Raw genomic sequence first — 212,777 nt, 5'->3', positions numbered from 1 at the left:
TGGAATCGTGTTCTTGCCGGAACGTATTGATTACATTAGAGATTACCATCCACTATTTTTGTTTTCAGGCCTGCCTCGTGAATAACCCGGGGTTAGGCCTCTTCAAAACAGAGTTGCGTATTATTTTCGCGCGTTAGACGGTTGGGTGATTGAACCGGCGGCGCTATACTGCGGGAATGATCAAACAAAACTCCGATATTTATAGCGTTTACAGCGCTGACCCTGCCCGTTCGCGGCGTATTTCGCCTGCGATGTGTCACTATTTTTTAATAACGCCATCAAGGATGTTGACTGTATGAAGCACTGGTCGTTAAGTGATGATCCGCACGCCAGCCGCGAAGCGCACAAATACGATAACCCCGCGCCAAGCCGGGAATATTTATTAGAAGCGTTGGAAACGTATGGTAGGCCGATTACCCATGAGGATATGAGCCGAATACTGGGGCTTGAAGATGAAGACCTCCAGGAAGCGGTGCGCCGCCGTCTCGCGGCCATGGAACGCGATGGCCAGGTGCTGCGCGACCGACGTGGCGCCTATGCCCTGATTGATAAGCTGGATTTGATCAAGGGTAAAGTATTAGGCCACCGCGATGGTTTTGGCTTTTTACTGCGCGAAGATGGCAAAAAGCCTGATCTCGTTTTGCCCCCCAGGCAGATGCGGCGCGTGTTTCACGGCGATTATGTGCTTGTGCGCATTAGCGGACGTGACCGCCGTGGTCGTGATGAGGCCACGATTGCAGAAGTGCTGGCACGCAACACGCAAACCATGGTGGGGGTCTACCGCAGCAATACGCCTGAATTTGGCATCTTGATTCCGGAAAATCCACGTATCACCCAAGAGGTGATCATCCCGCACAGTGCTTGCGGTGGGGCAAAAGACGGCCAAGTGATTTCCGCTAATATTACCCAGCAGCCGGAGACACGCGTTCAGCCGGTTGGTGAGGTAGTGGAGGTGCTGGGTGAGCGCATGGATCCCGGTATGGAAATCGATATTGCGATCCGCAGCTATGACATTCCTGCGGAATTTCCGCCGGAAGTGCTGGATCAAATCGCCACGATCTCCGCAGAAGTCGAAGAGGATGACAAACAAAACCGCGTTGATCTCCGAGATGTCCCGCTTGTTACCATCGACGACGAGTCAGCCAAAGACTTTGACGATGCCGTCTGCGCGTGGAAAACCAAGTCAGGCAGTTGGAAGTTACTGGTCGCGATTGCTGATGTCTCCCATTACGTGCGCCCCGGCGCCCCGTTAGATGATGAGGGACGCACCCGCGGTAACTCGGTTTACTTCCCCGGCCAAGTGGTTCCCATGTTGCCGGAGCTTCTTTCTAATGGCCTCTGTTCGCTGAATCCGCAAGTGGATCGGTTGGTAATGGTCTGCGAGATGAATATCTCCAAGACTGGGGCTATCAGTCGTTACCGTTTCTATGAAGCGGTCATGAACTCTCACGCGCGCCTGACGTACAACAAAGTCGCGGCGATGCTCGATCAAGAGAGTGAAGAAGGTGAAGCGTTGCGCGAGGAGCACAAAAACCTCGTGACGCCACTTAAAAGTCTTCACGAGCTGTATCATCTGCTACGTAAGGCGCGGGAAGAGCGCGGCGCGATCGATTTTGATACCACCGAGACGGCCATCATCTTTAACGATGAGCGCAAAATCGAAAAAATCGTGCCGCGTACCCGTAACGATGCGCATAAAATGATCGAAGAGTGCATGCTTGCGGCTAACGTGGCGACGGCGCGCTTTTTGGACAAGCACGATCTTCCGGCGCTGTACCGTATCCACGAAAAACCCACGCCCGAACGGTTGGATAAATTGCGCTTGTTCTTAAACGAGCTGGGGTTAACGCTGCCGGGGGGAGACGACCCTACCCCACAGGACTTCCAAACGCTGCGTGAAACGATCGTCGACCGTCCCGACGCTGATATCATTCAAACGGTGATGTTGCGCACGATGAATCAAGCGGTTTATTCGCCGCAAAACGAAGGCCATTTTGGGTTGGCGTATCAGGCCTATGCGCACTTTACCTCACCGATTCGCCGCTACCCTGATTTGCTCGTTCACCGTGCGATTCGTTCGGTACTGCGGGGGCCAAGGCAAACCAATACGGTCTTGCGTGTCGACGGTGCGCCGGTAGAACCGCCGAGCAAGTGGTGCCCGTACACCTTTGAGCAAATGGTTGAGCTGGGTGAGCATTGCTCGATGACCGAGCGCCGCGCCGATGATGCGACTCGCGACGTCGAAAGTTGGCTGAAATGTGAGTTCATGTCCGACAAGCTCGGCGAAACCTTCGAAGGAACGGTGGCATCTGTCACGCAGTTTGGTCTCTTTGTGCGTCTTGATGAGTTCTATGTCGAAGGATTGGTGCACGTTACCTCCTTGCCGTCTGATTACTACCATTACGAGGCAGAAAAGCACCGCCTCAAAGGCGAGCGTAGCGGGACTACGTATCGCTTAGGCGACGGAGTCACGGTGCAGGTGGCGCGGGTTGATATGGATGATCGCAAGATTGACTTCAGTCTTGCCGATGAGAAGCCGCGCCCACGTCGACAGCCGCGTAAACAGCGCAATGAGCAACCGGCTAAGCGTAGTGATAATGATGGTCAGCGCCGTGGTCGCCGCGGGCCGCGCAAGTCGTAACCCTGTGGTGGGGTGTTTTGCTACGACTATTTTCTGCGGCTAACAGCAAGAAAGATTGGCAACGTAAAAGGATTGAGAGTGAAATCAGCGTCATCAGGTCGTGGGCCGCGCCCGCCCGAAGGGCTGGACCATGTGTTTGGGGTTCATGCACTGGAAAGTCTGCTGGAGCGCGGTGAGTCGCCTAAGGTGCTGTGGGTGCAGCAAGGGGCGAGCAAGCGGCTTCATGCGATCATTTCGCAGGTGAAGTCGGCCGGTGTAAGTGTGAAAGAGCACCCGCGAGAGGCGCTAGATCAGCTAACCCAAGGGGCTGCGCATCAAGGGGTGGTGGCTTTTTGCCCGCCTTTGGTGCCAGAGGGTGAGGAGTCCTTGCTGCTTAAATTGCGCGCGTGGCAACCGGCAGCGGCGCCCCTATTTCTTGTGCTCGATGGCGTGACCGATGTGCACAATTTTGGCGCCTGTTTGCGCAGTGCCGATGCGGCTGGCGCTCACGGGGTGATTGTGGCCAAAGATAAAGCCGCTCCGCTTAACGCCACGGTGCGCAAAGTGGCGTGTGGCGCCGCGGAAACGGTGCCAGTTTATCAAGTGACCAATCTAGCGCGTACGCTAGGCAAGCTCAAAGATGCCGGTGTATGGATTACCGGTGCCGCCGGTGAGGCCAATGCCAGCGTGTATGAGATGGATTTTACCGGCCCCGTTGCGTTGGTCATGGGGGCTGAAGGTAAAGGAATGCGTCGCCTAACCCGCGAAGCGTGTGACCACTTAGCCAAACTCCCGATGGCGGGCCAGGTCTCAAGCCTCAACGTATCCGTTGCCACCGGCATTTGTTTGTTTGAAGCGGTGCGCCAACGCCAGCTTGCAAGTCAGTCAATGTCCCACTAGAATGCATGCGCCTGTTTACCTTGTAAGCAGGCATTTGATATCTACTGGTTTTACCAGATGGTTTTACCAGATCTGCTTGATGCCTTGGCACTGCCGAATAGCACGGCGGTGCTGAATGCATTTCAGTTAACTCCTTGCTTCCTTGTGCACGTGTTGCCAACGGCATACGTCTCAGTGAAGCTGCCAAACCGCAAGGAGATTCCATGCGTCATTACGAAATCGTGTTTATGGTCCACCCGGATCAAAGCGAACAAGTGCCGGCAATGGTCGAGCGCTATACAAGCATCGTGACCGAAAACGGTGGTACGGTGCATCGCTTAGAAGATTGGGGACGCCGTCATATGGCTTACCCGATCAACAAGATCCATAAAGCCCACTACGTGTTGATGAACGTTGAGTGCGCCAACGAAACGCTCGAAGAAATCGAGAACATCTTCCGCTTCAACGACGCTATCATCCGCAGCCTGGTTGTTCGCTGCAAAGAAGCCATCACCGAAGCATCACCGATGATGAAGCCGGCTGAAGAAAAGCGTCCGCGTCGCGAAGAAAAGCCGAGCGCTGAAACCGCTTAATTCACCCTCATTGCACGTATAAGGAGCTCATCCATGGCACGTTTTTTCCGTCGCCGTAAGTTTTGCCGCTTCACCGCTGAAGGCGTCAAGCAGATCGATTACAAAGATCTCGATACGCTGAAGGCTTACATCACCGAAACTGGCAAGATTGTTCCGAGCCGTATCACCGGTACCAAAGCACGTTACCAGCGCCAGCTAGCCGGCGCCGTTAAGCGCGCCCGTTACCTAGCACTGCTGCCCTATACCGATAGCCACCAGTAAGCCGTTAACGTGATGCTGGCACTTGCCCGATGGCTGATGCAAGCGACGCCTTACGCCGTAGGCGGCGCGGCACTTGCGTCATTAATCCCCTGGCTTTTTTGGCTAGGGGCGGCGATAGCTGGGCTTGTCACACTTCGTAAAGGGTTTGCCCCTGCGTTACCCGTGATTATTGCCGCTGCACTCCCCGCTGGATGGTGGTGGATGCAAGGCGATGTAATACCACTGGCCAGTGTGCTGCTGGTGACCTTGATGGCGGTTGTCCTGCGTGAGCGCATGCGCTGGAGTGAAGCGCTGATACTTGGCGCTCTCGCCGCTTCTGTGATGGTACAGCTGGGTATTTTTACCCCGCCAGGAAGTACTGAGGCAATGCTCACGCAGCTGCGCGAGAGCTCGCAAGAGGTCGAGAGCGTGCTGAGTGAGCTGGCCCAACAAGGCTTTGACACGCAAACATTAGCTGAGCTAGTGGTTGGCGGCGTCACAGGGTTAGTGGTTTTGATCGCCGCGATTGTTTGCTTAGTGTTAGCACGCAGTTGGCAAGCCGGGCTCTACAACCCTGGGGGCTTTCGCGAAGAGTTTCACGCCTTACGCTTAGCACCAAAAGAGCTTGCTGTTCTTGTGGTGGTGGGCGTTGTGAGTATGCTCTTTGAGTTGCCAGCGTTTTCGATGCTTATCTGGGTGCCGTTGCTGATCGCGGGTATCGCGTTGGTGCATGGTGTTATTGGATTAAAGGGGATGAACGGGTTGTGGTTGGTGGCATTCTACCTATTGCTGATCACCACGTGGCCCACGATTCTCATTGTGCTGCTGTTAGGGTTAATTGATACATTCGCGAACGTTCGCGCACGCCTTGCCCGCAGCAACAATTGATAAGAGGTTTACGAGATGGAAGTCATTCTGCTCGATAAAATTGGTAAGCTAGGTAGCCTGGGTGACAAAGTCACCGTTAAGCCGGGTTACGGTCGTAACTACTTAGTGCCTTACGGTTTAGCCGTTCCGGCCACTAAAGAAAACATTGCTGCTTTTGATGCCCAGCGTGCTGAGCTTGAAGCCCAAGCCGCAGAACGTAAAGCGGAAGCTGAAGCGCGCGCTGAGCAGCTCAACGACATCGAATTGTCGTTGGTGTCTAAAGCGGGTGATGAAGGCAAACTGTTTGGCTCAATCGGTCCGCGTGATTTGGCAGATGCGATTTCTTCTGCTGGTATCGAAGTGGCGAAGAGCGAAGTACGCATGCCGGAAGGCCCGATTCGCCAAACTGGCGAATATGACATCGCTCTCCACTTGCACGCTGAAGTGGATGCCGCTGTTCGCGTGGTAGTTGTTGCCGAGTAATTTCGTGCGCCAATGCTAACGCCACAAAGGGCGCGGGGATTCCCGCGCCCTTTGTTGTTTATATCGACAAAATTTCTGTTTTTCTTTCCCCGTAAAGCTCGCTCTTATCATTCGTTCTTAACAATCGACCTGCCTGGTGAGCGATAGCAAAAGCAGGGGGCTCGCGTTAGGGTATTCTCTGTTTGACGATGGCGATTGAGCGAAGGAGACCGTGATGCCAGACGCCGCTGATCAAGAAACGGCAGCGCTGAAACTGCCTCCGCACTCCCTAGAGGCAGAGCAGTCAGTATTAGGCGGGCTAATGCTCGACAACCAGGCCTGGGATAATATTTCGGACCGTTTGGTCGCCGACGACTTTTATCGTTACGAACACCGTTTGGTGTTCAACGTGATGAATCATTTAGCCGAAGCGGGGCAGCCGCTTGACGTGGTGACGTTGTCAGAGGCGCTTGAGGGTCGTGATCAGCTTGACACCGTAGGTGGCTTAGCCTTCCTGGCGGAGCTTGCACGCAACACGCCTTCGGCCAGCAATATCCGCGCTTATGCTGATATCGTTCGCGAGCGAGCGACACTGCGTAAGCTGATTCGTGCGGCGAATCAAATTGCAGAAGGGGCCTTCGCACCGCAAGGGCGCCCAGCGGATGAGCTTCTGAACGAAGCAGAAAGCTTGGTCTTCCAAATCGCCGAAGAACGGCCGAAAACCGGCGGCCCGATTGGTATGAGCGATCTTTTGACCAAAGCCGTCGATCGCATCGATGAGCTTTTCAATCTCAAAGGCGAGATGACCGGCCTCTCTTCTGGATTTCGCGATCTCGATGAGATGACCTCAGGGTTGCAGCCCTCTGACATGGTGATCATTGCCGGAAGGCCCTCGATGGGCAAGTGTTTAATGAGTGGGTCGCGGTTGGTAGACCCTAACACTGGCGCTCTGGTCACTATTGATGAACTAGTGGCTCGTCAACAAGCCCCTCTTTTGACGTTAACCGATGATCTTAAGCTGAAGCAATCACATGCATCGGCGTTTGTTGATGATGGTGAAAAGCCCGTTTTTCGTGTTCGCACCGCGACAGGAAGAGAGGTTGCGACAACATTAACGCACCCGTTTTTAACCGGAGATGGCTGGCAGCCACTGCAAAAGATAGCGGTTGGCGAGCGGATCGCGGTGCCCCGTGAAATACCAGTGTTTGGTCGTGACGTAATGCCCGATCACCAAGTAAAAACCTTGGCCTTCATGTTGACCGATGGCGGCACAACACAAACCTGCCCCTTGTTCACCAACAATAGTTCGGAATTACGGGCTGATTTCACAGAGGCGGTGAGTCACTTTCCGGGTATAACGTGCCGTTTAGTTGAACGTGACGAACAAAATGCTGAGCGAACGCCTACTTTGCGGGTGAGCCGGGATGCAGCACGCTTACAGCCATTGCGAGCGCAGTTTTCACAAAAGTTGCGTGAGAAGCTTCAAGCGAAGAATATGACTGGTGAGGCGCTTGCCTCGTTGCTTAACGTGAGCAGAGCGGCGGTGAGTGCCTGGTGCAATGGAAAGTCTGTTCCCGTTCAGGCAACGTTTATGCCGCTTTGTGAGGCGTTGGACATGCCTTTAACGATCGACTACTCGGCGTCTGACTATAGCGCTTTGGCAAAAAACGCCCCAAACCCCGTGAGGCACTTTCTTGAAGCGCACGGTGTGTGGGCAAAAAAAGCGCTGCACAAGCGGGTGCCAGACTGCGTATTTCGCTTACCGAAACAGCCATTAGCACTATTTCTAAACCGTCTTTTCGCCTGTGATGGCAGTGCCTTTGTCCAGGCAAATGGCCAAGGCCGTATTAGCTATGCGTCATCAAGCCGCGAACTGATCCGCGATGTTCAGCATTTGCTACTGCGCTTTGGTATTTTGAGCAAAATTCGTGAGAAGCAGAATCTCTATGCCAATCTGAGCCAATCGCCTTGGGAGCTTGAAATACTCGACCAGGCAAGCCAAAAACGTTTCATTCGCGACGTTGGTATCTTTAGCAAAGAGCGGGCAATAGAAACGCTTAGCGCCTGTATTGACACTAAGCGCACACATAGCAATCGCGATAGTTTGCCTAAATCGGTCAATCGCTATGTACTCGCTAAAAAAGGGGGGCGTTCATGGCGCGACCTGTTCGTGCAATCGGGTAAAACTTTACCGGTTGGTTATAATCCTCATTTATCAGGCAGCAGTGAGCGTTGCCTATCGCGCTACCGAGCAGCCGAGTTTGCCCACCTTTTAGATGCCGATGTTTACCTCGAAAATTTAGCCTCATCCGATATTTATTGGGATGAAATTGTCGCCATCGAAGCGCTGGGCACGCGGCAGGTCTACGACTTAACGGTGGATGATACGCATAACTTCGTTGCGGAAGATATTTGTGTCCATAACACCACATTCGCTATGAATATGGTCGAGCATGCGGTGATTTCCAGCGATAAGCCGGTCATGGTGTTTTCCATGGAGATGCCAGCGGAGTCCTTGATGTTGAGGATGCTCTCCTCGCTTGGGCGAATCGATCAAACGCGTGTGCGTACCGGTCAGCTTGAAGACGAGGATTGGCCGCGCCTAACTTCCGCGGTGAACTTGCTCAAGGATAAGCAGCTTTTCATCGATGATACGGCGGCACTTTCGCCTAACGAGATGCGCGCGCGGATTCGTCGGGTGGTACGCGAGCACGGCAATATGGCCTTGATCATGATTGACTACCTTCAGCTCATGCAGATCCCTGGCTTCTCGGAAAACCGTACCGGTGAAATTTCCGAAATATCACGCTCGCTCAAAGGGTTAGCCAAAGAGTTTAATTGCCCAGTGGTCGCGCTTTCGCAGCTGAACCGCTCGCTTGAACAGCGTCCTAACAAGCGCCCGGTGATGTCGGATTTACGCGAGTGCGTCACAGGCGATACGCGGGTTATGTTAGCCGATGGGCAAAGAGTGCCCATTGAGGAGTTGGTAGGTAAAACACCGGAGGTTTTATCTGTTAATGAGCACGGAAGTATCCAGCCAGCTAATAGTGATTTAGTTTGGCCTGTCGGGAAAAAGCCGATTTTTGAAGTCAAGTTGGCGAGTGGTCGACAGATACGTTGTACCGCTGAGCACCGTTTAAGGGGCTTGTTTGAGTGGAAGCATACTCACGAACTTAAGGTAGGTGATCGTCTCGCTGTTGCAAGAAAGGTGAGTGAGCCTACTTCCCCCGCCGTTTGGGAAGAGAGTGCCATTATATTACTGGCACATTTGCTCGGTGATGGCAGCTACATTAAGCACCAACCTCTGCGCTATACGACGGCATGTGAAGCCAATAGTCGAGCCGTTACTGATGCAGCTCAAGCATTTGGCTCAACGGTAACGCGACATGCAGGGCGTGGCAATTGGCATCAATTGGTTATTGCCGGTAACGGAAACCGTTGGCATCCAGCTGGGGTTGGCAAGTGGTTAAAAGATCTGGCGATATTTGGGCAGCGTTCTGCCGAAAAGCATATCCCTAATGAAGTTTTTCAGCTGTCTAACGATCAGCTTGCTCTATTTTTGAGACACATTTGGGCGACTGACGGAAGCATAACGCAAGATAAAAACAACCGTGTCCGTATCTATTTTTCCACGGTCAGCCGCAAGTTGATTGATGACATTGCAGCACTTTTACTGAGGTTCGGTATCGTCGGGCGTATCCGGCATGTGGTCTCGGGTAATGGGGAGGGTTGGTTTACCATCGATGTGTCAGGTGGAGAACAGCAGCAACGCTACATGTCGTTTATAGGCGCATTTGGGCATCAAGTAGCCATTGTGGAACAGCTTTTGAAAGGAGAACTGAAGAGCAATACGAATTTGGATACGCTGCCGCAAGAAGTCTTCAGTTATGTGAAAAATGAGATGCAAGCTCAAGGTATTAGCCAGCGCAAAATGGCTTCTTTACGAGGAACAGCTTACGGCGGTACAGCGCACTTTAAGTTTTCCCCTTCGCGAGAAACGCTCGAAAGTTATGCCGATATTCTGCAAGATGCCACGCTAAAACAGGTAGCCAGTAGTGATCTTTTTTGGGACCGAGTAGTGGATATTCATGCCAGTGGGGAGGAAGAGGTCTTTGATCTCACTGTGCCCGGTAACGCTTGTTGGTTAGCCGATGGCATTGTGAGTCATAACTCAGGCGCGATTGAGCAGGATGCGGACGTGATTGCTTTTGTGTATCGCGATGAGGTGTATAACCCGGATAACCCGGATAACCAAGGATTGGCGGAGTTGATTATCGGTAAACAACGTAACGGGCCGATTGGAACGGTTCACATGGCGTTTATCGGTAAATATACGCGTTTTGAGGATTTGGCGCCGGATAGCTATGGTGAAGCATTTGGCGACTAACTTGAGCCGTGGCGACGAGCCCGTATAATGCGCAGCCTTTTACACGTATTTTTGTATTTCATCATACGATAGGGGATTAGCGATGGCAGGTGGTTTTAAGCGCGGTAATCGGCAGCGCGTACCCAAGCTTCAAGGGCGAGGCGAGCTTCAGGCGCTGGAGAGAGAAGGGCCATTTAAAGAATGGCTGGGGATGCCGGACCTCTACCGCTACTATCTTACGGTCGATGGTGAGAAATACAGCTATCAAACTGAAGACCCGGAGGTGCCGGTTTCTATCGGTGATAAAGTGGTATTTCGCTATAAAGAAACCAAAGCCGGGAATTGGATTGATCGCAATTCGCTAGGTAAAGCCATCGACCCTTCCGAGTACCAATAGTGAAAGGCCGTGATGTTACATGGACGGATGCTTTTTCCCCGGGTATGAATGAACCGGGTATGAATAAATAAGCGAGGAACTCTCCTGTATTGCGACCGTCATATGGCTGACATATAAACGCCATTGGAATGTCATTGGGTGGCGTCATGCTAATCTTTATACGTGAAGTCATTCACCGACACACCCAACGACACGACGTAAATAAAAATAAGGTTACTAACAGGAGGGAACCATGGAGCTTAAAGCACTTAAGGCCTTTGTGGAAAAACACGATAATTTTGAAATTCGTGTCATTACGCACGCCGGTAGTCGTTTTTATCAAGCCGAGCTAGAAGATGTGGAAGGCGAACGCCATATGCTAACCCAGAAGGGTAAGCCGATGCTTTTTCGTTCGCTTGATGATGTTTACAATGAACTCAAACGGGTCGGTATTCATCGTGCGTATTTGGTACAGCATGTGCCCCACGACGAGGTGATCGGCCGCGATGCTCACTACAGCGAGCCGTTGACGTCACGCATGCCACTGGTTTTTTAAGCGTCTATCTTTTTAAGCGCCTATCATGCTCGCGATTGGCGCTTTTCCCACCATTGCCCCAGCTTTACCCGTCGGCGAGCAAAAAAACGGTAGCCAGCATCCATCACGGTATTAACAACGGGCAAGCAAGAAATCCACACCAGCCGCCGGTAGCCCAGTACCGCATAGAGGGCCCGGCTGGCATCCATCCCGATGTACCATCTTCCTTGGTTATCTAGCACGTGCAGTTTGCCCATCATGGCATCAAAGTGGGTGTCGTAATCGTCTGCACAAAAGTGCTCATCTTGAATATCCACGAGATTAACGCGTTCGCGGTGACGATGCTTGCTGAGCCAATTGACCTCAACGCGGCAGAAAGGGCAGTGACCGTCATGAAACAGCGTCACCGGAGCTTTGGCATCTAGCGTGCGAAAACGGGTCATTATGTTGCCTCTGGGTTTCGTTGGGTTTTATGGCGGCGTTGAGGGGCATGTCCGGGAGAATAATAGCCATCAGTGTGGATGGCATCGCCGTAGCCAGGTGCGGTGTCGAGTTGGTCGAGAAACGCTTCGGCTTGCTGGCGCATGGCGTCACGTTTTTCCGTTTTCATTTTGGCGAGCGAGCCGTAAATCAGCTTCATGCGCGGATTTTGGCTAAGCGTGCTATCATGCGTTTCGAGAAAGTGCCAGTACAAGCTGTTTAACGGGCAAGCCTTGGCCCCAGTGACTTGCTTTGGCGAGTAGCGACAGTGCTGGCAGTGATCTGACATCTTGTCGATATATTTACCCGACGCGCAGTAAGGCTTAGAGCCCATGAGGCCACCGTCAGCGTGCAAGACCATGCCGAGCGTATTGGGCAGCTCTACCCACTCGCAGGCGTCGGCGTAAACGGCGAGATACCAATCGCACAGGGCTTCTGGCTTTACACCGCACAGCAGTGCGAAGTTACCGGTTACCATTAAGCGCTGAATATGGTGGGCGTAGCTATTGTCGATTGTCATCTCAATTGCGCGCTGTAAACAGCGCATATCGGTGTTGCCATCCCAGTAAAAAGCCGGCAAGTCGCGGGTAAACCCCAACCGGTTTTCGCGTTTATAATCCGGCATTTGCGTCCAGTACAAACCGCGCACGTATTCTCGCCAGCCGAGAATCTGACGAATAAACCCTTCCACCGCGTTAATCGGTGCCGACCCTGTGGCATAGCAAGTTGCAGCGGCTTCGCACACTTCGCGCGGTGAAAGTAGGCCAATGTTCATCGCGACCGCTAAACGCGAGTGAAATAAAAATGGTTCGGTATCGCTGATGGCATCCTGATAGCGGCCAAAATCAGGCAGGCAGTGATCCAGGAAATGGCGCAGCTCTACCAGCGCCTGGTGCCGAGTGACTGGCCAGTTAAACGTCTCCAGCGTGCCCATATGGTGGTCAAAGTGTTGTTGTGCCACGGTGAGCGCTTCACGGGTTAACGCGTCCTGTGGGTGTTGCGGTGGGTGCGGTGCCTCAAATGTCTTAGGCAATGGCTCGCGGTTATCGTGATCAAAGTTCCACTGTCCGCCAGCGGGTTTGCCATTTTCCATCAAAAGTCCGCTGCGTTTACGTTGCTCCCGATAAAAATACTCAAGCCGCAGTTGCTTGCGCCCTTCGGCCCACTGGGCAAACTCCTCAGGCGTGGTGAAAAACCGGTCGTCTTCCCATAGTTGCCAAGGGACAGGGGCATTTTGGCGCTTTTGCATGGCTTGCCAAAGCCGCCATTCACCGGGTCTAACCGCTTGAATATGATCGCAGTCGTAAGCACTGGCTAACCGTTCGGTTTCAGTAATGATGTCGTGCGTGTTATCGGCATCGCCCAACGCGCTATAGTGAACGGTGAAGCCCTTTTCGCGCAGCGTTTGGGCAAAATGTCGCATTGCCGCCAAAAAAACACCGATTTTTTGAATATGGTGAGGAACGTAGTGTGCTTCTCGTGCCACTTCGCACAGGGCAACGACGGCGTTTTCTGGGGCTTCACGTAGCGTTGGCAGTGAAAGCGTCAGCTGGTCACCCAACACGATAATAAGCGGCCTGGACATAAGTTTGCCTATAGTTATACAAATTGTGCTGATAGTATAACTACATGCTGCTTATTTGCGAAAAATGTTAAAGTGAATTTACATATTATGTGTTTGCCCACATGGCGCGTTTGCGAGAGGAGATTTGCATGACCACAGATGTTGCGATGGATCAGCCGGGAGAAGGCCGCCTAGCCCACGCCCCAAGTGACCACCCCCCTATTCCGCGAGCAAAAGTGGGGGTTGTGCTGGCGAACCTTGGAACACCGGATAATACCGACTACTGGTCAATGCGCCGCTATCTCAATGAGTTTCTTTCTGACAAACGTGTTGTTGATTATGCCAATTGGAAGTGGCAACCACTTTTGCAGTTAATTATTTTGACCAAGCGCCCGTTTTCTTCCGGCCAGGCCTATAAAAGCATTTGGAACACAGAAAAAGACGAAAGCCCGTTGTTGACCATTACCCGCGCGCAGACGGAAAAAATGACCGAACGCCTCAAAGCGCTTTACGGGGATGATGTCGAAGTTGATTTTTGTATGCGCTATGGCAACCCCTCGACAGAAAGTGTGCTGACGCGCATGAAAGAGAAGGGCTGCGAGCGTATTGTCTTTTTCCCTCTCTATCCGCAATACGGCTCGCCCACCACCGCCACGGCCAACGATCAGGCTTTTCGCACGCTGATGAAAATGAAGTGGCAACCTTATATTCGTACGGTGCCGGCTTATTATGAGCACCCTGCGTATACCCAGGCGCTGGCGAATTCGGTGCAGGAAGCGTACGACAGTCTAGAGGGACGGCCGAGTAAACTCGTGGCCAGTTACCATGGTGTGCCGGAGCGCTATTTGCTCGAAGGCGACCCTTACCACTGCCAGTGCCAAAAAACGACGCGTTTGTTACGTGAAAAACTCGGGTTTAGTAAAGAAGAGGTTGATACCGCGTTTCAATCACAGTTCGGACCCGAGAAATGGGTGGGGCCGCAAACAGTGAATCACGTTGCGGAGCTTGCTAAACAAGGCCATAAGCATATTGCGGTAATGTCGCCGGCGTTCTCTTCGGATTGTGTGGAAACCTTGGAAGAGATTCAGGAAGAAATTCATGACAGCTTTATGGAAGCCGGTGGGGAAACGTTTACCTACATTCCCTGCTTAAATGATCGTGATGATCATATAGACGCGTTGCTTCAGGTGGTGAATAACGAACTAAGTGGATGGCTGCCTCGGTCTTGAGGCGTTAGCCCTAGATCGTCATGTTAAGCGGCCGCTTTAGCGGCCGCGACTTTTTAGCAGTTGGCGTTTTCGTGACTTTACACCGCTCGGTCGTTTAGGACGTCCAGGTCGAGCGACGCGGTTCTGGCCTACGTCCTCATCCAGCAGTTCAGGCAGGGAGCCACGCGTGCTGGTGATAAAACGCAGATGCATATGCAATCCCGTCTTGGCCAACATATGCCCTGTTACTGGGGCGGTAATAAAAAGAAAAAGGGTGATAAGCAGTTCCTGCATATGAGGTTCGCGTTGATATAGCGTGAAGTACACCATCGAAGCAATTAATACGCACCCGATCCCCAAAGTTGTCCCTTTTGTGGGACCGTGAAGACGCATGAAGAAATCTTCGAATTGCAGCATCCCCAGCGAGCCGGTAAAAGCGAAGAGACCGCCTAGAACAAGTAACAACGATACGAGGGCTTCAGCAATAAACGGCAGACTCATGGCGCTCTCCTTATTCGATGATATCGCCGCGTAATAAATAGCGGCAGATGGCCATGGTGCTGATAAAGCCCAGCATGGCAATGAGAATAGCGGCTTCAAAGTAAGTCTTTGTATTGAGCCAAAGCCCGACAATGACAATCAAGGCAATCGCGTTGACGTACATTGTGTCAAGCGCCAGCAAGCGATCAGGAATGTCGGGTCCCTTCGCTAGACGGTAGACGTTTATCGCCATGGCGAGAACAATAAGCGTAAGGCTAATCCAAAGGGCGATGATCAGCATTCGAAAATCTCCTTTATGGGCCGCTCGTAACGTTCGTAGATATCTCGAATCAATGCTTGTTCGTCGCTCATGTCGAGTGCATGAATCAACAGCGATGATTTATCCAGGCTAATGTTGGTAGAGACAGTGCCGGGTGTCATGGTGATCGTATTGGCTAGCAGCGTGATCGCCAGGCGGTCTTGAACGTGTAATGGATACTCGATAAACCCTGGGTGCGGTGCGCGCTTTGGGCTCCAGATCAATAAGCTCACTTGTATATTCGCGACGACGATGTCGCCTAGTACTCGCAGCACAAAAAAGGCTAACTTGATGGGATGCTTAATGCGTGGAAGTGGCAGCCAAAAGCGTCGTGTAATCAGAGGAATGCCCAAGGCCAGTATGAGACCAAGCAAAATTTGTCCAAATGACAGACTGCTGACCATTAACAGCCAGGTGATGAGCAAAATCAGCGACAGTGCCGGCGCAGGTAAGTAACGTTCTATTTTCATCGTTTATCCCCTGTCACTGAGGCTGCCGTGTGTGCGAGTGCAGGTTGTTTCGCTGTTGCTATATCAGAACTAACGGCTTTCGAGTAGTTCGTAAGAGAAGACGTATCTATTAGTGGTGCTTTTGTTCGAGTTGCTTCTGTTCGAGATGTTTTTGCTAGAGGCTCTTTAGCTAGAGGCACTAAGGGAGGGAGCAGCGTTTCTGTAAATTGCTGTGGATTAAATAGCTGCTCGGCTGTCGCGTCGGTGTAATGGCTGACCGGGCTGGCAAGCAAAACCAGTAATGGTGCGCTAACCAACAGCCAAGTAGCCCCCGAGAGTTGCCGTCTGTTGGCGACTGGCCCGCTAGGCTCGCCTTTATAGCTTGCCCAAAAAAGGACGGAACCCGCTCGTGACAGCGCCACTAAGGCTGCGAGGCCGGCTAATAGCAGCAGTGGCCAAAGCATTAAGCGCTGGGTCTCATCAGCCGCTTGCATGAGCAGTAGCTTGCCAAGCGCACCGGCAAGCGGTGGAATGCCGGCGACGGCGACGGCGGCGATCATAAACATACCACCAAGCAACGTGGGCTGGCGCAGTTTGCGGGCCCGAACTAGGCGTGTGCCGGCTTTCCCGCGCTGCATGCCAACAAGCTCTGCCAAAAGAAATAGCGCGCCGGCAATCAAGGTGGTGTGAACGAGGTAGAAAATGAGGGCGCTGACGCTGGCAACGTGGCCCATACCGCTGGCACTCATGAGCGTGCCCACCGAGACCAGCACCAAATAGGCCACCAGTGTTCGCATATCGCGCGCGGCAAGTACGCCGATGCCGCCAAAAAGAATCGTGGCAAGACCGCCCCACCAAAGCCAAGCTTCGATAAAGACAAGCGCGGGGCTCTCGGCAAAAACCAATGTATTGACCCGCAAAATAGCGTAGAGGCCAACTTTGGTCATAATGGCGAATAGCGCCGCCACGGGGGCGGGTGCTGAGGCGTACGTCGATGGGAGCCAGAAGTAGAGGGGTAAAATCGCCGCTTTGAGACTGAAAACGACAATCAACAGCAGGGCGCCGGCACTTGCCAAGGCGCTTTTATCAGCGCTAAGCATGGCGATGCGTCGCCCCATGTCCGCCATGTTAAGCGTGCCGGTAGCGCCGTACAGCACGCCAAGAGCCACCAAAAACAGCGCCGAGCCAACCAGATTTAGCACCACGTAGTGTAGGCCAGCGCCAATGCGTGCTTTGCCACCGCCGTGCATCAATAACGCGTAGGAGGCGAGTAGCAATATTTCAAAAAAGACGAATAAATTGAACATATCGCCGGTGAGAAAGGCGCCGTTGAGCCCCATTAATTGAAGCTGGAAGATAGCGTGAAAGTTACTGCCTCGGGTATCGTCACCAGCGCTGGCAAAGAGCACGCAGCCAAACGCCAGTACGGCCGTTAGCGCCACCATCAAAGCGGATAAACGGTCGAGCACAAGCACGATGCCGTAAGGCGCTTGCCAGTTGCCTAGTGCGTAAGCGCTAATGTCACCGCTACCAGCACGATAAAGCAGTAGGGCGCCGAGAATAACGAGTGCACCTGTCGCGGCAATGCTTGCCAGCCGCTGAAATGAGGTAGACGTTTGCCCAGAGAGTAACAGCGCAAGCGCTGTCAGCATGGGGAGAAGAATGGGCAAAATAAGAAGATGTTGGCTCATTTACTTTGCTCTCCTTCATCGCCCTGTTTGCCATCGACATGATCGTTACCTAATTCGGCGCGTGCCCGAATGGCAAGGATCACGATAAAGGCGGTCATGGCAAACCCGATGACAATAGCAGTGAGCACCAGTGCCTGAGGCAGCGGGTCTGCTGGTGCTTCTGAGGCGCCAATGACGGCTGCCGCATTAGTATGCAGCCCTCCCATTGAGAACAAAAATAAGTTAACGGCATACGAGAGCAGCGTCAGGCCGACAATAACGGGAAACGTACGCCCACGTAACAGCAGATAAATACCGCTGGCACTGAGTACGCCAGTGACCAATGAGAAAAGGAGTTCCATTACTTCTTCCCCTCTGCAGGTGCGTTCTGCTGAGATGCTTTGAGCGTTGGACGATGGATTGTCGTGATGCTGCCTAGATTGACCAGAATCATTAATGTGGCACCCACAACGGCCAGGTAAACGCCGATATCGAATAAAAGCGCAGTCGCAAGCTCTGTCTTCCCTATCAGTGGGATATCAAAATAGCCGAAGGAAGACGTCAGGAAGGGGTAGCCGAATACCCAGCTACCAAGGCCTGTGGTGACCGCAATAAGAAGTCCTATTACCGCGACAACAGGATAGGAAATGGGCAGTCGATTGCTTGTCCACTCATAGCCGCGAGCCATGTATTGCAAGAGGAGCGCAACCGCGGTGATTAGCCCGGCGATAAAGCCACCGCCAGGTTCATTATGACCACGCAAGAAAATGTAAACGGAGACAAGGAGTGCCAGCGGTAGAATAAGCTGCGCGACGACTTCCAGAATCAGTGGATAGCGATGGCGCGACCAGCGAATCCCTTCAAGGTTGCCAGAGGGTTTAAATAACCGTAGGCGGTTAAGTAATTTGTAGGTGCCAAGCCCAGCAAGTGTCAGAACGGTGATTTCGCCAAGGGTGTCAAAACCGCGGAAATCCACCAGAATCACGTTAACCACGTTAGTGCCGCCGCCGCCAGGCACGCTTTGCTCCAAGAAGAAGTTCGCAATGCTCAGTGTCTCGCGCGTTAATACGGCGTAGTTAAGTGCCGCAATAATCAATCCAAAGGCCGTAGCCAAGATAATATCGCGCATGAGGCGTCGAGGTGATACCCAGCGGGGCGGACGCTGTGGCAAGAAAAATAGCGCCAGTATCAACAAAATCATTGAAGCGACCTCAACCGAAAGTTGGGTGAAGGCCAAGTCAGGTGCTGAAAAGCGAACAAAAGTCAGTGATACCATCAGCCCAACAACAGATAACATCAAAAGTGATACCAGCCGCCAGCGATGCGCTAATGCACTGCTTACCGCGCCAAAAATCATCACGATAGCACCTAAGATGGCCAAACCATCTACCGGCTGAAGGCCAGCGTCACCGGTGAGCAGTCCCAGTCGGCTTAACCCTAATGCCGTCATGCCAATGGCGCTGAGTAGAAGCAAGGCTTGATAGCGTTGTAGTGAACCGTTTTCCAGGCGTAACGTTACCCACAGAGCTGCTTTCACAATACGAATGGTAGCGCGCTCGAAAATCATCGTGGCATCTTTTGGGGTAAGTAATGAGGCGACAGCGCTCAAACGAGAGTGACGCCACAGCAGCAAAACGCCCAAGCCAATTGCGATTAAGCTCATCATCAGTGGGAGGTTGAGACCGTGCCACAGTGCAAAATGAAAGACGGGGGTGTGAAGTCCTTGTACCGCGAGGCTTGCACTGTTGATAAGAGGGGCGGCGAGCGTCATCGGGAATAACCCTACCAATAAACACAGCACGGCAAGGCCCATGCCAGGTAAGTACATGCCTTTAGGCGGGTCGTGAGCCTGGATACTGGTTTCTTCTTCATTTTCGCCTGTTGCACTTTCTTTTAGTGCATTGTCTTTTGGTGAGCGGGGGGCGAAGAAAACCCCGTAGATCAAGCGTAGCGAATAGGCGACAGAAAGAGAGGCGCCTATAAGCACCAGTAGGGGAATTACTACACTAAGGCCGCCGAAAAGTTGGGTTGTTACCGCTTCCGTTAGCAGCATTTCCTTGGAGAGAAAACCGTTGAAAGGGGGGATGCCGGCCATCGCAGCCCCTGCAAGAAGCGTTAGCGTGCCGGTAAGCGGCATCAAGGTCCATAACCCACCCAGGCGGCGAATGTCGCGGGTACCCGTCTCGTGATCAATAACCCCCGCACTCATGAACAGTGCGGCTTTAAAGAGCGCGTGGTTAAGAATATGAAAAAGGGCAGCCACGATAGCCAGTGGAGAGCCCAAGCCAAGCAAGAGTACGACTAAGCCTAGGTGGCTAACGGTCGAAAATGCCAAAATCCCTTTTAAGTCGCGCTGTAAAAGGGCAAACCAAGCACCGTAGACAAGCGTGGCCAGGCCTACCATCGTTAGGCTTATTGCCCACAGCGAAGTATCGCCAAGTGCTGGGTGTAAGCGTGCGAGCAAAAAGATACCGGCCTTCACCATGGTGGATGAATGCAGATACGCTGATACAGGCGTTGGCGCCGCCATTGCGTGGGGTAGCCAGAAATGAAATGGAAACTGGGCAGATTTGGTAAAAGCCCCGAGCAGTACCAGGGTGACGATCAATGGATAGTATGATGAGCCGCGTAGTTGGTCACCAGCAGCTAGCACGTCTTGCATGGCAAAACTGCCCACGATGTTGCCAATTAGCAAAATCCCCGCGAGTAATGCCAGACCTCCTGCACTGGTGACAGTGAGTGCCATGCGTGCGCCACGTCGCGCGTCACTGCGGTGGCTCCAGAAGCCGATCAAAAGAAAAGATAATAAGCTGGTCAGTTCCCAAAAAAGCCATAGCAACAAGAGGTTGTCTGCCATGACAATACCGATCATGGCGGTCATGAACAGCAACATAAAAGAAAAGAAACGGCTATCTTTCTCTTGCGGTGAGAGGTAATACCCCGCATAAAAAAGTATTAAACAGCCGATACCTAGAATTAACAACGCAAAGAGTAGCGTCAGTCCATCGAGCCTAAAGGCAAGGTCCAGGCCGAGTTGTGGCAACCAACCAACCTGCATGCTGATGACATCACCGCTAAACAAGGCGGAGGTGTGGGTTAAGACAATCAGCAGCGCGAGAAGGGGAAGCGCCATCGTGGCGAGGGTACTTCGTCTGCGGCCTAGCGTCTCAGTAAGCACAGGCACTAAAGTGCCCGCCAGGGTAAGTAGCGGTATCCATAGCAGAGACATTGCCAGCGTTCCACACTTTGGGGGTGGCAACCACCGTCGGCGTCAAGCGATCCGGACGTGTAGCCGCCACGCAAGGGCCAAAAAGACTTGTGAGTAATAGCGGCAAAGCAGCGTTGGGTACGCCTCTGGTAAGCTAAGGCCGGCTGTTGTAATTTTTGTGGATAAGGGCGAGTTGACACAGCCTTGCCAGCTATTCTTAAGCGATCTTATGCTACCTGTGTAATAGTTGGATAGGCGACTTATGCCTAACAAATACACGTTTTTGCATGCCATTTTTCAGCTCACTTATTGATGACGTCGGGTAGGCTCAGGAGACTTTGCTAAATGCAATTTGCCGTATTGTTTGGGTTTGTGTTGGCAGCGTCATCACCGCTGCTTAACCGCAGGTTTGCGGATCGCACCAGTTTAGTGTTGGCGCTTTTTCCAGCGCTTTTGGCGATCTGGTTGCTGTCGCACGCCCCCGCCGTGATCTCCGAGGGCGCTTTGTTGCTGGAATGGTCATGGGTGCCGTCGTTAGGTATCAGCTTAACGTTTATGCTCGACGGACTATCGCTGCTGTTTGGGCTGTTGATCTCCATTATTGGGGCTTGCGTGCTGGTTTACGCAGGAGAGTACTTGAAAGGCCACCCGGACTTAGCGCGTTTTCACCTCGCGTTAATGGCTTTCATGGCGTCGATGTTGGGGCTGGTGTTAGCCGATGGGCTGTTGACGCTTTTTGTTTTCTGGGAGTTGACCAGTATCACCTCCTACCTGCTGATCGGGTTTAATCACAGCGATATCGAGGCACGTAAGTCGGCGCGTCAAGGCCTTTTTGTCACGGTCGGGGGTGGGCTTGCACTGATGGCTGGGCTTGTGATGCTCGGTGTTGCCAGTGGTAGCTGGTCGTTGTACGAGATCCGCTCGCTGGAAGTGGATCTCCGCGAGCATGCACTGTATACGCCGATGTTGATTTGCCTGTTACTGGGTGCCTTTACTAAATCTGCGCAATTTCCGTTTCATTTCTGGTTGCCTAACGCAATGGCCGCGCCATCGCCTGTATCAGCGTATCTGCACTCGGCGACCATGGTGAAAGCCGGTATTTATTTGCTCGCGCGTTTGCAGTCAGAGCTTGGTGGTACGGAGCTATGGGTTAGTGTGTTGTCGGTCGTCGGGGCGCTCACCATGTTTACCGGTGCTTTCATGGCGATTCAGTATACCAATATCAAGAAGCTGCTGGCGTACTCCACCATCATGGCACTCGGTACGTTGACGATGCTATTAGGTATCGGCACGGAAGGCGCCATGATCGCTTTTGTTGCCTTTTTGCTCGCGCACTCGTTGTACAAAGGTGCCCTGTTTATGGTGGCGGGAATTCTCGATCACGAGACCGGCACCAAAGACGTGACCGCGATGGGCGGTTTGCGTCCCTTGATGCCCATCACGGCAGGGGTCGCTCTGCTTGCCGCTTTGTCTTTGGCTGGTGTGCCGCCGCTACTGGGGTTTATTGGCAAAGAGTTGATGTTTGAATCCGTGCTAGAGGCGAGCCGCTTTGGTTGGTTACTGATTTTGCTGGCGTTTGTCTCGGCATTTTTGACGATTGCGGTCGCGGCCGTCGTTGCATTGCGTCCGTTTTATGGCAAGCGCCACCAAACACCGCGTGTGCCTCATGAGGCGCCTCTGGGCATGCTGATAGGGCCAGGGCTTCTTGCCGGGCTTTCGCTAATAGTTGGCGTGATGCCCTCGCTTGTGACGGGGCTAGTCACCGCCACGGTGTCAGCGGTCGCGGGTGAGTCCGTCAATGCCTATTTATCCCTTTGGCACGGCGTGAATATACCGCTTGTGATGTCAGTGATTAGCTTGGGCTTGGGTTACTGGCTATTTAAACGCTGGGATCGGGTGCGTGCTAAGTTGCTCTTGATGGCGCCAATCACGCGTCACGGGCCGGAAGCAGGGTATGAAGCCATTATGAACGGTATTGTTGTCATCTCGGAGTGGCAGACACGCTTGCTACAAAATGGCTATATGCGCAACTACATCATGGTGATGTTGTTGACACTGATCTTGCTTATTGGGAATTCCATTTTAGTGCGTCACTCGCCGATTATCGCCTTCGATCTCGATGTGCGTTTCCATGAACTTGTCGTCGTGGGCACGATGGCGATGGGGGCACTATTTGCCACAATTTCACGTTCGCGGCTTGGCGCTGTGGTATCGGTTGGCATCATGGGGTTCTCCATTGCCCTCATTTTTATTCTGTTCAGCGCGCCCGATTTGGGAATCACACAGCTACTGGTTGAAACCCTAACCGTCATTTTGCTGGTGCTGGTGCTGTTCCGCTTGCCGCGTTTTTCTAATCTTTCCTCAAGTCTTGAGCGTATCCGTGATGGCATCGTGGCGGCAGTCATGGGGATTCTGGTATGTCTGCTGATCCTTACAGCGTCAAGTATTAATCAATTCGCCCCGGTATCAGGCTACATGGTGGAAAACAGCATCCCGCTGGCTCACGGACGCAATATCGTCAATGTCATCCTGGTGGACTACCGCGCGTTGGATACGTTGGGTGAAATGTTTGTGTTGGCGTTGGCTGCCATCGGCGTGATCGCCATGCTCAAGTTAAGGCATACAAACGAAAGCGAAACCAAGTCACAAGAAACACCCAAGGCGGCGACCAAGGAGCCTAACGATGGTTAAGTCAGGCACGATTATTCTCAATACGGCGGCACGCTTTTTGATGCCGCTGCAGTTGCTTTTCTCGGTGTTTTTGCTTTTGCGCGGGCATGACGAGCCAGGCGGTGGCTTTATCGCGGGTTTGGTAGCGGCTGGGGCATTCACGCTGTATCTCTTTGCTTTTGGTGTCAGTGCCACCAAAGAGGTACTGCGGATGGTAGATCCGCGCGATTTGATCGGTATTGGGCTGCTGTTGGGTATGCTCTCCGTGGTACCTGCTTGGTTTAATGGCGAGCCATTTTTGACAGCTCAGTGGTGGACGATCCCGGTCATCAACTACAAAGCTTCAACCGTGCTGATTTTTGATATCGGGGTGTATCTTTCGGTGCTCGGCGCCGTTACCGGCATGGTCATGACGCTGATGGAGGTGGATAAAGATGAGCCATAATCGCAAGCACAAGCTGAAAGGGGGTGCTGCATGGAGCCTGTAATGGCGGTTGTGATCGGCCTTTTATACGCCGCAGCGATTTTCATGATGTTAAGACGCTCAATAGTCAAACTGGTGATTGGTTTGATGCTGCTTTCAAACGCTGCCAACTTGTTGATTTTTACTACCGCCGGCATGACGCGTGGTGCGCCCCCCTTGATTCCAGAAGGGATGCTGGCACCTGCAGGGGAGGTGGCCGACCCGCTACCGCAGGCAGTGGTGTTAACCGCTATTGTGATTGCGTTTGGTGTGCTGGCGTTTGCCGTCGTACTGATTCGGCGTGCCTATGAAATCGTCAAGGCCGATGATTTGGATAAGATGAAGGATACTGATACGTGAGGCCAGAAGTCGCTCTTCCCGTCTTACTGCCCCTATTCTCCGGGGCGCTTTCGCTACTGTTCTGGCGTTCTCGGCCGATGCAGCGTTTCATCGCCGTTGCCGGCAATATCGCACTCTTGGTCGTGAGTTTGTGGCTTTTTATCGCCACTTTGAACGAAGGCTACTTGACCATCGAGATGGGCAGTTGGCCCCCGCCGTTTGGTATTGTGCTGGTGGCCGATCTTCTCAGTGCCGTGATGGTGTTGATGACCGGTATTGTGGGATTGGTCATGGGCGTGTATTCACTTGCCACGACAGGGCGTGGCCATGAGAAGTTTGGTTACTATCCGCTTATGCACCTGGTGTTGGCAGGTGTGGCTGGAGCCTTTCTCACTGGCGATATCTTTAATCTCTACGTGTGGTTTGAGGTCATGCTGGTGGCGTCATTTGCGCTTTTGATTTTGGGTGGCGAGCGTGCGCAAATGGAGGGTGCCATCAAATACGTCACCTTGAATTTGCTGGCATCGGTCATCTTTCTCACCGCCATCGGCCTGACCTACGGCATGGTGGGCACGCTCAACATGGCTGACATTGCGCTGCGCTTAAACGAAGCTGATCACCAAGGAATGGTGGAAGTGCTAGCCGTCATGTTCATGGTCGCCTTCGGCATTAAAGCGGCTGCGTTCCCGCTGTTTTTCTGGCTGCCAGCGTCGTATCACACACCGCCGGTGGCGGTCTCGGCCCTGTTTGCCGCGCTCTTGACCAAGGTTGGTGTGTACTCGATTTTTCGCACTTTCACGCTGATCTTTGATCAATCGATGGGCTATTTGCAGGACATCATGTTGTGGGGCGCTGCCTTCACTATGGTGACCGGCGTATTGGGGGCAGCTGCACAGTATGAATTCCGTCGGATTTTGTCGTTTCATATTGTCAGCCAGATTGGCTATATGATCCTAGGTCTGGCGATTTACACACCGCTGGCGATTGCCGGTGGAGTGTTCGCGATCATGCACAACATCGTGGTAAAGACCAACCTATTCCTGGTCAGCGGTATTACCTATCGCTTACAAGGTACTTATCAGCTTAAGAAAATGGGGGGTCTATATAAAGAACGTCCATGGCTTGCCATCGCTTTTTTCCTTTCGGCGTTTTCACTGGCAGGTATTCCGCCACTGTCAGGCTTTTTTGCCAAGTTCGTGATTGTGCGTGCCGGTATAGAAGCAGAAGCGTATGTGGTGACCGGTATTGCGTTGGCCGTAGGGCTTATGACGCTATACTCAATGGTCAAGATATGGAACGAGGTGTTTTGGAAAACGTTGCCAGAAGAGAATCTGGTGCCGCAAACACAAACCTCCCAAGGTGATGATGGCCGCTTGGTTAAACCCAGCCTTTGGCTGATGTACCTACCGGTGATCGTGCTGGCATTGGCGACGCTGCTAATTGGCATATTTGCGGAACCGATCATGCAGGTGATGAATGCTATCGGCGATCAGTTGTTGACGCCGCAAGGTTATATCGAGGCTGTTCTAGGAAAGGCCGCCAGTGCGGAAAGTGCCTTGATTGATGCGGTGAATGCCGAGGAGATAACGCCATGACCGGTGCTATTTGGAACCTATTGCTCGGGCTTGCGTGGGTGGTTCTCAGTGGTAACTTCACCGGGCTTAACCTGTTTGTTGGGTTGGTGTTTGGTTACGTGACACTGATACTGATAGAGCCGCAGCTAAAGGCCTTGAAAGGGTATCCGGCGCGCATCCCACGCATTATCCGCTTTATTGGCTTTTTTCTTAAGGAGCTTGTGCAGGCCAATTTGCGCGTGGGGTTCGATATTGTGACACCACCTTGGCACATGCAGCCGGGCGTTATTGCCTTACCGCTTGAAGCGCGTACGGAAATGGAAATTACGATGGTCGCCAACTTAATTTCACTGACCCCCGGTACATTAAGCCTGGATGTTTCCGACGACCGCAAGGTGCTCTACATTCACGCTATGTTTTTGGATGATGAAGAAGAGTTGCGGCGTAACCTAAAAGAGATGGAGCACCGAGCCTTGGAGCTTTTTCGCTAATGGATACGGTTATTTTGATAAGCCAAGTGATCATGAGCTTGGCACTGATACTTTCCTTTGTGCGCGTTGTGCGTGGGCCGAGTCTGCCTGATCGCGTGGTGGCACTGGAGCTTTTTTCGACCACGGTAGTTGGGCTAGTGGGGGTTTATGCTATTAAAACAAATGTTCCCATCTTTCTTGATGCGGCGATTGTGATCGCGCTGATGGGGTTTTTAGCCGCTATTGGCTTTGCGCGTTTTCTGGAGCGGGGTGGGCCCCGAGATGATTGATTTCCTTAAGGGGGCATTGGTGATCGCGGGGGCACTCTTTATGTTGTTGGCATCTTTGGGGTTGTTGCGCCTGCCAGATTTGTTGACGCGTATGCATGCTACCACCAAGGCGGCTACGCTTGGGGTGATTCTCATCATGCTGGCAGCAGCAATGCATTTTGCCGAACCTAGCATCATCGCACGTGCCTTTGCCATCATTGTGTTCATCTTGATGACCGCGCCGGTGGCAGCCCATGTGATTGGCCGCGCGGGCTATTTTGTCGGTTCAAAACTTTGGAGCGGTACGGTAAAAGATGAACTACGGCCCAACTATGACCCGCTTACGCATGAGTTGAAAAGTGGTATGGAAACGCAGGAAAATGCCAAACGCCAACCGCGTGAGACAGATCCTGATTGATAACCTGACCCCACTATCAAGCTTCAAGAAACGGGATGCGATCTGCATCCCGTTTCTTGTTTTAGTGTTTCGTCATGTTGTGTTTAAGTCGTCGCTTTCTCGATGGCCTGCTCTAGTGCGTCGACGCTGCGCTGAGTATGGTGCAGCTTATCAAGGCCGAAAAGCCCAACGCGGAAGGTGTGAAAATTATCGCCTTCGTCACACATCAGTGGCACGCCACCGGCCACTTGAACACCTGCTTGGGCGAGCTTGCCTACTAGTGCGTTATCGTCTGTATAGCAAACCACTACGCCGGGCGCTTGAAAGCCCTCAGCTGCCACGCTGACAAAACCATGGCGTTGGAGCATGGAACGCACCCTCTGGCCAATCGCTTTCTGCTCCTCTTTCACCTTGGCAAAGCCATAGTCGCGGGTTTCTTCCATGATGTCGCGAAGACGACGTAGTCCATCCGTGGGCATGGTGGCGTGGTAGGCGTGCCCGCCATTTTCGTAGGCCTGCATAATGCTGTGCCACTTACCTAAGTCGCAGGCGAAGCTATTACTTTGTGTGGTTTTTAGGCGCTCTGTGGCGCGCTCAGAGAGCATCACCATGGCGCAGCAGGGCGAGCCGCTCCAACCTTTTTGCGGCGCGCTCACGACCACATCGATATCCAACTCCTGCATATCCACCCACAAGGTACCGGCTGCGATGGCGTCCAGAACAAAAAGGCCACCTACGTCACGGGTGGCTTGAGCCACGGTACGAATATAGTCATCCGGTAACAACATGCCCGCAGAGGTTTCCACCTGTGGTGCGAACACGACGGCGGGTTTCTCAGCGCGAATGCGCTTGACCACCTCTTCAGCGGGTACCGGTTCAAAAGGGGATTGTGGGTTTTCCGCGTCAAGGCGACGAGCTTTTAATACTGTATGTTGCTCGGTTAGCTGGCCCATCTCGATGATTTGCGTCCAGCGATAGCTAAACCAACCGTTGCGGATCACCAGCGTTTTTTGCTCGACAGCAAATTGGCGCGCGACGGCTTCCATCCCAAAGGTACCGCTACCGGGCACAATCACCGCCGCGTGAGCGTTATACACCTCTTTCAGTGTCGCGGAGATATCTCGCATCACGCCTTGAAACTGCTGTGACATATGATTGAGCGAGCGGTCAGTATAAACAACGGAATATTCGAGTAAGCCGTCGGGATCGACGTTGGGTAGCAGGCCAGCCATGGCGTTCTCCTAATGGGTTGTTAAGCACGCTAAAAACGTGCTTTTATCATAAACAAAAAAACATGGTGTAAGAATACGAGTAGTAGAGCGCCAAGGCTAAAGCTAAAGCAGGAGAAATAGCTATCTGTGACGTGCTGGAAGGATGACGCCCCGAATCAACGCACAGAATGATTCGGGGTTGTATTTTTGGGAAGACAGTTTAGTGCGTGAGCATTTTGTATAATTCGTCTTTTAGCGCGAGACGCTCCTTCTTTTTCTCTTCAATCGTAGGATCAGAGACAGGTAAGTCTTCCTTTTCGAGACGTTCGATGTCCGTAGTGACCGTGTCGTAGCGTTCAAATTGTTTACGGAAATGCGCATCCTGAGTTTTCAATACATGTATCTGTTCTTTTAACTCGGGAAATTCGTGGGCTAGATCGTGGTGTTCGATATCCATGTTCATGCTCCTAATGTTGAGTTGGGTTTTTCTTGGATCACCGTAAATGATGAACCTGGTTGTTGAAGTAGGACAAAAGTAATAATGGGGGCATTAATCGTTAAAACAATCCATGTGTTATATGAATAATGAGAACCTAATAAGCCATCTTTGATCAGCGAAAGCGTACCGGCCGGGCAGACGCTATGCAATGTAATCTAGCGGCTTTTTACACTTAGCGCGGAGGGAAATTCTCAGGCCCAAAAGCATCGGGAAGCAGGGTGTCGATGGTGTAGGTTTTAAGCACTTTTCCCTGAGGGGAAAGCACGAAGATGCGCGTATTAAGGGTGGCAAATTCACGAATCCGCTGGCGGCAGTCGCCACACGGTGTGCATAAATGCTCGTTCGGCCCCATGACGTAGACGTTAGATAACTTACGTTGCCCAGCGGTCACCATGGCGGCAATGGCAGAAGCTTCCGCGCAGAGCCCTTTGTAGTGGGCCGCCTCTACGTTGCAGCCGGCAAACTGCTGGCCGTCAGTGCTCTCCATCACCGCTGCGACCGGGTGGTGGGAGTAGGGCGCATAGGCGTTGTGACGCGTGCGAATGAGTACCTGCACAACGGGCTCTGGTGCTTGGTTCATACGTTTCCTGTGACCGTCAAGCGCTGGCGGCATCGTCGCGCAAGACGGTATCCAGCGCGATGGTCACCATGTCGTTGAAGGTAGTTTGGCGATCATGGCTGGAGAGCGAATCGCCTTTCAGAATATGGTCGGAGACCGTGCAGATGGTGAGTGCCCGGGCGCCAAATTCCGCCGCCACCCCGTAAAGCCCTGCTGCCTCCATTTCCACCCCCACAATCCCGTAGCGTTTTAGCAGATCGGCCATCTCGGTTTGCGGGTTATAGAACAGGTCCGCCGAGAAAATATTGCCGACTTTTACCGGCACGTTTTGCGCATTGGCAGCGGCGACCGCGTGCTGGGTTAGATCGAAGTCGGCAATCGCGGCAAAGTCGTGGTCGTTAAAACGCATGCGGTTCACTTTGGAATCGGTGCAGGCGCCCATGCCAATGATCACGTCGCGCACGTTGACGTCATCGCGTACCGCCCCGCAGGAACCCACGCGAATGATCGATTTCACGCCGTAATCGGTAATGAGCTCTTTGGCATAAATAGAGACCGAAGGGATGCCCATGCCGTGGCCCATCACTGATATCTCACGGCCTTGATAGGTGCCGGTGTAGCCGGACATGCTGCGCACATCGTTTACTTGGCGCACGTTATCCAAGTAGGTCTCGGCGATGTACTGGGCGCGCAGTGGGTCACCGGGCATCAGTACGGTATCGGCGAAATCACCTCGGGCGGCGTTAATATGCGGCGTTGCCATTACAGTCCTCCTATGCGGCATTATCGTTTATACACGCGACTCACGCGGTGGATTAGGCGTCGCCTCGAAAGGTATCTTGCAGCAGTGTCTCGGCGGTAGCGGCCGCTTCACCTAGGGTGACGGCGGCACGCAGTTGGCCTGTGGCTTGCGCGGCGGCATCTTCGCTGCAGGCGTGAACAACGGCCAATGGGCGTTGATTGTCGACCCGCTCGCCCACTTCGGCAATCTCGCTAAACCCCACGCGGTGATCAATGCGAGCGTCGTTACGCAGGCGGCCACCGCCCAGCTCCACCACGCTCATGCCCACGGCACGGTTATCAATGCGCTGTATAATACCGCTTTGTTCGGGGTAAATCGCTTGAATCACCGGTGCGGTGGCTAAGTAGCTGTCTGAATGCTCCATAAAGTCGGCAGGGCCACCAAGCTCGCGCACCATGCGAGCGAACGCTTCGGCGGCGGCGCCGGACGTGAGCGTTTTTTCCAGCTTGGTCAGCGCTTCTTCACGGTTGGCAACAAGCTTGCCTGCCATCAGCATCTCAACGGCTAGCTCTCGGGTGATCTGCATCACGCGGCTATGGGGCCTTTCGCCGCGCAAAAGGGCCAGCGTCTCGTTGATCTCCACTGCGTTGCCCGCACAAGGGGCGAGCGGTTGGCTCATATCGGTGAGTAGCGCCGTGGTCGGCGTACCGGCCTGGGTCGCCACAGTGGCAATGCTCTTGGCAAGCTCGCGGGACTTTTCTGGCGTGGGCATAAAGGCGCCGCTACCGACTTTAACGTCCATCACCAGCGCGTCCAGCCCCGAGGCCAGTTTTTTGCCCAGAATTGAGGCAGTGATCAGCGGGATGGACTCTACCGTGGCGGTGACATCGCGCACGCCGTAAAGGCGCTTATCCGCCGGCGCCAAGTTGCCGGTTTGGCCGATAATCGCCACGCCAGTGGTTTTCACCACCTCGCCAAAGCGCGCCGGCGTCGGGTAGGGGTTGTAACCGGGAATCGACTCAAGCTTATCCAGCGTGCCGCCAGTATGGCCGAGGCCACGGCCTGAGATCATCGGCACGAACGCACCGCAGGCCGCGACCCACGGCCCCAGCACTAGTGAAACCAGATCGCCCACGCCCCCGGTGGAGTGCTTATCGATGATTGGGCCTGGCAGGTTCAATGCGTCCCACTGCATCACCTGGCCAGAATCCCGCGTGGCGGTGGTGAGTGCGACGATTTCTTCGTGGTTCATGCCGTTTAAAAACACCGCCATGCTGAACGCGCCAATTTGCGCGTCGCTGATGCGGTCGTCGGCAATGCCTTGGACAAACGCTTGGATCTCGCGCGCCGGTAGTGACACACCGTCGCGCTTAAGGCGGATCAGCTCTTGGGGCAGAAGTGTCGCTGTCATGCGTCGTCTACGGGGCGGTTGAGGCGTTAGCGCTTAATGTCGCCAATATATCCGTTAACAGGGCTGAGGCGCCAAAACGAAAGTGCTTAGGCGTTACCCATTGAGCCCCCATGATGTCGCTGGCAAGCGCAAGGTAGGCAGCGGCCTCTTCAACCGTTTTGATTCCGCCGGCGGCTTTAAAGCCAACGTCTTTCCCGCTTTCTTTGATTGTCTTAAGGATAATCTCAGCGGCTTCAAGCGTCGCGTTGACCTCGACCTTGCCCGTGGAAGTCTTGATGAAGTCAGCGCCGCCTTCAATGGCAATTTCGCTGGCGCGCTTGATCAAGGCTGGCTCTTTGAGTTCGCCGGACTCGATGATGATCTTAAGTAGCGCCTGACCACCGCACGCCGCATGGCACATTTCCACGAGCTCAAGGCCCGTTTCTTCGTCGCCCGCCATAAGCGTGCGGTAGGGAAACACGACATCGACTTCATCGGCCCCTGAGGCAACGGCTTCGCGGGTGGCGCGGGCGGCGGCCATGATGTCATCGCCGCCGTCGGGGAAGTTGGTGACGCTGGCGATTTTGACCTCACCGCTAAGTTTATGGGCGGTCAAGGCGCGGCGTGCCGTGACGATAAACTGTGGGTAGACACACACCGCCGCCGGATGGCCCAAGGGCGTCTTTACCTGCTGGCACAGCGACTCAATGGTGGCGTCGGTATCGTCAGCGTTAAGGCTGGTTAACTCCGTCAGCAAAAGCGCCTGGCGCGCGGCTTGGGTGAGGTTAATCGAAGCAGTCATGGGCATCCCTTGGGGTTAAAAAGGCAATATGGAATCGCGAAGTGGCATTGTAATGAGTGTACTAAGCACGTGGCAAAAACGCTTAACCGCTTTGCTGCGCCGACTGAATCGCGGTGAGCGCGATGGTATAAACGATGTCATCCACCAGTGCGCCACGGGACAAGTCGTTCACCGGCTTGTTCAAGCCTTGCAGCATGGGGCCGACGCTAACCACTCGTGCGCTACGCTGCACCGCTTTGTAGGTGGTGTTGCCGGTGTTGAGGTCGGGGAATACAAACACCGTGGCGCGACCTGCCACCGGCGAATCCGGGGCTTTTTGTTTGCCCACGCTTTCATTGGCGGCGGCGTCATATTGCAGCGGGCCGTCAATGGCCAGATGTGGCGCGCGCTCTTTGGCGATGCGAGTGGCTTCGCGCACTTTCTCGACATCTGCCCCGCTGCCGGAATCGCCGGTGGAGTAGCTGATCATCGCCACCCGCGGCTCAATGCCAAACGCTTCGGCTGAGTGCGCGCTTTGCAACGCGATTTCGGCCAGTGTCTCCGCGTCCGGGTCGGGGTTGACCGCACAGTCGCCGTAAACCACAACTTGTTCGGGCAACAGCATGAAAAAGATCGACGACACCTGGTTGTATTCGGGCGCGGTCTTGATCAGCTGAAACGCCGGGCGCACGGTATTGGCGGTAGTGTGAACGGCGCCGGATACCAGGCCATCTACCTCGCCAAGTTGTAGCATCATGGTTCCTAGCACCACATTGTCGTGTAGCTGAGCATCGGCGGTAATGTCGTTGAGCTTACCACGGCGCAGCGACACCATTGGTTCGATGTATTGAGCGCGGGAGCTTTCCGGGTCGATGATGCTGAGCTCATCCGGCAGCGTGAAGCCACGATGCCGTGCGACGTTTTCGATTTCTTCCCGATTCCCTAACAGCACGCAGTTCGCAATGCCACGACGCTGGCAGATAATCGCTGCCTCGATGGTGCGCGGCTCGTTGCCTTCCGGCAGCACAATGCGTTTGTTCGCCTGCTGCGCGAGTTTGACCAACTGATGGCGAAATGCAGAGGGTGACAGTCGCTTGGTGAAGCCGCGATCAAGGTGGTCTTTAAGGCTATCTTTTAGCCAGTCTAAATCGATATGGGCGGCGACAAATTGGGCCACACGCTCGGCGCGCTCAAAATCATCGACGGGGATTTCCGCGCTGATTCGGCTGAGGTTGGTGGCCGTGGTCAAGCTATTGGTGTCGACGGAAAGCACCGGTAAACCCGTGCGCAGAGCCGGGCGGCACATTTCAATCATATCGTCATTAGGGGTAAAACCATTGGATAGCAGTACACCGGCTAAGCGTGTGCCGTTCATGGTAGCGAGTGCCGCGGCCAGCACGACGTCATCACGGTCGCCGGACGTCACAACGAGGCTTCCTGGGGTGAAGATATGCAGTGCATTGGCCGCGCTGCGGGCGCATAGGCTGGTGTTAAGCACGCGACGCTGAGTCGCTTCACCCTCGTTGAGTAGCGTTGCGTCTAAAGCGCGGGCTACATCTAACGTACGCGGCGCGCTTAGCGCTTTGCTGTAGGGCACCACCCCGATCAAATGGAAATGCTCGGTGGCAAGCGCTGGCGAGTGGCGACGCAGCTCCGTGAGAACGGGTTCTTCAAGCTGCGGCTTAATCGCGCCTGGAGTGGCCGTCAGATCATCTAAGTGGCCATCATCTTGTGCGTAGGGCAGGTTGCGCATGCGCATGAGAATGCAACCCAAGGTACGCGACGAACTAATACCGCCAAAGCTTCGAGCGTGCATATCCAGCTCTTCTGCGAGCTGCTGCGGTGCTTCGAGATCGCCGGTCCCCACCAAGATAATACGCGCATTAAGGGCGTGAGCCAGTTGGGTGTTGGTTTGGGTGGCGTAGGTGGTGTGCGTGGTTGGCACGACGCCTTCCACCACGACCAAATCGAGCGCGGTGTTATCACGCTTGGCCTGCTGGGTGACTTGATCGTAGAGCTCGATGACGCTTTCCATCAAATCATCGGTTTGGTCATCGCGCAGCAAGCGCTCTAAGCGGGCTTGGGATATTGGCGAGGGCGGACGCTGGTGCAGCGTGCGTGAAACCAGCGCGGTCGAGCGGTCAAGTCCTGGGCCGTTGAGCTCATCTTGCATAAACGGCTTTAAAAATCCCGCCTTTAAGCCGATGGTGTCGAGCGCTTGAATTAGCCCTAGACAGGCGGAGGTTAAGCCTGCCCCTTCGCTAGTAGGGACCAACAGAATCGTTTGGGGCTCACTGTGCGTATTCATGCATGGCACTCTCAGTATAAAGTTCGACCTTAGATTAACATGCTGCAGCGCAGAACAGCAGGGTCCGCCCGATGTCGTTTGCGCACCTGAATGGTGCAAAATAATAGGAATGGCGCTCGCTTTACGCGCATCCGTGATAATACGTCGCTTGCCCGTGTGACCTTGCGCTTATCTCACCGTTGACATCGTGGTGGTTGGCACGAACTATGCAGTCTCGAGCTATACAGTTATGGACTATGCAATCTCGAACTTTTCGATCTCGATCTTTGTAATAAAAGATAAAAGCAATGAGATACCTAACCTCTGCTCAGGTGCTGCCATGCCTTCTTTGACCACGCCCGATACAACCACCAATGCGGCGTCTGATGCTATCTCCATGCCGCGCCTTTTGTTTACCGATTTGGACGGTTCGCTTCTGGATCATCACAGTTACGATTGGTCGCCGGCCGTTCCCTGGCTCTCACGGCTCAAAGAGCATGGCGTGTCGGTGATTCCTGTAACGAGTAAAACCCGTAGTGAAATTTTACCGTTGCGCCAAGCATTGGGTTGCGAGAATACGCCTTTTGTCGCCGAAAACGGTGCGATTGTCGGGTTGCCCGCTGATTGGTGCCATGCGCGCCTGGATCGTCACATAGGCCGCGATGGGCTGGTGATCCAGACCCTTGGAGTCGATATCGGCTTTATTCGTCAGCGGTTAAACGTCTGGCGCGCGCGCCTTGAAGAGACGCCTGGCATGGCATTTACCACCATAAGTGAAATGACCTTGGATTCGCTGTGCGATTTCACCGGACTCCCTGACCCTGAAGCACGGCTAGCGCGGCTGCGTGAAGGGAGTGAACCGCTGATTTGGGAAGGCGATGAAAACGGCCTAGATGCATTGCGACAAGGGCTTGCCGGCGATGGCTTGCAGCTGGTCCGGGGCGGGCGTTTTTGGCACGCGACGGGGCACTCACACAAGGGCAGTGCGGTGAATTGGCTGATCGAGCGCTTCCAGGCCCTTAAAGGTATTAAACCGCAAACGCTGGCGCTCGGAGATGGCCCGAACGATACCGCCATGCTGGAAGCGGTGGATCAGGCGGTGGTCATTCGTGGCTTTCACGGGTTTGAGGTGGCGCCTCAGCAAACGGCGCTTTACCGCACTGACGCCACCGGGCCAACCGGGTGGGCAGAGGGGGTCGATCACTGGTGGGGACGAGACCTTTGCCCGGTAACATCCGCGACGTTGGATACACCTGGTAGGGAAGAGGTGACACGATGAGCGATTTCCATCAAAACGGGATTATCACCGATTTTCATAACCTCACCCGACGCCCGGTAGAAGCGCTGGAAGAAGCGTTAGTGGAGTTTAGCCAGCGACGCCCCATGAGCCTGATTTTGCCTTCGCTCTACTCAGAGCTGGAAGGGCCGGCGCTTGCCCACATCGTGAATGAAATTGCCCAGGTGCCTTATCTTTCCGAGGTGGTGATTGGGCTGGATCGTGCCGACCGTGAGCAGTTTTTGCACGCACGGGATTTTTTCTCGCGCCTGCCGCAGCGCCACCGAATTTTATGGAACGACGGCCCCCGCCTGCGCGCCCTGGACGATGAACTGGAAGCCCAAGGGCTCTCGCCGCGTGAGCCGGGAAAAGGGCGTAACGTCTGGTTTTGCGCCGGTTTTGTCCAGGCGTCAGGCCGTGGCGAGGTAGTGGGGCTGCACGACTGCGATATTCTCACTTACGACCGCGGCTTGCTGGCGCGGCTATTTTACCCGGTGGCGCATCCGTACTTTAACTACGAGTTCTGCAAGGGTTATTACCCGCGCATTGCCGAGGGCAAGCTCAACGGTCGCGTCTCCCGGCTAATGGTGACGCCGCTTTTGCGCGCGTTGAAAAAGATTTACGGCCCGCTGCCGTATCTTGAATACCTGGATAGCTTCCGCTATGCGCTCTCGGGCGAGTTCTCGATGCGCGCCGAGGTGCTTGACGGCATCCGTATTCCCGCCGATTGGGGGCTGGAAATCGGCGTGCTCTCGGAGGTGCATCGCAATTACTCGACCAAGCGGCTGTGCCAGGTGGATCTCGCCGACGCTTATGATCACAAGCATCAGCCGGTATCGGAAGAAGACGCCACCGCCGGGCTTAATCGTATGAGCTTGGATATTGCCAAGGCGCTCTACCGTAAACTGGCGACTCAGGGCGTGACGTTCAGCGCGGAGGGGTTTCGCACCCTAAAAGCCACCTACTATCGGCTGGCGCTGGACCTGATCGAAGCCTACGACCACGATGCGGTCATGAACGGGTTAAGCCTGGACCGCCACAACGAGGAGCGCGCCGTGGAGCTATTCGCTGCTAATTTGCTGGAGGCGGGCAGCGCTTTTCTCGATAACCCCGGCGAGCGGCCGTTTATCCCCAGCTGGAACCGCGTGCGGGCGGCCATTCCCGACCTGCCCCAGCGCATGCACGCCGCGGTGGAAGCGGATAACCAAGGTGATGTTTAAGCACGGCATCGCTTAAAGCAGGGCGTGTACCCGTTCGCCCTGAGCCTGTCGACAGGCTCCCTTCGACAGGCTCAGGGTGAGCGGTGAGGTATTAACTGCCAACCAGCCACAATACGGCGTAGGGCGGCAGTTCCGCCTGAGGCGTCCACTGGGTCTCGCTGACGATATCCCGCCAGTGACTATCATCTAGTTCAACGGCGAGAGGGGTTAGCGGCTGCGGCGCGTCGGCGACGTTGTGGATCGCCAATAGGCGGCGTCCGTCACGCAGCGGGCCGCGCTCAAAGGCCAAAAGCTCGGACGGTGTTGTTAGCACGCGCTGTGAAGCGTCGGGGTGAAAGCACGGCTCCTGTCGGCGAACGTCCAGCAACGTTTTAAGCGCAAAAAAGACGTCGTGGGTGGTAGTGCTGGCGGTTTCTAACAAGCGCTCAAGCTCGTCGCGTTGCCAGCGGCGGCGGTTGATGGAACGCAGCCGTCCACTGCGCTCCACGCCTTCTAAATCGTTCAACGTGCCGGTCAAGGTATGCACGTAGACAGCGGGAATGCCTTGTAGGCCCAACATCAACTGTTGGCCGCAGAGAAAGCGCGGTACCTGCCAGTGATCGACACCGCGGCGCGTGCCTTTCATGGCGTCAAACCAGGTAATGTTGATTTCATACGGCGAGTCGCTGCCATCCGGTTGGCGCCGCATGCTCACAAAGCCGCCAAAACGGTGCATCAGCTCGGTCAATGCCTCTACCTCGTGTTTCGCCAGCCAGCCTTCCAAAGGTCGCACGCCAATGCCGTCGTGGCTGGCGGTAAAGTTGAGAAAGCAACATCCCGGTGAAAGCTCGGGCAAGCTTGTCAGCCAAGCGGCCAGAGTCCCCGCCTCCCCGCTGGTCAGCGTATGCAGCAGAAGCGGCGGCAGCGGAAATTGATACACCATGTGAGCTTTGTCGGCGCCAAAGTAGCTGATATTTTCTTCATGCGGCACGTTGGTTTCGGTGAGCAGTAGCGTCCCAGGGGCAATGTGGTCTACCACCGCGCGCAAAAGGCGGACGATTTCGTGGGTTTCCGGCAGGTGGATGCTGGACGTGCCGGCTTTTTTCCACAAATAAGCAATCGCATCAAGGCGAATCACCCGGGCGCCTTGCTGCAAATAAAAAAGCAGGATGCCGATAAATTCCAGCAGCACATCGGGGTTGGCAAAATTGAGATCGATCTGGTCTTCGGAAAATGTCGCCCATAAATAGCGCGTACCGCGTCGCGTTGATACCGGCACCAATAGCGGTGAGCTGCGTGGGCGAACCACGGCAGACAGATCGGTTTCTGGGTCCATTTCGATAAAGTAATCGCGCCCCGGCTGGCTGTCGGAAAGATAATCCACAAACCAAAGCGACTCGCGCGATACATGGTTAAGCACAAGATCGACCGCTAAATCGCCATATTCACAAAACGCGCGTACCTCTGGCCAGTCGCCTAGCGCCGGATCCACCTCGCGGTAGTGAATCACTGAAAAGCCGTCATCGCTGCTCCAAGGAAAAAACGGCAATAGGTGCACGCCGCTGAAGGTCCCCGTTAAATGCGTGGTCAGAAAATCCGCGAGCACGCTCAGCGGCGGGATATCGCCGTCAACAAGACTGTTGCCGTAGGTGATCAGCCATTGGTCGCGTTCGCTCCAAAGCGGTATGTCGGGGGGATTTTGCAGCGGCGCGTGAGGTAAAGTTTGGTGGGAGAGACGTGTTAATAGGCGGCGCATGACTTCATCGGCGCGCTCACCGTAGAGATAGTGTAAGTGCCGATGCGCGCGGTCTTGGAAGGCGTCAGCGTCAAGCGCGGTGGTGGTGGACGGGGTAAAAAACAGTGGCTGCGGCATGAAGGCTCCGGTAACACGTAGCTGTTCAGTCTAAACGCGGTGTCGACGATAGAGCCACCACACGTCCACCGCGAAAGAGTAAACCAGCATGATAAGTGCGCTGAGCGCGAGCAGTGCGGACACGCCGCTTGGGGTAAGCGGGGTTAGCGCCAGCAATAAGGCAGCTACCTGCCAGACACATACCGTTTTGCGTCGCCAGCTGGGAAAAAGCGGCGCTTTTAGCCACGGATAAATGCCGCTGGTCAGCACAAAACCGTAGCGCATCGCGCCTATTAGCACTACCCATGGCCCGAGCTTGGCGGTTGTGATCAACGCCAGGCAAAGGAGCAAAATCAGCAAGGCATCCAGCTCCATATCAAAGCGCGCGCCGAAGTCGGATTCGCAGTGGGCTTTACGCGCAACAAAGCCATCGACACCATCCAGCAGCAGGGCAGCGGCGGCAATGCCTAACCACTGCCATTGGCCAACGGTTGAGGCGTTGGCAATCAGCCCACCGGCGATAAGCGCTACTAGCGCACTGCGCACCAGCGTAACGCGGTTGGCCCACCCTAAAGCGCCATGCGGCCAGAAGCGCACGATAAGCGCCCCAATCAAGCAATAGACCAGAAGCGCCACGGCCCATTCGCCAGAACCTTGCATAAGGCGGGGAAACCCATGGCCTATCGCCACCAGGGCAAGGCCGACAAGCACTATTTCCACCGCCGTATAGAGGCGCTTGGAAAACACTAAAGTGGATATAGCCTGGCGAGACAAGAACATGGCGTCGCTTCCGAAGGGCAATAAAAATTAAACCGTTGCAAAAATTCTTTCATGTACCATTCTTGTAGAAGAAGGTGGCGTTGTCGAGTAAAGTCACTTACGTTGAAACTATTCCTAAACACGTTGATGAAAGGATGATGCATGGCAAATCAATATGCCACGGCTTTCTGGGTAAGTGCTCCCGGCAAAGGAGAGTTGCGCCAAACGCCACTGCAGTTGTCGGACATCGAAGCCCCGGTGGAAGTGAAAGCGCACTACAGTGGGATTAGCCGTGGGACCGAATCGTTAGTGTTTAATGGCTGCGTCCCTGCCTCAGAGCATGCGCGAATGCGCGCCCCTTTTCAGGAGGGCGACTTCCCCGCGCCGGTTAAGTATGGCTACAGCAGCGTTGGTGAGGTGGTTGCTGGCCCTGCAGCGCTGAAGGGGAAAAAGGTGTTTTGCCTTCACCCGCACCAGGATCGTTACGTCGTTCCCGCCAGTGCCGTTCATGAGTTACCCACTAATATTCCACTCGAACGCGCTGTGCTCACGGCCAATATGGAAACGGCATTGAACGGCATATGGGATGCAAAGCCTCTCCCTGGTGAGCGCATCAGTGTTATTGGGGCCGGGGTGGTGGGAGCGCTGATGGCGTATCTTTGCCAGCGCGTCATCGGTACCGATGTGCAATTGGTGGATATCGATCCTAAGCGTCAGACTCTTGCTGAAGCGCTTGATATACCGTTTGCATTGCCTGGGGACGCCCACCCCGATCAAGACCTTGTCATTCATGCCAGCGGTCAAAGCGAGGGATTGAATACGGCGCTTTCCCTTGCCGGCGTGGAAGGGCGCATTATTGAAATTAGCTGGTATGGCGAAGGCAACGTTCCGGTGTCGCTCGGTGGGGCATTTCATTCGCAGCGGCTTACCCTACGTGCCAGCCAAGTCGGCCGCTTGCCAACTGACCAGCAGCCGCGTTGGGATTTTGAGCGACGTCTCATGTTAGCGCTGCGCTTGCTCAGTGACCCTGCTCTGGATGCGTTGATCAGTGGTGAGTCTGATTTCGCTGATTTGCCCCACGTGGCCGCCGATATTTTTGCCTCGGGCAGCGGCGTGCTCTGCCACCGGATACGGTATTAACGAAAATACGTGATTGAGAAACACGTAACTGATTCAAAAAAGGAGCTTTTATGTACCGTCTTTGCGTTCGTGATCATTTAATGATCGCCCACAGCTTTACCGGTGAGGTGTTTGGCCCTGCGCAGCAAATGCACGGCGCAACGTACGTGGTGGACGTTGCCTTCCAGCGTTCAGCGCTGGATAGCGATGGGTTGGTGATCGATATTGGCCTGGCGAGTGAGTCCCTCAAAGCGATGTTGGCTGACTACAACTACCGCAACCTAGACGAAGTCGAGTCGCTTAAAGGGCACAACACCACGACCGAGTTCATGGCTAAAGTGATTTTTGACCGTATTGCGGCGGCAATCCAGCAAGGCGAGTTAGGCGAAACGGCAAAAGGGATTGAGCGAGTGGAAGTCAAACTCCACGAGTCACACATCGCCTGGGCAAGCTTTGAGGGCGCGCTGTGAGCGAGCGCTTGACCTTGGTTGTCGCGGGCGATCCAGCTCAGCGCACCGGAGGGTATCACTACGATGCCCATATTGTTTATGAATTGCGTGAAGCCGGTTGGCAAGTTGACGTTGTCGGGCTTGAGGGGCGATTTCCTGACGCGGATAGCATCGCGGAAAACGCCCTAGGAGCCGCTTTGGCCGCACTACCTGATGGCCGCCAGGTGATTATCGATGGCCTCGCGATGGGCGCGCTGCCCGAGGTGATAGTTCGCCATCACGCGCGGATTAATATCACCGCGCTGGTGCATCACCCGCTAGGCGATGAACAGGGGTTAACGCAGGCCCAACAAGCGCAACTGCACCAACGCGAGATGGCCGCGCTGGCGACGGTGGCGCGCATTATTGTGACTAGCCACTTTACGCGGCGCCGCCTGAAGACACTGGCTGCCGAGGTGGGTGTTAGGCTGGCCCCCATCAATGTCGTGGAACCCGGCGTGACGCCTGCGCCGTTAAGCGAGCCCTCCGTTAATGGACCCTTGAATCTACTTTGTGTTGCGACCGTCACACCACGTAAGGGCCAGGATATCTTGACCAGCGCCCTCGGGCCGTTGTCGCACCTTGATTGGCAATGCGACTGCTACGGCAGTAACGAGCGTAACCCTGAGTTTGCCAAGCACGTGGCGACGCTAATCGATGAGCATGAGCTTAATGACTCGCTACGCTTGCACGGCGAATGCGATAGTGCCGAGCTTGAGGCCGCTTACCAGCGAGCCGACGTCCTGGTGCTCCCTTCCTGGTACGAAGGCTACGGTATGGTGGTGACAGAAGCGCTGGCGCGTGGCGTACCGGTCATCACGACAACAGGCGGCGCGCTAAATGACACCTTGCCCGATGCGGCCGGGCTGAAAGTGCCTCCTGGGGATAGCGACGCGTTAACCGCTGCACTGACGCGATTTCTCACCGAACCTTTGCTGCGCGAGCGCCTACGCCGCGGGGCTAGGCAGGCCCGCGAGAAGTTAAATGATTGGCAAACGGCGGGTGAGCAGTTTGCCCGAATGTTGCAACCTTCGCCGCCGGGCAGCCATTTCGCCGCCGATTGGCTCGCGCTGCGTGAGCCAGTGGACGCCAACGCTCGCAGCCAGCATTTAGTCGATGTGGCGGCTACGTGGTTAATGACAGATCGGCCGCCGGCACGCAAGAAGCCGCTTGAAATAGTGGATCTTGGCTGCGGTCGGGGCAGTAACGTGTGTTTTCTCGCCCCGCTCTGGCACGGTTCGCAGCGTTGGCAGCTAATCGACCATGATCCGGCGCTCTTGCAACAGGCACGCAAGCGTTGCGATGTGTTATGCGACGGCGACATTCAGCCGATCACGGTGCAAACGTTGATGTGTTCGCTGATTGAGCTTCCTTCACGCTGGCCAGCGCAGGCGGATGTAATCAGTGCCTCGGCGCTTTTGGATCTCGTCTCTGCCGAATGGCTTGACGTTTTGGTAGCGCGCTGCGCTGAGCATCGTCAGGCGCTTTTTATCGCGTTAAGCGTGACCGGCGAATGGCATTTGAGCGATCGTCACGGCAAGGCGTTGGCAGATGCCGACGACAAGTATATCGAAACGCTTTTCAATGCCCATCAGCAGCGCGATAAAGGCTTCGGGGCGGCACTCGGCGGCCGGGCGCATGGTGAGCTGGTCAAACGCCTTAACACCGCTGGCTTTTATGTGGAAGAGGCCGCCTCGCCCTGGCGGCTAAACGCGGGCCAAGCCGAACACATCGCACTGCTTCACCCGCTATTCGACGGCTGGGCGCAGGCAGCGCTTGAACAAGCCCCCGAGGCCGAAGTGCGGATTGACGCTTGGCGTGCCCAGCGTTTGGCGCAGGTGGACGCTGGCGAACTCGGTGCGTTTGTTGATCATCGGGATTTGTGGGCGAGGCCTGCACATGGCTAAGCACACAGCCGTGAAGCGGCTAGCGATCAGCGCCGGCGTTTTGTTGGCCGTGGCGCTTTTGCTCGACCCGCGCGCGATTATTCGGGAGGTGCAGACGTTTTCGCTGCCCTGGCTTTTACTGGGGTTGGCGATTAGCGTCTTGCAGGTGCTCTTGTGCGCGTGGCGCTGGCGCTTAACGGCGGGGTTAGTCGGTGTGCCACTGCGCTACCGTTACGCGGTGGCGGAGTATTACTTGTCACTTTTTATCAATCAGGTGTTACCCGGCGGTGTGCTAGGGGATGCCGGGCGCGCGCTACGTCACGCGCAGCAGACCTCAAAACGGGGCAGCGCCTGGCGGGCGGTGATTATCGAGCGTGCCTCGGGGCAGCTGGCCGTGGGGTTATTAACCGTGCTGGCGCTGATCAGTTCGCCCTTATGGCATACGGCGTTGGGCAAAAGTGGCTATCTCTGGCTGGCGGTAGGCGCAGTGAGCGTTGTGCTTTGTGTTGGCTTAATCGCGACGGTTATGCCGGAGCGGGTGCACCTGCCGGGTTGGGTGAGCGCTTTGTGGGCGGATATTCACCGTGGGCTCTGGCATGGCGGGGTATGGGCTTGGCAGTTGGCGTCGTCGTTGCTGATTGTTTTCAGCTACGCTTTAGTCATGCTGTGTGCAGCGCGGGCGATCGGGGTGGATTTACCGGCCGGTGTGCTGTTGGCATTGGCGCCGCCGCTTTTGCTCTCCATGCTGATTCCGCTTTCCGTGGCGGGCTGGGGACTTCGCGAAGGTACCGCCGCCAGCGTTTGGGCTTGGGTGGGGTTAGCGCCCAGCCAAGGCGTGGCGGTGTCGCTGGCGTACGGGGTGATCGTGCTGGTGGCGACATTGCCCGGGTTTTGGGTCGCGCTTTCGCGCCGCCGCCGTGCTACGCCTGCCGGTTCAGGCGGTGTCGGTTCCCCGCAGGCAGAGGTCAAACAAGGTGTCATCGCCACAGGCAAAACGCCGCGCACGCGGGCGCAGGGCCGTTGCGAGGGTATCGATTGGCGTCATGGTAAGGCCAGGGCGACCCGAACCAATCAGCAGCGGCGCGACGAGCAGGTGCAATCGCTCAACGACGCCGGCTTCGATGAATTGCGAGACGGTTACCCCGCCGCCTTCGACCAATATGCGCGCGTAACCCAGCGCTTTCAGGTGCGCGATGACTGCCGCAGGCGAAAACTGCCCGTTAGCCGTCAGTGGCAACGATTGCCGTCTAACGTGCGGGGCTGGGGCGGGCAGCGAGATCTCAGGCCCAACCAGGTGCAAGGTGAGGGTCGCGTCGTCTTGAAAAAGTGTCAGAGCCGGCGGCACGCGCCCACGGGGGTCGAGCACCACCCGCACAGGGTTCGCGCCACTGACGTGGCGCACGGTGAGCTGCGGGTTATCGGCGCTGGCCGTGCCCGCCCCGATAATTACCGCATCGCAGAGGGCCCGCAAACGGTGCAGGTGCACCAGGCTCTCATGGCCGTTGATGTAGTGGGAGTGACCGCTTTCGGTGGCGATGCGCCCGTCAAGGCTCTGCCCCAGCTGAGCGATCACCCATGCTTTACGCGAGATCAGCGGGGTCAAACAGTCCAGCAGGTCGGTGGCGTCGGGCGTCGCGTTATTGTCGGGCATGGTGTTGATGTCGGAAATGGTGTTATCAGACATGGCGCCTCCGTGCGGTGCAAGAGGAATTCATCATGCGCGGGTGTCAGCGGCCGTGCAAGTACACGGTTATTGTCAATCACCCACGCATCATCCGCTTCGCGGATAGAAGCGGGGCTTGGGTGAGGTAATCTAAGCCCTGGTTGACTAGGTCGAGTGCGCCTTTGGGCGTACTACGTTAATGGGGTCACGACACCTTGGAATGTTTCGCTAGTCCCTCGCTCTGTCGCCATGCGGTAAACAGCGCTGATGGGTAGGCGCCGTCCTCATGGCATGACAAGCCCCCTTAACATGGCCGAAGCGAACCTTACCTCTGTTTAACACAGAGCGTTCTTACCACTATCAGAGGTTGTGCTATGAAGGTCTATGTTCAAAATCAGCAGGGGGCGTGGTTGATGCCGACACACTCCGCCAAGGCACGCTGGTTGTTGCGAACCGGTAAAGCCAAGGTGGTGCAGCGCACTCCGTTTGCGATTCAGTTGACCTATGCCGCCACCGATCATACGCAACCAGTGGTTGTCGGGATTGATGATGGGGGCGTCACCGCAGGGATTGCAGCAGTAGCAAACGACATGGCGCTGTATCAAGAGGAAGTGCATCTGCGCACTGACATTAAAACCAAGATGGATACCCGCCGTGCGTACTGGCGTGGGCGGAGGTTTCGCAAGACACGCTACCGCGAGGCGCGGTTTGATAATCGCCGTGCGTCACGCAGGACGGGGCGCATCCCGCCCTCTATCCGATCAAAGAAAGAGGCCATCTGGCGTGCCGTGAAGACGATTCCGCTGCCAGCGCCGACCCTGATCCGTCTGGAAGATGCCTACTTCGATATTCAGGCCATCGAAAATCCCAATATCACGGGGGCAGAGTATCAGCAAGGCGCTTTGTTATACGCGAAGAACGTTAAGTCTGCGTGCAAAACCCGTGACCAACACCGCTGCCGCGTCTGCAAAAGCGAGGAACGATTGCAAGTCCATCACCTGACACCACGCTCGCAGGGCGGTAGCGACAAGCTGAGCAACCTGATGACGCTGTGCAAGGATTGTCACGAGGCGCACCACAAAGTGGGGCTGAAACTGCCCAAGCAGAAAAACGCCTCGTACCGTTCAGCAGCGCATGTGCAACAGGGTAAATACTATCTACGCGAGCGATTGGAAGCCCTTGCCCCAGTACAGACCACGTTCGGCTACCTCACGGCGCACTACCGCAAGCAGCATGGTATCGACAAAACGCACACCAATGATGCCGTGGTGATTGCACAAACCAGCGTCATGCCCACGGGCAGCTTCATCAAGACGATCTGCCTGGGCGGTCGCAAGCGTTCGCTGCATGAAGCCAAACCGCGTAAAGGGCGTAAAGAGCCTAACCGTGAGCAGAAACGCAACGGCAAGAACGTCGTCAGTCTCAAAGGCTTCAAACGGCTGGATACGGTGATCTATCAAGGCCAAATCGGATATATCAGCGGCTTTAACGGCACCACGATGGCGTTTGTACGTGGCGCTGATGGCGGCTATATCGCCACGCAGGGCAAATCCTACAAGCAAGTGCCATTGTCACAGGTACAACACCGGCACCATAACCAGACGCGTGTAGGGTTCTTGGTTACGGAGCCTGCGAATACACCGCCGCCTTCCTCCCTCGCATCACTGGCTTGCGCCAGTTGAGGCGGGGAATCCGGCTGCCCTTTTGTTGAATACAAGCGAGCTTGAATAAAAAGCGAGGAAGCTTCTATGTACCACGTTGAACGCGCTATTTTCGATATTCGCCGTGGGCTGCCGGTGGTGATTCATACCGGGTCACGACCGCTTCTGGTGCAAGCCTTGGAGGGAAGCGACTCGGTAGCAGCGCTTGCTAGGCTTTCAGGCTCGCGCCCGGCACTGGTGTTAACGCGTCATCGCTTAGCCGCGATGGGGCACTCGATCAGCGCCGAAGCGGCAAGGTTGCCGTTGGCCACTGAAATGAGCACGGCAACCCTGCACGCGCTAGCGGTGGCAAAACCGCACGAGGAAAAACAGCGCTTAAGCGGGCTCTCACCGGCGGGGCCGGGCGAGCGCAGCGCTCTGGCATTGTTGCGCCGTGCGCTGTTACTGCCGGCGGCTTTGTGTGCCGAAGTGGCTGAGGCGCAGCAAGCCGCTATCGAGGCTAAGATTTCACAGGGTGAGCTTTTACGTTTGGACGCCGGTGACGCCTTGAAGGCCCTTCACGGGGCGCCGGGGATGCTCAAGCGCGTTAGCGAAGCGGATATTCCACTAGAGAATGCGCATGGGTCGCGGTTTGTGCTGTTCCGTGAGCCTGATGGCCTGCGCGAGCACGTGGCGGTGGTGATTGGGGCAGTGGAAAACGCCGAGGTGCCGGTGCCGATTCGCCTGCATTCCGCCTGCTTGACCGGGGATCTGTTTGGTAGTCTACGTTGCGACTGCGGTGATCAACTGCGTAACGCCGTGGCGGAAATTAGCGCCATGGGCGGCGGTGTGCTGCTCTATTTGGCACAAGAGGGCCGCGGTATTGGGCTTGCGAACAAGCTTCGAGCCTATGCGCTGCAGGACGGTGGGCTGGATACCGTCGATGCCGATCAGGTGCTTGGGTTTGGCGACGATGAGCGTCGTTACGGCGTTGCGGTGGATATGCTCAATGCGCTGGGGATTACCCAGGTGCAGCTTTTGACCAATAACCCGCTGAAAATGGCCGCGCTGCGTGATGGCGGCATTGATGTCGTTTCAAGGCAGGCGCTTTACGGTAGCGTGACCGACCATAACCAGCGTTACCTTACCGCCAAGGCGAATCGCTCGGGTCACTACCTTCATGATGCTCTGCGCGACGTGCTAAATGATACCCAGCCCAATGGCTAGACCGCGTTTTTACTGGGCTAATGGCGGTAGTCGCGCGGTTTCTTCCACCACTTGGGCGAGCAGTTGTCCGTAGTGATGCACCAAGCGCTCACCTAACATTGCGGTGGCTTGGGAGGCATTACCGGCAATGCCCTCGGGCGACAAATCTTCCGCCAGCCAGGCAAACGGCGCCACTCCTTCAGGACCCACCAGCGTATTCGGGTCTGGCGCTGGTGTTAGGGTATTTGTTGCACGCTGCATGTTGACCCTCTCTGGCGCCAAGTAAAGCATTATGGCGGTTTCCAGCGCGCCGCCGTGCAACCCACGGCGCAGCTCATCAGCATCAAGTGCGGCGTCCAAAGGCGGTAAGCGGGTATACGTGGCTTTGACCACGCGCATGCCATGGCGGCGGCGCAGCGTTAGCGCAGCGAGATCCATCACCGCTTTGTTGCCGCCGTGGCTATTGATTAGCACCAACCGCTTGATACCCGCTCTGGCGAGACTGTCGCCGTAGGCTTCAAGGGTTTCGATGGCAAGCCGAGCGGGCAAGCTCAAGGTGCCAGGGAAACTGGCGTGCTCGTCGCTGGCGCCAAGCGTCATGGGGGGCAGGCACAGCACTGTTATGTCATCAGATAGCGCCTCACGCATGGCTTGCTGTAGGCCGATACCGATGGTGGTATCCGTATTTAACGGAAGGTGCGCGCCGTGCTGCTCGGTAGCGCCAAGCACCAGCACCGCCACCGGGTCGCGCTTGGCCATGGCGTTAAGTTCAGGGGCAGTTAAATGGTGCCAGTCAAAGTGCATACAAAGCCTTAAACGATCAGAAAGAGGAACTTAGCAAGGGGTGGTCGGTACGGCAGGCGTAAATGTCGCCAGAGGCTAGCCCCTCTGCGCCCGCTGTAAGCCACGCGTGTACTTCCGCCTCACTTTTCCAACCTGACCAGCGAAAGTGGCGCTGCTCGCCGACAACGATATTGTAACGGTAGTCGCCCAGGGTGCTTAAGCGCTCAACACAGGCGTGACTGACCTCCAACGCGCCGCTAACAAATTCAACGGATAGGGCGGCGACCGGTAGGCTAAGCCCCGCCAGCACATCGGCTTCAAACCCTTCGACGTCGATTTTGATAAACGCAGGCTCGCCATACTGAGCAATCAGCGCATCAAGCGTTGTGACATCCACGCGCTCTCGCTCACCCCAGCTAAGGTGAGCAAACCCCGCGTTATGGCGACCAATCTGCTCGCGCCACTGATCCGCTAGTGTGGAAACGGTTAAGTTGGCCGGGTTGATGGCAAGTTCAGCGTGGCCGGGAGTTTTTCCCGCCGCCAAAGGGAGCAGCGTGACGCCGTCACCGATCATGCGGCGGCACCAGCGCGCCAGCAGTGGATGTGGCTCTAACGCCACCACGTGGGCACCAAGGGCATGAAAGGCTGCGCTGCGGTCGCCCAAATGAGCCCCAATATCAAAGGCCAGCGCGCCGGGTGATAAAAACGGCTGATACAATTTTTTAAGCCCACGCTGACGGCCGGGGCGCCAGTAGATCAGAAGCGAGCGCGCAATCCCCAAAGTGCTTAACCAACGTGCTTTGAGGGCGGCGTGTTTTGCACAGTGGCGCATCAATAAGGGTCCTTAAGCGCGGTGGTCGGTAAGCGACGAGTCGCCGGCGTAAAGCAGGAAAATGACTGTATGGGCATATCGCCGGGCTGTTCCGGTGGCGGCAGCAGGGGGGCGTAAGTCGGCGGTTGTGGGCGGGCACGTGCGCCTTCCACATGCCGCGTGTAAGCGCTTAGCACCGGTTCCTTGTGTTGATAAGGGGTGTCGAGTAGCTGTTGACGAGCAAGCCAATTGCCAAGGGAAATGCTACTGGTTATTTTGACCAACAGCATCGAGGTCACAAGGCCGAGCCAAGCGGGCGCCAGCCAGCCAAGTGCGGCGGGCGAAAGCCACCCTAAGGCGAGCATCCACACGCCTCCGGCAACGGTGGTACTACGGGTATGTTGCCAAGCTTCTGGCCATGAAAGCGAGCGTTCACTTCTTGGTTGGGTATGCCATTGGATGGCGCGGCCGCGCAAAATGGCAAGGATAAACAGGCTATGCCACGCCATCATCAAGGGGGCGAGCAGCGCAGCAAACGCTATTTCCAGAAGTGTGCTCGCCGTTAACCGCAAACGCCCCCCAAAGGCCTTGGGTGTTTGACAAAAGGCCAGGGCTAGCCCCATGAGCTTGGGCGCAATTAGCAGTAGAAGGGTGGTGCCCAGCAGCCCCCATGAAAGCGGTGTAGCGTGAAGCGTTGGCGTGTCGGTTAAGGTCGTATACCCGATTAATACGCTGGTACAAAAGAGTAACGCCAGCCACACCGGCGAGGAAAGATACGCAAAGGCACCGAAAAAGAAGTGCCAGCGACTCAACGAATGAAGCCCGGCGCCGGTTAACAGCCGCAAGTGCTGCAGGTTGCCCTGTAGCCAGCGCCGGTCGCGCTTGGCGAAATCGAGCAAATTACTGGGCATGGCTTCAAAGCTTTGCGCCTTGCTTAAGGGTAGCGCCGTATCCAGCAGCACCTTCCAGCCTTGGCGGCGCAGCAACGCGGCTTCGACAAAGTCGTGGCTCAATAACTCACCACCCAGCGGTGGCTTTCCCGGCAGCGTGGGTAGGCCGCTGCTCGTCATGAAGGCGCGAGTGCGTACGATGGCGTTGTGGCCCCAGTAGTTGGCCGTGTCGCCCTGCCAAAAGCTCTGCCCGGCGGCGAGCATCGGGCTGTAAAGCGCGGCGGCAAATTGCACTAAACGCCCGAACAGGGTGACTTGCCCCACGGGTATCGGCACGCTCTGAATAAGCCCGACGTCAGGTTGCTGCTGCATTTTCCGGACTAAGTGTAAAAGCGTGGCGCCGCCCATGATGCTGTCGGCGTCGAGCACAATAAAAAAATCGTAGCGACGCCCCCAGCGACGGCAGAAATCAGCGATATTACCCGCCTTGCGACCGTGATTATTCGCCCGGCGGCGGTAGTGAAGGCGTAGCTGCCCTTTCAAGCGATGCTGAAGGGCAGCCACGTGCGCGGCTTCGCTTTCGGCGGCATCCGGGTCTTGTGTGTCGCTTAACACAAAAACCTCAAAGTGCGCGTTGATGAACGAAGCGGTATGGCCTGGCTGCGCTAGGAGCGAGCGGCAGCTGGCTTCTAGCCCCGCGAAGGTGGCCTCGGGAGGCTCCTGGAAAATCGGCATGATTAACGCTGTGCGGCTGGTGTCGCGTAACGTCACCGGTTCCGGTGCGGGGTTTCTGGCGAGTGTTAGCGGGTCTCGTTGCATAAGGCATAGCAAAAAACCGCACAGCGCACTCCAGAAGGCGAGCGCTACCCAGGTGAACGTCAGGGCGAAAAGAATGAGCAATATGACTTGCAAGCCCCAAGGCAGTTCGTGTGTGACGCGCAGCATGGTGGTACATCCTGCAACGCTGGTGGCTAGCACCAATGTAAAAAGCCCCCAGCGGCGTAGGCGCAACCACGGTATTAAGCGGGAAGCTGGAGTGTTAGGCATCCTCGTCCCCATGCTCGACAAGCGGGTCAATCACGTAGCTCCACGTTTCACTAATGACGTTACCTCGCAGGGTGAGCGCTAGGCGAACATCGACAGGTATGGCGCTAGGTTGAACGCGAAAGGTGGCGCGCCAGGTTTTATCGGGCAAGGCGTTAATCTGTGCCAGTGTCACGGGACCTTCTTGAGTGTCCTGAGTGTTTTGAGTGTCAGAACTAAAGGTTTCAAAAGCCAAAGTGTCAGGGTTTAGGGTTTCAAGTCGCAGCTTGACAGGCTGGTCGACGGTTAGCCGCGCCAACTCGCCACCGGCAAAATCGACCACCCACTGGCGTTGACCAGCACTTTGTGAGTTAGCCTCGCCGGGTACCGCGGCGCTGCCTTGACGGGTGCGAATGACCTGGGCAAGCAAAGGGGCGGTGGGTGCTTGGTGGCGTGTTTGCGTTTGGTAGCGAAGATGGCGCGTTTCGCCCGCTCGCAGTGGTGTCTCACTGACCCAATACGCCACGATGTTGTCGTGGGTTTCATCCGGGGTAGGGAGTTCAACCAGCTCCACATGGCCAGCCCCCCAATTATCACGCGGTGTGACCCAGTGGCTAGGGCGGCGGTGGTACTGCGCTTCGGCGTCTAGGTAGTGGTCAAACGCTTGCTCGCGCTGCATCAGCCCAAACCCTCGTGGGTTGGTGTCTAAAAACGCCGATACTCGGACCCGGCGAGGGTTATTTAGTGGCCGCCAGATCCATTCACCTCGGCCGGTTTCCAGCAACAGCCCGTCGGAGTCGTGCACGCGGGGTCTCACATCGTCCGGGCGATTGCGGCTAATATCGCCGTAGGCAAACATGCTGGTGAGCGGGGCGATGCCGAGTTTTGTGACGTCCTCGCGTGCGTAAAGCATGGCGTCTACGTCAATCTGAGTTTGGTGCCCTGGTTCGAGGCGAAAGTGGTAAGCGCCACTGAGCGATGGGCCATCTAACAGCGCCATTATATGGACAGCGGTGTCGTCGGCCTCCGGGGTGAATAACCAGAATTCGCGGAAGCTCGGGAACTCTTCATCGCCCGCTAAGGCAGTGTCGATGGCTAACCCGCGGGTGGAAAGGCCGTACACCTGATCGCGCCCTATCAGGCGGAAATAGCTCGCACCCAGAAACACCGCGAATTCATCTTGATAGTCTGACGTGTTGAGCGGGTAATGAAGGCGAAAGCCTGCGTGCCCGGCGCCTTGTAAATCGGATGTGCTCAGTTCTGCCGCGTTGCCCTCATAGATAAAATCGTCAGGATCAAAGGCAAGCAAGGTGGCGTCTTTATCTTCCACGAGATTCAGCGCGACAGGATGAGGGAACAGATAGCCACTATGAAATAGCTGTATAGAGAAGAGACTGTCGTCGCGCCAATAGGCACGCTCTGGGTCAAAACGAATCTGTCGGTAGGTATCGTAGTCAAGTGATTGTGACGCCTGGGGAAGCGCACGGCTTGGTGGGGAATAGGGGGCGTCAGCCAGCGATTGGGCACGTTGACGAATTGTCTCTTGCCATTCGCTGAGTGCGGAATCGCTAGGCTCGGCCATCGCGGCGGTGCTGAATATCAACCATCCTAACGTCAGTAAGCGTTTCAACACGTCGCGCTCCTTGAGGTGAATAAAGCAGTGAACCAAACAGTAAATTAAACAATACTTGTACGCATATTTATTACAGTACACGATAAGCGTGTTTTCCAGGGTCCTTTTTAGCAGCCAATAGGAACTTTTTTATGTTCGCTTGCGTTTGCCCAACGTTAGTCACAATGACGGTAAAAACGCCATGCTGCGACTTCTCATAACCGCGGCGACGCTTAATGCGTTGCTAGTGGCGCCGCTTTGGTGGCGGTTTAACGACATCGGCGCGCGGCTGATTGCTTGGGAAGCGTGGCTTGTCGTACCGCTTTTGCTGTTGTTGCCAAAAGGCATTTGGCGTCGCGGGCTTGTTGGCCTTTGGCTCTTGTGGTTGTTGCTGGTCAGCGTGGCTAACATTGGCGATGGGGCGACCTACGAGGCTTTTGGTCGATCATTCAACCTCTATCTTGATCTGCCACTGCTGCGCTCGGTATTTCATTTGCTTGAAGGTAATGTAGGCCAACTGGCTGCGTTCAGCCTCATGGGTGTGGCGATGGCGCTGCTTGTCGGGGTGTTTGTGGTGGCTGGGTGGCTGCTTCTGCCGTCGCAACCTTATTCGCTGCGGGAGCCCCAAGGCAAGGTGGCGTTGGGGATCGCGGCGCTAAGTGCTTTGCTCATCACGTTAGAGCTCAACGGGCAGCGTCTTGTGCCGTTTGCCCGGGTGCCGATGATCAACACCACGATGTTTCAGTGGGAACAGGTGACGCAGACTCACGCCGCTCGTCAGGAGTTCGCCCAGACGCTGACGCAGTCGCCGCTGCCGGTTAAGCCGCTCCCAGGCTTGGCGGGGCGCGATGTGCTGCTCACCTTTGTTGAATCTTACGGCGTGGCAGCCATCGAGAACCCGCGCTACCGCGATGTGCTGCGCCCTACATTGACCGAAATGCAGACGCGGCTTGAAGCGCGGGGCATCCATGTGGTGTCGGGGCTTCTGGAGGCGCCCATCCAGGGCGGGCAGTCGTGGCTTGCTCATGCCACGGCGCTTAGCGGGCGGAAAGTGGAAAATCAGATGTGGTATCGCCTGCTGCTAGAGAGCAGCCACGGCACCCTGGTGGATGACTTCAACGCCACCGGGCATCGCACGTTGAGCGTGATGCCCGCGATCACCCGGGCCTGGCCGGAGGGGCAAGCCTATGGCTTTGATGAGATCTACGCGGCGGATGATCTTCCCTACGCTGGGCCGCCTTTGCACTGGGTGACGATGCCGGATCAGTATACGCTTGACTATACCGCGCGCCATTTGCTGCAAGAGAGCCCGCTATTTGCGCAGATCGCGTTAATTTCAAGCCACGCCCCCTGGACGCCGATTCTGCCAGTACTCGATGACTGGTCGCTGATTGGCGATGGCGCTATCTTTGCCCCTTGGGAAAACGCGGGCGACCCACCCGATGTACTATGGCAAGACTTGGAACGCATCCGCGACCACTACGCCTGGTCGGTCGACTACGCGGTCAAGCTGGCCGGGCGCTTTGCCGAACGCGTGGCCGATGAGCAAACGCTGCTGATCATTTTGGGCGACCATCAGGCCGCGCCCTTGATCACGGGTGAAAACGCCAGCAAAGCCGTACCGGTACATGTCATTAGCGCTGATTCTGCGCTGCTGGCACCCTTCATTGCCCGCGGGTTCGAGCCCGGCATGCAGCCGCCCTCGGCGGATTTAGTAAAAAACATTGCTGGCATGAACCAACTTCGCCGTTGGCTACACGCCGATTTCGCTGCCCATACGCAAGAGAGTTCACCATGATTCAGCCCGTCATTCTAAGCGGGGGTAGCGGTACTACCACAACCAACTGCCAGGGCGGGCAGGCGGTTCCCCTCTGCGCAGGGCAAGCCAGCCGGTGACGCAGCGCACGCCTAGCCAAACCGCCAGCAACAGCCCGAATAGTGTGCCCGCCACCGTCAGCACGCTCAAGGTGAACACCAGGCAGAAGTAAAGTAGTCCGATCCAAAAGGTGCGAATCAAATAGCGGTAGTGCTGTTGCAACCAGGGCGCGGCATCTTTGCGGTACACATAGGCAAATACAACGCCGATGAGGGTGGTTAAGTTAGCCGTGATCAGCCCGGCTAGATACAACGCATAGAGAACCTGCGGCATGCGGGTTTCATTTCGCGTTACATCGCTGTCAGGCATATCGGTATTGGACATAGTGAACTCTCAGGTGAGGCGTAAGAGGGGAAACGCGTCTTAGAACCGCCTTAATAGAGGCGAAAATCGCGATAATTGGATAGCTTCTGCTGCTCTTCTACCACCTTACGGTAGCGTTTGTACTCCCATTGATACTGTGCTGGGGCAAGGGTGATGGCCGCTTCCACACAGGCGTTAACGCCGGTGGCCGAGGTGGCATCGTCGTCACTGTAAACGCGCGCATCGGCATCGAGAAAGTGAATCTCAAAGCCTTGGCCCGGTACGCGCTTAGCGACGCCTGTGACCACTCGTGCTTGGGTGCGGGCGACCAGTTTGGGCAGCAGGGTGCCAGTATAAGCATCGCGGTGGAAAAACGGCGCAAACACGCCGCTGCCCCAGTTCGGCTCTTGATCGGGCAAAATCCCGATGGCTTCTGTGCGTTTGAGCGCTTTTAACAGTGCCGCCACGCCGCGGGAGTTGGTGGGCACTAACGTCGCGCCCATACGTTCTCGGCCCTGGCGAATCACGGGGTCAAGGGCGGCAATTTTGGGCGGTTCGTACATCGCCGTGAACGGGAAATGGCTTGATAGCCAGAAGTTGAGCACTTCCCAGTTGCCGAAATGGGGCGCAAGTACAATCACGCCACGGCCTTCGGCGCGCGCACCGTCGAGCTTGTCGCGACCATGCACGGCAAGAATGCTAGCCTCGACGCGCTCGGGCGGTGCCATCCAGGCGTGGCCCAGCTCTAGCATGGTAGCGCTGGAATGGCGCAGGCTCTCACGGGCGAGTTGTTGGCGCTCACACTCGCTGAGTGCCGGATAAACGGTGTTGAGGTTGATCTCTGTCACCGAGCGCTCGCGTTGGCTAAAACGGTGTACCAGTGGCCCCAACCGACTCGCTAGCCGCCAAAGCCTTGTGAGTGGCCAGCGGGATAGCCGCTGCCAAAGCCAGGCGATCGCGCCAGCGCGAGAAAATAACGAAGGGACGCTTTGGGGAGTGTCGCGAGGTGAAGCCATAGGTCAGAGCAGCCAGGTATCCACATTGCTCGGTGCGCGCTTTTCCTGCAGCCCCTTAAAGCCTTTAACGCAGCGAACAATCAGCCACACCGCTAGCGCTAATAGCAGCGGAAAGCCAATCAGTACAAAGGTGAGCAGTGAAAAGAGTGTGGCGTAGAGAAGGCCAATCCAGAATGTGCGGATCTGGTAGCGAAAGTGCTCGTCCAACCAATGAGGACCCTTACCGCGGTAAACGTAGGCGATGACCACGCCAATTAGCGACGTAAAACCCACCACAAAGCTGGCGAGATAAAGTGCATACACCACCATGGCCATGGTGGTGTCCGGCCCTTTGTCCGATTCACGGATGATGTCACCCTCAGGGGGCGTTGTATTCTCTTCACCTTCGCGCATAGGGTGTCATCTCTCGTCATGTTCTGATCAATAAGTCGTAAAGCGCTATGGTAACGCGCCGTGTGTTACTTAGCATTAGAACAGCGTGACATTAGCGCGTCGGTCGGGAAACTTCTAAAAGATTGCCATCTGGGTCGCGTAGGTAAATCGACTCAATGGGGCCATTGGCCCCTTGGCGGTTGACCGGGCCAAGCTCAATATCGATGCCGAGCGCATCAAGGTGCTGCTTGAATTCAGATAGCGGCAGTTGGCAGCGCAGGCATAAATCTAAGCTGCCTGGGGTTGGCGTGGCGGAAACAGGGGCTATGTCGGTATCAGTTTGGTGGAGCCGCAGGGCGGTATCACCGAGCATCAAGTCGACCCGCTGGGCGTCGCGGTAGCGCACATCAAGCCCTAACACGCGCGAATAAAAGTCCACCGCGCGCGCCATATCAGTCACAGTAACGACAAGATGGTCCAGACCTGAGAGCATGCCACAATCCTTAACGTGTGAAATTTATCAAGAGAATACGATGATGTGGCGCTGTCCGCTATGCCATGACCCAAGAAGCGAGCTTTACCACCGCGATCAGCGCCGTGAGTATCATCAGTGTGCCACGTGCGCGCTGGTTTTTGTGCCCACACCATGGCATTTATCCGCCGCCGAGGAGAAAGCGGAATACGATCGCCACGAAAACTTTCCTTATGATGCGGGTTATCGTCGCTTTCTGAGTCGCTTGTTCACCCCGCTCAATGAAAAGCTGGCGCCCGGTGCTGAAGGGTTAGATTTTGGCTCAGGTCCTGGGCCTACGCTTTCCGTGATGTTCGAAGAGGCGGGCTATCCAATGGCGATTTATGATCTTTTCTATGCGCCAGAGGCGTCGGTGCTAGAAAAGACCTATGATTTTATTACCGCCACTGAGGTGGTGGAGCATTTATCCGCCCCCGGAGAGGTATTGGCTCAACTGGTTTCCTGTCTGCGCCCGGGCGGCTACTTAGGGCTTATGACCAAACGAGTGAAAGACCGCGCGGCCTTTGCTTGTTGGCACTATATTCAAGACCCGACCCACATCGCGTTTTTCAGTCAGTCGACGTTTTGCTGGTGGGCGCGAAAGCACGGAGTTTCGGTAGAATTTCCAAGCGCTGACACGGTGATCATGCAAAAGCGTTGACTTTCTTACGGTGGTGGTAATAATTGCGCGCCGCTTTAATTCGAAAGCGCTTATCCACATGTCGATAAGAGGTCGCGATGTCTCGCCAAATGCTCGCTATAGCGCTGGCGCCCCTGCTGGGGCTCTTCATTCTCGGGATTGGTAATGGCTTTCTGTCCACGCTAATTACCGTGCGCTTAGATTCGGCGGGGGAGTCGGCGACGATGATCGGTATCGTTTCGTCGGCGTATTTTGTTGGCCTGGCGCTTGGGGCGATGTTCAACGACCGTCTGCTGCTGCGCATTGGCCATATTCGCGCCTACGGAAGTTTTGCTTCCTTGGTAGCCGTGACCGTGCTGATGCAAGGCCTTGTCAATGATCCTTGGGCCTGGTTTGCGCTGCGTTTGATTGGTGGTTGGGCAACGGTTGGTGTGTATCTCGTTATCGAAAGCTGGCTTTTGACCTCGGGCGAGCCTAAATCGCGCGGCCGTCTTCTCGCGCTGTATATGATCTCGCTTTACGCCGCCGGCGTGCTGGGCCAGCTTTTACTTGGGGTGGTCAATGACATGGGGGAGACAGCGCCCTTTATCGTGATTGGCATGCTGGCATCACTGTCGGTGTTGCCCATGGCAATGATTCCGCGCGTCTCACCGTTGGTCGAGCATGCCGAACCGCTACCGCCGCATCGCTTGATTATGTTGACGCCTACCGGCGTGGTGGGGAGTCTGGGCTCTGGCATGGTAGTGGCCGCCGCGTACAGTTTACTGCCGCTTTATCTACAGCGCATTGGCATGAGCGTAGCGCAAGTAGGGCAGATGATGGCCGTGGTAATTCTCGGCGCCATGTTGTTGCAGTATCCGATTGGGCGCTGGTCAGACCGCCATGACCGTCAGGTGGTGCTGATCGCTATCAGCGCGTTTTGTGTGCTGATTTCCGCGGCTATGCTGTGGTTGCCGCTTTCCATGGGCCTTTTGGCTGCCTTACTGTTTTTGCTCGGCGGCGGGGTGTTTGCCCTCTACCCGGTGGCGGTGAGCCACGCCGCTGACCGTGCTCCTTCTGGGGCGTTGGTGCGTATGAGCCAGGGGCTTCTGCTCATTAATGCCATTGGCTCGACGATCAGCCCCTTGGTGATTTCACCGGTAATGACCGCGGCCGGAAATGACGGGCTTTTCTGGGCATTCGGTGGTTTGAGTCTCCTCTTTGTTATGTTCTTCGCTTGGCGCCGTAGTGTGCGCCCGGCACCGGTGCCAGTGGCGCCTTTTACCGCGACAACGCCGATGTCGGCGGCCGGGGCCGAGCTTGTGGTTACCGAGGCGCTGCTGCAAGGGGCGCTGGAGCATGAGTACTCAGAGGATCTTTCCGATGCCGTACTAAATGTGGCGGTGGCAGAGCCGATGGTTGGCCCACCGGCGGAAGATGAGAGCCGTGTGACCTATTACGACGATGACAATCATGTAAGCTCCACGCGTTAAAACATGCGCTAGTGAAGAAGTGCTTCGACTTTAGGTGAATGGTGTGTGGGGTATAGGGAAACTACTATCATGGGTAGATAATTCCCTAATTTCACAATGATTTCTATCGTCATTCTCTCAGTTGAGGCTTTGCATGAACTACTACGCCGCTCCCGTGCGTGATTTGCGCTTTGTATTAGAAGAACAGCTAGAACACCGTTCACTTAACCTTCCCGGCTATGAAGACGCTTCGCCTGATTTGATCGAAGCCGTGCTGGAAGAAGCGGCCAAACTGGCCAACGATGTTTGGGCACCGCTGAATGAGGTGGGTGACAAACAGGGCACAACGCGCAACAGTGACGGCAGCATTACCACCGCGACTGGTTTTGCCGAGGCGTACCAAGCCTATGCCGAGGGCGGCTGGAATGGCATCGGTGTTTCCGAGGCACTTGGCGGACAAAATCTGCCGGAAGTGGTGGCAAGCTCGGTACAAGAAATGCTTCACGGGGCCAACATGGCGCTGGGGCTCTGCCCGATGTTGACCGCCGGTGCCATCGAGGCGCTGGCTCACCACGGCAACGAAGCACAAAAAAACCTCTATTTGCCCAAGCTGGTCGAAGGCACTTGGACAGGCACCATGAACCTCACTGAATCTCAGGCGGGTTCGGATTTGTCTAAAGTGCGCACCAAGGCGATCCCCGAAGGCGATCATTACCGTATTAGTGGCCAGAAGATTTATATCACCTGGGGCGAGCACGATGCCGCTGAAAATATTGTTCATTTGGTCTTGGCTCGCAAACCCGATGCGCCGGAAGGTAATCGTGGTATCTCGCTGTTTTTAGTACCTAAATTTTTGGTCAACGACGATGGCTCTTTGGCTGAGCGTAACGATGTCACGTGCGCTTCCATTGAGCACAAGCTTGGCATCCACGGCTCTCCTACTTGTACGCTGAGTTTCGGCGAGAAAGAGGGCGCGATTGGTTATCTCGTCGGCGAAGAGGGACGCGGGCTCAACCACATGTTCACCATGATGAACGAGGCTCGTCATAAAGTCGGTGTTCAGGGCATCGGCGTCGCCGAGCGCGCTTGTCAGCATGCCTTCGCCTATGCATTAGATCGCACCCAGGGCCGTAGCCCGCGCTCAGGGAAAGCCGATTGCACGATTAGCGACCACTTAGATGTGCGTCGGATGCTGCTTTCCATGCGTGCGCGTACCGACTCGCTGCGCGCATTAGCGCTAACGTGCGCGGCCGAGATGGATACTGCCCGCCACGGCGAATCAGACGAGGTGCGCGGTCAGGCACAGGCGCGCGTCGATCTGTTGATTCCTGTTATCAAAAGCTTCTCCACCGATCAGGCGGTGGAAGTTGCCTCAATTGGCATTCAGGTCCACGGGGGGATGGGATACGTGGAAGAGACCGGCGCCGCGCAGTTATTGCGTGATGCCCGAATCGCCCCGATCTACGAAGGCACCAATGGCATTCAAGCGCTGGACCTTGCCGGTCGCAAATTACAACGCGATGGTGGCGACGCCATGAACGCGCTTATCAACGACGTGAATGCCACCGCTGATAAGCTTAAAGCGCATCCGCGATTTGCCGGCCTTGGCGAGGCGCTTGCCGCAGGCAGCGACGACCTGCGCGCCGCGATGGCCGTGGTGCTGGGGCAAGGGCAAGAGATCGGCCCAGATGCCGTTCAAGCTTATGCCACGCCGTTTTTGAACCTTACTGGGCACGTGCTTTGTGCTTGGCAAATGGGCGAAGCCGCGTTAAAAGCGCAGGCGGCCATCGACAACGGCGCGAATGATCCGTTTTATACCCAAAAGCTTGTTAGCGCCGATTACGTTCTCAAACAGTGGTTGCCCGTCGGTCGTGCCCAGCGCGCTGTGATTGATGCCGGTATGCAGTGCCTAAGCGATTTTACCGTTGGCGCGTAACACGGTTCGACTTCCGGATACGGTTCACTGAAAATGACAAATGAGGCCATGATGACGTCCATCTTCGAACAGGATCTGCCCAAAACGCAGGCCAATCACGTACCGCTGTCACCGCTGACGTTTATCGAGCGCTCAGCATCGGTCTACCCAGACTACCCAGCGGTTATCCACGGCAGTACGCGCCGCACTTGGTCGGAAACTTGGGCACGCTGTCGGCAGCTTGCCTCAGCACTGCAAAAGCGGGGTCTCAACTCGGGAGATACCGTTGCGGCGATGCTGCCGAACGTGCCGGCAATGTTTGAAGCGCACTTTGGTGTGCCGCTGTCGGGCTGTGTGCTAAACACTCTGAACATTCGCCTTGATGCCGATGCCATCAGCTACATGTTGGAGCACGGTGAAGCCAAAGCCGTGCTGGTCGATCCGGAATTTGCCGATGTTATTCAGGAAGCGGTCGCCAAACTGAACACCAAGCCGCTGCTGATTGATGTCGCCGACGTGGAATTTGTCGGCGAGACCCAAGGGATTGGTGACGTGGAATACGAGGCGTTGCTTGCCGAAGGCGACGCGGACTTTCCCTACCAGCTGCCGACGGATGAATGGCAGGCAATCTCGCTCAACTACACCTCAGGGACGACTGGTAAGCCCAAGGGCGTGGTCTATCATCACCGTGGTGCTTACTTGAATGCGGTGAGTAATATTCTTGAGTGGGCAATGCCTCACCACCCGGTCTACCTGTGGACGCTGCCGATGTTCCACTGTAACGGTTGGTGTTTTCCGTGGACCATTGCCGCCAACGCGGGGGTAAGCGTTTGTCTGCGCAAGGTCGACCCCAAGAAAATAATGCAGCTGATTGCCGACGAGGCGGTCACGCACTTTAGCGGCGCGCCGATTATCCTCAATGGCTTGGTGAACCTGCCTGACGAAGATAAGCGCGACTTCGATCACGTGGTGAAAGTGACCACTGCCGGTGCCGCGCCACCTGCGTCGGTGATTTCCGGGGTAGAAAAGCTCGGCATCGAAGTGACCCATGTTTACGGTCTGACCGAAGTGTATGGTCCAGTGACCGTTTGCGCTTGGCACGACGCGTGGAACGAGTTGCCGCTTGAAGAACGCGCCAAGTTAAAAGCCCGCCAGGGCGTTCGCTACCACATGCTTGAAGCGCTGTGCGTTGCCGACCCCAACACGTTAGAGCCAGTACCCAAAGACGGCGAAACCATCGGTGAAATCCTGATGCGTGGCAATAACGTGATGAAAGGGTATCTGAAAAACCCGACCGCAACTGAGCAGGCATTGGAGGGTGGCTGGTACCATACCGGCGATTTGGCGGTATGGCACAAAAATGGCTACATCGAAATCAAAGATCGCTCCAAAGACATCATTATTTCTGGCGGCGAAAATATTTCCACGATTGAGGTGGAAGATGCTATTTACTCGCACCCGTCCGTGGAAGAGGCAGCCGTGGTCGCTAAGCCCGATGAGAAATGGGGCGAAACGCCGTGTGCGTTCATCAAGCTGAAGGTGGGGTATGGTGAAGTGACCGCAGAGGACATCATTGCCCACTGTCGCGAGCACTTAGCCGGTTATAAAGTCCCCAAAACCATCGTGTTCAGCGAGTTGCCGAAAACGTCCACGGGTAAAATCCAAAAATTTGTGTTGCGTGAAGAAGCGCGCAACCAGTCATAGGGAGCAACAATGAGCGAAACTATTATTGGCGTTGTGGGCGCCGGCACCATGGGGCAGGGAATTGCCCAAATCGTGATCGCCAGTGGCTTTACCGCAAGGCTTTACGATGTCGCCGATGAGCAGCTTTCCCGCGCTCAAGGCAATATCGAGAAAGGCCTGAGCAAGCTTGTCGCCAAGGAGAAAATGAGTAAAGCGGATAAAAACGCCGCGCTTGAGCGCCTTAGCACTTCTACGGCCTTAGAGGCGTTAGCGGATTGCGCTATTATCCTGGAGGCGGCGCCGGAACAGCCAGCGCTCAAAGAGAAGCTGTTTCGTGATTTGAGCCATTTAAGCAGCGACGCGATTCTCGCTTCCAACACCTCATCACTTTCGCTCACGCGTCTAGCCGCCGTCTGCGAACGTCCTGAACGCGTGGTGGGGATGCACTTTTTCAACCCGGTGCCGGTGTTGAAGTTGGTTGAAGTCATTCGCGCCGAGCAGACCAGTGATGCCACCGTCGAGCGTATTGAGCAACTTGCCCGCGATTTGGGCAAAACCGCTGTTCCGGTGGGTGACTCCCCCGGGTTTGCGGTGAATCGCTTGCTGGTGCCGATGATTAACGAAGCGGCCTTCCTCGTACAGGAAGGGGCCGCCACGCCCGAGGCGGTGGACGAGGCGATGAAGCTTGGCGCCGCCCACCCCATGGGGCCGTTGGCGCTGGGCGATTTGATCGGTTTGGACGTGTGCCTTGCGATCATGGAAGTTCTGCAAGAAGGTTTTGGCGACCCAAAATATCGTCCTTGTCCGCTGCTCAAACGCATGGTTGACGCCGGTTATCTTGGTCGCAAGTCCGGTCGCGGCTTCCACGTTTATGACTAGCGTTCTTTGCCGTTAGAAAACGTCAGCGCTAAAGGCGCTCGACAAAAGAAGTGATTGCCACCCAACCAAGCGTTAGCTAGGGTTGGGCGGTGGTTTTAATAACGGTTTTTAACTAACGACTTTTAACAACAACAGCATGCTTTAGAACGCATGCTATAAAACAATAGGGAGCCCCCATGAGCGAAGCCGTGATTGAGAAAGTCGATAACGATGGCGTGGTGCGTCTAACGATCAACCGCCCTCAGGCGCTGAATGCACTTAACAGCCAAGTGCTGACCGCACTGGAGAAAGAACTGACCGAACTGGAAGCGCACCCAAACCTGCGTGCGGTGCTGATTACCGGGGCGGGCGAGAAATCTTTTGTCGCCGGCGCGGATATCACCGAAATGCGCGAAAAAACGCCTGAGGAGGCCCGTGCCTTCGCCGGACAAGCGCTGCGTACGATCAAACGTCTTGAAGCGTTACCCGTGCCGGTGGTCGCGCTGGTTAACGGGTTTTGTCTTGGCGGCGGCTGCGAATTGGCGTTGGCCTGCGACTGGGCCGTAGCCAGCGACAATGCCATCTTCGGCCAACCGGAAGTCCTTCTTGGCGTCATCCCTGGTTTTGGCGGCACCCAGCGTTTACCGCGCCGTGTGGGGCCAGCGATGGCGTTAGACCTTTGCGCCACAGGGCGTAAGATCGACGCTACTGAGGCGCTACGTATTGGCTTGGTTAACCGTGTTATGCCGCAGGCTGAGCTTGAAGCCTATGCCGATGAGTTGACTAAACAGCTAATGGGCAATGGTCCGCGCGCGGTGCGCGGCGCCAAGCAAGCGATTCACGACGGCATGGACCAAGACCTTGACAGCGCCTTGGCATTAGAGACGTCGCTGTTTGCGCTCTGTTTTGCCAGCGAAGAGCAAACCGAAGGCATGAGTGCTTTTGTAGAGAAGCGGAAGCCTAACTTCTAATCCATTATTTTATTTAAGTGTTACTTATTTAGGGGGTGGCGCTTGCGTCACCCCCGTTTTGTCCCCGGGTTAGCTACCACTGACATTTTTGTGTTGCCGAGATGCAATTCACCAGGGACGCTCTGCATCGAGTACACTGGCGCAAATTTTTGTTTGGAAATTTCGATGGCTCTTAGCGCAACGCCCTACAAAGTGGATATTAACCTGACCGATCTGGATCGCGGGGTGTACGAGACGCTGCGCTTTACCGTGGCGCGCCACCCATCAGAAACCGAAGAGCGCATGACCGCTCGGATGGTGGCCTATGTCTTGTGGTACAGCGATGCGATCAGCTTTGGTCGAGGCCTTTCCGATGTGGACGAGCCGGCCCTGTGGGAAAAAAGCCTGGATGGGCGCGTACTGCACTGGATTGAGGTCGGCCAGCCCGATGCCGAGCGCCTGACCTGGTGTTCGCGCCGCGCCGCGCACGTCTCGCTGCTTGCTTACGGGCGTCTGGACATCTGGGAGCACAAAGTGTTGCCAGCCGTTTCTAAGCTTAAGAACCTGAGCATCGTGGCGTTACCCCAGGAACCGCTGGCGGTAATCGCCACTGGCTTGCCTCGTGCCATTGATTGGGCGGTGATGATCAGTGAAGGCACGCTGTTTATTACCGATGAGCGCGGCCAGCATGAGTTGGCGCCGCGCTGGTTGGTCGGTGATCGCTGATAGTTGCGTCATCCGGGCTCGAGTGCCCGCTCCCGGCACGGGAACGGGTCGCTTTCCCGCTTAGTCACAGTTTGTCTTGCGTTTTGTACTCGAAGTCGCTGGCGTCGTGGCGTTCGTGCAGCTGTTCATCAGGCTCACCCCAGGTGCGGTTGACCATACGACCACGCTGAACGGCCGGGCGTGCATCAATCTCGTCAGACCAGCGCCGCACGTGGGTATAAGTGTGTGCTTCCAGGAATTCAGCCGCATCGTAAAGACGGTTTTTAACTAATGCGCCGTACCACGGATAAATCGCCATATCGGCAATGCTGTACTCATCGCCGGCCATAAAGCGGTTTTCCGCCAAGTGGCGGTTTAGTACGTCGAGTTGGCGTTTAACCTCCATGGTGAACCGGTCAATCGGGTATTGAAGTGGCTCTGGGGCGTAGGCGTAAAAGTGGCCGAAACCGCCACCCAGCAGCGGCGCGCTACCCATTTGCCAGAATAGCCAGGAAAGGCACTCGGTACGCTTTGCTGGGTCGTCGGGTAAAAAGGCACCAAACTTTTCGGCTAGATAAAGCAGAATGGCGCCGGATTCAAACACGCGCTGCGGCGGGTTCGTGCTGTTGTCGTGCAGGGCGGGGATTTTGGAGTTGGGATTCACCGCGACAAAGCCGCTACTGAACTGCTCGCCTTCGGTGATGCGAATCAGGTGGGCGTCGTACTCAGCGCCGCTTATGCCGCGTTCAAGCAACTCTTCCAGCATCACGGTCACTTTGACGCCGTTGGGAGTGGCTAGTGAGTAGAGCTGTAGCGGGTGTTTACCCTCGGGTAGCGCCTCATCGTAGGTTGGCCCGGCTTTGGGGCGGTTAATGTTGGCAAATTCGCCACCATTACCTGGTGCCCATTTCCATACACGGGGTGGCGTATAATGTTCTTGGTTCATATTCGTGCTCCTTTTGTATCAGTGCCCTTAGCCTAGCACGCCAACTCAGCGCGTCTAACCTTGCCGATGTTGGCAAACGTAGCGAGACAACGTGGCTTCTGCCACCATGGCGTTTTTGTTGTGTTTTTGCGCCGAGGAGCGGCCTTTTTATGCAGACGCTATGGACCCATATCAGCGAGCAGAGCGAGACAGTGACGACCAGCGCGTGGACGCTGCTGGTTTTAGGCGTTTTGCTGTCACTGAGTATTGTGGTAGATACCATCTCGCGTAGAACCGCGTTACCCAGAATTTCGCTGCTTGTCCTAGTTGGAGTCGGCTATGCGTTAATACAGCAAGGCCTATTGGGTCACGATGCTGAGCCATTAAACGGGCTACGCGAGCCGTTGATTAACCTCGCCCTGGTGATGGTAGCATTTCTGCTGGGGGGAGAGTTGACGTGGTCCCGACTTAAATCGACAGGACCTTTGATTATCGCGCTTTCTGTGGCGGTGGTAATTGGATCACTTGTTACGGTATTCGCGGGCTTGTGGCTATTGGGTTACTCCTTGGTCGTCGCGGTATCGTTAGCCGCTATCTCTGTGGCGACTGATCCCGCGGCGGTAAGCGAAGCGGTTGCCGAGAGTGATGAAAAGAGCGATTCAAAGAGCGATGCAAAGAGTGATGAAAAAAGCCTCGTTGCCCGAGTGATACTTGGGATCGTGGCAATTGATGATGCTTGGGGCATTATCGTATTCGGTCTATGCATGGCTCTGCTTAGCTGGATAGGCGCGACTAGCGGCGAGGCGTCTTTAGTGCATACGGTGTGGGAGCTAGGCGGCGCGGTACTTTTAGGGTTGGCACTTGGTTTTCCAGCGGCCTGGTTAACGGGCCAGCTCAAGCCTGGTCGCCCGACGCAGGCCGAAGCATTGGCGCTAATGCTTTTAATGGCGGGGTTTTCCAGTTATCTCAATGTCTCTGCGCTATTAACGGCGATGGTCGCCGGGTTCGTGATCGTCAATGTGTCTTCGCACCACACGCGCTCTTTTAACGAAATAGAGCAAATTGAGTGGCCGTTTTTGGTCTTTTTCTTTGTGTTAGCCGGCGCAAGTCTTAAGCTTGCGCACCTGAGTACGGCATTAGGGCTTGTGGGTGCTTATATTGTGCTGCGTAGTATCGGCCGTTATCTCGGTGGTTATTTGGGAGTGTTAGCGATGCGCCGACGCGAGCCGCGCTTGAAAACCAATATAGGTCTTGGATTACTGCCACAGGCAGGGGTCGCGATGGGGATGGCGCTGCTTGCCGCCGAGCGATTTCCTGAGCAAGGACAGCTGATCGTTGCGACGGTAGTGACGTCTACTATTATCTTTGAACTCTTTGGCCCGCTGCTGGTAAAGCGTGTCATCGCCAATCCAGGCAAAAGCGATGCGTATTGATCAGCTGTACTGTTATCCGGTGAAGTCGTTAAAAGGAATCGCATTAAACCAAGCGCCGGTTTTCACACATGGTTTGGCGTGGGATAGGCGCTGGATGTGGGTGGATCAGCACCAGCGTTTTGTGACCCAGCGCCAGCTACCGACTTTGGCAACCATCGACGTCGCACTGACCGATGAGGCCCTGGTACTTTCGCACCCTAACGTCGCGCCTTGCTATGTGCCATTAGCGTTGCCAACCGGCAATTTGCGCGTAGTTAAAGTATGGAATGATGACTGTAAGGCCCTTCCCGAGAGCGACGATGTGAGTCGTTGGCTGGTGGCGGCATTAGGTGAGGCAGCGGCAGGTCTTACCCTTATGCGCTTTGCTACTGAGTTTGCCCGTCCGGTTGAGGCGGGGGCTGCACACACCTACTTTGCCGATGGCTACCCGTTTTTAATCACTAACACGGCGTCATTGGAGGCGCTTAACGAAGCGTTGATCGCCAAAGGGTTAATGCCGGTTCCTATGAATCGCTTTCGTCCCAATATTGTTGTACGTCATACCGCAGCGTGGGAGGAAGACCGTTGGCAACGCATGATTGCCGATGAGGTAGAGTTCACGCTACGAAAGCCGTGCCAACGGTGCAAAATTACCACGATTGACCAACATACGGCGGCTATCGTGGAAACCGCACAGCCGCTGCAAACATTGCTTGAACTAAACACCCAGCCGCGCCTTAAAGGGGCGTACTTTGGCCAAAATGCCACGCTTAGCGCCGGTGAGGGAAAAACACTACGGGTCGGAGATGCGTTGCAAACGAATTTTACGACAACGTATCAAGATAGCGAATAACCAGGCTAAGCTTTTCACCTGACGAAAAGCCTTATGGGCTTGCCAGTCAAGCCGCGATAAAGGCCTAGTGCTTTTGCTTTACGAGCGTTGACGTCTACTACGCTTCGCTCTATGGTCTGGTACCAACGATCTGTTTCAGACGATTACATTTTTCAGGAGTTGCCGTGGATCTCGCCACACTGATAGGACTATTAGGGGCTGCCGTGCTGGTGGGCATGGCGGTAATTTTAGGGACATCCCCTGAAGTGTTTATGAATCCCACTGGGCTTTTGCTGGTGGTTGGCGGCAGCCTCTTCGTGGTCATGGCCAAATTCACGCTTACCCAATTTAAATTTGCGTTTAAGGCGGCCGCGCGCGCATTTAAATTTCAGCTCCCCAACACTCAAGAAAGCATTGATGAACTCGTTGAGCTTTCTAAACTCTCCCGTAAACAGGGCCTTTTGGTGCTGGAGGGGCAGGACGTCAACTCCCCTTTTCTCGCCAAAGGGTTGCAAATGTTGGCCGATGGTTTTACCGCGGAAATGATCCAAGAAATGATGGGCAAGGAGCGCCTTTTAACACTGGAGCGTAACGAAGCGGGGGGCCGTGTTTTCTCCGCGCTGGGTGAGGTCGCGCCTTCTATGGGGATGATCGGTACCCTAGTTGGCCTGGTGCAGATGCTCGCCAATATGGATGACCCTGCAATGATTGGCCCGGCAATGGCGGTTGCGCTTCTCACGACACTTTACGGTGCCATGATTGCTAATATGATTGCTAACCCTATTGCCGACAAACTCTGGCTGCGAATGAATCAAGAGGCCAAGATGCAGCAGCTGTGGATTGATGCACTGCTGGCAATTAAAGGGGATAAAAACCCTCGTGTACTGGAGCAAATGCTCACCATTTATCTGCCCCCTGAACGTCGTGTTCGCAGCGATGAGGAGAGCCCGCGTGACGTGCCGGGTGAGTCTACTTAAGCTATGAGTGACAAGAAGTCGAATGTTCCCCAGTGGATGGTCACCTACGCGGACTTGATGACACTTTTGCTGTGCTTCTTTGTCCTGCTGTTGTCGTTTGCTGAAGTGGATGCCGAGAAATTTCGTCGTATTGCCGGGGAGCTTTCCAAGGCGTTTGGGGTGCAGCGCGATATTGAAGCGATGCAAATCCCTAAGGGGACTAGCGCGGCCTTGGATCAGTTTTCTCCTGCCGTACCAGACCGCACGCTATTGGATCAAATTCGTCAGCAAACCATGGAAGAGCAGCCGCATTTGGAGTCCATGCGGCAGATACTGGAAGCGCAGCGCCGCCAGCAAACGCTGGAAGTGGCAGAAGAGATTCGCGCCTTGCTAGAAGAAACGGGCAATAGCGAGGTGACGAGCGTTGAAGTGGATGGCTTTCGGGTCATTATTCGTATCCAGGAGCGTGGCAGCTTTATGTCGGGCTCAGACAGCGTGACGTCTTCGTTTGCTGAGTTACTCGTGGATATGTCGGATATCTTTGCCGGTCTACCGGGCACCGTGGCGATTGAAGGGCATACCGATGACGTGCCGATTCGCACGGCGCGCTTTGATAGTAACTGGGATTTGTCCGCGATGCGGGCGGCGTCGGTCGCCAATATTTTGCTCCTTAACGATGAGCTTGCTGCTGAGCGTTTGGTGGTGCAAGGCTTTGCCGATACCGAACCGCGTGCCTCTAACGAGACGACGGAAGGGCGCGCGGAAAACCGTCGCGTTGAGATCAATATTGATTTGAGTGAGGCGACCGAAGAGCGGGGTGAGCGAGGAATTGATGAACTAACGGCTAATGAGCCCGATAATTCTTTACTTAATGTGGCGCCACCGGCAGACGGTAGTGAGATGTTTGATGATTTAATGGCACAAGACAGCAGCGATGAGCAGATTGAGGATGCCGTTCAAGACACCGTTGAGCGCCTCAATCCATTCTTCCCCTCACAATAGTGCTGTAAACCGTCGTTTTTAACCGTCTTATTTTTGCGCATTTGTCTTTTGCATCTGGAGTTTTCATGTCGTTAGCGTTAATGGCACCCGCGTTGAGATTGCGCTTTTCAGCAGCACGGTTGGTCCGTGCAGGGCTAATCTGTGCAGGAGTAATCTGTGCAGGGCTTTTCGCGACAGGGGTGCAGGGTAACGACAATAAGTGGCCCCAAGGTCACTACCCATTGCCCGAAAAAGGCAATATGGTTGGTGAGCGCTACACAATATCAGCCAAGCACGACGATACGTTGGTTGGTATCGCCCGTGAACATAACGTGGGTTACGAAGAAATTATTCGTGCCAACCCTGACGTGAGCATTTGGGTGCCCGGCGAAGGCACCGAGGTGGTGATTCCTCGACGCTATATTCTGCCAGACACTGAGCGCACCGGTATTGTGATTAATATCGCGGAGTTACGTCTTTACTATTACCCCGAGGTAGGTGAGGGTGAAACACCCCGAGTTGAGACGTACCCCATCGGCATTGGCCGCGATGGTTACAATACACCGCTCGGTGTTACCCAAACGACAATGCGGTTGGAAAATCCCGCTTGGTATCCGCCTGAATCCATGCGCGCAGAAGCCAAAGAGCGCGGCGATCCGCCGCCGGATGTTGTGCCACCGGGGCCGGAAAACCCGCTAGGTGAATACGCCATTTTGCTCGACATCCCAGGTTATTTGATTCACGGCACCAATGAACCCGACGGTATTGGCATGCGTGCAAGCCGGGGTTGTATTCGTATGTTCCCCGAAGATATTGAGTCAATCTTCAGCCGCATACCTGACGGCACGCAGGTTAACGTCATCGATGCGCCGATCAAGCTTGGTTGGGATGGGCAAAACATACCGCATTTGCAGGCTTTTAACTCGCTAAGTGAGCAACAGCACGGCATGCAAACACTGCTAGAGATGATGGCGGCGCTTAATCAGCAAGACGACGTAACGGTGTCGGTTGACTACCATGTCCTACGCTTAACGCTTGAACTCTCCGATGGCGAGATTGTACCGCTGACGTAACCTGGTGCAGGCAATTAGGTTACCGCCAGCCTATCAACGACCCCAAGTGCCACGGCATAGCGCACCAGCGCGGCGGCATTGGTGACACCAAGAATCTTCATTGCGCGCTGACGGTAGACTTCTACCGTTTTGCTGCTTAGCGTCATCTGGGTGGCAATTTCTCGGCTTGTCATCCCCTCGGCCACGTATTTGACGATGAGCTGCTCTTTGGGGCGTAGCACATTGAAGCGCTGGCGCAGCGTGGAGAGTGACTGTTCTTGATGGCGCTGCTGCTGAGCGAGACTGAGCGCTTGTTGCACGCTATCGATCAGCTGTTGGTGGTTAAAAGGCTTCTCAATAAAATCAAACGCCCCGTTTTTCAGCGCCGTGACCGCCATGGGCACATCGCCGTGGCCCGTCATCATAATTACCTGTGCCGTATTGCCTTGATCGGCGAGCTGCTGTTGAACTTGCAATCCACTGAGCCCAGGCATACGTACATCGAGCAACACCACCTGCCATGTGGTCGTCGCGGCTAAAAACGTCTCACCATTGGCAAAAATTTGCGCCTCTAAACCCACCGACGAAAGTAACCAAACCAGTGAGTCACGAAGCGCTTGGTCATCATCGACAATGGCGATTGTGGCGGTAGCGGTGGGGTTCAAAGCGTTCTCCCATGTAGTGTTGCCGGCGCTTTAAAGGAGGCGCTACGCAGTGTAGCGGTAAAGCGAGCGCCGTTAAAAAGGGGGCTTTTGCTCACGCTAAGCTGCCCACCCATTGCCTCCATTAACGAACGACTAATCGCAAGCCCCATGCCCAACCCTTCAGTACGGGTCGAATGGAAGGCCGTAAAGATATGGGTTTGCTGCGCCTCGGGAACGCCGGGTCCTTGGTCGTCAATATGCAGTGCGACTTGATTCCTTTCTCTTTCTTCTGCGCTCAGTTGCACAATGCTCGCATCGTGCTGATGACGGCTTGCTTCCAATGCATTCAACAACAGATTGACGATGACTTGCTCAAGCGCCACCGGATCGGCTTGCACCCGCACCGGCCTAGTCGGCAGTACTGGAATAAACTGCATTTGCGCTTGTTGGTACTGCCACTGACACAGTGACCACGCGGCCTCAAGCACGTCGCTCAGTTTTACCGGGCGACACTGGGTGCTGCCTTTGCGCACAAAAGTGCGAATATGCCGCAGGCGCTTTGCAAGTCTTTGAATCTGTAGGTCAATCTGTTTTATCGGATGCGCTAAGTGGTGTGCCGGCTGATCAGGCTTTGCACGCAATTGCAGCAGCGCGCCGCTGGCGTAGTTCGCCATGGCGCCGAGGGGCTGATTGAGTTCGTGAGCGATATTAGACGTTAACTCCCCCATTGTTGCCAAGCGATTCGCGTGAGCGATTTGTGCCTGATGTCGCCGAGCTTGCGCTTCGGCGGCTTTGCGCAAACGAATATCGTGATTAAGCAGTGACAAATGCCCCGCCTCGGCGCCGCGCCCGCGGTGTGCTTGCACCACGCTGAGTACGGGTAGAGGCTCCTTGCGGCCGTGCATTTCAAGCTCGCCGCTCCAGGAGCCATAGCGTGCCACCGCGGGCATTACCACCTTCTCCAATAGCTCCAGTGAGGCAGCGGTGTAAACATTCGCTAAAGGAGCGTGGGGGTTTTTCCTTGGCAGCGAAAACTGACGTCTGGCCGCTTCGTTGGCGCTAAAAATATGCTGGTCCGCCCCCACGAACAGGACGTAATCCGAGGTGGACTCGACCACTTGAGCCAGGCGCTCACGGTGGGCCTCGGCACGCACGCGTCGCCCTACGTCACGTGAGACGCACAAGATATCGATTAGCTCCCCGGTAGCGGGGTCACGCCGGGTGCGGCTGGTGGTTTCAAACCACACGTAACGGCCACTTTTGGCGCGAAAGCGATACGTCTGCTGATAAAAGCCGTTGTGGTAATACACCTGGGACGACTTGTTGAGCAAATCGCTTAAGTCTGCGGGGTGAAAGAGCTGATAAGCCGATACCCCAATTAGCTCGCTAGGCGCATAACCAAGCAGCTCGCGCGCAGCATTAGAGGCGTAAAGAAAAGTGCCATCGCGGGCGTGGCGTGAAATTAAGTCGGTCGTGCTCTCGGCGAGCCATTGATAGTGGCGCTTTTCGGCTTCAAGCGTCGTATTGCGTTCTTCTAGCGCGGCGACACGGGCCTGAAGGGCGTCGTAGGTATCATTCATATAGCTAGCGCGCGGGGTCGAGAATGCCGCCGAGCGACGCATTGCGGCGAAACCAGCCGGCGATGCTAGCACGTGCCACGCGGGTAGGGAGCACTTCGTGAGGAACGGTAGCGGAGAGAAAACAGGCAAACGTACCGGCTTCGGGGGTAACGCGAGAGACTTCCTGTGCTGGGTTTCCTGGGTGGTAAATCACCATCTCGCCGCCACCATCGGCTGGCCAGTCAGGCGTTAAGTAACCCACCGTTGACACCACACGGTTGGCACGTCCGCGAAAGCTGTCAACGTGGCGTTGGTAAAATGCCCCTGGCGGATAATGGGCAAAGTGAGCTTCATACTCAAACAGACCTAAAAATAGCGCCTGGTTCAGCGTTTGCTGGAGTTCCGCCATGCCCGCCAGGTATCGGCGTTGAGCGGCGCTTTCACGGTTGAGCCAACGAATGGCATCGCCGCGGACATCCTTGCGCAGGTGGTGCTCGCTGCCACGACCGATGCCCGCCTCGCTGAGACCGTTGTGGTCCGCCAGATGTGAAAGTTCGTGATGTAAGGTGTGGCACAGTTCGGCATCAATGACGTTTTGGCCTACGAACCAGCCCTGTTCGACCAGCGCGTCGGTAAGCGCATTAAGTGTCGCCGGGCTGAAAAGCGTCGGTGAAGTCAGTGTAGTCGGCGTCATGACGGGCGTTTTCTCTTAGCGGCAGCACGCCGTGTGGACGACGTACGTTCGGGATAGTGATGTAGGGCGCCAGGCGGTTTCTGATAGAGGTCAATCGGCATACCAAACCCTTCGGCAAGAAGCTCCACCAGCATCATGGCGGAAAGCCCCCAGATGACATAGCCATCGACGTGGTAACTCGGTACGTAGTAAGCCACGCCGTCGACGGTGATGACATCGGTATGGGTACGGCGGTCGTCCAAAAAGTGCGACAGCGGTACTTCGAAAATCGCATCTAATTCATTAGGATCGGCTTTCAGTGGCAGGTCAGGCGGAATCAGCCCGACCCACGGCGTCACGCGAATTCCGTGCAGTGAAATGACGTCCGACAAACGGCCGAGAGATTGCACCAAGGGAGGCGAGAGCGCAATCTCTTCTTGCGCCTCACGTAGCGCGGTGGCGTAAAGGTCAGTGTCTTCGGGTTCTCGCATACCGCCGGGAAACGCCACCTGACCACTATGTGTGCTCAAGTGACTGGCCCGGCGAGTAAACAGCAAAGTGGGCTCTTTGCGAGTGACAACTGGCAGCAGTACCGCCGCTTCCGGTAACGTTACGTGATTCAAGCGTTGGGGCGCATGGTGTTGCAGCCGTTCACGCAGTTTCTCTAACATGGGCGTTCCATTGGATTTCTTACTTTTTACTCAGCAGCGGGCGTTGGCGTCAAGCGTTGGCTTTCGTTGTGACCAACCGAGGGTGCGCGATGAACTTTTGCAGTGAGTGTGGTGAAAAAGTCCGTTTTGCCGTCCCGCAGGGGGACGATCGTCCGCGCTATCTCTGCGATGCTTGCGGCGTCGTGCACTACCAAAACCCCCGTATCGTGGCCGGCACGTTGCCGGTGAGTGGCAGCCAAGTGCTGCTCTGCCGACGGGCCATTGCACCACGTAAAGGCTATTGGACGTTGCCAGCAGGCTACATGGAAAACGCAGAAACCACCCAGCAAGCCGCTGCGCGTGAGACGCGGGAAGAAGCATGTGCCGAGGTGAGGTTGGCAAACCTTTATACGTTGATCGATTTGCCGCATATCAACCAAGTCTACATGATCTTCCGTGCGGACTTGGTGGGGGGCTTTGACGCCGGCCCCGAGAGCCAAGAGGTTGCGCTGTTCGAGGAGCATGAAATTCCCTGGGATGCGTTGGCGTTTCCGACGATCGAAGCGACGCTGCGTCACTTTTACGCTGATCGTCCCAGTGGGCAATTTCCGCTGCATTCAGGTACGGTCACCCCAGAAGATCGCGAGCGTTACTTTGGCAGTGCTTAGCGCGCATATTTGTTGATTAGAGATCCGCTAGCAGCCAAGCCTCATAGGCGGGCTCTTCGTAAGGGTGGGCCGCTTTCAATGCCGCGATAGCGGCGTGAATGAGCTCATCCTGACAGACTAGCTCCACTTTGAGCTCTTCGACGATTTCAAGCTCATCGACCTGGCCAATATGCGGGTTGGCCCCGGCCAGCGGACGAAATTGCCCGGTGCCTCGGGTTTGAAAGCAGCACGCTTCATAGTCGCCGATGCGCCCCGCGCCGGTGGTAAAGATGGCCTCTTTTACGCGCTCGGCGTCTTCGGTGGGAACAAAAAAAGCCAGTTTATACATGGGAGCCTCCTACGCTATGCCGACCTCTCCAACGTTACCCTCTAGGTTACAGGCCCTGCTGGAAGAAAAGAAGTTGATGCCGGTGGGGAATCTTCAGCCGCTAAGCGGTGGCGATATCGCTGCGGTCTACCAGCTCGAAACGCATCAGGGAACAGTAGTAGTCAAACACGACGATACCGCCAGTTTGCAGGGAGAGGCCGAGGGCCTGCGCGCGCTGAAAGCCGCGAATACGCCGCTGGTGATTCCCGACGTGCTCGGCCAGGAAGGTGAATGGCTGATAATGGAGGCGCTAAAAGCGCACGGGCGGGGCAATGCCGCCGCGCTAGGCGAAGGTCTGCGCGCACTGCACGCCAAGCACGGTGAGCAGCACGGCTGGCATTGGGATAACGCCTGCGGAAGTACGCCGCAACCTAACACCCCGTTAGCCGATGGGCGCGCGTTTCAGCGCGAGCGGCGTTTACTGCCGCTCAGCGCGGCGTGCTACGAGCGGGGCTTATTGGATCGAGCGCTGCGCACACGCATTGAGAATATCGCTGACACGCTTGAGACGTGGTTGCCGGATGCACCGCCGAGCCTCGTGCATGGCGACCTGTGGTCGGGTAACGTGCTGTACACCCCGGATGGCCCGGCCTTGATCGACCCGGCGGTTTACTATCATTTTCCCGAGGTGGATCTTGCCATGCTGACGCTTTTTGGCGCGCCGGGTGAGGCCTTTTTCGAAGCCTATTGGGACGCCAGTGCCCCGGCCGATTGGCCAAGGCGTGAGGCACTTTTCCAACTCTACCCGCTGCTGAATCATTTGCTGTTGTTTGGCACCGGCTACCGCGGGGCGGTCGAGCGTTGTGTGGCCAAACTTTCGGGTTAAATGCGCCGTTTCACTCGCTCAATCCACCGTTGCCACAAGCTGGGTGTTGCGCTGGGGGTGTGGCCCGCGCTGTGGCGTTCGAGAAAGTGGCGCAGCGGGGTTACCTGGCTTTCTACATTGAGCATCGGCGCATGACCGCAGCCAGGGGCTTCTAGTATTTTCATCTCAGGCTGGGTTTGGCGCATTTTTTCCATGCTTTCCGGTCGTAGAAGCGGGGAGTGCTCGCCGCGAATCAACATCATGGGGCAGCGAATTTGGACCCAATCCGCCCACATATCGCGGGGAGTATCGTGGATAAACTGCGCAGCGATGCGTGGGTCGTAATGAAACGACCAGGCGCCATCGGGCAGACGCCGCGCACTACTGACCGCCATCGCATCCCACTCGCTTTCATGCTGAATGCCAAAGCCTTGGTAGTTCGCCTTGAGCGCGTCTTTGAGCTCGTGAAAGGTACTAAAACGCTTAAAGATGCCGAAGTACGTGGCCATTTGAGTAAGCGCCTGGGGGTCAAGCTCCGGGCCGACATCGTTGAGCACGAGAGATTGCAGTCGCGGTGCCGCCTCGCTGTCTGCCGCCAGTAGCATGCCTAAAAGCCCGCCCATTGAGGTGCCGACCCAAGGCACGCTATCGAGCTGAAAGTGATCCAGCACGGCAAGTGCTACCTTCATATAGTGAGCGTATAGATACTCTTGGGCAGGGTAGAACGACCAGCTTGAGAGTCCGCGCCCTGGAATGTCGGGGGCTAGCACGCGCCACTTAGGGCCGAGTTGGCGGGCAAGTTGTTCAAAATCGCCGCCGTGTCGTGCTAAACCGTGCCAGGCAATGACCGTACGGGGCGCATTGGGGTGCCATACGCGTACGGCAATGTCTAACGAACCTACGGGGACGATGGTAATGGCATCCATAAAGGCGCTCCTGGCTCCTGGTTTAGCAGTGGCAATGCACTACGATGGATAGTATTGCATTGCAGCATAGCGTGGTTCAGCTTTGTGCGTTATGCGGCAAAAAGGACGTAAAACAAGAAAGCGAATACGGTAAATATGTGCAAAATTACCTTGAGTCCTGATAAGCGCTTATGAACATGCGACAATGTATGTATATTGTGCCTAATGACTGATCATAATGAGGATGATGACATGCTGCGACTTCCTTCTGCTCTCTTATTGACGCCCAACGGGGCTTGGGTGCGACGCGCACTTGTGCCAACGCTGATGGCCGCGACCTGGACAACTCCCGCATGGTCGGCGGATTTACTCACGATTGCTCAAGATGCCCTCAATAATAACGCAGCGCTTGCCTCGACGCGTTTGGAGACCCGGAGCACGGAATCGGCGCGCAATGCGGCAGAAGGCGGGCTATTGCCGCAAATTAATGCGACCGGCAGCGTTGCTCATAGCCGCACTTATGAAAGTCAAAGCAGTGATTTACGTGGTGCAAATCCCGCGATACCCACTGGCGGCGATGACAATATTAATAGCGTTAACTTATCGCTTGAAGCCACCCAGGCGCTGTTTGACGCTATCGCCAGACGCGACGTGGAGCGAACCGAGCGCCAGATCGATCAGCAGCTCTACCAGCTTGCTGCCACAGAACAGCAAGTACTCATTGATGTTGCTTCCGCGTATTTTGAAATTTTACGCGCCCACGAGTTACTTGAATCGCGCCGGGCGCAGGAGCGCGCCATTGGGCGTCAGCTTGAGCAAGCGCGCGAGCAGTTTGAAGTGGGGCTGATTGCGATTACCGAAGTGGAAGAAGCTAAAGCGGCGTTTGATCAGTCGCGCGCGACCCGTATTGCCGCAGAAAGCGACCTGCAAGTGCGCTTTGAAGCGTTGGAGCGTTTAACCGGCGAGCGTTACGCGAACATTGAGGCATTGGGTGAAGCGATGCCCGTTACACCGCCTACGAACAATCGCGATCATTGGGTCGCGCTAGCCGTTGAGAACAACCCTCTGGTGCTTGCAAGCCAAGCTGGCGTTGAGTTGCGGCGTAGCGGGTTAGCGCTGGCTGAGGCGCAACGCCTTCCTTCGGTCAATGCCTTTGCCAACTATAACTATGCTGATAATGATGCCGATGGTGTGTCGGGCTATAACTCGGATAGCCAGCTAGGCGTTCGCGTGAGCCTACCGCTTTATACCGGCGGCACCACCACCGCGACTATCCAGGAAAATACCTTCCTACTTGAATCTAGCCAGTACGACTTCGAAGATCAGCGCCGAGAAACCGTGCAGCAAGTGCGCTCACGCTATACCCAAGTCAGCAACAACGTGTCTACCGTTGAGGCCCGTCAGCAGGCGATTGTCTCCAATCAAAGTGCACTAGACGCCACTCGCGCAGGTTATGAAGTTGGCACGCGCAATATTGTTGATGTCTTGAATGCCGAACGAAACCTTTACAACGCGATTGCCGAACATGCCAGCGCGCGCTACGACTATGTGATTAACCTTCTCACCCTGCGACAACAAGCAGGTACGCTGGATGTTGCCGCGCTGGAAGAGGTTAATACATGGTTAGACGGTGATAGCGTTGAATTCACCCTGCCTGAAGAAGGCGACTCCTACGATGAGATGATAGATATCGGCGAGCCGCCTCAGCCTTTGCGCTGAAGCCTGTCGACGATCCGTTTTTTTCCTTTTGAAACTTGCATCACTTGATACGGAGTGACAGGGCCTGAACCATGCGCATTGCTTCCCGCTTTCTGATCGTTATCATTTTTCTTGTCGTCGTGCTTGGTGGCATCTTCGGCTACAAGTTCTACCAGTTTGGCCAAATGGAAGAGCAGATGTCCCAGGCTCAGCCGCCCACCCAGATTTCCGCAACCAAAGCCCAAACGGAAAGCTGGACGCCCGCTATCAAGGCTGTGGGCAGTATCGAGGCCGTGAATGGCATTGAGGTTGCCAACGAAGTGCCCGGCGTCATTGAGGAGGTCAATTTCGAGTCTGGAGACATCGTTGAACAGGGTCACGTACTCGTTCGTCTGGATTCGGAAATTGATGAAGCCGCCCTGCGCACTCGTCGGGCCGAAGCCCAGTTGGCGCAACAGGATTTTCAGCGGATAGCCAATCTGCTTGAGAAGCGTGCTGTGTCGCAGTCTCAGTACGACGAAGCCAAGGCCAATCTTGACGCAGCCAGAGCCCGGGTAAACGAAGCGGAGGCACAACTTAACAAGAAAATCATCCGTGCACCGTTCGACGGCACTCTGGGTATCCGCATGGTGGACCAGGGCGAATACGTTCCTACCGGCACACCCATTGTCGAAATCAACATGCTGGACCCGATTTACGCGGACTACACGCTGTCGGAACAGGATCTGCCCAAAGTAGCAACCGGCTACCCGGTGGTTGCCACGGTGGCGGCCGTTCCGGATGAGACTTTCGAGGGCAAGGTCAGTGCCATTAACACGTCAGTGAACCCCGAAACCCGTACCGTGCGTATTCGCGCTACCTTGGACAACTCAGAAAACCGCTTACGGCCTGGCATGTTTGCCACTATCCAGACCCGGCAACCGGAAGATAACGAAGTCGTCACGGTGCCGCGTACGGCCATTTCCTACAATACCTATGGTGACTTCGTGTTCGTGGTCGAAGAAAACGACGACGGCAACCTGACGGTAAGCCGCCGCACCGTCACTACCGGCGAAACCCGTGATACCCAAGCTGCGGTGCTCTCTGGTCTGAAGACAGGTGAGACAGTGGTTTCCAAGGGACTGCTGCGGCTGCGTGACGGCCAGAAGGTCGAGATCCAGAAGGACGAGCAACCGCAGGAGGCGTCTGAGTAATGCGATTCACCGACATATTTATCCGCCGGCCGGTTCTCGCAACGGTGGTCAGCCTGCTGATACTGCTGTTGGGTGCCCGGGCTGCCATGGAAATGGAAATCCGTCAGTACCCACAACTGGAAAGCACCACGGTTACTGTAACTACGGCTTACCCGGGTGCCAGCTCAGACCTTATCAAGGGCTTCATCACGACGCCTCTGCAACAGGCTATTGCCGAAGCCAGTGGGATCGATTACCTGACGTCAACCAGCTCCCAGGGTACTTCCACCATTCAGGCCAAAATGGAGCTGAACTACGACGCCAACGCGGCGCTCGCGGAAATTCAGGCCAAGGTTGCCAGTCAGCGTAACGTTCTGCCCGCTGAGGCTCAGGACCCGGTGATTACCTCCACTACCGGTGACTCCACGGCACTGATGTACATCGCCTTCTACAGTGAAGAACTGGCGGTGCCGCAGATCACCGATTATCTGACCCGGGTGGTGCAACCGAAACTCCAGGCGCTGCCCGGCGTCGGTAAGGCAGACCTTCTTGGCCGGAAGTTTGCCCTGCGTGTGTGGCTAAACCCGGAGCGGCTGGCAGCTGTGGACATGACGCCTCAGCAAGTGATCGCCAAACTTCGCGCTAACAACTACCAGGCGGCAGTGGGTAACACCAAAGGCACCTACACTGAAATCAGCATGACCAGCGACACCGACGTCGCCGATCCGGAGGAGTTTCGCAACCTCGTCGTAAAGCAGTATGAAGGCTCGCAGATTCGCTTGCAGGACATTGCACGCGTCGAACTGGGTTCCCAGTCCTACGACCAACTCGCCCTGTACAAAGGCCAGCCAGCCACCTACGTGGCCATCGAGCTGGCACCGGGCGCCAACCCGCTCACCGTCGCCGGTCTGGTGAAAGCGGAGCTTCCGGAAATCCGGAGCCAACTGCCGTCAGGCCTGGATGCACGCTTGGCTTACGACGCCTCTGACTTTATCGAAGACTCCATCAAGGAGGTCATCAAGACCCTGCTTGAAGCGCTGGTCATTGTACTGGTGGTGGTGTTCCTTTGCCTGGGCTCCTTGCGGGCCGCGATTGTCCCGTCGGTGGCCGTACCGCTGTCGCTGGTCGGTGGTGCTTTCATTATGCTGGTGTTCGGTTTTTCACTGAACCTGCTGACATTATTGTCCTTGGTGTTGGCCATCGGCCTAGTGGTGGATGACGCCATTATCGTGGTGGAGAACGTGCACCGGCACATAGAGCAGGGTGAATCCCGCTTTGAGGCCGCTATCAACGGCGCCCGGGAGATGGCGGTACCGATCATTGCGATGACCACGACGCTGGTGGCGGTATATGCGCCGATTGGCTTCATGGGCGGCCTGGTTGGCTCCTTGTTCACCGAATTTGCCTTCACCCTCGCGGGCGCGGTGGTGATCTCGGGCATTGTCGCCCTGACGCTGTCCCCCATGCTGTCCGGCATGGTACTCAAGCCGCATGGTAATCCGGGCCGGTTCGAGCAGTTGGTCGAGCGCACCTTCAATGGGCTGTCAGGGGCCTACAAGGCTGCGCTTACGTCGCTGATGAAGACCAAATCCGTGGTGGTGTTCTTTGCGGTGGTCGTCCTTGGGTCGATCTATTTCATGGTAACGATGAGCCAGAATGAGTTGGCTCCCACGGAAGACCAGGGCATTCTGTTCTATCAGGGGCTCGGGCCGCAAACGGCGACACTGGATTATCTTCAGGAGCATGGCGACGAAGTCCAGAATCGCTTAGCGACGGTTCCGGGTTACCAAGAAGACTTCATGATTATCGGCGTTACCAGTCCTAATGCCGTATTCGGCGGTTTTAAGATGGCTCCCTGGAGCGAGCGTGAGGTTTCCCAGTTCGAAGTCCAGCCCAAGCTGGACGCCGAGCTGAGTAAGGTCACCGGTCTGCAAACAGCCGTATTCCCGCGGCCGTCCCTGCCCGGCTCCGGCGGTGGTCTGCCGTTCCAGTTCGTGATCACAACGGGCAACAGCTACGAGCAGCTGAACCAAGTGGCTGATGAGTTGCTGGGCAAGGCCATGGGCAGTGGTAACTTCATGTTCCTGCAGAAATCCATCAACTTCGACCGGCCCGTCACCCGTATCAAGGTGGACCGGGATCGCGTGGCAGACCTCGGCCTGTCAATGCAGGATATTGGCCAAACCTTATCGAGCATGCTCGGTGGCGGTTACATCAACCGGTTCAATATGGAAGGTCGGTCCTATCAGGTTATTCCCCAGGTGGACCAGCAATTCCGTCTGGATGAACAGGAGTTGAACGACTATCAGATCCGCGCCGACAACGGTGAGCTGGTTCCGCTAGGCAGTGTGGTGAGCTTCACCCACGACGTCGAGCCTTCCAACCGCACTCAGTTCAACCAGCAGAATTCCCTTACAGTGCAGGGGGTTGTCAAGCCAGGCGTGGCAGCGGGTACCGCCATGGATTACATGGAACAAGCCGCGGCTGAGACCTTCCCACAGGGCTTCGGTTACGATTACACCGGCCAGAGCCGGCAGCTGGCGAGCCAGGGTAACGCCCTGGCAGTAACCTTCTTCCTGTCGCTGCTAGTCATCTATTTGGTACTGGCGGCGCAGTTTGAAAGCTGGCGTGATCCGTTCATCATCCTGATCTCAGTGCCCATGTCGGTGGCCGGTGCCATGGCGTTCATCGTGCTCGGTTTCGCCACCATGAATATTTACACCCAGGTGGGCCTGATTACGTTGATTGGCGTGGTCTCCAAGAACGGTATCTTGATTGTTGAGTTCGCCAACCAGTTGCAGAAAGAGCGAGGACTGAACAAGGTTGATGCCGTGATTGAAGCCTCCGCCATTCGGCTACGTCCGATCATCATGACCTCTGTGGCGCTGATCTTTGCCATGGTGCCGCTGCTGATTGCCGTTGGCCCGGGTGCAGAAAGCCGCTTTGCCATCGGTCTGACGATCAGTGCCGGGCTCGGTATTGGCACCTTGTTTACCATTTTCGTGTTGCCAGCGTTTTATATTCTGCTGGGGCGTGAACACCAAGCATCAAAGGAAGAGGGGTAGGGCCAAGCATTGGCGAAGGTAGTGATACGGCATGGCAGTAGCTTGTCCGGTATTAGGGAAAGTTCACTACCACAAAATCGCGGCCTCACTCAGCGGGTGGGGCTTGCATCAACGCTAACTGCGTTTTCACGAGACGGCTGCCTTCCTCGTAAATAGAAAAGCGTTCGTAATTGCGTAGCCAGTCGTGAAATAACCCCCCGAGCATCGACTGCAGTAGCTGTGCGGCGAGTTCCGCTGGAATGTCGTCGCGCAGGTGGCCAAGCCGCGCCGCGCAGTGAAAATAATCACGTAAGGCGCCGCAGGATTCTTCGGCCATTTCGTTTTGCATGGCGAGTGGGTCAATATCGCCAAAAACTTCGCAGTGATGAATCAAAATAGCATGCACGCGGCGATAACGAGGGCGCTCTAGGTGTTCAAAGCCACTGATACACGCCAGGCGAATGGCTTCCAGGGGTTTTTTGACCAGCTCAGGGTCGTCAAGCGCTTCGACCAAATCTTGAAAGGGTAAGCGTACGCGTTGGAGCATGGCGTGAAAAAGATCGGCCTTGTTTTTGAAATGCCAATAGACCGCTCCACGGGTCATGCCCGCGTGACGCGCGATTTGATCTAAAGACGTGCGTGCGACCCCGTGCTGAATAAACATCTCTTCAGCCGCATCAAGCAGCGCCTCGCGTGTAGCGGCCGCTTCTGCCTTAGTCTTTCTTACCATGAATCCCGCTGCCTCCGGATAAAACGCGCCTACATCTTAACCAACTCACCAGCGTTTTACATGCAAAAGCGTATGGATGCCTTGTTTCAGCAAAATACCACAGGAAAGTGAGGCCTATCGGCTGATTTTACTCGTCACTGGCGGCTCAAGGGCGTATAACGGCGATAAGAAAACAGTGTTTGATACCAGTTTTGACACTCGGTTTTGACATTCAGTTTTGATACTTAGTTTTAATACCCAGGCAGGTCTTCTCATGGCAAGAGCGCCATTTACATTAGCCGGGTGCGACGTTAAACCCGGACAACGGCAAGAAATTGATTTCCCGGTCGCTAAACTTTACACCCATACCCAGCTGCACATGCCGGTTGAAGTGGTGCATGGCCGTAAAGATGGGCCCGTGTTGCTTGTGTGCGGCGGCATTCATGGTGACGAAATTAATGGGGTCGAAATCGTACGCCGCCTGTTACGTTCAAAAGCGATCAACAGCATCCGCGGTACGCTCATCGCAGTGCCAGTGGTCAATGTGTTTGGCTTTTTGCAACAGACGCGTTATTTACCTGATCGGCGCGATTTAAACCGCTGCTTTCCCGGTAGTGAATCTGGCTCGCTGGGTGGGCGTATCGCGGCGCTATTGCGAGAAGAAATGGTGGACCGCGCCACGCATATTATTGATTTGCATACGGGCGCGATCCATCGCACGAACCTTCCGCAAATCCGCGCACAGTTAAGCCCTGGTAGTGAAACAGAGCAAATGGCCGATGCGTTTGGCGCGCCCGTTGTGCTTAATGCTGAGTTGCGTGAGGGAAGTTTGCGCCACTATGCCCAAAACCGTGGCATTCCCGTGCTGACGTATGAAGCCGGGGAGGCGCTGCGTTTTGATGAGTGGGCCATCGCCCCGGGTGTGCGTGGTGTGCTGCGCGTGATGCGACGCTTAGGCATGCTTTCAGGAGAGCAGCGTCGCCGTCGGCCCGCTCCGGCGGAGGTTGCCAATGGCTCAAGCTGGGCGCGGGCACCGATCGACGGCATTCTGCGCCCCAAGGTGCGTTTGGGCGCTCGGGTGGCAAAGGACGAACTTCTTGGCAAAGTCGCGGACCCTTTTGGCAACGATGAAGGCGAAGTGCGCGCCGTCGCAGACGGCATCGTGATTGGCATGAGTCGTTTGCCGCTGGCCAACGAAGGCGAAGCGCTTTTTCACATTGCGCGTTTTGATGCCATTGAAGAAGCGGAAACGGCCATCGAGTCGTTTCATTCCTCCTTAACGCCACCGCCGGACTCGCTCTACTAGTGTGCGTTGAGCCACAAGTTTGGGTTAGGCCGCTTGGGGCTCGCGCACCAGGCTCAGCGCGTCATCAAAAATACGCAAATCGGCACCTTCTTTATGGGCGTGCTCCGACAGGTGACGCCGGAAACGGCGGCCACCGGGGCAGCCTTGGAAAAGGCCTAATAAATGCCGCGTAATATGGTTAAGTTTGGCGCCTTCGTTAAGGCGCTGGGCGATATAAGGCCGAAACGCGATGGCGGCGGCCATGCGGCTTTGTGCAGGTCCTTGCGAACCATAAAGTCGCTCATCGACGTCAGCCAATAACCACGGATTTTGGTAAGCCTCGCGACCCACCATCACACTGTCAACGTGTTCAAGCTGCGCCTGGCATGCCTCAAGCGTTTTAATGCCGCCATTAATCCCGATGTGCAATTCGGGATGCTGCTGCTTCAAGCGATGCACCCGCGGGTAATTAAGCGGGGGCACATCGCGGTTTTCCTTGGGCGATAAGCCTTGCAGCCAGGCTTTACGCGCATGAACGGTAAAGGTCTGGCAGCCCGCATCCGCTACAATGTCAATAAAGCGTGCCAGGTCAGCATCTTCATCCTGATCATCCACACCGATACGGCATTTCACTGTGACGGGGATCGACACCGCTGCTTGCATTGCTTTCACTGCCGCCGCGACTTTTTCCGGGTAACCCATCAGGCAGGCGCCAATCATATTGTTCTGCACCCGGTCGCTCGGGCAGCCGACGTTCAGGTTGACCTCGTCATAGCCCCAGGCCTCGGCAATCGCCGCGCACTCGGCAAGCTCCCCAGCGTCACTGCCGCCAAGCTGCAAGGCAATCGGGTGTTCAACGTCGTCAAAGCCCAAAAAACGCGCACGCGGCGAACCGTGCAAGATCGCACCGGTGGTCACCATCTCGGTATAAAGCAGCGCTCGCTTGGTCAAGGTGCGCGCGAAAGCTCTGTACTCTCTTGTAGTTAGATCCATCATGGGTGCAACCGAAAACCGGCGTGCCGTGTCTGCTGGGTTAACGTTTGTCATATCCATCACTTGCATACTCGGTATGCGGTATAAAGACACGCCCTGACACAGATGTAAGTGGTACACCGTAGCGGACGCAGAAAAATCGGAGTGAATTGGTGTGCGATTGTACGCAAAAAAGGCCACCCAGCCCAGAGCCTAAAGCGCCACTCAGCGCGGGCGAGATCGCCTCTGTTGTTGTCGTTGAACTCTGAAGAGACTTTATCAGGCGAGGGAGTAAGTTGAATTAGGAATAATGGTGTTAAGCCTGGCTATGGGTTAGGCTTTTTTGTATGAGTGACACAAACGACAGCGGGATAGCGACCGGGCACTGTCGACCTCACCAACCGTGGCCCGCGCTAAGAAGGCGTGTTTTTGCTCCTGGTCAGCGGCTAACGAAAAATTAAAAGGGTGCAACACGTGGCGAACGACGCGCTGTTCATGATCAGCGAAAACAACCACTACCAGCCTGAGATGATCAAGCCGCAGGATATGCACGATGTGGAGGTTCTAGGGCGGTGTGAGATACGGATTGGGCGGGTGGTTTGAGGTGGCTATTGCATTGAAGGCCGCTTTGTTGTGGTAAATAACGTGAAAAGGGAACCAGGATGAAAGCTTTCAAAATCACCGCGATCGTGGCTTGCCTTACTGCTGTGGTTGCTGTTTCAGCGCACGCACAGTCGTTACCGCGTTTTGATGTGGAAGCTCACTGCGAAGACGTTGCCGAGTTTGGTGGCGGCAGTCACCAAGTTTACAACTCTTGCATCCAGATGGAGCAGAACAGCTATAACGCCATCCGCGACCAATGGCCGAGCGTATCTTCCCGCATTCGCAATCACTGCCAAGAAGTCGCTGAGTTTGGCGGTGGCAGTTATCAGATCCTGGAAACTTGCGTGCAGATGGAAGAAAGCGCAGCTGGCAATCGTGAGTCGTTCAGTTTCGATTAAGCGTAGGGATGATAATGAAAGTGAACTACTTAGGTCCTTTTTTACTGGCAGATAATCAAGCGCTGGCTGAGCTGTATGCCAAGCGCTCCCCACCTAGCTGCTTTCTGTTAGAGGTGAGCGAGGAAGCGTTGCCAGATGGTGAGGTGATTGAAGGGGATGTGCTGGTGGTGGATGAAGCACGCTCACCTGGCCATGATGATCGCGTGGTGGCGGAAGTCGAGGAAACGTACCAACTATTTCGTACCCACCGGATTGAAGAGCGATTGCGACTTTTGCCAGTTGGAGGTGGGCAGGGCCGCTTTATTGGCCCTGAGCAGTTCATAGGCGTGGTAGTTCAAAAAGTGCGGGTGGCGGCGTAACGACACAGGGATATAAGGTAGAATCGGCCGCGCCAAGGTGTGGCTAAATGAAACCACAGGGATGAAGGAAGTCTTATGAATGAGCCTACAAACGTCAAGATAGCATCACATGATGATGCTTATGAGCTGATAGAACAGGCTTTGAAGGGAGAGCTGGAAGATAAACTGCTGGATATTGATTTTGCCGGCGATTGGTCGACACTGAGAATTAAGGTTTCGGGTGAGCAGTACCATGCCAGCTTAAACGGTCGACTAGTTCGAACCCTGGGCGAACTGCAAACACAGCTTAACCGGCTCTACGCGCATGCGGCTTACGGCAAATCGGCCAAAGCGTTAAGTAATGATGAGCGCGAAGAGATTGAACTGGTTTTCCAGGTGTCGGAAGGTAGTACGGACATCTGGGCAGACCTTGGTAGCTGGGGAACCAGCATAGCTGATACGGCGATTGATAAAATGACAGGCACAGAGATTGTAATCGTTGTGCTAGGTATGGGCCTGATATGGGCGGGCTCAAAGGCTTTAAGTGAGCGCAACACACGTAAGGAAAAAGAAAGCGATAACGCCCATGAAGCGAGCCAACATGAAGCGTCTTTAGCCGCTGAAAATGAGCGCCATGAGCGCCTGATCGAGCAAATGGCGGCCCAAAATGAAACCATTCGCATGGCGCTGCATGAACGCTCGAAATTCGATCACAGCGTACTAAGGGCAACACCGACAGCCGATAGTGTTCAGATTAGCGGGCGTGAGTTTGATCGTACCGACATTGAGGATGCCAGCCGTAGCGAGCGTCAGACCACAGAGCTAACACGTCGCGACGGTTTTTATTACGTTCAGGGCATCGTCACCAAAGCCGATGGCTTTAATGTTTCTCTTGTGGATAACGAAGATGCGGCACTGCGTGCCGAGCTTCATCGAGGGCGGTTAAACGACGACGATCTTGAAGATCTCTGGACGGCTTTAAGAGATGCCACGCCGATTCATCTAAAGTTGACGGCACGAGTGCGCGAAGATGCAGTGCTTTCGGCCACGATTATTGGGTTGGCTGAAGAAGTAAATGCCCAACAGTAGTCACAAGCGAAAAGCGTAAGCTCTGGCTTACAACAACTGTAATAAAAAGCTGACAGGCTAAATTTCCAATATCTGCCATGCTAAACATTTCGTCTCGTAGCACACGTAGCGCACGCGCTTCGCCAGAAAATTACGGCAATGCCCCGGCCACTGGCTGGGGTTTTTGTGCCCTCTCTCGTAAAATCTAGCCAACTCTCACCCCCGCCAACTGCCTCAGTTTTCGTGTACAGCCGCTTACTTCCCGCGGGTCTTCATCTGCACGCTGCTGGTGTAGGCGGTTTCGCTAAGCTCATGGGTTATTTCGGTGATCAGCCAGGGCGTGGTGTCGATCTCGGCTTTCATCGCGTTTCTATTCGGATGCTGCAGGTATCGCCGTTTGTTCTGAAATTTTGGGTGACGTCGATCTAGGGCTTGTGGCCGCTGAGAGTGAGCGGTGTTTTCGGCAATATATCCGCCCAGCTAAGAGTGACGTTCTCACATCTATCTCGTGATGAGTGTCAGGCGTATTATAACGATGAAGGTGAGCGTATTTTCCCAGAGGTGGACGTGGTGTTTGAGCGCTACCTAAGAGGCAATTGAGAACAAACACTGAACATTGCAGTGGCTTCCCTTGGTGGGCATCGGTTGCTTTGCGCGAAGGCAGAACGAATTTTTTCAATAGTGGTGCATTAACGACCTGACAGTAGCGTAGAGTCATAAAGTCAGTACCGAGAAGCTTTAAAAGGATAAGGAGGCGCCAGTGATGCAAAAGCGAATGTGGCGAGTGGGGTGTGTGTTGCTGTTGGCTCTTTTGACGGCGTGCGGTGGTTCGGAGCCAGAACAGCAAACCTCAGAGAGTTCGCCAGATCCGGCAGAATCAAGTGCTGAGTCAATAAGTAATAAAGCGGATAACGAGCAGGAGCAGGCGTTACAAGAAGAGATACAGCAAGAACCCCTGACGGTTACGATGGAAACGACGATAGGGTTGCGTACAGATCGCCGCGTCACGGTCAGTGGCGAAACGAATTTGCCTGACGCGACGCAGATTAGTGTTCTAGTCGAGCGCGAACTGAGCGGAGTGCGCTGGCGAGAGCGTACACAAGTGGAAAATGGCCGTTTTAGCGTAGGACCGTTGGGGCCGGGGAGTGGCCTACCAGACGGCGATTACCGCGTTAGCGTGGAATCATTGGAGGCGAGTGTTCAACCCATGCAGGTGCGACAGCGTATTGGCCAGCAAGGTGAACATCTGGCGGGAGAGTGGGTTAATCAATCCCGCCATGGCCTAGGTCAGATAGTGGAGTACTCACGGCGTGTATTGATCGGCAGTGAGTCGCGGCGCACACGTGACGAAGTGGATGTGTTGGCGTACCCGCGTGATGCATCTTAAATTGGGCGCCAATGCGCTAGAACGGCAGCCTGAACCGTGATGTCATTCCCGGGTTCTTGCGTTAAATGGATAACTTCTGTTTGCTGGTTTCGGATCACGACATAATAACCCGCCTGTAGGAAGGTATTAGTGGGTCCTAGCAGGGCAAGATCGCCGGTTTTGATGGGGGCGAAATGTGAGTTTGGCCCAGGTGTTGCAATAAACGCCGGCTGTTGCCACGGCATATTGAGTGGGAGATGACTGCTCGCTGCATCAATCGACTTGGCTTGGCGCTGCCCCCATGGCAATGGTCCCGTATGATTAAGCGTAGGTAAGGTTGGTGCGTTATCTCCCTCCAGTAGAGTGGCCAACGAACATCCTAGAGCGTCAGAAAGTGCAACGAGACGTTCATGGCCGATTTGTTTGATGGCGCCAGATTCCCAATACGAAACCGTCACATCTGATACGCCAATTTCACGTGCCAGCGCGGCTTTATTGAGCTTAGCTCGTAGCCTGAGATGTTTAATACGTGAGCCTAGCGATTCCATTGTATTTTCCTGTCGATGAGTCTTGCGTGACTTGTCAATAAATTTGCAAATGCCAACTCTTAAACGTTAAAGCTGCTATTTACCGCAAAGCGGCGTCTGGTGACGCCATTTGTTAGTCAAAATAGCCACTCCCAAGAGCATCGACGTATGGTAAGCGATTGTGCAGTAACGCGCATCCCAATGACGATAACGCTGAATTAAACGTTGAGACGCTTTTTTTGTGTTCTTGTTCCTTTGTCGCAGTGCTGTTGGAGTTGCATTGGGTGCGTATAATGGTTCGGCACTTAATAGAAAGACTCTAAGGAAAGCATTCATGACCGTACGCACTCGTATCGCACCGTCTCCCACGGGTGACCCTCACGTGGGCACAGCCTATATCGCGCTATTTAACCTCTGTTTTGCGCGTCAGCATGGCGGCCAATTTATTTTGCGTATTGAGGATACTGACCGCGTGCGCTCCACCGCGGAGTCAGAACAGATGATTTTAGATTCGCTTCGTTGGTTGGGTATTGAGTGGGACGAAGGCCCTGATGTGGGTGGTCCTCACGGCCCTTATCGCCAAAGCGAGCGTGGTGAGATTTATGCGCAATACGCGCAGCAATTGATTGATGCCGGCTATGCCTTCAAGTGCTACCGCACAACCGAGGAGCTTAATGCGTTGCGTGAATCACGCAAAGCAGCTGGTATGCAGTTGGCACTTAAACCCGCTGATTTAGCGCTAGATGCCGATGAGAAGAATCGCCGTGAACAAGAAGGTTGGCCATATGTCGTGCGTATGCAGGTGCCAGTTGATGGCGTGTGCGTGGTGCAAGATATGCTGCGTGGCCGCATTGAGGTTGAGTGGGCGCAGGTAGACGCTCAGATTTTGCTTAAGTCGGACGGTATGCCGACATATCACCTGGCTAACGTTGTCGACGATCACTTAATGGGGATTACCCACGTGCTGCGTGGCGAAGAGTGGATTAACTCAGCGCCTAAGCATCAACTGTTGTATGAGTACTTTGGCTGGGAAATGCCGACGCTTTGCCATATGCCGCTGCTACGCAATCCGGATAAATCGAAACTTTCCAAGCGTAAAAATCCGACATCGATTAATTACTATCGCCGGATGGGATTTTTGCCTCAGGCGGTAACCAATTACCTCGGACGTATGGGTTGGTCCATGCCCGATGAGCGGGAGAAATTTTCTCTCGATGAGATGATGGCGGCGTTTGATATCCAGCGGGTATCGTTAGGCGGTCCGGTATTTGATCTGGAAAAATTGACCTGGCTGAACGGTCTCTATATCCGCGAAGATCTTGATGACGAAGCGTTTTTACAAGCGTTACGTGACTGGGCGTTCAATGAAGATTATGTACGCCAAATTTTGCCGCAAGTAAGGCCCCGCGTTGAGACATTGTCGCAAGTGGCGCCGCTGGCAGGTCACTTCTTTTCTGGACTGCCGGCCATCAACGAAGCGGCTTTTGATTCGGTAAAGCTGGAGAAGGAGACGCTCGTCAAGCTGCTGCAGTTCTTAACGTGGCGCTTTGAAGCGATTCCTGCATGGCATAAAGACGCTTTGCTAGAAGAGGTGAAAGCGCTTGCCGAGTACTTTGACCTGAAAATGAAAGCGTTTTTAGCGCCGGTGTTTATTGCCATTACCGGTAGCACAACCAGTACCTCGGTAATGGATGCAATGGTCATCCTTGGCTCAGATATGACGCGCGCGCGCTTGCGTCATGCTATTGAGGTGTTGGGAGGCGTATCGAAAAAGCAAGCTAAACGCTTTGAGAAAGAGTTCCAACAACTGTAACGGAAACGCTAGTCACTAAAGTGGTTGACGAAGCGGAGCGTAATCAGTACTATACGCTCCGTCTTCACGACATGTGGGGCCTTAGCTCAGCTGGGAGAGCGCAACACTGGCAGTGTTGAGGTCAGCGGTTCGATCCCGCTAGGCTCCACCAATCATCTTTACAATGCTTTTTTGCATTGCGTATTACGTCCCATTCGTCTAGTGGTCTAGGACACCGCCCTTTCACGGCGGTAACAGGGGTTCGAACCCCCTATGGGACGCCATTCTTTATCCTTCCCTGATATCCCAAGTTCCTTCTTATCGTGTTTTGCATAGCATGAATTTTGCCTATTTTACGCGTTACTCGCGAGTGTGAGTGTCGTGGGCTTTTTATTGCTATAGATCGCGTGAAAGACCATTTTACCGCTATTTTGGGCTTGACTTGTCCACTTTTGCTGTTCACGGCGTGGGGGTGTGCACAACAGTCTGAATTTCAGTATAAAAATGCTGGCAATAATTAAAACCTTTTAAAAACAATGACTTGCATTAGGTTAAAAAATAACCAATTTAAGGCCGGACCGCTGAGAATGGCGCTTTTGAGACGTTTTCTAGTGGTTATGAACAGGGTTATCCACAGAAGGTGTGGAAAACCCTTTTCGAGGCGCTAAGGGCAAAAAGTCAAGGCTTAATCGGCGTTACGCAGGCGCTTTAGTAGCGATGATGTGTCCCAGCGTCCTCCGCCTATGCGTTGCACATCCGCGTAAAACTGATCGACCAGTGCCGTAACGGGGAGGGTTGCGTCTAAGCGGCGCGCTTGTGTTAGGCAGATATCCAAATCTTTGCGCATCCAGTTAACCGCAAAGCCGTGCGCGTACTCATCGGCAATCATGGTTTTATGGCGATTTTCCATCTGCCAAGAGCCAGCTGCGCCTTTGGCGATAACATCAATGACTTGTTGTTGGTCGAGCCCTGCTTGCTCAGCAAAGTGCAAACCCTCCGCTAGCCCTTGTACTAAACCGGCGATGCAGATTTGGTTGACCATCTTGGTGAGTTGGCCGCTGCTGGCGGTGCCCATTAAGCTCACCGCGCGCGCGTATAAATCTAGCACGGGATACACGTGTTCAAAGTGGGCTTTGTCGCCACCGCACATAATGGTGAGTGCGCCGTTTTCTGCACCTTGCTGGCCGCCGGAAACGGGCGCATCGATAAACCCTACTTCTTGCTGGCGGCAGGCAGCATCGAGTTCTAACGCAAGGTCAGCAGACGCCGTGGTGTGGTCAACTAAGACGCTGCCGCTCTCCATACTGTGCAGCACACCTTCACTGCCAGTGGTCACCTCGCGAACATCATCGTCGTTGCCCACACAGATGAGCACGAGATCGGCCCCCTTAGCCGCTTCTTGCGGCGTAGGGTGAGCGCTACCGCCATGCTCATTAACCCAAGTTTCCGCTTTGCTGGCGGTGCGGTTATAGACGCGTGTGGTCAATCCTTGGCGGGCGAGATGTCCTGCCATCGGATAGCCCATAACGCCTAAGCCGATAAAGGCGACGGTGGAGATAGTGCGCATGGCTTGATCCTTTTATTAAGAGTGGTAATGAGTGTGACGCTAACGTTGTAGCATACGCAAAAGGCCACCCGAAGGTGGCCTTTGTCATTTAGGCGGCGTAAAACAGCTGCCTTAAGCTTACTTGGTGGGGTAGTCACGCTGTTCATGGCCGATGTAAAGCTGGCGCGGGCGACCAATTTTATAGCTTTCGCTGAGCATCTCATTCCAATGAGAAATCCAGCCAATGGTGCGCGATACCGCAAAAATCACGGTAAACATATTGGTCGGAATACCCATCGCTTTTAGGATAATGCCGGAATAAAAGTCGACGTTCGGGTAGAGCTTGCGTTCGATAAAGTACTCGTCTTCTAGGGCAATTTGCTCAAGACGCTTGGCGATTTTGAGTTGCGGGTCGTCCGCCATGCCGAGTTCTGCCAAGACTTCGTCGCAGGTTTCTTTCATCACTTTGGCGCGCGGGTCAAAGTTGCGGTAAACGCGGTGACCAAAGCCCATCAGTTTGAATGGGTCGTCTTTATCTTTGGCCTTATCGACGAAACGCTGAATGTTCTCTTCAGATTCGTCGCCAATTTCATCAAGCATCTTCAGAACGGCTTCATTGGCACCGCCATGAGCCGGGCCCCAAAGAGCGGCAATGCCAGCGCTGATGCAGGCAAACGGGTTGGCGCCGGTAGAGCCTGCCAGGCGAACCGTAGACGTTGAGGCGTTCTGCTCGTGATCGGCGTGGAGCATAAAAATGCGATCCATCGCTTTAGCGAACACCGGGTTGACCTTGTACTCTTCGCACGGATTACTGAACATCATGTAGAGGAAATTCTCTGCATAGTTCAGATCGTTACGCGGGTAGTTAAAAGGTTGGCCAACGTTGTACTTGTAAGACATTGCCGCAATCGTTGGCATTTTAGCGATGAGTCGAACAGCGCTAATAATGCGGTCTTCTTCTTTTGTGGTGTCCATGTGGTCGTGATAGAACGCCGCTAAACCGCCAACAACGCCGCATAGAATCGACATAGGGTGCGCGTCACGACGGAAGCCCTTGAAGAAGTTATTGATTTGGTCGTGGACCATGGTGTGATTGCGAATCCGCGACTCAAAGTCAGCGTACTGCTCGTCAGTGGGTAGATCGCCAAACAGTAGGGTGTAGCAAACTTCAACAAAATTAGATTCTTTAGCCAGCTGGCCGATAGGGTAGCCGCGATGCAGCAATACACCCTTGCCGCCATCAATGTAGGTAATGGCAGACTGGCAAGAAGAAGTGGCCATAAAGCCGGGGTCATAGGTAAACAGGCCTTCAGCACCTAAGCTGCGAACGTCAATAACGTCAGGGCCTAATGTGCCGGAGTACATGGGTAGCTCAATCGGCTCATCTAGGCCGTCTACCGTTAATGTTGCTTTCCTGTCAGCCATGGTGGCCTCCTTTCGAGTTCGGGTTGGGACGTCACGTCGATATTTCGCATACCGCGCCGGCGAAAAGGCTTGCCCACTATAGAAGCGTGCGGCAAATTGTCAATTAGCCTAAACGCTAGTTTAGTTGTGACAAAACTGTTTGCTTGGATAAGATTTGTATATGATTATGGTATCATGTTTGTACTGCTGTATATGCAAAGCTTGATGTGTCGCGTGCGCTGTATCTCCACTATAGCGATGCTGCAGTGCAAAATCGACCGACTAAGGCCCAAATTCCTTGCACCATGGTCGAGTAAGGTCTTAGTTCGGTTTGTCAGCGGGGGCTAAGGTTCTTATAATCCTTGGCGCGCGACACCGGCAGGAAAGTGGTCGTGCCCGACTTGGCAACGGCCGAGCCCCTTCCAGCAACCACTGCCCGCTCGGGCCATTCCCGACCTGTCGCAGAGCGGGCCAAAAGAGTGTGTATAAAGCCGTGAATAGCAAACGACCTGTAAACCTAGACCTTTCGACGATACATTTTCCACTGCCAGCACTAACATCGATCGCTCACCGCATCACGGGTGTTATCTTGTTTGTTGGCCTGATCTTCGCTTTTTGGGCGTTGAGTAAATCACTCTCGTCGCCCGCCGGCTTTGATGCTGTTAGCAGTGCCCTAGCCGATAACTTTTTAGCGAAATTGATCGCGTGGGGATTGCTATCGGCTCTCGCCTTTCACTTTGTAGCAGGTATTAAGCACTTGCTTATGGATGCTGATATTGGCGTCACCCTTGAAGGCGGCGTGAAAAAAGCGCAGATCACCGTCGTGGTCAGTGCTGTTCTGATTATTTTGGCAGGAGTTTGGGTATGGTAACTAACATCACAAGTTTCGGCCGCAGCGGGCTGTCTGATTGGTTGATTCAGCGCGTCTCTGCGGTGGTTCTGGCGCTCTATACGATTTTTATCGTTGCCTACCTCCTGTTTAACCCGGGCTTGGATTATTACGCCTGGAGCGGCCTGTTCGCCCAAACGTGGATGCGGATATTCTCTCTGCTGGCCTTTATCTCACTGGCAGCGCATGCCTGGGTCGGCCTTTGGACCGTGACGACCGACTATCTCAAATCCACCAATGTGCGTGTAGGTGCTCAGATACTCATTATTCTGGCCATCTTCATTTACTTGGTGTGGAGCATTCAAATTCTGTGGGGAGCTTGATACATGTCTAACCTTCGTAGCCTGACATTTGACGCCATTATCATCGGTGGCGGTGGCTCTGGCCTGCGTGCTGCACTCGAGCTTGCCAAGTCTGGGAAAAAGACAGCTGTATTGTCAAAAGTGTTCCCGACACGCTCTCACACGGTTTCTGCTCAGGGCGGTATCACGTGTGCCATTGCGTCTGCAGACCCAGATGATGACTGGCGCTGGCACATGTATGACACCGTCAAGGGCGGCGACTATATCGCCGACCAAGATGCGTCAGAATACATGTGTTCGGAAGGCCCAAAAGCGGTCTTTGAACTTGAGCATATGGGGCTGCCTTTTTCACGCTTTGATAACGGCCGTATCTACCAGCGCCCATTTGGTGGGCAGTCAAAGAACTTCGGTGAAGGCGGCCAAGCAGCGCGCACGTGTGCAGCGGCTGACCGTACCGGCCATGCGCTCTTGCACACCCTTTATCAGAACAATCTCAAGAACAACACAACGTTCTTGAATGAGTGGTATGCGGTTGATCTGGTAAAGAATTCTGACGGTGACGTAGTGGGCTGTATCGCTATGTGCATCGAAACGGGCGAAGTGGTTCACGTTAAATCGAAAGCCACTGTGCTGGCCACCGGTGGTGCAGGGCGTATTTACGCTTCAACCACCAACGCCCTGATTAATACCGGTGACGGTATTGGCATGGCATTGCGTGCTGGCTTCCCGATGCAGGATATGGAAATGTGGCAGTTCCACCCCACCGGTATTTATGGGGCGGGTACGTTGGTCACTGAAGGCTGTCGTGGTGAGGGCGGCTACCTGATCAATAAAGACGGCGAGCGCTTTATGGAGCGTTATGCGCCGAACGCTAAAGACCTCGCGGGTCGCGACGTCGTGGCGCGCTCCATGGTGATGGAGATTCTTGAAGGTCGCGGCTGCGGAGAGAAAGGCGATCATGTCTTCTTGAAGCTGGACCACCTAGGCGAGGAAGTCCTTGGCAAGCGTCTACCCGGTATCGTGGAGCTTTCCAAAACGTTTGCCCACGTAGACCCGGCGAAAGATCCGATCCCGGTTGTGCCGACTTGCCACTATATGATGGGCGGTATCCCGACCAATATTCATGGCCAGGCGATCACGCAAGATGAAAGTGGTAAAGATCACATCGTCAACGGCTTGTATGCATGTGGTGAAGCGGCCTGTGTGTCCGTTCACGGCGCTAACCGCTTGGGCGGTAACTCTCTGCTAGACTTAGTTGTATTCGGTCGCGCGGCGGGTATGTTCATCGAGAGCGCGCTGAACGAAGGGATCGAATACCTGGATGCTTCCGAGTCTGATATCGAATCAGCCATGAAGCGCATCACACGCTGGAACGAGTCAGACGGCGGCGAGAGCATTCCTGCGCTGAAAGCGGAACTTCAAGACATTATGCAGACGTCTTTCGGCGTGTTCCGTGAAGAGAAAAACATGCAGGAAGGTGTCAAAAAGCTGGATGAGCTGCGCGCGCGTATTGCCAATGCCCATCTGCCTGATAAGTCCAATGCCTTTAACACCGCCCGTGTTGAAGCACTGGAGCTCGATAACCTGATGGAAGTGGCAGAAGCAACGGCGATTGCTGCCCTTGAGCGTAATGAAAGCCGTGGTGCTCATTCTCGCTACGACTATCCTGACCGTGATGACGTTAATTGGCTGAAACACTCGCTGTACTTCCCGGCGACTAAAAAGCTTAAGAAGCGCGATGTCAACTTTAAGCCAAAAACCGTCGATACGTTTGAGCCTAAGGTTCGTACCTACTAATCTCCGTAATGAGAGGGAGTCACCATGTCCAATCTTCAGGTATCCGTATATCGCTACAATCCGGAAACCGACTCCGCACCTTATATGCAGGAGTTTCAGGTCGATACTAAAGGCCGCGATGTGATGGTGCTGGATGTTCTGCATATGATGAAAGAGCAGGACAGCGCTCTGGCATTTCGTCGTAGCTGCCGCGAAGGCGTTTGCGGCTCCGACGGCATGAACATGAACGGTAAAAACGGCCTAGCGTGTATTACGCCGCTGTCAGACGTTGTGAAGAACAACAAGCTGACCCTGCGCCCGCTACCGGGTTTGCCGGTTATTCGCGACATGGTTGTGGATATGGCACTGTTCTACAAGCAGTACGAGCGTATTCAGCCGTACCTGCAAAATGACGAACCAGCCCCGGCTATTGAGCGTCTGCAGTCGCCGGAAGAGCGCGATAAGCTGGACGGCTTGTACGAGTGTATTCTGTGCGCGTGCTGCTCGACCTCTTGCCCGTCGTTCTGGTGGAATCCGGATAAGTTTGTTGGGCCGGCAGGTCTCTTGCAGTCTTACCGCTTCCTGGCGGATTCACGCGACAATGCGACCAGCGAACGCCTGACAGATTTAGAAGATCCGTTCTCCGTATTCCGCTGCCGCGGTATCATGAACTGTGTGGCGGTATGCCCGAAAGGCCTCAATCCCACACGTGCGATTGGCAAGATCCGTGAGATGCTGTTGGCCGATGCAACCTGATAAAAAGCGTGTGCCACTTAAGTTGCGCATTAATGCCACTTAAATCCAAGCGCTTCGCTTGTTATCATAGGAAACGTTAGGTGGTGCGACGGTGAGTCGCACTGCCTGACCAGCCAAGTTTAAAAGCCGGTGCCGCGAGTACCGGCTTTTGAGCATGGACTGATTAGCAAAAAATGAAGAAGTAACAGTTTATACAAACTGCTGTTGTAAAATAAAAGTGGTAAGGGCTTCCGGCCATGGGTCGGCGCCGCCGGCAAACGTCCCGCCCCGCCGGCAGGGCAATAGCGTTGTCGCCGCTTTGCGTGGCGATACCGATACCACCCCATCAGTGCAGGGTGACCGAGAGATGCAACAAGGCATAATGGAGTTGATGTGGCGTTCCTCTCACGTTAGTGGTGGCAATGCCCACTACGTGGAAGCGCTTTACGAGCAGTACCTCGATGATCCCAACGCTGTCCCCGACGAGTGGCGCGATTATTTTGATTCGCTACCGCGTCCCGAGGGCAGTGCCTCTCATGATGTTCCACTTAGTCCGATCCGTGATCAGTTCTACCAACTGGGACGTGAAGCACGCCCTGGTCGAGTAGCGGGCGCTTCCGATAGCGACGAAAGTAAAAAGCAGGTGAAAGTCCTGCAGCTGATTAACGCCTATCGTTTTCGTGGGCATCAGAAGGCTAATATCGACCCGCTAGGACTGCGAAATCCCACCCCCGTTCCGGATCTAGACCTCTCCTTCCATCAGCTTTCAAAAGCGGATTTGGATGTAGAGTTCCAGACAGGTTCTTTCTTTTTAGGTATCGATAAAGCACCGCTGCGTGAGATTGTCGACGCCCTGGAGCGAACTTATTGTCGCTCCATCGGCTGCGAAATCATGCACATTGTCGATACCGAAGAGAAGCGTTGGCTACAGCGTCGCTTTGAATCGGTGCGCAGTGCACCCAAGTTCAGCGATGAGGTGCGCAAGCACGTGCTGGAGCGCTTAACGGCCGCGGAGGGATTGGAAAACTACCTCGCGTCTAAGTATCCAGGGACAAAGCGTTTCGGCCTTGAAGGGGGCGAAGCCTTTATTCCGATGATGGACGAGTTGATCCAACGTGCCGGCGGGTACGGCACCAAGGAAGTTGTGATCGGCATGGCGCACCGTGGACGCCTCAATTTGCTGGTCAACATCCTCGGTAAGAACCCGGCGGACCTGATTGATGAATTTGATGGTAAGAAGGTCATCGAACGGGGTTCCGGTGATGTTAAATACCACCAGGGTTTCAGTTCCAATGTGATGTCGCCGGGCGGTGAAGTGCATCTGGCGCTCTCGTTTAACCCGTCGCACTTGGAAATTGTCTCGCCAGTGGTGGAGGGCTCTGTACGCGCTCGCCAGGATCGTCGCGATGATCCGTCTGGCGATAAAGTACTGCCCATCAATGTGCATGGTGATGCAGCCTTTGCCGGCCAGGGCGTGGTGATGGAGACATTTCAGATGTCGCAAACCCGCGCGTACAAGACCGGTGGCACCGTCCACATCGTGATCAATAACCAAGTGGGCTTTACCACGTCCCATCCGCTCGATGCTCGTTCAACCGAGTACTGCACCGATATTGCGAAAATGGTTCAGGCGCCGATTTTTCACGTTAACGGTGATGATGCTGATGCGGTGCTGCATGCGACCCAAGTGGCCCTGGATTACCGTCAGCAGTTTAAGAAAGATGTGGTGATCGACCTGGTGTGTTACCGCCGTCGTGGCCATAACGAAGCTGACGAGCCTTCCGGCACTCAGCCGATGATGTACAGCAAAATCAAGCAACATCCTTCATCGCGCTCGCTGTTTATTGAACGGTTGATACAAGACGGCGTGGTCAGTGACGATGAAACCAAGGCGATGGTTGAGAAGTACCGGGAAGACCTGACCAAGGGCAATCACGTCGCCAACGCGCTGGTGCAAGAGCCTAACACGTCATTATTTGTCGACTGGCAACCCTATATCGGCCACGAATGGAGTGGCCATGCCGATACAACGGTAGATATGAAGCGGTTGCAAAAATTAGCGGCGAAGATGTGCAGCGTCCCCGATGGAGTCGACGTCCAACGCCAAGTCGCTAAGATATATGACGACCGTCGCAAGATGCAGGCCGGTGGTATGGCGCTTAACTGGGGGTTTGCGGAAACGTTAGCTTACGCCACGCTTCTTGACCAAGGCCACCCTGTTCGCATTACGGGCCAAGACGTGGGTCGGGGGACTTTCTCACACCGTCACGCGGTCGTGCATAACCAGAAAGACGGCACTACGTATGTGCCGTTGCAAAACCTGGCGGAAGGGCAGCCGCGCTTTACGATTCATGACTCTTACTTGTCAGAGGAAGCTGTGCTGGCGTTTGAGTACGGCTACGCGACCACTGCACCGAATGATTTGGTGATTTGGGAAGCGCAGTTTGGTGACTTTTTCAACGGCGCCCAAGTCGTCGTCGATCAGTTTATCTCCTCAGGTGAAACCAAGTGGGGGCGGCTATGTGGTTTGACCATGTTGTTGCCACATGGTTATGAAGGCCAAGGCCCTGAGCACTCATCAGCGCGTCTTGAACGCTTCTTGCAGATGTGTGCAGAGCACAACATGCAGGTATGCGTACCCACTACCCCAGCGCAGATTTATCACTTGCTGCGCCGTCAGGTAATTCGCCCGCTTCGCAAGCCGTTGGTCGTGATGACGCCTAAGTCATTGTTGCGCCACAAAGAAGCGATCTCCAGTCTGGAAGATCTCGCTCACGGCAAGTTCCACATGGTACTGGCTGACCAGGCCGAGTTAGCGCCAGAAAAAGTCACGCGCGTTATTCTGTGTGCAGGTAAGGTCTACTACGATCTAGCGGCCTGGCGTGTTGATAATGACCGCCATGACACTGCCATCATTCGTCTTGAACAGCTCTATCCTTTCCCGAAAGAGGAGCTTCTGGAAACGCTTCAAGCGTATACCCAGCTGGAGGACATTGTGTGGTGCCAGGAAGAACCGCTCAATCAAGGTGCTTGGTACCCCAGTCAGCATCACATGCGTGCTGTGGCCGATATGCTTAAAGATGGCCTAGGCGGTAAGTTGAAATTCGCTGGGCGACCGGCTTCCGCTGCTCCAGCGGCAGGCTATATGTCCGTTCATACTGAACAGCAGCGCCAGCTGGTGGAAGACGCTTTTAATCTATAAGCGCCCACCGGGTTTAAAGAATCTACAAGGGAAACGACATGGCTACCGAGATCAAAGCGCCAACCTTTCCAGAATCCGTTGCCGAAGGCACTGTCGCGGCTTGGCATAAAAAGCCAGGTGACAGTGTCGAGCGCGACGAGCTGATTGTTGAAATTGAAACCGACAAAGTGGTGCTTGAAGTTGTCGCACCTGAAGCGGGCACCCTAACCGACGTCACGGTTGAAGAGGGTGATACCGTGGAGTCCGAACAGGTGTTAGGTAAGATCGGCGAAGGCAGTTCTTCGGGTGATAGCGGCGCTGGCGACGGCGATAAAAAAGATAAACCCGCTGACACTGCTAGCGCAGGGAAAGCAGAAGAGAAGAAACCCAGTGGCGGTAACGGTGGTGGCCAGCAGCACGAAGTCAAGGCGCCGACCTTCCCTGAGTCAGTCCAGGAAGGCACTGTGGCCACGTGGCACAAAAGCGTTGGCGAAGCCGTCAAGCGCGATGAAGTGCTGGCGGATATCGAAACCGATAAAGTCGTGCTCGAAGTGGTCGCGCCGGCGAATGGCACTCTTGCGGAAATTAAAGCCGAAGAAGGCAGCCAAGTGACGTCTGAACAGGTGCTCGCTATCTTCGCTGAAGGTGCTGGCGGCGACGCGGGAACGGCAGCAGAAGAGAAGCCAGCCGCCTCCGCAGATGATGGTGCGAGTGACGAAAAAGTCGGCGATAAAATTCTGGCGCCGGCAGCCCGTAAACTCGTGGCCGAGCATGACTTGGATGTTAACGCCATCGAGGGAACCGGCAAGGGTGGACGCATCCTTAAAGAAGACGTACAGCGTGCTGTTAATGAAGGTAGTGCCAAGAAGAAGGCGGCTAAGCCGGCACCAGGCGGTGCCAAAGCTGCTGCCACGGCAGCGCCCGCGGTAGAGGGCGAGCGCCCTGAGAAGCGCGTGCCGATGAGCCGCTTGCGTCAAACCATCGCTAAGCGCTTGGTTCAAGCCCAGCAAACCGCGGCAATGCTGACCACTTATAACGAAGTGGACATGACGGCAGTGATGGAATTACGTGCGCAGTACAAGGATACGTTCTTGAAGGCGCACGATACCAAACTTGGCTTCATGGGCTTTTTCGTCAAGGCGGCGTCAGAGGCGCTTAAGCGCTTCCCGGACGTCAACGCCTCCATCGATGGCACCGACATCGTCTATCACGGCTACCAGGACATCGGCGTTGCCGTTTCGACCCCTCGGGGCTTAGTGGTGCCGGTACTGCGTGACACCGACAGCATGAAGATCGCCGATGTTGAGAAAACTATCGTTGATTTCGGTAAGCGTGCACGCGACGGCAAGCTGGGAATCGACGAAATGCAGGGCGGCACTTTCACGATCACCAACGGCGGCATCTTCGGGTCGCTAATGTCGACCCCGATCATTAATCCGCCGCAAACGGCCATCCTGGGCATGCATAAAATCCAAGAGCGCCCGATGGCAGTCAACGGTAAGGTCGAAATTCGCCCCATGATGTACCTGGCGGTTTCTTATGACCATCGTATGATCGACGGCAAAGACGCGGTGCAATTCCTCGTGACGATAAAAGAGCTTCTAGAAGATCCCGCGCGCCTGCTGCTAGATGTGTAAGGCTCGCGACTAACTTCGTAGATACGCGTAATCGCACTTTACCTTCTCCTCTCAAAGGAGAAGGTAACCAAGCTAAAGGAGCCAACATGGCTGACAAGTTTGATGTGATCTTTATTGGTGCCGGCCCTGGTGGCTATGTGGGCGCTATCCGTGCGGCACAACTCGGACTGAAAACTGCCTGTGTCGAAAAGTGGATCGGTAAAGAAGGCAACGTCGTTCATGGTGGAACCTGCCTGAACGTCGGCTGTATCCCGTCAAAGGCACTGCTGGAAGCCTCGCACAAGTTCGTGGAAGCGAAGCATGACTTTGATGATATGGGCATCGAAGCGGGCGACGTCACCATGGACGTCAAAAAGATGATGGCGCGCAAGGACAAGATCGTTAAAAACTTGACCGGCGGCATCTCAGGCTTGTTCAAGGCCAATGGTGTCACTTCTATTGAGGGTACCGGTAAAGTCGTTTCGGGCAAGCAGGTCGAAGTGACTGATCACGACGGCAACGCCACTACCTACGACGCCGACAATATCGTTATCGCCGCGGGCTCTGTGCCGGTGGAAATTCCCCCCACGCCGCTGACAGAAGGCTTGATTGTTGATTCTACCGGTGCGCTAGAGTTCCAAGAAACGCCCAAGCGTTTAGGGGTTATCGGCGCAGGTATTATCGGCTTAGAGCTCGGCAGTGTGTGGAATCGTCTAGGGTCTGAGGTCACCGTGTTGGAAGCGATGGACTCCTTCCTGCCCATGGTTGATGGCGCCATCAGTAAAGAAACGCACAAGCTGCTTAAAAAGCAGGGCTTGGATATCAAGCTGGGCGCACGCGTGACCGGTTCGGAAACCAACGGCAACGAAGTCACGGTCAAGTACACCGATGCCAACGGTGAGCAGGAGATGACGTTTGACAAGCTGATCGTTTCCGTTGGTCGTCGTCCTTACACCAAAGGCGTGATTGCCGACGGTGTCAGCGTTGAGCTTGACGAGCGCGGCTTTATCTTTGTCGACGATCAATGCCGTACCAACGTGCCGGGCGTTTACGCGATTGGCGATTGTGTACGTGGCCCAATGCTAGCGCACAAAGCCTCGGAAGAAGGCATTATGGTGGCGGATGTCATCGCCGGTCACAAAGCCGAGATGAACTACGACACCATTCCGAACGTGATCTATACCTTCCCGGAAGTTGCCTGGGTGGGTATTACCGAGGAAGAAGCCAAAGCCAAAGGCCTTAAAGTAAAAACGGGCAGTTTCCCGTTTGCGGCGAGCGGCCGGGCGATGGCGAACAACGCTACCGAAGGGCAGGCGAAAATCATCGCGGACGAGGAAACTGACCGTATTCTGGGGATGCATATTGTCGGTCAGCACGCTGGCGAGATGATTGCCCAGGGTGTTATCGCGATGGAGTTTGGTTCTAGTGCGGAAGATCTGGCCTTGACCTGTTATGCACACCCGACCATGTCGGAAGCCGTGCATGAGGCAGCGCTTGCGGTAGATGGCCACGCCGTTCATATGGCGAACCGTAAAAAGCGTAAATAACGCCATGAAGTAACAAAAAAGCGCCACCCCTTCAGGTGGCGCAACACTTTCGGCCATGTCTTTTTTTATTTTTGCTAAAAGACAGGAATCGAAAGTACGGGGATGGGGAGTACGCTAATGACTTGCCATCATTCGAGTCACATGCAACCAATGGCATGAATCGATGAACCTTCACGAGTATCAAGGCAAACAGCTGTTTGCCGATTATGGTCTGCCAGTGTCCAAGAGCTTTGCCGTGGACACGCCTGACGAAGCAGCAGAAGCCTGTAAAAAAATCGGCGGCGACATGTGGGTGGTTAAAGCCCAGGTGCACGCCGGTGGTCGTGGTAAAGCAGGCGGCGTTAAGCTAATCAAAGATCCTGCTGATGCCAAAGCCTTTTCGGAGCAGTGGCTGGGTAAAAAACTGGTGACTTTCCAGACCGACGAGCACGGTCAGCCGGTTTCCAAGATTCTGGTTGAGACCTGCACCGATATCGCCGATGAGCTTTATTTGGGCGCCGTTGTTGACCGCACTTCCCGTCGCGTGGTCTTTATGGCCTCTACCGAAGGCGGCGTAGAAATCGAGAAAGTCGCTGAAGAAACGCCGGAAAAAATTCTTAAAGCCGAGATCGATCCGCTGGTCGGCGCGCAGCCCTACCAGGCGCGCGAACTGGCTTTCGCGTTAGGTCTTTCCGGTGACCAGATCAAGCAATTTACCAAGATCTTCCTGGGACTGTCTAAGTTGTTCCACGATAAAGACTTGGCGCTTTTAGAGATTAACCCGCTGGTTGTTACCGACGAAGGCAATCTCCACTGTCTCGACGCTAAGCTTGGGCTCGATAGCAACGCGCTGTACCGCCACCCAGACCTTCAGGCGATGCGTGATCCGTCGCAGGAAGATGAGCGTGAAGCGGAAGCTGCTGCGTGGGAACTTAACTATGTCGCGCTTGATGGCAACATCGGCTGCATGGTCAACGGCGCGGGTCTGGCGATGGGCACCATGGACATCGTTAACCTCAACGGCGGCAAGCCGGCCAACTTCCTCGACGTTGGCGGTGGTGCCACCAAAGAGCGCGTCGCGGAAGCCTTCAAACTGATTCTCTCCGACGATTCCGTTAAGGCCGTACTGGTTAACATCTTCGGCGGAATCGTACGTTGCGACATGATTGCCGAAGGCATCATCGGTGCCGTTGAGCAAGTCGGCGTTAACGTGCCGGTGGTTGTACGTCTTGAAGGTAACAACGCCGAGCTAGGCAGAGAAAAACTCGCGTCTAGCGGTCTGAACATTATCGCGGCTACCAGTCTGACCGACGCGGCTCAGCAGGTCGTTAAAGCGGCGGAGGGCAAGTAATGAGCATCCTGATCGATAAGAACACCAAGGTCATCTGCCAAGGCTTTACCGGTGGCCAAGGTACGTTCCACTCCGAGCAGGCGATTGCCTACGGCACGCAGATGGTCGGTGGTGTGACGCCGGGTAAAGGCGGCCAAGAGCATCTAGGCCTGCCCGTTTTCAACACCGTAAAAGAAGCGGTAGCGAAGACCGGCGCGGAAGCCAGCGTTATTTACGTACCGGCACCATTCTGTAAAGACTCGATCCTTGAAGCGGCGAATGCCGGTATCAAGCTGATCGTGTGCATCACAGAAGGCATCGCCACGCTAGATATGCTCGAAGCGAAAGTTAAGTGCGACGAGCTAGGCGTACGCCTGATTGGCCCGAACTGCCCGGGTGTTATCACCCCGGGAGAGTGTAAAATCGGTATCATGCCGGGCCATATCCACCAGCCGGGCCGCGTAGGCATCGTCTCGCGTTCGGGCACGCTGACCTACGAAGCGGTGAAGCAGACCACCGATCATGGCTTCGGTCAGTCCACCTGCGTGGGCATTGGCGGCGACCCGATTCCGGGCTCTAACTTCATCGATATTCTCGAAATGTTCGAGAACGATCCGAAGACCGAAGCGATCGTGATGATCGGCGAGATCGGCGGCACTGCGGAAGAAGAAGCCTCAGCTTATATCAAAGCTAACGTTTCTAAGCCTGTTGTCTCATACATTGCGGGTGTCACTGCACCTCCCGGCAAGCGTATGGGCCACGCTGGCGCCATCATCTCTGGCGGTAAAGGCACGGCCGATGAGAAATTCGCAGCGCTAGAAGACGCCGGTGTTAAAACCGTACGTTCGCTGGCTGAAATCGGCGATGCATTGAAAGAAGTGACGGGCTGGTAAGCACTAGCTGCTAAATCGCTTCTCTAAAGAGAGAGCATCCTTCGGGGTGCTCTCTTTTTTTATTCCCCATGCTTGGCACAAAAAAACGGCGCTGTTTAAAGCGCCGTTCGCGTGTACCTCGAAGAGGACATTACTCGACGGGGCGGGCCACCAGCGAGCGCGTCTCTTCACGGGCTTCGGTGAGGGCTACGCGCAGCGGATCACCCAGTTTGTAACGCTCTTCTCCTTCGATCTGGATGCGGCCTTCTTTGTCATCAATGACCACTTTGCTGCGGTCACTGTGCATCAAAGGTGCTGGGACAAAGGCCGTTGCGCCATTTTCTAGCAGCCGAACGCGCATACCGCCACGGTTGATGGCCATAATTTCGGCCTCAAAGGTCTCTTGGTTTTGCGCGGCGGGCGTTAGGTAGCGCACGTAGAGCCAGTCTTTGACGTCGCGCTCGGCCATCCGGTTGAGGCGGCGGCGCTCAGTGAGCTGCTCGGTGAGCTGCTGGCTTGCTTCAGCCGGCGCCTGTTCGCCTTTCAGTACGCGTTTGATCAAGCGGTGGTTGACCATATCGCCGTATTTACGAATCGGTGAGGTCCAAGTCGCATAAGCGGTAAGGCCTAAGCCAAAGTGCGGCCCTGGCTGCGCGGACATGTTGGTGAAGCCTTGGAAGCGGCGCAGGCGGGCATCAAGCCAAGCGTCGTCGCGGCTTTCCAATTCGCGCTTGAGTTCTTTATAGCGCGGAAGCTCGGTGAGGGCTTCGCGTTCCACGTTAATTTCTTGCCCGGCGAGGAATTCTTGGGCCGCTTCTGCTTTTTCGGGCTCAAACGCACGGTGAACGTTGAAGATGCCGTGTCCGATATGCTGGGCTAAGAAATCAGCGCAGCAGGCGTTGGCCGCGATCATTGACTCTTCGATCATGCGATTGGCGATGCGCCGGTCTTCGGTGCGCACGTTGAGCACATTGCCTGCTTCATCCAAATCAAAGACATAGTCAGGACGGTCTTTGAACACCAACGCATGTTCTTCGCGCCACTGGGTGCGGGCGAGGGTCAAATCGCGCAGCGCCTTAAGCTGCTCGCCAATCTCACTATCCGGCGCCCAATCTCCCTGACCGTCAAGCCAATCCGAGACATTGTCGTAGGCCAGTTTGGCATGGGACTTCACCGTGGCCGCGAAGAAGCGGTAATCGCCCAGGCTGCCGTCGGCGTTAATATCGAGTGTGCATGCCAGTGCTGGGCGCTCTTTGCCTTCCCACAGCGAGCAAAGATCATCAGCCAGCTGCTCAGGCAACATTGTGACGTTTTGCCCTGGCAGGTACACGGTGAATGCACGCGTGCGCGCTTCCAAATCCGCTGCGTGGCCTTCCTCAACGTAAGCCGTGGGGTCGGCGATGGCAACGCTTAGACGCCAGCCACCTTCTTCACGCGGTACGACGTGTAAAGCGTCGTCCATGTCGCGGGTTTTTTCATTGTCGATAGTGAAAAACGCCTTAGGCGTTAGGTCTTCACGCACCAGGCCTTCATCGTGCAATGGCCAATCGCTGCCGGCGTCAGGGCACTCTTGCTCCAGCGCGTGGCGAGCAAGCGTGACGCGCCACGGCACGGCCGGGTCGTCTGATTTCGCCACCAGTTCGTCGATCTGGCTAAAGAAACCGCGATCATTTTCTTTCAGGGGATGACGCACTAAGCGTGCGACGACCCAATCGCCATCAGCGATGGTGTCTTCATCCAGGCTGTTCTTGATGCGCGCTTTGATCACATTGCGAATCGAGGGGTGATCGGGAACAACGGCCAGGCGGCCCTCGCGCTTTTGCACTCGCGCGATAAAACGCTCCAACCCTTGCTCGATAAGCTTTTCAGGCTCGACGGATTTCTTATCACCGTTTTCATGAATCACGGCTTCAACGCGATCACCGTGCAGCACCTGCTTCATTGCGGGAGGCGGCACGAAATAGGATTCACCGTCGTCGGTTTCAAGAAAGCCAAAGCCTTTTTCGGTGGCTTTGATCACCCCTTCGGCACGTGGGGTGGTGTCACGAATCTGTTGCTTGAGTGAAGCAAGCACGGAATTGTTTTGCAGCATGAGGTCAATCAATTGGCGAAGGTAGAAGGCTACTATACGGATTCATGCCCGCGGCGCCAATCGCCACGGGAGAACATTCTTGATGTGTGTTGCCTGGTGAGGTGAAAACGTGACGTATGGTGCTAAAACTATTCGTTTTTTGCGTCAAGCCGACGAATTTGCCGCCACAAATCTTGGCGTAGATCTGAAAGCTTGGGCTGCTCTTCCAACGTAAAAGCGAGCGGGCGGCATAGGCGTTGTGCGCGCAGCCCAAGGCGCGCGCTGAGAAGCCCGGTAGCAAGCCCTTGGCCGGCGCGAGCGGAAATACGCCCGGCAAGGTCGAGTGAGAGCATATCCGTTCCCGCTTCGGTCACCATCTCACTGGCGCCAGCAAAGGCCATGTTGTAAAGCACACGTTTGAACAGCCGTAGGCGACTGGCGTAACCCAGTTCTAATCCGTAAAGGCGACAGAGCCGGTCCACCATGGCGAGATTGCGCCAGGCCACTAATGCCATATCCACCAGGGTGAGGGGGCTGATAGCCGTCATGACGGCCGTTTCGCCCGACATGCGCGAAATAAGACGCTGCGCCTCACGGTCACGAGGCGCAAGTAGGTGGTGGTTAAGTAACGTAAGCGTTTCCTCGCCGCTGTGGTGAGGCTGATGGGCGTGTTGAAAGGCTTGCCAATGCGGGTCGTCGTCACCGAGGTTGAGCTGTTGGCGTAGCGTTTCGGCCAATTGGTGTGCCTGCTGAGGTGAGCGCTGAGGGAGTGCCGAAAGGTCACTTCGTAGCCGTTCATGGCGTTTTAAGCGCCGTAAGCGGCCAAGCTCTTTTAGTAACGAAAGACCGCCCAAGCCAATCAGGCCCATGCCGAAAAGTTGCCATGCCATGGTAAGCCACTGTGACTGCTGCCAAGCTTCCGGTAGGCCAGTGATAAGCTCGGCAGCGCCGAGGCTGGCGCCGCCGGCGAGGGTAAACAGCATCCCCCAGCGCCGTTTGCGGGGTGTGCCAAGGCTTTGTGCGGGCAGAACGTCGTCATCGCTGTCGGTGACTTCAGGTTCCGCGTGTTGGGTGGTACTGGGGTCAAAATGGCGGCGTGGGGTTATCGTGGTGGCGTCAAGGTGAGGCGATTCTGAATGATTCCCGCTATTGCTTGACGTTTCTTGCGCGGCATCTTGAGACGCAAAGCGACGGCGTGGTTTGAGCGGCGTCATACGAGTTTATCTCCCATCAGCCAGTCGATAGCGGCGTCCATGCGAATATGGGGTAGCGCTTGCGATGGCGTTGGCATTGGGCGGAAACTGGAAAATTCAAAGCCTTGCTGCTGCCAGAAGCTCGCGTTGGGTAAGCGTTCAGGCACTTCGCCGGGAAAGTCTAATACCTCTTCACCGCTGAGCGTAGTGCCTAGTAGTGCCGGGATACGGGTGCCATTTTCGTTAACCTCGCGCATCTGCGTGGCGCGAATAGAGGCAAGCGACAAGGCTTTGACCGGCACGCCAGCAAAACGAAGCGCTTTAAGCGGCTCGGCGAGCAGTGCTTCGAGTAGACGTACCACGTTGCCGTGTTGATCGGGTGTCACGTGGTCGGCTTTGGTGGCGGCAATCGCAAGCCGGTCAATTTTTGGTGCAAAGAGCCGGGTGAGTAGGCTGCGCTTACCGTAATCAAAGCTTTGCATGAGCTGGGTCAGCGCGCGCGAAAGATCCTCAAAGCGCTCAGGACCGGCATTGAGGGCGCCGAGTACGTCAACCAACACTATTTGGCGGTCGAAGCGGCGGAAATGATCACGGTAGAAGGGCCGCACAATATGTTGCTGGTAGTAGCGAAAACGCGCGGCGAGCGTCGCGTAGACGCTGTTGTCAGGTAGCGCGTGGCGCGTTGCTTCCGTCAGCGAAAACTTCGCCAGTAGCGTTTCCGGAAGGGGAAAAAACTGCAATACCGGGGCGCCTTCGTGCTCGCCGGGGAGCAAAAAACGTCCTGGTTGAAGGTCGGAAAAGCCCGCCGCTTTGGCGCGTTTAAGTCCATCGGCGTAAGCCGCCGCGAGATCGGCAAGCTCGGTTTCATCCGCCTCTGCGGTAGGGTCGAGTTTGTCGATGCCGTCGAGCCATTCGCGAAAAAGCGCTTTTCGCTGCTCGCCCTGGGTTTGGGTCTGTGCGGCGCACCAACTGTCAAAATCGTGCTGAAGCAGGGGGAGATCCAAAAGCCATTCGCCGGGGTAATCGAATATGTCCAGCGTTAGGTGGGTCATATCCGGCGTTAGCCAGCCGCGTTGTGCGGGCCGATAGCGTAGCTGCAAACGAAGCTCACTAATACCGCGGGTGGGCTCGGGCCAGCGCGGTGGGTCATCACGTAAGGCACTCATCGCCGGGTCGTAAGGAAAGCGTGGTATGCCCAAATCGGGCTGGTTAAGGCGCTGGGCACCGAGTAAACGCCCCTCTCTCGCTGCCGGGAGGAGATCAAGTTTGGCTTCTACGCCAGCGTGGCGGAGCTGATTCACCAGGGAGGTGAGAAAAGCGGTTTTTCCCGCTTGGGAGAGGCCGGTGACCGCTAGGCGCAACTGACGGTCCCGACTGCGCTCCACCAGGTTGCTTAGTTCGCGGTTTAGCCGTGCGCGGCTAAAAGGTGGCTGCATAGAGCAAACTCCCTGGTCGTGTTATGAGTGCGTCAACGACGTTATGTCCCGCTACGCAGCGACAACACGAGCTGATAAAACATCGGCATGGTGGCCACGAGAAAGCCAATGACGGCAATGACATAACCGGGCCAACGGCGGGTCATTTTTTGGGCCATTGTTAGCCCCAGAATGCAGATCAGCATGCCGATCAGGTTGAACATAAGCGTTGCCGCTTCAAGCCAAAGCTGTGGGTTCATGCGCTCCTCTTGGGTTTATTAAAGCGGGTTTATTAACCCTGGTGGTTCAAAGGCGATATTTCCCGTGGAAACTATCGCGAACGTTAGTCGCGACTGATGGTGGTGCCTAGCGCATGCTGGGCACCCGGCACGAGCCATACCGGGTCGAGCCGGGTGTTGGCAGCTTCCACACAAAGAAAGTGGCGAGCGTCTGCGGTTGACGTATCCGCGGGCGGCTCACCGCCGGGGTGCCACACTACCGTCGAGTCGCTGTCGTGCTTGGCAATGCGCAAGGCACGTGTTCCATCGCTGAGTAAAACGGGTGCGTTGCTGTGGTAGATACGGTCAATGGGGCCGTGAATCGCCAGGGTGCCTTGTTGCTCTGCTTCTGCGAAGCCGCGCCGCTTGTCGAGATAGCGCGCGCCAGCGAGCCCCTCTAAGCGGCAGTTTTCAATCGCCTCAACCGCCAGATAACTGTGTAGTGCCGCGCTAATTTTGATCGGTGTGTCGCCGCTGTTTTCACTTACGATTTCAACGTGAAGACGTTTGGCATTGGCCTGAATGACCGCGCGAACATTAAGCTGGCTATGTAGCCGTGTTTCGGGTGAAAGGTGAGCTTCAATGCCTTCTTCGTGTTCGTCAACGGCCTCTAAGCGCCAACTTGCAAGGCGCGCTAACCCATGAAAAGGGCCACTGCGGTCAGCGCTCTCATCGGCGTAGCGCTCATCGCCAAACCACGGCCAGCACAGTGGAATGCCGCCACGAATGGCACTCGGCAGTGCTTGCGGGGTGGACGTCATCCATAGCCAATCACGCTCGCCTTTTGGCGCGAAGTGCACTACCTGAGCACCTTGTAGTGCAATAATCAGCTGGCCCCAGTGTTGGTTAAAAAGCACCAGTTCACGCGCTTCCCAGGTGATGGTTTGTTGGCCTTTGGTGGCATGAAGTTGTAGACGAAGCGAGTCTGGGATCATGAGCCTTCCTGTGGTTGGGGCATCGACGTGTGCTTTACGCAGTATGCTATGGTAGAGCAAGCACGTTAACGAGGTAAAACGTCACGTTATCGAGGTGACACTTAGGTCAACGAAAATACAGGGAGACCGTTATGGGCTTTATTGCATGGCTAATTATTGGTGGCCTGGCAGGTTGGATTGCCGGGAACATTATGCGCGGCGGTGGCTTCGGCATATTGGGTAACATTGGCGTTGGGGTAGTGGGCGCTGTTCTTGGTGGTTTTCTGTTCGGGCTTTTAGGCTTGCAAGCAGGAGGCTTTATTGGTTCGTTGGTCACGGCGACAGTTGGTGCTGTGGTGCTTTTATGGGTGATTAGCAAGATAAAGCAATCCGGCTGACCGTTTCAGTAAATCAATAAATAATGCAAAAGTGTCACAAAAACGCCACCGCCAGGGAAAACCTGTCGGTGGCGTTTTTGGCTGACGGTGTGGTGGGGTACACTATGTCGCTTATGCTGACCAACCGGGTCAGGCGTGGGTTCATAGTTGAGGTGTCTTTTGGTCGATGCGTTACGTGCGTGGTGGGCACAGCAACTGGTGCTATGCGATTGGGCGTTTACACCGCATCCGCTAGCGCTAGATGCTGGGGCGGCAGAGCAGCAGCTGTTGCAACAGGGAATTACCCACCGCGGTGAGCTTGCTGAGCAACTGTTAGAAGCCGCTGGTGCGCCACCCGAGCAGGCGGATCAGTTACTTAATGCCCTTGAATGGGCCGCTTTAGCCGGTGCCGCCGGGTGGCTTGAAAAGCCTCAAGCCGAAGCGTGGGCGCAGTGCGTCATCGCGCGTATTGCACATGAGTTCAGCGACTTTCGCGCTTGGCTAGGCGCGTGTCGTCAAGCGCTAAGTGCGGCTGGTTGGCAATCGTGTGCTGACGATCGGTTCGTGGACGCTTGCCAAGCCCTGGCAACGTTAGAAACCGAAAAGGAAGGCGTGACCTGGGATCAGATGTGCGCTGCCCTGGGTGATTCTCCTAAGCCGCCGCTTTGGCCAGAGCAGCCTGAGGCGCAAAGTTATCGGTTATGCGCGCTTTTGCGACCCGTACTCCATTACCCCGCAAGTGCTACTGATTGGCCAGACGCAGGGGAGTGGTTGTCTGAGGTTTGGCAGATCAACGGCCGTGACGCGTTATGGTCGGCGATGCTGTGGCTTAGCGCCCAAGGTGAGCGCCAGCGCTGGGATATTGATGCCCGCCAGCTGATAGAAATGGACCGTGCTCAGCGCGATGAATGGCAACGTAGCGTCCTCCCCGAAGCACCTCATGCCGTGGTCCTTGCCACCTTTGTCACCCAAGGTGAACCGCTAGAGTGGGCGGCCTGGGATTGGCTACGCTTAGCAGAACTTGCCTGGGCAGGCGCGTGCTCTGGTTACCTTTCCCAACAGGAGGCGGATCATTTTGCCGCCCACGCCACGGAGTTGGTGAGTCGTCGCTATCACGACTGGCAAGCCCTTGTGGCGAGCTACGTGCGCGGACTCAGTCTATTTGATGGCATAGATCGACGAGCGGCAACGCCACCTAAACGCTGGCGTGTTCTTCTACACAGTGCCCACAGTCCTTGGCGAGTGGCGATTGCAGACCTCCTTGATGAGTCGACCCGCCATGCATCACATAAGGCCCTTCTGGAGTGGCGGGCGTCGTCTTATCATTGGTTACTGGCGCTCGTCGGCGTGCGCGAGCCCGAAGCGATGCTGAGACAAGGTAAAACTTTTGTCGTGCTGTCTGAATCGCGGCGTATGGAGGCTGCTCACTTTCTCCAAGAGACACTGGGGTTTCATGCTGATGAAGGGGCGGTGGCGATGGGGCGCTATTGGTTGCCGGCACAGGCCCACCACCTTAACCAGTTAGCAGCAGATGCCGCCTATCATGTTTGGCCGCCGCAACAGACCCCTTTTGGCCAGCCGGCTCCCGAGCTGTTGCAAGAGCGTCAAAACCTAAAAAGTGCAAGCCGTCACGCCGCGACCATTCATATGGCAGAAAAATTCGCCTTCTATTTGCATATGGCCCTTGATAGCCAGCTGTTTGAATACGACGCGTTAATGGATTATGCCAGCGCGCTGCAAAGTAGCCTGTGTCGCTTTTACCCTCATGCCAAATCGCTACTAAACGCATGGCTTGCGTGGGAGCGGTGTTTGCCGGAGCCCGAGCATGAGTCGCTTGCGCACGAAATTGCGTGGCACTTAGAAGATCCTGGCAGTCTTTTTCACTGGCTTGATTGGCATCCCGGCGAGTGGCGTGAACCCGGCCCGCGCCCTTCTTTAACGCACTTTACCGCTATGGCGCTGGCTGGGCCATTAAATAGCGCCGCGTGGAGCCAGCCTCAGCCGGAAAGCCCACGGGAAAAAAGTGAGATTGCAGAATGGGTTGAGAGTCACTATCAGCTTCATTGTGCTGATGAGCTTAAAGATTTTATCAACTATATGCTGGAGGCGGGAGATCGGCAGGAGTATCAGATCAATTACGCGCCATATACCCTCAATCAGCAGCGTCTTGAAGAGGAAATCGCGATTATTGAGTCGGGTGAGTGCGGTATAGAAGAGCGCCAGCATCTTTCACGGTTAGAGCGCGTCCGCGACAACGAAGATGGCTGCAATACCCTGGATTTGGCCGCGTGGGACATGGCTCAGGCGATAGATTTGGCCATTGCGGGTCGCCAGCTTGACTGGCTTACGCAAGCACAGTTTGCCCAAGTGCTGGATCGCGTATATGCGCTGGCTGCCAAACACTACAGCGGTTGGCAAGCCTATGCAGAAGGCATGTATGCCGGGTTCTCATTTTTTATGGGCGAAACTCCTGAACGCGAAAGTTTTCTTGCGGGCTTGCGCCAAGCTCTGGTGGCGTGGCTATGTGCCGCACCGCTATTGGCTGGGCCGTGGGCGAGTTTAGATTTTCCCGGTAATAAACCGCGACACTTTGCGCCGTTGCATATCGATACCCTGCCTGGAGACCAGCGAACACTACACTGAGCGCTAAATAGGCTGAGCTTAAGCAAAACTCGCCAAGTCCATTGCCTTTCGCTTATAGTGACAACTTTGATTTTACGTTAACTCATAACGAGGTTAATCGCATGGGTGCGTTGACGCTATCCACTAGGTTTTCTATTGTGGCGCTGTGTTCGGCTGTTTTTATGCTTTCGGGCTGTGCCGGTTCGAGTCCGCGTCACACTGAACCGCCGGACGATTATTTTGCGCGGCAATTGCCCGGTATGCCAGGTGGCAGTCATGCCTTGATGTCGCCAGTCGATAACCCTGTGGCGCAGTTGCGTAGTTTGCAGGAGCCGCCACCGACGCTAATTCGTCAAGCACTGCTAGAGCAGCACCAGAGTTGGGCAGGAACGCCGTATCGGTTGGGTGGTGATTCAGAACACGGGATCGACTGCTCGGCGCTTGTGCAGCACATATACCGCGATACGTTTGATTTAGAGCTTCCACGCTCGACCTATGGGCAGGTCAAAGAGGGGCGCGAGATCGACCGCCAGGCATTGCAAGCAGGCGATCTGGTGTTCTTCCGCCCACCGGGTCCGTATCAGCACGTCGGTGTTTATGTAGGAGACGGCTACTTTTTGCACGCCTCGACGTCCCAGGGGGTGACCATCTCGCGCTTGGATAACAGCTATTGGCAACGTTACTACTGGCAAGCCCGCCGCACACTAGAACCGACCCACGTAGCCCAGCTAAGCCGCACGTTGTAGTCCATGTTACGTTGGCTGTGTAGCAAGGATTCGCATGATTGAAGCCAAATCACCCGCTTGGTGGCGCGCTACGTTAGCCCTTTGCTTGGGTTCTTTATTGGTTTTTATCAATCTGTACGCGCCGCAACCCCTGCTGCCTGGGTTAAAGGAAGTTTACGGCGTCTCAACGCTGGGCGTGAGCTTGATCATGTCGATCTCGACGCTATCGCTGGCGTTTTCCCTTCTGGTATTCGGTCCGCTTTCCGATGCGATTGGCCGCGAAAGTATTATGCGCATCACGCTTTTGCTGTCAGGGCTGTGTTCGCTGGCACTCGCGTTTGCGCCTAACTTTGAAATGCTATTGGCACTACGCCTGCTGCAAGGATTTGTGCTTGGCGGACTTCCCGCTGTGGCGATTGCCTGGATGGGGGATGAGTTCGATAAGCCGGCGCTGTTAAGTGCGGTAGGCTTGTATATTGGGGCGAATTCCTTAGGCGGGATTGGAGGGCGAGTGGTCGGTGGCAGCATGGCCGAAATCGGCGGCCCAAGCGCCGCTTTTTTAACCGTGGGCCTGCTGACGCTGTTAGGCAGTATTCTTTTTTGGCGCTTGCTGCCCACTAGCCGCGCGTTTACGCCGACGCCATTCCATTTTACTACCGCGCTGCGTGATTTAGCCGGCCACTTGCGCTCACCCGTACTGCTGGCGGCTTACGGGCTGGGTGGCATTAACTTTTTGATATTTATTAATCAGTACAGCTACATTACTTTTCGCTTGGCGGATGCGCCGTATCAACTGGCTGCCAGCAGTTTAGGGCTGATTTTTTTGACGTATCTCGGCGGCACGATAGGCTCGACGCTCTCAGGGCGTTTTGCCGCTAAGATGTCGCCAGCGCGCTGCATGATGCTGGGGATCGTGATTTTGATGCTCGGAACGCTGGTAACGCTCGCTGATTCGCTGTTGCTTATCGTTCTGGGGCTCACCATTAATGCGTTTGGTTTTTTTCTCGCGCATTCACTGGCATCAAGCTGGGTAGGGCGTTATGCCCAAGGCGCGCGGGGGAGTGCGTCCGCGCTTTATTTAGTATTTTATTATGTGGGCGCGAGCTTAGGCGGCTTTTGGCTTGAGCCTTTTTGGCGCTGGAATGGTTGGCAAGGCGTTGCTTGGGGCTCATGGGTACTGCTGAGTGTCACGCTTGCTATCGCTTTTGCGCTGTGGCGGTTTGAGCGTCGGGTGCTCTGACGTATCAGTCAGCAATCGGTTTATAGAAACGGTTTATATAAACAACAGATAAAAAAAGAGCGGCGTCGTGAAGAGGCCGCTCTTTTTGAACTAGCAAGCTGTACTAGTAAGCAGTGAATGAGCGTTTAGTGCTCAACGCCGCCTTCGCCGTGTACATGACCGTGTTCAATTTCTTCTTCGCTGGCTTCGCGTACTTCGGCGATTTCAACGTCAAAGTTAAGCTTTTGACCGGCGAGCGGATGGTTACCATCCACAACGACAGTGTCGCCTTCGACCTTCTTAACGGTGACCATCAACGGGCCGCCTTGCGTTTGAGCTTGGAACTGCATGCCGGGCTCAACGCTTTCAACACCTTGGAAAGCATCGCGCGGGACTTCTTGCATCAACTGCTCTTGAACTTCACCGTAGCCTTCTTCCGGCGAAACCTTTACTACCAGTTTCTCGCCAACGTCACGTCCTTCTAGCTCTTTTTCCAAGCCGGGAATAATGTTGCCCGCCCCGTGGAGATAGGTAAGCGGTTCGCGGCCTTCGGAACTGTCCAGCACCTCACCTTCATCGTTGGTTAGGGTGTAGTGGAACGCGACAACCGAGTTTTGCGCAATTTGCATTTAAGAACCTTTCGGTGAGTGCATGTCTTTGCCATGGTAACGCGGAAAAAGGGCATTTGTCAGGGGGTCGGGAAGATTTTCATATGGCTTTAAACGTTGGCGGTATTGCGCCGTGCTATGACCAGGGATACCCTAATGCCACTCTTTTTGACTGACCACTCACTATCTTGTGGAGCGTGCTATGACAATCTTTGTACTTTGGCTAATTGCGTTTGTCCTGATTTTTTATTTTGCCAATAAACGTTGGGACATTAGCGTCAGCCGTGGGCTCGATAAAATGCTGCCTGAAGTGCTGAAAACGCACGGTGAAAATCGCATGCTTTGGGTCATTGCGCTGGCTGTGCTCGGTTCTACAACGTTGGTACGACCGGTTGATGTGTTGTTGGTCACTATCTTGCTGACAATTATTGGTTTGATAGTGGCTAAGGTGGCGCGCTCAGCGGCGGGTAAAGCTGAATTCTAAACCTCTTGGCCCTGCTCTGGGTTATGAGAATTGTTATAAGCGTTAATGAAGCTAAACCTAAAAAACCGGCATGTTGCATATGCCGGTTTTTTTTTATTTTCGTGTTTAAAGCCCGTGATGGCGCGGCAAGATGTTAGTAAGGCGCGACCTGAACGTTACGGCCACTGCCAATCAAACGTACGCGTTGACCAGCCTCAAACTGACGGTCGGCACGCTGTACGACAACCACGTCTTCCCCTGAGTCGGTACGAATCTCCATTTCCCAGGCGTTGATGCGGTTAGAGGCGTCTTCTGCAGCGGTCCCCGCCATGGCGCCGCCTAGCGCACCGGCAACGGTGGCTAAATCACGACCACTACCACCCCCGACCTGGCGACCTAAAAGCCCGCCAATAATTGCACCGCCGCCACCGCCGAGCAGGTTGCCGGTGCGGCTATCGGCTTGAATTTGCACCGGTCGAATCGCCACGAGTGTGCCGTAGGTGACATTCTGGCTCGATTTGGCTTGATTGCCGCTATACACGTCACCCGAATATGGGGAAGTATTCGCACAGCCGGCGAGCGTCAAGAGACTAAAGGCAGCAATGGGAAGTAAGTGTTTCATGAAAATCTCCAGTCCATATTATGTATCTCATCATAATAGAATATTGTGCCCTCAGTAGTGTATAGGACAATGTGCAAAGAACGGGGAGGTTAGTCTTAACAGATTAGTCTTAACAGAAAAGGGGCCCGAAGAGCCCCTTTGTAAATCATTCGCGCTGTATTGTCAGCGCTATGCACCCCTTAAAACTGGTTCATGGTGTTGTCTTTACCGCCCGCTTTTAGGGCCGCATCGCCGTGGAAGAACTCTTTGTGGTCGTCACCGATGTTGGAGCCGGCCATGTCTTGGTGTCTAACGGTAGCGATACCCTGACGAATTTCTTGACGCTGTACACCCGCGACGTAAGCCAACATCCCTTCGTCACCGAAGTAGCCCTTGGCCAGGTTATCGGTGGAGAGAGCCGCTGTGTGATACGTCGGCAGGGTGATCAGGTGGTGGAAGATACCCGCTTCGCGAGCGCCATCACGCTGGAAGTTGCGCGTCCACTCGTCGGCCAGCTTGCCAAGTTCGGTGTCGTCGTACTCGGGCGCCATCAGCTTTTCGCGCTCGTAGGCAGAAACGTCTTTGCCTTCTTCTTTCCAGGCGTCGAATACTTGCTGACGGAAGTTAAGGGTCCAGTTGAACGACGGCGAGTTGTTGTAAACCAGCTTGGCATCCGGGCAAACTTCGCGGATACGGTTAACCATACCGGCAATTTGGCCAACGTGAGGCTTCTCGGTCTCGATCCACAAAAGGTCAGCGCCGTTTTGCAGGCTGGTAATGCAGTCCAGTACCACGCGGTCTTCACCCGTACCCGGCTTGAACTGGAAGAGGCCAGAAGCTAAGCGCTTAACCTTGACCAGCTTGCCGTTTTGCTTAATCACCACATCGCCGTTGTTGATGTCGGAGGCGCTTTCGATTTCGTCGCCATCGAGGTAGCTGTTGTATTGGTCACCTAAATCGCCCGGCTCGTTAGTCACGGCGATTTTCTGGGTCAAACCAGCCCCGAGAGAGTCGGTGCGGGCCACGATCACACCATCTTCTACGCCCAGTTCGAGGAAAGCGTAGCGAACAGCGTTGATTTTGGCGATGAAGTCTTCATGCGGCACGGTTACTTTGCCGTCCTGGTGGCCACACTGCTTCTCATCGGAGACTTGGTTTTCTAGCTGGATACAGCAAGCACCCGCTTCGATGAACTTCTTAGCCAGCAGATAAGTCGCTTCAGCGTTACCGAAACCGGCGTCGATGTCGGCAATGATCGGGACAATATGCGTCTCATAGTTGTCGATTTTGCTGATTAACTCTTGTGCTTGCGCCTTATCACCGGCTTGCTGTGCATCGTCCAGCGCACGGAATAGGTGGTTAAGCTCCCACGCGTCGGCTTGCTTTAAAAAGGTGTAAAGCTCTTCGATCAAGTCGGCGACTGACGTTTTCTCGTGCATGGACTGATCGGGCAGCGGGCCAAACTCAGAGCGCAGCGCGGCGACCATCCATCCGGATAGATAGAGGTAACTACGCTTGGTGGTGTTGAAATGCTTTTTGATCGAAATCAGCTTTTGCTGGCCGATAAACCCGTGCCAGCAGCCCAGTGACTGAGTGTACTTTGAGGTGTCAGCATCGTAAGCCGCCATGTCTTCACGCATAATCTTGGCCGTGTAGCGTGCGATATCCAGACCCGTGTGGAAACGGTTCTGGCTACGCATACGTGCAGCGTATTCCGGCGTGATGTTATCCCACTTGCCGCCTTGCGCTTCGCGCATTTGAGCGAGGGATTTGATTTCGTCGAGTAGTCCAGTCATGAGCTTTTCCTCAGGGTCAAGATAGTGAGTCGCAGGTTAGCATGATTTATGCTGCACCTGCGAAGTTGATACCAGCATCCTCGATTCCCGCGGCACTGTCTTTAAATAAAAAGTCTAACGTGCTGCTGCCGCGTACAGAGGTTTACTGGGCAGGCCAGGTGGCGCTGCGATAGACCTACTATCCCTGATTGATTGCAGTGCAGCAATTGCCCCTTGGGGGCAGACAACGTTGTAACCCGACTACACCAAGGGGCGCTCATGCGGTGAAACGGTAGTCATATTCCCAGGCAGTTATTCCTCGTCATCCGCTAACTGCCAGTAGAGGCTGCCAGCATTGACCAGTTGAGTGAGTAAATCGTTGGCATCCGGCAGATTGAGGACATCACTATTAAGGGGGCTGGGATCCGCCACACGCTGGGCAAGTGCCTGTGTGCAGGTGTAACCGTCGCCATCGACAAACAGCGTTGTGACCCCATTATCGGTGCGCCACGCAAAGCGAGACCCCGGGGCGTGATGCAATGGCGCGTCTTGTAGCGCGGCAACAAGCTCTGCGTCGGTGAGCGGCGGGTCGTGGGGAATTAGCTGATCCACGTACTTGGGTTGCGTCATTACGCGACCAAACCATTGGCTCATTTGCGCCGGGTCATCCAGCGTATCAAGGATCAGCCGGCGCATGCGCTCAAGGGCGGCATCGTCGATTTTGCTAGCATCCTCCGCCGGTGCCATCCCTGCATCGTGGTAACGGCGCGAGGGCGGCAGCTGCTCGCCGAGGTAGTCAGCGTACGAGGTGATCGCTTCGTCGGCAGAAGGGGCGCGAAAGCCCAAGGAAATGGTCATGCAATCATCGGATTGGCTGACGCCGTGGTGAGCCCAGCCCGGCGGCAAGTAGAGCATATCGCCGGGCTCTAGTACCCAATCCGAATCCGCTTCAATCTCAAACGTCTGCAGAATGCGCAGGTCGATGCCAGAGATGATCGGCGCATCATCGGGGGCTTTACCGCCCAGCTGCCAACGTCGCTCGCCGCTGGCTTGTAGCAAAAAGACATCGTATTGATCGACGTGAGGGCCGACGCTGCCACCCGGCGGGGCATAACTGATCATAATATCGTCAAGGCGCCAGCGGGGGAGAAAATCAAACGCCTCCATCAACGATGCGACAGAAGGCACGTAGTGATCCACCGCTTGGACCAAAAGGCTCCAGTTTTCTTCAGGTAGGCGCTCAAAAGTGGCCTCATCGAAGGGGCCGTGTGAGACCTGCCACGGGCCATCCGGGCCATTTTCTTCCACCAGGCGTGCTTCGATGCCTTCCTCGCAGGCGAGCCCGGCAAGTTCATCCGGGTCCAGGGGGGGTAAAAAATCTGGGAAAGCCCCGCGGATCAACAGCGGCTTCTGTTGCCAATACTCAGCCATAAATTCGGCCGGGGTTAAATCGCCCAGCAGCGTTAGCGGCGTGTCGCGGTGGCTCATGGCAGTATCCTTTCAAAATAAAAAAGTGGCGGATAAAAAAGTGGCAGATAAAAGGCTTACAGCGCGTCAAGCTCAGCAATCAGCGCTTTTGCCTGAGTTTCAGCGTTGCCAATATAGCGCGCGGGGCTAAGCGCCTTTAATTCGTGTTTCACATCGTCGGGGAGCGCCAATGTGTCAATAAAGGTGGCAAAGCCGACTTGGTCGATGCGCTTACCTCGCGTGAGTTCTTTGAGTTTTTCGTATGGCTTTTCAATGCCGTAGCGACGCATGACGGTTTGAATCGGCTCGGCGAGCACTTCCCAGCTGTTATCCAAATCGGCCGCCAGGCGCTCAGGATTGGCTTCCAGCTTGCTAATGCCTTTGAGCGAGGCGTGGTAGGCAATCACCCCGTAGGCGAGGCCAACGCCTAAGTTACGCAGTACCGTGGAGTCAGTGAGGTCGCGCTGCCAGCGTGAAATCGGGAGTTTTTGCGCCAAGTGGCCGAGTACCGCATTGGCTAGCCCTAAATTGCCCTCGGAATTTTCGAAGTCGATGGGATTGACTTTGTGCGGCATGGTGGAAGAACCAATTTCGCCCTCGACGGTTTTTTGTTTGAAATACCCAAGCGAAATATAGCCCCAAACGTCACGGTCAAAGTCGATCAAGATGGTGTTGAAGCGACACACGGCGTCGAAGAGCTCGGCAATGTAGTCGTGCGGTTCGATTTGGGTGGTGTAAGGGTTAAACGTAAGCCCCAGGCCTTCGACAAAGGTTTGCGCATTGGCTTGCCAATCGACTTCAGGGTAGGTGGTTAAATGCGCATTGTAGTTGCCGACGGCGCCGTTGATTTTACCCAGAATCTCGACGCGCTCGATCTGCTTGAGCTGACGTTTCAAGCGATAGGCGACGTTGGCCATCTCTTTACCCAAGGTGGTGGGGCTTGCGGTTTGGCCGTGGGTGCGTGCGAGCATTGGTTGCGCGGCATGTTCAAAGGCGAGCTGCGCGATGTCATCGGCGACCTGGTGCATGGTAGGTAGCAGTGCATTCAAGCCATCGGCCAGCATGACACCGTAGGAGAGGTTGTTGATATCTTCGCTGGTGCAAGCGAAATGAATGAACTCGGTGACCGCATGCAGCTCCGGCTGGCCGGCAATCTTCTCTTTGAGAAAGTACTCCACCGCTTTAACGTCGTGATTGGTGGTGCGCTCGATCTCTTTAATACGCTCGGCGTCTTCCAGCGAGAAATCCCGAATCAAGGCTTCCAAAAAGGCAGTGGCCTCGGCGGAAAGCGGCGGCACTTCGGTGATTTGGGGGTGCTCGGCAAGACGCTCAAGCCAACGTACTTCGACAATTACGCGGGCGCGGATCAAGCCAAATTCGCTAAAGTGTTCGCGCAGGTTGGCGGCTTTGGCGCCGTAGCGGCCGTCAACGGGAGAAAGAGCCGTAAGAGCAGAGAGTTGCATGGGAGCAGAGAGTTGCATGGGCGTGGGGTTCCAGGTCGTAAGCGATAGATTGTGAACAAAAGGGTCGGCAGTAAGTGTCGATTGCGTGGCGTTAGCTTAAGTCATCGAGCGCGCGGCGCAGTGCTTTGCGCTGAAAGATCAGCTTCCAGCGACGCCCGCCTTGCTGGTGCCACAGCAGCGCAAAACGGATGCCCGCCATAAGGCAGGCACGCACGCGCTCGGGCATCATGCGGCTTTGCAGCATGGAAGGGTCGCCCTGCACCACAATACGGGTTTTAAATGTCGAGAGAGTTTCTTGATAGGCTTCCCCAAGACTTGCGATGACATTCTCATGGGTGCTACCAAAGTGCTCGGCTTGGTGCTGCACATGACTGAGCTTGTCGCCGAGTTGGTCCATCATGTTGTCGTTTTTACGTAGCTGATTCATCAGTAGCAAAAGCGAGAAACCGTAGCGCAGCACCACGGGGTCAGCTTGCTTGCGGCCAACCAGTGCCTCGAGCATGTCCAGGCCGCGGCGTAAATTATTAGGGTGACCACCGTATATCGCTTCAAAACTGTCGGGATTGGTGTCCACGGTAGCCTGAATTAACGTATCCCAGGCGCGCTGGTCCACTTGCCCAGTGCGGGCTAGCTCATCCACCAGGCTTGCGGCTTGGAATACGCCGGCCAGCGCCAGCGCTTGGCGCGCGGCAGGATTATCTGGGGCGCGGTGAATCGGTGTCGTTGTCGTCATGCAGCCGCCTCCTGGGCGTTCCAAGTAGTGCGAATCACACCGCCACCAAGGCAGATATCGCCGTCGTAGATGACCAGTGACTGTCCCGGCGTTACCGCGCGCTGCGGTTCATCAAAATGGACGTCGACACTGCCGTCATCGTGGCTGATAAGTGAGCAAGCGCGGTCGCTCTGACGGTAGCGAATTTTCGCGGTAAAGCGCCCCTCGCGTGCAGGCGCTTCGCCCGCTACCCACTCCATAGGTTCAGTCGCGAGCGAATCTGAATAAAGTAACGGGTGATGCTTGCCTTGTACGGCAATTAACACATTGCGCTCTAAATCTTTAACGGCGACGTACCAGGGCGCTTCCGAGTAGTTGGCCAAGCCGCCGATGCCCAAGCCCTGGCGCTGGCCGAGGGTGTAATACATCAGCCCCATGTGATCGCCGATCACATCGCCCTCGGGCGTTTCCACCTTGCCCGGCTGGGCGGGGAGATAGCGCTTGAGAAAGTCGCTAAAACGCCGCTCGCCGATGAAACAGATACCGGTGGAGTCTTTTTTCTTCGCCGTAATTAACTGGTGCTGCTCAGCCAGCGCGCGAACGGCGGGCTTTTCCAGTTCGCCCACCGGGAACAACGTGCGCGCAATGGCGGCTTCCGGTACGGCGTGTAGGAAGTAGCTCTGGTCTTTGTTGGGGTCGAGCCCCTTGAGCAGTCTTGGGCGTCCATTGCGGATGCCCTGACGAACGTAGTGTCCGGTCGCGATCATGTCGGCGCCGAGCTTTTCCGCGTAGTCGAGAAAAACTTTAAACTTGATTTCGCGGTTGCACAGAATATCCGGGTTGGGCGTGCGTCCCGCCTTGTACTCGGCCAAAAAATGCTCGAAAACGTTATCCCAATACTCAGCCGCAAAGTTGGCCGTATGCAGGGGAATCCCCAGTTTTTTGCATACCACCGCGGCGTCGAGCAAGTCATCTTTGGCCGTGCAGTATTCGCTGCCGTCGTCTTCATCCCAATTTTTCATAAACAGGCCCTCAACCTCATACCCTTGTTGCAGGAGGAGGAGTGCGGACACGGAAGAATCGACGCCGCCGGACATGCCGACGATCACTTTGCCTTGGGTGGATGTCATGGGCATCCTCGATTGGAGTGGGCGACAAATGCGGAAGGATTATACACGATGCGGCCAATACGCTTCGAGCCTTACCATCCAAGAGCGAAACGATGAGGTTCAAAAACGGTGCGATTCAAAACGTTTCAGTTCAAAAACAGGGTGATTCATGAATAACGTTGAGTGGGTGAATAGTCCCCGCGTGGGCGTCCTCGATACGAGTGAGTACCAAGGGGCTGCGCAGCCGGCCTTGGGCGTTTAAAGCGTGAAGCTCTTCCCGGGTGAGCCAGTGGGTGGCGGTGATATCGTTATCTAATGGCGTGTCGCGAAAGTGTATAGGCTCCGCTGTGAAAGCATGGCTATGAAACGTCAGTCCGCTTGCTGTATGGAAAACGTAGAGCCCTAGGTAGCCGGTCAGCTGGATATCCCAAGCAGTTTCTTCTTGAACCTCGCGGACAATGGCCGCAAGAGGCCCTTCGCCGGGCTCGACGTGCCCGGCCGGCTGATTGAACACTGTTTCAGGGCCCCCACGCGCTTCCTCCACGACTAAGTAGCGAGCGTGGCGTCGAATTACGCAGGCAACGGTGGTGTGCAAACTCATGGCGAAACACTCCGACGCTTGTGCCTTGACTTGGGCTTTGGATGTGTTGATTTCGGGGGCTTGGGCGCGTGGAGCACTTCACGGCGCCACTCACCTGGCGCCAAGCCGTCTAGCTGCCAGGGGCCGATCGCCACGCGGATCAAGCGCAAGGTAGGGAAGCCTACGTGCGCCGTCATGCGCCTTACCTGACGGTTACGCCCTTCGGTAATGGTAAGTGAGAGCCAGCTGGTGACCGGGTGGCGCTTAGGGTCAATCAGTGGCTGGCGCGGGGGTATATCCGGGTCGCTTAGCTGCTGCGCTTTCGCTGGACGTGTGGGGCCATCTTTGAGCGTAACGCCTTGGCGAAGCGCCTGTAGTGCGGTTTCATCAATGTCGCCCTCCACCTGCACCCAGTAGGTCTTGGGTTGTTTGTGTTTGGGGTGGGTAATGCGATGAATTAGCGTACCGTCGGCGCTTAATAGCAGTAATCCTTCCGAGTCGTAGTCTAATCGTCCAGCGGGATAAATCGCTTTAATATCAATGTGGTCAGCTAATGTGGTGCGCCCCTCGGTATCGCTGAATTGGCTTAATACGCGATAGGGTTTGTGCAGCAAGTATAGGTGGCTCATAAGATAGGTCGTATCGGTCGTCAAACGGGGAAATACTCGACTTTAGAACGGTTCGCTGTGGTAAGGCTACTCCGCCGGGTCGGTGAGATGCTACAATTTGCGCTCCACTGAACCGATAAGACAGGGGAGTTCTCTATGGGTTTCCAGAAAATTGTAGTTCCTGAAGGCGGTGAAAAGATTACCGTCAATGCCGATAACACGCTGAACGTGCCAAATGAGCCGATTATTCCGTTCATCGAAGGTGATGGCATTGGTGCTGATGTGACGCCGGCGATGAAAATTGCTATCGATAGTGCCGTGCAGAAAGCCTATAACGGCGAGCGTAAAATTCACTGGATGGAAGTATTCGCCGGTGAAAAAGCAACGCAGGTTTACGACCCCGACACTTGGTTGCCGGAAGAGACGCTGGAAGCCGTAAAGGACTACGTTGTCTCTATTAAAGGCCCGCTAACCACGCCGGTAGGCGGCGGTATCCGCTCGCTGAACGTGGCGCTGCGTCAAAAGCTTGACCTCTATGTTTGCCAGCGTCCGGTGCGTTGGTTTGAAGGCGTGCCGAGCCCGGTGAAAAAGCCGGCCGACGTTGACATGGTGATCTTCCGCGAAAACTCCGAAGACATCTATGCCGGTATCGAGTGGAAGGCGGGTACGCCGGAAGCCGACAAGGTTATCAAGTTCCTGCGCGAAGAGATGGGCGTTCAAAACATCCGCTTCCCAGAGAACTGCGGCATCGGCGTCAAGCCGGTTTCCGTTGAAGGTACTAAGCGTCTGGTTCGCCAAGCGCTGCAGTACACCATCGACAACGACCGCGAGTCGCTGACGCTGGTGCACAAAGGCAACATCATGAAGTTCACTGAAGGCGCCTTTAAAGATTGGGGCTATGAGCTGGCGAAAGAGGAGTTCGGTGCTGAACTGCTCGACGGCGGCCCGTGGATGACCATGAAGAACCCGAAAACCGGCAAAGAAATCGTCATTAAAGACGTAATTGCTGACGCGATGCTGCAGCAGATTCTTCTGCGCCCAGCCGAGTACGACGTTATCGCCACCCTGAACTTGAACGGCGATTACCTCTCCGACGCGCTGGCAGCAGAAGTGGGCGGCATTGGTATCGCACCGGGTGCTAACCTCGCTGACGCCGTGGCCATGTTCGAAGCGACGCACGGCACCGCACCGAAGTACGCCGGACAGGACAAAGTAAACCCTGGCTCGCTCATTCTCTCTGCTGAGATGATGCTGCGCCACATGGGTTGGGTTGAAGCTGCCGACTTGGTGCTTAAGGGCGTAGAAAAAGCCATCTCCAAGGGCGAAGTCACCTATGACTTCCATCGCCTGATGGATGACGCGAAGCTTCTTAAGTGCTCTGAGTTTGGTCAGGCCGTCGCCGATAACATGTAATTGCGTTATCGAGCTTAAAACCCTCGTCCGCGTTGCGGGCGGGGGTTTTTTATGTGGGGCACTGTGCTAATTTAAGTGCCTTACTGAACCCTTTTACGCCTAACAGTGTCGATAACTACACTATGTTAAAAACGAATCAACTCAACTGCCCATACGCGGGTATGACGCGCCCTACATCGCCTGACGATGATCCGGATTTAGCGATAGAGACGGCGGATCCGGAACTTGCCAAGCCGCCGATGTTTAAAGTCGTTTTGCATAACGACGACTACACACCGATGGAATTTGTGATTGAAGTGCTGCAGGAATTTTTCTGCATGGAGCACGAAAAAGCCGTACAGATCATGCTGGCGGTCCACACGCAAGGCAAAGCGACGTGCGGGATTTTTACCCGTGACATTGCTGAGACAAAGAGTTATCAAGTGAATGAGTATGCGCGTGAATGCGAGCATCCGCTCATGTGTGATATCGAAGCGGCAGACTGAAAGCGTTGAACATTTTTGCGCCCGAGGCTTGCAACCACGCGTTTTGTACCCGATGTTAAAAAGTGCCGGTCGATTACACCGATCCGACTTAAGCCCTAGGTGGCGATATGCCCTGGGTATTTGTGACATAGCCTGGGAATTGGTTACCTAGCCCGGGTGTTTGAGACCTAGGTAGCAGCGAAAAGGGGACTGCCATGCTGAGCAAAGAACTTGAACTGACCCTGAACACGGCTTTCACCGTGGCACGCTCAAAGCGTCACGAGTTTATGACCGTTGAGCATCTGCTGCTGGCGCTACTGGATAACGCCTCAGCGGTCGATGTCCTTAAGGCTTGCGGGGCAAAAGTAGACAAACTGCGGTCCGATCTGCAGGATTTCATCAACTCCACCACGCCGTTGATTCCAGAAGGGCAAGGCGAGCGTGAAACACAGCCTACGCTGGGGTTTCAGCGCGTGCTGCAGCGGGCGGTCTTTCACGTGCAGTCCTCAGGTAAAAATGAGGTGACTGGCGCTAATGTGTTAGTGGCTATTTTCTCCGAGCAGGAGAGCCAAGCGGTTTATTTCCTCAAGCAGCAGAGTGTGGCGCGTGTCGATGCGGTGAATTACATTGCCCACGGTATTTCCAAAGTATCGGGTCATAGCGCGTCCCCGTCACCGTCATCGCCCGAGTCGGAAGAAACCGAAGAGGGAAGTAGCGAAGGGGCCTCACACCCGCTGACCGGTTTTGCAACCAACCTTAATGAACAAGCGCGCCAAGGCAAAATTGACCCGTTAATTGGGCGCGACCATGAGCTTGAGCGCGTGGTGCAGATTCTTGCACGTCGGCGCAAAAATAACCCGCTTCTGGTCGGAGAAGCGGGTGTGGGCAAAACCGCGATTGCCGCTGGCCTAGCCAAGCGTATCGTGGAAGAAGATGTGCCCGAGGTGATTAGCGATGCGGTCGTCTATGAGCTGGACATGGGCGCGCTGTTGGCGGGAACCAAGTACCGTGGGGACTTCGAAAAACGCCTAAAAGCGCTGCTGGCCGAGCTGAAAAAGCAGCCGCATGCGATTTTGTTTATCGATGAAATTCACACTGTGATTGGCGCAGGCGCGGCCTCTGGCGGCGTGATGGATGCTTCCAACTTGCTTAAACCCCTGCTGTCCTCGGGCGAGCTGCGTTGTATTGGTTCGACGACGTTCCAAGAGTTCCGCGGCATCTTTGAAAAAGACCGAGCGCTTGCACGCCGCTTCCAGAAGGTCGATGTCCTTGCCCCTTCCGTGGACGATACCATCAAGATTCTCAAAGGGCTGCGTTCACGCTTTGAAGAGCATCACGATCTCAAATATACCGATAGCGCACTGGAAACCGCCGCACGCTTAGCGGATCGTTACATTAATGATCGTTTTCTGCCGGATAAAGCCATTGATGTGATTGACGAGGCCGGTGCCCATCAGCGCATGCTACCGCCGGAAGTGCGCGTCGATATTATCGACGTGGACCAAGTCGAAGCGGTGGTGGCGTCGATTGCGCGGATTCCGCCGAAGAGCGTGTCTAGCTCGGATCGCAAGCTGCTAGAAAATCTCGATCGCGACCTAAAAATGCTGGTGTTCGGTCAGAATGAAGCGATCGATAGCCTTGCTGCCGCGATTAAGCTTTCCCGTGCGGGTTTGAAGTCACCCGATAAGCCCGTGGGGAGCTTCCTCTTCGCTGGGCCAACCGGGGTAGGTAAAACCGAGGTAGCTAAGCAGTTGTCGCACATCATGGGTATTGAGCTTGTGCGTTTTGATATGTCGGAGTACATGGAACGGCATACCGTCTCGCGCTTGATCGGCGCGCCTCCTGGCTACGTGGGTTACGACCAGGGTGGCTTGTTGACGGAAGCAATTACCAAACAGCCGCACTGTGTACTGCTGTTGGACGAAATCGAGAAGGCACACCCGGAAGTCTTTAACTTGCTATTGCAGGTAATGGACCACGGCCGTTTAACCGATAACAACGGTCGCGAAGCGGATTTCCGTCACGTGATCGTAATCATGACGTCCAACGCTGGCGCTGAGCAGGCAGCACGTCGCTCGATTGGCTTCCAATCGCAAGATCACTCCACCGATGCGATGGAGGTGATTCGTCGGACGTTCTCGCCCGAGTTCCGCAATCGCCTTGACGGTATTATCCAGTTCAGCTCGTTGCCCACCGAGGTGGTGCGTAACGTCGTGGATAAATTCTTGATCGAGCTGCAAGCGCAGTTGGATGAGAAGCGTGTTCAGCTAGAGGTGGATGACTCGGCGCGTGATTGGCTGGCTGAGCAGGGGTATGACCCTGATATGGGCGCGCGGCCAATGGCACGTTTGATTCAAGAGAAGCTGAAAAAGCCACTTGCCGAGATGATTCTGTTTGGCGAGCTTGCTGAGCACGGTGGCATTGTGCACGTAAGCTTAGAAGAGGGCGAGCTGAGCCTGTCGACGGAGTCAGAGATGGCAGGTGCTTCAGAGTAAGCACTAAAAATATCGGCCGGAGCGGCGACGTTCCGGCCGAATAATCAGACAAAAGCGCCCTGTCATTGACGGGGCGTTATCATGTATAGCGCTGCGCTTAAGTGGTGAAACACTGGCTTGAGGCTGGTGCTTTTTTCGGGCAGCGTTAGCGAGAGCCCGAGGTTTAACTTAGCGCGAGCGGTAAACAATACGGCCTTTGGAGAGGTCGTAGGGTGTCAGCTCAACTTTAACTTTATCGCCGGTCAAAATGCGGATGTAGTTTTTACGCATTTTTCCCGAGATGTGGGCAGTAACCACGTGGCCATTTTCCAGTTCAACACGGAACATGGTGTTGGGAAGGGTGTCGATGATGACGCCTTCCATTTCAATATGATCTTCGCGTGCCATATAGGCAAATCCTCACTTGATGAACGTTATGGGTGTCATATCGGTTTGCCCCTAAGGGCGAATGAACAGCGCTGTATTGTGCCGTAAGGCTGGCGTCAAGGCAAAAAAGCCGTGCTTAAAAAGCAATAAGCGGTCGCCAATGACGCCCATCGAGGATTTCTAACGGTGAAAATGCCTGTTTGTAGCGCATTTTGCGGCATTCTTTGATCCAGTAACCCAAATAGAGGTGAGGTACCCCTTTGGCGCGCGCCAGTTCTATCAGTAAAAGTACGGCAAATGTGCCTAGTGAACGTTTATCAAGGGCCTCATCAACGGCAAAAAAGGTATAAATGGCCGATAGCCCATTTTCTAAATGGTCAAACGCCGCGACGCCGACAAGCTCTCCGTCTAATGTCATCTCTAAAAGCTGAGCGTAAGGCTCATCAAGGGTCAAAAAGGTATAGTACTGCTCGCGGCTGGGTGGATACATATCGCCATCGGCGTGGCGCTTTTCAATATAGTCGGCATATAAGGCGTAGTGGCGCGGGTCGAAGTGAGCGCTTATCGTTCGAGTTTGAATATCGGCGTTGCGGCGTAAAATTTTACGCTGGGTACGGTTAGGGGTAAACGCGTCGACAGGAATACGTACCGAACGGCAGGCGTTGCAACCTTCACAGTGGGGGCGGTAAAGGTGACGTCCACTGCGACGAAAACCTAAAAGCGTGAGTGAATCATAAACGCCGGATACCGGAGACTCTTGCGGGTCTAAAAAAAGCGTTGTCGCTTCGCGCCCTGGTAGGTAACTACAGTCATGTGGCACCGTTAAAAAAAAGCGCAAGTCCCTGACGGGATGGCGTAGCGCATTGCTACTCACGATTCGCCTCCTTGGGTGGCGATGGACTTTAGATGGCGACGCCTCAAAAGGCTAGTGTTAGCGTCGGTAGATTAAATCGGTGTTATTTGGCTTGGCCAGCGCATCAAGCCATGGTGACGATGGTACCGTAGGCGCCTCACTGAAAGACGCGGGCCATGTGAATGCTTGGCTAGGCAAACATTCTTTAAGATAGTTGATGAATGCTTCACGGGCGACTGTTCCCGCGCCTAAGCTTGCTAAATGGGGGGTGTGCATTTGGCAGTCGATCATTTTACCACCGTGCTGGCGCATTGCCGCGCAGAGGTACGCTAGCGCCACTTTTGATGCATCAGGTTGATGCGAAAACATTGACTCACCGAAAAATACCGGGCCCAGCGCCAAGCCATATAAACCGCCAACCAATCTATCTTGATGGGTCACCTCGATGCTGTGGGCGATGCCACACCTATGCAGTTGGCAGTACGCCTCCTGCATCGCTTGGGTAATCCACGTGCCGCTCTCATGGCGCCTGGGGGCGGCGCAGGCGTTAATCACCGTGTCAAACTGTTGGTCGAGCGTGACGCGAAAGCCGCCGTGGCGCAGGCGTTTGGTTAAACTACGGCGCTGCTTAAACGCTTCAGGAAAAAGCACCATGCGCGGGTTGGGGCTCCACCATAAAATAGGATCACCCTCGCTGTACCAGGGAAAAATACCTTGGCGGTAAGCACTGACCAACCAAGTGGGCGAGAGTTCGCCACCCGCCGCTAGCAGGCCATCGGGTTCATCGAGCGCCATGCCAGTATCGGGAAAGTGGGGGATAGACGCATTAAGCCAAGGTAGCATGTAATGTTCCCATTACGAGACGGTTTGAGAGAAGTCTGTGACGACAGAAGGATGCTCGGTATGATGCAATCTCGCAAGTCAGATAAGTCGTGTTATTAATACACTGTTGTTGAAAATAATATTTATTGAGAGTCGGTGCGAAAGGGAGAAACGCTTGAAAGTAAATAAAGCGGCCAGCAAGCGAGAAACGCCACAAACGCGCAAAACGGCATCAGGTCGTGTTAGCGAAGCCAAAGATAAAGCGCGTCGCGTCGGCCTACGTCTGCAAGGGGCAGTGCGTGAAGGGGTTGTTGTCGTCCTGCTTGCCCTGTGTGTGTTTTTGCTTTTAGCGCTATTGAGTTACCACCCAGGTGACCCAGGTTGGTCATATCGCGGCCCTGAAACGGTCATCGCTAATTGGATGGGTCCCGTGGGGGCGTGGCTTGCGGATGTGCTGTATTCCTTGCTAGGTGCCAGCGCGCTGTGGTGGCCGGGTATGCTGGGGTTTGCCGCGTGGTGGTTAATGCGTTCGCGCCAGGTGCGTTTTGAGCTTGATGCGATCGCAATTGCCGTGCGCGCCGGCGGCTTGGTGCTGCTGATTTTTGGTACCACCATGTTGGGTGCCCTGCACTTTTATCATCCAGATAGCCTCTTGCCTTATGCTTCTGGCGGTATTTTGGGTGAAGGGTTGGTCGGCGCGCTGCGGCCGTTAGTGAGTAGCCAAGGTGTCGGCCTTGTCGCGGCGGCCCTTATTTTAAGTGGCTTTCCGCTCTTTAGTGGTATGTCGTGGCTGCAGGTGGCTGACGAAGTAGGGCGTGGCGCGCGAAAACTGGGGCGATGGGCAAGAGCGGGACTTGCACGACTACATGCCAGCTTTCAGCGGGCATCGCGTAAAAAAGCCCCAGCGCCACACCCGCAAGAGCGCGCCGCGTCAAATGCAAAAGCATCGTCTGAGCCCTCGCCCGCACCGAGCGCGACACCAAAGCGCCAAGAACCAGGGCTTTCTTTAGGTGATGAGCAGAAACCCGGCCTTCAAACAGCAGATAATCAAGAAGCTGTAGGTAATCAAGAAACAAAAGCTAATCAAGGAGCTAAGGCAACGCCAGCGACTGAGGAAACGGGAATTCCCTGGGATGCGGCCACGCATTTTACCCATAAAGCGAAAACGGCCACAGCGGCTGACGGAGGCGATAACACGTCAGCCGCGCCGGAAGTAGCGCTTGATGGCGTCCGTAAAGAGCCAACGCTGTCGTCGGAACCGGAACCGGAACCGGAACCGGAACCGGAACCGGAACCGGAACCGGAACCTATTTCCCCTCAAGACCCGGAGCCGGTCAGGCTTGAAGAGCCAGAGCCAGAGCCAGAGCCAGAGCCAGAGCCAGAGCCAGAGCCAGAGCCAGAGCCAGAGCCAGAGCCAGAGCCAGAGCCAGAGCCAGAGCCCACTACGTACACACCACCACGCTCCGAGCCGCGCGTGCCTGAAGTGGTGCCCGAGCCCTTGTTGGAAGAAGATGAGTGGGGCGACGACGATGAGCCGGAGTCGCTGCCGCCTCGTTTTGCGACACCTGAGCCAAAGCCTGAACCAAGGCCCGAACCTGCTGCTGAGCGTGAACAAGCGCCTGCAACAGAGGGCAGCAACGAAACACCGGCTCTGTGGACAGTAGAGCATCTGCAGAGTCAGCGGCCGGTGCTTGATGACATGCCCGAGCCAGAAGGTGAGTTGCCCAGTCTACGGCTACTCACCTTGCCCGAGCCGCACCAACCTAATTATAGCGATCAGCAGTTGGCGGACATGGCGGAACTGTTGGAAGTTAGGTTGCGTGAGTATGGCGTGAAAGCGGAAGTGGTCGACACATGGCCAGGGCCGGTGATTACACGTTTTGAAATAAAGCCCGCTGCTGGTGTGAAAGTTTCTAAAATCAGCAATCTGGCGAAGGATTTAGCGCGTTCGTTAATGGTGAAAAGCGTGCGCGTGGTCGAGGTGATCCCAGGGCGCCCCACCGTTGGTATTGAAATACCCAATCCACACCGCGCGATGATTCGGTTGCGTGAGGTGATCGACTCCGACCGTTACCAGCAGGAAACCTCGCCGCTCACCATGGCGCTAGGCCAAGACATTGGCGGTGGCCCGGTGGTGGCGAACCTTGGCAAGATGCCGCACCTGCTGGTGGCCGGTACCACGGGCTCGGGTAAATCGGTGGGCGTTAACGCGATGCTGATTTCCATGCTGCTCAAGGCCACGCCCGATAAGCTCAGGCTTATTATGGTCGACCCTAAAATGTTGGAACTGTCGGTCTACGACGGGATACCACATTTGCTGGCGCCCGTGGTTACCGATATGAAAGAGGCCGCCAATAGCCTACGTTGGTGCGTGGCCGAGATGGAGCGGCGTTACAAGCTGATGGCGGCGATGGGCGTGCGTAATATTGCCGGCTTTAACGGCCGTCTAGATGAAGCCGAGCGCGCGGGTGCTCAAGTGGCGGACCCGCTATGGGAACCGCAGCCTTGGGAGATGCACCAAACGCCACCGGTGTTGGAAAAGCTGCCTTATATTGTGGTGGTGATCGACGAATTTGCCGACATGTTTATGATCGTGGGCAAGAAAGTCGAAGAGTTGATCGCCCGCCTAGCGCAAAAGGCACGGGCGGCTGGCATTCACTTAATACTCGCCACCCAGCGCCCGTCGGTCGATGTTGTCACCGGTTTGATCAAAGCCAATATCCCTTCAAGGATGGCGTTTCAAGTGTCGTCACGTATTGATTCACGCACGATTTTGGATCAAGGCGGCGCGGAAAGCCTGCTCGGTCACGGTGATATGCTCTATCTGCCGGCAGGGTCTGGCCCACCCAACCGTATTCACGGTGCTTTTGTTGATGACGACGAAGTGCATCGCGTGGTTGAAGATTGGAAACAACGCGGTGAGCCTGAATACATTGAAGAAATTTTAACCGGCGGCGTTTCCGCAGATGCGCTGGCAGGCCTTGAAGCGGAAGGCGCGGATGGCGACGATGCTGAACAAGACGCGCTCTACGATGAGGCTGTGCAGTTTGTGACGCAAACGCGGAAAGCCTCGATCTCCGCCGTGCAGCGGCGCTTTAAAATTGGCTATAACCGCGCGGCAAGGCTTGTTGATGCGATGGAAAGTGCGGGCGTGGTCTCCTCCATGGGAACCAACGGGGCTCGTGAAGTGTTAGCGCCACCGCCGGTGGGGCATTAATCGTGTTGATCGCTCGCAAACGTGCAAACACCAAGGAAGCGCCGTTTAAGAGGAAACCTAGCGGCGAATCAAGCGTCTGATAGCACAACATGTTTTGAGTCCGGTAAGCATTTGCTTGGCGGGCGGCTAAGGGAGAACACGATGCTTAACAATGGCACGCGCGACAATGACGTTTATTCTGACCAGTTAACGGCTTCAAAGCCGACAAAAACTTTTTCCCTGGCGCTTGCCGCCAGTGCGTTAGGCTTGGTGATGGCGCCAGCCGTTTGGGCCGACGAAGCAACCGAGCGCTTAACCGAGCGTCTCAATCCCCTGGAAAGCTATCACGCCACATTCGAACAGCGGATTTTAGATAGTGGCGGAGAACGGCTGCAAGAAGCCCATGGTGAAATGTGGCTCTCTCGCCCTGGGCTTTTACGCTGGGAAGTAGAAGCCCCCTACGCGCAGACGGTCGTTTCTGATGGGGAAGACGTGTACCTATACGACCCGGATCTTGAGCAAGTGACCGTGCAAGGAGTCGATGACCGCGTTACCCACACCCCGGCGATGCTGCTGTCAGGCAACGTCGAGGATTTGGCCGAGAACTATGACGTCTTCTATGAAGAAGAGAGCGACGATGAGGTGTTTACTCTGATCCCGCTCTCGGCTGAGACTTTATTTGAAGAGTTAAGCCTGACCTTTAACGGCGAAACGCTCACAGAGCTTTGGATGACCGACAGTACTGGGCAGCGTACCGCGATTGCGTTTAGCGACATTCGCCAAAACGGCGCCATTGATGAACAACGCTTTAGCTTTGACATTCCAGATAACGTCGATGTGATTCGCGAAGGACGTTAAAAGCGCCGAAGCGCGCATCATTGTGACTCACTCCCTTGATCGGCTTCATGGTCGCGGTGTTCGCGCCAGGCCATGATGTCAGCAAAACGCTTTTCCTGGCCGAATTGGCTGGGCTGATAAAACCTCTCGTGTACCAGGTCTTCCGGCCAGCAATTGTGTGCGCTACCGGCGGGATAGCCATCGTCTTCGTTATGCGCGTAACGATAACCACTGCCGTGGCCTAGACTCTCCATTAGCTTGGTAGGGGCGTTGCGCAGGTAAGTAGGCACCTCAATCTGCGGTTGTTGGCGGACGAAACGCTGCGCGGCACTCCATGCTTGATCAATGCGGTTGCTTTTGGGCGCAACGGCTAAGTGAATGGCCGCATGGGCGAGCGCCCGCTGACCCTCATGGTCGCCTAAACGCAAATAAGCGTCCCAGGCAGCGATCACCAGCGGCAGCGCGCGCGGGTCGGCGTTACCCACATCTTCAGACGCAATAGCCGTCAGCCGGCGTACTACGTCTAGCGGGTCACCGCCACCTTGAATAAAGCGCGCGATATACAAAAGCGCGGCATCCGGCCTTGATGAGCGCACCGATTTATGGATCGCCGAGAGTAGGTCGTAATACACATCCCCTTGTTTATCAAAGGCGCTGGCCTGATGCCCAATGACGTCATCAAGCGCGCTGCGATAGAGCACTTCACGGCCGTTTTCCTGTTGGGTAAAATCGCACGCCGTTTCTAATAACCCCAGTGCTCGGCGCGCATCACCGGCGCTTGCGTGGGCAAGCACTGCGAGCACTTCCTCATCAACCGTAATCTCGCGCTGGCCCAATCCGCGCTCGCGATCACTAAGCGCTTGGCGCAATACTGCAATTAGTTCATCTTCGCTAAGCGGCTTTAAGACGTAAACCCGCGCGCGGGAGAGTAGCGCCGAGTTGACTTCAAATGAAGGATTTTCAGTCGTGGCGCCAATCAGGGTTAAAAGCCCAGATTCGACGTGGGGCAAGAGCGCATCCTGCTGGCTTTTGTTGAGCCGGTGAATCTCATCCAAAAAGAGAATCACGGCGGTAGGGGCCAACTGACGAGCGTGCTCAACCACTGCGCGAATCTCTTTTACCCCGGCCATCACGGCACTGAGGGTTTCCAAGTGGGCGTTTGAGGCGTTCGCCAGAATGTCGGCCAGCGTTGTTTTGCCGACGCCGGGTGGTCCCCATAGCATCATCGAGCGAACTACGCCGGACTCTGCCATGCGGCGTAACGGCTTGCCAGGCCCCACGAGTGCTTGCTGCCCAACATAATCGTCAAGGGACGTAGGGCGCATGCGAAACGCCAATGGGGCGTCATCGGCGGGGGTGGAAGATGAAAACAGATCCATGCAGACTCCATTGAACGATACAGCGTGAGTTGCTGTTGGTGGTAATGAGCGCCGCGTCACGCTACTGTTAGGTGGATGCGATTTAATGGGCGTATGCGATAACAAAGGAGAAGGTACAATGTTACATCAACTGCGTCTGGATCATGCCAATATGGCGCGAATGCTGCACGTCTTGCAGCTTAAGCAGAAAACCTTAGCTAAGGGTGAGCGGCCCAATTTCCAGTTGATGCGCGAGGTAGTGGATCACATTCTGGCCTACATGGAAAAATTTGCGGCGCCACTTGAGCGTGAGTTTATCCAGTGTCTGCAGGTGCGGGCGCCAGAGCATGTGGCTGAAGTTAAAGGCATGCTCGACGAGTATCGCGAATTGAAACCGCGACTTGCGCGGCTTTCCACGGATATCGATATGATTTTAATGGACAGTGTCGTTCCAATGGATCGCTTTGCCGAGGATTTGAAACAATACCTTGAAGCGCACCGTGCCTACCTGAGCAAAGAGCGCGAAGTGTTATTCCCCCTGGTGGAGAAGCATTTTAGCGAAGAAGATCTAGCGCTGTTGCGTCAAGCGTTACCTGCTGGCGCGGAGCAGGAGCTTGAACGCCTTCAGCAGGCTTATCCAGAGCTTTATGCAGAGTTGCGCGGCGCTCAAATCCCCTCGCTCTAACTTATTAGGCAGTCGCTAATATCAACACCCATCATCAGCAACCTTTCGGGGCGTGATACACTCACTGCCCTTTTTCGTTTTGTAAAGGGCAACCGCACAACATGGCTGGCCCCGTATTAATTTTTGACTCTGGCATGGGTGGGCTCTCTGTGGCGCGTGCGCTGCGTGCGCATTACCCTCATGCCGCTTTGTGCTATGCCTGCGATAATGCTTGGCTACCTTATGGCCTGCGTGAAGACAGCACGTTAACGGCGCGTATCGTTGGCGTTTGCCGTGCGGCTGTTAACGCCTGCCAGCCAAGCGTGCTGGTGGTGGCGTGTAATACGGCGAGCACCTTAGCGCTAGAACAGCTACGTGCTGAACTGACCATCCCCGTGGTCGGAACTGTGCCGGCGATCAAGCCGGCAGCAGCTGCGAGCCAATCGCGGCATATCGGCCTATTGGCGACCACGGCAACGGTCCGACGCCCTTATACTCAGCAGCTAATTGATAATTTTGCTAGCGATTGTCGTATTACTCGCGTGGCAGCGGATGCGTTAGTGATCGAGGCAGAAGCGTTAATTAGCGGTACCGAGCCAAATACCCAACGCCTAGCCGCTGCATTAGCGCCGTTATGGCAAGCGGCACATGCCGATGTGCCGATGGATACGGTGGTGCTTGGCTGCACGCACTTTCCGCTACTTAAACCCTGGCTTGACGCCGCTGCGCCAGCGCCGCTCATCTGGGTGGATTCGGGAGATGCGATTGCCCGTCGCGTGGGGCAGGTGGTCAGTACGTTGGTATCGAACCGCCACGAGGGCCGCTGCTTCGCCACTGCGCCCGTCACCTCCCTAAAAGCGGGGCTCGCAGCGTATGGTTTTTTTGCCCCAGAGTCTCTGTTCCTTGATGATTTGTCTCTTGATCACTAGCGCGCTATCGCGTTAACCACCGCAACGATTTGTTAAATTTAGACACTGATAACAGGAGCCCCCTTTGGCGATTCCCGTGGTTGATCCCCAACGCTACGACGAGCAGCTTGCCGTCAAACGTGACGAACTAGAACGCCTCTTCTCTTTGTTTTCTCCTCCATCGTTGGAGGTATTTACCTCACCGCCAAGTCACTATCGCCAGCGTTGTGAATTTCGCATTTGGCATGAGGGTGACGATCTCTTCTATGCCATGTTTGAGGTTGATCCGGAAAATCCCAAAAACAAACAGGTGGTACGCTTAGATCAGTACTTGGTGGCCAGCGAGGCGATCAATGCGTTGATGCCCAAGCTAAGAGCGGCCTTTTTGGCAAGCGATGCGTTACGCCACCGGTTGTTTCAGGTTGAGTTCTTGACCACGCTTGCAGGCGAAGCGCTGGTAACGTTGATTTACCATCGTCCGCTGAATGACGCTTGGGAAAGCGAAGCGCGAGCCTTAGAGCGCGAGCTGGGTATTATGATTATCGGCCGTTCACGCAAAGAGCGCCGGGTGCTGACGCGTGATTACGTGTGGGAGCAGCTGCACCTCGATGGCCATACTTTTCACTACCAGCAGGTCGAAAATAGCTTTACCCAACCTAACGCCGTTGTGTGCCAAAAGATGCTTAGCTGGGCGCGCGATGTCACCAAAAATAGCCAGTTCTCTGATTTAGTTGAGCTTTACTGTGGCAATGGTAATTTCACTGTCGCCCTTGCGGAAAATTTTCGTCGCGTCTTAGCTACCGAGATTTCGCGCACGTCGGTGGCCAGTGCCAAGGTTAACTTTGACGCTAACCACGTGAGTAATGCCCAAGTCACGCGGATGTCCGCTGAGGAATTTTCGCAAGCGTTAAATGGCGAGAAGGGCGGCCGGCGTGTGGCTGAGATGGCACTTGAGACCTTTGATTTCTCAACGGTGTTGGTAGACCCACCGCGTGCCGGCTTGGATGAGGCGAGTTGCCGCCAACTTAGCCGGTTTGAGCGGATTGTCTATATTTCCTGTAATCCCAAGACGCTAGCGGAAAACTTGACCATACTGAATCAGACACACCGCATTGAGCGTTTCGCTCTGTTTGACCAGTTTCCTTTTACTGACCACTGTGAATGTGGCGTGATGTTGCAACGTCGATAGCGCTATATCAGGGGTACATGATGCATAAACGGTATGCGCCATGAGCAAGATGCCAAGTGGCTGGGGTCATGGGCATTGCTAGCGTAAGCTGATGCTAACGTCAGGCTATGGTGTCCTAACAGCCTAGTGTTCTTCGTTTTTTTGACCAATTATGGTCTTGGTAGTCGAGGTGATGGATGCATTACATTGCAATTGAAGAGAGTCGGCAAGATTTGCTTAAACAGCTAAAAGAGCGGCTAGACGCGCGCTTAGATTCGGCGAGAGCTGCCGACATTGATGCGTTTGCACGGCAGTTTTATGCCACTGTACCGGTGGAAGACTTAGTAAACCGGCGTTTAGACGATCTTTATGGCGCGACGCTCTCGGTTTGGCAGTTTTTGCAGCATCACGATCCTAAACAGCCAAAAGTCAGGGTGTTTAATCCAGATTTTGAAGAGCACGGCTGGCAATCAACACACACGTTTGTCGCTGTCCTGCATGAAGACATGCCGTTTTTGGTCGACTCGGTAAGGATTGAGCTCAATCGCCGAGGGTTGACCGTGCACGCGATTCAAAACGCTGTCATCGCAGTAGAGCGCAATAGTGATAATCAACTGCAACGTGTAACCGCGCCACGCGATGAGAGTGCGCCAACCTCGCGTGAATCGTTGATTGTGATAGAAGTCGATCGCCACACCGATCAGCATGCGCTTGCCGATATTGAGCTTAATCTGCTGGACGTGCTGCGTGATGTGCGCACTGCCGTGGTTGATTACGATGTCATGTGCGAGCGCACCCGCGAAACGATTCAGGAACTTGAAAAGGTTTGTCCGCCGCAAATTGACCCGGATGACCATGAAGAAGCCATCGCGTTTCTTGAGTGGCTGGTAAAAGATAATTTTACCTTCCTCGGATATGACGAATACGTTTTGCAAGAGGGTGAACTCAAGCGCGATTCTGACAGTGTGCTCGGGGTTTTTCGTCTTAATCAGCCACGCTATTGCGAGCGGATCCGCTCCGAAGAGGGGATCGATGAAAACGGCGATTACGTACTGGTGCCGCAACTTTTGTCTTTTGCCAAAAGCGCTCACCATTCCCGCGTTCATCGCCCGACATATCCCGATTATATTACCGTGGACCGCTACGATGACGATGGTAATGTTATCGGCGAACGGCGCTTTTTCGGCCTGTTCACGGCCACTGTTTACAACGAGTCACCGCGCAATATTCCACTACTGCGGCGCAAGCTGAAAGCCGTCATGGACATTGCCGGATTTAATCCACAGGGACATAACGGCAAACAGCTTCTGCAAGTATTAGAGGTGTATCCCCGCGATGACCTGTTCCAAATTGACACGGAATCGCTGGCGAGCACGGCGCTAGGCATTCTTAATATTCGTGAGCGCCGCCAGGTACGTTTATTTGTGCGCTCGGATATCAGCGGCAAGTTTTTCTCCTGCCTGGTCTTTGTGCCGCGCGATGTTTTCTCTACGCATTTACGCCAGAGGATTCAGAAGCTGCTTTGTGAAGAAATGGATGCTCATTTTGGCGACTTTAATACCTATTTATCCGAGTCGGTACTGGCGCGTATCCAGCTTATCCTGCGCTTTAACGGAGATCAGCCAGGGCGATTTGATCTCAAGCGCCTAGAAAATAAAATTGCGCTTCTCGCACGTAGCTGGCGCGATGAGTTGCAGTCCGCCATGGTGGAAGGCTTTGGCGAGGAGCAGGCTAATCGGTTAATGGACCGTTTTTGCGAGGCATACTCCGCCAGCTACCGCGAGGATTTTAGCGCCCGGACGGCGGTATTTGACGTCCAGCATCTGCTGGCGCTAGATAACGGTCATGACCTTGCCTTGTCGCTGTATCGCCCGCTTGAAGATCAGGGTGGCGGCGTCAACTTAAAGTTATTCCATCGCGAGTCGCAAATTCCCCTCTCCGACGTGCTGCCGATGATGGAAAACCTGGGGTTGCGTGTGATCGGTGAGCGCCCGTATGAGATCAATGCGCCGGATCAGCGCTATTGGATCCACGATTTCGAACTTGAACACAGTGGGATTGATGTCAGTCTCAGTGACATGCGTGAGACGTTTACTGAAGCGTTTCAACGCATTTGGGCGGGAGAGGCGGATAACGACGCCTTTAACCGGCTGGTTATCGGTGCCAACCTTGACTGGCGCGAAGTCGCGATGCTGCGCGGCTATGCTCGCTACCTGAAGCAGATCCGCTTTGGTATGTCGCAGGATTACATCGCCTCGACCCTGACCACCCACGCGAGTATTACCCACGAACTCGTCGAACTCTTTCGCTTACGCTTTGACCCTGAGTGCACGGAGCGGGATAACAGCGACTGTCTAGCGCGTATAAACGCGCAGTTAGAAGAGGTATCGAGCTTAAATGATGATCAGTTGTTGCGCCGTTTTATAGAGCTGATTCAAGCCACGCTGCGCACCAATTATTATCAGTTTAACGAAAGCGGAAGATCCAAAGACTACATTGCCTACAAACTGGAGCCTTCGAAGGTCACCGGGATGCCCAAGCCGCGCCCGGCATTTGAGATTTTTGTTTGCTCGCCCCGTGTGGAAGGGGTTCACTTACGCGGGGGCAAAGTGGCCCGTGGTGGCTTGCGTTGGTCGGATCGCATGGAAGATTTCCGTACCGAAGTCTTGGGGCTGGTAAAAGCGCAGCAGGTAAAAAACGCCGTTATCGTGCCGGTGGGTGCTAAGGGCGGCTTTGTTTGCAAACGCATGCCCGAAGGTGCTGGCCGCGAAGCCCAGCAAAAAGAGGGGATCGCTTGCTATAAGACCTTTATTCGCGCCCTGTTAGATGTAACCGACAACCTTGACGGGGGCGATGTCGTGCCGCCGAAAAATGTTGTCCGTCATGACGATGACGATGCCTACTTGGTGGTGGCAGCCGATAAAGGCACCGCGACGTTCTCGGATATCGCCAACGAGATATCCATAGAATACGGCCATTGGTTAGGCGATGCCTTCGCTTCTGGCGGTGCCAATGGTTATGACCACAAGAAAATGGGCATCACCGCGCGCGGCGCTTGGGAGTCGGTTAAACGCCACTTTCGCAACCTTGGCCTGGATACTCAGCGCGAAGAATTCTCGGTCGTGGGGATTGGCGATATGGGCGGCGATGTCTTCGGTAACGGCATGTTGTTGTCGGACAAAATCCTGCTGCTAGGGGCATTCAACCATTTACACATTTTTGTTGACCCCACGCCGGATGCCGCGGCCACGTTTGCCGAGCGCCAGCGCCTCTTTGATATGCCGCGTTCCAGCTGGGAAGATTTTGATCGCGCCTTGATCTCGGAAGGCGGTGGCATTTTCAGCCGTAGCGCTAAGTCGATCAATATCACCCCGCAAATGCAGAAAGCCTTTAACATTAAGCAGTCGCGGTTAGCACCGAATGAGCTGATCCATGCAATGCTTCAAGCCAAGGTTGATTTGATCTGGAACGGGGGGATCGGCACCTACGTGAAAGGCTCGGAGGAAACGGATGCTGACGTGGGCGATAAAGCAAACGATTCACTGCGTATTAACGGTAACGAGCTCAATTGTCGTGTGATCGGTGAGGGCGGTAATCTTGGCTTTACTCAGCGTGGGCGCATGGAAGCGTCGGCGAAGGGGGTGTATGTCTACACTGACTTTATCGACAACGCTGGCGGGGTTAACTGCTCTGACCATGAAGTCAATATTAAAATATTGATCGATGAAGTGGTGAAACGCGGGGACATGACCGAAAAGCAGCGTAACCAGCTGCTGGCCGAGATGACCGAGGAAGTGGCGGACTTGGTGATTCTGGATAACTATCGCCAGACGCAAGCGCTGGATCTTTCGGCGCAAATTTCGCAGCAAGGGATCGGGCCTTACCGGCGCTTTATTAGCGAACTTGAGTCCGCTGGGCAGATCGATCGTGAGCTTGAATTTTTACCCGCAGATGATGTGCTTAAAGAGCGTACGGGTAGCAGCCAAGGCATGAGGCTGCCAGAGCTTTCGGTGTTGATCTCTTACGCCAAGAGTACCTTGAAGGGTGATTTGATTACCTCTGATGTGCCCGATGACCCTTATATCCACCGTCATCTTGAGCGTCTTTTCCCGAATGTGCTGGTGGAGCGCTACAAGCAGGAAATGTACGACCATCGCCTGAAACGCGAAATCGTGGCCACCCAGGTAGCCAATGATTTGGTCGATCACATGGGGATTGTGTTTGTGCGCCGCCTGATCGATTCTACGGGCGCGGGGCGTGCCGATATTGCCCGCGCCTACATTGTCGCCCGTGACAGCTTTAATTTGCCGGCGCTATGGGCGGAAATTGAAGCGTTGGATAATCAGGTCTCAAGTCAGGTGCAGTACAGCATGATGCATGACTTGATGCGCATGATCCGCCGTGCAACACGTTGGTTCTTGCGCCAGCATATAGGTCTTTCGACCCAGGATACGGTGGAGTATTTCGCTCCGCGTTTAGCCCAGTTACAAGAGGGGGTTGGTGAGCTCTTAAGCGGTGAGGAGTTGGACCGCTGGCGCGAGCGTCGTGAGGCGCTATTAAACGCAGGTGTACCGGATGCGCTGGCGGGAAGCGTCGCGGCCGCGCCGAGCCTATATTCGGGCTTAGGTATTATTCAAGCCGCGCGTCTTACTAACGAAAAACCGCAGCGCGTGGCTGAGGTGTTCTATGAAATCGGCAGCCGTTTGGAGCTACCGTGGATGATTCAGCAGGTCACCCAGCTTGACGTGCGTGATGCTTGGCAAGCGCAAGCGCGGGAAACCTTCCGTGATGATATCGATCGCCAGCAATTGGCACTCACCACCAGCGTGTTGAGGCTAGATGCCGGCAGCCGTACCCCTGAGGAACGAGTCGTGCAGTGGCTTGAACAGCACGTCGAACTGCATCGCCGCTGGTGTCGTTTGATTGATGAGGTCCGTAGCGGTAGCGAAAGCGGCTTTGCGCTATTTGCTGTGGCCGTGCGCGAGCTTGTTGACCTTGCTGAGAGTGACAGCGAAGCATAACCGCCGCAGGAACTTGATCAGCGATGCTTGAAGGTGTGGTGTGCGTTATACTCGCGCACCGCACCTTTTTATTGTTTGGATGTTTTGCCCGGAGCCCGAATGTACGATCTTGCCCGCTCGCTGCTGTTTCGCCTTGATCCTGAAACCTCTCACGGCATGGCGCTTAGCACCTTGGAAGCGCTTCACCGCGTAGGTGGCGTTAACCGCTTGGTTGGGCCACGGGTGAATGATTCGGTTACACTGATGGGGCTTACATTTCCCAATCGAGTGGGGTTGGCGGCAGGATTGGATAAAAATGCACAGCATCTTAATGCGTTAGGAGCGTTGGGCTTTGGTTTTATCGAAGTGGGTACCGTGACGCCCAAGCCCCAGCCTGGCAATCCTAAACCGCGGCTTTTTCGCCTTGCCGAGCACGAGGCCATCATTAATCGCTTTGGGTTTAACAACCAAGGGGTGGCGTCTTTGGTGGAGCAGGTAAAAAAGCGCCGTTTTGATGGCATTATTGGCATCAATATCGGTAAAAACCTTACCACCAACGTTGATAATGCCCTGGATGACTATCTTGTCTGTCTGGACGCGGTACACCCAGTGGCGGATTACATTGCTGTCAATATCTCTTCACCTAACACGCCGGGGCTTCGTACCCTGCAGTTCGGCGAGCAGCTTGATGCGCTGTTAGGGCCGATTCGCGAGAGGGCCGCCGCGTTGGATAAAGAGCGTGGTCAAAAGGTGCCGCTATTGGTCAAAATTGCCCCAGATATGGAAGAAGACGAGGTGGCGTTGGTGGCCAAAAGCATTGAGCGCAACCGTTTAGACGGTGTCATTGCGACCAACACCACCGTGGCACGTGACGCTGTTCAACAAGACCCCCAAGCGCAAGAGGCAGGCGGGCTCTCGGGGAAGCCTGTTTTTGAGGCGTCTAATCGCATCATTCGGCTGTTGCGTAAGCACTTGCCAACCATGCCGATTATTGGCGTTGGCGGTATCGACAGTGGTGAGGCCGCACAGGCAAAAATAGACGCGGGGGCAAACGTGGTGCAGCTTTATTCTGGGTTGATTTATCGTGGCCCCAAGCTTGTGAGCGAGTGCGCCGAAGCCCTTAAAGTACAAGCAGCAAGCCCAAACAGCTAAAAGCCCGCTGGGCTAAGCGGGCTATATCGTGCTAATAAAGGAAATGGAGGCAAATAAACAAAACGCTACGTCATGACCGTGGGGTTTTTGTGAATGCCTGAAACGCCCGTCATACTGTCCCACTGGTCACCGCGGCCTTCACGCCAACCGCTCATCCAGTATTCGCGTAAATTAATATTTTCACTAGGGCAATCGTCTCGAGAGCGACCGGAAACACCTGCTTTGTAGCCGTGAACATAAGCCCGCTGGAAGCGGTCACGTTTTTGTCTTTTCATTGGCTAACCTCATTATATGAAAGCCTTTGAGGGGAAATGGCCTGTTTTTTATTGAAGATGACAACGCCATTTCGTCTTCGCTTGGCGTAACATAATCGTGAAAGCGGCGTTGTAAAAGTCTGGCACTCACGTGCTGAACGTACCGCTGACGGATAATCCTTGTTGACGCGCAGGCGTTTTGTGTAGCTACCCTTTTATTGTTAGACCATGACGGGGCTCCCTGTCGACCATCAAATTGTCATAAGACGTAAACTTCTTTGCCATCTATAGGAATATCGCGCATTTAGCGCTGCCGCCACTATGACTGATCCAAGCCAAAGCAATGAATTAGACCTGCTGGTGACTTGCCCAAAAGGGATCGAAGGCCTGTTGGCTGAGGAGCTAGCGAGCCTAGGTGCCACGCCTGGCAAAACTACTGTGGCCGGGGTTTTTGCTAGTGCCAGCCACGCGACGGCATATCGATTATGTCTCTGGTCGCGATTGGCCAACCGCGTGATCGCGGTCATTTCACGCGAGCCACTGGTCGATACGGCAGACACACTGCGCGTTGTCTCAACGCGAGTGCCCTGGGCGCGACATATTGCCCCAGGAAAAACAATTGCTGTCGATTTCCATGGCCGCAGCGAACACATACGCCATACCCGTTTCGGTGCGCAGACGGTGAAAGATGGCGTAGTGGATGCGCTGTTGCTTGCCGGACAGGCGCGCCCTAATGTCGATACGAAAACCCCTGATGTGCGTCTATACGCCCATTTGCACCGGGAAAACCTAACGTTGGGTATCGACCTTGCCGGTGAAAGCCTGCACCGGCGTGGGTATCGCCGCGATGTGGGGCATGCGCCGCTCAAAGAAAACTTGGCAGCAGCGCTTTTGGTGCGTGCCGGTTGGCCCGAGCGTGCGAAAGCAGGCGAGCCGCTGATTGATCCGCTTTGCGGCGCGGGAACGCTATTAATTGAAGCGGCGCTAATTGCTGCTGATCAAGCGCCGAATCTACACCGTGAACGCTTTGGCTTTCACGGCTGGGCGCTTTTTGACCATGACGCATGGCAAGAGCTAACGCGTGAAGCCCAGGCGCGCGCCAGCATTGGGCGCAAACGCTGCAAAAATCAGCTGTTCGGCTTTGATCAAAGCCCTGCCGCGCTCTCGGCGGCCAAAGCCAACGCCATGCGCGCGGGTGTTCCCGCGTTGATTACGCTTATCGGGCAAAGCCTAGCAACGCTTGAAAGGCCTAGCGACCTCAACGCCGAGCGCGGGCTGATCATCACTAACCCGCCTTATGGCGAGCGCCTTGGCGAGTTGCCGGAGCTTGTCACTCTTTACGCCACTTTGGGTGAGAAGGTGAAAGCCGCGTTTCCCGGTTGGACCCTGGCGCTCTTCACCGGCAACCCGGATCTGGGCCATCGGCTGGGCTTGCGGGCCCATAAGCAGTACGCGCTAAAAAATGGGCCGCTGGATGCTAAGTTATTGCTCATGGACATTGCCGACCCGGCTGGCCCAGAAGTGCTCGATGAGACCCGTCACCCCTCGCCGCGGGTGTCGGAAAACGCAGAAATGTTTGCCAACCGGCTGAAAAAGAACCAGAAACGGCTGAAAAAGTGGCTCAAACAAAGCGGCGAAACGTGCTATCGCCTCTATGATGCGGATATGCCGGAGTTCGCGCTGGCCATCGATGTGTATGGCGATCGTGTCCATGTGCAGGAGTATGCGCCGCCGCGCACCGTGAATGCCGCCCAGGCTCAAAAGCGTTTGTTCGATGCGTTGGAAGTGCTGCCTGACGTCTTGGAGGTTGATCCAAGCCATGTCTATGTGAAACGTCGTGAACGGCAAACCGGCAGCGCCCAGTATCAGAAACGCGAGGCCAGCGGCGAGCGTTTTAAGGTGCAAGAAGGGCCGGCGTGGCTGTGGGTAAACCTGCGCGATTATTTGGATACTGGGCTGTTTCTCGACCACCGGCCGGTGCGCCGAATGCTTAGGCAAATGGCCGAGGGTAAGCGCTTTTTAAACCTTTTTTGCTACACGGCCACCGCAACGGTGCACGCCGCCTTGGGCGGAGCGAGTGATAGCGTCAGCGTGGATATGTCCAATACTTATCTCAAGTGGGCGCAGGATAACTTTGCGCTGAATCAGCTCGATCCCTCACGCCACCGTGTGATGCGTGACGACTGTTTCCACTGGCTGGAAACGGCAAGCACAACGTTTGATTTGATCTTTATGGACCCGCCGACGTTTTCCAACTCGAAGAAGATGCGCGAGACGCTGGATATTCAGCGTGATCATTCGCCGTTGGTGAACCTGGCGATGGCACGATTGGCCCCAGGCGGCACGTTGGTGTTCTCCAATAATCAGCGCCGCTTTACACTTGATGAAGATCTTGTTGAACGCTTTGACGTTGAGGATATTTCTGCGCGCACGTTCGACCCGGATTTCCAGCGCCGTAGCAACCTTCACCATGTCTTTTTGCTGCGCCATAAGGAGGCTTCGTGATCACGCTTTGGCTTTATACCACCTTAGGCTGCCATCTATGCGAGCAGCTAGAGGCGATGGTGCATACGCTCGCCAATGACGAGGTGGCGCTGCGTCATATTGAAATCAGTGACGACGATGAACTAATAGCGCGTTACGGCGTGCGCATCCCCGTACTGGTCGATGCCGAAGGTTTTGAGCTGGACCGCGGGTTAGACCATAAGCGCTTGAGCGAATGGCTTAGGACGCGCGGCTGGTTGGATGAAGCCGCGCTGGAAGCGTTATTGGCGCCGCCGCAAACGCTGAAGCCGGCAAAACCCGCGGTTGAGCGCAACGGGCGGCGTTACCTGGGTTGAGCGTGCCCCCAAGGCGATTATATAACATCGAGCAGGGATAGCTGGCGCATGGCTTCTTGGCCTTCGGGGGTATCGTCGGTCACGTCCAAGACCTTGAGAAAACCGCGGGAATTTTGGATGGTGGCTTCGTCATCAAGCCACATTTGGGCTTGATGACGCGTGTCCGCCAGCTGATGCTTCAAACCACCAAACTGGGTGCCGATTTGTCCCCAGGCGCGGCTAAAAATCCAGTCGCCGAACATATCTTGGTGGATATGTACCAGGACGTAGTCATGGTCGGTTTCCCAACGTACGATCACTCAGTTACCCCGCTCTTATTAATACGTTATCTCACATCATCTTGCGCAAATACGTTAGTTAAAACGCATGGTTGCCCGTCAATGGCGGCCACTATTGTAAATCGCCAGAGTCAAAACGCCATGAAACTTGTCGTCGACGCCAATATTCCCGCCGCGGATGCCTGCTTTGGAGGTTTCGGTGAGGTAATAAAACGCCCCGGTCGTGAGATCAGCGCCGAACACCTGCGCGACGCGGATGCACTCATTACTCGCTCCGTCACCCCGGTTAACGCCTCGCTGTTGGCTGAAAGCGCGGTGCGATTTGTCGGCACCTGCACTATCGGCATCGATCACGTTGATACTCACTATCTTGCCGAACACGACATTGCCTTCGCTAGCGCTCCAGGGTGCAACGCTGAGGCGGTGGTGGATTATGTGCTCGCAAGCCTATTAACGCTTGCTGAACGACAGGGTTGGCGGCTTTTAGATCGCTGTGTGGGTATTGTGGGCGTGGGCAATGTGGGCAGCCGCCTGCAAGCGCGTTTGCAGACGCTTGGGCTTGACGTGCTGGCCTGCGATCCACCGCGCGCCGAACGTGAGGGGGAGAGTGGCTTCACCTCCCTTGAAACGTTAATTGAACGTTGCGATGTACTTTGCCTGCACACGCCATTGGTGAGTACCGGGCCGCATGCCACCCAACATTTGCTGGATGCTGAACGTATCAACGAACTTGCCCCCGGCACGGTGGTGCTTAACGCCGGGCGCGGTGATTGTATCGACGGCTTGGCACTGCGCAGCCGCCTGGCAGGGCAGAACGATCTTACCGCCGTGCTGGATGTATGGGAGAACGAGCCTGCTATTGATGCTGCCCTGCACGATCTGGCGACACTTGCCACCCCGCACATCGCCGGTTACAGCCTGGATGGCAAACTGCGTGGTAGCTTGATGATTCATCAAGCGTTGGCGGCTCATGTAAACGAGACGAGTGAGCTCTCGCTTAACGCGATTTGCCCGTCGCCGGCATTAGCGTCGATGACGTTGCAGCAGGCGTTACCTAGTGAAGACGCATTGCGGCTTTGCGCCCGTGCGGTGTATGACGTCCGTCGTGACCATGAGCGCCTTACGCGTGAGGCGTATGCTTTGGGAGTGGCAAAAGGGTTTGATGCGTGCCGTGTGAATTACCCGCTGCGGCGTGAGTTTTCGACCCTTAGCGTGCGTTTAAAGGGAGATGCCCATACGCTGGCACCCGTGCTAAGCGCTGCGGGGTTTCGCGTGGAATAGATGGGCTCGGGATGAGCGGAGGGAGAACGAAAAACGCCCACCGAAGGGTGGGCGCTGAGGTCTTGGTTCTGACTTCCGCTTACTGTCGGTAAGCGGCTTCTTTGAGGGCGCGGATACGATCATCCAGCGGCGGGTGGCTGGCGAACAGGCGCTCCGTGAGCGAGCGCGTCTGACCCTTGGTAATTGCCATGGCGCGCAGGGTGTCGGGCATTTGGTCTGGCAGCTCGGTTTCAGCTTTTAAGCGAGCCAGGGCGTTAACCATGGCACCGGTGCCGGCAAGGCGTGCCCCGGCTTCGTCGGCGCGGTATTCGCGAAAGCGCGAGAACCAGGCCACGATAGCCGAGGCAACAAGGCCGAAGACAATCTCCGCCACAATGACCACGGCAAAATAGCCCATAAAGCCAAGGCCACCCTCGCCATCCGAGCGGCTTTTCAGGAAGTTATCCACTAAGTGCGCCACCACGCGGGCGAAGAACATGACGAAGGTGTTGACGACGCCCTGAATCAGCGCCAGCGTCACCATATCGCCGTTGGCAACGTGGCCGATCTCGTGGGCCAATACGGCGCGCACTTCTTCGGGTTGCATGCGGTTTAAAAGACCTGCCGAGACAGCCACCAATGCGGCGTCTTTGTTCCAGCCGGTGGCAAAGGCGTTGGATTGTTGCGCGGGAAAAATACCCACTTCCGGTGTTTTGATGCCCGCCTCGCGAGCAAGCGCCTTGACGGTATCCAGTAGCCACTGCTCGGTCTGGTTAGAAGGGGTTTCGATAATCACGGTACCGGTGGAGCGTTTCGCCATCCACTTTGAGATGAACAGCGATATCATTGACCCGGCCATGCCGAACACAAAGCAAAAAATCAGCAGGCTGGTAAAGTTAATGCCCTGGCTACTGAGATAGCTGTCCACGCCGAATAGGCGCAGGGTAATACTGGCCACTAATAAGATTGCCAGGTTAGTGGCTAAAAACAGCACAATTCGCATCATGTGGCGAAATCTCCATAAAGCCTAAGTCAGTGAAAGCTCGGTCAATCAAACCTGAGTCAGTAAGCGTTCAGTCATTAAAACCAGGCCATTAAAACCAGGTCATTAAAAACAAGTCAGTAATACATAAAACAGCAAAGACTAAGCCCATAATGACTATATAAGCGAGAATAAACGTAAGCTTAGATACGTCCACTCGCGCTGGGTTTCAAGGTGTCGGTGTATTTATTGCCGGTAGCGCGATAAAAAGTTGGCAAAGCGGTCGAGTGCATCACCTAACTGATCAGCCCAGGGCAGCGTTACGATCCGCACATGATCCGCTTCCGGCCAGTTAAAGGCAGTACCTTGAACCAGCAAGATTTTCTCTTGTAACAGCAAATCCAGCACCATTTTTTGGTCGTCCTGGATATTAAATATTTTCGGGTCGAGTTTGGGGAACGCATAAAGCGCGCCTTTAGGCTTGACGCAGCTGACACCGGGAATAGCGTTAAGCTTTTCATAGGTAATATCGCGCTGCGCGAGTAGGCGCCCACCGGGGAGAATCAGGTCGTTGATGGACTGATAGCCACCAAGCGCAGTTTGGATGGCGTGTTGAGCGGGCACGTTGGCACAAAGGCGCATCGAGGCCAGCATGGTCAGCCCTTGAATATACCCGCTGGCGCGTTGCTTGGCGATTGACCCGGATATGGTCATCCACCCGGAGCGAAACCCAGCGCAGCGATAGCTTTTAGAGAGACCGTTCATGGTGATGACCAGCTGATCATCATCAGCAAGTGCCCCGGTGGCGGTATGCTCGACGCCGTCGTAGAGAATCTTGTCGTAAATCTCATCGGAGAACACCACTAAATTGTGTTCACGGGCGATATCAAGCACCTCACGCACGACGTCTGGCGGGTAGACAGCCCCAGTGGGGTTGTTGGGGTTGATCAGCACAATGGCACGGGTGTGATGCGTGACTTTGGCGCGAATGTCCGCCATGTCCGGTGCCCAGTCGGCCTGCTCATCGCATAAATAATGCACGGCGTGACCGCCGGAGAGGTTCGCCGCCGCCGTCCAAAGCGGATAATCCGGTGCGGGGATGAGCACTTCATCACCGTCGTTTAAAAGCGCCTGCATCGCCATCACAATCAGCTCGGAAACACCGTTGCCGATGTAGATATCTTCAATGCCGACGCCAGGGATTTCTTTGCGTTGGCACTCTTGCATGATGGCTTTGCGTGCCGAATAAAGCCCTTTGGAATCGCAGTAGCCTTGGGCTGTTGGCAGGTTGCGCATCACGTCTTGCAGAATCTCTTCCGGTGCTTCAAAGCCAAACGGGGCGGGGTTGCCGATGTTGAGCTTTAATACGCGTTGGCCTTCTTCTTCCAGGCGTTTGGCGTGGTCGAGCACGGGGCCGCGAATGTCGTAGCAAACGCTATCGAGCTTATGTGATTTGTTAAGCAAAGGCGCCTCGTGAGGCTGTGGGGTGTCCATTTTATCGTTCCCAATCAGTGGTCGTTCCAAGCGCTGACGGCGGCATTAAGGCGCTGGCGAGGCATCTGGCGTGCTCGCTTGCGTTGGCGCTGCATCAGCGTCAGGCGGTGGAATGTCATGAGGCGTTTCTAGCGTAATTCGGCCCAATTTGCCATCGCGCAGTTCATGCAGCAGCACTTCGGCACCACGGTGAAGGTCTACTTCGCCGCCAGCGCGGAGCCCGCCGCGCTTACGGGCAATGTCTTTTAAAATGGCGTGGCCGTCAAAGCCCGCCAGGGCTAAAAAATCCGGGCGCTCTGGGCCATCGGCCTCGACGGTTGGCGGCGTTTCTGGCGCTGCGTAGCGTGGCAGTGTTGTTAGTTTATAACGAGCGGTGAGGGCTTCTGGGTAGCGCTTAGCCAACTCGGCGCTGGTAATAATCCCAACGTCGATATATTCAATCGCCGTATCACGAATCGCACCACTGGCGGCCAGGCGATAGGCGCTGGCCTGGTCTTCGATCTTGGGCCATAGCACGCCGGGCGTATCGATGAGCGCCACTCGGCCATCAATCCGCACTTTTTGCTGGCGCTTGGTGACGGCGGGTTCGTTGCCGGTTTTGGCAATTTTGCGCTTCGCCAGCCCATTAATGAGCGTTGACTTACCGACGTTAGGAATTCCCATCACCATCACACGGACATCGCGGTCAGCGCGTACCTCTCCAGCAAGTGTATGGCAAAGCTTAGGGATGCTTTTAAGCTCGCGGGCGTTGGTGGTGGTGATCGCAAGCGCTCGTGTATTGGGCTGGGCGTCAAAAAACGCCACCCAGTCAGCCGTGCGCTCAGGGTCCGCTAAATCCGCGCGCGAGAGAATTTTGAGCACCGGCTTGTGGCGCGTGAGTTCAGCAAGCATCGGGTTGGCGCTGGAGTAGGGCAGGCGCGCATCGAGTACTTCGATAACCACATCGATTTCAGGCAGCGCGTCTTTAATCTGGCGGCGCGCCTTGTTCATATGACCGGGAAACCAGCCGAGCATGAGGTTCTCCTGCGCAATGCGTTGTCAGTAAATGCGGTGTCAGCATAAAAAAAGCGGGCGCCTATTCTAGCAGATGGCGCCCGCTTTGCTGGATTAACCGATGGCGTTATTCGTCGGCGTGAAATTCAAGCGCCACCGAGTTAATGCAGTAACGCAATCCCGTGGTCTCTTGAGGCCCGTCGGGAAACACGTGCCCGAGGTGGGCGTCACACTGTGCGCACACAACTTCTGTGCGCACCATGCCGTGGCTGCTATCCGTATGTTCCTCCACGCGTTGACGGCCCAGCGGGCGATCAAAGCTTGGCCAGCCGCAGCCCGCATCAAATTTATGCTCGTTCTCAAACAGCGGCGCATGGCAACACACGCAGTGATAAATACCTTGTACATCGCTGACGTTGCAGTCGCCAGAAAAGGGCGCTTCGGTCCCTTTTTCACGGGTGACACGGTACTGTTCTGGGCTGAGCTGGTCGCGCCATTGTTCCGGGGGTTTTTCTATTTTGGCCATAGCCATATATGCCTCCTTATTATAACGGCAAGCGATAAGTGCGTTCGCCATGCCGGTGAAACTAGCCACTGCTCTTATTAGGTAGTGCTACTAGTATTTGTGCTATCAATCGGCTGGAATTTCAATAAGCGCGTTATGCATCTCAGCATGTGTGATCTTAAACGAGGGTGCCAGTAAAGATTGAGGCTTGACAGTTTTTCATCCGCTGATTATTATACGCGCCACCTCGACGAGGCAATGCAGCGTCCCATTCGTCTAGTGGTCCAGGACACCGCCCTTTCACGGCGGTAACAGGGGTTCGAACCCCCTATGGGACGCCACTTAAATCGTTAAGGTATCGGAGTGCGGGAATAGCTCAGTGGTAGAGCATCGCCTTGCCAAGGCGAGGGTCGGGAGTTCGAATCTCCTTTCCCGCTCCAACTTGTGTCCCATTCGTCTAGTGGTCCAGGACACCGCCCTTTCACGGCGGTAACAGGGGTTCGAACCCCCTATGGGACGCCAATCCGATCGCGAGACAACTGAATTAAGCGGGAATAGCTCAGCGGTAGAGCATCGCCTTGCCAAGGCGAGGGTCGGGAGTTCGAATCTCCTTTCCCGCTCCAGTTCAGTATTCAATACGTCCCATTCGTCTAGTGGCCTAGGACACCGCCCTTTCACGGCGGTAACAGGGGTTCGAACCCCCTATGGGACGCCAACTCGCTTCATTTCTTGCGCTGCGGGAATAGCTCAGCGGTAGAGCATCGCCTTGCCAAGGCGAGGGTCGGGAGTTCGAATCTCCTTTCCCGCTCCAAGCGCCCTCCCAAAATATTGTTTTCTGATTTTATTGCGTTTCTTATCTCGGTAGGCCAAGAGCCTAGCGGGTATTGTGTATTGGTGCGGCATGGCCTTGAAAACAGGCGAGCTGCCTTTATATCACTTCCTTATAAAAGTCTTTATTTTTCTTTTTCTGCTGACAGGACATGTTCATGGCCGAACCGGCATTGTCGATCCGTGGGCTGACCAAGGTCTACGGCAATGGTTTTCACGCGCTAAAAGGCATTGATTTAGACGTCCAGCAGGGCGATTTCTTTGCGTTGTTGGGCCCCAATGGCGCGGGAAAATCGACCACGTTAGGTGTTGTTTGCTCGCTGGTGCAAAAGAGCGCCGGCAAGGTCACGATTTTTGGCATCGATATTGATCAAGATTTTGCCAAGGCAAAGTACCAGCTGGGCGTGGTGCCGCAGGAGTTTAACTTCAACCAGTTCGAGAAAGTGATCGATATCGTGCTGGCGCAAGCAGGGTATTATGGCATGACACGCCGCGAAGCATTGCCCCGGGCGGAAAAGCTGCTATCCGATTTAGGCTTGTGGGATAAGCGTAACGGTATTGCGCGGATGCTCTCCGGCGGGATGAAGCGTCGTCTAATGATTGCGCGCGCGCTAATGCACCGCCCCAAGCTCTTGATTCTTGATGAGCCCACCGCTGGGGTCGATATCGAACTGCGCCGTAGCATGTGGGAGTACATGCGTCGCATTAATCGCGATGAAGGGACGACCATTATTCTCACCACGCACTACCTAGAAGAAGCCGAGAGCCTGTGTCGCAATATCGCGATCATTAACGATGGCGACATTATCCGCAACACCAACGTGCGTGACCTGCTTGCCGAGCTTGATACCGAAACCTTCTTGCTTGATCTTGCGCACCCATTAGAAAAGTCGCCGGCGATTGAAGGGTTCGAAGTCAGTTTGACCGAGCCATCGCAGCTTTCGTTGGTGATTCATCGCGGTCAGCAGATGAACGATGTTTTCGTGGCATTGAGCGAGCAAGGTATCAAGGTGGTCTCGATGCGTAACCGTGCCAATCGGCTGGAAGAGATGTTTGTGTCGATGGTCAATAGCGGCCAAAACGCCATTGATCAAACACAAAGCAAGGAGGCGCACGCATGAATGCTACGCAAACGCTGATTGCGCTATGGACGCTGGTGGTGAAAGAGGTCAAGCGCTTTACCCGCATCTGGCCGCAAACGCTTTTACCGCCGTCCATTACGATGGCCATGTACTTTATTATTTTTGGCAACTTAATTGGCTCGCGCATCGGGGCGATGGATGGGTTCAGTTACATGGACTTCATCGTCCCTGGGCTGATCATGATGGCGGTTATCACCAATAGTTATTCCAACGTCGCGTCGTCTTTCTTCTCTAACAAGTTTCAGCGCTCGATTGAAGAGATGATGGTCTCGCCGATGCCTAACTGGGTGATCCTCTCAGGCTTTGTGCTAGGGGGGATGGCGCGCGGATTATGGGTCGGACTAATCGTAACGGTGGTATCGTTGTTCTTTACCCGTTTGAGCATGGAGCACCCCCTATTGACCGTGTTGGTCGTTGTACTGACGTCGGCGCTGTTTTCCGTTGGTGGTTTCATCAACGCACTGTTGGCGAATAAGTTCGATGACATCTCGATTGTGCCGACGTTTATCCTGACGCCCCTGACTTACTTAGGCGGGGTTTTCTACTCGATCTCGATGCTGCCGGATTTTTGGCAGGGCGTATCAATGCTCAACCCCATTCTTTACATGGTCAATGTTTTTCGCTACGGCTTCTTGGGCGTATCGGATATCCCCGTCGGCTGGGCATTGATGGCCATATTGAGCTTCATTGTAGTGCTCTTTACCGTGGCGCTTAAAATGCTGGAGCGTGGAAAAGGGATTCGTTCATGACGCATCACCGCCCTGAAACCCTAAAGAACGCGCCCCTTGGGCGTGAATCGGCTTACCCGGAACATTACGATGCCGGGCTTTTGTATCCGATAGCACGTGCGACCAACCGTGCGCCGTTGGGTATTGACGATACCCGCTTGCCTTTTATCGGCGCCGATGAGTGGCATGCATTTGAAATGTCATGGCTTAACGCCCGCGGCAAGCCGGTGGTGGCCGTGGCGCGTTTCACGTTACCCGCTGAATCACCCCACTTGATTGAATCCAAATCCTGGAAGCTCTATCTCAATAGCTTTAACCAGACACGCTTCGCTAGCCAAGACGACGTCGTTCATACATTGACACGCGATCTTTCACGTGCGGCAGGGGAGAGCGTTAGCGTTGAGCTGCTTGGCGTTGACGATGCCGAACTCATGCCGCAACGCTTGCCTGGCAAATGCCTGGATGAGCTTGATATCAGTGTGGAAGATTATTCGCCTAGCGCGACATTGTTATCGGTTGGCGAAAGCGTCGTCGACGAGACCCTCTACTCGCACCTACTCAAATCCAACTGCCCGGTAACCGGTCAGCCAGACTGGGGCAGTGTACTGATTCGTTATAAAGGCCCCAAAATTGAACACGAAGGGCTTTTACGCTATGTGGTTAGCTACCGCCAGCATCAAGACTTTCACGAACATTGCGTTGAGCATATCTTTACGGACCTCATGCTCCACGCAAAACCCGATGCGTTGCTGGTGCTGGCGCGTTATGTGCGCCGCGGTGGGCTGGATATCAGCCCTTGGCGGGCAACGCCTGGCTTAGCACCGCCGCACCCGTTGCGTCTGGCAAGGCAGTAAGTCACTGCGCTACAGTAAGTCACTAACCTAACGGATTGGAGCCAATAATGGACGCACTCACGCTACTGCACCAACGCAGTTCCATGGGCAAATTGATGGCCCCAGCGCCATCGTACGAGCAGCTTGATGCGATCTATCAAGCGGCGTTGCGCGCCCCGGACCACAATGAACTGCGCCCCTGGCGCTTTATCGAATTTAGCGGGGAAGGGCGCGAGCGTTTGGGCGAGCTGTTTGCTGAAGCGGAGTTTCAAGAAGACCCGCACGCCTCGGATACGACGTTAAACGCGGCGCGTAAAAAACCACTCCGTGCGCCTATGATTATTGCTGTGGTGGCTAAAGTAACGCCCGAGGTACCCAAAGTGCCTAAAATCGAGCAGGTGATTTCAGCGGGTTGCGCGGCACACGGTATTCTACTTGCCGCTCATGCGCTGGGCTTTGGCGCGATGTGGCGCAGCGGGAAATATGCCTTCGACCCGGTGGTGCGCAAAGGGCTGCGTTTAAAAGACGATGACGAAGTGGTGGCGTTTATTTACCTTGGCACGCTTGGCGGGCGCCACAAGCCGGTGCCGGCGCATAACGTCGACGACTTTCTCGAACGCTGGGAATAATGCACAAGGGCTACAAGGCAGGGATTGGCATGACAACACCTCGGCAACCAGGGGTCCCCCATCCACGCTTACCGCTGCCAAAAGGGCCGGAAGATCTGACGGCTTTTCAGCAATGGCTAGGCGAAGCCATCCCGATGGTGAATACCCTCGGCATTAAGGGAATGGCGCAACAACATGACACGCTGATATGGGAGCTTGCGTTAACGCCAAGCCTGAATGACAAAGGCACCGGCTTTGGTGGCGCGCTAACCGCGCAAACCACCTTGCAGGGTTGGTGTTGGGTGACGCTCTGGCTGCGTGCGCAAGGCACCTCACGGGATGTGGTGGTCGCCGAGGCCAGTCAACGCTTTATTGCCCCGGTGACCGATGACTACCGCCTTGTTTGCGCTCCAAGCGAACCCGAAGGCCCGGCAAAACTCACTGCCAAATTAGATGAACGCGGCAAAGGGCGTATTGCACTCACCCAGCAACTATATTGCGGTGAAACCCTCTGCTTAGAAGCTAATGGCAGCTATGCGGTACTTCCCTAAATTGTGAATAAGCTTGCTATTTCGCCACTTAGGCAATAGTATATGCGCCGTTCTGTTGCCAAAGGCATTGCCTTTAAGCAGAGTGAAAAGACGGAGGGGTGTCCGAGTGGTCGAAGGAGCGCGCCTGGAAAGCGCGTAAGCCGAAAGGCTTCGAGGGTTCGAATCCCTCCCCCTCCGCCAAGAATATAAATTAAGCCGCTGATTTCAGCGGCTTTTTTTGTCTTTGATGTGTCTAGCCCATACTTTGGTTTTGGCTTCCACTGAAACGCATAGGATGCCTTTGGACGAATCCCCCTTCTGAAACCTCTTAATCTGTGGCTTTTGCAGCCATTAGAATCCGCTACCAGCAGACCATAGTCGCGTATTTGTTTATGTGAAATGACAGAGACCTGCGAGTCCGCTACTGTCATTAGTAAGCGTCATGAGAAAGAGTTAGATGTAGTGACAAGCAGTCTGTTCTTTCGCATTTCGGGGTATGTTGCTAGTCGACCCAAAGCAGTCAATTAGTTAAAGCTAAATTAATGTGGCATTATCAGGTGAAAAACTATCTCAGAACTCAAATTGACCGCTAAACCCATTCTCTAAATCCCCAAGTTCAAGACCCGTGATGCCTAACCCCCCCCGGGACGATTCAATCCGATCTTGTTCAGCATAGTTTGGACTTGCTCCGGTGCCTGAGTAGGTGTTTACGGTCACCGCCATTGTTGCGACACACTCCAGATAAGTTTGCAGCCTCTTTCAAGACGACAATGGCTCTAGATCGCCCGCGAATGATTGAAGCAGAAGCTTATGGGCCACTTGCCCAACCGCAAGTTGCTCACGCTGTAAGTGCGCCTCAATTGGGTTATCCCCGGCGGCCATCTATCGGTTGGAGGTGGTTGGGTCATTGAATTGCCGAGGCTTGCGGCCAACGTAATGGAACCGGCTGCTGCCCAGAAAGTGTCAGCTTCGCAAGGCGACAGCATTTTCATTAGCACCGATGATTTTAAAAAACGTTATGAGTGGTCCGCTTATAGGTACACAGAACCCCGGCGGCGTCCTAGGCGCGTCAGACTGCTTATCATTACCCAAGTAAGGCGTTCGTTATCTTGGCCTCTCCATCAAGTGGTATTGGTTATTCAGACCCCACCTATCCGATCAAGAGTATCTTTTTGGCAATGAGTTCGTCTTCTTTACTGTAGCGAATTTAATATTCCAATAACTTCCATGGTCAGTTTTTTGGCTATTATAAATGCGTGATGAAAGTCAATGCTTTTATCTGCAAGAAATCACTAATTTCGGAGATGAACATGAAAGAAGTCGACAAAACCACACTACCTATCGTGCAAATGGCAAAAGACAATGACGAGTTTCGTCAGGTGCTCTGGACGGGAGACAACACACAGTTGGTGTTAATGGCGATTCCGGAAGGCGGTGAAATCGGTGGCGAAGTTCACGAAGGCCACGATCAATTGCTTTATTTTGTTGAAGGGAGTGGCGAAGCCAAAATTGGCGACACCACCGTGGCTGTACAGTCAGGTGATGTCAGTATCGTGCCCTCTGGCGTCTTCCATAATTTCCGCAATACCGGAACCGCGATGCTCAAACTTTATACCACTTACTGCCCACCAGAGCATGCTCCTGGAACCGAGCATGAGACCAAAAAGCAGGCAGATGCTGACGAATAAAAGAGCGCGGGGCGGTGTGAGCCCCGCCTTTCCAAAGAAACATCAATTTTAAAATCATTAGCATATAAGGCTTTGTAAACGTGAATAACATCCAATTTGCCGATTATTTACGCCGTTTCGACTATCAGGAGCGGGTTGATATGAAGATTCAGATTCCCGAACTGCTGGAGCTTTATGCTGACAACAAGGCACAGATTGTCGATATTCGCTTTCCCGAGGAGTACGCCGCTTGGCGCATTGGTTTCGGCCAGCATATTCCATTAAATGAGTTGCCAGATCGCCTTGGTGAACTTGACCGCGATAAGACTATTGTCACGGTGTGTCCGCATTATGATCGTGCCGAGATAGCCCGGTTGTACCTCACACTGGAAGGTTTCAATGCGCGATACCTGACCAGCGGCATGCTGGGCATTGCGGATGCACTACGTGGAGACAAGGCGCGCGACTACATCATGCGTTTAAACGATCAGCAGTAATCAGTAAACACCGGCCATCTGGCCGGAATAGATTTCCGGGATCTTTATGACGGTATTCGACTACGGCATTTACTTCGTTGTGACGTTCATTGTCTCAACGGTATTTGCGTCAGGCGGCGTGGGTTCCGCAGTGGCACTGGTGCCCATATTTTCGATGATGGGATTACCGTTGAACCTGGCCAAAACCATTGGCCTGTTCATTAATTCGGCGTCTACGATTGCTGCCTCGACCATCAACGTTCGCAAGGGGTTGGTTGATTTCCGCTTTGCTTTGCCTTTGGTGGTTTCGGTGTTGGTGGCAACTCCCATTGGTGCATGGCTTAGCCAATACGTTTCTGAAGAGCTCGTCCAGTGGGTGTTAACGGCCTTTTTAATTGTCAGTTCGGGATTGCTGATTTTCTCCCGACGGGAAGCCAAGGCCGCCTACGACCGTGCCTGGGTAATGCTGGTGCTCGGCGGAGCGGTCGGGCTGGTATCCGGGCTGGTGGGTGTGGGTGGTGGCACACCTATTCTTGCCGTGTTGCTGCTGCTGGGCTTCGACACCAAAAAAGCCGCTTACGCCGTCAGCTTTGTCATCCCTTTTTCAACGCTGGGCGGGTTCTTCACCTATCTCAGCTTTGTTGAGATGAACTGGCCTTTATTAGCCATTGCTGCTGTAGCTTCTATTTTGGGGGGTTTCCTGGGGCAGCGGATTATGCAGCTGCACATGAATGCTGCTCAGGTCAAAAAGCTCATTGCCATCATTCTGTTGATCCTTTCCGGGAAAATGCTCTGGTCACTGCTGTGACAAAGCGTTTAGTCGGTTGCCATAAACCGATGCAGTGGAAGCCAGTCAGCCACTTGAGTTTTTGGTGTTCTACATCAGCATCTATGAACCAATGAAGTTTAAAAAATGAGTTGCGAGGTTAACTGTGTACAGAGCACATAAAGAGCATCATAAAAGTCAGAAGGTCGGTTGGCTGCGTGCAGCTGTAATGGGTGCCAATGATGGCGTTGTTTCTACTGCCGCATTGATTCTTGGTGTTGCAGCTTCCGGCTCTTCCGAGACTGCAATACTTTTAGCCGGCTCATCAGGATTAGTAGCAGGGGCTATGTCGATGGCGGCAGGAGAATATGTTTCTGTTAGCTCCCAGGCAGATACCCAAAAAGCAGATGTTGCGCAAGAAAAAGAAGCACTAAAAGAAAACCCTGAAGAAGAATTTGAAGAGCTCGCAGAGATTTACAAAAAGCGTGGTCTTGATGATCAACTTGCCAGAGAAGTGGCACAGCAGTTGATGGATAAAGATGCGCTCCGTACTCATATGCGTGATGAAATTGGCATTACAGAAGTGGCAGGTGCAAGCCCGCTATCAGCAGCTGGATCCTCTGCACTCGCGTTTGTAGTGGGGGCAGGCCTGCCTTTATTGAGCGTTTGGCTTTCGCCAGCTGAGTATACGCAGGTTGCCGTCGCGATTTTCTCTGTTGTTTTCTTAATGATTCTTGGTGGGCTGGCAGCCTACACAGGCGGTGCTAATATCTTAAAAGGTACGTTGCGCGTTACATTTTGGGGTTCTATGGCTATGATAGTTACCACTGGAATAGGAACGTTATTTTAAACAAAACTGGGTTTTTCGTAGCTAATTAAAGGAGTAGTAATATATGAAATTTAAAGCAATTTTTCTCGCCGCCAGCTTTGCGTTGGCTATGATTTCGGGCACTGCCGTGGCTGAAGAAACCGACATTACGGTTCGAGTAATGAGTAAAGATGCCAAATTCGTAGGCACCAGTATGGGGGGAGTTCGGGTAATTCTGCGCGACCAAGAAACGGGCGAGGTTCTGGCTACGGGTGTCACCACTGGTGGTACCGGCGACACTGCAAAAATCATGCATGAAAATGGTGGTCGCCGAGCTGCTATGGCTGACGAATCGGCTGCATCCTTCAAAACCACACTGGATCTCGACCGACCCCGATTAATCGAAGCAGACGTTTATGGACCGCTTGCCCAGCCACAAGCGGCACATGCTGCAAGTGCGACCCAATGGGTTATTCCCGGCGGCCACCTTTCGGTTGGAGATGGCTGGGTTATTGAATTGCCGGGCCTTGTGGTCAACGTATTGGAGCCGGCTGCTGCCCAGGGAGTATCAGCTTCGCAAGTCGATAGTGTTTCAGTACGTGCCAATGTGATGATGATGTGCGGTTGCCCAATCACTTCAGGCGGACTTTGGGACGCCAACGAGTTTGAAGTTGGCATGACCATCTCCAAAAACGGAAACAAAGTCGGCGAAGAGGCGCTGTCTTATACCGGTAACAGCAGCATGTTTAGCGGTGAAATGCCCGTCACAGAGCCCGGTGTATACGAAATAATCGTTCATGCTTATGATCCAAAGAACGGTAATACCGGTATCGACAAAACGACCGTTGTTATTGAATAAGAAGCAATGAGGCGGAGATGGCAGAGTATTGATATGACAACAACGATCCGCCTATGGGATTTACCTACGCGTTTGTTTCACTGGCTACTGGTCTTGGCCGTGGTAGGCTCCGTGGTCACCATGAAACTGGGTGGTAGCTGGATGGCCTGGCATGAACGATTTGGCCTTTTGGTGGTTGGCCTGTTGAGTTTCCGGGTTGTCTGGGGCGTTGTTGGGTCTACTTATGCCCGCTTTGGCACGTTTGTCCGTGGCCCGAGCGCGCTCATGGCGTATTTGCGTGGCCAATGGCGAGGCGTTGGCCACAACCCTCTTGGCGCTTTGTCGGTTCTCGCGTTAATCGGCTTGTTCGGTTTTCAGGCGGTAACCGGTTTGTTTGCCAACAACGACATTGCGTTTGATGGCCCCCTGGTTCCGCTGGTGTCGTCTGACTGGAGTGACACTCTGAGTGGTTGGCATCGGCAAACGGAATGGTACCTGTATGCGCTGGCAGCGCTGCACGTACTTGCCGTTTTGTTCTATACGCACATCAAAAAAGACAATTTGTTACGACCTATGGTCACTGGCTATAAGCTGGTGAAAAACAAACAGGCAGTCGACGCCAAAGGGGGCGGCTGGCTGGCATTTGTGGTTGCCGTAGCCGTTGCAGTGGGCGTTGTCTGGTTAGCGAATGGCGGCCTGGTGCCGCCACCGCCTCCAACACGTGATTTAGGTTGGTAAATATCACTGAACCTATCAGTCAGCCCGATAGTTGTCGTGACATGATTTGCAGGTGTCAACGACCTTGTTGAACTGCTGTGCCACGGCGTCTCTGTCGCCATCGGCTACGACTTTTTTCAGTTCGTTTGATTCCTGCGCAAAGCTCAGTGCAATGTTTTTAACGTTATCTAATTCGTTAAAAAAGTTTGGCTTCAGGCGAGTGTTTTCTGCCCGATCGTTCGCGCTGTCTCTGCTGAACAACGTACCCATGCCTGAATTAGCAACAGCTGCGATGGCGTTAGCGGCAGCAATAATATCCTGCTCGCTGTACTCCTCGGAACCTTCGATGGCCCAGGCTTTGATCTTTTTCCCGTTCCAGGCAGCGAACTGATAAGCCGACTGACGGGTTTCAATCTGATCGTCAACACTCATTTCGGCCACTGCCGGCACGGACACTACGGATATTATTAACGCAGCGAAAAAAGCAGTTTTTTTCATGTCAAATCCTCTATCCAGTTACAGGTTTTCATTGCATTTACGATGTTACAATATTTTAAAATACCATAAGGATATAATCTGTAAAATAATGTCTCGTTTTAAAGGATTAGATCCGTAGGCTTTATGAAACGTCGCTTCTCATCTCAACCCCTAGATCAGGCATCGACAACCATGTCCGATACCCCGAATAAACGATGGAAAATTTGGCTCAGTGCAGCCATCGTGCTGATCAGCCTTATAGCACTGGCCGTGTGGGCTGTACTGAGCCGGAAGGCAGAACTGGCGACAGCGCCTGGCTTTACCGCCAGTCCGGTGGCCGTTCACACGGTGGCTGCTGAAACCGGCACCCTGAGTTTGGGCCTGGATTATCTGGCCGAAGCAGAGGCCACCCATACTGCCGAGATTTCCACGAAGGTTATCGAAACCGTGCAGGAAGTGGCGGTGGATGAAGGTGATCGCGTGGCTGCCGGCGGCCTATTGGTCAGGCTGGACACCTCGGAAATCGACGCTCGGTTAAACGGCGTAGCAGCAGACATTCGCAAGGCCAGCGCTGAACGCGAAGCAGAGCAGGCCAACCAGGAAGCGTTGACGTATTCTGTCGATCACTGGACCCGGGAAGTGTCACGGTTGCGCCAGTTGCGCAACCAACGTGCGGTTTCTCAGGCAGATCTGGATGCTGCAAGAAATCAGCTAAACCAGATTGAAGGCCAACTTGAAGTGTCACGTCAGCAGTTAAAGGCACTGAGAGCCGGATTGGACGCCCTTCGTGCTCGCCAGGAGCAGCTCAAAAGTCAGCGTGCCAATTACGTTCTGAACGCGCCCTTTGCCGGCACCGTGACCGCGCGAACAATCGACCCCGGCGATGAATCGGCTCCGGGCAAGATGCTGATTCGTTTGGAAAGCCTGCAGACCATGCGGCTGGTATTCGGTGTGCCTGAAGAAGACCGGCCTTCGGTAGAAGCCGGGCGAACTGTTGATTTTTTCCTGAGTGGCACATCGCATCAAGCCACTGTTAATCGCATCAACCCTGCGTTGGACGCTGCCGGCTTGGCGCGGGCTGAAGTGGACCTGGCCGAGGGCATGGCCTTGCCGCCAGGCGCCGAGATTCCGGTGACCGTAGCCCTCCCATCGCTGAAGGCGGTTCTGATTCCCGCCGGGGCTCTGGCAGGAGGTGGCGAAGAACCGACAGTCTACGTCGTCATCGATGGTAAAGCCCAGGCGCGTAGCGTCAGTGTTCGGAGACGGGATAACAAGGGTCAGGTTGCGGTATCGGGTGTCCAGTCCGGTGAACAGGTCATTGTTTCTCCTTACCTTGGTTGGACCCGTTTGTCTGATGGCGTGTCGGTGACGGAGATTGGCCAATGACGCTCATCGACTGGTCATTGAAACAACCCAAGGCCCTGGCGGCCGTTGTTGTCTTGGTCGCCGTTTGGGGTATTCTTGCTTACGTCCGGACGCCGGTTGACTTGTTTCCGGATTCGGCACCTCCGCAGGTGGCCGTGGTAACCACCCAGCCGGGTGCAAGCGCCACCAATATGGCCTCCGATGTGACCGAGATTCTGGAAAAAGAGCTGAACACCCTGGATGGCGTGGTCAGCATTACCAGTACGACCCGCGATGGTGTTTCGTCCGTGCGGGTTGAATTCGGTTATCACAAGACGCTTGCCCAGGCGACCGCTGCCGTCAGTAACTCTCTTGACAGGGTCATCGGCGACCTCCCCAGCAACGTGAAGCAACCTCGCATCTTTCCGGTAAGCGAGGCGACCAGTCCTGTCATGACGCTGGCCTTGCGTCCAAAAGCAGACAGCCCGAAAGATCTGGCCGATGTGAGGTTGCTGGCAATGAACCCCATTCAGGATCGTCTTCTGGCACTGGACGGTGTCGGCGATGTGGAAGTTTTCGGTGCTCACAATCCTGAAGTGCGTGTGGCGATCGATCGCGAAGCCCTCGCAGCGCAGGAGATGGGCATCGGACAGGTACTGGCGGCCATTCAGAGAGCCAACGTCACGATACCGGCCGGTCGGGTTCAATACGGGCAGGATGAGTACTTGGTGACGGTGGCGGGAGAAGTCAACAATCCTGCCGAACTGGCGCAGCTTCCCCTGCGCCAGAGTGCCCAAGGGACAGTGCGCCTGGACGACGTCGCCGAGGTCTTTCTGGGAACATCCGAGGCGCGCAGTGCCTACCATGGCAACAGCAAGCCGGCGATTGCGCTGAACATCTTGCGCCCCCTGGAAGGAACCACGCTGGTCGCCATCGATGCAGTAAAGGCGGAACTGCCAAGCCTCCGCAGAGATTATGGCGACATTGAGTTCGAGATTACCGCCAGTCAGGAGCACCTGATTGAGGTCAATGCTAGTGGTCTGCGCAGCAGCGTGTTGCAGGCGGTCATCCTCACCATTGCCGTAATTTTTGTATTCCTGGCTGATTTCCGGGCCGCAGCGGTCGCTTCGGTCAGCATCCCCTTAGCGTTTCTTGGCTCACTGGCGGTGCTTGGCTTTACCCCTTACTCGCTGAACATGGTCACCATGTCCGGGCTGATCATTGCAGTGGGGCTGGTGATCGATTCGGCGGTGGTGGTGCTGGAAAACATTATCCGCCGCCATCGTTCCGGCCTGGACGACAACGTCCGGGAAGCTGCGCGGGCCGGTGCCAAACAGGTCTCGACGGCGGTAACCGCCGGCATCCTGACCACGGTAGTGGTGGTGCTGCCGGTGATGTTTGCCGGCGGTTATCTGCAGCAGATCATGCGGCCGCTAAACCTGATGATCAGCGTGACGCTGGTCGGCTCACTGCTCGCTGCTTTGACGGTGATTCCGGTGCTGGCCGCCCGGCTTCTGGACAGGCCTCAAGACCAGAGAAACCGTCTGGAACACGCACTGGAGCATGTGGGAACCGCAACCGACCGCTTGGGTGATGCCGTCGGTACTCTAGTTCAGGCAGCGCTTCGCCAGCGCTGGGTCACCGTGGTAATCGCTCTGGCATTCCTGGTTGCCACGGTGCGTATCGTGCCACCGCTGATTGGCAACGAGTTAATGCCGCCGATGGATACCGGTATCGCCAGCATCAATTTCGAAACCCCAGCGCAATTCGATTTAAATCGCGTTGAGAGTGTTCTAAGTGAAATCGAAAAAGAAGTTGAAAGCACCACTGGTGTGCAGAGAATATCCTCCGTGGTCGGCTCTGAACCGGGACGTATCAGTTTCGGCTCGGGCGGAGCCACGGCGCAGACTGTCGCTATGACGGTATACCTGGTCGACCGGACGCAGCGTGAAAAAGACATTTGGCAGATCATGGATGGATGGCGATCCACGCTGGATCAATTACCCGGTATCAAGAGCTACACGGTTTCAGAGTTTGGCGCTACGCCTATTTCAACCACCAAGGCACCACTGGATATTATTATCAGCGGCTCGGATGCCGCCGTACTGGACGCCCTGGGCGAGCAGGTTCTGGCCAAACTGGAGGGGATGCCAGGGGTGCTGGACATGCGGCGCAGCTGGCTGATCGATAAGCCGGAGCAAACCGTAACCGTTGATCGCATCTCGGCCCAGCGCCTGGGATTATCCACCGGGCAAGTCGGGCAGGAGTTGGCTGCGGCCGTGAACGGTCTGCCGGCTGGCAGTTTACGTATGGAAGGTTTTCTCGACCTACCCATTCGTGTCGCTTATGCCAATAGCGATGTGGACCGTCCCGACGGTATCGGGGGTGTCTATCTGCCGTCCAGCGAGGGGCCTGTTCCGCTGCGGTCTGTATCCGATACCTCAATGCAATGGAGCCGCCCGAGCATTACCCGCGAGGATCTTAAGGAAACACTGGACATTACGGCTGTTAATCGCAGTTACTCAGTAGCCGATGTTGCGGCGATGGCGAGCGACAGGCTGGCTGAGATAAACACTCCGGCGGGTTACGCCATCAAGGTGGGTGGAACCATCACCAACCTCAACGATAATCAGCAGCGCATGGTCTCCGCGTTATTGCCCGGTGCCGCCATGTTGGCGTTGCTGGTTTTTGCCCTGTTCGGCAGCGTGCGTCAGACATTGGCGATCCTGACGGCAGTCCCGTTAGCCGTAGCCGGTGCTTTATGGGGGTTGCTGGTCTTCAACAAACCCATGAGCATGCCGGCGATCATGGGGCTCATTCTGCTTAGCGGTACCGTGGTAAACAACAGCATCCTCTTGCTGGATTTCGTTCGACAAATCCGGGCCGAGGGTCGAAGCCGTGATGAGGCTATCGTTGAAGCGGTGCGCCTGCGACTGCGACCGGTATTGATGACAACCGTCTCAACTGTGCTTGGGTTGTCTCCGCTGGTGTTTGAAATGGCCGTGGGTCTGGAGCGCATGAGCCCGCTGGGCATCGCCGCTGCGACCGGTTTGTTGATCGGCACCATGCTGACACTGGTGGTGATGCCAGTGCTGTTCAGTCTGCTGGATGATGTCGCTCATGCCCTGCGAAGTCTGGGCAAGAAGGCGCTCCAAGGTTGACTGTGCTGATGCTGGGGCTAGCTTTAGTGTTTAATTTTACTGCTTTTAGTACTAATTCTGATGAATAGAAATAGAGGGCTCAGCATGCTTGAACGGCTGCAACAACGACTGGGGCTGCAGACGATACCCGGTATATTCTTCACCTCGGCCGCCGTGGCCATTGTGTTTGTCGCGCTGGCAGTACCGTTCGACGAGCAGGTTGCTGGCAGTTTCGGTGTGCTGACCGGCTGGGTCGCCCGCAACCTTGGCTGGTTCTATATTCTCGCGGTGTCTTCGCTGCTGATTTTTCTGTTGGGCCTGGCGGTCAGTCGTTATGGCAGCATTCGCCTGGGTGGCGATGACAGCCGGCCGGATTACACTAACCTCACCTGGTTTACCATGCTCTTTGCCGCTGGTATCGGCACTATTCTCATGTTCTGGGGGGTGGCCGAGCCGGTATCGCATTTTGCCAGCCCGCCCTTTGATGGCGTGGATTCCCGAAGCGAGCAGGCGGCTACCGATGCCATGACTATCAGCCTGTACCATTTTGGCCTGCACACCTGGACAATTTTTGCCATGCCGGGCCTGGCGATTGCTTATTTCGCCTACCGTCATAACCTGCCCATGCGCATCAGTAGCCTGTTTTATCCGGTGCTGGGTGACCGCGCTTTTGGTCCTCTGGGTTGGGCGATCGATGTTATTGCCGTTCTGGGCACCTTGTTCGGCGTTGCTACGTCGCTGGGGCTGGGCACCCTGCAGCTTAACAGCGGTTTGAACTATCTGTTCGGCATACCCACGAATGGCTTTGTGCAGGTGGTGCTGATTACGATGATTGCCAGTATTGCCGCCGTCTCGGTGGCGCTGGGGCTGGACAAAGGCGTGCGGCGGCTGTCTCAGCTGAACATTATTCTGGCCATGATACTGATTCTGTTTGTCGCCGTGGTCGGTCCCACTATTTTTATTGCTGAAGGTATGGTGCAAAGCGTCGGCGACTATTTTGACGCCTTGCCCTGGCTGGCATTCTGGACTGAAACCTTCAAAGAAACCGATTGGCAGCGCCAGTGGACCTTGTTCTACTGGGCCTGGACCATTTCCTGGGCACCCTACGTGGGCATTTTTATTGCCCGCATTTCCCGGGGCCGTACCATTCGTGAATTTGTCGCCGGTGTTCTGTTTGCGCCTACCGCTTTTACGCTGGTGTGGTTCGGGGTATTCGGCCTTTCCGCCATTTCCGTGGAATCCAGTGGCCAGGTGGCACTGGCCGAGCAGGTTCAGGAAGACCCGTCGGTCGCCATCTTTGCCTTCCTCGAAGCCTTTCCGCTGGCGGAAGTCGCTTCGGCCCTGAGTGTGGTGATTATCGTGATTTTCTTCACCACCTCGTCGGATTCCGCCTCTCTGGTGATTGACACGCTTACGCGCCGGGAGGAGCAACCGTCACGAGTGCGCCAACGCATTTTCTGGGCCGCGGCCCAGGGGGTCGTGGCGGCCACGCTGCTTTTGGCCGGCGGGCTGGAAGCGTTGCAGAATGTGATCACCTCGTTGGGCCTGCCATTCTGTCTGCTACTGTTGTTTATGGCGGTATCTCTGTTCCGAGCACTGCGGGCCGACTACCGTGGCTATGATGTGACAGACCTGGTGAAAGGGCGAGCCTTCCCGGAAGTGGAAGCCACCGAGAGCGAACCGAAACAGGAGAACAACGATGTATCAAAAACTGCTGATCGCTATTGATCCGGATGATGGCCACGAAGGCAAGCGAGCACTGGAAGCTGGGCTAAGCCTCCTGGATGACAACGGTGAACTGCACGTGGCCAGCGTGTATAGCCCCGGCGGTGGTGGATTCTTTCCGCATGTGACTGAAGAAGCGCCGGAAGAGAAAGAAGCCGAGGCACGTAAAAAACTGGATCTTTTGGTGCGCAAGTATTTACCCATGAACCGGGAAGCCACCATTCATGTGGTGGCCGGCAGCATTGGCGAAAAGCTGGTGGGCTTGTCGGGCCAACTGTGTGTGGACCTGATGGTGCTGGTGTCCCGGGGCAGTAACAGCCGGTGGAAGCTGCGTAAAGCGACGGTGGAGTACGTCTCGGTAAATGCGCCGTGCCGAGTGCTGGTGCTACCAGTGCTGGAAAAAGCCGAAGGTGAAGCTACCGACGACACTGAGGATAATGCTGGCGATTAATACAACAAGGATAGCTGGTCAGAATTCGCGGTAGCGAGTTTACTGGGCTTGGTATATCAGGGACGATCCGAGCTTTTCATGCGTCGCTTTAACCGTGATGTCATAACTTTTGCGCCAACATAAGAGTAGTGGCGTTGTAATCTATGCCTCGGCCTATTGGGTCAGGCATAACCTTCCCCTGTATCCTTTCTTCGCCTCGTTCGTCTTCATTGGTACCGATGACTTTAAAAGAGGTGCAGAAAAAACCATGACCGATAATATTGATCGATATGGACGAGTAAGCAGAGCTATCCACTGGTTTATGGCGCTACTTATACTTTGGCAATTCCTCAGTTCAGGGGTACATTTTTTTCTGGGAGATACCGTTATCGATGAGTTCTTCTGGGCCACCCATAAGCCGCTTGGACTCCTCCTTTTTGTGCTGATTTTTATCCGCATCGCATGGACGGTGGCAACCCTCTCTCAGCGCCCAAAATCAATCAACATCGCTGCAGAGGCAGGTCATATCGGTCTTTATGGATTCCTGGTTATCGTTCCTGGGTTGGCACTGGTCCGGCAATATGGCTCAGGCAAGCCATTCGAACCCTTCGGCATTCCGCTGTTTTCAGGGTTTGAGGGAGAAAAAATCGGTTGGATGGTCACTCCAGGAAACTTACTTCATAGCTGGCTCGGATGGTTGTTGCTTGCAATGATTCTCGGGCACATCTTTATGGTGTTTTGGCATAGAAAGAGTGCCACCCATACCGATATTCTGCCACGCATGTGGCGGTAGGCTGAGCAGTAAAACCGACATGAGATCTATACAGGCAAAGAGAGGAAGGTATCACCAATGAAGGTCTTGCTATTGCTGGCTCTGATTACTCTGTCAGAAGCCACCATCGGCGTTTTCGTCAAACTGACCGACGACCGGATTCCGGTCCAGACACTGACGTTTTATGCCTTTGTCTTTGCAACTGTCTTTCTCATGCTGATCATGCCGTTGGCGAATAAAAAGCGGCTTGAGCTACCCCGCGGTAACTGGAAAGACACGTTTCTGATTGGTGCCCTGATCGCCGCTCAAAGCGGTTTTTTCAACTACGCCATGACCCTGGTGCCCATTGCCAATGCGGTTATTTTCTGGAGCGTCGCGCCATTTTTTACGTTTATCCTGTCCTGGCTATTTCTGGGCGAGAAGGCGAAAAAGAGCTACCTCCTCATTTTTATTATCGCCTTGACCGGCATTGTAATTGCCAAGCCACTGCAGGAAGGCTATCTGCTCGGCAATATGGTGGCATTGGGCGTCGGGGCGATCTATGCGGCCATGGTTACCTATATGCGCCATGAGGGTAAAACTGAAACCGATAATGATATCGCCTGGTCGTTGCTGTTTGCGGCGTTGATCATGTCTCCCTCCGTGGTATTTATCGGCACCGGGGATGTCACCGGCATGATTCGCTATGACAGCCTCGGGCTCTCTTTGCCGGTGCTACTCTGGGCCGCAGGGTTGGGCCTGGTATCCATGGGGTTCGCCTATTTCGGTATTTCCATCGTGTTGAAATCCATTAACGCTAACCTTTATTCGTTGATCGACATTATCGTTTCACCCGCAGCGGCGACTCTGTTGGGTTTTCTGATATTCAATGAAGTGCCGGCAGCAAGCATGCTCTACGGCGGCGTGTTATTGCTTGGGGCCGGCGCCTGGCTTACGCGTGAAATGTCCCGGAACCATCGTGAATGATGCTAGAACCGATATTCCACCATAAGCGAGCCAAAATTGTTTCGGGAGTCTTCACTGGGCGGCAGGTTGTCCTCCTCGACCGTGGGTGTGGTGAACAAAAAGCTCAGGTGGGCACCAAAGCGTGGCCCCTCCCAATGCAGTCCCAGTATGCCCTGGCCAACGAAGCGGTTGATATCAACCGTGTTCCTGTCAGTCCAGTCGTTGTCGATAAACAGATTTCCCTCGAATGGCATGGACCAGGCAAAGTAAGTCGCTCTGAACGTGGCTGAAGCATAAATATAAGTGCGAGGACTCGGGAAAATAGTGGCGTCATAGTCCATGCCTCTGCCTATCGGATCAGGTATGAAATGGAACCCTTGCGGGCGGTCACCAAACCGGAGTTCCAAACCAGGCTGAATGAACGTCATGATGTTGCCAGCCGCAAGATCGGCTGTCAGAGCGGCATCGAACCAGGAATTTTGGTAATAGCGTCGTTTGAAACTCAGGTATCCGTTGAGAGTGGGTTCAAAATCCAATTGATTGTCCCAGCCATTCGGATCCTCCCCGTCGATCAGCTCGTGAACCGACTTTTGTGTCTCTTCGGCCAGGGCTTCCTCACCAACCCAGCCGAATAGCCACTGGGCGCCAAAAAAATAGTCGTTATTGAATGCGTAGAAGTTGTTGCCCCACCCAAGATAGCCGATGTAGGGAACGTCGTTCTCTATCAATGAAGACTTTTCAATGTTCGCCGGCGTTTGAATATTTTGGCCAATAGTGAGGCTTTCACGGTAATTGAGGCCGGACTGTTCGGGAATCGCCCAGGCCACCAGAGATTTTCCGAAAGCTGGCGTACCGTTGGTATTCTCAAGAGAGTTAGCGATTTTCGAGGATAGGATTACCGACGTACCGTTTGTGAATTGGTTGTCAGAGCTAAAGATAACGTCATTTGATAGCTCTAGGCGGATATTCTCAGCGCTTTCAGCATGGGTAGCAGCTGCAATCAATGGCACTGTTAAGAACTTGGTCAATAGTGCTTTACTATGGATTTTCAAGCGTTAATTCTCCGATTGAATACACTTTTAGGTCAAGTTGGCAGGAAATTGTATCCGGTGAGGCATGCAGAGGCTTCCGCCGGCCGGGGTACGGTGATTCTGGCTGCCTGTGCCCGTTAGCCCGCTGCCTGGCTGTCTTGTCCGAGACTAGTGTCTCCAGAATGGCATAAATGTACCTCCAGGTAGGGTCAAACACCAGATCAGTGACGGCTACCAGGATGCTCAGCGGAAACATCACCAGCAGGCTACTGACATAGACCGCGATGATTGCGAGGAAAAGCCAAGGGCTGTCACGCCATTGTGGGGACTGAGCGACTCACTGTTTGAGGTTGTTGGCGGCTAGCACGAGCCATTGCCGAGGCAGGTCGAAGGCGCGATTAGCGCGGTCAACAGACCGAGAGTAATGCTAAGAGTGCGAGATATTGGGGGCGTCCTGACGAATCAATAAAGCGTTAAGGATATTGTGACTACCGTAACGAGGCCAACGTCACGATGCCGGAATAATCGGTCACGTTTCCCCGCAATCACTGCCAACACGCTGGAATTCTTCAGCTTTATTCGGCATACCCTTCTTCTTCATCACGAGAAAATGCGGATGCCGGCTGAGAGGATTTCCGTGTGAAAGATCATCGAGGTCTTGCGCCTCAAGCACGAAGTAGGCCTGAGCCACGACCGCATTGCTCGCGCGCCTGCGGTCTCTCCAAGGGCATGGTTGGAAAGTATGTCAGCCAAGCCCAGGCAAAGGGCATTACTTGGCCATTGCCCGAAGACGCAGATGAGGTCTGATTGCACTGGCTCTTTGAGACCGTACTTTAATCTTTATCTTAAGTATATTTGTCCTTGCTCATAAAGAGCTCGGCAATCATTAGCGTCATGATAACGGTCCTCAATTACATTGTGAGAATTGACGCCCGGCCCATCAAAACGTGGATCATCGCATTCACCATCATTGGCCCAATCGCTGGTATTATCACCCCATTCAATACTGCCGACTGATGCTGATGAGCTATCGGAACTTGGCATTTTTTCAGAAATATACAAAGTAGACTGAGGGTAATCGCCAGAGGCATCATAACTTCCTACCCAAATATTGTAGTTACCTGAAGGAGGATTTTGCCACTGAAGCGCAGGATTAGTGCCAGAGGAATCATCGTTGCAGTGCCAGTTACCTGCTGCATCAAATACCACAAGCGTAATATCGTCTCGTGACTCGGCATAAATGGAGAGCATGTGGTTGCCGGCCTGATAGTTAAGATCCACGTCAGGCGAGCTACTCACATAACCACGGCAATGCGCGCCCACTTCACTGGCAGAACGGCTTCCACCTGCAGCTAACGCGATGGTATGCGGGTCTGGATAAAAATTTACGTTCAGATTGACAGTACCCGAAATAGGCTCTTTCTCCCAATCTAAAGCTATAACGGATGTTGCCGACAGGAGTAACAGAGGTGCGAATAAAAGCGGGCTAATACGATATTTACAGTCCATAGTGATTCATTCCATAACTTGAACTAATTTTGATTTTTATCAGCTTGGGCTGATCATCCAAACACTAATTCCAGACTATTCATAAGGCAGGCCTGGAAATAAAAATAGGCGATGGCAATCTTTTGTTTAATCAATGTTTTACTGCAAGAACACGATTCCAAGCAACCATTCACTATAGGTGAAAGCGTAATCTCCTGATCACCGCCCTGCAATGGTTTCGTTCATGTGCAATTCAACGGGATGCCGCCTTTTCAGCGACACTGATCTTTACAGCGTAAAGAGGGAAAAGTGATTCCCAGGACACAGGGATTAATCTCTGGCATGGTTGAATCCGGAAGGCATGACGGAGAGAGATCAGATGATGAGTAAGCCTAACGCAGCAGCATTCTGGCGGTTACTGGCAGCAGGAATAATCCTGGCGCTGCTGACTGGTTGCAGTCGCAGCGACCCGGCCCCTCGGGAAGTCACGCTGGCCGTGCTGGCAACCAATAGTAGCGTCCATGACGGTAACCGTGTAGCCACCCAAGGGCGCGTGCGGTCGTTTGATGATCCGCTGCATTACTGGATTGAAGACGAGGACCTGAACCGCGTGGAAGTTATCCCCCACGCGGTTGTTGCTCCGCACCTGGGGGAAAGAGTTCGAGTGGTGGGCGACTTTACTTACTCCCCTGAAACAGGGCGTAGGCTTGAATTGGAAGGTGTGGAACCTCTCAGCAACGTCGACGACTAACGGTAGCGCTTAGGTAGTGCGGCGCGGGCTGGCAATCAGTTCCAGCACCATATGCGGCACGGTCAAGGCTGCCAGCCCGATAAAAACAATTCGCATTAGCGCTGTCTCGCCAGGCAAGTCGATCAGAAATGGCAGTGCCCCAAGCGCCAGCACATAGGTTGCCAGCGTGATGGGGGCAATGACTTTGAGTCGTTCACGCCAGCCATGCAGGCCCAGGTCCCGAGCAGCCAGTTCCAGGTGGCGCGGGCTGTGGAGGAAGCACCAGTAGGCGATAAAGTACGCCAGTGGGTGCAGCAGCATGGCGCCGACGGCGAGCAATAGGGGGTCGCGCCAATCGCTGGTAGCTCGCTGCGGTTTCAACATCAGGCTCACAGTGAGCACCGCTCCGCTCAGCGCCAGGGTATAAGGCGCAACCGCCACTAACTGATCGGCCTGGGTGGCGCCGAGCATTTCAAACAATGGCGTGACTTGTTCAGGGTGCAAACTGACAGGCAATGATAGTACCCACAGCCCATAGGCCGTGCCGCCGAGCTGGCCGATCCGCACGGCAATATCATCCGCGAAATGAAACGCGGAATAGAGCAAAAACGCCGCCAGGGCAATATTCGGGGCTTGCCACCATAGAGCCAGCACCAGCCCTCCCAGCGCCAGATACCCCACATAGAATCCCAGCAGTTGCAGTCTTCCGTTAAGTGGCAGATGGCGTTGGGCCACTGCGCTGTCCAGGCTGCCATGCGGCAGACCCAGAATCGCCGTGCTGACCGCCAGTATGGCGTATAGCGGCCATTCGCCGGGTACAGCAGAGACGCCAAGTGCAATTCCAAGACCGACAGGAAACAGCCAGAAGGCGGGAGGGCGATTGGCGGTTCTCATGGGCATTGGCCCTCCATCATCAAAATGAAAACTGACCTACGAACTAACCATGGACGCCATGGCGTAAAGCGGTTGTTATCGAGCGCGGGATGCCATCGACCAGCGCGGCCAGGCAGCCCGCATGAAAGGCCCGGGTGGTAGCGCTTTCATGATCGCCAGCAGGTCGCTCCAGCGGGGCTGATCACCCAGAAAACGCCGCTGCTGGCCCGCCGATGTGGCGGAAAACAGCGCTAAAAACCAGCCGGGGGCGGCCTCGGGGTGTTGGCGAATGGCATGAAGAAACACGGTGTCCATCCAGTTCAGCGCGGGGGAACGCAGCCGCGGAGGCGTTAGTTGCCAGTGGCCGTTGGCCCTGGCCTGTTGCAACTGCCTGGCAACCTCGGCGGCGCCTTGCTGGCAACTGGCAAACATGTAGCCGGTCGCCGCCCGCATCCAGCCACCGCGAATGCCTGCAGAGAGATAGCGCGCGTTCAGGGTGGGAGGCGTTACCGGCATCATGGGCAGGCAACCGGTTTCGCTGCGCTGCACCGACCAGTGCTTGCCAAGCTGTTGATTCAGCCAATCGGCAAGCATCCAGGGAAGCTCAGGAGCGAGTAGTGTCTGGCACTGTTCACTGTGCCTATCAGGGTGAAAACAGGTCCATTCCACCAGCAGGCGCTGCTCATCCAGTGGTAACAGGTAAACAAAATTAATGCCGTCCTGCCCGGTTTGAAAATCCATCAGGCAGGCGCTGGAAAGCGCATAACCGTGGCCGGGCCGGTAAATTTCCACGCCATGAAAAACCTGCCAGACACCCAAAGATTGTGAGAGAGCGGTCAAAGGTGGTGGTCGCGTGTCGATAACCAGCCGGGCGTTGAGGTTGCCATGGGAGGTGGTAACACGTAGTGATTCATCCTGCGGCATGATGGCACTGACCTCGACGCCACGTGTCAGCTGGAGTTCTTCACGCAACGCGAATCGGGCATAGGCCGAGCGGCGCATGGCATTAGCCGTTAGCATGGCGTAAGCGTTATCAGGGTCGCAATGCTCGACGCGTTGGCCTTGATGACTAACTTGCCAGCGTGGCCAGCGGTGGCTGATAGCCTCACGGAAAGGGTGGGGCTGCTGGTCCCAGAAGCACCAGGTGCGGTCATGGGTGTCTTCCTGGCGGGCTTCCAGCAAATGCAGGCGCGGCAGCGGCGCATGATCTGGCGTCATGTCGACCAGCCAGCTGGCAATGCTCAAGCCTGCCAGGCCAGCGCCAAGAATGGCGACATCGGTATCGGCGGGCAGCGTCATGGCGCTGATTCTCCCGCGCTACTTTGCGGTTTATCTGCCAGAGTTCTGGGGGCAAGCGCATAGGCTGCCAGAGTTTTTTCGAGCCCCTGGTGAAGCGTCTGATCATGGCGGGCCGGGGACGTATGAATCAGCGTTGGGAGCGCCAAAACGCTTTGCAGCATTTTGCCGGGGGTGGGAACAACAACCCTCTGAGCCCAGTAATCTGGCGCATTTAAAGACACTATACGCCGCCCGATCTGGCGGTAGACCCGCAGGGCAATGCCAATCGCCAATCGTGAGCGAGTCGGTAAATACGCCAGGCCCTGCCAGCCACTGGCGTAATAATCTTCGGCACGCGCAACCAGATAACGGGTTGCCTGCCAGGCCTCGTCGCGGGCATGGGGGGTGCCGCGTACAATCGCATCCGCCGTGACGTTATCGCTCATCCAGGTCTGGGGCAGGTAGAGTCTGCCGCGCTGAGCATCTTCAAGCACATCACGGGCAATATTGGTCATCTGCATGGCAATGCCCAGGTCAATCGCGAAGGCCAGCGAGTGATCCGGGTCGCGGGCGTTCATCAACTGACACATCATGACGCCAACCGTGCCGGCAGCGCCATGGGCATAATCGAGTAGCGCCGGTTCGTCTGGCAGGTGCAAGGGCGAAAGATCCATTACCATGGTGGCCACCAGCGCCTGCATGGCATATAAGCAGCGGGCATCCTGTTCAAACAGTGCCACAATATCGGCTTCAAGGGCATCGACAAGTTGCCGGTCGGCGTCGGTCAACCCCTTATTGGTGAGTGGCTGACTGCCTAAGGCGGGCAGGTGAGCCTTCAACCGGGATTGCAGGCAGCAAAGCACCTTCCTGGCCCGTTGCCGTTCCGGGGTGCTCACCGCGTGATCGGCAATATCGTCCACCTGACGGCAGACATGATAAAGCCTGGCACCATCGTTTAATTGCTGACGAGGTAAAAAAAAACCGGCCCAGTGAAAGCTTTTACCATGTCGCCGCAAAGTGGCGTGTGAGGTTGTCGTCGCTGTCGTCGTCATGCCGGGGTCTCGTCCTGAGTCGGGATGCCTTGAGGACGCGCAACGGGATAGGCTTTTCTTACCAGCTTTTCTACCACTCCAGCAGAAGATACCACGCCGGGCACCCCGGCACCGGGGTGAGTGCCAGCCCCTACGAAGTAAAGATTCTGATAATGCGGCGAGCGGTTGTGGTAACGAAAGCCGGCCGACTGGGTCAGGGTTGGAGCAATGGAAAAGCCGCTGCCGAACGGACTGGAAAGTTCACTGTGAAAATAGCGCGGCGAAACGGTATGCGTTGCCTCCAGCTGCTCAAACAGGTCTGGCATCAGGCGTTGCTGGAGTGTTGTCAGAATGCTCTGGGTCAGCTGAGGTTCCTGAGTCGCCCAGTCCTGCTGGCCTTGCAGGTTAGGCACTGGGGCCAGCACATAAAAGGCATCGCCGTTTTCCGGCGCCATGTCCGGATCTGTAGCGCTTGGCCGGTGCAGGTAAAGGCTCAGATCTTCGGGTACTTCGAAATCATCAAAGATGCGGTCGAGAATTTCCTGGAAAGTGTCTCCAAAGACGATGGTGTGATGCTCGAGTTCGGTGTAGCGGCGCTTGGTCACAAAATAGACAACCAATAGGCCCATGGACTGCTTCATCCGGCGTCGAAAGCCGTTGAGCAGTTTGCCCCAGGCGGGCAGGGGCAGCCAGTTTTCATAAACGTGCAGTGGGTCGACGTTGCTGACCACAATATCCGCTGGGTAGTGTTGTCCGCCGCTGACCTCAACCCCTGTGACCTCTTTTTTGTGCACCTGCAGGCCTGTCACCTGTTGATGGCAGTGGATAACGCCACCATGGCGTTGAAACAGCTCCGCTAGAGCGCTGACCAGTGCCCCCGTGCCCCCTTTAGGAAACCAAACGCCGCCACGCCGCTCGAGCGCATGGATCAAGCCGTACAAGGACGATGTGCGAAAGGGGTGGCCGCCCACCAACAACGATGGCACAGAAAAAGCCCGCCGCAGGCGCTCATCATCAAAAAAATCCGACACAAACGTATAGAGACTTCTGTCAGCTCGCAAGCGCACCAGGTCAGGCAGAACCTTGAGCATATCGTTGACTCGGGTAAAAGGTTGTTCGGCAAGATCCACAAAGCCGCGTTGGTACATTTTTTCGGTGGCGGCAAGGAAGTCGGTATAGCGGTGGCTGGTTCCCGGCGCTAAACGCTCGATTTCTGCCATGGTGTCGTCAATGCTGCTTTTATAATCAAAGTAGCTGCCATCGGCGTAATCCATGCGATAGAAAGGCTCCACCGGTAAGAGCGTTACGTAATCGTCAAGACGTTCACCGAAGCGCTCAAACAACTCTTCAAACAGAAAGGGAGCGGTAATCACGGTGGGGCCTGCATCGAAAGCCACCCCTTCAAGATGAAAAACGCGAGCCCGGCCACCGAGGTCGCCATGCCGCTCCAGTAGCTCGACTTGCCAGCCGTCAGACAGTAAGCGCAACGCTACCGCTAGGCCACCAAAGCCTGATCCAATCACCACTGCGCGGCGGCGTTCATGGTGAGGATGAGAGACAGAATCCTGGGGCTCAAGAGGCGCAATAACAGTCATCGGAGCGATTCCTTCGGCTAATGTGAGGGCGGCATCGCCTGGCGATGTGCTTGAAGCTGGTCACGTAATCTGGCCAGGATGGTTAATAGGGCAGCGCCCAATTGCTCAGGAAAATGGCTAACCAGGTGTTCCGCGCGTGTTAGTGCCGCAGACGCATGGCGAATGCAGCGCTGCAGAGTGTGCCAGGCAGGGTCAGGCAACTGATGAGTGAAAAATGGCCAGTGCTGTGGCCAAGCGTGGTAAGCATGAAACGTCTGTGGCTGACAGTGATCCACTGCGCTTAGGTCAACGTCATCCAGGTCATCAATGATCTGGTAAGCCAATCCAACCGCTTCGGCAAAGCGACGAATATGGCGGTGTTGGTCGTTACTTAGGCGGCCACCCAGGGCGCCGGCCTCCAGAGGCAGGGCAATGAATGGAGCAGTTTTGGCCAGTGTGGCCTCAAGGTAAACGCCAAGGCTGATACGCCTGGCCTGAGCAAATTGCGAATTATTGTCTATCGTACTGGTGGCACACTGCCGATCAGGGCGGGCTGTATCAGCCACTTCAATGCTTTGGCCAGCAATAACCCGGCTGGTTCGGTCAGTCAGCAGCTGCAAAAGTGCGAGGCAATGGGCCGGTGTATCACTTTGCATGGCCGCCTGAAAGGCGGCGGTTAACAGCAAATCGCCGCTACATAGCGCGACGTTGGGATTATCGCGCCGCCATACGGAAGGCTGGCCGCGGCGCTGCGCATCGCCGTCGCACAGATCATCATGCACAAGGGATGCATTGTGAATCAGTTCCGAGGCTGCTGCCGCCGCAATGCAATGTTGCGATGGAGCTCCATAAGCGGCGCCGCTCAGCAGCGCCAGGCGAGCGCGTAGCTGGTTACCTCGGGTTGAGAGATGATAAAGACTGGCAGCGGTGGCGGGCCAATCGGCAGGTGCCTTGAGGCTGGTACGCATCAAAGCATCAACCTGTGCCAATTGACGGGTGATGTCATCGTCGTGTTGCGAACTTTCACACGCTGCCCGAGCAGGTATAGTACTGTCGTCATTGGCGTCGTCATTGACACTTTCAATGGCAGGGGCATGGCAAGACCGGTATACCGATGTGCCTGTATCACCCATGTCATTGAAAGTGGCATTTTGATTGCAAGTTGCAGTGGCCATACCAACATCCTTTTGCTCGTGGCCTTCCCTGGCCAGAAAACTCCTATAATGGACGGTCGAGATTTACAAAAATTTCGATGTCTCTTCACCTTCGACGCTATCTTCGTCTGCCGGTGTGGCAACAGCGGTTTCGTTGTTGGCTTCTTCACTTTCGGCCTGCGACTTGCGCATCGCAATAAAGAAGATGAATACCCCGAAGACGGCCTTGGCGACGATGTCGGCAACGGTATAGCCAATTTCAACAGCTGTGATGGCGGCACCACCGGTCAGGCCCACCAGCGGGAAGAGGTAAACAATCGGATAGAATAACCAGGACCCAATGACCAGGTAGATCGAAATCTGAACCAAGTTCTGAACGCTTTCCGGCTGCTTGGAAATCGACTCTTTCAAGCCAACCACCAGCTGGTAAACGATATAGACGAACGGAATCATCGACAGCACCCAAAAGACAAAGCGCAAACCGCCGACACTTGATACTTCACCTGGGTAACCCAGGATAATCATTAAGGCGGCAGCACCACCCAGCACGGTCGACTTCTTGATGGTGTCTGATTTCGACAGGCGCATGACCAGGATCAGCTCAACGAGCAGAAGGGGAACGGTCAATAGCCAATCTACGTAGCGATAAGCCTGGTTAAAGGGCTTGCCGGTTGCAATAACCTCGCCTGAAGTGATGTCAACAGCAGCATTCCACGACAGCATGATCTGCAGGTAGTGATAAGCCGCCACTGCCGTTACCAAGCCCGTGATAGTGACGGCCAGGCGGTAGGCAGGGGCGATTTCAGACTTCATTAACCAGAAAAACAGCGTAGCGGCTGCCATCACGGCAAAGCCAAACGAATAGCCATTCTGAACAAATGAATACTGTCCCAAGGATAAAGCTTCAAGTTCCATGAGTTGTTCTCCAGCGGCGTTAAATGGTGCAAGCAGTCACCGTATACTTGCTTCTGACCTACTCGCGCACTTATTGGAGGATTTGCTTGATCAAACCAGTAAGTACAGGCACACGGTGTGCTGCCGACAGATTGCCTTCCACAAAGGTTATTCAGGAGTTCATTAATGAATAACATTAATCAAATTAGACTATAGAAAACCCTGCCGCAATATGTTGTACAAAAAAAATTCAAATATATATTAACGTATGATTAATTACCCTTTGTTGAATTATTTAATACACTGGATATGGGCCTTTTTTATTGCGAAGAGTGGGATTTGTCTTCTTATATGCTTAAAATGCTGGTAAAAACTACGATGTTGCTCAGTTAGGGGGCAATAATGTTAGATCGTGAAGAATAGAAAAGTTATACAGAAAGCCCACGCAGAGGTGAGGAAGAAGCTTCAGCAACCTGTCGGCGTTTCTGGGAAGGGGTTTCCCTGGAGCTGGTTCCGACCTTTCTCTATCGGTTTCGCTATCACGACTGTTACGGTGAGGCTGGCAACGAACATGAATTGTGCTAGGTATATATCCCCGTTCGGATGCTCTAGTCACCTTCAATGACAGCGAAGTCGCCGATTAGCGGTATATGGCACCGTAAGCATTGGATAACGCGTTGGATGTGAAAGCGTAACGTTACACGCCATGGGTAAAGCGTGAGTGATCTCAACTGCGCCGTCGGTTCTGTCGCCAGGTAGCAGCCTTCTTGTCATTGCTGTTTTTAAACATCCTCAGCAGCAAATCTCTTTACACAACTATAAAATTAGTTATATTGAATCGTATGACTGTAAAAACAGACCATGCAGCTGCCGCGCTCTCAGCCCTGGGACATCCTGCCAGACTTACACTGTTCCGTTTGCTGGTTCGCGCTGGACCGGAGGGTTTGCTGGTAGGTGAAATTGCCGAACATCTGGATATGCCAGCCTCTACGCTTGCACACCACTTGCGGAACTTGAAACAGGCGGGATTGGTCCTGCAAACCCGTAATGGACGTGAGGTGCAGAATGTTGCCGACACGGGCGCGTTGCGTGAGGTGCTTGACTTCCTGATGAGCGAATGCTGCACAGGGGTGCCTGCGTTGAATCTGAATGCCTGAAAATGGCTGACTAAAATAACTATTAAACTAGAGATGTAGATATGAAAAATCAGACTCTTCCGCAACCGGGCGCGCTTGGCGTGATTTTGCAGCACATCTGGAACAAGGAACGTCCTTGGTTGGCCTTTGTGATGATTCTGATGGCCCTTGCCTTGTTTGACACGGGGCAGGTTGCCCCCTCTGTGGCCATGGTGATAAGCGCACTCATCTCGATCGCACCCTTTCTGGGCGCCTCGATCCTGATCGCTGCATGGGCAGGTGCAACCGGGGCCGACAACCTGATCGCCCGCGCTTTCACGGGGGCACCTGCCATGATGATAATGATGGGGGCGCTGGCAGGTGGGTTGTCGCCGTTCTGCTCTTGTGGGGTGATCCCCCTGATCGCCGCCTTCCTTGCCATTGGCGTTCCGCTGGCTCCGGTTATGGCATTCTGGTTAGCCTCGCCGTTGATGGACCCGGCCATGTTCGTCCTGACGACAGGGGTATTGGGGTTCGAATTCGCCATCGCCAAGACGCTTATCGCGGTTGGCATGGGGGTGCTCGGGGGCACGATCGTGCATCTGCTGATCCGCGCGGGCGGGCTGACTGATCCGCTGCGTGATGATATTGGGAATGGCGGCTGCGGCGGTGCAAAAGTGCGAAACCCAAAGCCCCCGGTTTGGCGGTTCTGGCAAGATCCCGTTCGTGTGGCCAAGTTTCGCACCGAGGGAGTCAAGACCTTCCTCTTTCTTCTGAAATGGTTGTCGCTGGCCTTCCTGCTGGAAAGCCTGATGTTGGCCTATGTGCCTGCTGAACTGGTGACGCAGGCGCTTGGAGGCAACGGTCTTGCGCCCATTGCCATTGCAACGCTGGTCGGGGTGCCGGCCTATTTCAACGGTTATGCTGCACTGCCACTGATCGGCACACTGATTGACCAAGGTATGCAGGCAGGTGCGGGCATGGCCTTCCTGATTGCCGGCGGTGTGACTTCGCTTCCCGCTGCCATTGCCGTGTGGGCGCTGGTCAAATTCCGGGTTTTCGCGCTGTACATCGCGATCTCGTTGGGGGGAGCCTTCGTTACAGGCTTGATGTTCCATGCCTGGACCCTTTTGTAAGGCCCGGGCCAGGTCATGATTGAGATGCCTCCCTGTGCGGCGTCCCGGGGGTGATTTGTTCGATGACAACCAATTGAGATTCCTGCGGGAAAAGGCGGATTGTCAATTTGCAAGCCTTTGCGCTTGCAATAACAAAGTCGCAAGCTCGTTAAAGCCGACTCCCCCGCTTTGTGCGAGAAGATAGCGAGGATGATGGGTCATTCTGTCTAACCATCGGCCAATATTGGCGACGCCGAAAGTATGTGTCAGGTAAGCAAACAGGGACTCATCGTTAGGAGAGTCGCCGACAAAAGCGACATGTCGTTGAATGGAAAGTTCGTTTAAGTCGTATTTGTACTGTAAAAGACGATGCGTCATTGCTTGCTTGCTATAGTCACCGAACCAGGCATTGATATGAATGGAGCTAGCGCGTGCATTCGCCCCAGCTTTATGGAACGTGGCCAATGTTCTGTCAATGTCTACAGCCGATATGCCGTGTACATCCTGCCCGTGATCGAGCGCGACATCGGACAGCCGGTAGGATTGATCTTTTGCTAATCTGAGCGCGGGTACACGTGCCATAGCGTCTTCAGCGATACTTAGCAATCGTTGTTGGCTGGCAAACCTTACTTCCGGTGTATCCCAGCTATGGTATTCGACCTTACCGGTACGGTCGCGCTCGAAATAAAAGGCACCGTTTTCACCGATGACGGCAGGCACGGGCCAGAGCCGGATCATCTGATCGCACCACCCCGCACACGCGCCCGTGACCGGGATTACCTCAATACCGGCGTCATTTAGGCGATATAGTGCTGAAAGTGTCTCGGGCAGGAGTTGGCCATCTGTGGTGAGCGTATCGTCCACATCGGTCAAAAGGTAGCGAATGGAAGTGAGGTGGTTGGCCATGGGCATCATAGATTCGGTTCAGTGTGAATAATATCGACGCCCGGAGCGTGGAGGGCTGAATAGGCGTCATAAATCGCTGAGAATAATCCTTAATCACGCCATCTAGCCTTCCCCCAGGCTGTCCCTTCATGGAGGTCGTTGACAAGGCTATTGTGGCGACTCTTTTTCGCAACAATCCAGCACGTGTGGGACGAGAACTCTGGCGTCTACGGGCATCCGTAAAGTCTGGCGTCAACTGCGCCGAGAGGGTATTCCGGTGGCTCGCTGCACCGTCGCTCGCCTGATGCGCCAGTTGAGGTTACGCGGCGTGATACGAGGCAAGCTAATTCGTACGACCGTTTCTGGCCCCAACAAAGACTATCGCCCAATCCACGCCACCAGAGAGGTTTCTCCTAGCGCATGGCGCTCGTGGCGAATACGGCTTATCGCTGCGTAGGGCAAATCCATTACCAGCGTCCGTGAAAGCGGCTGCTTTAAGACTTGGCGCAGCAGGCCATTGCACACAAACAAATGGGTTACCACTAATATATGGTGGCCTGGTGGATGGGTCAGCAACTGCTCCCAGACCTCGGCTAAGCGTGCATCGAAGGCCTGCAACGTTTCGCCACCCGGAGGCGAAACGCGGCTGGGGTCATGCCAAAACGCCGCCATCTTCCCGGTACCTTCTTCAGCAGCGACTTGAGCATGGGTTTTGCCTTCCCACTGGCCCAAGTACAGCTCGGCGAGGTCGTCTTCGACTTGCACGGGCACGTCGAATTCCTCGCCAAGCCATAGGGCAAACTCGCGGCAGCGCAAAAGCGGCGAGGTGATAATGGCGTCGTAGGGCAAATGGCCGTCTATCTTTTGACGCATCACTGCGTGGGTCGCCTGCTGCCAACCGATCTCGCTTAGCGGGTGGTCGGTGGTGCCGCGCAGCATTCGGCCGCCCACCGGCTCACCATGGCGGAGTAAATCAATAGTGGTGATTGCCGCGTCGGGAAAGCGCATCGTTGGCTCCTTTGACATCAAATAATCGCGTGGCGGACGCGCGCCGAAATCCACTCTGACACCAGCACGGTGACGAAAATCATCAAAAAAATGACGCTCACCTGGTCCCAAGCCAGGCTGTTGATCGAGGCGTTCAGCTGCAGACCGACACCCCCTGCGCCCACTAACCCCAGTACCGTCGATTCGCGAATGTTAATGTCCCAGCGATAGACACTGATGCCCGCAAACGCCGGCATCACCTGGGGCAGCACGCCGTAGCTCATCACCTGCATGCGGCTGGCACCGGTGGCGCTTATCGCCTCAACCGGGGTGGGGTGGATTTCTTCAATCGATTCGTAGAGCAGTTTGCCGACAAAGCCTATCGAGCGCAGGGCAATCGCAATAATGCCCGCCAGCACACCAGGGCCAAGAATAGTGACCAGCAACATCGCCCAGATCAGCGAGTTGATCGAGCGTGACGCCACAATCACCACTAGGGCGACACTGCGCACCACGGGATGCGGCGTGGTATTGCGGGCGGCAAGAAACGCTACCGGAAACGCCATCATAATGCCCAGTACAGTACCCAGCGTGGCAATATTGATGGTGTCCCACATGGGCTTCCACAGCACATTGGCATAGCTCCACTCGGGCGGCGTCATACGGCTTATCAGGTCGGCCCCCTGGCGCCCGGCGTCTTCGACAAACACCCACATGGTGTTATCGGAGATGACTTTCCAGCAGAGTAAAAACAGGCTAATACCGACCAGCCACGCTAGGTATTGCAGCCACTGGGCACGGGGGGTGCGCAACCGCCACACCGGCTGGCCTTTGGGTGAGGTTGAAACAGGCATTCAGAAACTCCCGGGGTTACTGGCGCATGCATTACTGGGTCCAGCGACGGACATGACTAGAGGCGTATTCGCTAAACAGCACGATCGCGATGATAATCAGCAAAATAGCGGCCGAAGTGTCGTATTCGTAGCGGCTGATTGACGTATTCAGCGTGGCGCCGATTCCGCCTGCCCCCACAATGCCAATCACCGCTGACTCGCGGAAGTTAATATCCAGACGATACATCGACAGCCCAATTAAACGCGGCATTACCTGGGGCTGTACCGAATGGTTCATGGTTTGCCACCAGCTGGCGCCGGTGGCTCGCACGGCCTCTACCTGACGCCAGTCCAGGTCTTCAATATCCTCCGCCAAGAGCTTGGCCATAAAACCGATGGTGGCAAATGCCAGCGTGATCATCCCCGCCAGCGGGCCAAAGCCGAACATCACCACAAATAAAATGGCGATAATCACTTCTTGAAAGGTCCGCGACACGGTGATGATGGCGCGACATAAAAAATAAACGGGCAGGGGGGCAATATTACGCGCCGCCCCCAGGCCCACGGGGATTGCCAGCAGCACCCCAAGAACGGTCGACGTTAGCGTCATGGTCAGGCTTTCCAGTACGCCGTCGATAATGTCGCCTTGGCGGCTAACAAAATCGGGCTGGAGAAACGCTCCCAGGAAGTTGAGACCCCGAACAGCTCCTTCCGCCACGCGTGCCCAGTTCACTTCGATGGAGGCCAGCGCCATCGCTAAATAGATCACACCGCCCACCACCAGCCCCCAGCGCAGCCGTGGGCTGTGAATCAGCGGCAACCGCCGCCAGTGGCCTTGGCGTGCCTGCTGCTGGCGCTGTTCAACCAGATATTCCGTCGGGTTTTTCACGACGCACCTCCCACGGTCATGCGCTCAACCCCCTGAAGCAGCGGTGGCGTATGCGCCGCTGTTTCTTTGTCGTCATCCTGAGGCTCGGGGGTCGTCTCCCAATCTTCTTCGCCATAAATGGTCGTCAGCGTCTCGGGGTTGAGCTCATCCGGATGGCCGTCAAACACAATTTCTCCCGCACTTAGGCCTACGATACGGTCCGCGAACTGCTTCGCCAGGGCCACATCGTGAATATTAATGATGGCGGCCAGCCCGCGCTCGGCGCATAGCTCACGAATCAAGCGCATGATTTGGCGCGAGGTTTTGGGGTCGAGGCTGGCGGTGGGCTCGTCGACCAATAGCAGTTGGGGACTTTGCAGTAGCGCGCGAGCAATGCCCACCCGCTGGCGCTGGCCGCCAGATAGCGCATCGGCGCGCTTATCAATAGCGTGCTCCAAGCCGACCCTTTCCAGCAGACGAAAGGCCTCGGTGACCGCCGCCTGGGGATAGCGGCGAAGAAAACTGCGCCAGAACCCCACGTAGCCCAGGTGCCCGGAAAGCACGTTTTCCATCACCGTTAGGCGGTCGACCAGGGCATACTCCTGAAAGATCATGCCCATTGATCGTCTCGCCTGGCGCAGCTTACGGCCTGACAGCCGGGTCAGCTCGTCGTCACCTAAACGAATGCTGCCCTGGGTAGGCTCAACTAACCGGTTAACGCAGCGAATTAGCGTGCTTTTACCCGCGCCGGAAGGCCCGATTAGCGCCATTACCTGGCCTTTGGGTAGCATTAATTCAATATTGCTCAGCGCACGGTCACCCGTCGGGTAGCGTTTATCCACGCCGCTTAGTGTCAACATGGTGTTACCTCATAGGCATAACGTAACAGCCGGAAGGGGCACCCTCCCGGCTGTATAAAAAAGGGCCAAGTGATCAGTCGCAGTCGTACGTCGCGCCGGTAGCGTTGGCGATGGCGCGAATAACGGCCCAGTTGTCTTCATAGGTGATTGGAATGAACTGTGCTTCACCAGAGTTAGCGAATTCTGCTTCAAGGGCTGTGCCTTCCCAATCGTAGCTAAAGAAGGCGTTTTGTATGCTCTCTGCTAGATCGGGTGCCAGGTTATGGGCTGTGCCATAAGCAGTGGTGGGGAAAGTATCGGAGGTATAGATAACCTCATAATCCTCTTCTCCCACGACGTCACGCGCCAACATTCGGTGAACTACAGAGTTGGCGATGGCAGCGGCTTCGTAGTCTTTGTTGACTACCCCTAAGATAGAATTATCGTGTGAGCCCGAAAACGCCGTTTCAAAGTCTTCGTCCGCTTCCATGCCGTACTCTGAGCGCAGCAGCGCAGAGGGTGCGCGAAAGCCCGAGTTAGAGGTCTCAGCAGTAAATGCCAACTGACGACCCTGCAGGTCTTCAACGGATTCAATACCGCTACCCGGGTACGTGATGATCTCCATTTCGTAACCAAAGCTACCGTCTTCAGCGGCCATCATGGTAAAGGGACGAAAGCCACCGCAGTTAACGGCCACTGGCGTGCTACCGGTATTAAACCCCGCTACGTGCAAACGGCCCGCGCGTAGCGCTTCCAACTGCGCAGCGTTGGACTGTACGGGAAAGAACTGCACCTCTTTGCCGGTTACCGTGCTCAGATGCTCCAGAAAGTCAGACCATACGCCAGCATAAACAGCGGGGTCTTCAACCGGCGTGTAGGCAAATACGAGAGTATCTGGGTCTTGCCACTGCGATTCATCGGTGGGCACATCGGCAACCAAATCGCCGTCGTGGTCGCTGTAGCGGCTGGATAAGTCAGCGTGAGCATGAAGCGTTGCAAGAGCAAAAGCGCTCACCACAGCAGTGCTGAGCAGCGTACGTGGCAGAGAAAGCGTATGCATAGTGTCACCTAACCATTGTTACAAAGAATGGGCTTTAAACGCCCTTATCTTGACAATGCGAGATGACAGTCACGGGTCAGTCCCGTGACAGCTTAGTGACGCTTCTCACATCGGTGAGCCGTCACAACATTCAAATGGCGCTTAACGGTCAAAATAGTCGGCGGCAAAAAGGTAACGCCGTTGCTGTCGGTAGCGTGCCGGTGAGGTCTTTTAACAGGGAGCAACGAAAATATTGGGCATCGTATCAGTTTAACTCACCCGATCAGTTGTCATCTCTTATTCACATTGCTGTCGTGGCAATGTCATCGCGGCTCGACAAGATGGCCACATGTTAAACATAAGGGTGGCGTCGCGATGCGGCTATGTATTGTCAGTGAAACCTGGGCACCGGAGATCAACGGTGTCGCGCATACACTGCGCCGCTTAAGCCATGAGCTGGCGTGCCAAGGCGTGACGATTGATCTGATTCGCCCGAAGCCGCGAAACACCGCCGTTGGACAAACAGGAGCCATCCACACAGAGCTCCACGTTTCGCGGTTACCGCTACCAGGCTATCGTGACGTGCAGATTGGCCTGACCACCCCGGCGCGAATGCGGCGTTTTTTTCTCACTCGGCGTCCCGATGTGATTTACCTGGCCACGCAAGGGCCGCTAGGGTGGGCGGCACGCCAAGCCGCTTTGGCACTGCACATCCCGTTAGTCGCAGGCTGGCATACCAATTTTGATCACTACTGCCACAGTTATGGCCTTGGCTTTTTGGCCGCGACCACAAGGCGCTATCTACGCTACTTTCATAACGGTTGCGCGCTGACGCTGGTGCCCACCCCGGCACAAGCCGATACCTTACGCAGCAGCGGTATTGGTAACGTCCACGTGCTCGCACGCGGCATCGATGGTGATATGTTCTCTCCTGAGCGGCGCGACGCCAGCCTCCGCCATCGGTGGGGCGTGAACGACCACCAGCCGGTGGCGCTTTACGTTGGCCGCCTCGCCGCGGAAAAAAACTTAGCGCTACTCCAGGAAACCTTCCATGCCATGCGCAGCGCACGCCCGGATATGGCGCAAATCATCGTCGGCGATGGCCCCGGGCGTGCCCAGCTGCAAAAAGCGCTTCCCGATGCCCACTTCACCGGGTTTCTGCCGCCCGAGGCACTCAGCCGACACTATGCCAGTGCCGATCTTTTTCTCTTTCCCTCGCTATCGGAAACCTGGGGCAACGTGGTGACAGAAGCCATGGCCAGCGGTTTAGCCGTGGTGGCGTATCAACACGCCGCTAGCGCCGAGCTGATTCAAAGTGGCCACAACGGCCTGACCATTCTCCAGGGTGATAGCGAAGGCTTTCGCCAAGCGGCGGTAGCGCTGTGTCAACGTCCCGCCGACTACGCCCGTTTCGGCCGCTTGGCGCGTCTTCGCGCGCTGGAACAAAACTGGTCGGGCATTGCCCGGCAACTTCTTACGTATCTTCATCAAGCCCAGGAGACTTATCATGCGCCCGCGTCCTCTTGCCGTATTTGATCGTCTTGATTTGCTTGAATGGCAATTCTGTCAACGCATCACGCGCTACTCGGCCTATCGACCCTGGCGGGTCACGCTGCAAGCCGCTAGCCGGCTCGGTGATTGGCCGGTATGGGTGGCGCTGATTTTAGCCCAGCCATTTTTGCTGCCCGAAGGCGGCATGCGTTTGATGCAATACACGCTCACCGCGCTGCTCGCCGTTTTTGCCTACCGCTTGGTGAAAACACGACTATGCCGTGAGCGCCCGTTTATCACCTATCGCCATGGCATCCAATGCAGTGAACCCGCCCGCGACCGCTACAGCTTTCCCAGTGGCCATACCATGCACGCGGTGATGTTTAGCGTGTTGGTCGCGGCTCATTCGCCTTGGCTTTTGCCAGTGGTGATGCCGTTAGCGCTGCTGATTGCCATTTCCCGCGTGGGGCTTGGTCTGCACTATGTAAGCGACGTATTAGCCGGTGCCGCCATGGGCTACGCCTTTGCGTTGTTAAGCCTTGCGCTACTCGGTTGACGACAAGGCATCGCCATTAGCGCGGTATGTGGTCAAGCGCTTGATGCGCCTGGTGGAGCGTACCGCTGATCGCGATGGTTAACTGCTGCTCGACCGGCATATGAGCGGGAAAGCTGGTGGACCCGCCTGAATAAAGCGCTAGAGGCGGTCATCCAGCATGACAAGACGCATTCGACCCACGAGTATTTCCAAAGCGATAGCCAAGTAGCGGGCTAACGGATACCGTTAACCGGAATAACCGTACCCGGCCAGTGGAGATGCATGACCAAACAGGCCGTCGACGCTGACCGACGCAAAAAAGTAGGCCCTAGCAGGCATGTGTCGGTCGATTGAGGCGGTATCGGTGATCAAAAAATTCTCGCTGGCGTTGATAGGGAAAGTATCGGCGCCGCCATCACGGATTCAGGTATCAGTTTTCTTTCACTAAAGCGTCATGTGGGAAAGGTAATGTTGAGTTTTACCCTTAGGAGTTGGTCGCTATGTCTCAACGCAAATACCACCCTTTAAGTGAAGCCGAAGTTGAGTTCTTAGTTCAATTAGCTAATGGTAATGCACTGGCACGTCAACGCCGTAAAGATCGCGACCGCAAAAAAAGTGGTCCAAAACCTCCAGTGGAAAAGTAAAGCTAATGGCTTTAGAGAGGCGACAATCATGGCCGCTATTTTGACCCTGCATATTTCACGATCCGGACCACTGAATAGCCTATCAGTGCCTGAAGTGAAGTTACCTGTTTAAGGTAGGCGTTTTTGGCACCACTCGGCGGTGCTTTCATTGACATGAAGAGAGCGGGAGCGGGCACTCGTTGATAGCCGACAAGGTCTCTTTACCCACTTATATGTGTTGACGCCTGGTTATTGAAATCGACCAGCGCATAAATAGAGGGCTTCATCTGGTTTTTTCCTGTTCCCGGTAGAGAGCTTCTCCAAGTGCTGAGAAATAACTTTCGAAAGCCTCACTAATTTGCTGACGCTGCCAACCCTGAGGATATAGACCTGCGTGAGCTTCATCGGAGTGGATCGTGCCATTTACCAGAAAATGGTTACCGGGCTGGCAATCTTCAACAAATGCTTCAAATGCCCGGGCACACAGCTCCTCAGGCCTGGCGTAATACAGCACTTTTAACTGGTTGTCGGCTTTCTGTGATGCTTCAAAAAGCTTACTGGGTCCAGTGCCATCATCTGTGAGAAAGACTGCTTTAAGGCAATCAGCCAGCTGCTGATTCAGCGTGTGGGGCTTTTGCAGCGCCCCTTCTAGCCAGGCACTGGAGGCGAACTGAAAAGGGGCAGCATGACGAAAGGCTTTCGCACTCATATAGTGATCAAACGCGTGGGACCACTTCATGGGCCAGGCTTCCGGCACCGGCATTTTTAGCCAGAGCTAACTGCCGGCTTGCAGGTAAATAATGCGCGGACACGCCCGGCCGGCCTCCGATGCCATATTGCAGTCCCAGCGTGCCACGAAGTGACACCAGGTGTTCTGGGCCCTGAAGTACCGTCATTAAATCTTCCAGTGCGTGAAGAAAACGACCGGCGGCACGATCGCGCTCAGCCGACGTTACCCAGCGTCCAACTTCGATGCTACGAAAATCAAATCGGCGTCGTACCGTAACGAAGGAAATGTCTGCGTGGGCTGCCATGAATATCCTCCCTGACTTTCAAACTTCAGGCAGACGATGATGATGTCGCCATGGACAGATTCCAGAGAGCGATCCACGAGAACGTGGGATCCCACCTTAATCATCAACGCTCCCTTGGAACAGGACGGCGACTTCATGCCAACGAAAAACTTCATATATTACGAACTGGTATATTAACACGATAATCATTTATATATCCTACGGCTGCCTATAGCCGTGAAACAGAAGGTATTTTGACCCACCTGTTTGATTGCAGGATTAATATACAATGGGCGATGTCAGACACGCCCGTAAGAACCCTTTATGTACACGGGAGAGCAAACTCTGATGAATGATTTGCATGAACATGACGTTGGCCTTGATGCCAGCGTAAAAAGTCATATTGAATCTAAAGCCACTGTTGATGGCACTGGCAGTCACTCGGCGTCCGTTGACGATCACGGGTATCGCGTATTGTCCCTGGAAGAGATCACCCCGCGAGTGGACGATATCCTGGAAGCGGCCAAAACCCTGGCCTCGGCAGCAAAAAAGCTTGAAAAAAACCGTGTTGAAGAAGATGAAGCTGAGAAGGCCGCAAGGGCGCTTCAAAAAGATGCCAATGACGCCTTTGAGGCCCGCCTGGAAAAACGGGTGGCACCGGAGATGCGCCGTTTTGAAGATGTCCAGAAGGATGTACTGAAAGCATTGAAAAAACTCGACAAGGCAGTGGAAAGCGCTGATGAGGAAACGGAAAAATCACAGGGCGCTTACAAGGAATTGCTGAGCATTATTACTCCGTCAAACCGAGCGATTTAAGCAAACGGGGAAATATATGCGTACCAATGCATCTAGCAACGCCGTTATCAGCTTGCCGCAAGCGATGGCGCATTCCAGTGATATTCTGATAGCCGCCCAGAAGCTTGCATCAGCGGTATACAAGGTTCGGAAGAAACGCCTTGATGAAGAACAGGCTCGTAAATTGGCAGAGCGTCTTCGCCACGAAGTGAGAGAAGCACTCAAGGCCTTGCCGGAAGGCGATTACTCGGGGCATCTTTACATTGAAAAGACAATCCAGAGAGAGCTGATAAAAGCGAACAATGACATTGATCGGGCTATTGAAGGTGCAAACAAGGAAGCAAAAAAGTCTGAACAGGCTTACGCGGATCTGATAGCTGTACTTTTGAACAACCACGATAGCCAAGCGGACTGACCCCTGCTTGCGCAAAAGTGTAAATCTTTTTTTGCGCTATTATTTTCGTGTTATGGCAGACTCATGACACGACAACTTGGCCAAAAGCAACCACCAGTGTCATGGCAAGGAATGCCGACCCGTGAAGGCCTCGTCTCCCGCTCGGTAGCAGCCTGGGCGTCTGACAGCCAAGAGCCCACTCAGGTGAACTCTTGGCCTAAACAATGCTTTTAAGGGGATTAGTCGCCCTACGGTTCTGTTGGTTGGGCACGATGCAGTTAACATGGTCATGCTCTAATCTTCCCTGGTTCCCTGCTTAATTCAGTTCGTGAATATCATGCTCTTTCAGGTATTGGCGTAAGGCCTGATTCAATGCTTACCTTTCTGTCACCGCGTTATAGCAAGCTTTCTATCGCTTGGCGTATTTCGCGTGATTCCGGGCGTACATTGGAGGGAAAGTGCGCCACTACCTCGCCATCGGCGGAGACCAGATACTTGGTGAAATTCCAGCGCGGGGCTTCAGACTGACGCGCCAGTTCGGCAAACACCGGATGCGCGTTCTCGCCACGCACATGTATGGGCGCCAACATATCAAAGGTCACGCCAAAGTTGACGAAACAGACATCCGCAGCACCTTCTTCATCAATTTCCTGATTAAAATCATTGGATGAAAACCCAACGAGGGCTAATCCTTGCGCGCCGTAGCGCTGGTGAAGCGCTTCCAGCCCTTCAAACTGGCCGGTGAAACCACAGCGGCTGGCGGTATTAATCATTAGTACAGGACGGTTATCAATCAGGGTTTCAAGATTGACGGTGTCACTGGAATGCAACCGCCGCATCTCATGCGCTTGCCAGTCCGCGGCCTGGGCGCTGCTGCCTATAAAAAGCAGCATCAATGCCACCCCGAATACAGCTGAAAACGATTGAATTATCTTACCTTGGCTTGCCTGACAACCCGAAAGTAATTTCATGGGACAACCTCTCTCTCGACAAACGCTTTAGAAAACTACTAAGCCCAATACTTATACAATACACAAGAAAAAGCCACTATTTGTACAAGAATAATGCGGTATCAGGCCAGTCGGCGTTGGCTGATGGCAATGCCCAGCAGAATCATCACCAGGGCAACATAACGGTCAGCGGTGGCGGCTTCGCCCAGAAAGGTGACGCCAGCGGCAAATGCAATCACCGGTATGATGTAGTTGATCATGGAAAGAAAGCTCGGACCCTGACGCAGCACGATGGTAAAGTAGACCCAATTGGCCAGCCCTGATGAGAAAACCCCGAGTATCACCACGGCACCTAGTGGGAGCCAATTGATCTCCAGTGTCCAGGGGCGATCCACCATCAACGCCACCGGCCACAGCATCAGGCTTCCGGCAACAAGCGTACCAGTGCCTGCCACCAGCACCGATAGCTTCGGTAGTCGTTTGGTGTAGATACTATTGACCGAATAGCAGATCGTGGCTGCGATAATCGCCAACTGGGCCCAGAAGGTATCACCCCCGAGATTGGACAGTGCCTCGCTACCTACCAGTATTAGTACACCGAGAAAGCCAAGTATAAATCCCGTAGCCTTGCGCACCGATATCGGCTCGTTGGCAATAAAGAAATGCGCCAGGATCATCACGTTGATTGGCATCAAGGCCATCAGAATGCCAGCCAGGCTACTGGAGACGTACAGCTCGCCCCAGGAAATCAGCGAAAACGGCACCACATTGCCAAGCAGTGCCAAGGTAGCGAAGCGCTGCCACCAGCCTTTATTAATCGGTAGCCGCAAGCCTGCGGCGCGCATGATGATATACAGAGTCAATGCTCCGAGACTTAGCCGCACTGCCACCAACGTTAGCGGCGGAAACGACGGCAGCGCTAGCGCGATCAGCATGAACGCCAGCCCCCAGGCCAGCGACAGATACAGTAACAGCGCCCAATCCAGTGGTGTGCGTGTGGGTAGGTTTGGCAATAGCATTTCCGTCAGTCGTTTCGAAGAAAGCGCCGAGTTTAGTGCATCCGTTTCTTGCCAACCAGTAATCCCGCCCACCGAATGTCGGTCTTTCTTGCGGATAGAAATATCATCGACAAAGCCACGTTGCCTGGAAGAATCTTGCCCAAAGCTGACGATTCCATTTATGCTCGGTTCATCATCGAACTGGCATCCTCTATGGCATGACTTCTTTTTTACTACACATTGCTCGCCAACCGAGGCGATCAGCTCCGCTGCTGGCCGTGAGGCTGGGGGCTGCTCCATGCCGACCAGCATTGGCGAAAACTCCGCGAGGCGGTACGGTATAACTATGTCGTCGTTTTGTAAGTGATTTTCGATCGGCTTGAGGTGCGTTATAAGAGACAAGTATTGGAGAGGCAATTGGAACGTGACGATGGTCTTCTCACCTATGAAGTTGAATGCTCGGCCCACAGGGTCAATGAGTAGATTTTGAAATTCAAAGCCGCGAGCGGTGTCCTCATCGGAATGGAGGGCGTAAATATCAACGGTACGAGGCGCCGCTAATGAAGGAGTTGATGGTGGAATACGATCATGCCCAGGGTGGGTGGCGAGGTATAACGGTCGATCAGAAACTGCTGCCCGACATGATTGTGCAGTTCGACTCTTTGGGCTTGCCCAGCTGGGTGGCCTCGTGGCCTTCTGACCAAATTTTCATGGGGGCTATATGACGCTTGATGCCAACCCAGACGGACCGTTACCAGACGTTCTCGCGGGTCCATTGCTTAGGCGTATTTCCCCGCATCGCATGGTGTTCTGGTTGGTAGGTTCGCGGCCTCTTGATATCAGCCTGATGCTCCATCCGAGCGGACATCCGTCGCGTCGGTTGCGCTTGAACGATAAGCAAGTAAGGCGCTTGCCGCTGGGCCGCCATGCTTGGCTTCACCTGATCGACGTGCCCCTCAAGACCCCTTTGCCCAGTAATGTGCTCATCGACTACGACCTGACGCTTGCGACCGATCAGGGCGACAGTGGCATTGAGGACTGGGCGCCGCACCTGCTGCACGAGGGCGCGAAGTATCCTTGCTTCGTGCTCACCGACGATCATCGCCGTCTACTCCATGGCTCCTGCCGCCGCCCCCACTACGACGGTCCGGACGGTTTGGTGCGTGCCGATGATTGGCTGGCCGAGCGCCGAGACACGCCCGAAGCCTGGCCCGCCTGGCTGCTGATGACTGGCGATCAGGTTTATGCCGACGACGTGTCAGGCCCCATGCTGGTTGCTATTCACTCGCTGATCCATCGCCTGGGTCTCTTCGACGAGACGCTGAAAGGTGCCACTGTCACCGACAGCCAGGGACTCTACTTAAGTAAGGCGACTTATTACCACCGCGAGACGCTGCTGCCGGACGTCAAGAGCAGTGCCGACCTGCGTGAGCGCTTCTTCGGTGGCGTTCGCAAACCGGTCTTCACCTCGGCCAACGCCCATAATCACTTGATGACCTTCGCCGAGGTCATTGCCATGTACTTGCTCGTTTGGTCACCGGTGCCCTGGCGATTGGTCGAGGTAGCCCAACCGGCACTGAACGAGGAAAAGGCGATGCTGTTCCAGCGAGAACAGGCGATCATCGATCGCTTTGTCCAGGGACTTCCTGCCGGGGCTCGTCTGCTGGCTCACGTGCCCTCGCTGATGATGTTCGATGATCACGACATCACCGATGACTGGAACCTCTCCGCCGATTGGGAGCGCACGGCCTATGGCCATCCCTTCTCGCGGCGGATCATCGGTAACGCTCTGTTAGCCTATCTGCTTTGCCAAGGCTGGGGCAATGATCCGAACCGGTTGGCTGAGCCGCTGGATGCTGTCGCCGAATTGCTGGAAGCTGCGGCTGCCCGGGATGGCTGGCTGCACGAAGAAAATCATGATGCCGTGATTGAGCAGTTGCTGCGTTTCCAGGGCTGGGAGGTGCAGGTCGACGGGACGCCGAGGCTGATCATGCTGGATACTCGCACCCGGCGCTGGCGGAGCGAACGCAATCCGAAGTGGCCGTCCGGTCTGATGGACTGGGAGGCCCTCTCAGAATTGCAGCAGCAGATTCTCGATGCACCCTCCGTGGTGATCGTCTCGCCGGCACCGATGTTCGGCGTCAAGCTTATCGAAGTGATCCAGAAACTCTTCACCTTGGCTGGCAAGCCACTGATGGTGGACGCAGAGAACTGGATGGCCCACCGCGGGGCAGCGAGCGTTATGCTCAACATCTTCCGCCATTCCCGCACGCCCGGGCACTACGTCATTCTTTCGGGCGACGTGCACTATTCCTTCGCATATGACATCTGCATTCGCCATCGTCATGAGGGCCCCAAGCTCTGGCAGGTCACCTCCAGCGGGGTCAAAAATGCCTTTCCCGACACCTTGCTCGACTGGTTTGACCGCGCCAACCGCTGGCTCTATGCGCCTCGTTCACCGCTCAACTGGCTCACCAAACGCCGACGCATGGAAATTACGCCACGGGACCCAGACCGGGCTAAGTCCGGCGAACGGCTCTGGAACGGCAGTGGCATCGGGCTGGTGGAACTTGATGACGAGGGGTGCCCCAACGATATTCGTCAACTCGATGCGCGAGGCTTCGATGTGGTCTTTCCCGAGGGTAAACCGAAAACATGAGCCACTAATTTTCCTCTATTCAGTAGGAGCATCATCTGTCTATGCAAAATGAAGAGATCTATGAGCACCAAACCTGAACGAGACGTAGAGAAAGGATATCCAAAGAATAACTTCGTGGCCAAGCTGCGCGTCTCGCCGATTCTATTGAAAACGAAGATCCATGCCTGATGTGCTGATCTGGACGCTGGTGGCGGTGGTGGCTACCGCGATCGTGTGGCGCGGTAGCGGCTTATTAGAGCGCGCCAGTGAGCGGCTGGCGAGCTATTATCGGCTGCCCGACATCGTTCAAGGTGCGGTTGTGGTCGCAGTTGGTTCGAGTTTTCCCGAGCTCTCGACCACGGTGATCTCAACCCTGGTACATGGTGAGTTCGAACTCGGCGTAGCCGCGATTGTCGGTTCAGCGTTATTTAACATATTGGTAATTCCCGCTCTATCAGGATTGGTTAGCCGCGAGCCGCTTCAGACCAACCGTGACCTGGTCTATAAAGAAGCGCAGTTCTACATGATCGCGGTGGTGGTGCTAACTTTGACCTTTTCTTTCGCGATTATTTACCAGCCACTGCCCAGCACCGACGGTGCCATCCGCGGCGAGTTAACACGTCCTCTGGCACTGCTTCCCGTGGCTCTCTACGGTCTCTACCTGTTTGTTCAATATCAAGATACTCTTGACCACGAGGGCGATGAGGACGCTCGCGATATCCATCTTGCTCGGGAGTGGGGACTATTGGCACTTTCGTTGGTAGTGATCGTGATCGGCGTGGAGGGACTGGTGCGGGCCGCCATCAATTTCGGCGATATTTTTGACACTCCGAGCTTTCTTTGGGGAATAACGGTGGTGGCAGCAGGCACCTCAATTCCGGATGCCTTCGTGTCGATTCGCGCTGCACGCCATGGGCGAGGCATCACGAGTATTGCCAACGTACTCGGCAGCAACACCTTCGATTTGCTGGTGTGCATTCCTGCCGGGGTCTTAATAGCGGGCACCGCCGCTATTAACTTTTCCATTGCGGCCCCCATGATGGCAGCGCTCACCGCCGCCACGGTGGTGCTATTTTTGATGATGCGTACGCGAATGATTCTATCTCGTCGGGAGTGTGTTGCTTTGCTGGTGATCTATGTGGTTTTTCTTGCCTGGATTGGCGCAGAGACGTTCGGGGTACTTGACTGGGTACTAAGCTTGCCACCTGCCACTTGATGTTGAAAGCATTGCACCGGCAAACACCAATTGCAGCCATGACATAATGTTTAGTTCAAGCGGTAATGTCGATGTCTACTCCATTGCCGCTGAAAACGATGTCAAAGCTGCGCAAGATCTTGTCATTATTTTACATTATTAATCTCAGCCGTTAAGAGCACGAATCACTGTGCATTGCCGGCTCCAACAAAAGGAGTGAATCATCCATGATCCATGCAACCATTCTTTATGAGGGCACCATCCACTGCTTTCCTGCTGGCCTGCGTGATGAGGAAGGCAAGCTGGCCAATGCGGAAGTATCCGCCGTGCTCTATGATGGCAAACGGCTTATTTTGGCCAGTGACAAGCCAATCCCCGGCGAAGAACGTTCGGCGGTTTTTGCTCTATCTATGACGTCACAGGGTCCCGATGACAGCTCCTTGGAATACTTCACGACGCCGTTGATCAAGCAAGCTATCAAGTATGAGGACTTCGCTCTCACCACAGATGCACGTTATATACTGGCCACCACGGGCTTTGATCGTATCGACGCTGCCAGCCACGAGCTCAACGCCTACAATCACTTGTTGATCTGGCCGCTGGGAGAGCCCGACAAGGTGAAGGTCGTTGATCCCGATCCCCGGGACGGCGTTGAGGGTTCTTTGGAGCTGCGTAACAAACTTAAACACGCCATTGGTTTTCCCTATTTCAAGATTGAGGGCCTTGCGACAATTCCTGGTGAACGCGGTGATGGCCTGTTGTTATTCGGGATTCGTGAACAGGGGCAGGCTCATGATGATTTCGAATATGTCAGCCGGCTGGTGGGGGCTCACTACGAAATTAGTGACCAGGGCAACCTAGTGTTGGTCGATGAGATTCGTGATATCTACACGTTCGATCCAAGCCATCATGAGAGCGTGCGCTTCGAATGTGGCCTCTCGAGTCTGGAATATGATCCCTATCATGGTCGACTTTACTTGGTGACCAGCTTCGAAACCGAGCAAGAGAGCGTCCCCCGTATCGGTGGTTATCTGTGGGTGATCACTCTTGAAGACCTGCGGGCTGGAAGAGGCCCCACTTTAGTTACCTCACCCGAGGGCGATGCGATTGAGTTCGAACACAAGGCCGAGGGCCTCGCCGTACTTGACCATGAACGCCTGTTTGTAGCCTACGACAACGACCGACATCTGGGGCTTGGTAGCATCGATGAGCGCGAGGAGCGACATGCTTGCGAGGCACCTTATACAATGCTTCGCGTTTCCTGACATCGTTTCGTAAGCCACGAAGTTATCGCTTTTGCGAAAGGAAGGTTGTGTCACCGACTCAGCGTTTTGCGCTGGCAGCAACGCTGATTCATCCTTTTCGATGCTCTGATTACGACCACGGCAAAGACGTTTGCATCTGAAAGGCCAATACCATTAATAGCACCATTTTTAACCATTGAGGAAACGCAGTGTTCTTACCCATTCTCGCCATTATCCTAGGGTTTGTCTTGCTCTTGTGGAGTGCCGACCGCTTCATTGACGGAGCTGCGGCGGTGGCCGTGCACCTCGGACTGCCGTCACTGGTAATTGGTATGGTGATCGTTGGCTTCGGGACCTCGGCACCGGAAATTCTTGTCTCTATAATGGCGGCCTTGGATGGCAACCCGGATCTAGCACTCGGCAACGCATTGGGATCCAATATCTATAACGTTGGCTTGATTATCGGGGTGTCGGCACTGATCGTTCCGATAGTGGTACATTCGACTATCATCCGCCGTGAACTTCCGCTACTTTTCCTGTTTGGCTTGTTAGCCGGCATGCTGTTCTGGAATGGCGTGCTTAGTCGACTCGAGTCGCTGCTTCTACTGGCGGGCTTCTTCGGCTTGATGGGCTGGACGATCTGGACGGCGCTGCGGGGCAAGGATGATCCGCTGGCCGCGGAGACAGAGCAAGAGCTCGCCTCACATGCCATGACACCGGGACGGGCCATCTTCTGGCTCGTCGTTGGCCTGGTACTGCTGCTGGTGAGTTCGCGGATGCTGGTCTGGGGCGCTGTTTCCGTGGCGAGTGCCCTGGGCGTAAGTGACCTTATCATAGGGCTTACCATCGTGGCCCTCGGTACCTCTCTGCCCGAAATGGCATCATCGATTGCCGCGGTACGTAAGGGTGAACACGACATCGCCATCGGAAACGTCGTGGGTTCCTGCATGTTCAATTTGCTAGCGGTAGTAGGCATCGCCGGTGTCATAGCGCCGATGGAAGCGCTTTCATCGGACATCATGTTGCGAGACTGGCCGGTGATGATGGCCATGATCGTGGCGCTATTCGTCATGGGCTACGGCTTTCGCGGCCGTCAGGGTCGCATCAATCGCATTGAGGCCAGCGTATTACTGGTTGGGTTGGTGGCCTACAACGGTTGGCTCGTCACTACCGTGCTGGCGGCTTGATCGAACCAGGCTGGTCGCAGATCCGCTTGATATCTGACGAAAAGGTCGATGCAATGTTTCTACGACGACGATACCTAATACGCTTGTTGTTCGTCCTGCCCCTGTTGTTGCTGGCTGGCTGTGAGGAGACACCGACAGGGCGTTCCCAGTTGGCATTAGTGCCCGAAAACCTGATGGCACAGATGGGTGAGGACGCCTTCGACCAGTTGCTCAATCGCCAGCCGGTGTCACGCGATGCGCGGGTTAATCAACTGGTGCAATGTGTGACTGAGAAAGTGGTGGCTGGCGCTGAGGCAAGCTACCCAGGGCTCGCTTTCCCTGAGCACTGGGAAGTTGCCGTCTTTGAGGATGCTTCTCCCAACGCCTTCGCTCTCCCCGGTGGGCGGATCGGTGTACATAACGGTTTACTGCGGGTGGCCGAGACACCCGCGCAACTAGCGGCGGTTATTGGACACGAGGTAGGCCATGTGCTGGCTGACCATGGTAATGAGCGACTTACCCAACAACTCGGCATCAAGGCCGGGCTGTTGGTCGTGGGGTTACTGGGGGAGGGTGAGCTGGTACATCAGCAGTTGATGCAGGCTTTAGGCATCGGTGCCCAGATCGGCATTAGTCTGCCATTCAGCCGCACCCATGAAGAAGAGGCCGACCTGATGGGGCTAGCGATTATGGCCCGTGCGGGATTTGATCCACAGCAGAGCGTGGTGTTGTGGCGCAACATGGCCGCTGCTGGTGGAGATCAGCCTCCAGAGTTTCTCTCGACTCACCCGGCCCATGAATCGCGTATCAATCTGCTCCAAGCGTCCATGGAGGACGCTTTGGCAACCTACCAGAAGGCCTCGCCTGCAGACTGCTCCGAGTCGTAAGGGGCCGAGTAATCTATCACCGGGCCTCTTGCATCTAAGAATCAATGAGTATGTTTATTCTGAATGAGATTCAATCTTACCAACCGGTGAGCCACAATATAAGAGAGAATCGACATGGGGATTGCAATGAACAAACTACCCAGCAACATTTTTAATGTTCCTGATGTTACGAAATGAAGTGTGGGCCATGCGATTGCTGTATCGGGTGAAAGGATAGAACCCGAGATGAAAAGGCTGCCGATATTTTCAAATAGCCAATATAAAGGGACTAATGTTAGTGGATTGCTAACCCAGGTTGCCATGTAAGCCATAGGAAAATTGCCTCTGAGTATTAAGCAACATGGTAGAAGCATAAGCGTCTGAAAACCAACCGTGGGTGTTAGCCCAAAAAAATGCCAATGGAAACGCCACGGCTAATGGCTTCTGGGTCTGTACTGAAGCAGCGATAGTGTCTCAGCGTTGTAAGCCATTTCGGGTTTGCTCTTAACCAACGTCGCGTTCTTAATTTAATTGAATAGCGTAACCTGTTAAGCACGCTGCTCTCCTTGATGATCCATTTCAAGGGAGGGCGCTTTATTACATAAACGGTTTAAAAACAGCCAGTGTTGAAACATAAAAGCTCCGCCAAAATGCTAACGTGTTTCCATTGCTGATTCTGATCTTCGGTGATTTTCAACCCGGCACGGTTGGAGCTTGGCCCGGTGCCTGAGTCGGTGTTTACGGTCACCGCCATTGTCGTGGCACGCTCAATACATCACGGTTCACCTGAGTGTTGCAGCCGAAAAAGCTGGTCAGCGCCCTCGTGAATGCGAGTTTTACAGTATTGACCATTTTACATCTCATCACTCAGGTGGGGAGAGTCACAGTATGTTGACAAGGATCAGTGTGGACGTCGTGGTGAATATCGATATGGCAAGCAGCACCAACAATCCATCATGCACCACCAGTGCAAGTCCTAACAGTAATAGAGCGAGGCCAGCGGTCGAGGAGGAAAATGGCAACAGCTCCATAAATGGCATGAATAGTCCAATCACCACACAGAGCGAAGCTATACCGTAGCTACCGCCGTTGTTTACGAGAAATGTTAACCTCGGTTTGAGGAATCGGTCTATGCCCCTTGCTGGCTTGTTTAGCCAATTGAGCGCTTTCTGCAGCTTGCTGTGCTCAATTGAGCGGTTGAGAATATAACGGGGTAGCCAAAACTGCTCTCGCCCGAGCAGCATCTGTACGGCTATCAGCATTATGAACGATCCCATGAAAACTGACATGCCGGGTATCCCGCTTAACGGTGAGAAAAGCGTGATACCAATAAGCATCAACAGCGGCCCAAAAGAACGACTGCCAATCGACTCAACAACCATGCCGAGCGAGACTTTTTCGTTGTCGCGCGTCAAGATGCTAATGGTATCGAGCAGTTGTTCAAGGCTTTCCAGTGGCTGTTTCAATCCAATCTCCATGCAGAAGTCAGTCACCTGAAGCATTGTTTCTGGTGGTTGCGTGTTGTGAAAGCCCAGTATGGGGTCAATATGCTAAGGCTTCACTTGGTGGGGCGGGCCAATAACGCGCCCCCCGCTCCTGGTGGAGCGAGGGGGTAATGGTAATGAAAGCGGGGTTTAGTCGCGATCAATTTCTGTCACTTGATCGCTCCTTGACGCCCCCACTGCCAAGCTAGTTGGAGCCTCAACGGCTGTTAGACTCTGAAACCTAGAGAGGCGATACGAGGTTCCAATGAAGTACTCCGACGAACGCCAGGGTGCCATCCTTCTTGCCGTCGGCCCGCACTTCCCCTTGCCGGGCGTGCAGGGGACTTTCACCCCCAGCACCACCCGCAGGAACAACGTCAGTCAAGGCGCTGCGCGCCATGCCTGGCGCACAACAAAAAGGGTGAGAGCGGTTTCGCTCTCACCCTTAGGTATTACTCAATGGTTAAGGTGTGCTGGCTTTAGGAATAGCGCCGGCGCTTGAACGACACGTTCCGCAGGTAGGCCGGGTTGGCGCCGATACGCCGGATGTTGGCCCAGGAGCCCTTGTAGTAAGGAATATGATTACGGTCAGTCCACTCACTGACGACGTCGCCCTGCACGCCGTTGGGATAGCCGAACATCATGAACGCCTGACCCCGCTTCAGGTCCGGCTCCAGGTAGGCCATGGCCGTGGTGGCGCCGTAATCGTTATGGACTTCGACGATATCACCGTTGACGATGCCTAAGGCTTCAGCATCTTGGGGGTGAATCTCGATGGGTGCCATGGGATAGCGACCCTTGCGGAAGGCGAGGTGCTGGTCGTGATAGGCAGACTGCCAGATATGATTGGTACGGCCGTTATTGATCCAGAAATCGAAGCGCTCTTTCTGACGTTCAATGACGTCAGGGAAGCCATTCCAGGGTGAAGGCTGGAAGTGCGCCTTGCCGTCGTCGGTATCGAAGTTGTTGTCAGTATAAAGCATGGCCGTGCCAATCAACTCGCCGTCGCGATACTCCTTGATGGGCAGCTGGACGCCGTTGTTGCCAGCCTTGCGCAGGCGCTCGTATGTCGCTAAGTGCCCTGTTGGCCCGCCTTGGCTTTCGATTTCCTTCTCGTGGGCCATGCGGAAACCGTCGTTGAAGGGATCCTCATCGGTGGTCCAGTCGAACCCGGCGAAACGCTCTGCCATTTCCGTGTTACCGGCGGCTTCGTAGCGTGCTTTCAGCGCATTGGCCATGTTGGCGGCGATCAGCCAGTCCGGCCTTGCGATACCGGGAGGGTCCATGAAGCGCTCGGAGAGCCGTAAGCGTCGCTCACCGTTCATGGAGGTCAGGTTCATTTCCCCAGGGTGAGTCGCGGGCAGTACCATATGAGAGTATTCGGCGAACTTGGTCCGGTAGAGGTCTATATCGACGATGAACAGGCCGCCCTTGTTCTTGACGGCGTCATAGACGATGTCGATCAATTCCTCGGTGGTGGCGCCACGCGCCTCGGCCAATGCCTGGTTGACGATCGCAGCACGGCGCTTGATCACCTGGCGATAGGTCTCGGCGTTGATGGTGGTCTGGAAGGCGTTGCAGGCCCAGACCGTCAGCATCATGCCGTTGCCCTTGATCAGCTCTTGATCGATATAGGGCGCCGGACGACCGCCGGGATAGGGTGGGCGCGTATAGCCTTCCTGATGGCCGCCCATGCGAACGACGCCGGTGCCCCGGCGACCGACGTTGTGCGTGGCGACGACGAGATTGACGATGGCGGATTGAATCCGATAGTTGTCGTTGCCCCAGATCACGCCTTTCTCATAGGCATGCATGGTGCGTGGGGCATGACCACTGGCCTTGGGCTTGTAGGCCCATTCGGCGGCCTTGACGATGTCCTCACTGGGCAGGCCGGTAATGCGACTGCACTCGTCCAGTTCCATCCGGTTGGCGGCAAGCATCTCGTCGAAGCCGCTGGTGTGTGCGTCGATAAAGGCCTGATCGTGCCAGCCCTGGTCGGCCACATAGGTCAGCAGTCCATTGAACAGGGCAGTGTCTGTTCCCGGATGAAGGGCCAGGTGCAACACATTTTCCTTGCCGGCGACCGTTTCACAGATTGCCACGGTGGGGGTGCGCCGAGGGTCGACCAGAATGACGCGTCCCTTGTCGTTGGTTTCGTCCGGAAACCATTCGTTCTTTTTGCTGCGGTTGGAGCCGTTGAGATTGGGCTCCCAGTGGGCCAGGAACCAGTTTGACTGGGTTTCGTAGGAGTTGCCGCCGATGGAAAAGATCACATCGGCGATTTCTGCATCCTCGTAGCTGTTGTTCAGCTCGCCGATGCCCATGTCACGAGTCGCATGACACTCCGAATTGTAGGCGGGGCGGTTGTGCATCCGCACCATTTTTGTCTGCAGGCCGTTGAAGATCAGCTTGCCTGTGGCCCAGGTGTTCTCGAAGCCGCCACCGGCACCACCGTGATCGAAGAGGTTGAAGATCAGCTGGTCGGCGCCGTCGTTGTCCAGGATACGCTGGGTCAGGCCTGCATACAGGGCCATGGCCTGTTCCCAGTTGGTTTCCGCCCAGTCATCCCCGCTATACAGCAGTGGATACTTGAGGCGTCGCTCGCCGATCGGCGTTTCTTCCGAATACATCACGCTTGCCATCTGGCCGCCTCGTGTCGAGGAGAGGCCTTGGTTCACGGTGCAGTTCTTGTCGGGAAGGATCATGATGTTGTGTTCACTGCCATCATGATCTTTGATCCGATTGACCATGGCCGGCGTCATAGTGAGTTGCATGGCAGGAAGCTGGCGAGTGAAATCCATTTTCAGCGCATTCTGGTCGGCAGCTCGGCCGCCTTCACGGTTGGCGGGCCACTTGTAGACGTGATAACCACAGCCAACAATACAGAAGTGGCAGGCCATATTGGTTTTTTGGGCATCCGCCGGGGGGAGGGGGATACGGTCTTTGAATTGCGTCATTGTTATTCTCCCGGTTCAGATGATATTGGCTTGGCGGCCATAAATAAGGCCATCGACCGATACAGCAAGTAAGGCATCTTCGGCTTCGTCATACTCCAGAATAATCTGAGGGAGACTTTCGGTGGCGTGGCCGATCACCATCTGGCCAGCATTGTCGGGATCAAAGATGCTGTAGTGACAAGGGCACTTGAAGGTCTCTTCCTCCTTGTCATAGCCGACCGGGCAGCCCATGTGCGTGCATTGGGTACTGTAGGCGACCACATCCTTATCTGGGCCTACGCCGCCTTTCACTTCACGCCCTTTGCGAATCATGATGCAGGGTGAGCGGCTATCGGGATAGTTGAAATAGACGGGCTCGTTGACGGCGACGTCCCCAAGCTTGGCGACTGCCTCTCTGGGATAAGGAAGGGTGGTGCTGCCAGCGGTGGCACCGTTCTGGCTCTGTTGAGCTCTGGCCATAGGGGATAGCGATAAGGTACCGACAGCAGCACCGCTGCCGGTCAGTTTGAGAAAGTTGCGGCGACTCAGTCGTGTCATCGTCTGGCACTCCAATGTTGTTGTCATAAAGCCGATGGCGGGGCGGCAGATGCATGATGTATAAATGTGAAGATATGGATATCAATATCTAAAAATAGACTAGTGTTGGGCCTGTAGTCCTGCAAGGGCGAATGACGGAATAGACAACAAATACCGACTAAAAGTGTAGGTTTGCCTTGGGTTGGACCTAGCTCAGATTTTTCATAAACCACTCATCTGATCCCTTGAACCGTTCCGGCTTTCTCGGAGACCCGTTAATTCGAGTCAAGCCACCTTATTAGCCTGACTCTGTTGCTCATAGTAAAGGGCTTCTCGTTCTGCCGGTGGTATGTGTCCAATTGACTCCAATAGCCCCCGATGATTGAACCAGTCGACCCACTCCAGCGTTGCAAATTCAACCGATTCCAAGTGCCGCCATGGTCCGCTTCGGCGAATCACTTCCGTCTTGAAAAGCCCGATGACTGTTTCGGCCATTGCGTTATCGTACGAATTGCCCACGCTTCCAACCGAAGCCTCAATGCCGGCATCTATCAAGCGCTCTGTGTAGCGAATCGACACATATTGCACCCCCGATCGCTGTAATGAATAAGGTCACCTTTAGGCCGTTGAGGGCGTTCATGAAGTGCTTGCTCAAGCGCATCTAATACCATATCGGTTGGCGAGTATCAGGTGCGCCCCACCTGGGAGGCCGAGCTGAACCGCGTCGATAACGCCGTGCGCCACCACTTCGTGTACACGTCTACAGGACATTCAGGAGTTCGTGGGGAACCTGCTCGACAATGCCTTACGCTGGGCGCAGCACACCGTGAAATTGAGGGTCGCGCAAGACGGTGACCGATTGAGCCTCAC

At 55.0% G+C, this 212,777-nt stretch carries 191 protein-coding genes, 9 tRNA genes and 4 pseudogenes; 117 read left to right on the top strand and 87 right to left on the bottom strand.

Translation table 11 applies throughout. The features are described from left to right. Positions 1 to 295: 295 nt before the first annotated feature. The 9 genes from rnr (at position 296) to QC823_RS03240 (ending at position 10,959) form a co-directional block, all read left to right on the top strand. Positions 296 to 2,641 carry a ribonuclease R gene (gene rnr, locus QC823_RS03280; RefSeq protein WP_309654928.1) on the top strand — a complete coding sequence of 782 codons (2,346 nt, stop codon included), beginning with the start codon at positions 296 to 298 and terminating at the stop codon, positions 2,639 to 2,641. 78 nt (positions 2,642 to 2,719) lie between these two features. Continuing rightward, a complete protein-coding gene (gene rlmB / locus QC823_RS03275) occupies positions 2,720 to 3,520 on the top strand; it encodes a 23S rRNA (guanosine(2251)-2'-O)-methyltransferase RlmB (RefSeq protein WP_309654927.1) in 801 nt (266 codons plus the stop codon). 203 nt (positions 3,521 to 3,723) lie between these two features. Continuing rightward, a complete protein-coding gene (rpsF, locus tag QC823_RS03270) occupies positions 3,724 to 4,092 on the top strand; it encodes a 30S ribosomal protein S6 (protein ID WP_309654926.1) in 369 nt (122 codons plus the stop codon). Between the two features lie 33 nt (positions 4,093 to 4,125). Next, positions 4,126 to 4,353: a 30S ribosomal protein S18 gene (gene rpsR / locus QC823_RS03265; RefSeq protein ID WP_179928855.1), complete on the top strand. Its 228-nt coding sequence runs from the start codon at positions 4,126 to 4,128 to the stop codon at positions 4,351 to 4,353. Between the two features lie 12 nt (positions 4,354 to 4,365). Further along, on the top strand, positions 4,366 to 5,220 hold the full coding sequence (locus tag QC823_RS03260; RefSeq protein ID WP_309654925.1) for a hypothetical protein: 855 nt from the start codon (positions 4,366 to 4,368) through the stop codon (positions 5,218 to 5,220). A 15-nt stretch (positions 5,221 to 5,235) separates the two neighbouring features. Next, entirely contained in the window at positions 5,236 to 5,682 is a 447-nt protein-coding gene (gene rplI, locus QC823_RS03255) for a 50S ribosomal protein L9 (protein WP_309654924.1), read from the top strand. Positions 5,683 to 5,896: 214 nt separating this feature from the next. Then, complete coding sequence (dnaB, locus tag QC823_RS03250) at positions 5,897 to 10,048, top strand: replicative DNA helicase (protein ID WP_309654923.1); 4,152 nt, start codon at positions 5,897 to 5,899, stop codon at positions 10,046 to 10,048. Between the two features lie 82 nt (positions 10,049 to 10,130). Further along, complete coding sequence (locus QC823_RS03245) at positions 10,131 to 10,424, top strand: hypothetical protein (RefSeq protein WP_309654922.1); 294 nt, start codon at positions 10,131 to 10,133, stop codon at positions 10,422 to 10,424. Positions 10,425 to 10,656: 232 nt separating this feature from the next. Then, entirely contained in the window at positions 10,657 to 10,959 is a 303-nt protein-coding gene (locus QC823_RS03240) for a DUF6482 family protein (protein ID WP_309654921.1), read from the top strand. 23 nt (positions 10,960 to 10,982) lie between these two features. On the opposite strand, the gene QC823_RS03235 is transcribed toward QC823_RS03240, so the two are convergent. After that, positions 10,983 to 11,381, bottom strand: coding sequence for a thiol-disulfide oxidoreductase DCC family protein (locus tag QC823_RS03235; RefSeq protein WP_309654920.1), 399 nt, complete (start codon positions 11,379 to 11,381; stop codon positions 10,983 to 10,985). Further along, positions 11,381 to 13,003, bottom strand: a complete 1,623-nt coding sequence (locus QC823_RS03230) for a cryptochrome/photolyase family protein (RefSeq protein WP_309654919.1) — start codon at positions 13,001 to 13,003, stop codon at positions 11,381 to 11,383. The genes QC823_RS03235 and QC823_RS03230 overlap by 1 nt, the downstream gene beginning before the upstream one ends. Positions 13,004 to 13,131: 128 nt before the next feature. Between QC823_RS03230 and hemH the strand changes: the two genes are divergently transcribed. Then, positions 13,132 to 14,211 (top strand): ferrochelatase, encoded by a 1,080-nt coding sequence (hemH, locus tag QC823_RS03225; protein WP_309654918.1) that lies wholly within the window; start codon positions 13,132 to 13,134, stop codon positions 14,209 to 14,211. A gap of 36 nt (positions 14,212 to 14,247) precedes the next feature. On the opposite strand, the gene QC823_RS03220 is transcribed toward hemH, so the two are convergent. The 6 genes from QC823_RS03220 to QC823_RS03195 are packed head-to-tail and all read right to left on the bottom strand — an operon-like array spanning position 14,248 to position 20,337. Next, complete coding sequence (locus QC823_RS03220; RefSeq protein WP_309654917.1) at positions 14,248 to 14,691, bottom strand: Na+/H+ antiporter subunit G; 444 nt, start codon at positions 14,689 to 14,691, stop codon at positions 14,248 to 14,250. Between the two features lie 10 nt (positions 14,692 to 14,701). Then, entirely contained in the window at positions 14,702 to 14,971 is a 270-nt protein-coding gene (locus QC823_RS03215) for a K+/H+ antiporter subunit F (RefSeq protein ID WP_309654916.1), read from the bottom strand. Then, positions 14,965 to 15,459 carry a Na+/H+ antiporter subunit E gene (locus tag QC823_RS03210; protein ID WP_309654915.1) on the bottom strand — a complete coding sequence of 165 codons (495 nt, stop codon included), beginning with the start codon at positions 15,457 to 15,459 and terminating at the stop codon, positions 14,965 to 14,967. Before QC823_RS03210 ends, QC823_RS03215 begins: the two co-directional genes overlap by 7 nt. After that, positions 15,456 to 17,129 carry a monovalent cation/H+ antiporter subunit D gene (locus QC823_RS03205; protein ID WP_309654914.1) on the bottom strand — a complete coding sequence of 558 codons (1,674 nt, stop codon included), beginning with the start codon at positions 17,127 to 17,129 and terminating at the stop codon, positions 15,456 to 15,458. The genes QC823_RS03210 and QC823_RS03205 overlap by 4 nt, the downstream gene beginning before the upstream one ends. Then, a complete protein-coding gene (locus QC823_RS03200) occupies positions 17,126 to 17,470 on the bottom strand; it encodes a Na+/H+ antiporter subunit C (RefSeq protein WP_309654913.1) in 345 nt (114 codons plus the stop codon). The genes QC823_RS03205 and QC823_RS03200 overlap by 4 nt, the downstream gene beginning before the upstream one ends. Beyond that, positions 17,470 to 20,337, bottom strand: a complete 2,868-nt coding sequence (locus QC823_RS03195) for a monovalent cation/H+ antiporter subunit A (protein ID WP_309654912.1) — start codon at positions 20,335 to 20,337, stop codon at positions 17,470 to 17,472. Before QC823_RS03195 ends, QC823_RS03200 begins: the two co-directional genes overlap by 1 nt. Before the next feature lie 324 nt (positions 20,338 to 20,661). Here QC823_RS03195 and QC823_RS03190 point away from each other — a divergent pair, with 324 nt between their 5' ends. The 7 genes from QC823_RS03190 to mnhG are packed head-to-tail and all read left to right on the top strand — an operon-like array spanning position 20,662 to position 26,519. Further along, positions 20,662 to 23,007: a putative monovalent cation/H+ antiporter subunit A gene (locus QC823_RS03190; RefSeq protein ID WP_309654911.1), complete on the top strand. Its 2,346-nt coding sequence runs from the start codon at positions 20,662 to 20,664 to the stop codon at positions 23,005 to 23,007. After that, the gene (locus tag QC823_RS03185) at positions 23,000 to 23,431 is read left to right on the top strand and encodes a Na+/H+ antiporter subunit B (protein WP_309654910.1); all 432 of its coding nucleotides are present in this window, start codon (positions 23,000 to 23,002) and stop codon (positions 23,429 to 23,431) included. The genes QC823_RS03190 and QC823_RS03185 overlap by 8 nt, the downstream gene beginning before the upstream one ends. 30 nt (positions 23,432 to 23,461) lie before the next feature. After that, positions 23,462 to 23,809 carry a Na+/H+ antiporter subunit C gene (locus QC823_RS03180; RefSeq protein ID WP_309654909.1) on the top strand — a complete coding sequence of 116 codons (348 nt, stop codon included), beginning with the start codon at positions 23,462 to 23,464 and terminating at the stop codon, positions 23,807 to 23,809. Beyond that, entirely contained in the window at positions 23,806 to 25,383 is a 1,578-nt protein-coding gene (locus tag QC823_RS03175) for a Na+/H+ antiporter subunit D (RefSeq protein WP_309654908.1), read from the top strand. The genes QC823_RS03180 and QC823_RS03175 overlap by 4 nt, the downstream gene beginning before the upstream one ends. Beyond that, on the top strand, positions 25,380 to 25,853 hold the full coding sequence (locus QC823_RS03170; protein ID WP_309654907.1) for a Na+/H+ antiporter subunit E: 474 nt from the start codon (positions 25,380 to 25,382) through the stop codon (positions 25,851 to 25,853). The genes QC823_RS03175 and QC823_RS03170 overlap by 4 nt, the downstream gene beginning before the upstream one ends. Then, entirely contained in the window at positions 25,853 to 26,122 is a 270-nt protein-coding gene (locus QC823_RS03165) for an MrpF/PhaF family protein (protein WP_309654906.1), read from the top strand. Before QC823_RS03170 ends, QC823_RS03165 begins: the two co-directional genes overlap by 1 nt. Then, positions 26,115 to 26,519 (top strand): monovalent cation/H(+) antiporter subunit G, encoded by a 405-nt coding sequence (gene mnhG, locus QC823_RS03160; protein WP_309654905.1) that lies wholly within the window; start codon positions 26,115 to 26,117, stop codon positions 26,517 to 26,519. Before QC823_RS03165 ends, mnhG begins: the two co-directional genes overlap by 8 nt. 83 nt (positions 26,520 to 26,602) lie before the next feature. Here mnhG and QC823_RS03155 read toward each other — a convergent pair whose 3' ends face one another. From QC823_RS03155 to pta, 7 genes are all read right to left on the bottom strand, one after another. Next, a complete protein-coding gene (locus tag QC823_RS03155; protein ID WP_309654904.1) occupies positions 26,603 to 27,730 on the bottom strand; it encodes an aminotransferase class V-fold PLP-dependent enzyme in 1,128 nt (375 codons plus the stop codon). A gap of 199 nt (positions 27,731 to 27,929) precedes the next feature. Then, entirely contained in the window at positions 27,930 to 28,166 is a 237-nt protein-coding gene (locus tag QC823_RS03150; RefSeq protein WP_309654903.1) for an HP1242/YdcH family protein, read from the bottom strand. A 214-nt stretch (positions 28,167 to 28,380) separates the two neighbouring features. Continuing rightward, positions 28,381 to 28,788 (bottom strand): cytidine deaminase, encoded by a 408-nt coding sequence (gene cdd, locus QC823_RS03145; RefSeq protein ID WP_309654902.1) that lies wholly within the window; start codon positions 28,786 to 28,788, stop codon positions 28,381 to 28,383. Positions 28,789 to 28,804: 16 nt separating this feature from the next. Beyond that, complete coding sequence (gene deoD, locus QC823_RS03140) at positions 28,805 to 29,530, bottom strand: purine-nucleoside phosphorylase (RefSeq protein ID WP_309654901.1); 726 nt, start codon at positions 29,528 to 29,530, stop codon at positions 28,805 to 28,807. 52 nt (positions 29,531 to 29,582) lie between these two features. Beyond that, the gene (deoA, locus tag QC823_RS03135; RefSeq protein ID WP_309654900.1) at positions 29,583 to 30,920 is read right to left on the bottom strand and encodes a thymidine phosphorylase; all 1,338 of its coding nucleotides are present in this window, start codon (positions 30,918 to 30,920) and stop codon (positions 29,583 to 29,585) included. Positions 30,921 to 30,927: 7 nt separating this feature from the next. Continuing rightward, positions 30,928 to 31,707, bottom strand: coding sequence for a deoxyribose-phosphate aldolase (gene deoC, locus QC823_RS03130; protein WP_309654899.1), 780 nt, complete (start codon positions 31,705 to 31,707; stop codon positions 30,928 to 30,930). Between the two features lie 76 nt (positions 31,708 to 31,783). Beyond that, entirely contained in the window at positions 31,784 to 33,988 is a 2,205-nt protein-coding gene (gene pta, locus QC823_RS03125; protein WP_309654898.1) for a phosphate acetyltransferase, read from the bottom strand. Positions 33,989 to 34,307: 319 nt separating this feature from the next. On the opposite strand from pta, the gene QC823_RS03120 reads away from it, so the two are divergent. Both QC823_RS03120 and QC823_RS03115 read left to right on the top strand, forming a co-directional pair. Then, complete coding sequence (locus QC823_RS03120; protein ID WP_309654897.1) at positions 34,308 to 35,246, top strand: HAD-IIB family hydrolase; 939 nt, start codon at positions 34,308 to 34,310, stop codon at positions 35,244 to 35,246. Further along, complete coding sequence (locus tag QC823_RS03115) at positions 35,243 to 36,463, top strand: glycosyltransferase family protein (protein ID WP_309654896.1); 1,221 nt, start codon at positions 35,243 to 35,245, stop codon at positions 36,461 to 36,463. Before QC823_RS03120 ends, QC823_RS03115 begins: the two co-directional genes overlap by 4 nt. A gap of 91 nt (positions 36,464 to 36,554) precedes the next feature. Here QC823_RS03115 and QC823_RS03110 read toward each other — a convergent pair whose 3' ends face one another. Both QC823_RS03110 and QC823_RS03105 read right to left on the bottom strand, forming a co-directional pair. Then, the gene (locus QC823_RS03110; protein WP_309654895.1) at positions 36,555 to 38,315 is read right to left on the bottom strand and encodes a sugar phosphorylase; all 1,761 of its coding nucleotides are present in this window, start codon (positions 38,313 to 38,315) and stop codon (positions 36,555 to 36,557) included. A gap of 30 nt (positions 38,316 to 38,345) precedes the next feature. Beyond that, entirely contained in the window at positions 38,346 to 39,074 is a 729-nt protein-coding gene (locus tag QC823_RS03105) for a CDP-alcohol phosphatidyltransferase family protein (RefSeq protein ID WP_309654894.1), read from the bottom strand. A 141-nt stretch (positions 39,075 to 39,215) separates the two neighbouring features. On the opposite strand from QC823_RS03105, the gene QC823_RS03100 reads away from it, so the two are divergent. The 4 genes and pseudogenes from QC823_RS03100 to QC823_RS03085 form a co-directional block, all read left to right on the top strand. After that, positions 39,216 to 40,193, top strand: a complete 978-nt coding sequence (locus QC823_RS03100) for a zinc-dependent alcohol dehydrogenase (protein WP_309654893.1) — start codon at positions 39,216 to 39,218, stop codon at positions 40,191 to 40,193. 50 nt (positions 40,194 to 40,243) lie between these two features. After that, positions 40,244 to 40,642 (top strand): 6-pyruvoyl trahydropterin synthase family protein, encoded by a 399-nt coding sequence (locus QC823_RS03095; protein WP_309654892.1) that lies wholly within the window; start codon positions 40,244 to 40,246, stop codon positions 40,640 to 40,642. Continuing rightward, entirely contained in the window at positions 40,639 to 42,567 is a 1,929-nt protein-coding gene (locus QC823_RS03090; protein WP_309654891.1) for a glycosyltransferase, read from the top strand. The genes QC823_RS03095 and QC823_RS03090 overlap by 4 nt, the downstream gene beginning before the upstream one ends. Next, positions 42,560 to 43,423: pseudogene (locus QC823_RS03085) on the top strand (lysylphosphatidylglycerol synthase transmembrane domain-containing protein); the annotation flags it as partial. The gene QC823_RS03090 and the pseudogene QC823_RS03085, both read left to right, overlap by 8 nt. Before the next feature lie 57 nt (positions 43,424 to 43,480). On the opposite strand, the gene QC823_RS03080 reads toward QC823_RS03085, so the two are convergent. Further along, on the bottom strand, positions 43,481 to 44,197 hold the full coding sequence (locus QC823_RS03080; protein ID WP_309654933.1) for a RibD family protein: 717 nt from the start codon (positions 44,195 to 44,197) through the stop codon (positions 43,481 to 43,483). A 386-nt stretch (positions 44,198 to 44,583) separates the two neighbouring features. Between QC823_RS03080 and iscB the strand changes: the two genes are divergently transcribed. Continuing rightward, on the top strand, positions 44,584 to 45,891 hold the full coding sequence (gene iscB, locus QC823_RS03075) for an RNA-guided endonuclease IscB (RefSeq protein WP_309654890.1): 1,308 nt from the start codon (positions 44,584 to 44,586) through the stop codon (positions 45,889 to 45,891). Positions 45,892 to 45,957: 66 nt separating this feature from the next. Next, positions 45,958 to 47,076, top strand: a complete 1,119-nt coding sequence (locus QC823_RS03070) for a GTP cyclohydrolase II (protein WP_309654889.1) — start codon at positions 45,958 to 45,960, stop codon at positions 47,074 to 47,076. Between the two features lie 9 nt (positions 47,077 to 47,085). Here the strand turns inward: QC823_RS03070 and QC823_RS03065 are convergent, their stop codons facing one another. From QC823_RS03065 to QC823_RS03050, 4 genes are read right to left on the bottom strand one after another with little or no spacing between them, the layout of a single operon-like run. Next, positions 47,086 to 47,859: a creatininase family protein gene (locus QC823_RS03065; RefSeq protein ID WP_309654888.1), complete on the bottom strand. Its 774-nt coding sequence runs from the start codon at positions 47,857 to 47,859 to the stop codon at positions 47,086 to 47,088. A gap of 16 nt (positions 47,860 to 47,875) precedes the next feature. Next, positions 47,876 to 48,670 carry an FkbM family methyltransferase gene (locus QC823_RS03060; protein ID WP_309654887.1) on the bottom strand — a complete coding sequence of 265 codons (795 nt, stop codon included), beginning with the start codon at positions 48,668 to 48,670 and terminating at the stop codon, positions 47,876 to 47,878. Next, a complete protein-coding gene (gene mdoH / locus QC823_RS03055; RefSeq protein ID WP_309654886.1) occupies positions 48,670 to 50,586 on the bottom strand; it encodes a glucans biosynthesis glucosyltransferase MdoH in 1,917 nt (638 codons plus the stop codon). Before mdoH ends, QC823_RS03060 begins: the two co-directional genes overlap by 1 nt. After that, positions 50,579 to 52,195: an OpgD/OpgG family glucan biosynthesis protein gene (locus tag QC823_RS03050; protein WP_309654885.1), complete on the bottom strand. Its 1,617-nt coding sequence runs from the start codon at positions 52,193 to 52,195 to the stop codon at positions 50,579 to 50,581. Before QC823_RS03050 ends, mdoH begins: the two co-directional genes overlap by 8 nt. Before the next feature lie 181 nt (positions 52,196 to 52,376). On the opposite strand from QC823_RS03050, the gene QC823_RS03045 reads away from it, so the two are divergent. Continuing rightward, positions 52,377 to 53,972, top strand: a complete 1,596-nt coding sequence (locus QC823_RS03045) for an alkaline phosphatase family protein (RefSeq protein WP_309654884.1) — start codon at positions 52,377 to 52,379, stop codon at positions 53,970 to 53,972. A 33-nt stretch (positions 53,973 to 54,005) separates the two neighbouring features. Here QC823_RS03045 and QC823_RS03040 read toward each other — a convergent pair whose 3' ends face one another. The 4 genes from QC823_RS03040 to QC823_RS03025 form a co-directional block, all read right to left on the bottom strand. Continuing rightward, positions 54,006 to 54,374, bottom strand: a complete 369-nt coding sequence (locus QC823_RS03040) for a DUF4870 family protein (RefSeq protein WP_309654883.1) — start codon at positions 54,372 to 54,374, stop codon at positions 54,006 to 54,008. A gap of 50 nt (positions 54,375 to 54,424) precedes the next feature. Next, the gene (locus QC823_RS03035) at positions 54,425 to 55,369 is read right to left on the bottom strand and encodes a lysophospholipid acyltransferase family protein (RefSeq protein WP_309654882.1); all 945 of its coding nucleotides are present in this window, start codon (positions 55,367 to 55,369) and stop codon (positions 54,425 to 54,427) included. Between the two features lie 3 nt (positions 55,370 to 55,372). Then, a complete protein-coding gene (locus QC823_RS03030) occupies positions 55,373 to 55,762 on the bottom strand; it encodes a DUF4870 family protein (protein WP_309654881.1) in 390 nt (129 codons plus the stop codon). A gap of 91 nt (positions 55,763 to 55,853) precedes the next feature. After that, positions 55,854 to 56,234, bottom strand: coding sequence for a VOC family protein (locus tag QC823_RS03025; RefSeq protein ID WP_309654880.1), 381 nt, complete (start codon positions 56,232 to 56,234; stop codon positions 55,854 to 55,856). Positions 56,235 to 56,274: 40 nt separating this feature from the next. Between QC823_RS03025 and QC823_RS03020 the strand changes: the two genes are divergently transcribed. The 7 genes from QC823_RS03020 (at position 56,275) to QC823_RS02990 (ending at position 64,475) form a co-directional block, all read left to right on the top strand. Further along, a complete protein-coding gene (locus QC823_RS03020; protein WP_309654879.1) occupies positions 56,275 to 56,913 on the top strand; it encodes a class I SAM-dependent methyltransferase in 639 nt (212 codons plus the stop codon). Positions 56,914 to 56,990: 77 nt separating this feature from the next. Continuing rightward, on the top strand, positions 56,991 to 58,364 hold the full coding sequence (locus tag QC823_RS03015) for an MFS transporter (RefSeq protein WP_309654878.1): 1,374 nt from the start codon (positions 56,991 to 56,993) through the stop codon (positions 58,362 to 58,364). A gap of 133 nt (positions 58,365 to 58,497) precedes the next feature. Next, positions 58,498 to 60,279, top strand: a complete 1,782-nt coding sequence (locus QC823_RS03010) for an acyl-CoA dehydrogenase (RefSeq protein ID WP_309654877.1) — start codon at positions 58,498 to 58,500, stop codon at positions 60,277 to 60,279. Between the two features lie 48 nt (positions 60,280 to 60,327). Next, positions 60,328 to 61,962 (top strand): acyl-CoA synthetase, encoded by a 1,635-nt coding sequence (locus tag QC823_RS03005; RefSeq protein WP_309654876.1) that lies wholly within the window; start codon positions 60,328 to 60,330, stop codon positions 61,960 to 61,962. A gap of 9 nt (positions 61,963 to 61,971) precedes the next feature. After that, positions 61,972 to 62,820 (top strand): 3-hydroxyacyl-CoA dehydrogenase NAD-binding domain-containing protein, encoded by an 849-nt coding sequence (locus QC823_RS03000; protein ID WP_309654875.1) that lies wholly within the window; start codon positions 61,972 to 61,974, stop codon positions 62,818 to 62,820. 176 nt (positions 62,821 to 62,996) lie between these two features. After that, positions 62,997 to 63,770 carry an enoyl-CoA hydratase-related protein gene (locus QC823_RS02995; RefSeq protein WP_309654874.1) on the top strand — a complete coding sequence of 258 codons (774 nt, stop codon included), beginning with the start codon at positions 62,997 to 62,999 and terminating at the stop codon, positions 63,768 to 63,770. 165 nt (positions 63,771 to 63,935) lie between these two features. Then, positions 63,936 to 64,475 carry a YaeQ family protein gene (locus QC823_RS02990; RefSeq protein WP_309654873.1) on the top strand — a complete coding sequence of 180 codons (540 nt, stop codon included), beginning with the start codon at positions 63,936 to 63,938 and terminating at the stop codon, positions 64,473 to 64,475. A gap of 64 nt (positions 64,476 to 64,539) precedes the next feature. On the opposite strand, the gene yghU is transcribed toward QC823_RS02990, so the two are convergent. Continuing rightward, on the bottom strand, positions 64,540 to 65,400 hold the full coding sequence (yghU, locus tag QC823_RS02985) for a glutathione-dependent disulfide-bond oxidoreductase (RefSeq protein ID WP_309654872.1): 861 nt from the start codon (positions 65,398 to 65,400) through the stop codon (positions 64,540 to 64,542). A 149-nt stretch (positions 65,401 to 65,549) separates the two neighbouring features. Between yghU and QC823_RS02980 the strand changes: the two genes are divergently transcribed. From QC823_RS02980 to QC823_RS02960, 5 genes are all read left to right on the top strand, one after another. Continuing rightward, positions 65,550 to 66,812, top strand: coding sequence for a cation:proton antiporter (locus QC823_RS02980; RefSeq protein WP_309654871.1), 1,263 nt, complete (start codon positions 65,550 to 65,552; stop codon positions 66,810 to 66,812). Next, entirely contained in the window at positions 66,802 to 67,644 is an 843-nt protein-coding gene (locus tag QC823_RS02975; RefSeq protein ID WP_309654870.1) for an MOSC domain-containing protein, read from the top strand. Before QC823_RS02980 ends, QC823_RS02975 begins: the two co-directional genes overlap by 11 nt. Before the next feature lie 164 nt (positions 67,645 to 67,808). Next, complete coding sequence (locus tag QC823_RS02970) at positions 67,809 to 68,600, top strand: MotA/TolQ/ExbB proton channel family protein (RefSeq protein ID WP_309654869.1); 792 nt, start codon at positions 67,809 to 67,811, stop codon at positions 68,598 to 68,600. Positions 68,601 to 68,603: 3 nt separating this feature from the next. Further along, complete coding sequence (locus QC823_RS02965; protein WP_309654868.1) at positions 68,604 to 69,581, top strand: MotB family protein; 978 nt, start codon at positions 68,604 to 68,606, stop codon at positions 69,579 to 69,581. A gap of 65 nt (positions 69,582 to 69,646) precedes the next feature. Continuing rightward, on the top strand, positions 69,647 to 70,633 hold the full coding sequence (locus tag QC823_RS02960; RefSeq protein WP_309654867.1) for a L,D-transpeptidase family protein: 987 nt from the start codon (positions 69,647 to 69,649) through the stop codon (positions 70,631 to 70,633). Between the two features lie 14 nt (positions 70,634 to 70,647). Here the strand turns inward: QC823_RS02960 and QC823_RS02955 are convergent, their stop codons facing one another. The 4 genes from QC823_RS02955 to QC823_RS02940 are packed head-to-tail and all read right to left on the bottom strand — an operon-like array spanning position 70,648 to position 74,159. Continuing rightward, positions 70,648 to 71,277 carry a response regulator transcription factor gene (locus QC823_RS02955; RefSeq protein WP_309654866.1) on the bottom strand — a complete coding sequence of 210 codons (630 nt, stop codon included), beginning with the start codon at positions 71,275 to 71,277 and terminating at the stop codon, positions 70,648 to 70,650. Further along, positions 71,274 to 72,836, bottom strand: coding sequence for an ATP-binding protein (locus QC823_RS02950; RefSeq protein WP_309654865.1), 1,563 nt, complete (start codon positions 72,834 to 72,836; stop codon positions 71,274 to 71,276). The genes QC823_RS02955 and QC823_RS02950 overlap by 4 nt, the downstream gene beginning before the upstream one ends. Before the next feature lie 4 nt (positions 72,837 to 72,840). Then, positions 72,841 to 73,509: a 2OG-Fe(II) oxygenase gene (locus tag QC823_RS02945; RefSeq protein WP_309654864.1), complete on the bottom strand. Its 669-nt coding sequence runs from the start codon at positions 73,507 to 73,509 to the stop codon at positions 72,841 to 72,843. After that, positions 73,506 to 74,159, bottom strand: a complete 654-nt coding sequence (locus QC823_RS02940; RefSeq protein WP_309654863.1) for a CoA pyrophosphatase — start codon at positions 74,157 to 74,159, stop codon at positions 73,506 to 73,508. The genes QC823_RS02945 and QC823_RS02940 overlap by 4 nt, the downstream gene beginning before the upstream one ends. Positions 74,160 to 74,248: 89 nt before the next feature. On the opposite strand from QC823_RS02940, the gene QC823_RS02935 reads away from it, so the two are divergent. Continuing rightward, the gene (locus tag QC823_RS02935) at positions 74,249 to 74,806 is read left to right on the top strand and encodes an NUDIX hydrolase (RefSeq protein ID WP_309654862.1); all 558 of its coding nucleotides are present in this window, start codon (positions 74,249 to 74,251) and stop codon (positions 74,804 to 74,806) included. A gap of 16 nt (positions 74,807 to 74,822) precedes the next feature. Here the strand turns inward: QC823_RS02935 and QC823_RS02930 are convergent, their stop codons facing one another. Next, positions 74,823 to 75,134 (bottom strand): YqfO family protein, encoded by a 312-nt coding sequence (locus QC823_RS02930; protein WP_309654861.1) that lies wholly within the window; start codon positions 75,132 to 75,134, stop codon positions 74,823 to 74,825. 16 nt (positions 75,135 to 75,150) lie between these two features. Here QC823_RS02930 and QC823_RS02925 point away from each other — a divergent pair, with 16 nt between their 5' ends. Continuing rightward, on the top strand, positions 75,151 to 75,999 hold the full coding sequence (locus tag QC823_RS02925) for a fructosamine kinase family protein (protein WP_309654860.1): 849 nt from the start codon (positions 75,151 to 75,153) through the stop codon (positions 75,997 to 75,999). Here QC823_RS02925 and QC823_RS02920 read toward each other — a convergent pair. Further along, a complete protein-coding gene (locus QC823_RS02920) occupies positions 75,996 to 76,904 on the bottom strand; it encodes an alpha/beta fold hydrolase (protein WP_309654859.1) in 909 nt (302 codons plus the stop codon). The genes QC823_RS02925 and QC823_RS02920 overlap by 4 nt on opposite strands. A 231-nt stretch (positions 76,905 to 77,135) precedes the next feature. Between QC823_RS02920 and QC823_RS02915 the strand changes: the two genes are divergently transcribed. The 3 genes from QC823_RS02915 to QC823_RS02905 all read left to right on the top strand — a co-directional run bounded on the left by QC823_RS02915 (position 77,136) and on the right by QC823_RS02905 (position 82,818). Further along, positions 77,136 to 78,602: a TolC family outer membrane protein gene (locus tag QC823_RS02915; protein ID WP_309654858.1), complete on the top strand. Its 1,467-nt coding sequence runs from the start codon at positions 77,136 to 77,138 to the stop codon at positions 78,600 to 78,602. A 71-nt stretch (positions 78,603 to 78,673) separates the two neighbouring features. Beyond that, positions 78,674 to 79,774 carry an efflux RND transporter periplasmic adaptor subunit gene (locus QC823_RS02910; RefSeq protein ID WP_309654857.1) on the top strand — a complete coding sequence of 367 codons (1,101 nt, stop codon included), beginning with the start codon at positions 78,674 to 78,676 and terminating at the stop codon, positions 79,772 to 79,774. Next, positions 79,774 to 82,818: an efflux RND transporter permease subunit gene (locus QC823_RS02905; RefSeq protein ID WP_309654856.1), complete on the top strand. Its 3,045-nt coding sequence runs from the start codon at positions 79,774 to 79,776 to the stop codon at positions 82,816 to 82,818. Before QC823_RS02910 ends, QC823_RS02905 begins: the two co-directional genes overlap by 1 nt. Before the next feature lie 85 nt (positions 82,819 to 82,903). Here QC823_RS02905 and QC823_RS02900 read toward each other — a convergent pair whose 3' ends face one another. Beyond that, complete coding sequence (locus QC823_RS02900; RefSeq protein ID WP_309654855.1) at positions 82,904 to 83,527, bottom strand: TetR family transcriptional regulator; 624 nt, start codon at positions 83,525 to 83,527, stop codon at positions 82,904 to 82,906. 253 nt (positions 83,528 to 83,780) lie between these two features. Here QC823_RS02900 and QC823_RS02895 point away from each other — a divergent pair, with 253 nt between their 5' ends. Next, positions 83,781 to 84,812: a succinylglutamate desuccinylase/aspartoacylase family protein gene (locus QC823_RS02895; protein WP_309654854.1), complete on the top strand. Its 1,032-nt coding sequence runs from the start codon at positions 83,781 to 83,783 to the stop codon at positions 84,810 to 84,812. A 24-nt stretch (positions 84,813 to 84,836) separates the two neighbouring features. On the opposite strand, the gene dusA is transcribed toward QC823_RS02895, so the two are convergent. Further along, positions 84,837 to 85,853: a tRNA dihydrouridine(20/20a) synthase DusA gene (gene dusA / locus QC823_RS02890; RefSeq protein ID WP_422823565.1), complete on the bottom strand. Its 1,017-nt coding sequence runs from the start codon at positions 85,851 to 85,853 to the stop codon at positions 84,837 to 84,839. A gap of 572 nt (positions 85,854 to 86,425) precedes the next feature. Between dusA and QC823_RS02885 the strand changes: the two genes are divergently transcribed. The 4 genes from QC823_RS02885 to QC823_RS02870 all read left to right on the top strand — a co-directional run bounded on the left by QC823_RS02885 (position 86,426) and on the right by QC823_RS02870 (position 89,557). After that, positions 86,426 to 86,764: a hypothetical protein gene (locus tag QC823_RS02885; RefSeq protein ID WP_309654852.1), complete on the top strand. Its 339-nt coding sequence runs from the start codon at positions 86,426 to 86,428 to the stop codon at positions 86,762 to 86,764. Positions 86,765 to 86,778: 14 nt separating this feature from the next. After that, positions 86,779 to 87,123: a S24/S26 family peptidase gene (locus QC823_RS02880; protein ID WP_309654851.1), complete on the top strand. Its 345-nt coding sequence runs from the start codon at positions 86,779 to 86,781 to the stop codon at positions 87,121 to 87,123. A gap of 75 nt (positions 87,124 to 87,198) precedes the next feature. Further along, complete coding sequence (locus tag QC823_RS02875; RefSeq protein ID WP_309654850.1) at positions 87,199 to 88,191, top strand: hypothetical protein; 993 nt, start codon at positions 87,199 to 87,201, stop codon at positions 88,189 to 88,191. Positions 88,192 to 88,933: 742 nt separating this feature from the next. Further along, entirely contained in the window at positions 88,934 to 89,557 is a 624-nt protein-coding gene (locus tag QC823_RS02870; protein ID WP_309654849.1) for a hypothetical protein, read from the top strand. Here QC823_RS02870 and QC823_RS02865 read toward each other — a convergent pair. Then, complete coding sequence (locus QC823_RS02865; RefSeq protein ID WP_309654848.1) at positions 89,554 to 90,084, bottom strand: helix-turn-helix domain-containing protein; 531 nt, start codon at positions 90,082 to 90,084, stop codon at positions 89,554 to 89,556. The genes QC823_RS02870 and QC823_RS02865 overlap by 4 nt on opposite strands. Before the next feature lie 313 nt (positions 90,085 to 90,397). Here QC823_RS02865 and gltX point away from each other — a divergent pair, with 313 nt between their 5' ends. The 3 genes from gltX to QC823_RS02850 all read left to right on the top strand — a co-directional run bounded on the left by gltX (position 90,398) and on the right by QC823_RS02850 (position 92,139). After that, positions 90,398 to 91,876 (top strand): glutamate--tRNA ligase, encoded by a 1,479-nt coding sequence (gltX, locus tag QC823_RS02860; RefSeq protein WP_309654847.1) that lies wholly within the window; start codon positions 90,398 to 90,400, stop codon positions 91,874 to 91,876. Between the two features lie 75 nt (positions 91,877 to 91,951). Beyond that, positions 91,952 to 92,027 (top strand) — tRNA-Ala (locus tag QC823_RS02855). Positions 92,028 to 92,063: 36 nt separating this feature from the next. Continuing rightward, positions 92,064 to 92,139 (top strand) — tRNA-Glu (locus QC823_RS02850). 401 nt (positions 92,140 to 92,540) lie between these two features. On the opposite strand, the gene QC823_RS02845 is transcribed toward QC823_RS02850, so the two are convergent. Both QC823_RS02845 and gltA read right to left on the bottom strand, forming a co-directional pair. Further along, the gene (locus tag QC823_RS02845) at positions 92,541 to 93,422 is read right to left on the bottom strand and encodes an NAD(P)-dependent oxidoreductase (protein ID WP_309654846.1); all 882 of its coding nucleotides are present in this window, start codon (positions 93,420 to 93,422) and stop codon (positions 92,541 to 92,543) included. Between the two features lie 117 nt (positions 93,423 to 93,539). Beyond that, positions 93,540 to 94,826 (bottom strand): citrate synthase, encoded by a 1,287-nt coding sequence (gltA, locus tag QC823_RS02840; protein WP_309654845.1) that lies wholly within the window; start codon positions 94,824 to 94,826, stop codon positions 93,540 to 93,542. 472 nt (positions 94,827 to 95,298) lie between these two features. On the opposite strand from gltA, the gene sdhC reads away from it, so the two are divergent. From sdhC to sucD, 9 genes are all read left to right on the top strand, one after another. After that, positions 95,299 to 95,676: a succinate dehydrogenase, cytochrome b556 subunit gene (gene sdhC / locus QC823_RS02835; protein WP_309654932.1), complete on the top strand. Its 378-nt coding sequence runs from the start codon at positions 95,299 to 95,301 to the stop codon at positions 95,674 to 95,676. Then, the gene (gene sdhD, locus QC823_RS02830) at positions 95,670 to 96,017 is read left to right on the top strand and encodes a succinate dehydrogenase, hydrophobic membrane anchor protein (RefSeq protein ID WP_309654844.1); all 348 of its coding nucleotides are present in this window, start codon (positions 95,670 to 95,672) and stop codon (positions 96,015 to 96,017) included. Before sdhC ends, sdhD begins: the two co-directional genes overlap by 7 nt. 3 nt (positions 96,018 to 96,020) lie before the next feature. Continuing rightward, positions 96,021 to 97,793 carry a succinate dehydrogenase flavoprotein subunit gene (gene sdhA, locus QC823_RS02825; protein WP_309654843.1) on the top strand — a complete coding sequence of 591 codons (1,773 nt, stop codon included), beginning with the start codon at positions 96,021 to 96,023 and terminating at the stop codon, positions 97,791 to 97,793. Between the two features lie 24 nt (positions 97,794 to 97,817). Beyond that, positions 97,818 to 98,528 (top strand): succinate dehydrogenase iron-sulfur subunit, encoded by a 711-nt coding sequence (locus QC823_RS02820; protein ID WP_309654842.1) that lies wholly within the window; start codon positions 97,818 to 97,820, stop codon positions 98,526 to 98,528. A gap of 346 nt (positions 98,529 to 98,874) precedes the next feature. Then, a complete protein-coding gene (locus QC823_RS02815; protein WP_309654841.1) occupies positions 98,875 to 101,709 on the top strand; it encodes a 2-oxoglutarate dehydrogenase E1 component in 2,835 nt (944 codons plus the stop codon). A gap of 38 nt (positions 101,710 to 101,747) precedes the next feature. Beyond that, a complete protein-coding gene (gene odhB, locus QC823_RS02810; protein ID WP_309654840.1) occupies positions 101,748 to 103,325 on the top strand; it encodes a 2-oxoglutarate dehydrogenase complex dihydrolipoyllysine-residue succinyltransferase in 1,578 nt (525 codons plus the stop codon). Positions 103,326 to 103,411: 86 nt separating this feature from the next. Then, the gene (gene lpdA, locus QC823_RS02805; protein WP_309654839.1) at positions 103,412 to 104,851 is read left to right on the top strand and encodes a dihydrolipoyl dehydrogenase; all 1,440 of its coding nucleotides are present in this window, start codon (positions 103,412 to 103,414) and stop codon (positions 104,849 to 104,851) included. A 163-nt stretch (positions 104,852 to 105,014) separates the two neighbouring features. Further along, positions 105,015 to 106,181, top strand: coding sequence for an ADP-forming succinate--CoA ligase subunit beta (sucC, locus tag QC823_RS02800; RefSeq protein ID WP_309654838.1), 1,167 nt, complete (start codon positions 105,015 to 105,017; stop codon positions 106,179 to 106,181). Then, the gene (sucD, locus tag QC823_RS02795; protein ID WP_309654837.1) at positions 106,181 to 107,053 is read left to right on the top strand and encodes a succinate--CoA ligase subunit alpha; all 873 of its coding nucleotides are present in this window, start codon (positions 106,181 to 106,183) and stop codon (positions 107,051 to 107,053) included. Before sucC ends, sucD begins: the two co-directional genes overlap by 1 nt. Before the next feature lie 130 nt (positions 107,054 to 107,183). Here the strand turns inward: sucD and QC823_RS02790 are convergent, their stop codons facing one another. The 5 genes from QC823_RS02790 to QC823_RS02770 all read right to left on the bottom strand — a co-directional run bounded on the left by QC823_RS02790 (position 107,184) and on the right by QC823_RS02770 (position 112,924). Next, positions 107,184 to 109,124, bottom strand: coding sequence for an exoribonuclease II (locus QC823_RS02790; protein WP_309654836.1), 1,941 nt, complete (start codon positions 109,122 to 109,124; stop codon positions 107,184 to 107,186). Between the two features lie 128 nt (positions 109,125 to 109,252). Continuing rightward, positions 109,253 to 110,317: a YcjF family protein gene (locus tag QC823_RS02785; protein ID WP_309654835.1), complete on the bottom strand. Its 1,065-nt coding sequence runs from the start codon at positions 110,315 to 110,317 to the stop codon at positions 109,253 to 109,255. Continuing rightward, complete coding sequence (locus QC823_RS02780) at positions 110,314 to 111,732, bottom strand: YcjX family GTP-binding protein (protein WP_309654834.1); 1,419 nt, start codon at positions 111,730 to 111,732, stop codon at positions 110,314 to 110,316. The genes QC823_RS02785 and QC823_RS02780 overlap by 4 nt, the downstream gene beginning before the upstream one ends. 41 nt (positions 111,733 to 111,773) lie before the next feature. After that, positions 111,774 to 111,971 carry a hypothetical protein gene (locus QC823_RS02775; RefSeq protein ID WP_309654833.1) on the bottom strand — a complete coding sequence of 66 codons (198 nt, stop codon included), beginning with the start codon at positions 111,969 to 111,971 and terminating at the stop codon, positions 111,774 to 111,776. Between the two features lie 83 nt (positions 111,972 to 112,054). Further along, the gene (locus tag QC823_RS02770; RefSeq protein ID WP_309654832.1) at positions 112,055 to 112,924 is read right to left on the bottom strand and encodes a D-hexose-6-phosphate mutarotase; all 870 of its coding nucleotides are present in this window, start codon (positions 112,922 to 112,924) and stop codon (positions 112,055 to 112,057) included. A 131-nt stretch (positions 112,925 to 113,055) separates the two neighbouring features. Between QC823_RS02770 and QC823_RS02765 the strand changes: the two genes are divergently transcribed. From QC823_RS02765 to QC823_RS02750, 4 genes are all read left to right on the top strand, one after another. Next, positions 113,056 to 113,301 (top strand): GlsB/YeaQ/YmgE family stress response membrane protein, encoded by a 246-nt coding sequence (locus tag QC823_RS02765; RefSeq protein ID WP_309654831.1) that lies wholly within the window; start codon positions 113,056 to 113,058, stop codon positions 113,299 to 113,301. A gap of 159 nt (positions 113,302 to 113,460) precedes the next feature. Further along, complete coding sequence (locus tag QC823_RS02760; protein ID WP_309654830.1) at positions 113,461 to 115,923, top strand: DUF1266 domain-containing protein; 2,463 nt, start codon at positions 113,461 to 113,463, stop codon at positions 115,921 to 115,923. A gap of 161 nt (positions 115,924 to 116,084) precedes the next feature. Further along, the gene (locus QC823_RS02755) at positions 116,085 to 116,648 is read left to right on the top strand and encodes an NlpC/P60 family protein (RefSeq protein ID WP_309654931.1); all 564 of its coding nucleotides are present in this window, start codon (positions 116,085 to 116,087) and stop codon (positions 116,646 to 116,648) included. 34 nt (positions 116,649 to 116,682) lie between these two features. Next, on the top strand, positions 116,683 to 117,867 hold the full coding sequence (locus tag QC823_RS02750) for an MFS transporter (RefSeq protein WP_309654829.1): 1,185 nt from the start codon (positions 116,683 to 116,685) through the stop codon (positions 117,865 to 117,867). Positions 117,868 to 117,992: 125 nt separating this feature from the next. Here the strand turns inward: QC823_RS02750 and QC823_RS02745 are convergent, their stop codons facing one another. After that, positions 117,993 to 118,475, bottom strand: a complete 483-nt coding sequence (locus tag QC823_RS02745; protein ID WP_309654828.1) for an FKBP-type peptidyl-prolyl cis-trans isomerase — start codon at positions 118,473 to 118,475, stop codon at positions 117,993 to 117,995. A gap of 181 nt (positions 118,476 to 118,656) precedes the next feature. Between QC823_RS02745 and QC823_RS02740 the strand changes: the two genes are divergently transcribed. Further along, complete coding sequence (locus tag QC823_RS02740; RefSeq protein ID WP_309654827.1) at positions 118,657 to 118,938, top strand: hypothetical protein; 282 nt, start codon at positions 118,657 to 118,659, stop codon at positions 118,936 to 118,938. Positions 118,939 to 119,071: 133 nt separating this feature from the next. On the opposite strand, the gene QC823_RS02735 is transcribed toward QC823_RS02740, so the two are convergent. The 8 genes from QC823_RS02735 to QC823_RS02700 form a co-directional block, all read right to left on the bottom strand. Then, complete coding sequence (locus QC823_RS02735; RefSeq protein WP_309654826.1) at positions 119,072 to 119,539, bottom strand: outer membrane lipoprotein; 468 nt, start codon at positions 119,537 to 119,539, stop codon at positions 119,072 to 119,074. A gap of 179 nt (positions 119,540 to 119,718) precedes the next feature. After that, complete coding sequence (locus QC823_RS02730; RefSeq protein ID WP_309654825.1) at positions 119,719 to 121,314, bottom strand: isocitrate lyase; 1,596 nt, start codon at positions 121,312 to 121,314, stop codon at positions 119,719 to 119,721. A 291-nt stretch (positions 121,315 to 121,605) separates the two neighbouring features. Next, on the bottom strand, positions 121,606 to 122,781 hold the full coding sequence (locus QC823_RS02725) for a JmjC domain-containing protein (protein ID WP_309654824.1): 1,176 nt from the start codon (positions 122,779 to 122,781) through the stop codon (positions 121,606 to 121,608). 56 nt (positions 122,782 to 122,837) lie between these two features. Then, positions 122,838 to 124,223, bottom strand: coding sequence for an adenylosuccinate lyase (gene purB / locus QC823_RS02720; RefSeq protein WP_309654930.1), 1,386 nt, complete (start codon positions 124,221 to 124,223; stop codon positions 122,838 to 122,840). A 91-nt stretch (positions 124,224 to 124,314) separates the two neighbouring features. Then, complete coding sequence (gene hflD / locus QC823_RS02715) at positions 124,315 to 124,956, bottom strand: high frequency lysogenization protein HflD (RefSeq protein ID WP_309654823.1); 642 nt, start codon at positions 124,954 to 124,956, stop codon at positions 124,315 to 124,317. Next, a complete protein-coding gene (mnmA, locus tag QC823_RS02710; RefSeq protein WP_309654822.1) occupies positions 124,953 to 126,065 on the bottom strand; it encodes a tRNA 2-thiouridine(34) synthase MnmA in 1,113 nt (370 codons plus the stop codon). Before mnmA ends, hflD begins: the two co-directional genes overlap by 4 nt. A gap of 130 nt (positions 126,066 to 126,195) precedes the next feature. Next, positions 126,196 to 126,645, bottom strand: a complete 450-nt coding sequence (locus QC823_RS02705) for an NUDIX domain-containing protein (protein WP_309654821.1) — start codon at positions 126,643 to 126,645, stop codon at positions 126,196 to 126,198. Continuing rightward, the gene (locus tag QC823_RS02700) at positions 126,642 to 127,253 is read right to left on the bottom strand and encodes a pseudouridine synthase (protein ID WP_309654820.1); all 612 of its coding nucleotides are present in this window, start codon (positions 127,251 to 127,253) and stop codon (positions 126,642 to 126,644) included. The genes QC823_RS02705 and QC823_RS02700 overlap by 4 nt, the downstream gene beginning before the upstream one ends. A 135-nt stretch (positions 127,254 to 127,388) precedes the next feature. Between QC823_RS02700 and icd the strand changes: the two genes are divergently transcribed. The 3 genes from icd (at position 127,389) to clpA (ending at position 131,604) form a co-directional block, all read left to right on the top strand. Beyond that, the gene (gene icd / locus QC823_RS02695) at positions 127,389 to 128,645 is read left to right on the top strand and encodes an NADP-dependent isocitrate dehydrogenase (RefSeq protein WP_309654819.1); all 1,257 of its coding nucleotides are present in this window, start codon (positions 127,389 to 127,391) and stop codon (positions 128,643 to 128,645) included. A gap of 161 nt (positions 128,646 to 128,806) precedes the next feature. Beyond that, entirely contained in the window at positions 128,807 to 129,130 is a 324-nt protein-coding gene (gene clpS / locus QC823_RS02690; RefSeq protein WP_309654818.1) for an ATP-dependent Clp protease adapter ClpS, read from the top strand. Positions 129,131 to 129,324: 194 nt separating this feature from the next. Further along, positions 129,325 to 131,604, top strand: a complete 2,280-nt coding sequence (clpA, locus tag QC823_RS02685) for an ATP-dependent Clp protease ATP-binding subunit ClpA (protein WP_309654817.1) — start codon at positions 129,325 to 129,327, stop codon at positions 131,602 to 131,604. 168 nt (positions 131,605 to 131,772) lie between these two features. On the opposite strand, the gene infA is transcribed toward clpA, so the two are convergent. The 3 genes from infA to aat form a co-directional block, all read right to left on the bottom strand. Next, positions 131,773 to 131,991: a translation initiation factor IF-1 gene (infA, locus tag QC823_RS02680; RefSeq protein ID WP_026352028.1), complete on the bottom strand. Its 219-nt coding sequence runs from the start codon at positions 131,989 to 131,991 to the stop codon at positions 131,773 to 131,775. A gap of 115 nt (positions 131,992 to 132,106) precedes the next feature. Beyond that, positions 132,107 to 132,844 carry an arginyltransferase gene (locus QC823_RS02675; RefSeq protein WP_309654816.1) on the bottom strand — a complete coding sequence of 246 codons (738 nt, stop codon included), beginning with the start codon at positions 132,842 to 132,844 and terminating at the stop codon, positions 132,107 to 132,109. Between the two features lie 57 nt (positions 132,845 to 132,901). Then, positions 132,902 to 133,666 carry a leucyl/phenylalanyl-tRNA--protein transferase gene (aat, locus tag QC823_RS02670; RefSeq protein WP_309654815.1) on the bottom strand — a complete coding sequence of 255 codons (765 nt, stop codon included), beginning with the start codon at positions 133,664 to 133,666 and terminating at the stop codon, positions 132,902 to 132,904. A gap of 154 nt (positions 133,667 to 133,820) precedes the next feature. On the opposite strand from aat, the gene QC823_RS02665 reads away from it, so the two are divergent. After that, positions 133,821 to 136,862, top strand: a complete 3,042-nt coding sequence (locus tag QC823_RS02665; protein WP_309654814.1) for a DNA translocase FtsK — start codon at positions 133,821 to 133,823, stop codon at positions 136,860 to 136,862. A 141-nt stretch (positions 136,863 to 137,003) separates the two neighbouring features. Continuing rightward, positions 137,004 to 137,699 (top strand): outer membrane lipoprotein periplasmic chaperone LolA, encoded by a 696-nt coding sequence (gene lolA / locus QC823_RS02660; RefSeq protein WP_309654813.1) that lies wholly within the window; start codon positions 137,004 to 137,006, stop codon positions 137,697 to 137,699. A 17-nt stretch (positions 137,700 to 137,716) separates the two neighbouring features. Here the strand turns inward: lolA and QC823_RS02655 are convergent, their stop codons facing one another. Then, the gene (locus QC823_RS02655; RefSeq protein ID WP_309654812.1) at positions 137,717 to 139,057 is read right to left on the bottom strand and encodes a replication-associated recombination protein A; all 1,341 of its coding nucleotides are present in this window, start codon (positions 139,055 to 139,057) and stop codon (positions 137,717 to 137,719) included. Between the two features lie 118 nt (positions 139,058 to 139,175). Between QC823_RS02655 and QC823_RS02650 the strand changes: the two genes are divergently transcribed. The 5 genes from QC823_RS02650 to QC823_RS02630 all read left to right on the top strand — a co-directional run bounded on the left by QC823_RS02650 (position 139,176) and on the right by QC823_RS02630 (position 147,928). Further along, entirely contained in the window at positions 139,176 to 139,721 is a 546-nt protein-coding gene (locus QC823_RS02650) for a hemerythrin domain-containing protein (RefSeq protein ID WP_309654811.1), read from the top strand. Positions 139,722 to 139,822: 101 nt separating this feature from the next. Beyond that, entirely contained in the window at positions 139,823 to 140,629 is an 807-nt protein-coding gene (murI, locus tag QC823_RS02645; RefSeq protein WP_309654810.1) for a glutamate racemase, read from the top strand. 64 nt (positions 140,630 to 140,693) lie between these two features. After that, positions 140,694 to 141,797, top strand: a complete 1,104-nt coding sequence (gene trmA, locus QC823_RS02640; protein WP_309654809.1) for a tRNA (uridine(54)-C5)-methyltransferase TrmA — start codon at positions 140,694 to 140,696, stop codon at positions 141,795 to 141,797. A gap of 176 nt (positions 141,798 to 141,973) precedes the next feature. Next, the gene (locus QC823_RS02635) at positions 141,974 to 146,797 is read left to right on the top strand and encodes an NAD-glutamate dehydrogenase (RefSeq protein WP_309654808.1); all 4,824 of its coding nucleotides are present in this window, start codon (positions 141,974 to 141,976) and stop codon (positions 146,795 to 146,797) included. Between the two features lie 99 nt (positions 146,798 to 146,896). Beyond that, positions 146,897 to 147,928, top strand: a complete 1,032-nt coding sequence (locus QC823_RS02630; RefSeq protein ID WP_309654807.1) for a quinone-dependent dihydroorotate dehydrogenase — start codon at positions 146,897 to 146,899, stop codon at positions 147,926 to 147,928. 65 nt (positions 147,929 to 147,993) lie between these two features. Here the strand turns inward: QC823_RS02630 and rmf are convergent, their stop codons facing one another. Next, complete coding sequence (gene rmf / locus QC823_RS02625) at positions 147,994 to 148,203, bottom strand: ribosome modulation factor (RefSeq protein WP_309654806.1); 210 nt, start codon at positions 148,201 to 148,203, stop codon at positions 147,994 to 147,996. Between the two features lie 300 nt (positions 148,204 to 148,503). Here rmf and rlmKL point away from each other — a divergent pair, with 300 nt between their 5' ends. Then, positions 148,504 to 150,687, top strand: coding sequence for a bifunctional 23S rRNA (guanine(2069)-N(7))-methyltransferase RlmK/23S rRNA (guanine(2445)-N(2))-methyltransferase RlmL (gene rlmKL / locus QC823_RS02620; RefSeq protein ID WP_309654805.1), 2,184 nt, complete (start codon positions 148,504 to 148,506; stop codon positions 150,685 to 150,687). Next, on the top strand, positions 150,684 to 151,022 hold the full coding sequence (locus tag QC823_RS02615) for a glutaredoxin family protein (RefSeq protein ID WP_309654804.1): 339 nt from the start codon (positions 150,684 to 150,686) through the stop codon (positions 151,020 to 151,022). Before rlmKL ends, QC823_RS02615 begins: the two co-directional genes overlap by 4 nt. Positions 151,023 to 151,039: 17 nt before the next feature. Here the strand turns inward: QC823_RS02615 and QC823_RS02610 are convergent, their stop codons facing one another. Next, on the bottom strand, positions 151,040 to 151,321 hold the full coding sequence (locus QC823_RS02610; protein ID WP_309654803.1) for a hypothetical protein: 282 nt from the start codon (positions 151,319 to 151,321) through the stop codon (positions 151,040 to 151,042). Between the two features lie 120 nt (positions 151,322 to 151,441). On the opposite strand from QC823_RS02610, the gene pdxB reads away from it, so the two are divergent. Continuing rightward, positions 151,442 to 152,581: a 4-phosphoerythronate dehydrogenase PdxB gene (pdxB, locus tag QC823_RS02605; protein ID WP_309654802.1), complete on the top strand. Its 1,140-nt coding sequence runs from the start codon at positions 151,442 to 151,444 to the stop codon at positions 152,579 to 152,581. 79 nt (positions 152,582 to 152,660) lie between these two features. On the opposite strand, the gene htpX is transcribed toward pdxB, so the two are convergent. The 4 genes from htpX to msrB all read right to left on the bottom strand — a co-directional run bounded on the left by htpX (position 152,661) and on the right by msrB (position 156,555). After that, positions 152,661 to 153,566: a protease HtpX gene (gene htpX / locus QC823_RS02600; protein ID WP_309654801.1), complete on the bottom strand. Its 906-nt coding sequence runs from the start codon at positions 153,564 to 153,566 to the stop codon at positions 152,661 to 152,663. A 222-nt stretch (positions 153,567 to 153,788) separates the two neighbouring features. Then, complete coding sequence (locus QC823_RS02595) at positions 153,789 to 155,036, bottom strand: pyridoxal phosphate-dependent aminotransferase (protein WP_309654800.1); 1,248 nt, start codon at positions 155,034 to 155,036, stop codon at positions 153,789 to 153,791. Positions 155,037 to 155,081: 45 nt separating this feature from the next. After that, on the bottom strand, positions 155,082 to 156,050 hold the full coding sequence (ylqF, locus tag QC823_RS02590; protein WP_309654799.1) for a ribosome biogenesis GTPase YlqF: 969 nt from the start codon (positions 156,048 to 156,050) through the stop codon (positions 155,082 to 155,084). Positions 156,051 to 156,156: 106 nt separating this feature from the next. Next, entirely contained in the window at positions 156,157 to 156,555 is a 399-nt protein-coding gene (gene msrB, locus QC823_RS02585) for a peptide-methionine (R)-S-oxide reductase MsrB (RefSeq protein ID WP_309654929.1), read from the bottom strand. Between the two features lie 244 nt (positions 156,556 to 156,799). Here msrB and QC823_RS02580 point away from each other — a divergent pair. The 18 genes from QC823_RS02580 to QC823_RS02495 all read left to right on the top strand — a co-directional run bounded on the left by QC823_RS02580 (position 156,800) and on the right by QC823_RS02495 (position 166,496). Then, positions 156,800 to 156,875 (top strand) — tRNA-Glu (locus QC823_RS02580). 24 nt (positions 156,876 to 156,899) lie between these two features. Continuing rightward, positions 156,900 to 156,974, top strand: a tRNA-Gly gene (locus QC823_RS02575). A gap of 6 nt (positions 156,975 to 156,980) precedes the next feature. Continuing rightward, positions 156,981 to 157,056, top strand: a tRNA-Glu gene (locus QC823_RS02570). Between the two features lie 26 nt (positions 157,057 to 157,082). Beyond that, a tRNA-Gly gene (locus QC823_RS02565) sits at positions 157,083 to 157,157 on the top strand. A gap of 16 nt (positions 157,158 to 157,173) precedes the next feature. Then, positions 157,174 to 157,249, top strand: a tRNA-Glu gene (locus QC823_RS02560). Between the two features lie 21 nt (positions 157,250 to 157,270). After that, a tRNA-Gly gene (locus QC823_RS02555) sits at positions 157,271 to 157,345 on the top strand. Between the two features lie 175 nt (positions 157,346 to 157,520). After that, positions 157,521 to 158,483 carry an ABC transporter ATP-binding protein gene (locus QC823_RS02550; RefSeq protein WP_309654798.1) on the top strand — a complete coding sequence of 321 codons (963 nt, stop codon included), beginning with the start codon at positions 157,521 to 157,523 and terminating at the stop codon, positions 158,481 to 158,483. Then, the gene (locus QC823_RS02545; protein WP_309654797.1) at positions 158,480 to 159,253 is read left to right on the top strand and encodes an ABC transporter permease; all 774 of its coding nucleotides are present in this window, start codon (positions 158,480 to 158,482) and stop codon (positions 159,251 to 159,253) included. Before QC823_RS02550 ends, QC823_RS02545 begins: the two co-directional genes overlap by 4 nt. Further along, the gene (gene queF, locus QC823_RS02540) at positions 159,250 to 160,086 is read left to right on the top strand and encodes an NADPH-dependent 7-cyano-7-deazaguanine reductase QueF (RefSeq protein WP_309654796.1); all 837 of its coding nucleotides are present in this window, start codon (positions 159,250 to 159,252) and stop codon (positions 160,084 to 160,086) included. The genes QC823_RS02545 and queF overlap by 4 nt, the downstream gene beginning before the upstream one ends. Before the next feature lie 47 nt (positions 160,087 to 160,133). Beyond that, on the top strand, positions 160,134 to 160,694 hold the full coding sequence (locus QC823_RS02535) for a nitroreductase family protein (protein WP_309654795.1): 561 nt from the start codon (positions 160,134 to 160,136) through the stop codon (positions 160,692 to 160,694). Between the two features lie 29 nt (positions 160,695 to 160,723). After that, on the top strand, positions 160,724 to 161,224 hold the full coding sequence (locus QC823_RS02530; RefSeq protein WP_309654794.1) for a YiiD C-terminal domain-containing protein: 501 nt from the start codon (positions 160,724 to 160,726) through the stop codon (positions 161,222 to 161,224). Positions 161,225 to 161,316: 92 nt separating this feature from the next. Next, positions 161,317 to 161,404: transfer RNA gene (locus QC823_RS02525), tRNA-Ser, on the top strand. Positions 161,405 to 162,513: 1,109 nt separating this feature from the next. Then, on the top strand, positions 162,514 to 162,891 hold the full coding sequence (locus QC823_RS02520; RefSeq protein ID WP_309654793.1) for a cupin domain-containing protein: 378 nt from the start codon (positions 162,514 to 162,516) through the stop codon (positions 162,889 to 162,891). An 80-nt stretch (positions 162,892 to 162,971) separates the two neighbouring features. Beyond that, positions 162,972 to 163,367: a rhodanese-like domain-containing protein gene (locus tag QC823_RS02515; RefSeq protein ID WP_309654792.1), complete on the top strand. Its 396-nt coding sequence runs from the start codon at positions 162,972 to 162,974 to the stop codon at positions 163,365 to 163,367. Between the two features lie 46 nt (positions 163,368 to 163,413). Beyond that, positions 163,414 to 164,154, top strand: coding sequence for a sulfite exporter TauE/SafE family protein (locus tag QC823_RS02510; RefSeq protein ID WP_309654791.1), 741 nt, complete (start codon positions 163,414 to 163,416; stop codon positions 164,152 to 164,154). 124 nt (positions 164,155 to 164,278) lie between these two features. Further along, positions 164,279 to 164,962, top strand: a complete 684-nt coding sequence (locus tag QC823_RS02505) for a VIT1/CCC1 transporter family protein (protein ID WP_309654790.1) — start codon at positions 164,279 to 164,281, stop codon at positions 164,960 to 164,962. A gap of 43 nt (positions 164,963 to 165,005) precedes the next feature. Beyond that, positions 165,006 to 165,779 carry a hypothetical protein gene (locus QC823_RS02500; RefSeq protein ID WP_309654789.1) on the top strand — a complete coding sequence of 258 codons (774 nt, stop codon included), beginning with the start codon at positions 165,006 to 165,008 and terminating at the stop codon, positions 165,777 to 165,779. 33 nt (positions 165,780 to 165,812) lie between these two features. Next, positions 165,813 to 166,496 carry a cytochrome b/b6 domain-containing protein gene (locus tag QC823_RS02495; RefSeq protein WP_309654788.1) on the top strand — a complete coding sequence of 228 codons (684 nt, stop codon included), beginning with the start codon at positions 165,813 to 165,815 and terminating at the stop codon, positions 166,494 to 166,496. A gap of 15 nt (positions 166,497 to 166,511) precedes the next feature. Here the strand turns inward: QC823_RS02495 and QC823_RS02490 are convergent, their stop codons facing one another. Next, on the bottom strand, positions 166,512 to 166,973 hold the full coding sequence (locus QC823_RS02490) for a c-type cytochrome (protein WP_309654787.1): 462 nt from the start codon (positions 166,971 to 166,973) through the stop codon (positions 166,512 to 166,514). Between the two features lie 171 nt (positions 166,974 to 167,144). Here QC823_RS02490 and QC823_RS02485 point away from each other — a divergent pair, with 171 nt between their 5' ends. The 6 genes from QC823_RS02485 (at position 167,145) to QC823_RS02460 (ending at position 175,329) form a co-directional block, all read left to right on the top strand. Continuing rightward, positions 167,145 to 168,338 (top strand): efflux RND transporter periplasmic adaptor subunit, encoded by a 1,194-nt coding sequence (locus tag QC823_RS02485; protein ID WP_309654786.1) that lies wholly within the window; start codon positions 167,145 to 167,147, stop codon positions 168,336 to 168,338. After that, positions 168,335 to 171,457: an efflux RND transporter permease subunit gene (locus QC823_RS02480; protein ID WP_309654785.1), complete on the top strand. Its 3,123-nt coding sequence runs from the start codon at positions 168,335 to 168,337 to the stop codon at positions 171,455 to 171,457. The genes QC823_RS02485 and QC823_RS02480 overlap by 4 nt, the downstream gene beginning before the upstream one ends. Before the next feature lie 84 nt (positions 171,458 to 171,541). After that, entirely contained in the window at positions 171,542 to 173,164 is a 1,623-nt protein-coding gene (locus QC823_RS02475) for a BCCT family transporter (protein WP_309654784.1), read from the top strand. Then, complete coding sequence (locus QC823_RS02470) at positions 173,136 to 173,612, top strand: universal stress protein (RefSeq protein ID WP_309654783.1); 477 nt, start codon at positions 173,136 to 173,138, stop codon at positions 173,610 to 173,612. Before QC823_RS02475 ends, QC823_RS02470 begins: the two co-directional genes overlap by 29 nt. 247 nt (positions 173,613 to 173,859) lie before the next feature. Further along, on the top strand, positions 173,860 to 174,384 hold the full coding sequence (locus QC823_RS02465) for a cytochrome b (RefSeq protein WP_309654782.1): 525 nt from the start codon (positions 173,860 to 173,862) through the stop codon (positions 174,382 to 174,384). A gap of 57 nt (positions 174,385 to 174,441) precedes the next feature. Then, on the top strand, positions 174,442 to 175,329 hold the full coding sequence (locus QC823_RS02460) for a DMT family transporter (protein WP_309654781.1): 888 nt from the start codon (positions 174,442 to 174,444) through the stop codon (positions 175,327 to 175,329). Between the two features lie 2 nt (positions 175,330 to 175,331). Here QC823_RS02460 and QC823_RS02455 read toward each other — a convergent pair whose 3' ends face one another. The 3 genes from QC823_RS02455 to QC823_RS02445 all read right to left on the bottom strand — a co-directional run bounded on the left by QC823_RS02455 (position 175,332) and on the right by QC823_RS02445 (position 177,848). Further along, positions 175,332 to 176,360, bottom strand: coding sequence for a lipid A-modifier LpxR family protein (locus QC823_RS02455; RefSeq protein WP_309654780.1), 1,029 nt, complete (start codon positions 176,358 to 176,360; stop codon positions 175,332 to 175,334). A gap of 508 nt (positions 176,361 to 176,868) precedes the next feature. Beyond that, complete coding sequence (locus QC823_RS02450) at positions 176,869 to 177,030, bottom strand: hypothetical protein (RefSeq protein WP_309654779.1); 162 nt, start codon at positions 177,028 to 177,030, stop codon at positions 176,869 to 176,871. A gap of 149 nt (positions 177,031 to 177,179) precedes the next feature. Beyond that, positions 177,180 to 177,848, bottom strand: a complete 669-nt coding sequence (locus QC823_RS02445) for a hypothetical protein (protein ID WP_309654778.1) — start codon at positions 177,846 to 177,848, stop codon at positions 177,180 to 177,182. A gap of 361 nt (positions 177,849 to 178,209) precedes the next feature. On the opposite strand from QC823_RS02445, the gene QC823_RS02440 reads away from it, so the two are divergent. Next, positions 178,210 to 178,578 (top strand): hypothetical protein, encoded by a 369-nt coding sequence (locus tag QC823_RS02440; RefSeq protein WP_309654777.1) that lies wholly within the window; start codon positions 178,210 to 178,212, stop codon positions 178,576 to 178,578. A 9-nt stretch (positions 178,579 to 178,587) separates the two neighbouring features. Here the strand turns inward: QC823_RS02440 and QC823_RS02435 are convergent, their stop codons facing one another. The 6 genes from QC823_RS02435 to QC823_RS02410 form a co-directional block, all read right to left on the bottom strand. After that, the gene (locus QC823_RS02435; protein WP_309654776.1) at positions 178,588 to 179,457 is read right to left on the bottom strand and encodes a Brp/Blh family beta-carotene 15,15'-dioxygenase; all 870 of its coding nucleotides are present in this window, start codon (positions 179,455 to 179,457) and stop codon (positions 178,588 to 178,590) included. A gap of 69 nt (positions 179,458 to 179,526) precedes the next feature. Continuing rightward, positions 179,527 to 180,729 (bottom strand): lycopene cyclase family protein, encoded by a 1,203-nt coding sequence (locus tag QC823_RS02430; protein ID WP_309654775.1) that lies wholly within the window; start codon positions 180,727 to 180,729, stop codon positions 179,527 to 179,529. Beyond that, complete coding sequence (locus tag QC823_RS02425) at positions 180,726 to 181,760, bottom strand: phytoene/squalene synthase family protein (RefSeq protein WP_309654774.1); 1,035 nt, start codon at positions 181,758 to 181,760, stop codon at positions 180,726 to 180,728. The genes QC823_RS02430 and QC823_RS02425 overlap by 4 nt, the downstream gene beginning before the upstream one ends. Beyond that, complete coding sequence (crtI, locus tag QC823_RS02420) at positions 181,757 to 183,334, bottom strand: phytoene desaturase family protein (RefSeq protein ID WP_309654773.1); 1,578 nt, start codon at positions 183,332 to 183,334, stop codon at positions 181,757 to 181,759. Before crtI ends, QC823_RS02425 begins: the two co-directional genes overlap by 4 nt. 17 nt (positions 183,335 to 183,351) lie before the next feature. Continuing rightward, complete coding sequence (locus tag QC823_RS02415; protein WP_309654772.1) at positions 183,352 to 184,488, bottom strand: polyprenyl synthetase family protein; 1,137 nt, start codon at positions 184,486 to 184,488, stop codon at positions 183,352 to 183,354. Positions 184,489 to 184,551: 63 nt separating this feature from the next. Continuing rightward, the gene (locus QC823_RS02410) at positions 184,552 to 185,382 is read right to left on the bottom strand and encodes a bacteriorhodopsin-like (RefSeq protein WP_309654771.1); all 831 of its coding nucleotides are present in this window, start codon (positions 185,380 to 185,382) and stop codon (positions 184,552 to 184,554) included. A 746-nt stretch (positions 185,383 to 186,128) separates the two neighbouring features. Between QC823_RS02410 and QC823_RS02405 the strand changes: the two genes are divergently transcribed. Both QC823_RS02405 and QC823_RS02400 read left to right on the top strand, forming a co-directional pair. Next, on the top strand, positions 186,129 to 186,518 hold the full coding sequence (locus QC823_RS02405; protein WP_309654770.1) for an ArsR/SmtB family transcription factor: 390 nt from the start codon (positions 186,129 to 186,131) through the stop codon (positions 186,516 to 186,518). Positions 186,519 to 186,559: 41 nt separating this feature from the next. Further along, on the top strand, positions 186,560 to 187,612 hold the full coding sequence (locus QC823_RS02400; RefSeq protein WP_309654769.1) for a permease: 1,053 nt from the start codon (positions 186,560 to 186,562) through the stop codon (positions 187,610 to 187,612). Positions 187,613 to 187,714: 102 nt separating this feature from the next. On the opposite strand, the gene QC823_RS02395 is transcribed toward QC823_RS02400, so the two are convergent. Beyond that, positions 187,715 to 188,497, bottom strand: coding sequence for an HAD-IIB family hydrolase (locus QC823_RS02395; RefSeq protein WP_309654768.1), 783 nt, complete (start codon positions 188,495 to 188,497; stop codon positions 187,715 to 187,717). A gap of 174 nt (positions 188,498 to 188,671) precedes the next feature. On the opposite strand from QC823_RS02395, the pseudogene QC823_RS02390 reads away from it, so the two are divergent. Next, positions 188,672 to 188,840: pseudogene (locus tag QC823_RS02390) on the top strand (IS3 family transposase); the annotation flags it as partial. Between the two features lie 14 nt (positions 188,841 to 188,854). Here QC823_RS02390 and QC823_RS02385 read toward each other — a convergent pair. From QC823_RS02385 to phnD, 5 genes are all read right to left on the bottom strand, one after another. After that, positions 188,855 to 189,484, bottom strand: a complete 630-nt coding sequence (locus QC823_RS02385; RefSeq protein WP_309654767.1) for a histidine phosphatase family protein — start codon at positions 189,482 to 189,484, stop codon at positions 188,855 to 188,857. Between the two features lie 17 nt (positions 189,485 to 189,501). Next, entirely contained in the window at positions 189,502 to 190,317 is an 816-nt protein-coding gene (gene phnE, locus QC823_RS02380) for a phosphonate ABC transporter, permease protein PhnE (RefSeq protein ID WP_309654766.1), read from the bottom strand. Between the two features lie 31 nt (positions 190,318 to 190,348). Continuing rightward, the gene (phnE, locus tag QC823_RS02375; RefSeq protein ID WP_309654765.1) at positions 190,349 to 191,185 is read right to left on the bottom strand and encodes a phosphonate ABC transporter, permease protein PhnE; all 837 of its coding nucleotides are present in this window, start codon (positions 191,183 to 191,185) and stop codon (positions 190,349 to 190,351) included. Beyond that, on the bottom strand, positions 191,182 to 192,024 hold the full coding sequence (gene phnC / locus QC823_RS02370; RefSeq protein WP_309654764.1) for a phosphonate ABC transporter ATP-binding protein: 843 nt from the start codon (positions 192,022 to 192,024) through the stop codon (positions 191,182 to 191,184). Before phnC ends, phnE (QC823_RS02375) begins: the two co-directional genes overlap by 4 nt. Before the next feature lie 73 nt (positions 192,025 to 192,097). Beyond that, the gene (phnD, locus tag QC823_RS02365) at positions 192,098 to 193,063 is read right to left on the bottom strand and encodes a phosphate/phosphite/phosphonate ABC transporter substrate-binding protein (protein WP_309654763.1); all 966 of its coding nucleotides are present in this window, start codon (positions 193,061 to 193,063) and stop codon (positions 192,098 to 192,100) included. 354 nt (positions 193,064 to 193,417) lie between these two features. On the opposite strand from phnD, the gene QC823_RS02360 reads away from it, so the two are divergent. The 3 genes from QC823_RS02360 to QC823_RS02350 all read left to right on the top strand — a co-directional run bounded on the left by QC823_RS02360 (position 193,418) and on the right by QC823_RS02350 (position 195,712). Continuing rightward, a complete protein-coding gene (locus QC823_RS02360; protein WP_309654762.1) occupies positions 193,418 to 194,578 on the top strand; it encodes a glycosyltransferase family 4 protein in 1,161 nt (386 codons plus the stop codon). Further along, positions 194,550 to 195,089: a phosphatase PAP2 family protein gene (locus tag QC823_RS02355; RefSeq protein ID WP_309654761.1), complete on the top strand. Its 540-nt coding sequence runs from the start codon at positions 194,550 to 194,552 to the stop codon at positions 195,087 to 195,089. Before QC823_RS02360 ends, QC823_RS02355 begins: the two co-directional genes overlap by 29 nt. Before the next feature lie 479 nt (positions 195,090 to 195,568). Next, a complete protein-coding gene (locus tag QC823_RS02350) occupies positions 195,569 to 195,712 on the top strand; it encodes a hypothetical protein (protein WP_309654760.1) in 144 nt (47 codons plus the stop codon). Positions 195,713 to 195,974: 262 nt separating this feature from the next. Here QC823_RS02350 and QC823_RS02345 read toward each other — a convergent pair whose 3' ends face one another. Both QC823_RS02345 and QC823_RS02340 read right to left on the bottom strand, forming a co-directional pair. Further along, positions 195,975 to 196,400, bottom strand: a complete 426-nt coding sequence (locus QC823_RS02345) for an LPD1 domain-containing protein (RefSeq protein ID WP_309654759.1) — start codon at positions 196,398 to 196,400, stop codon at positions 195,975 to 195,977. 7 nt (positions 196,401 to 196,407) lie between these two features. After that, positions 196,408 to 196,725 carry a hypothetical protein gene (locus tag QC823_RS02340; protein WP_309654758.1) on the bottom strand — a complete coding sequence of 106 codons (318 nt, stop codon included), beginning with the start codon at positions 196,723 to 196,725 and terminating at the stop codon, positions 196,408 to 196,410. A 327-nt stretch (positions 196,726 to 197,052) separates the two neighbouring features. Between QC823_RS02340 and QC823_RS02335 the strand changes: the two genes are divergently transcribed. Together QC823_RS02335 and QC823_RS02330 are read left to right on the top strand one after the other, a co-directional pair. Continuing rightward, on the top strand, positions 197,053 to 197,520 hold the full coding sequence (locus QC823_RS02335; protein ID WP_309654757.1) for a hypothetical protein: 468 nt from the start codon (positions 197,053 to 197,055) through the stop codon (positions 197,518 to 197,520). Positions 197,521 to 197,536: 16 nt separating this feature from the next. Continuing rightward, positions 197,537 to 197,914, top strand: coding sequence for a hypothetical protein (locus tag QC823_RS02330; protein WP_309654756.1), 378 nt, complete (start codon positions 197,537 to 197,539; stop codon positions 197,912 to 197,914). Between the two features lie 374 nt (positions 197,915 to 198,288). Here the strand turns inward: QC823_RS02330 and QC823_RS02325 are convergent, their stop codons facing one another. Next, positions 198,289 to 198,864 carry a glutathione peroxidase gene (locus QC823_RS02325; protein WP_309654755.1) on the bottom strand — a complete coding sequence of 192 codons (576 nt, stop codon included), beginning with the start codon at positions 198,862 to 198,864 and terminating at the stop codon, positions 198,289 to 198,291. A gap of 101 nt (positions 198,865 to 198,965) precedes the next feature. Beyond that, the gene (locus tag QC823_RS02320; RefSeq protein WP_309654754.1) at positions 198,966 to 200,153 is read right to left on the bottom strand and encodes a DMT family transporter; all 1,188 of its coding nucleotides are present in this window, start codon (positions 200,151 to 200,153) and stop codon (positions 198,966 to 198,968) included. 248 nt (positions 200,154 to 200,401) lie between these two features. Here QC823_RS02320 and QC823_RS02315 point away from each other — a divergent pair, with 248 nt between their 5' ends. The 6 genes from QC823_RS02315 (at position 200,402) to QC823_RS02290 (ending at position 206,971) form a co-directional block, all read left to right on the top strand. After that, positions 200,402 to 200,566 (top strand): hypothetical protein, encoded by a 165-nt coding sequence (locus QC823_RS02315; RefSeq protein ID WP_309654753.1) that lies wholly within the window; start codon positions 200,402 to 200,404, stop codon positions 200,564 to 200,566. Then, positions 200,563 to 202,500, top strand: coding sequence for an alkaline phosphatase D family protein (locus QC823_RS02310; RefSeq protein ID WP_309654752.1), 1,938 nt, complete (start codon positions 200,563 to 200,565; stop codon positions 202,498 to 202,500). Before QC823_RS02315 ends, QC823_RS02310 begins: the two co-directional genes overlap by 4 nt. 160 nt (positions 202,501 to 202,660) lie before the next feature. Beyond that, a complete protein-coding gene (locus tag QC823_RS02305; protein WP_309654751.1) occupies positions 202,661 to 203,695 on the top strand; it encodes a sodium:calcium antiporter in 1,035 nt (344 codons plus the stop codon). A 206-nt stretch (positions 203,696 to 203,901) separates the two neighbouring features. Beyond that, on the top strand, positions 203,902 to 204,939 hold the full coding sequence (locus QC823_RS02300) for a hypothetical protein (protein ID WP_309654750.1): 1,038 nt from the start codon (positions 203,902 to 203,904) through the stop codon (positions 204,937 to 204,939). A gap of 188 nt (positions 204,940 to 205,127) precedes the next feature. After that, a complete protein-coding gene (locus QC823_RS02295; RefSeq protein WP_309654749.1) occupies positions 205,128 to 206,105 on the top strand; it encodes a calcium/sodium antiporter in 978 nt (325 codons plus the stop codon). 53 nt (positions 206,106 to 206,158) lie between these two features. After that, entirely contained in the window at positions 206,159 to 206,971 is an 813-nt protein-coding gene (locus QC823_RS02290) for a M48 family metallopeptidase (protein WP_309654748.1), read from the top strand. Between the two features lie 41 nt (positions 206,972 to 207,012). On the opposite strand, the pseudogene QC823_RS16225 reads toward QC823_RS02290, so the two are convergent. From QC823_RS16225 to QC823_RS02270, 5 genes and pseudogenes are all read right to left on the bottom strand, one after another. After that, a pseudogene (locus QC823_RS16225) lies at positions 207,013 to 207,351 on the bottom strand (DUF2062 domain-containing protein); the annotation flags it as partial. A 480-nt stretch (positions 207,352 to 207,831) separates the two neighbouring features. After that, entirely contained in the window at positions 207,832 to 208,416 is a 585-nt protein-coding gene (locus QC823_RS02285; RefSeq protein ID WP_309654747.1) for an exopolysaccharide biosynthesis protein, read from the bottom strand. Between the two features lie 497 nt (positions 208,417 to 208,913). Then, positions 208,914 to 211,391: an arsenate reductase (azurin) large subunit gene (locus QC823_RS02280; protein WP_309654746.1), complete on the bottom strand. Its 2,478-nt coding sequence runs from the start codon at positions 211,389 to 211,391 to the stop codon at positions 208,914 to 208,916. Positions 211,392 to 211,406: 15 nt separating this feature from the next. Continuing rightward, positions 211,407 to 211,928 (bottom strand): arsenate reductase (azurin) small subunit, encoded by a 522-nt coding sequence (locus tag QC823_RS02275; RefSeq protein WP_309654745.1) that lies wholly within the window; start codon positions 211,926 to 211,928, stop codon positions 211,407 to 211,409. Between the two features lie 264 nt (positions 211,929 to 212,192). Beyond that, positions 212,193 to 212,584, bottom strand: a pseudogene (locus QC823_RS02270) (integrase core domain-containing protein); the annotation flags it as partial. Positions 212,585 to 212,777 lie beyond the last annotated feature (193 nt).

This window comes from Vreelandella vilamensis, from assembly GCF_031451755.1.
GTDB lineage: Bacteria > Pseudomonadota > Gammaproteobacteria > Pseudomonadales > Halomonadaceae > Vreelandella > Vreelandella vilamensis.
This window is presented reverse-complemented; position numbering and strand designations above follow the sequence as displayed.

Coding starts and splice junctions, on each gene's coding strand:
- rnr (WP_309654928.1), top strand. CDS start 296: ATGAAGCACTGGTCGTTAAGTGATGATCCGCACGCCAGCCGCGAAGCG.
- rpsF (WP_309654926.1), top strand. CDS start 3,724: ATGCGTCATTACGAAATCGTGTTTATGGTCCACCCGGATCAAAGCGAA.
- rpsR (WP_179928855.1), top strand. CDS start 4,126: ATGGCACGTTTTTTCCGTCGCCGTAAGTTTTGCCGCTTCACCGCTGAA.
- QC823_RS03260 (WP_309654925.1), top strand. CDS start 4,366: ATGCTGGCACTTGCCCGATGGCTGATGCAAGCGACGCCTTACGCCGTA.
- rplI (WP_309654924.1), top strand. CDS start 5,236: ATGGAAGTCATTCTGCTCGATAAAATTGGTAAGCTAGGTAGCCTGGGT.
- dnaB (WP_309654923.1), top strand. CDS start 5,897: ATGCCAGACGCCGCTGATCAAGAAACGGCAGCGCTGAAACTGCCTCCG.
- QC823_RS03245 (WP_309654922.1), top strand. CDS start 10,131: ATGGCAGGTGGTTTTAAGCGCGGTAATCGGCAGCGCGTACCCAAGCTT.
- QC823_RS03240 (WP_309654921.1), top strand. CDS start 10,657: ATGGAGCTTAAAGCACTTAAGGCCTTTGTGGAAAAACACGATAATTTT.
- QC823_RS03235 (WP_309654920.1), bottom strand. CDS start 11,381: ATGACCCGTTTTCGCACGCTAGATGCCAAAGCTCCGGTGACGCTGTTT.
- QC823_RS03230 (WP_309654919.1), bottom strand. CDS start 13,003: ATGTCCAGGCCGCTTATTATCGTGTTGGGTGACCAGCTGACGCTTTCA.
- hemH (WP_309654918.1), top strand. CDS start 13,132: ATGACCACAGATGTTGCGATGGATCAGCCGGGAGAAGGCCGCCTAGCC.
- QC823_RS03220 (WP_309654917.1), bottom strand. CDS start 14,691: ATGAGTCTGCCGTTTATTGCTGAAGCCCTCGTATCGTTGTTACTTGTT.
- QC823_RS03215 (WP_309654916.1), bottom strand. CDS start 14,971: ATGCTGATCATCGCCCTTTGGATTAGCCTTACGCTTATTGTTCTCGCC.
- QC823_RS03210 (WP_309654915.1), bottom strand. CDS start 15,459: ATGAAAATAGAACGTTACTTACCTGCGCCGGCACTGTCGCTGATTTTG.
- QC823_RS03205 (WP_309654914.1), bottom strand. CDS start 17,129: ATGAGCCAACATCTTCTTATTTTGCCCATTCTTCTCCCCATGCTGACA.
- QC823_RS03200 (WP_309654913.1), bottom strand. CDS start 17,470: ATGGAACTCCTTTTCTCATTGGTCACTGGCGTACTCAGTGCCAGCGGT.
- QC823_RS03195 (WP_309654912.1), bottom strand. CDS start 20,337: ATGTCTCTGCTATGGATACCGCTACTTACCCTGGCGGGCACTTTAGTG.
- QC823_RS03190 (WP_309654911.1), top strand. CDS start 20,662: ATGCAATTTGCCGTATTGTTTGGGTTTGTGTTGGCAGCGTCATCACCG.
- QC823_RS03185 (WP_309654910.1), top strand. CDS start 23,000: ATGGTTAAGTCAGGCACGATTATTCTCAATACGGCGGCACGCTTTTTG.
- QC823_RS03180 (WP_309654909.1), top strand. CDS start 23,462: ATGGAGCCTGTAATGGCGGTTGTGATCGGCCTTTTATACGCCGCAGCG.
- QC823_RS03170 (WP_309654907.1), top strand. CDS start 25,380: ATGACCGGTGCTATTTGGAACCTATTGCTCGGGCTTGCGTGGGTGGTT.
- QC823_RS03165 (WP_309654906.1), top strand. CDS start 25,853: ATGGATACGGTTATTTTGATAAGCCAAGTGATCATGAGCTTGGCACTG.
- mnhG (WP_309654905.1), top strand. CDS start 26,115: ATGATTGATTTCCTTAAGGGGGCATTGGTGATCGCGGGGGCACTCTTT.
- QC823_RS03155 (WP_309654904.1), bottom strand. CDS start 27,730: ATGGCTGGCCTGCTACCCAACGTCGATCCCGACGGCTTACTCGAATAT.
- QC823_RS03150 (WP_309654903.1), bottom strand. CDS start 28,166: ATGGATATCGAACACCACGATCTAGCCCACGAATTTCCCGAGTTAAAA.
- cdd (WP_309654902.1), bottom strand. CDS start 28,788: ATGAACCAAGCACCAGAGCCCGTTGTGCAGGTACTCATTCGCACGCGT.
- deoD (WP_309654901.1), bottom strand. CDS start 29,530: ATGGCAACGCCGCATATTAACGCCGCCCGAGGTGATTTCGCCGATACC.
- deoA (WP_309654900.1), bottom strand. CDS start 30,920: ATGACAGCGACACTTCTGCCCCAAGAGCTGATCCGCCTTAAGCGCGAC.
- deoC (WP_309654899.1), bottom strand. CDS start 31,707: ATGCCCATGACTGCTTCGATTAACCTCACCCAAGCCGCGCGCCAGGCG.
- pta (WP_309654898.1), bottom strand. CDS start 33,988: ATGAATACGCACAGTGAGCCCCAAACGATTCTGTTGGTCCCTACTAGC.
- QC823_RS03120 (WP_309654897.1), top strand. CDS start 34,308: ATGCCTTCTTTGACCACGCCCGATACAACCACCAATGCGGCGTCTGAT.
- QC823_RS03115 (WP_309654896.1), top strand. CDS start 35,243: ATGAGCGATTTCCATCAAAACGGGATTATCACCGATTTTCATAACCTC.
- QC823_RS03110 (WP_309654895.1), bottom strand. CDS start 38,315: ATGCCGCAGCCACTGTTTTTTACCCCGTCCACCACCACCGCGCTTGAC.
- QC823_RS03105 (WP_309654894.1), bottom strand. CDS start 39,074: ATGTTCTTGTCTCGCCAGGCTATATCCACTTTAGTGTTTTCCAAGCGC.
- QC823_RS03100 (WP_309654893.1), top strand. CDS start 39,216: ATGGCAAATCAATATGCCACGGCTTTCTGGGTAAGTGCTCCCGGCAAA.
- QC823_RS03095 (WP_309654892.1), top strand. CDS start 40,244: ATGTACCGTCTTTGCGTTCGTGATCATTTAATGATCGCCCACAGCTTT.
- QC823_RS03080 (WP_309654933.1), bottom strand. CDS start 44,197: ATGCCCGACAATAACGCGACGCCCGACGCCACCGACCTGCTGGACTGT.
- iscB (WP_309654890.1), top strand. CDS start 44,584: ATGAAGGTCTATGTTCAAAATCAGCAGGGGGCGTGGTTGATGCCGACA.
- QC823_RS03070 (WP_309654889.1), top strand. CDS start 45,958: ATGTACCACGTTGAACGCGCTATTTTCGATATTCGCCGTGGGCTGCCG.
- QC823_RS03065 (WP_309654888.1), bottom strand. CDS start 47,859: ATGCACTTTGACTGGCACCATTTAACTGCCCCTGAACTTAACGCCATG.
- QC823_RS03060 (WP_309654887.1), bottom strand. CDS start 48,670: ATGCGCCACTGTGCAAAACACGCCGCCCTCAAAGCACGTTGGTTAAGC.
- mdoH (WP_309654886.1), bottom strand. CDS start 50,586: ATGCCTAACACTCCAGCTTCCCGCTTAATACCGTGGTTGCGCCTACGC.
- QC823_RS03045 (WP_309654884.1), top strand. CDS start 52,377: ATGCTGCGACTTCTCATAACCGCGGCGACGCTTAATGCGTTGCTAGTG.
- QC823_RS03040 (WP_309654883.1), bottom strand. CDS start 54,374: ATGTCCAATACCGATATGCCTGACAGCGATGTAACGCGAAATGAAACC.
- QC823_RS03035 (WP_309654882.1), bottom strand. CDS start 55,369: ATGGCTTCACCTCGCGACACTCCCCAAAGCGTCCCTTCGTTATTTTCT.
- QC823_RS03030 (WP_309654881.1), bottom strand. CDS start 55,762: ATGCGCGAAGGTGAAGAGAATACAACGCCCCCTGAGGGTGACATCATC.
- QC823_RS03025 (WP_309654880.1), bottom strand. CDS start 56,234: ATGCTCTCAGGTCTGGACCATCTTGTCGTTACTGTGACTGATATGGCG.
- QC823_RS03020 (WP_309654879.1), top strand. CDS start 56,275: ATGATGTGGCGCTGTCCGCTATGCCATGACCCAAGAAGCGAGCTTTAC.
- QC823_RS03015 (WP_309654878.1), top strand. CDS start 56,991: ATGTCTCGCCAAATGCTCGCTATAGCGCTGGCGCCCCTGCTGGGGCTC.
- QC823_RS03010 (WP_309654877.1), top strand. CDS start 58,498: ATGAACTACTACGCCGCTCCCGTGCGTGATTTGCGCTTTGTATTAGAA.
- QC823_RS03005 (WP_309654876.1), top strand. CDS start 60,328: ATGATGACGTCCATCTTCGAACAGGATCTGCCCAAAACGCAGGCCAAT.
- QC823_RS03000 (WP_309654875.1), top strand. CDS start 61,972: ATGAGCGAAACTATTATTGGCGTTGTGGGCGCCGGCACCATGGGGCAG.
- QC823_RS02995 (WP_309654874.1), top strand. CDS start 62,997: ATGAGCGAAGCCGTGATTGAGAAAGTCGATAACGATGGCGTGGTGCGT.
- QC823_RS02990 (WP_309654873.1), top strand. CDS start 63,936: ATGGCTCTTAGCGCAACGCCCTACAAAGTGGATATTAACCTGACCGAT.
- yghU (WP_309654872.1), bottom strand. CDS start 65,400: ATGAACCAAGAACATTATACGCCACCCCGTGTATGGAAATGGGCACCA.
- QC823_RS02980 (WP_309654871.1), top strand. CDS start 65,550: ATGCAGACGCTATGGACCCATATCAGCGAGCAGAGCGAGACAGTGACG.
- QC823_RS02975 (WP_309654870.1), top strand. CDS start 66,802: ATGCGTATTGATCAGCTGTACTGTTATCCGGTGAAGTCGTTAAAAGGA.
- QC823_RS02965 (WP_309654868.1), top strand. CDS start 68,604: ATGAGTGACAAGAAGTCGAATGTTCCCCAGTGGATGGTCACCTACGCG.
- QC823_RS02960 (WP_309654867.1), top strand. CDS start 69,647: ATGTCGTTAGCGTTAATGGCACCCGCGTTGAGATTGCGCTTTTCAGCA.
- QC823_RS02950 (WP_309654865.1), bottom strand. CDS start 72,836: ATGAATGATACCTACGACGCCCTTCAGGCCCGTGTCGCCGCGCTAGAA.
- QC823_RS02945 (WP_309654864.1), bottom strand. CDS start 73,509: ATGACGCCGACTACACTGACTTCACCGACGCTTTTCAGCCCGGCGACA.
- QC823_RS02940 (WP_309654863.1), bottom strand. CDS start 74,159: ATGTTAGAGAAACTGCGTGAACGGCTGCAACACCATGCGCCCCAACGC.
- QC823_RS02935 (WP_309654862.1), top strand. CDS start 74,249: ATGAACTTTTGCAGTGAGTGTGGTGAAAAAGTCCGTTTTGCCGTCCCG.
- QC823_RS02930 (WP_309654861.1), bottom strand. CDS start 75,134: ATGTATAAACTGGCTTTTTTTGTTCCCACCGAAGACGCCGAGCGCGTA.
- QC823_RS02925 (WP_309654860.1), top strand. CDS start 75,151: ATGCCGACCTCTCCAACGTTACCCTCTAGGTTACAGGCCCTGCTGGAA.
- QC823_RS02920 (WP_309654859.1), bottom strand. CDS start 76,904: ATGGATGCCATTACCATCGTCCCCGTAGGTTCGTTAGACATTGCCGTA.
- QC823_RS02915 (WP_309654858.1), top strand. CDS start 77,136: ATGCTGCGACTTCCTTCTGCTCTCTTATTGACGCCCAACGGGGCTTGG.
- QC823_RS02910 (WP_309654857.1), top strand. CDS start 78,674: ATGCGCATTGCTTCCCGCTTTCTGATCGTTATCATTTTTCTTGTCGTC.
- QC823_RS02905 (WP_309654856.1), top strand. CDS start 79,774: ATGCGATTCACCGACATATTTATCCGCCGGCCGGTTCTCGCAACGGTG.
- QC823_RS02900 (WP_309654855.1), bottom strand. CDS start 83,527: ATGGTAAGAAAGACTAAGGCAGAAGCGGCCGCTACACGCGAGGCGCTG.
- QC823_RS02895 (WP_309654854.1), top strand. CDS start 83,781: ATGGCAAGAGCGCCATTTACATTAGCCGGGTGCGACGTTAAACCCGGA.
- dusA (WP_422823565.1), bottom strand. CDS start 85,853: ATGCAAGTGATGGATATGACAAACGTTAACCCAGCAGACACGGCACGC.
- QC823_RS02885 (WP_309654852.1), top strand. CDS start 86,426: ATGAAAGCTTTCAAAATCACCGCGATCGTGGCTTGCCTTACTGCTGTG.
- QC823_RS02880 (WP_309654851.1), top strand. CDS start 86,779: ATGAAAGTGAACTACTTAGGTCCTTTTTTACTGGCAGATAATCAAGCG.
- QC823_RS02875 (WP_309654850.1), top strand. CDS start 87,199: ATGAATGAGCCTACAAACGTCAAGATAGCATCACATGATGATGCTTAT.
- QC823_RS02870 (WP_309654849.1), top strand. CDS start 88,934: ATGCAAAAGCGAATGTGGCGAGTGGGGTGTGTGTTGCTGTTGGCTCTT.
- QC823_RS02865 (WP_309654848.1), bottom strand. CDS start 90,084: ATGGAATCGCTAGGCTCACGTATTAAACATCTCAGGCTACGAGCTAAG.
- gltX (WP_309654847.1), top strand. CDS start 90,398: ATGACCGTACGCACTCGTATCGCACCGTCTCCCACGGGTGACCCTCAC.
- QC823_RS02845 (WP_309654846.1), bottom strand. CDS start 93,422: ATGCGCACTATCTCCACCGTCGCCTTTATCGGCTTAGGCGTTATGGGC.
- gltA (WP_309654845.1), bottom strand. CDS start 94,826: ATGGCTGACAGGAAAGCAACATTAACGGTAGACGGCCTAGATGAGCCG.
- sdhD (WP_309654844.1), top strand. CDS start 95,670: ATGGTAACTAACATCACAAGTTTCGGCCGCAGCGGGCTGTCTGATTGG.
- sdhA (WP_309654843.1), top strand. CDS start 96,021: ATGTCTAACCTTCGTAGCCTGACATTTGACGCCATTATCATCGGTGGC.
- QC823_RS02820 (WP_309654842.1), top strand. CDS start 97,818: ATGTCCAATCTTCAGGTATCCGTATATCGCTACAATCCGGAAACCGAC.
- QC823_RS02815 (WP_309654841.1), top strand. CDS start 98,875: ATGCAACAAGGCATAATGGAGTTGATGTGGCGTTCCTCTCACGTTAGT.
- odhB (WP_309654840.1), top strand. CDS start 101,748: ATGGCTACCGAGATCAAAGCGCCAACCTTTCCAGAATCCGTTGCCGAA.
- lpdA (WP_309654839.1), top strand. CDS start 103,412: ATGGCTGACAAGTTTGATGTGATCTTTATTGGTGCCGGCCCTGGTGGC.
- sucC (WP_309654838.1), top strand. CDS start 105,015: ATGAACCTTCACGAGTATCAAGGCAAACAGCTGTTTGCCGATTATGGT.
- sucD (WP_309654837.1), top strand. CDS start 106,181: ATGAGCATCCTGATCGATAAGAACACCAAGGTCATCTGCCAAGGCTTT.
- QC823_RS02790 (WP_309654836.1), bottom strand. CDS start 109,124: ATGCTGCAAAACAATTCCGTGCTTGCTTCACTCAAGCAACAGATTCGT.
- QC823_RS02785 (WP_309654835.1), bottom strand. CDS start 110,317: ATGACGCCGCTCAAACCACGCCGTCGCTTTGCGTCTCAAGATGCCGCG.
- QC823_RS02780 (WP_309654834.1), bottom strand. CDS start 111,732: ATGCAGCCACCTTTTAGCCGCGCACGGCTAAACCGCGAACTAAGCAAC.
- QC823_RS02775 (WP_309654833.1), bottom strand. CDS start 111,971: ATGAACCCACAGCTTTGGCTTGAAGCGGCAACGCTTATGTTCAACCTG.
- QC823_RS02770 (WP_309654832.1), bottom strand. CDS start 112,924: ATGATCCCAGACTCGCTTCGTCTACAACTTCATGCCACCAAAGGCCAA.
- QC823_RS02765 (WP_309654831.1), top strand. CDS start 113,056: ATGGGCTTTATTGCATGGCTAATTATTGGTGGCCTGGCAGGTTGGATT.
- QC823_RS02755 (WP_309654931.1), top strand. CDS start 116,085: ATGCTTTCGGGCTGTGCCGGTTCGAGTCCGCGTCACACTGAACCGCCG.
- QC823_RS02750 (WP_309654829.1), top strand. CDS start 116,683: ATGATTGAAGCCAAATCACCCGCTTGGTGGCGCGCTACGTTAGCCCTT.
- QC823_RS02745 (WP_309654828.1), bottom strand. CDS start 118,475: ATGCAAATTGCGCAAAACTCGGTTGTCGCGTTCCACTACACCCTAACC.
- QC823_RS02740 (WP_309654827.1), top strand. CDS start 118,657: ATGACAATCTTTGTACTTTGGCTAATTGCGTTTGTCCTGATTTTTTAT.
- QC823_RS02735 (WP_309654826.1), bottom strand. CDS start 119,539: ATGAAACACTTACTTCCCATTGCTGCCTTTAGTCTCTTGACGCTCGCC.
- QC823_RS02730 (WP_309654825.1), bottom strand. CDS start 121,314: ATGACTGGACTACTCGACGAAATCAAATCCCTCGCTCAAATGCGCGAA.
- QC823_RS02725 (WP_309654824.1), bottom strand. CDS start 122,781: ATGAGCCACCGCGACACGCCGCTAACGCTGCTGGGCGATTTAACCCCG.
- purB (WP_309654930.1), bottom strand. CDS start 124,223: ATGCAACTCTCTGCTCTTACGGCTCTTTCTCCCGTTGACGGCCGCTAC.
- hflD (WP_309654823.1), bottom strand. CDS start 124,956: ATGACGACAACGACACCGATTCACCGCGCCCCAGATAATCCTGCCGCG.
- mnmA (WP_309654822.1), bottom strand. CDS start 126,065: ATGACATCCACCCAAGGCAAAGTGATCGTCGGCATGTCCGGCGGCGTC.
- QC823_RS02705 (WP_309654821.1), bottom strand. CDS start 126,645: ATGAGTTTGCACACCACCGTTGCCTGCGTAATTCGACGCCACGCTCGC.
- QC823_RS02700 (WP_309654820.1), bottom strand. CDS start 127,253: ATGAGCCACCTATACTTGCTGCACAAACCCTATCGCGTATTAAGCCAA.
- icd (WP_309654819.1), top strand. CDS start 127,389: ATGGGTTTCCAGAAAATTGTAGTTCCTGAAGGCGGTGAAAAGATTACC.
- clpS (WP_309654818.1), top strand. CDS start 128,807: ATGACGCGCCCTACATCGCCTGACGATGATCCGGATTTAGCGATAGAG.
- clpA (WP_309654817.1), top strand. CDS start 129,325: ATGCTGAGCAAAGAACTTGAACTGACCCTGAACACGGCTTTCACCGTG.
- infA (WP_026352028.1), bottom strand. CDS start 131,991: ATGGCACGCGAAGATCATATTGAAATGGAAGGCGTCATCATCGACACC.
- aat (WP_309654815.1), bottom strand. CDS start 133,666: ATGCTACCTTGGCTTAATGCGTCTATCCCCCACTTTCCCGATACTGGC.
- lolA (WP_309654813.1), top strand. CDS start 137,004: ATGCTTAACAATGGCACGCGCGACAATGACGTTTATTCTGACCAGTTA.
- QC823_RS02655 (WP_309654812.1), bottom strand. CDS start 139,057: ATGGATCTGTTTTCATCTTCCACCCCCGCCGATGACGCCCCATTGGCG.
- QC823_RS02650 (WP_309654811.1), top strand. CDS start 139,176: ATGTTACATCAACTGCGTCTGGATCATGCCAATATGGCGCGAATGCTG.
- murI (WP_309654810.1), top strand. CDS start 139,823: ATGGCTGGCCCCGTATTAATTTTTGACTCTGGCATGGGTGGGCTCTCT.
- QC823_RS02635 (WP_309654808.1), top strand. CDS start 141,974: ATGCATTACATTGCAATTGAAGAGAGTCGGCAAGATTTGCTTAAACAG.
- QC823_RS02630 (WP_309654807.1), top strand. CDS start 146,897: ATGTACGATCTTGCCCGCTCGCTGCTGTTTCGCCTTGATCCTGAAACC.
- rmf (WP_309654806.1), bottom strand. CDS start 148,203: ATGAAAAGACAAAAACGTGACCGCTTCCAGCGGGCTTATGTTCACGGC.
- rlmKL (WP_309654805.1), top strand. CDS start 148,504: ATGACTGATCCAAGCCAAAGCAATGAATTAGACCTGCTGGTGACTTGC.
- pdxB (WP_309654802.1), top strand. CDS start 151,442: ATGAAACTTGTCGTCGACGCCAATATTCCCGCCGCGGATGCCTGCTTT.
- htpX (WP_309654801.1), bottom strand. CDS start 153,566: ATGATGCGAATTGTGCTGTTTTTAGCCACTAACCTGGCAATCTTATTA.
- QC823_RS02595 (WP_309654800.1), bottom strand. CDS start 155,036: ATGGACACCCCACAGCCTCACGAGGCGCCTTTGCTTAACAAATCACAT.
- ylqF (WP_309654799.1), bottom strand. CDS start 156,050: ATGCTCGGCTGGTTTCCCGGTCATATGAACAAGGCGCGCCGCCAGATT.
- msrB (WP_309654929.1), bottom strand. CDS start 156,555: ATGGCCAAAATAGAAAAACCCCCGGAACAATGGCGCGACCAGCTCAGC.
- QC823_RS02550 (WP_309654798.1), top strand. CDS start 157,521: ATGGCCGAACCGGCATTGTCGATCCGTGGGCTGACCAAGGTCTACGGC.
- QC823_RS02545 (WP_309654797.1), top strand. CDS start 158,480: ATGAATGCTACGCAAACGCTGATTGCGCTATGGACGCTGGTGGTGAAA.
- queF (WP_309654796.1), top strand. CDS start 159,250: ATGACGCATCACCGCCCTGAAACCCTAAAGAACGCGCCCCTTGGGCGT.
- QC823_RS02535 (WP_309654795.1), top strand. CDS start 160,134: ATGGACGCACTCACGCTACTGCACCAACGCAGTTCCATGGGCAAATTG.
- QC823_RS02530 (WP_309654794.1), top strand. CDS start 160,724: ATGACAACACCTCGGCAACCAGGGGTCCCCCATCCACGCTTACCGCTG.
- QC823_RS02520 (WP_309654793.1), top strand. CDS start 162,514: ATGAAAGAAGTCGACAAAACCACACTACCTATCGTGCAAATGGCAAAA.
- QC823_RS02510 (WP_309654791.1), top strand. CDS start 163,414: ATGACGGTATTCGACTACGGCATTTACTTCGTTGTGACGTTCATTGTC.
- QC823_RS02500 (WP_309654789.1), top strand. CDS start 165,006: ATGAAATTTAAAGCAATTTTTCTCGCCGCCAGCTTTGCGTTGGCTATG.
- QC823_RS02495 (WP_309654788.1), top strand. CDS start 165,813: ATGACAACAACGATCCGCCTATGGGATTTACCTACGCGTTTGTTTCAC.
- QC823_RS02490 (WP_309654787.1), bottom strand. CDS start 166,973: ATGAAAAAAACTGCTTTTTTCGCTGCGTTAATAATATCCGTAGTGTCC.
- QC823_RS02485 (WP_309654786.1), top strand. CDS start 167,145: ATGTCCGATACCCCGAATAAACGATGGAAAATTTGGCTCAGTGCAGCC.
- QC823_RS02480 (WP_309654785.1), top strand. CDS start 168,335: ATGACGCTCATCGACTGGTCATTGAAACAACCCAAGGCCCTGGCGGCC.
- QC823_RS02475 (WP_309654784.1), top strand. CDS start 171,542: ATGCTTGAACGGCTGCAACAACGACTGGGGCTGCAGACGATACCCGGT.
- QC823_RS02470 (WP_309654783.1), top strand. CDS start 173,136: ATGTATCAAAAACTGCTGATCGCTATTGATCCGGATGATGGCCACGAA.
- QC823_RS02465 (WP_309654782.1), top strand. CDS start 173,860: ATGACCGATAATATTGATCGATATGGACGAGTAAGCAGAGCTATCCAC.
- QC823_RS02460 (WP_309654781.1), top strand. CDS start 174,442: ATGAAGGTCTTGCTATTGCTGGCTCTGATTACTCTGTCAGAAGCCACC.
- QC823_RS02445 (WP_309654778.1), bottom strand. CDS start 177,848: ATGGACTGTAAATATCGTATTAGCCCGCTTTTATTCGCACCTCTGTTA.
- QC823_RS02440 (WP_309654777.1), top strand. CDS start 178,210: ATGAGTAAGCCTAACGCAGCAGCATTCTGGCGGTTACTGGCAGCAGGA.
- QC823_RS02435 (WP_309654776.1), bottom strand. CDS start 179,457: ATGCCCATGAGAACCGCCAATCGCCCTCCCGCCTTCTGGCTGTTTCCT.
- QC823_RS02430 (WP_309654775.1), bottom strand. CDS start 180,729: ATGACGCTGCCCGCCGATACCGATGTCGCCATTCTTGGCGCTGGCCTG.
- QC823_RS02425 (WP_309654774.1), bottom strand. CDS start 181,760: ATGACGACGACAGCGACGACAACCTCACACGCCACTTTGCGGCGACAT.
- crtI (WP_309654773.1), bottom strand. CDS start 183,334: ATGACTGTTATTGCGCCTCTTGAGCCCCAGGATTCTGTCTCTCATCCT.
- QC823_RS02415 (WP_309654772.1), bottom strand. CDS start 184,488: ATGGCCACTGCAACTTGCAATCAAAATGCCACTTTCAATGACATGGGT.
- QC823_RS02410 (WP_309654771.1), bottom strand. CDS start 185,382: ATGGAACTTGAAGCTTTATCCTTGGGACAGTATTCATTTGTTCAGAAT.
- QC823_RS02400 (WP_309654769.1), top strand. CDS start 186,560: ATGAAAAATCAGACTCTTCCGCAACCGGGCGCGCTTGGCGTGATTTTG.
- QC823_RS02395 (WP_309654768.1), bottom strand. CDS start 188,497: ATGGCCAACCACCTCACTTCCATTCGCTACCTTTTGACCGATGTGGAC.
- QC823_RS02385 (WP_309654767.1), bottom strand. CDS start 189,484: ATGCGCTTTCCCGACGCGGCAATCACCACTATTGATTTACTCCGCCAT.
- phnE (WP_309654766.1), bottom strand. CDS start 190,317: ATGCCTGTTTCAACCTCACCCAAAGGCCAGCCGGTGTGGCGGTTGCGC.
- phnC (WP_309654764.1), bottom strand. CDS start 192,024: ATGTTGACACTAAGCGGCGTGGATAAACGCTACCCGACGGGTGACCGT.
- phnD (WP_309654763.1), bottom strand. CDS start 193,063: ATGCATACGCTTTCTCTGCCACGTACGCTGCTCAGCACTGCTGTGGTG.
- QC823_RS02360 (WP_309654762.1), top strand. CDS start 193,418: ATGCGGCTATGTATTGTCAGTGAAACCTGGGCACCGGAGATCAACGGT.
- QC823_RS02355 (WP_309654761.1), top strand. CDS start 194,550: ATGCGCCCGCGTCCTCTTGCCGTATTTGATCGTCTTGATTTGCTTGAA.
- QC823_RS02350 (WP_309654760.1), top strand. CDS start 195,569: ATGTCTCAACGCAAATACCACCCTTTAAGTGAAGCCGAAGTTGAGTTC.
- QC823_RS02345 (WP_309654759.1), bottom strand. CDS start 196,400: ATGAGTGCGAAAGCCTTTCGTCATGCTGCCCCTTTTCAGTTCGCCTCC.
- QC823_RS02340 (WP_309654758.1), bottom strand. CDS start 196,725: ATGGCAGCCCACGCAGACATTTCCTTCGTTACGGTACGACGCCGATTT.
- QC823_RS02335 (WP_309654757.1), top strand. CDS start 197,053: ATGAATGATTTGCATGAACATGACGTTGGCCTTGATGCCAGCGTAAAA.
- QC823_RS02330 (WP_309654756.1), top strand. CDS start 197,537: ATGCGTACCAATGCATCTAGCAACGCCGTTATCAGCTTGCCGCAAGCG.
- QC823_RS02325 (WP_309654755.1), bottom strand. CDS start 198,864: ATGAAATTACTTTCGGGTTGTCAGGCAAGCCAAGGTAAGATAATTCAA.
- QC823_RS02320 (WP_309654754.1), bottom strand. CDS start 200,153: ATGCTGGTCGGCATGGAGCAGCCCCCAGCCTCACGGCCAGCAGCGGAG.
- QC823_RS02315 (WP_309654753.1), top strand. CDS start 200,402: ATGAAGGAGTTGATGGTGGAATACGATCATGCCCAGGGTGGGTGGCGA.
- QC823_RS02310 (WP_309654752.1), top strand. CDS start 200,563: ATGACGCTTGATGCCAACCCAGACGGACCGTTACCAGACGTTCTCGCG.
- QC823_RS02305 (WP_309654751.1), top strand. CDS start 202,661: ATGCCTGATGTGCTGATCTGGACGCTGGTGGCGGTGGTGGCTACCGCG.
- QC823_RS02300 (WP_309654750.1), top strand. CDS start 203,902: ATGATCCATGCAACCATTCTTTATGAGGGCACCATCCACTGCTTTCCT.
- QC823_RS02290 (WP_309654748.1), top strand. CDS start 206,159: ATGTTTCTACGACGACGATACCTAATACGCTTGTTGTTCGTCCTGCCC.
- QC823_RS02280 (WP_309654746.1), bottom strand. CDS start 211,391: ATGACGCAATTCAAAGACCGTATCCCCCTCCCCCCGGCGGATGCCCAA.
- QC823_RS02275 (WP_309654745.1), bottom strand. CDS start 211,928: ATGACACGACTGAGTCGCCGCAACTTTCTCAAACTGACCGGCAGCGGT.